A 226,982-nucleotide genomic window follows, 5' to 3' on the forward strand; every position below is an offset into this window, starting at 1 on the left:
CCAGTTCAGCGAAGAGTTCGTGACCTCGCTGGGCATTCAGTGGAACCCGTACACCACCCAGATTGAGCCGCACGACTATATCGCCGAACTGTTTGACTGCATCGCGCGCTTCAACACCATCCTGATCGACTTCGATCGTGACGTGTGGGGCTACATCGCCCTGAACCACTTCAAACAGAAAACCATCGCGGGTGAAATCGGCTCTTCCACCATGCCGCACAAAGTGAACCCTATCGACTTCGAAAACTCCGAAGGCAACCTGGGTCTGGCGAATGCCGTACTGCAGCATATGGCAAGCAAACTGCCGGTATCCCGCTGGCAGCGCGACCTGACCGACTCCACCGTGCTGCGTAACCTGGGCGTGGGCATCGGCTACGCGCTGATTGCGTACCAGTCCACCCTGAAAGGCGTGAGCAAGCTGGAAGTGAACCGCGATCGTCTGCTGGACGAACTGGATCACAACTGGGAAGTGCTGGCGGAGCCGATTCAGACCGTGATGCGTCGTTATGGCATCGAAAAACCGTACGAAAAACTGAAAGAGCTGACCCGCGGCAAACGCGTTGACGCCGAAGGTATGAAGCAGTTTATCGACGGCCTGGCGCTGCCGGAAGAAGAGAAAACCCGCCTGAAGGCCATGACTCCGGCGAACTACATTGGCCGCGCCATCACCATGGTTGACGAGCTGAAGTAATCTCCTCTCCCCCCTTTCCGCCCGGAAAGGGGGTTGCTTTTCCCCGGTTTACTCAATGTTTATCCCCACAGCAACATAATCAGCGTTAAACTATTCATACTATTTATTCTGGGAGAAAAGATGATGCGCGTACTGGTTGTTGAGGATAACGCATTGCTACGTCATCACCTGAAGGTTCAGCTTCAGGAGATGGGACATCAGGTGGACGATGCTGAAGATGCAAAAGAAGCCGATTATTATCTCAATGAACACCTGCCGGATATCGCCATTGTCGATTTAGGGTTGCCTGATGAAGACGGTCTGTCGTTGATTCGTCGCTGGCGCAGCCACGATGTTTCTCTGCCGGTTCTGGTGCTGACCGCTCGTGAAGGCTGGCAGGATAAGGTCGAAGTGCTGAGCGCGGGTGCAGATGATTACGTCACCAAGCCATTCCATATTGAAGAGGTGGCGGCCCGCATGCAGGCGCTGCTTCGTCGCAACAGCGGGCTGGCGTCTCAGGTTATCTCCATCCCGCCTTTCCAGGTCGATCTCTCCCGCCGGGAATTATCCATCAATGATGAAGTGATCAAGCTCACCGCCTTCGAATACACCATCATGGAGACGCTGATCCGTAACAACGGCAAGGTCGTAAGCAAAGACTCCTTGATGCTCCAGCTCTATCCTGATGCTGAACTGCGTGAGAGCCATACCATTGACGTGCTGATGGGACGTTTACGTAAGAAAATTCAGGCGCAATATCCACAGGATGTGATTACCACCGTCCGTGGTCAGGGCTACCTGTTCGAATTACGCTAAATGAGACGGATCTTGCGCCATATTTTGCCCCTCTCGCTGCGGGTGCGCTTTTTACTGGCAACGGCAGCCGTCGTGCTGGTACTGTCGCTCTCCTACGGCATGGTCGCCCTGGTGGGCTACAGCGTCAGCTTTGATAAAACCACCTTTCGCCTGCTGCGTGGCGAAAGCAATCTGTTTTATACCCTGGCGAAGTGGGAAGACAATAAAATCACCGTCGAAATGCCGGAAAACCTCAATCAGCAGAGCCCCACGCTGGCCCTGATTTATGACGAAAAGGGGAAGCTACTGTGGGCACAGCGGGAGATCCCGTGGCTGGTCAAAAGCATTCGTCCGGACTGGCTCAAAACCAACGGGTTTCATGAAATTGAAGCCGATCTCAACACCACCAGCTCGCTGATCCGTGAAGATCGCTCCCTGCAGCAAAAGCTGAACGAGATCCGCGCCGACGATGCCGAAACGGAGATGACCCACTCCGTCGCAATTAACCTCTATCCGGCGACGCTAAACATGCCGCAGCTGACCATCGTGGTGATCGACACCATTCCGGTCGAGCTAAAGCGTTCTTATATGGTCTGGAGCTGGTTCATCTACGTTCTGGCGGCAAATCTGCTGCTGGTGATCCCGCTGCTGTGGGTAGCGGCGTGGTGGAGCTTGCGCCCCATAGAATCACTGGCGAAAGAGGTTCGCGAGCTGGAAGAGCATCATCGCGAAAAGCTCAATCCGGAAACCACCCGCGAGCTCACCAGCCTGGTGCGAAACCTCAACCGCCTGCTGAAAAGTGAACGCGAACGCTATGATAAATACCGTACGACGCTTACCGACCTGACCCACAGCCTGAAAACCCCGCTCGCGGTCATGCAAAGCACCCTGCGTTCCATGCGCAGTTCGAAGCTGAGCGTTGACGATGCCGAGCCGGTGATGCTGGAGCAGATCAGCCGTATTTCCCAGCAAATTGGCTATTACCTCCACCGCGCCAGCATGCGTTCCGGCAGCGCGCTGCTGAGCCGCGAGCTGCATCCGGTCGCCCCGCTTCTTGATAACCTCACGTCTGCCCTCAACAAGGTGTATCAGCGTAAAGGGGTGAACATCAGCCTTGATATCTCGCCAGAGATAAGCTTTGTGGGTGAAAAAAATGACTTCATGGAAGTGATGGGTAACCTGCTGGATAACGCCTGCAAATACTGTCTGGAGTTCGTGGAAGTGTCGGCGCGGCAGACGGATAACGAACTGCATATCATCGTTGAGGATGATGGCCCGGGGATCCCGCGCAATAAACGTGATGTGGTGTTCGATCGGGGTCAACGCGCCGATACGCTACGTCCTGGCCAGGGCGTTGGATTAGCCGTCGCGCGTGAGATTGTCGATCAGTACGACGGGAAAATCGAAACCAGTGAAAGTTTGCTGGGCGGCGCGCGAATGGAGGTCATTTTTGGTCGCCAGCAGCCCACATCGAACGATAGTTAACCCGTTATGTGAAAAATGCGAGGATCTCGCAGCCGGGGGGCTGAGCTTCCGTTATAATCCGAGTCAGTAAGAGCCTGCGGAATAAAAAAATATGGATTATCACTTAACGCTTAACTGGCCCGAGTTTATTGAACGTTACTGGCAAAAACGCCCGGTCGTTCTGAAACGTGGGTTCAGCAATTTTGTCGACCCCATCTCGCCTGACGAGCTGGCCGGTCTGGCCATGGAAAACGAAGTCGACAGCCGTCTGGTCAGCCACCAGGACGGGAAATGGCAGGTTAGCCACGGTCCTTTCGAAAGCTACGATCACCTCGGTGAAAACAACTGGTCGCTGCTGGTGCAGGCGGTCAACCACTGGCACGAGCCAACGGCCGCCTTAATGCGTCCGTTCCGCGCCCTGCCCGACTGGCGCATGGACGATCTGATGATCTCCTTCTCCGTTCCTGGCGGTGGCGTCGGTCCGCATCTGGACCAGTACGACGTGTTTATTATTCAGGGTACGGGCCGCCGCCGCTGGCGCGTGGGCGAAAAAGTCCCTATGAAGCAGCACTGCCCGCATCCGGACCTGCTTCAGGTTGACCCGTTTGACGGGATTATCGACGAAGAGCTGGAGCCGGGTGACATTCTCTACATTCCACCGGGATTCCCTCACGAAGGTTACTCCCTGGAGAATTCCCTCAACTACTCCGTCGGGTTCCGCGCGCCAAGCGGCCGCGAGATGATCAGCGGATTTGCCGACTACGTTCTGCAACGCGAGCTGGGCAGCTATCGTTACAGCGACCCGGATGTGCCTGCGCGCGAGCATCCGGCCGATATCCTGCCCGCAGAGCTGGATAAGCTGCGCGGCATGATGCTGGATCTGATTAACGAGCCGGAGCACTTCAAACAGTGGTTTGGCGAGTTTATCAGCCAGTCCCGCCACGAGCTGGACGTTGCACCACCGGAGCCGCCTTATCAGGCTGACGAGATTTATGATGCGCTTCAGCAGGGCGACAAGCTGACGCGTCTGGGCGGGCTACGCGTGCTGCGTATTGGTGAGGAGGTGTTCGTCAACGGCGAGAAGCTGGACTCTCCACACCGTCCGGCACTGGAAGCGATTGCCAGCCATCTGGTGCTGACTGCCGATACCTTTGGCGATGCGCTGGAAGACCCGTCTTTCCTCGCGATGCTGGCCGCACTGGTCAACAGCGGGTACTGGTTCTTTGAGGACTGAGTCGTGATATTTGCCGGGTGGCGGCTACGCCTTACCCGGCCTACATTCGGATCGTAGGCCCGGTAAGCGTAGCGCCACCGGGCGTTTTTATCGACGCTCACCCGCCGCAAAATCCTCGATCTCGCCGGCCCAATCCACCGGATACAATCCCTCCTGCACGTCCCGATGAAACGTTGAAAACGGCCAGTCGCTGACTTTACCCACATAGCCGTGCTTCAGCGGATTGATGTAAATGTAATCCACATGCCGCCGGTAGTCCTCTTCGTTACGGATAGTGTGTTCCCAGAATCGTGGCTGCCAGATATGGCGCATATCGACGTTGCGGCTGAACGTCTTTTTGATATCCCGCCAGCGAGCAGAAAAATCACTGTCTCCTTCCGGTAGGGTCCAGATACAGTGCATGTGTTCAGGCAGAATAACCCACGCGTTGATGGTGAAGGGCTTCGCACGCTTAACCGTTGAGGTGGCGGAACGCAGGCTATCGATATGACGGGTAAGCAAATCGCTCTGACGATTTTGCAGGTTGACGGTGAAGAACCAGGTTCCACCGGGGACGTAATGGCGACGGTAGTTTGACATGGGCACTCCTTGCCTTTCTGCCCGGTGGCGCTTCGCTTACCGGGCCTACAATTTGAACGTAGGCCGGGTAAGGCGTAGCCGCCACCCGGCTTAAAGCGGCTACCGCTTCGCGGTCAACTCCGCGATCCGCACAATCACCTTCACCGCCTTTTCCATTCCTTCAAGCGTCACAAACTCATGTTTGCCATGGTAGTTATAGCCACCGGTAAACAGATTCGGGCACGGTAGCCCCATGAATGACAGCTGAGAACCATCGGTGCCGCCGCGAATCGGCTTCAGCTGCGGTTCAATATCGCAGTCGCGCATCGCCTGCTGGGCGATATCGAGAATATGCGGATGCGCCATCACCTTCTCGCGCATATTGTAATAGCTGTCTTCGATGATGAGCTCAATATAGCAGTCAGGATGCAGGCCCTTGCCCACCTTCTTGGCGATCTCCATCATCTTACGCTTGCGCGCCTCAAAGGCTTTACGGTCGAAATCGCGGATGATGTAGTGCATCTGCGCGCTGTCCACGGTGCCTTTGATGCTGGTCAGGTGATAGAACCCTTCATACCCCTCGGTCTGTTCGGGGCTCTCTTCCGCCGGGACTTCCGCATGAATTCGCGATGCCAGCGACAGCGCGTTCACCATGACGCCTTTCGCCGAACCGGGGTGAACATTGTTGCCGACAATTTTGATCGTCACTGAGGCAGCATTGAAGTTTTCATACTCCAGCTCACCGACGCCGCCACCGTCAACGGTATAGGCCCACTGCGCGTTAAAGGCGTCCACGTCGAAGTGCTTCGCGCCCTTGCCGACCTCTTCATCCGGCGTAAAGGCCACGCGGATATCGCCGTGCGGGATATCTTTGCCCTTCAGCACCGCCAGCGCCGTCATGATTTCCGCGATCCCCGCTTTATCATCCGCCCCCAGCAGCGTTTTTCCGTCGGTGGTGATCAGCGTCTGGCCCAGCAGCTGGTGCAGCACCGGGAACATGACGGGCGAGAGCACTTCGTCGCCTATGCCCAGCGCAATGTCGCCGCCGCGGTAGTTTTCAACGATCTGCGGGTTTACATGTTTACCGCTAAAATCCGGAGAGGTGTCGACATGGGAGATAAAGCCAATCGCCGGAATGTCACCCGGGACATTCGCCGGCAGCGTTCCCATCACAGTGCCTTTCTCGCTTAACGTGACGTTGACCAGCCCCATGGCGTCAAGCTGCTCTTTAAGCAGGTTTAATAACTTCCACTGGCCTTCGGTGCTCGGCACCTGGCGAACACCCGGTTTAGATTGGGTATCCAGCGAAACGTACTGTAAAAAACGCTCAAGTAATTTATCCATGCAGTCACCCTCACTTTTTGTGACAACATTATCAATAAGCATCAAAACGCAAATATTGCGTCAGGTCACTTTTATCCCGCAAACGAGAATATTTTCCGTTTATATCGTTATGCGTTAGTAAATGTAGCTTATGAATCAGTGACAAGGATTGGCGATTGCAGGGGATTGCCGTAGAATGTCCGCCCTCATTACGAGTCACCAAGGTGGTTACACACAAACCCCGCTTCAGTCTGCTGCCTGAGGCGTCTATATGGGACAGCGCAAAAATTGAATACACAAACCCGTTCACCGCTGGTGAAACTGGAACGAATTCGTAAAAGTTTTGATGGCAAGGACGTCATTTCCGACCTCACTCTCACCATCAATGACGGTGAGTTTCTGACGCTGCTTGGCCCCTCCGGCTGCGGCAAAACAACCGTACTGCGCCTTATCGCCGGGCTGGAAAGCGTCGATAACGGCCATATCCATCTTGAAAACCAGGACATCACTCAGGTTCCCGCCGAAGACCGCCACGTCAACACTGTCTTTCAGAGCTATGCCCTCTTCCCGCACATGACCGTGTTTGAAAACGTGGCGTTTGGCCTGCGGATGCAAAAAACCCCGGCGAATGAAATCGAACCGCGCGTCACCGAAGCCCTGCGCATGGTGCAGCTCGAGACGTTTGCCCAGCGAAAACCGCATCAGCTTTCCGGCGGCCAGCAGCAGCGCGTGGCCATCGCCCGCGCCGTGGTCAACAAGCCGCGTCTGCTCCTGCTGGATGAATCCCTCTCCGCGCTGGATTACAAGCTGCGCAAGCAGATGCAGAACGAGCTCAAGGCTCTGCAGCGCAAGCTCGGCATTACCTTTGTCTTCGTCACCCATGACCAGGAAGAGGCCCTGACCATGTCCGACCGCATCGTGGTGATGCGTGACGGTAAAATCGAGCAGGACGGCACGCCGCGTGAAATCTACGAAGAGCCGAAGAACCTTTTTGTCGCCAGCTTCATTGGTGAAATCAATATCTTCGACGCCACGGTGATCGAACGTCTGGACGACCAGCGCGTCCGGGCTCGCGTCGAAGGACGGGAGTGCGCCATCACGGTGAATTTCCCCGTCGAAAAGGGACAAAAGCTCAACGTTCTGCTGCGCCCGGAAGATCTGCGCGTCGATGAAATCCACGGCAATGCCAAGGCCGAAGGGTTAATCGGCTATATCCGCGAGCGCAACTACAAAGGGATGACGCTGGAGTCTGTCGTCGAGCTGGAGAACGGCAAAATGGTGATGGTCAGCGAGTTCTTTAACGAGGACGACCCTGACTTCGACCACTCTCTCGACCAGAAAATGGTTATCAACTGGGTAGAAAGCTGGGAGGTTGTACTGGCTGATGAAGAACACAAGTAAGTTCCAGAATGTGGTGATTGCCACGATCGTCGGTTGGCTTGTGTTGTTTGTCTTTCTCCCCAACCTGATGATTATCGCCACCAGCTTCCTGACCCGCGACGATACCCATTTCGTTTCGCTGGTCTTTACGCTGGACAACTACGCGCGCCTGATCGATCCGCTCTATTTTGACGTGCTGCTGCACTCGCTGAATATGGCGCTGATTGCCACGATTGCCTGTCTGGTGCTGGGATATCCCTTCGCGTGGTTCCTCGCGGGCCTGCCGCAAAAGGTGCGGCCCCTGCTGCTGTTTTTACTGATTGTGCCGTTCTGGACCAACTCGCTGATTCGCATCTACGGGCTGAAAATCTTCCTCAGCACCAAAGGCTACCTCAATGAATTTCTGCTGTGGCTGGGAGTGATCGATACGCCGATCCGCATCATGTTCACCCCGAGCGCGGTGATTATCGGTCTGGTCTATATCCTGCTGCCGTTTATGGTGATGCCCCTCTACTCCAGCATTGAGAAGCTGGATAAACCGCTGCTGGAAGCGGCAAAAGATCTGGGTGCCAACAGGTTCCAGACCTTTATCCGCATTATCATCCCGCTGACCATGCCCGGCATTATCGCGGGCTGTCTGCTGGTGATGCTCCCGGCGATGGGCTTGTTCTACGTTTCTGACCTGATGGGCGGGGCGAAAAACCTGCTGATTGGGAATGTGATCAAGAGCCAGTTCCTCAACATCCGCGACTGGCCGTTCGGGTCCGCCACCAGCATCACGCTGACGGTGGTGATGGGTCTGATGCTGCTGGTCTACTGGCGCGCATCACGGCTGCTGAATAAGAAGGTGGAACTCGAATGATCGGTCGACTGCTTCGCGGCGGTTTTATGACCGCCATTTACGCTTACCTGTATATCCCGATCATTATTTTGATCGTGAACTCGTTTAACAGCTCGCGCTTTGGGATTAACTGGCAGGGCTTTACCACCGACTGGTACAGCCTGCTGATGAACAATGACAGCCTGCTGCAGGCCGCTCAGCACTCGCTGACGATGGCGATCTTCTCCGCCACCTTCGCCACGCTGATTGGCTCCCTGACCGCCGTGGCGCTCTATCGCTATCGCTTTCGCGGTAAGCCGTTCGTCAGCGGCATGCTGTTTGTGGTGATGATGTCGCCGGACATCGTGATGGCGATTTCGCTGCTGGTGCTGTTTATGCTGCTGGGCGTACAGCTTGGCTTCTGGTCGCTGCTGTTTTCCCATATCACCTTCTGCCTGCCGTTTGTGGTGGTGACCGTCTTTGCGCGCCTGAAAGGGTTCGACGTGCGCATGCTGGAGGCGGCGAAAGATCTGGGTGCCAGCGAAATGACTATCCTGCGCAAAATCATCCTGCCGCTGGCGATGCCCGCCGTGGCGGCCGGATGGCTGCTGAGCTTTACCCTGTCGATGGATGACGTGGTGGTCTCCTCCTTCGTGACCGGGCCGAGTTATGAAATTCTGCCGTTGAAAATCTATTCGATGGTGAAAGTCGGCGTTTCACCTGAGGTGAACGCGCTGGCGACCATTCTGCTGGTGTTTTCGCTGGTTCTGGTGATCGCCAGCCAGGTTATTGCTCGTGATAAAACAAAATCTCAGGGGACAATGAAATGAAAAAAATGCTCGCCGCTGCCGCGCTGGTGCTTGGCATGGGTGCCGCGCACGCTGATGACAGCAAAACGCTCTACTTCTACAACTGGACCGAGTATGTGCCGCCGGGACTGCTGGAACAGTTCACCAAAGAGACGGGCATCAAGGTGATCTACTCGACCTACGAGTCGAATGAAACCATGTATGCCAAGCTCAAAACCTACAAAGACGGCGCATACGATCTGGTGGTTCCTTCCACCTACTTTGTCGACAAAATGCGCAAAGAGGGCATGATCCAGAAGATCGATAAAACGAAGCTAACCCATTTTTCAAACCTCGATCCGGAGATGCTCAACAAGCCGTTTGACCCGAATAACGACTACTCCATTCCGTATATCTGGGGGGCAACCGCGATTGGCGTTAACAGCGAGGCCGTCGATCCGAAATCGGTGACAAGCTGGGCCGACCTGTGGAAACCGGAGTACAAAGGCAGCCTGTTGTTGACCGACGACGCGCGTGAAGTGTTCCAGATCGCGCTGCGCAAGCTGGGCTACTCGGGCAATACGACGGATCCAAAAGAGATTGAAGCGGCGTATACCGAGTTGAAAAAGCTGATGCCTAACGTGGCGGCATTCAACTCCGATAACCCGGCAAACCCGTATATGGAAGGCGAAGTGAACCTGGGGATGGTGTGGAACGGCTCCGCGTATGTCGCCCGCCAGGCCGGTACGCCGCTTGAGGTTGTCTGGCCAAAAGAGGGTGGGATTTTCTGGATGGACAGTCTTTCAATCCCGGCCAACGCGAAAAACGTGGACGGGGCGCATAAGCTGATTGACTTCCTGCTGCGCCCTGACGTGGCGAAACAAGTTGCCGAGACGATTGGCTACCCGACGCCCAACCTGGCCGCACGCAAGCTGCTGAAGCCAGACGTGGCTAACGATAAGTCGCTCTACCCGGACGCCGAAACCATCAGCAAAGGTGAATGGCAGAACGATGTCGGCGACGCCAGCCGCCTCTACGAAGAGTATTCCCAGAAGTTAAAAGCGGGCCGCTAACCGGTATCGCGTTCTTCCTCACGCCGCCTGCGCGGCGTGAGGGGGAATTAACTGACCGCATTCTCTCCTGCCCAGATCGTCGCCTTTCGCATCGCCTCCACCACCTCCTCATCAGACAGACCCAGCGCCTGACGAACCCGGGTTGCCTCGTCCCAGCGCTGCTGTTCATAATAACGACAGAGGTTGATCATGTCGGCTAACTGCCCCTCCTGATGGCACAGCGCGTTGCTCACGCTCTGCGGTACCGCAATTTGCTTCATCAACTCGGCCATCGGCAACTCAAGAAGGGTATCGAGCAAAGAAAACAGGCCGCACATGAACGCATTTTCAGCCAGAATCGGGTCTTTCATCGTCTCTGCAATCAGTTCGCAGAACTTGCCGCGCATCATGCTTAGCGGGTAAAGCTCGCTGACGGTGTCATTACCCGCACTGGCGAGGACTACGACGGCAACAAACCGTCGGAGCTGATTTTCGCCAAGATACCTGAGCACCTCGCTCAGGGTTAACTTGCTGAAATTACAGGCGCCGACATGTTTAAACGCCGTATGCTTCATATAGCGCATGATTTTATAAGAGAGCGTCAGATCCGTTTTTATCAACGACTCGATGATTCGAAAATCAGGTTTATTGCGTCCGACCTCCATTTGCAGCCGGAAAATCGCCAGCTGATTTTGCGACAGCCGTTTATATTTAATGACCTCCGGACGGCAGAAAAAATAGCCCTGAAAAAGAGAGAACCCCTCGTCCCTGTATTGGTTGAATTCCTCTTTAGTCTCAACTTTTTCAGCGAGATATTTAATATGACCGGTCAGATGTTTACGTGCTTTCAGATACGCTTTAATTTGCGCTAAAGTATAATTTCTGACGTCGAATTTCAGGATCGAAATATAGGGTAAAAAAGCATCCCATTCTGGCGCAAGGGTGAAATCATCAAGCGCAAACTGGTAGCCATGCGCATTCATCTCCCTGACAGCCTGCAGCAGTTCGGCCCCCGGCACAGCATCTTCAAGGATCTCAATCACCACGCTCTCTTTATCAAGCGCTTCGCCACTGCGGTCAATGACCATCCTTGAAGGGAAATTAATAAACGACGTATGTGCCCCGGCGATGCGCTGGGACGGCACACATAAAAACTGATCGGATATCATCCTGGACGTGGCATATTCCGCCGACACATCCGGAAAACGATTTGTCATCCCGTCTCTGAAAAGCAGCTCATAGGCCACGGTATTCATCTCTGGGTTAAAAATGGGTTGTCGCGCGATAAATCCGTACATATCCCATCCTCCTCTACCACTTAATATTTATTAGCATCCTCTTTCTACACGATGATAACGAGCATTATCGAGCGCTATTTTGATTGAATGCACAAAATAAAAGCATCCACACTAATTAACGGGATTTAATATTCTGGAATTTAAATTAAATATATCCGGCGCTCTACAGAAAGAGAACGAAATATCCGATAAGTACTGTGTGCCTGCCCGACATGCACGACATTACGGGAGATGAGAATGAAAGACGCCATGGTCCAAAAACAAAAAATAAGAGTCAAGACGTTGATGCTATTGTCCATTTTCCTCACCGTGACGGTGGGCTTTACGGCAACGATCGGGTTTATGATGTGGCAGTGGATGGCGCAGCAAGAGGTGCTGGCCAAAAAACATATCCGCCAGATAGCCGAGGTACAGGCTTTACAGGTCAGCAAACAGCTGGATTCCGCCCTGACTGCCGCCCGGGATATGGGCAACAGTGCCCTGGCGCTGCGCGAGGCGGGCGTATCCGATCGCCAGAGCCTTAACCAGTTGCTCATCCACTACCTCTCGGCTCACCCGTCGTTTCTCTCCATGTCGATGGCCTTTGAGCCCAACGCGTTTGACGATAACGATGCCGCCTTTGCCGGTCAGAGCGGTGAAGATCCTGCCGGGCGCTACGCCCACTACGTCGACCGCGATGCCACCGGCAAACCGGCGTTGCACCTGCTGACGGACATCGAAACGCCCGGCAGCGGTGATTATTATCTGCTGCCGAAACAGCGGCATAAAGATGTGATCATCGAACCCTATATTTACCCCTACAACGGCGTGGACGTGATGCTCACCTCGATTGCCGCCCCCATCATGCGTGACGGTCAGTTTCTGGGCTCGGTCACCTCTGACTTCTCGCTCGCCACGCTGCAGTCCACGATCGGCGCAATTAAACCGTGGAACGGCACAGGCTACGCCCTCCTCCTGTCTGCGGGCAATAACGTGGTGTCCAGCCCGGACAAACGGGCTGCAGGCAAGCCTTACGCGGGTCAGATTGCCGGTCATGATGTCACCCGGGTAAACGATCCGCTGCTGAAGGAAGAGGTGTTTATCACCTGGCAGGACATCGCCGTCGGCAACAGCCAGACGCCGTGGAAACTGGCTATTATCACCCCGGTCAGCGAAGTGATGGCCGAAGCGCGCGCATTTTTACTGAAAGCCATCGTCCTGATGGTGTTAAGCATCGTTGCGGTCAGCCTGGTGATGGCCCAGATCTTTACCCGCAAGGTTGACCGTCCGGTGGGGGGAGAACCTTCCGAGGCCGCCGGGATCGCCCTGGCCGTCGCCCGGGGAGATCTGAACAACACCATCCCGGTGCGTTCCGGGGATACCCACAGCATTTTTTATGCCCTGCACACCATGCAGACGCAGCTCAAGCGCATCGTCGGCAACATCAGCGAAGCCAGCCATTCGGTGCACGGCGGGACCAGCGAAATTTCGGCGGGCAACCTTGACCTCGCCTCGCGTACCGAAGAACAGGCGGCGGCGATTGTTGAAACGGCTGCCAGCATGGAAGAGATTTCGGTCACGGTGAAGAATAACGCCGACAACGCCCACAAGGCCACCACGCTGACCGATCGCGCCGCGAGCCTTGCCGGGCATGGCGAAACGCTGGTAAACGACGTGGTAATGGTGATCGGGGAGATTGACGAGAGCGCACGTAAGATCGGTGAGATTAACAGCATCGTCGACGGCATCGCCTTCCAGACCAATATTCTGGCACTGAATGCGGCCGTTGAAGCGGCGCGCGCAGGCGAACAGGGACGCGGTTTCGCAGTTGTCGCAGGTGAAGTGCGCAACCTTGCCCAGCGAAGCGCTAACGCGGCTAAAGAAATTTCCCAGCTGATTGCCGAGTCCTCAGGCCGCGTCAGCAAAGGCGTTGAGCTGGTCAATGAGACCGGCGTAATGATGAAACAGGTGATTGAGGCGGTGTCGCACGTGCATCTGGTCATCAACGACATTGTTCAGGCGCTGGACGAACAGAATCGGGGGATTAGCCAGGTCAGTACCGCCGTTAACCAGATGGACAGCACCACCCAGCAGAATGCTTCACTGGTTCAGCAGATCTCAGCGGCGGCGCTCTCGCTGGACGAGCAGGCTAAATCGCTGGAGAAGACGCTGGCGTTCTTTCACTCTTAAATAAAAAGGCACCCGTTCAGCGGGTGCCTTTTCACGCGATTCGCGTTACAGCCCTTTCAGCAGCTTGTCGACAAATTCCGGAACAACCGTACTTGCCAGACCGTAGTGTTTCTCTTCAAACTCGCTGCCCACCTGGCTTGGCTCAAGATTGAGTTCTACCGTATGCGCGCCGTGCAGTCGCGCTTCGTGGACAAACCCCGCCGCCGGATAAACATGGCCAGATGTGCCGATGGCGATAAACACGTCGGCCATCGCCAGCGCGCTGTAGATCTCATCCATTCCCAGCGGCATTTCGCCGAACCAGACCACGTGCGGACGCAGGCGCGACGGGAACTGGCAGCAGTGGCACTTATCCTCTGGCAGCACGTCCTCTTTCCAGTCCAGCACCTGACCGCTCCAGGCGCAGCGAACCTTGAGCAGCTCGCCGTGCATATGGATGATGTTCTTGTTACCGGCCCGCTCGTGCAGGTTGTCGATATTCTGCGTTACCAGCAGAAAACGATCGCCCAGCGCCTCTTCCAGCTTCGCCAGCGCCAGATGCGCGGCATTCGGCGCGACGTCAGGCTGCTGAAGCTGACGGCGGCGGGCGTTGTAAAACGCCTGCACGAGATCCGGGTCGCGGGCAAAGCCTTCCGGCGTGGCGACATCCTCCACGCGGTGCTCTTCCCACAACCCGTCCGCCGCGCGGAAGGTTCGAATTCCTGACTCGGCGGAGATCCCCGCCCCGGTCAGCACCACCACTCTGGGTTTATCCATCGCTTCTGGCATCATTCTGTCTCTGAAAAAGATCCGCTGGCGCAGACGCTCACGCAAGCGGCGTTTGTTTTTGCGAAAACGGCTGAGTCGACCCTGGCGACGCGACAGCATAGTAACCTCGTAAACTAATCGGTGAGATGAAGGAATGCGGCTCCGCGCATGCCTCCTGCGTCCCCGTGTCGCGCGCGTTCAATACGCGGCACGCGGGCAACCGGCAATAAGTGTCGGGGCAAACGCCCGGACAACCGTTCCGTAATCGCGGTAAAGTTTGAGAGCCCTCCCCCGATCACCAGCAGATCCGGGTCGACGATAGTGAGAATATTGCCCAGACATACCGCCAGCAGATCCAGATAGCGCTCGACGTGCTCACGCGCCTGCGCATCCCCTTGCTCCCACAGGGTAATGATTTGAGGGGCCTCAAGTTTCTGATGATAGAAGTGTTCGTAAAGCCATGCAAACCCGCGGCCGGAAAGGTAGTTCTCAATACAGCCGTGCTGGCCACAGCCGCAGCGGGTTAGCGGAAAATCACGTCCCACCACCTCGAGGGCATCCACCGGCAGGCGAATATGACCAAACTCGCCGGTGATGTAGCTGCGGCCGGTGATGGGCTTACCGTTGATGACGATTCCGCCGCCGACGCCGGTACCGAGGATCAGCCCCATCACCAGCGGGTAGCGACGGAATTCATCATCCCAGGCTTCAGAGAGCGCGAAGCAGTTGGCATCGTTATCTAAACGCACGTCGCGTTCAAGAAGAGCAGAGAGATCGGCGCGCAGCGGTTTACCGCTGGCGGCAGGCACGTTGGCCGCGTAAAGCGTACCGTCGTCGGTTTCCGGCATGCCCGGAATACCAATGCCGACGCTGCCTTTCACGCCAAAGCGTTCATCGGCCTGTGCCACCAGCGCGGCAATGGCGGTTAAAAATTCGTCGTAGCTGTCGCGCGGCGTGGGAACGCGGGTTTCCCACTGCAGTTTGAGGTCTTTATCAAACACGCCGAGCGCAATCTTGGTGCCGCCAATATCAAATCCATAATACATAACGCATTCCTCTTTCGATCTGGCGACCCGAAAGCCGCTAGATCATGACGTAATTACTGGCCACTTAATACCCTCGCCGGATCAATTCGGCTTGCGCGACGCGCCGGATACCAGCTTGCCAGCAGACTCAGTAAAAGTGCTGTAAGCAGCACATAAAAAACATCCAGCCAGTGCAGTTCAGACGGCAGGAAGTCAATAAAATAGATATCACCCGACAGGAACTGGTGACCAATAAGCTTTTCAATCCCGTTGATAATCGGCGTCAGCTGCAGGGAAACCACCACGCCAATCACCACGCCGCACAGGCTGCCGAACAGACCCGCCAGCAAACCGTACCAGACGAAGATGGCGCGAATAAGACCGTCTTTTGCGCCGAGGGTACGCAGCACGGCGATGTCGCCGCTCTTGTCCTTGACCGCCATGACCAGCGTCGAGACGATATTAAAGCACGCGACGCCAATCACCAGCACCATCGCCAGATACATAATGGCGCGGATCATCTGGATATCACGGTACATATACCCGTAAGTGCCGATCCAGCTTTTGATGTAGACATAGTTATTAGTCACGCTGCCCGCGTCGCGCACCAGTTTGTTGGCGTTAAAGACGTCGTTCACCTTAATCGCAATGCCCGTCACGCTGTCGCCCATGTCGAGATACTGGCGCGCATCCTCCATCGGCACCATCGCAAAGCTGTGGTCAAGCTGGCCGCTCAGCTGAAGAATACCGGTAACGTGCAGGCGCACGCGTTTTGGCTGCTGCAGTTTGTGATCGGCGCTGGCGTTGGGGATCATGATTGACACCCAGTCGCCCTGCTTCACCTTCAGGGCATCAGCAACGCCTTTACCCATGATGATCTGCTGCTCGCCCGCCCTGAAGTTGGCCCACGCGCCGTTTTGCACATAGTTCGGCAGCGCGCTGAGACGCGCTTCCTGCGCCGGATTCACCCCTTTCACCTGAATGGCGCGCAGGTTTACCCCGCTCTCCACCAGCCCGGTAAAGTTAATGTAGGGCGCGGCCGCGGCGATGCCCGGCACTTTTTCAACTTTGGTGAGCGCATCGCTCCAGTTCGTCCACGGCTGGTTAACCGGTTCGATCTCCCCGTGCGGCACCACCGCCAGAATGCGGTTATTCAGCTCGCGCTCGAAACCGTTCATGGCGCTCAGGCCGACGATCAACACCGCCACACCCAGCGCAATACCGATGGTCGAGATGACGGAGATCAGCGACACCATGCCGCCACGACGGCGGCCGCGGCTAAAACGTAAACCGATGAGTAACGATAACGGTGACGCCATTACTCTGCTCCCATCAGGGTCAGTTCCGCGTTCAGATGACCGTCGCGCATCTCAAGCTGGCGCCCCATGCGTTTTGCCAGCTGCAGATCGTGGGTCACCACCAGAAACGCGGTACCCTGTGAGGCGTTCAGCTCGCCCAGAAGCTGGAAAATACTGTCCGCATTGCGGGCGTCCAGGTTACCGGTGGGCTCATCCGCCAGCACCAGACGCGGGTTGTTGACCAGCGCACGGGCAATCGCCACGCGCTGGCGTTCGCCGCCGGACAGCTCCGACGGACGGTGGTTACCGCGATGGCCCAGCCCTACCGCTTTCAGCATGTCGCTGGCGCGGGCGTTAATTTCTGCGGGTTTCTTTTTGCCAATCAGCAGCGGCATCGCCACGTTTTCCAGCGCCGTGAAATCCGGCAGCAGGTGGTGGAACTGGTAGATAAAGCCCAGCTCGCGGTTGCGCAGCTCGGCCTTCGCCGCCGAGGACATTTTGCTCATCGGCTGGCCGGAGAAAATCACGTCGCCGTTGGTTGGGGTATCCAGCCCGCCCAGCAGATGTAATAAGGTACTTTTACCGGAGCCGGAGCTGCCGACAATCGCCATCATCTCGCCTTCGCCCACGCTAAAGCTCACATTGTGCAGCACGTCGGTTTGCACAGTGCCTTCCTGATAGCGTTTGGACAGGTTGTCGCATTGCAACAGGATCTTATTCATAACGTAAAGCCTCAGCGGGTTGAGTGGCGGCGGCGCGCCAGGAAGGATAAAGCGTTGAAAGCAGCGCAATGGCCATCGCGGCCAACGCAATACCGACCACCTGCAGCGGCTCGATAGCCACCGGCAGCGCCGCGCCGTCGAGCAGCGCGCCGATAATCGGCATTAAGTTGTTGAGCTGGCTGGCAAGCAGTGCCCCCAGCACGGCACCGAGCAGCGCACCGATGATACCGGCGCTGGCGCCCTGCACCATAAACACGGCCATGATCTGGCGCGGCGTCAGCCCCTGGGTTTGCAGGATAGCGACCTCGCCCTGCTTCTCCATCACCATCAGCCCCAGCGAGGTGATGATGTTAAATGCCGCCACGGCGACGATCAGGCTCAGCAGCAGCCCCATCATGTTTTTCTCCATCCGCACGGCCTGGAACAGCTCGCCTTTACGCTCGCGCCAGTCCTGCCATTTGGTGCCGTCCGGAAGTTTTTGCTGGCTGAGGGTATCCACCTTCAGCGGCGCGTCAAGCCACAGGCGCCAGCCGGTGATATTTCCAGCCGGGTAGCGCATCAGGCGTGACGCGTCCTGGATGTTAACCAGCATCTGGTAGCCATCGACTTCGCTGTTGGCGGCAAAGGTACCAATTACGTTGAACAGGCGCTGGCTTGGCAGGCGCCCCATCGGCGTAAACTGGCTGGCTGAAGGCACCATCACGCGCAGCTGGTCGCCACGGTTGACGCCAAGCTGGCCGGCAAGCTGCTCACCCAGAATCACGTTGTATTTCCCGGCTTCCAGGTCAGTCTGCTTCACGTTAACGAGATACGGCGTCAGCGGATCTTTTTGCGCCGGGTCGATACCCAGCATCACGCCGACCGCCACGCTGCGGGCGCTTTGCAGCACCACGTCACCGGTGGTCAACGGCGCAACGCGCGTGACGCCCTGTAACTTCGCCGCGCTTTCCGGCAGCTGCTGTGGGTTAACCGAACCGTTAGTCGATGAGAGAACGGCCTGCGGCATCAGCCCCAGGATGTTGTTTTGCAGCTCGCGCTCAAAGCCATTCATGACGGAAAGCACCGTCACCAGAGCCATCACGCCAAGCGTAATGCCAATAGTCGAAAGCCAGGAGACAAAGCGACCGAAGCGGTCCGCGGCGCGCCCACGCATGTAGCGTAAGCCTATGAAGAGTGCGACAGGTTGATACATGAAGTCCGTCTGTTTGCTGATAGCAGACCCACGAGTATATAAGCGAATCCGTTAAGCGTAAATGACTGAAACCGTAAGCTTTGGTAATCATTTTTCCGAAAAATTCAGATAAATCAGGGTACTAATGTCTGAAACCGCCCCTCGCAACCTCCACCTTTTCCGAAAAACCTCCTGATACAGACTGTTACCCATTACAGCCCGGTTTCGTTTAACAACAATTGTTCGTTCGTCTATGGCAATAAGGTAGTTGCGAACAATGAAGCAAAAAGCATTATGGATTAACCAGATAAAAGGGCTGTGTATCTGCCTGGTGGTTATCTATCATTCGGTTATCACGTTTTATCCGCACCTGATCGGGCTGCAACACCCGCTCTCCGGCCTTCTCGCCAAATGCTGGGTCTATTTTAATCTCTATCTTGCCCCCTTCCGTATGCCGGTCTTTTTCTTTATCTCCGGCTATCTGATCCGTCGTTATATTGACGAGGTGGACTGGCGAACCAGTCTCGACAAGCGAATCTGGAGCATTGTCTGGGTCCTGGCGCTGTGGGGGATTCTGCAATGGCAGGCGCTGACCCACCTGAATGCCTGGCTGGCGCCCGATCGCGCGCTTGCCACCTCGTCGAACGCGGCCTACGCCGACTCGCTCCCGGGATTTGTGCGAGGCATGCTCACCGCCAGCACCAGTCTGTGGTATCTGTATGCCCTGGTTGTGTACTTCACGCTGTGTAAACTGCTGAGCCGCTGGAAGCTGCCGATGCTGGGGCTGCTGGCGCTGGCAAGCATCGCGATCAACTTCCTGCCGCTGCCGTGGTGGGGAATGAACAGCGTGGTACGCAACATGATCTACTACAGCCTCGGGGCGTGGTATGGCGCAGCGCTGATGACGTGGATGAAAAACCTCAGCCTGCGCCGCAGCTGGCTGACAACCGGCGCTTTCGCCGCCGTCTCCGTGGTGCTGTGGTTTGCTAACGTTCCGCTGCTGCTCTCATTGCTGTCGATTGTGCTGATCATGAAGCTGTTCTACAGCTTTGAGCAGCGCTATGCCGTTCACCCTGACAACCTGCTGAACGTGATTGGCTCCAATACCATTGCGATTTATACCACTCACCGCATCCTCATTGAGGCCTTCAGCCTGTTCCTGATCGGCGAGATGAATGCCGCTTACTGGCCGGTCTGGGCCGAGCTATCCCTAATTCTTGTCTATCCGTTTGCCAGCCTGCTGATTTGTACCCTTGCCGGACTCGGGGTGCGTAAGATTTCCACCGCGCTGTTTGGGGACATTTTCTTCTCTCCGCCTTCACCGCTCACGCTGTCACCCACCACCCGTTAATGCCCTCACCGCCCCCCTTCCGGGGGCGTATAATCCCGCCGTGCGGTTACGATTTGCTTATGTAAAACGATCGAGGATAATAAAGACATTGCGTATCAGTGATATGCCCCAATACTGTTGGTATATCCATAAGAGACTCTGACATAGCCATGCCTGAACACTATCGTTATTCCTTGCCTGTCAAAGCGGGCGACCAGCGCCAGCTGGGTGAACTCACGGGCGCAGCGTGCGCCACGCTGGTAGCGGAAATCGCCGAGCGTCATCCTGGCCCGGTGATCCTGGTTGCCCCGGATATGCAAAACGCCCTGCGCCTGCACGATGAAATTCGCCAGTTCACCGATAATCTGGTGTTCAGCCTGGCCGACTGGGAAACGCTGCCCTATGACAGCTTCTCTCCGCACCAGGAGATCATCTCCTCGCGCCTGTCGACGCTGTATCAACTCCCGACCATGCAGCGCGGCGTGCTGATTGTGCCGGTGAATACCCTGATGCAGCGCGTCTGTCCGCACAGCTACCTGCACGGCCACGCGCTGGTGATGAAAAAAGGCCAGCGTCTGTCCCGTGATGCCCTGCGCGCGCAGCTTGACGGTGCCGGCTATCGCCACGTCGACCAGGTGATGGAGCACGGGGAATACGCGACCCGCGGCGCGCTGCTCGACCTTTACCCGATGGGCAGCGACCAGCCGTATCGTCTGGACTTTTTCGATGATGAAATCGACAGCCTGCGCGTCTTCGACGCCGACACGCAGCGCACGCTGGAGGAAGTGGAGTCCATCAATTTACTGCCCGCACATGAGTTCCCGACGGACAAAACCGCTATCGAACTGTTCCGCAGCCAGTGGCGCGATAAGTTCGAGGTGAAGCGCGACGCGGAACATATTTATCAGCAGGTCAGCAAAGGCACGCTGCCTGCCGGGATCGAATACTGGCAGCCGCTGTTCTTCAGCGAGCCGCTCCCTGCCTTGTTCAGCTACTTCCCGGCGAATACCCTGATTGTTAACACCGGGGATATCGACGCCAGCGCCAGCCGCTTTGAAAGCGAAACCCGCGCTCGCTTCGAAAACCGGGGCGTTGACCCGATGCGTCCGTTGCTGCCGCCGGAAGCGCTGTGGCTGCGTACCGACGAGCTCAACGCCGAGCTGAAGCGCTGGCCGCGCATGCAGCTGAAAACCGATTCGCTTGCCGATAAGGCCGCCAACACCAACCTCGCCTTCCGGACGCTGCCGGACCTGGCCGTCCAGGCGCAGCAGAAATCCCCGCTGGATAATCTGCGCAAGTTCCTGGAGTCCTTTACCGGCCCGGTGGTGTTCTCCGTTGAGAGTGAAGGCCGCCGCGAAGCGTTAGGTGAGCTGTTGGGACGCATTAAGGTGGCGCCGAAGCGCATCCTGCGCCTGAGCGAAGCGACCGGAAACGGCCGTTACCTGATGATTGGCGCCGCCGAGCACGGTTTTATCGACACGCTCAACAACCTGGCGCTGATTTGCGAAAGCGACCTGCTGGGTGAGCGCGTCGCGCGCCGTCGTCAGGACAGCCGTCGAACCATCAACCCGGACACGCTGATCCGCAACCTGGCCGAGCTGCATCCGGGCCAGCCGATTGTTCACCTGGAGCATGGCGTTGGACGCTATCAGGGGATGACCACGCTGGAGGCGGGCGGCATCAAAGGTGAATACCTGATGCTGACCTACGCCAACGACGCCAAACTGTATGTCCCGGTGTCGTCCCTGCATCTGATCAGCCGCTACGCGGGCGGGGCCGAAGAGAACGCGCCGCTGCACAAGCTGGGCGGCGATGCCTGGGCGCGCGCGCGCCAGAAGGCCGCGGAAAAAGTGCGCGACGTGGCCGCCGAACTGCTGGATATCTACGCCCAGCGCGCGGCCAAAGAGGGCTTCGCCTTTAAGCATGATAAGGAACAGTATCAGCTGTTCTGCGACAGCTTCCCGTTTGAAACCACGCCGGATCAGGCTCAGGCCATCAACGCCGTGCTGAGCGACATGTGCCAGCCGCTGGCAATGGACCGCTTAGTCTGCGGCGACGTCGGCTTCGGTAAAACCGAAGTGGCGATGCGCGCCGCCTTCCTTGCGGTGGAAAACAACAAGCAGGTGGCGGTGCTGGTGCCGACCACCCTGCTCGCTCAGCAGCACTTCGACAACTTCCGCGACCGCTTCGCCAACTGGCCGGTACGCATCGAGATGCTGTCACGTTTTCGCAGCACCAAAGAGCAGACGCAGATCCTGGAGCAGGCAAGCGAAGGCAAGATCGATATTCTGATCGGCACCCATAAGCTGCTGCAAAACGACGTGAAGTGGAAAGATTTGGGGCTGCTGATTGTCGACGAAGAGCACCGCTTCGGGGTGCGCCATAAAGAGCGCATCAAAGCGATGCGTGCCGACGTCGATATCCTGACCCTGACCGCGACGCCGATCCCGAGAACCCTGAACATGGCGATGAGCGGCATGCGCGATCTGTCGATTATCGCCACGCCGCCGGCGCGTCGTCTGGCGGTGAAAACCTTCGTCCGCGAGTACGATAATCTGGTGGTGCGTGAGGCCATTCTGCGTGAAGTGCTGCGCGGGGGTCAGGTCTATTACCTGTACAACGACGTGGAAAACATCCAGAAAGCGGCCGACAGGCTGGCGGAGCTGGTGCCGGAGGCGCGCATTGCTATCGGTCACGGGCAGATGCGCGAGCGCGAGCTGGAACGGGTGATGAACGACTTCCACCACCAGCGCTTTAACGTGCTGGTGTGCACCACCATCATCGAAACCGGGATCGACATTCCGACCGCGAACACCATCATCATTGAACGTGCGGATCACTTTGGCCTGGCGCAACTTCACCAGCTGCGCGGCCGCGTCGGGCGTTCGCACCATCAGGCTTACGCCTGGCTGCTGACGCCGCATCCAAAAGCGATGACCACCGACGCGCAAAAGCGTCTGGAAGCCATCGCCTCTCTGGAAGACCTCGGTGCAGGCTTCGCACTGGCCACGCACGATCTCGAGATCCGCGGTGCCGGTGAACTGCTGGGTGAGGACCAGAGCGGCTCGATGGAGACCATCGGCTTCTCGCTCTATATGGAACTGCTGGAAAACGCGGTTGATGCCCTGAAGGCCGGGCGCGAGCCGTCGCTGGAAGATCTCACCAGCCAGCAGACCGAGGTCGAGTTGCGTATGCCTTCCCTGCTGCCGGACGATTTCATTCCGGATGTGAATACCCGACTGTCGTTCTACAAGCGCATCGCCAGTGCGAAGACGGAAAACGAGCTGGAAGAGATTAAGGTTGAGCTGATCGACCGCTTTGGTCTGCTGCCCGATGCGGCGCGAAATCTGCTGGATATCGCTCGCCTGCGCCAGCAGGCGCAGAAACTGGGCATTCGCAAGCTTGAAGGCAACGAAAAAGGCGGCGTGATTGAGTTCGCGGAGAAGAACCACGTCAACCCGATGTGGCTCATCGGCCTGCTGCAAAAACAGCCGCAGCATTTCCGTCTGGATGGCCCAACGCGTCTGAAATTCACCCAGGAACTGACGGAGCGCAAAACCCGCATGGACTGGGTGCGTAACTTTATGCGCCAGCTGGAAGAGAACGCGATCGCCTGACCTCCCTTTCCCCCCGTTAGCCCAGCGCTAACGGGGGACAATTTACAAACTCTTTGCACTTCACCCGATCTTCCCGACACACCCATTCGCCATAATTATCATTAACGCCTTATAAAACAATAACCTTATAATTTGCATGGATTATGGTGATGATGACCTTTTCGCGTTTTATTCGCTGGTTAACCCTGTTTGCGCTGGCAGCCACCGTCGCGGTGGCGCTTCCTGCTCGCGCAAATACCTGGCCCCTTCCTCCGCCCGGCAGCAAGGTGGTGGGTGAAAACCGCTTTCATGTGGTTGAAAATAATGGCGGTTCGCTGGAAGCCATTGCCAAAAAATATAACGTCGGTTTTCTGGCTCTGCTGCAGGCGAACCCCGGCGTCGACCCGTACGTTCCGCGCGCGGGCAGCGTGTTGACTATCCCGTTACAGACGATCCTGCCGGACGCCCCGCGCGAGGGGATCGTGATAAACCTGGCGGAGCTACGTCTGTACTATTACCCGCCGGGTAAAAATGAGGTGACCGTCTACCCGATTGGTATTGGTCAGCTGGGCGGCGACACCCTGACGCCGACGATGGTCACAACCGTCTCGGATAAACGCGCGAATCCAACCTGGACCCCGACGGCCAATATTCGTGCCCGTTATAAAGCTCAGGGCATCGATCTTCCGGCCGTGGTGCCGGCAGGCCCGGATAACCCGATGGGTCACCACGCGATCCGCCTGGCGGCCTACGGTGGCGTTTACCTGCTGCACGGAACGAACGCGGACTTTGGCATCGGCATGCGCGTCAGCTCCGGCTGTATTCGTCTGCGCGATGACGATATCAAAACGCTGTTTAACGTTGTTACGCCGGGTACCAAAGTGAATATCATCAATACGCCGATTAAGGTTTCTGAGGAGCCGGGCGGCGTGCGGCTGGTCGAAATTCACCAGCCGCTATCGAAAAACATTGGCGACGATCCGCAGACGCTGCCCATTAACCTGAATGCCGCAATGGTAAACTTCAAAACGAATGCGAATACCAACAGCGTGGTGATGGAGCGCGCAATGGAGGCCCGCTCAGGCATGCCGACCGATGTCACCCGGCATCATGATGTAATCCAGCAATCGATGTAAATCATAAATAAAAAAACGCCCTGCTCAGCAGGGCGTTTTTTATTGCAGTGGCATAAATGAGGGTTTATGCCCGGCTTATTTGTAGATGACGGCGGTGCCGTGCAGGGTGTTAGGACCGGTCACAGAGGTGATGCGGTAAGATTTAGCACCCATCTCTTCCGCTTTTTGTGCCAGCTGATCTTCCAGTGAACCCAGGTTAGTACCGGCAGACGCAGAGATCGTCCCGACTTTATGCTGATCGACCGGGGTGGACTGTACTTGTACAGCCGCAAAGCTTGCGAAAGAGAGTGAACTCAGAACAGCAGCAGCGATGAGGGTTTTTACGTTTTTCATGATGTTTACCTTTAGCAGATGAATTTGGAGGTCGTTATCTATTTAGTTAACGATCGATAGGTAAATCATAAATGTGATCCAGGTCACGCGTCAACATAATTTTATAACGAGCATTAACTTAATTTTAAAGTCGTTATTTTTCATATAGATATGATTAATATATTTTTAAGCATTCAGCACTGGTGGTGGGTTGCGTTTATTTTTATAATGGTTATTCACCAAACCAACAGAGGACCAACGGCACATGACAACCGACGTCACGAGTTGTGCGAAGAAAAGCCGTGGCCGACCAAAAGTGTTTGACAGGGATGCAGCGCTTGATAAGGCCATGACTCTCTTCTGGCAACATGGGTATGAAGCAACCTCGCTTTCCGATCTGGTAGAAGCTACCGGAGCCAAAGCGCCGACGCTGTATGCCGAATTTACCAATAAAGAGGGGCTGTTCAGGGCGGTGCTGGACAGATACATTTCGCGCTTTGCGGCGAAACATGAAGCCCAGCTATTTTGTGAAGAGAAAAGCGTCGAACAGGCGCTTCGGGATTACTTCACCGCCGTCGCGACCTGCTTCACCAGTAAAGATACGCCTGCGGGCTGCTTTATGATTAACACCTCTGCCACTTTGGCGGCGTCCTCGAAAGAGATTGCCAATACGGTGAAATCGCGTCATGCGATGCAGGAGGAGACGCTGAGCGCCTTTCTGGCACAGCGCCAGCAGCGCGGTGAAATCCCTGCGCAGTGCAACCCCCAACTGCTGGCACAATACCTGAGCTGTATTTTGCAGGGGATGTCGATCAGCGCCCGTGAAGGGGCAACGCTGGAAAAACTGCAGAATATTAGCGAAACCACGCTGCGGCTGTGGCCTGAGCTACTCAAAATCTAAAGCAAAAAAAAGCTCCTCAGCCTGAGCGCATGAGGAGCTAAATTCAGAGAACATCTTTTTTACACTTTGTTATTCAGAACCAGCTGACCATTTCCATCCAGTGGAATTTGCGTGCCAGGGTCTTTGTCCATGCGGATTTTGCCCTGCTGATCGCCAATTTTGTACGTCACGTCATAGCCCAGCATTTTTTCCGACTTGTCATAGACGGTTTTGCAGCGTTGCTGAGTCGTGGTGTAGGTATCGTTATCCTGCATCGCGCCCTGCACCTGGTTACCGGCATAGCCGCCACCCAGCGCGCCGACCACGGTCGCCACATCTTTACCCCGGCCGCCGCCGAACTGGTGACCAATCACGCCACCCGCTACCGCGCCAAGAACAGAACCGGCGATACGGTTTTCATCCTGCACCGGACGACGATGCGTCACGGAGACGTTACGGCACTCCTGACGAGGCGTTTTTACCGTTTCTTTAATCGGTGTAGCAGAAACCACCTGCGCATACTGCGGGCCGCGATCTAATACGTTGAGACTGGCAACGGCAGCCACACCTAACGCAGCCGCGACGCCAATCCCTATACCCGCCAACATTGATTTATTCACGGGACTTCCTCCTTTGTTGCTATTGGTAACAATTTTGCAATGGAGGCACGGCTTCGCCAATCAGATAAAGGATCAAAAAAGGGACGTTCAGAGGAGATATATTGTATTTAGGAGAACTCTTAAGCACTCAATCTGTGATCTACAGCATGAAATGCTAAAAACTCCCTCCGGAGAGCCCGGAGGGAGTGAAAGATTAGTGCAGCTTCAGACGCGGACGGATCACGCGGTTGATTCTGCCCACCAGCATCATTAGCCCGGTTTTGAAGTAGCCGTGCAGCGCAATCTGGTGCATACGGTAGAGGGAGATATACACGAAGCGGGCAATGCGCCCTTCTACCATCATCGAGCCGCGCATCAGGTTACCCATCAGGCTGCCGACAGTAGAGAAGTTTGACAGAGACACCAGTGAACCATGGTCTTTGTAGACATAGGCCTTCATTGGCTTGCCTTTGTACTGCGCCAGAATGTTGTGCAGGACCAGACTTGCCATCTGGTGTGCGGCCTGCGCACGCGGCGGCACGAATCCACCTTCAGGACGGGCGCAGGAGGCGCAGTCACCGATAGCAAAGATTTCAGGATCACGCGTGGTTTGCAGCGTTGGCTCCGTGACCAGCTGGTTAATGCGGTTGGTTTCCAGGCCGCCGATATCTTTCATAAAGTCAGGCGCTTTGATACCGGCCGCCCAGACCATCAGATCCGCTTTGATATACTCGCCGTCTTTGGTGTGCAGGCCGCCTTCGTCGGCGCTGGTCACCATGGTCTGCGTCAGCACCCGCACGCCCAGCTTGGTGAGTTCATTGTGCGCCGCACCGGAAATACGCGGAGGCAGCGCAGGCAGAATGCGTTCACCGGCTTCGACCAGCGTGACGTTCAGCGCTTCATTCGTTAACCCTTTGTAACCGTAGCTGTGCAGCTGTTTCACCGCATTGTGCAGCTCCGCAGACAACTCAACGCCCGTCGCACCGCCGCCAACAATGGCGATATTTACCTTACCGTTCGCACCCATATTGCTGGTGTACTTCAGGAACAGGTTCAGCATTTCCTGATGGAAACGACGCGCCTGGTGCGGGTTATCGAGGAAGATACAGTGCTCTTTCACGCCCGGCGTGTTGAAGTCGTTGGAGGTACTGCCGAGCGCCATGACCAGCGTGTCATACGGCAGCTTGCGCTCAGGAACCAACAGCTCCCCTTTTTCATCACGCAGTTCTGCCAGAGTGATGGTTTTGCTTTCACGGTTGATGTCCACCACCGAGCCCAGCTGGAACTGGAAATGGTGGTTGCGCGCGTGCGCCAGATAGCTGAGCGCGTCCACGCCCTCGTCCAGAGAGCCGGTCGCCACTTCATGCAGCAGCGGTTTCCACAGGTGGCTGTGGTTACGATCCACCAGCGTGATTTTGGCTTTTTTACCGCGACCCAGCTTCTTACCCAACTGTGTCGCCAGCTCCAGCCCGCCAGCACCACCGCCTACAATCACTATCTTTTTCAATGGCGTAGTCAACGTGACCCCCTCAAATTATTAACCAATTGTTAATTAAAAGTTATAAAAATAACCCTTAATTAACAACAGGTTACAGCACTGAAACCATTCAGGTGCATTGAGAATACCACGTCAGGCGCATTGGTCATACCAAAATTGATATGCATCAAGTTTTGATGGCTTAAAAGTAGACAATTCTGGTCAAAAAGAAAGCCCGGCACGCTTTCGCGGCCGGGCTTTGATGCCTGCAAACAGAGGATTAACCCAGCGTTTTAAACGCTTTGATACGCTGCAGGTGTGGGGAGATGTTTTTGAACTTGTGGGTCTGTTCTTCGTCCCAGACGATCTCATAGTAATGATGCAGAAGTTCTGCAGCCCGGTGGCTGTTGAGCGCCTCATCGTTACGCGACAGGATCACCAGACAGCGGTCACGGTTTTTCTCACGAAAATTGCTGACGCACTTGGTCGCAATATCGACATACTCTTCCGGGCGGTCGATTTTGCCTTCCATGTTTTCGTTCGGGAAAAGGTTGGGATTGAATACCACCTGACGGATGTCACACAGGAAGCCAATCCGTTCTGCCCAGTAGCCGCCCAGCCCCACGCCGCAAATCAACGGCCGATCGTCGACGTTGAGCTGCAACATCTTGTCCACCTCTTTGAGCAGATGCTGCATATCATGCTTCGGATGGCGCGTGCTATAGCTGATCAACCGTACATCCGGATCGATAAACTGCAATTGCAGCACCTTCTCATGATTACCAGGACTGTTTGAGTCAAAACCGTGTAAATAGATGATCATCGTCTTCTCACCACGCTACGCCTTCCGGGAGGGTTTACAGGCTGGCTTTATGTGCCTGCCAGCGCTCATTCAGGTCTTCAAGCCGGGCGTTGACCGTCTTCCAGCGCGCCGAATCCATCAGCTCCTGACGGCTAAATGAACCTTTATGATACAATTGTGTAACACGCTCTGCATTGATCGGCGACAGGTTATCCAGCACGCTCACGGCACCTTTACGATTATTGCAGACCAGGATCATATCGCAACCTGCATCCAGCGACGCCTGACCGCGTTCAGCGTAGCTGCCCATAATCGCCGCCCCTTCCATTGATAGATCGTCAGAGAAAATCACGCCATTGAAGCCCAGCTCCTGACGCAGAACGGTTTTCAGCCAGTGCGGAGAACCGCTGGCAGGACGCGGATCAACGTCGCTGTAAATCACGTGCGCAGGCATGATGGCATCCAGCTTGTTGTCGGTGATAAGCGACCTGAACACCGACATATCTTTGGCGCGAATTTCTGCTTCCGGACGCGGATCGCGCGGGGTCTCTTTATGCGAGTCCGCCGTCACCGCCCCGTGGCCAGGGAAGTGTTTGCCGGTGGTTTTCATCCCGGCATCGTGCATGCCGTCAATGAAGCGGGTCGCCATGGCCAGCGCAATGCGCGGATCGTCATGGTACGAGCGCTCGCCAATGGCGGCGCTGATATGCCCCACGTCCAGAACCGGGGCAAAACTGATGTCGATATCCATGGCAATCATTTCACTGGCCATCAGCCAGCCGGCCTCCTGCGCCAGTATCCCGCCCTCTTCCGTGCCCAGCAGCGCGGCAAAAGACTGGGCTGCCGGCAGGCGGGTAAACCCTTCGCGAAAACGCTGCACGCGTCCGCCTTCCTGATCGACGGCGACCACCAGATGGTTGCGCGACGCGGCGCGGATCTGACGCACCAGCTCGCGCAGCTGCGCCGGATCGTGATAGTTGCGGGTAAACAGGATCAGACCACCCACCAGCGGATGCGCCAGAATTTCACGCTCCTCCGCATCCAGTTCAAACCCTTCTACATCCAACATGACTGGACCCACATCCACCTCTCTTATCCTTTCGTTTGTAACTGACGCCAGGCATCGTCTGCCAGCGCAATAAAGTGTTTGTCTCTGGACTGCTGATAGCGCATTTCAAACCAGCCAGCCATTAACATGACGACCCAGGGCCGCCAGCGTTTAACCTGACGCCTCAGCGCGTCGGCGTTGATATGTGCCGCCTCGGCGTAGTCCCTGATCAGCGTCTGCCGCGCAGCGTCACTCTCCGTCCAGACTGCAGCCAGCTCCAGCGCCACATCGCCATCTCCGGCATATTCCCAGTCGATGAGCCTGATGCCCGCTGACGTATGCACAATATTTCCGGCATGAACATCCATGTGCAGCGGCGAGAGCCGAATCGGCTGCGGCTCGCCCGTTTTACGCAACCGCTTGAGATGCGCCAGCCACACTGGGGTGCGTCTGTCAGGCGCGGCCTGCTGCCAGTAGCGTTCCAGCAGCGGGTATAACGTGATTCGCCATCCCAGACGTGGCTGCCGGTGCAGATGATACAGCATCGCCGCGAGCGCCGGCGTGTCCGGCAGCGCGCTTTTCACGTCACCGTCCAGATAGTCGACGGCCATCCAGCTCTCTCTGAAAAAACGGGGGGCAGGCACGAGATCTGACGGAAGACGCCTCAGGGCGCGAAACTGACGACGGAAATGGGAGGCAGGCGCATAGGGGTCGTGATGTTGCCGCAAGACCAGACGTCGTTCGCCCTGCGCTATAATGCAACTCGCGCCGCCAAGCCCGGAGTGGGCCTGCGGCGCGATAAGGCGGTACTGAGGAAAATAGCGCGTCAGAATCTCTTCACGCGTGCTGTCATTGTTGCGTAACCGCACCTTTACCTGACCAGATAATTTCGCCTGTCTGAACCAGCATCAGCTGCATCTGCAGGGCCGGTGTATTCACGTTACCGGTGGCGTTAGAGTACAGCACATACTGTGCGCCAACGTTACGGGCAATGCCGATCGCCTTGCTGCGTGTGCCGAGGCTATCCTGCGGCGACAGGCCCAGTTGCTGTTTGGCTACCGCGAGCTGCTGAGCCGAGACCAGCGTAAACTTACCGTTGTTTGCCAGGGCGTTGCGCAGCGTTTCAGTCGCTTCGCCCGCGTTCAGCGAACCGTTGGTACGGTTGTTCACGCTATCAACCAGCAACACGCTACCTGCCGTCACGCCCTGTGCCTGCAGCATTTTGCCGACCATGGGCTGCATTGCGCCGTTCCAGTCGTAATGGCGCACGCGCGGCGTGGGCTGCGACGTCTGGTCCGGATGCTCAATCGGGCCTGGCTGTGCCGGTATAGACGGTACGGACGGTACGGTTGGCTGCGGCTGCGTTGGCTGTGTCGGCTGTTCAGTGCCCGGTTTCGCCTCTTCCACAGGCGCTGGCTGTTCAGTTCGGGTCACACACCCCGCCAGGAACAGCGCGAAAGCTGTCACGAGCGCATAGCGGCTCAAGTTTTTAATCAAGGTTCACCCCTTAGAGATAAAGATAAAGTCTCACCTTATGCGCACCCAGATAGTTGGCGCTGCCATAGAGCGTTACCGACGATCTGGCCGGAATGGTGACGCTGCGCGGCGCCTCCAGCGGATGCATTTCGAGACCTCTTACGTCATACCAGAAAAAACGGTAGTGGACCGTCACGGGTTCGTGTCTTTCATTAAAGAGCGTAGAGGAGGCAGATGAATTGATTTCACTGATGGTCAGCGCGGGTTGTTGCGCCGTGATGCCCGCGGCAAGCACGGAGGATTCCATCACCAGCGTCTGTTCATCGTTCACGGGGATCGCCGGGCGCGAACTGCACCCCACAATCATCATCGTCATTACCAGCGCTGCAATACGCCCTTTACGCATGTCAAAGACCTTTATGTGCCAGCATCGGCCCCAGAGGACGTCCACCCAGCAGATGCATATGAATATGATAGACTTCCTGGCCGCCATGACGGTTGCAGTTCATGATCAGACGGTAACCGTCTTCTGCAATCCCTTCCTGTTCGGCGATTTTCGCGGCCACCGTCAGCATACGACCTAATGCCACTTCATGCTCGGTTTTTACGTCGTTTACGGTCGGAATCAGAATATTGGGAATGATAAGGACGTGCGTCGGAGCCTGAGGTGAAATGTCCCGAAAAGCCGTTACCAGTTCATCCTGATAGACGATATCCGACGGAATTTCGCGACGGATAATTTTACTGAAAATCGTTTCTTCAGCCATGACCTATTCCTTTTTTGATTAATCAGGCGCGATGCGTCCGCTGTTAACACACGCTCTGGATGAGGGTGTGACACAATTCAAGAGTATGAGCGAGTTTCTCCTGTCCTTTCAACCTCCTCCCTCGATTTCTTTCCCGAATGTTCATCAGCTGAGTGAAGAGTGACCGCTCGCGGGCCTTAATGGGCTGAAACATTATTTCAGTTCCGGTCGACACATCTGTTTACAGCATTAATAGCAATGCGTATATTTCGCATTTGCATTTTCATGCGCATTTTTAACATAGAAAACGACGCCAGCCCGCGTCCGCGGGACTGACGCATACCCTCTTCATCGTTCATAAGGGTTTAATCATGTCTTTCATTCATCACACCAGGGATGGGCAACGTCAGCCTGTCGCAACGCCTTCGTTGCTGGCAGGCTGCATTGCTATGGCACTGACGCCAGCCGCCGCTTTCGCTGCATCAACAGCCGAAGATACCGTTGTTGTTGACGGCGGTTTTGACCAAACGCAGGATCCTTCCGCAAGTCAGGAGCGGGATTACAGCGTCAAAACCACCACCACCGGCACGAAGCTGTTGCTGGTTCCCCGCGATATCCCGCAGTCCGTCAGCGTGATTAGCCAGCAGCGCATGGCCGATCAGAACCTGCAGTCCATCGGCCAGGTGTTAACCAACACCACGGGCGTAACGGCGCAGGTGCAGGACAGCGACCGTACCGTGTTTTACTCGCGCGGATTTTTCGTCAGTAATTACGCCTATGACGACCTGCCAACCTCCATCAGCGAAGTGTGGAACTTTGGTGATACCGCCGCCGATACGGCGATTTATGACCGCATAGAAGTGGTCCGCGGTGCAACCGGCCTGATGTCCGGTACGGGCAACCCGGCAGCGTACGTCAACATGGTGCGTAAGCATGCGGACAGCAATGAATTCAAAGGCAATGTTTCGGCCAGCTACGGCAGCTGGGATAAACAGCGCTACGTGCTGGATCTGCAGGCGCCGCTGGTGGAGTCAGGTAAGCTACGGGGCCGGATGATCGCAGGTTATCAGGACAACGACAGCTTCGTGGATAACTATCACTACCGAAAGAAATTCCTCTATGGCGTGATGGATGCGGACGTCACCGACAGCACCACCCTCTCGGTGGGATACGAATATCAGGAAAGCCATACCGCCGACCCAACCTGGGGCGGACTCCCGACCTGGTACAGTGACGGGAGTAAAACCCATTACGATCGCAGCCAGACCGTCGCGCCTGACTGGGCCAGGTCTGATAAAGACAGCACCCGCATCTTCGCTAATCTGACGCAGCGTTTCGATAATGGCTGGGAAGCACACATTAACGGCATGCATGCTGAAACCAACTTCGACTCTAAGCTGATGTATATGTCCGGCTATCCGGATAAAGAGACCGGTGCAGGCATGGTTGGCTACGGCGGCTGGAACCGTGGCGAACGGAAACAGGATGCCGTGGACGCTTTCTTGCGCGGCGATTTCGATCTCTTCGGCCGTCAGCACGAAATGATGTTCGGCGGCAGCTTCAGTCGTCAGCGTAACCATTACGACAACTCAATGCCTGACGCGGTTTACGGCATGGTTGATGTGGGTAACTTTAAGAACTGGAACGGTAACATTGCCGACCCGCAGTGGACGCCGTGGAAACTCTACAGCCAGGACGACATTCGCCAGTCCTCAGCGTATACCTCCGCCCGCTTCTCGCTGGCCGATCCGCTGCATCTGATCCTCGGCGCACGTTATACCAACTATAACATCCGCTATAACCCTGCGGGCTCCCCGGACACCCGTCTGGAAAGTACCAAAGATGACGTGACGCCCTACGCGGGCCTGGTCTACGACATCAATGAAGACTGGTCGACCTACGTCAGCTATACCTCTATCTTCCAGCCCCAGGACAAGCGGGACGCCAGCGGACGCTATCTCGACCCTACTACGGGCAAAAGCTACGAAGCCGGTGTGAAAGCAGACTGGTTCAATACCCGTCTTACCACCTCGCTGGCGATTTTCCGCATTGAGCAGGATAACGTAGCAAGCAATACCTATACCTATATGCCGAGCGGTGAGTCGATTTACCAATCGCTGGACGGCGTAGTGAGCAAAGGGATCGAGTTCGAGCTGAACGGCGCGTTGACCGATAACTGGCAGCTGACCTTCGGCGCGACCCGCTACATTGCGGAAGATAAGAATGGCAACGCCGTCAGCTCCGATCAGCCGCGTACAACCATGAAGCTGTTCACCCGTTATCAACTGCCAATGTTGCCGGAACTGACCGTGGGCGGTGGCGTGAACTGGCAAAACAAGGTGTGGACTGATGTGGATGGCGCGCCGGCTGGCCGTACCCGCGCGGAGCAAGGCAGCTACGGGTTGGTTAACCTGTTCAGCCGTTATCAGGTCACCAAAGATTTTGCTGTTCAGGTGAACGTCAACAACCTGTTCGACAAAGAGTATTACGATTACGTCGGCTCTTATGTGGTTTATGGCGCGCCGCTGAACGTCTCGGTGAGCGCGAGCTACGACTTCTGAGTGTTAAGCCGGGTGGCGGCTACGCCTTACCCGGCCTACATTTGCATTTCGTAGGCCCGGTAAGCGCAGCGCCGCCGGGGATGACAAACAGCACAAATAAAAAAGGCAGCCATTCGGCTGCCTTAGTCTCCCCAGGGTCACAACTTAGTTGTTGCGGATGTACTCATCCATTTCGGTTTTCAGGTTATCGGATTTAGTACCGAAGATTGCCTGTACACCCGAACCTGCAACAACTACGCCAGCTGCACCCAGTTTTTTCAGACCCGGCTGGTCTACTTTCGCGACGTCAGCAACGCTCACACGCAGACGAGTGATACACGCGTCCAGGTTAGTGATGTTCTCTTTACCACCGAACGCGGCAACCAGTGCAGGAGCCATTTCGCTGGTCGCGCCCGCTTTGCTGTCTTCTGTCGCATCTTCACGGCCTGGGGTTTTCAGGTCCAGTGCTTTAATCAGCACGCGGAAGATGGTGTAGTAAACAACGGCATAGCACGCGCCGACGATTGGGAACAGCCACAGTTTGCTGCTGTTACCGGACAGAACGATGAAGTCGATCAGGCCGTGAGAGAAGGACGTACCGTCACGCATACCCAGCAGAATACAGATTGGGAACGCCAGGCCCGCCAGAATCGCGTGGATAACGTACAGGATCGGCGCAACGAACATGAAGGAGAACTCGATCGGCTCGGTGATACCGGTCAGGAACGAGGTCAGCGCTGCGGAGATCATGATACCGCCCACTTTTGCACGGTTCTCTGGCTTCGCAGAGTGCCAGATAGCAATCGCCGCTGCTGGCAGACCGTACATTTTGAACAGGAAGCCACCAGACAGTTTACCTGCAGTTGGGTCGCCCGCCATGTAACGTGGGATATCGCCGTGGAATACCTGACCTGCTGCGTTGGTGAATTCACCAATCTGCATCTGGAATGGAACGTTCCAGATGTGGTGCAGACCAAATGGCACCAGGCAACGCTCGATGAAGCCGTAGATACCAAACGCCACAACCGGGTTCTGGTAAGCAGCCCACTGAGAGAAGGTCTGGATAGCGGAGCCGATTGGTGGCCAGATGAAGGACAGGATCACGCCAGTGAAAATCGCTGCCAGACCAGAGATGATCGGAACGAAACGCTTGCCCGCGAAGAAGCCCAGGTACTCAGGCAGCTTGATGCGATAGAAGCGGTTGAACATATACGCTGCAATCGCACCGGAGATGATACCGCCGAGAACACCGGTGTCTGCCAGGTGTTTCGCAGCGATCTCTTCTGCCGGTAAATGCAGAACCAGCGGCGCAACCACAGCCATGGTTTTCACCATGATGCCGTAAGCAACCACTGCAGCCAGCGCAGATACGCCGTCGTTATTGGTGAAGCCCAGAGCCACACCGATCGCGAAGATCAGTGGCATGTTAGCAAAGACAGAACCGCCTGCTTCGGCCATCACATGGGACACTACGGCTGGCAGCCAGCTGAAGTTAGCAGAACCGACACCCAGCAGGATACCTGCGATAGGCAGTACGGATACTGGCAGCATCAGCGATTTACCGACCTTTTGCAGGTTAGCAAATGCATTCTTAAACATAATTGAGAGTGCTCCTGAGTATTTGTGCTTTTTTTACGCTTTCACGCATTGGCCCGGGGGGAGTACCGTGCCGTGGACAGGACATCTAAGCGCCCTTTATTTATTACACAGAGTAAAATAATTCCCTCTGAGTTTGTTTGACGGCTATCACGTTTCAGCTTAAGACGGTCGAAAAACTTTCAGTTATTTACAAAAAGCATGTCCGGATGTGTCTAAAAACAGCATCACCGCCCCAAATGAGGCGGTGAACTTTACTCGGTTTATTTATTAATTACGAGCCTAAAAAAAACAGGTGTATCAGACAGATTGCAGGCGGGCAGGGTCAATATGGAACAGCGTGGAGAAGTTTTCTGTCGTCACGCGGGCCAGCTCTTCGATGCTGACGCCCTTCAGGACGGCCATGTACTCAGCCACATCTCGCGTCATCGCGGGCTGGTTCTCTTTACCGCGATGCGGAACCGGTGCCAGATAGGGAGAATCGGTCTCTACCAGAATGCGATCGAGCGGAACATAACGTGCAGCATCACGCAGCTGCTCAGCGTTACGGAACGTCACAATCCCGGAAAACGAGATATAAAACCCCAAATCAAGCAGTTTACCCGCCGTTTCTCTGTCTTCTGTGAAACAGTGTAGTACGCCACCGCAATCCGTCACGTTTTCTTCCCGGAGGATCGCCAGGGTATCCGCACGCGCATCGCGGGTGTGGACGATAACCGGCTTGTTCAGTTCGCGGCCAATGCGAATATGGTTGCGGAAGGACGCCTGCTGGCGCGGTTTGGTTTCCGGCGTGTAGAAATAGTCCAGCCCGGTCTCGCCCATTGCCACCACGCCCTCTTCCGCCGCCAGACGACGCAAATCGTCAACGTCATATTCTTCATCCTGGTTCAGGGGGTGTACGCCGCAGGAAAACACCACGTTATCGCGAACGCCCACCAGCTCGCGCATCGTGCGATAGCCCGGCAGCGTCGTCGCTACCGCAAGGCAGAATTTCACATCGCGGGCGGCGGCTTTTTCCAGCACGTCATCCACGTTTTTATGCAGGGATTGATAATCCAGGCCATCAAGATGGCAGTGTGAGTCGACTAAAAACATAATGTCTCTCTCAGAGATGGGAAACCGGCGGTGTGGTGCCGGGTTGCAGGTAGTGTTCAATACGCAGTAACTGGTCGGTCAGTAAAAGCTCGCGATTAAGACCCGTCACGGTTAAAAGCTGTTCTCGGCTCTGGCAAATTTCATGAAGCATCGCATGAAGAATCGTTCCTGAGAGGCGGTTCGCCAGCGTATTCACCAGTGTCCACGCGTCCGGGTTGGTCAGCAGCGTTGCCCCTTGTTGAAGTTTGAGGGCATCCAGCAACAACGAGGCCAGCCAGTGCAGACGCTCAACGGCCTGATCGCTGTTAAGCGCAGGCAATACGCTTAGCCAGTCGTGGTTATTGAGTGCCATTTCGACGGCCCGGCAAAGCGTTTCTCGCTGCGACCAGACGTCAGGTTGCAGCAATGCCAGCGCCGCTGCGGGCGCGCCGCTGCTCAGGCGCAAGGCGGCCAGCGCACTCTCAGGTGACGTTGTCACCTCTCGCTCCAGCCAGCTCAGCGTCCACGATTCCTGAGGCACAGCAAGGTGATGGAGACGACAGCGGCTGCGCAGCGTCGCCAACAAGCGTCCCGGGTCACGGCACGAAAGGAAAAACCACGTTTTTACCGGCGGCTCTTCCAGGGTTTTCAGCAGGGCGTTAGCTGCCGCCTCGGTCAGTTGCGTGGCGTCTTTAAGCCAGACCACTTTAGCGCCGCCCAGCCGCGCGTGTTCGTACAATTTTTCACTGACTTCCCGCACGGCATCGATACCGAGGGCGCTTTTCCCCTTCTCCGGCTCAAGCGTGTAGTAGTCAGGATGTGTGCCCGCCTGCATCAGCTGACAGCCACGGCATTTGCCGCAGCTTTTATGCCCTTCCGGCTGCTGGCACATCAGAAAACGGGTGATGGCATAAATCAATGCATCATCGCCCATTCCCGGCAATGCCTGAATCAGTAACGCATGATGCCCCCGCCCCGCCTGATAGCTGCCGATCAGCTGTTCAAAGTGCGGGCGCAACCATGGATACCATTTCATGCCTGCTGCTCCTGCACCCACTGCGTCACGGTTTGCTGAATGTCACGCGTCACCTCATCCAGGGATTGCGTTGCATCGATGGTACGAATGGAGCTGTCCTGTGCGGCCAGCTCAAGATAGCGCGCACGGGTGCGGTTAAAGAAATCAAACGACTCTTGTTCAATGCGGTCGAGCTCGCCGCGCGCGCGGGCGCGTTTAAGACCCACTTCCGGGGTCACATCCAGATAGAGCGTCAGGTCGGGGCGAAAATCCCCCAGTACGGCATTGCGCAGCGTTGCCAGCATGGTCTGGTCGATACCACGTCCTCCGCCCTGATAAGCCTGAGTCGACAGATCGTGACGATCGCCGATTACCCACTTGCCATCGGCCAGGGCGGGTTTGATCACCGTCTCAACCAGCTGTACGCGCGCCGCGTAGAACATTAATACTTCGGCTTTGTCAGTGATAACTTCGTCGCCAACGGATTTAATATCCAGCACCAGGCTGCGCAGTTTCTCCGCAAGTTGCGTACCGCCCGGCTCGCGGGTGAAGACCATGTCGGCGACGCCAAGCGATTTCAGCGTATCCACCACCACGTTGCGGGCGGTGGTTTTACCCGCCCCTTCGAGTCCCTCAATGACAATGTATTTACTGCGCATTTTTTTCCTTAAGTGCCTTCAGATAGTCCTGAACAGAGCGATTGTGGCTGGCAAGGTTGGTGTTAAAGGTGTGTCCCCCTTTTCCATCAGCCACAAAATAGAGATACGGTGTTTTCGCCGGATGCGCGGCGGCTTTGAGAGAAGCCTCGCTCGGCGTGGCAATCGGGCCAGGCGGTAAACCGCTAATCACGTAGGTATTATACGCCGTTGGCGTCTCCAGATCTTTTCTGGAAATCTTGCCCGTGTAGCTCTCGCCCATGCCGTAGATGACGGTAGGGTCGGTTTGCAGGCGCATACCAATGCGCAGACGGTTGATAAATACTGACGCCACCCGATCGCGCTCGGCGGCAACGGCGGTCTCTTTCTCGATAATCGAGGCCATGGTGACAAACTGGTTTTGATCTTTATAGGGTAAACCCTCCATTCGCCCTTCCCAGGCCGCATCCACTGCGGCGACCATTTTTTTGTGCGCCCGCTTCAGGATCGCCACATCGGTCGTACCGGCGGTGTACATCCAGGTATCTGGCCAGAACCAACCTTCCACCCATTCGGGATGCTCAAACTTGAGCACGTCGGCCACCGTCTGGTAGCTGTCATCCTTCAGGGTATGTTTGATATACGGCGCATCGCGCAACTGTTTGAGGTAATCACTCAGGCGCATCCCTTCCACAAATCGCAGAGGGAACTGGGCTTCTTTGCCGCTTTCCAGCAGCTGCAGCATCTCTCTGACGGTCATTCCCGGCGTAAAGCGATAGGTACCGGCTTTGAAATGTGACAGTTCAGGCTCCACGCGCAATAACCACTGGAATACCCGTGGACGATTGATAATTTTATCACCGTAGAGCTGTTCCCCAAGCGCCTGGCGGCCGGTTCCCGCTTTCAGGGTAAAGATCGTTTCGTCTTTAACCAGGATCTTGCTGTTTGCCAGCTGGCGAACTTTCCATACGCCTGCTCCGCCAGCAACGCCCAGCGCAACAATGAGGAGAAGGACAAAGCGCAACATTTTTTTCATGACTATCTGGTTTGCTCACATATCGGGGCTAAAAACTGAAACAGCTCGCGCGACGACCAGCGTAGCTGGCCACAGGCGCGAACGGGCACAACAGGCATCAGCGCGTTGCAAATGATGACTTCATCAGCAGTCTGTAGCACCTCTTCCTTTGCGTTAACTTCGACAACGTGAAAGTCAGAGTGTGCCAGCTGCTGCAAACAGAATTGGCGCATTATGCCGTTCACGCCAGCCTGATCCAGCGCGGGGGTGAACACGTTCCTGCCCTGTCGCCAGAACAAATTAGCCGCACAGCATTCCGTAATGAACCCTTCGCTGTCAAGGACCAGCGCCTCATCAGCGTCCGTCTGTTCAAGATGAGTACGAATGAGCACCTGTTCCAGGCGATTGAGATGCTTAATCCCGGCCAGCATCGGGTTTCGTCCCAGTCGTACCGGGCTTAGCGTCAGCGTGACGCCGTCTTCTCGCCAGCGAGAGTAATGCGCGGGATAAGCAGACACGGAAAGAATACGCGTTGGGGCGAGACAAGATGCAGCGCTGTAACCCCGGCCACCACTGCCGCGGCTGATGATAACCTTGAGTACGCCGCTGTGCTTCCCCGATGCGAGCTGGCACATTTCCTGACGTAAGGTGTCCCAGTGCGTAAAGGGGATCATGAGCTTTTCACAGCCATGCTGTAGGCGTCGTATGTGCGCTTCCAGAAGGCAAACATGGCCATCCAGAATGCGCGCCGTCGTAAAGCAACCATCCCCGAACTGTACCGCCCTGTCGCTGGCAGGCAGCGTGTCCTGCTCAAGGCCATTGATTAAAAACATGGTGGCTCCTTATGCGTGGACGTTTAGTCTGGCAGGATGTCATGCAGTCGACAAGAAGATTAGCCTTAATAAAAAAGGTCCGGCAAGCGGACCTTTTTTAGTGCGATCGGAACGTCAGGATCAGATCTTTTTGAAGATCAGAGAACCGTTGGTACCGCCAAAGCCGAAGGAGTTACACAGGGTATACTCCATTCCGCTAACCTGGCGCGCTTCGTGAGGAACGAAGTCCAGATCGCAACCTTCATCCGGGTTATCCAGGTTGATGGTTGGTGGAACAGCCTGATCGCGCAGCGCAAGGATGGAGTAGATTGACTCTACTGCACCCGCCGCACCCAGCAGGTGACCGGTCATGGATTTCGTGGAGCTCACCAGTACGCGGCTGGCAGACTCGCCGAAGATAGACTTAACCGCCTGAGCTTCCGCTTTATCGCCTGCAGGTGTAGATGTGCCGTGCGCGTTGACGTAGCCAATCTGAGCCGGGGTAATACCCGCATCACGGATCGCGTTTTCCATCGCCAGCGCAGCACCTGCACCGTTCTCCGGAGGAGACGTCATGTGGTACGCATCGCTGCTCATACCAAAGCCAACGACTTCAGCATAAATTTTCGCACCGCGTTTTTTCGCGTGTTCGTACTCTTCCAGTACGATCATGCCCGCACCGTCGCCCAGCACGAAGCCATCACGGTCTTTATCCCACGGACGGCTTGCCGCCTGTGGATTATCGTTGCGGGTAGAGAGCGCACGGGCCGCGCCGAAACCGCCGACACCCAGTGGGGTACTGGCTTTTTCAGCACCGCCGGCAACCATAGCATCTGCATCGCCGTACGCAATAATGCGCGCGGCCTGGCCGATGTTATGTACGCCAGACGTACAGGCGGTGGCGATAGAAATGCTTGGCCCACGCAGGCCGAACATGATGGTCAGGTGACCTGCCACCATATTAACAATCGTGGACGGAACGAAGAACGGACTGATCTTACGCGGGCCGCCATTCATCAGGGATGTATGGTTTTCCTCGATCAGGCCAAGACCGCCAATCCCGGAGCCGATAGCGGCGCCGATACGGGTTGCGTTCTCTTCCGTAATCACAAGGCCAGAATCCTGCATGGCCTGAACGCCAGCGACAATTCCATATTGAATGAAGGCATCCATCTTGCGCTGCTCTTTGCGCGAGATGATCTCTTCACAGTTAAAATCCTTTACTAAGCCAGCAAATTTCGTTGCATAGGCGCTAGTATCGAAATGGTCGATTAGGCTGATGCCGCTCTGACCGGCAAGGAGAGCTTTCCAGGTGGACTCTACGGTATTGCCGACAGGAGACAACATGCCAAGTCCGGTCACAACTACACGACGCTTAGACACGTTTGTCCTCCAGGGAGGGATAAAAAAAGAGATTCGTGGGACTAAAAAAGATAAAACTCAGGCGGTCGAATGACCGCCTGGAGATGTTCACTTACGCCTGGTGACCGTTGATGTAATCAATGGCAGCCTGAACGGTGGTGATCTTCTCAGCTTCTTCGTCCGGAATCTCAGTATCAAACTCTTCTTCCAGAGCCATTACCAGCTCAACGGTGTCAAGAGAATCTGCGCCCAGGTCTTCAACGAAGGAAGCGGAGTTCACAACTTCTTCCTGCTTAACGCCCAGCTGTTCGCCGATAATTTTCTTAACGCGTTCTTCGATAGTGCTCATACTCTTAAATTTCCTATCAAAACTCGCTTTCGCGATGGTTTTCGTAGTGTATAAAATGTTGAAAAATTTGCAACTAAATCCCGGCAGTTCTTACCACGATTTTACGTTATTTTGAGGCCATTCGCCCTAATAACGCAAATATTTTTCATCGTGGTTAAACCATATACATCCCGCCGTTGACGTGGAGGGTCTCACCAGTGATGTAACCCGCTTCGTCAGAGGCTAAAAATGCAACCGCACTGGCGATTTCTTTAGGGTCGCCAAGACGACCCGCCGGAACTGCCGCCAGCGTACCCGCACGCTGCTCATCAGTCAGCGCACGCGTCATGTCCGTTTCAATAAAGCCCGGAGCAACAACGTTTACCGTAATACCGCGGGACGCGACTTCACGCGCCAGCGACTTACTGAAACCAATCAGACCGGCTTTCGCCGCAGCGTAGTTAGCCTGACCAGCATTTCCCATGGTACCAACCACAGAACCGACAGTGATAATACGACCATGACGCTTTTTCATCATAGCGCGCATTACCGCTTTTGACAGACGGAATACAGATGACAGGTTGGTTTCGATAATATCGTTCCACTCGTCGTCTTTCATTCGCATTAACAGGTTATCGCGAGTGATCCCGGCGTTGTTTACCAGAATATCCACTTCGCCAAACTCTGCGCGAATATTTTCCAGAACAGATTCGATAGATGCAGGTTCGGTCACATTCAGTACCAGACCTTTACCGTTTGCACCCAGATATTCACTGATAGCCTGAGCGCCATTCTCGCTGGTTGCTGTCCCAATCACCTTCGCGCCGCGCGCAACCAGTGTTTCAGCAATTGCACGCCCGATACCGCGGCTTGCGCCAGTGACCAGGGCAATTTTTCCTTCAAAACTCATGGTATTCCTCTTTTATTGCGAGAGTGCCGCTGACATCGCTTCCGGCTCGTTAATCGCCGAGGCTGTCAGGGTGTCAACAATACGTTTTGTCAGACCGGTGAGGACTTTCCCTGGGCCGACTTCATACAGATGCTCAACGCCCTGAGAGGCCATAAACTCAACGGTTTTGGTCCACTGTACCGGGCTGTAGAGCTGGCGAACCAGCGCGTCGCGGATAGCTTCCGGCGCGGTTTCGCATTTCACATCGACGTTGTTCACAACGGAAATCGTCGGTGCGTTAAACGTAATTTTTTCCAGCTCAACCGCCAGTTTCTCGGCAGCGGGCTTCATCAGCGCACAGTGAGACGGCACGCTGACCGGCAGCGGCAGCGCACGTTTGGCACCCGCCGCTTTACAGGCTGCACCGGCACGCTCAACCGCTTCTTTATGACCGGCGATAACCACCTGGCCCGGCGAGTTGAAGTTAACCGGAGAGACAACCTGACCTTCAGCAGACTCTTCACACGCTTTTGCAATCGCGGCATCATCCAGACCGATGATAGCTGACATGCCGCCCGTGCCTTCTGGCACTGCTTCCTGCATGAATTTACCGCGCAGTTCCACCAGACGTACCGCGTCAGCAAACGCGATCACACCGGCACAGACCAGGGCTGAGTATTCACCCAGGCTATGTCCTGCGAGCAGCGCGGGCGCTTTACCGCCCTGCTGCTGCCAGACACGCCACAGCGCAACGGACGCGGTCAGCAGCGCGGGCTGGGTCTGCCAGGTTTTGTTCAGCTCTTCGGCAGGACCCTGCTGGGTCAGCGCCCATAAATCATAACCCAGTGCATCAGAAGCTTCACGGAAAGTCTCTTCAATGACCGGATAGGTTGCTGCCATTTCAGACAACATCCCAACGGTTTGAGAGCCCTGCCCCGGGAACACAAAAGCAAATTGCGTCATTTTTTATTCCTTATCCTAGAAACGAACCAGCGCGGAACCCCAGGTGAACCCGCCACCGAAGGCTTCAAGCAAGACCAGCTGGCCCCGTTTGATTCGCCCGTCGCGTACCGCTTCATCAAATGCGCACGGTACTGACGCCGCAGAGGTGTTGCCGTGACGATCCAGCGTCACCACAACGTTATCCATCGACATACCCAGCTTTTTCGCGGTTGCGCTGATGATACGCAGGTTCGCCTGATGCGGAACCAGCCAGTCGAGCGCGGAGCGTTCAAGGTTATTCGCTTCCAGCGTTTCATCAACGATGTGCGCAAGCTCAGTCACCGCCACCTTGAACACCTCGTTCCCTGCCATCGTCAGGTAAATCGAGTTGTCCGGATTTACGCGATCGGCGTTAGGCAGGGTCAACAGTTCGCCATAGCTGCCATCAGCATGCAGATGCGTAGAGATGATACCCGGCTCTTCGGACTGCCCCAGCAGCACCGCACCCGCACCATCACCAAAAATAATGATCGTTCCGCGATCGGTCGGATCGCAGGTACGCGCCAGCACGTCAGCACCGATCACCAGCGCATATTTAACGGCACCGGACTTCACGTACTGATCGGCTACGCTCAGCGCATAGGTAAAACCTGCGCATGCGGCAGCGACGTCAAACGCCGGGCAGCCCTTAATACCGAGCATGTTTTGCACCTGGCACGCCGCGCTTGGGAAAGCATGCGTGGCAGACGTCGTGGCCACCACGATCAAACCGATCTGTTCTTTATCAATGCCCGCCATTTCGATAGCACGCTGTGCGGCTTCGTAACCCATGGTCGACACGGTTTCGTCTGGCGCGGCAATACGACGTTCACGGATACCTGTGCGCGTGACAATCCACTCGTCAGACGTATCTACCATTTTTTCCAGATCGGCGTTGGTACGCACCTGTTTTGGCAGGTAGCTGCCGGTACCTAAAATCTTCGTATACATGTACGCTCAGTCACTTTTAGCTAATACAGATCCCAGGCGAGCGGCAATCCGCTGAGGGACTTGTCGCTGCACCGCCTGCACTGCCTGTTCAATCGCGACAGCAAATGCTCGCTGATTGGCGGCACCATGACTCTTAATCACGATGCCGCGCAATCCTAACAGACAGGCGCCATTATACTGGTCGGGGTTGAGGTGACTGAATCGCCGCGTCAGGCTCTTTTGTAACCAACGCTTCAATAAAATCAGCCACCAGGCGCTTTTTTTGCCCTCTCCCTGTGATTTCAGCAGAGAAAGAAACATCCGCACGACCCCTTCCATGGTTTTCAACGTCACGTTCCCGGTGAAGCCATCGCACACCAGAACATCCGTTTTACCCGTCAACAACTCATTGGCTTCGAGATAACCAATATAGTTGATGGAGGGAACCTGTTTGAGCAATTCAGCTGCTTCGCGAATGCTGTCCAGGCCTTTGGTCTCTTCTTCACCAATGTTCAGTAACGCAACACGGGGAGTGTTGATCCCGACCACCTCTTCTGCCAGCACCGATCCCATGACGGCAAACTGAGCCAGCATTGTACTATCACAATCGACGTTCGCGCCCAAATCGAGCACTACCGTCTTGCCCTTCTGCTGATGCGGCAAAACCGTCACCAGCGCCGGACGCTCAATACCGTCAATCGGTTTGAGCAATAATTTCGACAGCCCCATCAGCGCGCCGGTATTTCCCGCGCTAACGCAAGCCTGGGCTCGACCTTCTTTCACCAGCTCCAGCGCAATCCGCATCGAGCTGCCGCGGCTGTTACGAATCGCCTGCGAGGGTCGGGCATCACTGGCAATAACTGACTGCGCAGGAATAATCTGCAGACGTGAACGTTGTTCAAAGTCAGCTTTTGCAAGTAATGGCGTGATTGTGTCGGGATTGCCGACTAAAAGAAGAGTGAGTTGCGAATTAGAATTCAGTGCCTGCAATGCTGCAGGCACTGTCACGGAAGGGCCAAAATCTCCCCCCATGACATCTAACGCCAGGGTTAGACGTGTCAAGGTATCGTCGCAGCCTGGTTCGGTAAGTTCCCCGTTTGCACGGGGAGCTCCTCACTAAGCCTAATCACGCTGACGCGTGATTACTTAGTGATAACCTTGCGGCCGCGGTAGAAACCGTCAGCGGTGATGTGGTGACGCAGGTGTTTCTCACCAGAAGTCTTGTCTACAGACAGGCTGGTAACTGCAGTCAGCGCGTCATGGGAACGACGCATGCCACGTTTGGAACGGGTTGGTTTATTCTGTTGTACGGCCATGGACCTTACTCCTCAATTACTTACGCTTTAAGCTGGCTAATACGGCAAATGGGTTTGGTTTTTGCGCTTCATCAGGCAGTTCCCCAAAGACCATGTCCGCCTCGGACACTTCACAGTGTTCAGAATCATGCACCGGAACCACTGGCAAGGTGAGGATGATTTCATCTTCAACCAGAGCCAGAAGATCGATTTCACCGAATTCGTTAACCTCAATCGGCTCATACGCTTCCGGGAGTGCTTCAGCCTGTTCGTCAGAACGAACCGGACTGAAACAATACGTTGTGTGAACATGCTGTACAAACGGTTTCCCGCAACGCTGACACTCGAGCGTTACCGTCACCTTTGCATCACCGGTTAAAACGGCGAGACGCTGGTTGTCGATAGCGAACGACATGGAGCATTCTACATCACTGTCCACACTGACTACGGATTCGGCAATACGCTCAGCCTGATCGGAAGTATAGATACCTTCGTAATCGAGGCGTTTTTGAGCCGTACGAACCGGATCAAGAGTCAGGGGTAATTTTACCTTTTGCATAGGGCGCGCATATTAACTTTGTAACGTCATAGAGTCAAAGAAAAAGGCAACCAGAGCTGCCTTTTGCCAATTATTCGCACACATTGCGGCCTGTAGTTTAAAATGGCTGGCATCGATACGCTATATCTGGTGATAAAAATATGCCAAATCTCGTCCTTGCTTCCACGTCTCCCTACCGCCGAATGCTGCTGGAAAAGCTCGGGATCCCGTTTGAATGCGCCGCGCCAGAGGTGGATGAGACGCCACTGCCGGGCGAGTCACCGCGCCATCTGGTGACGCGTCTTGCTAAGGAGAAGGCGCAATCGCTGGCCACACGCTATCCTTCGCATTTGATTATAGGCTCCGATCAGGTTTGCGTGCTGGACGGCGAAATCACCGGCAAGCCCCATACTGAGGAAAATGCCTGCCAGCAGCTTCTGCGTGCGCGCGGTACTATCGTGACCTTCTATACGGGCCTGGCCCTCTATAACTCCGCGTCAGGCCATCTGCAAACCGAGTGCGAGCCGTTCGACGTACACTTCCGTCATCTCAGCGAGCAAGAGATTATGGATTATGTGCGCCGTGAGCGACCGCTGAACTGCGCGGGGAGCTTTAAAAGTGAAGGATTGGGGATTGCGCTGTTCGACAAGCTGGACGGTCGCGATCCCAACACCCTGGTGGGGTTACCGCTGATTGCCTTGTGTCAGATGTTACGGCGAGAAGAGTGTAATCCGCTGACGATGTGACCTTCGCCGGGTGGCGCTGCGCTTACCCGGCCTACAAAACCGTAGGCCCGTGCAAGCGCAGCGCCGCCGGGCAAAATCAGCCGCGCAAAACCTTAAGACAGCGTTTCAGCTGCTCATCCAGCGGCGCTTCAATACGGATCACTTCACCAGTATTCGGATGGGTAAACTTCAGTGCTGCCGCATGCAGGAACAGACGCGACAGTCCCGTCCCCGCCAGCTGCTTATCAAACTCGCGGTCGCCATAGCGGTCATCAAACGCGATGGGGTGCCCTGCAAACTGCGTATGCACGCGGATCTGGTGGGTACGACCGGTCACCGGACTGCAGCGCACCAGCGTGGCAAACTCATAGCGCTCTTCAACCTTAAAGCGCGTCTCAGACGGTTTCCCTTCCTGGCTCACGCGGACAATACGCTCACCGCTTTGCAGAATGTTCTTCAGCAGCGGCGCCTGCACCACTTTTACATGGGACTGCCACTGGCCGCGCACCAGCGCCAGATAGTCTTTCTGCATCCCTTTTTCACGCAGCTGTTCATGCAGCGAACGCAGCGCGGAACGCTTTTTCGCCACCAGCAGTACGCCTGAAGTGTCGCGGTCAAGACGGTGCACCAGCTCAAGGAAGCGCGCTTCCGGACGCAGGGCACGCAGCCCTTCAATCACGCCGAAGCTCAGACCGCTACCGCCATGGACTGCCGTTCCTGACGGTTTATTCAACACCAGAATATGGTCGTCTTCGTAAAGGATGACATCGCTCAGGGCCGCCACTTTCTGCAGCTTCGGTGAAACGGTCTCTTCTTCACGCTCTGCCACGCGCACCGGCGGAATACGCACTTCGTCACCGGCTTCGAGCTTATACTCAGGCTTCACGCGTTTTTTGTTAACCCGCACCTCGCCCTTACGCAGGATGCGATAAATCATGCTCTTTGGCACCCCTTTCAGTTGGGTACGCAAAAAGTTATCGATACGTTGCCCCGCTTCATCGTCGGCGATGGCAACCATTTTTACGGCTGGAGTCTCTGTTTTCATGGTTGGCGATTCTAAATATCGACAGCCATTAGCGCCACTCATTTTTCTATGCTTATATTTACTTTTATCCGGCCTGTCCCCCGTTTCGCGCAACCGATTTGGTGGTTATTAAACCAATCGCCATTCTGAAGTGAAGAAACTGTGAGTAACCGGGTGATAATTGGTAAAAGTCATCTTGCTATAACCCGGCGAGCAGTGGAATAATGAGGCTGTTTTCCGTGTTAAATCCTGGTTAAGTAAGGATGTTGACGGAATGACCAATTTTGTCTGACCGATCATCCACGCAGCAATGGCGTAAGACGTATTGATCTTTCAGGCAGTTAGCGGGCTGCGGGTTGCAGTACTTCCCGGTATAAGGATTGTTCTCTGGAGAGTTCTACCCAGGCAATTCCCCTGATAATTGCGCTGTGTTTCCGTATGAAATACAGGCAACCGACACTCTGCGCCTCTTAAGCGAGCGACAACCGTGAGGTTGGCGACGTGAACAGACACGAGGCCATCGGTTCATACCCCGGAAAGCGTCACCTTGCCCGCAGCTTTGTCGTCAATGTAAGAATAACGAGTAAGTTACGATGAAAAGAATGTTAATCAACGCAACTCAGCAAGAAGAGTTGCGTGTCGCCCTTGTGGATGGGCAGCGCCTGTACGATCTGGATATCGAAAGTCCTGGACACGAACAGAAAAAAGCGAACATTTACAAAGGTAAAATCACCCGCATTGAACCAAGCCTTGAAGCTGCATTTGTCGATTACGGTGCTGAGCGTCATGGTTTCCTCCCTCTGAAAGAAATCGCCCGCGAATATTTCCCTGCAAACTACAACGCCCATGGCCGACCAAACATCAAAGATGTTCTGCGTGAAGGTCAGGAAGTTATCGTTCAGATTGATAAAGAAGAGCGTGGCAACAAAGGCGCCGCACTGACTACCTTTATCAGCCTGGCAGGGAGCTATCTGGTGCTGATGCCTAACAACCCGCGTGCGGGTGGCATCTCTCGCCGTATCGAAGGTGATGACCGTACCGAACTGAAAGAAGCGCTGGCAAGCCTTGAACTGCCTGATGGCATGGGGCTTATCGTGCGTACCGCGGGCGTCGGCAAATCCGCCGAAGCGCTGCAGTGGGACCTGAGCTTCCGTCTGAAGCACTGGGAAGCCATCCAGAAAGCAGCGGAAAGCCGCCCTGCTCCGTTCCTGATCCACCAGGAAAGCAACGTGATCGTGCGTGCCTTCCGTGACTACCTGCGTCAGGACATCGGTGAGATTCTGATCGATAACCCGAAAGTGCTTGAGCTGGCGCGCCAGCACATCGCCGCGCTGGGTCGTCCGGATTTCACCAGCAAAATTAAACTGTACACCGGTGAAATCCCGCTGTTCAGCCACTATCAGATCGAATCCCAGATTGAATCCGCCTTCCAGCGTGAAGTGCGCCTGCCGTCCGGCGGTTCTATCGTTATCGATACCACTGAAGCGCTGACCGCTATCGACATCAACTCCGCTCGCGCAACGCGCGGTGGCGATATCGAAGAGACCGCCTTCAACACCAATCTTGAAGCCGCTGATGAAATCGCCCGCCAGCTCCGCCTGCGCGACCTGGGCGGTCTGATTGTTATCGACTTCATCGACATGACCCCTGTTCGCCACCAGCGTGCGGTAGAAAACCGTCTGCGCGAAGCGGTACGTCAGGATCGTGCGCGAATCCAGATTAGCCATATCTCACGCTTCGGCCTGCTGGAGATGTCCCGCCAGCGTCTGAGCCCGTCGCTGGGTGAGTCCAGCCATCACGTTTGTCCGCGCTGCTCCGGCACCGGTACCGTGCGTGATAACGAATCGCTGTCCCTCTCTATCCTGCGTCTGATTGAAGAAGAAGCGCTGAAAGAGAATACCAAAGAGGTGCACGCGATTGTCCCTGTGCCAATTGCCTCCTACCTGCTGAACGAAAAACGTGCAGCGGTCAGTGCGATTGAAGCGCGTCAGGGTGGCGTTCGCTGCATCATCGTGCCAAACGATCAGATGGAAACCCCGCACTATCACGTGCTGCGTGTCCGTAAAGGCGAAGAGACGTCAACGCTCAGCTACCTGCTGCCGAAGCTGCACGAAGAAGAGATGGCCCTGCCTTCAGATGAAGAGCCAGCAGAGCGTAAACTGCCAGAGCAGCCTGCGTTAGCCACCTTCATCATGCCAGAAGCCCCACCGGAAGCAGCCCTGGAAAAACCAGCGGCCAAACCTGCGGCGCAGAAACCAGAAGCAACGGCAGCGAAAGCCCAGCCGGCACAGCTGGGTCTGCTGAGCCGCTTCTTCGGCGCGCTGAAGAAGATGTTTGCCGGTGAGGAAGTTCAGCCAGAGCAGCCGAAAGAAGAGCCAAAAGCGGCCAAGCCTGAACGTCAGCAGGACCGCCGTAAGCGTCAGAACAACCGCCGCGACCGTAATGACCGTAGCGATCGTAATGACCGCAGCGAGCGTCGTGACAACCGTGACAACCGCTCTGAGAACAACGAAGGTCGTGAGCAACGCGAAGACAACCGTCGCAACCGTCGCGAAAAACAGCAGCAGAATGTTGAAGATCGTGAAATTCGCCAGCAGGCGGGCGATGAGTCTGAGAAGGGCAAACAGCGTGACGACCAGCAGCCGCGCCGTGAACGCAACCGTCGCCGTAACGACGAGAAGCGTCAGGCACAGCAGGAAGTCAAAAACCTGAACCGCGAAGAGCTTGTTGAACAGCAGGACGGCGAGCAGGAAGAACGTACTCAGGTCATGCCGCGTCGTAAGCAGCGCCAGCTTGCTCAGAAAGTCCGCTTCGCCTCCGAAGCAACCGAAGAGTCAGCAATCGTCGCGGTTGAAAGCCGCGAGAGCGCAACCGGCACACAGCTGGCAAAAGTTGACCTGCCAGCGGTCGTTGATAACAACGTTGAGCAGGATGAAAACGGTGAAAACCGTGATAACGCCGGCATGCCGCGCCGTTCACGTCGTTCTCCACGTCATCTGCGCGTCAGCGGTCAGCGCCGTCGCCGCTATCGTGACGAGCGTTACCCGACTCAGTCGCCAATGCCACTGACCATTGCCTGTGCTTCGCCAGAAATGGCTTCCGGCAAAGTCTGGATCCGCTACCCGGTAGCGCGTCCGGAGCAGGTTGTTGAAGAACAGCCAGTTGCGGAAGAGATCATTGCACCTGCGGCAGCGGTAGAAGACGTTGTGACTGAAGCGGCAACCGTGGTTGAACCTCAGGTTGTTGAAGCGGAAGCACCTCAGGCAGCTGAGGTCGAAACCACGCATCCGGAAGTGATTGCCGCGCCGGTTGATGCCGCACCGCAGCTTATTGCTGAAGAAGATGTGGTGGTGGCTGAGGAAATCGCTGAAGAAGCTGAACCTGTAGCCGCCGTGGAAGACACCGCTGAAGCCATCGTCGAAACGACCACTGAAGAAATCGTTCAGGACGTGGAGATTGAGGTTGAACCGGTTGTTGAAGAACCGAAAGCGCCTGAAGTGAAACCTGAGCCGGTTGTCTCTGCGCCAGCCGCTGCCCACGTGGCGACTGCACCGATGACCCGCGCTCCGGCGCCGGATTACGTGCCAGAAGCACCGCGTCACAGCGACTGGGTTCGTCCGGCTTTCAGCTTCGACGGTAAAGGCGCTGCAGGCGGCCACAGTGCAACGCATCAGGCGACTGCACCCGCGACGCGTCCACAGTCTGTCGAATAACGACAAACAACGCTGAAAGTAAAAAGCCGACCTTAAGGTCGGCTTTTTTTATGGCTGCTGTACGGGCTTCCTCATTCCGGTCACCTCCGGCATGACCTGCCGCATCAGCTCAAGAAAACGCCGCAAGCGTGCCGGATAATAACGGGACCAGGGATAGACCAGATGCACCGGTAGCGCCGCTGGCTGCCACTCCGGCAGCAAATGCACCAGCCGCCCTTCCCGAATATCATCCTGTACCGTCCAGCTGGATACCACGGCCACGCCAAGGCCGGTAAGTGCCGTATTGCGTGCGACATACAGGCTGTCGGTGCTGAGCCGTGGCGTAATAGCAATCCGCGCGGTGGCGGACGTGGCATCGTGAAAAAGCTCCACGTGGCGCTGGTAGAAAGAGCTGATGGCTATCCAGGGAAACTGCTGCAAATCCTCCGGCGTATTCACCGCCGGGAAGCGGGCCAGCAGCGCTGGCGCGGCCACCACCGAGCGAGGCACTTCCGCCAGCAGCACGGATACGGTCGCCGGATCGACCTCCACGCCCACCCGAATAGCACAGTCAAGGTTGTCGCCGAGGAAATCCGCCGACCGATCGTTGAGCATCCACTCAATCGAAAGCTGCGGATAGCGTTGCAAAAATTCGGTTACGGGTTTCAGAAGCTGATCCTGACCAAACGCGTGCGGCGCCCGCACCCGCAGCACGCCTACAGGCTCATCTTCCGTCTGCCCTACCTCATCCTCCAGCGCCAGCCAGCTGTCAATCACCCGACGGGCGTGCTGATAGCAGCGCTCGCCGTCATCCGTTAGCCGCGTCGTGTGGGTGGTGCGCAACAACAGGCGCACGCCCAGCATGGTTTCAAGCGACTGCAACCGTCGGCTTACCGTGGCCTGGGTTGTTGCCAGCTGTCGCGCCGCCGCTGAGAGCGAACCCGCCTCGACAATGCGGACAAACGTCCGCATTAGCTCTACCCTGTCTATACGCTCAACTCTTTTCATCGCATTTTCATTTATACGTTCAACGTATAAGCGTTTTACCACCGGGCCCGCTACCGTCGCAAGGCGTACTGATAAAAAATAGCTGCACACGACGAATGAGGAACAACTTATGAACACAACAACAACTCCCCATGCTGTAAGCCGCTGGGTGATCTTTATGCTGGCTCTGGGGGCTGGCTTCAGCGTGGCATCAATCTATTACGCGCAGCCCCTGCTGCCGCTTATGGGTGCTGACCTGCATCTGAGCATTGAAGGTATGGGCCTGGTGCCAACATTAACGCAGGCAGGCTACGCGCTCGGCATCCTGTTCCTGCTTCCTCTGGGCGATCGCCACGACCGCAGGACATTAATTCTGATCAAAAGCGCGGCGCTGGCACTGTTTCTTCTCGGCTGTAGCCTGACCGGGCAGATCCATTCTCTTCTGCTGGCAAGCCTGCTCATCGGCATGGCCGCCACCATGGCGCAGGATATCGTCCCCGCCGCGGCCATTCTCGCACCGGAAGGTAAACAGGGGAAAACCGTAGGCACGGTAATGACCGGCCTGCTGATGGGTATCTTATTATCCAGAACCGTAAGCGGCGTGGTGGGCGAAGCGTTTGGCTGGCGCGTCATGTACCAGCTGGCGGCGGCGAGCATCGCGTTCATCGGGGTGATGATGTGGTTTGTGCTTCCCCGTTTTGCCATTCACTCCACGCTGAGCTACCCCGCGCTGATGCGTTCGATGGAGCACCTGTGGCGTCGCTATCCGGCGCTGCGCCGCGCCGCACTGGCTCAGGGTTTCCTGTCGATTGCCTTTAGCGCCTTCTGGTCAACGCTGGCGGTCATGCTGCTGGAACGCTACCATCTGGGTAGTGCCGTCGCAGGTGGTTTTGGTATTGCCGGTGCCGCGGGTGCGTTAGCTGCCCCACTGGCGGGAGGTCTGGCGGACAAACTGGGGGCCGGAAAAGTCACACAGCTTGGTGCCGTCCTTGTGACCGTCTCTTTCGCCCTGATGTTCCTGATGCCCGCATTGGGCGTTCATGGACAGCTGATGCTGATCGCCATCTCTGCCGTCGGGTTCGACCTGGGCCTGCAGTCCAGCCTGGTCGCCCACCAGAACCTGGTGTACAGCCTTGAACCGCAGGCGCGTGGTCGTCTCAACGCCCTGCTCTTTACGGTGGTCTTTATCGGGATGGCGCTGGGATCCGCGTTAGGCAGCAATATCTACTCGCTGGCTGGCTGGACGGGCGTGGTCGCGCTGGCCACCGTCTGTGGCGTCATTGCGCTGGCCATCCGTCTGATAGAAAGTGCGCGTGTCGCCTCCGTACCGGCGGAAGCCGCATAAAAAAAATGCCCAATCCAGACGGATTGGGCAGTAAAACATGCCCAGTTTCAAGACATGTTCCAAGAGGTCAAGATGTTATTTGTTCAGCTGGAACAGAGACATGCCCTGCATATCGCTAAACGCTTTATAAGACGCCTGCAAGGCCGCCTGCTGCATGGTGTAAGAGGAAATCGCTTCGTTCCAGTCGACATCAACCAGGTCGCTCATCTGCTTGGTCTGACCCAGCGCGCGGTCATCGCCCAGCGTATCGAGTTTTTCCAGCTCGTTCATCTTGGTGCCCACATCCGCAACGACCGTCAGAATATTGTTCTGGGAGTTTTTAATGCCGATTTGCGCATTGGCAATCACCTGGCTTTGCGCCGTTGCGGCAGCCGGATCGTTCTCAATCGGCGTCTTCAGCGACGCAATCGCAGAATCCAGGATTTTGAACATGTTCGTCTCGCCATATCCACCGCCCGGCAGCTGTTCCGCATTACTGGTAATGCTTTCGAAAATTTGCTGCCCGGTATGGCTAATGGCCATATTACGCGCCGTATCAACCTGCTGCGTGATGGCCTCAGCGCCGCCGTTATAATCCCCGGTCGCGGCATCAAACGGTGCGCTCTCGGTTTTGTATCCCGCAAAGATAAAGCGACCATTACCATCCGTCGTGTTGGCCAGGTTCATAAGCTGATCGCGGATCCCCTGAATATCGGTCGCCAGAGAAAGACGGTCGTCATCGCTTAATGTGCCGTTCGATGCGTAGACGAGCTTCTCGCGCACGCTTGAGATCGCGGTGTTCACCTGAGTTAACACGTTATCTTCCAGCGAGACTTTTTGCGTGGCGAAGGTACGCGCAAGCGCGAACTGGCTGTTTTGCGACTGCGATTGTGACAGAACGATGGCCTGCGACGCGGCGATAGGATCGTCCGACGGACGGTTGACGCGCTTGCCGGTGGACATCTGTTCACCGTAGCTCAGCCATCTGCTCTGGGAATCGGTGATCCCACGCATGTTCTGCTCATACATCATCTGGGTGCTAATACGCATTGTTCACCTCAACCTTAACGAATGTTGATAATTGCATCGAAGAGCGTACTGGCAGTCTGGAGAACCTGGGCGTTCGCCAGGTAATACTGCTGATAACGCTGCAAATTGCCATACTCTTCGTCGAGGTTTACCCCAGAGATGGTCTGCTGCTGCTTGATTAACTGCGTCTCTACGTTAGCTTTCGTCTGGCTGCTCACCTTCAGTGACGCCGTTGAGCTACCCACGGTACTGACGAGAGAGGCATACGCATCGTTGAAGGTTTTGTTGCCCCCCACGACTTTCGCGTTTTGCAGATCGAGCAGTTTCTGGCCGTTACGGTTATCACTTTCGCCGCCGTTCTGCACTGACGCCATCGCCAGTTTGGACTCGTCGCTGATCGCCAGATCCATGTTCATGATGACGTCGGAAACCGGCTTCACGGTAAAGCTGTCTTTGGTATTTGCCGTGCCGCTCACGTTGACGTTAAGGCCATCAAACGACAGATTGCCGCTGGCATCCGGGCTCATCGTAAAGCTGGTTTTGTCTGATGTACGGGTGATCGTCCAGTCAGTGCCGTTGAACTGCAGCTTATAGTCTGTCGCCTGGACCTGTTTGCTGTCCGTCACAGAGGCCGTAACAACCGCCGATCCGCCGTTCTTGCTGTTGGACAGTACCGCCGGAGAACCAAAGTTGAACAGCTTACCGCCCGCATCACCGTTAGCGTCAAAACCGGCTTCATGCTGCGTGTTCATCGAATCGGCAAAGGCCAGCGCCATCTGGTTCAGGGTATTACGGGCTTTATCCAGATCTTCCGTACGGAAAGTCAGTAAACCGCCTAATGAACCGGTGGTGATCATTTTTTCCGGGATCTCGACGTTCCCGGCCACGTCATCGACATAGGCCACGGTAGTACGGGCCGGATCGGCACTCGACTTCACGGCAGCCAGCTGGTTGGCTTTGCTGCCCTGTACCAGGCTGTAACCGTTGCCGAAAGAGATGTTAAACGTGCCGCTATCCTGGACAGAGACTTCCACGCCGACGATTTTGTTCAGCTCATTGACGAGCTGATCGCGCTGATCAAGCAGATCGTTAGGCGATGCGCCCGCGCCGACGCCGGTCAGACGGGAAATCTGATCGTTCAGATTGGCAATCTGTTTGGCATAGTTGTTGATCTGAGAAACGCTGGTGCTAATCGCGGTATTGACCTGCGTATCCTGGTCGCGAAGATACTGATCGTTGGTTTTGAACTGATTGACCAGACCGCCCGCTTTACCCAGCACCGTCTGACGTGCCGCCGGGTCTTCCGCGTTGCTCACCAGCGTTTGCAGACTCTTGAAGAAGTCCTGCAGCGTGGTGGAGAGCGAGTTGGTGGTATCGGAGAGCACGTCGTCGATTTTTGACATCTGCTGGTAGCGCGTCGTCAGGCCGCTGCTCTGCGTCTGCGCGGCGCGCAGCTGGTTGGTGATGAAGGCATCATACTCACGCTGGACACCGGAGACATACACCCCGTTACCCACCCAGCCACCGCCGGTCAGCGTGCTGTTAGATGCGCCCAGCACCGTGGTCTGGCGGGTATAGCCTGCCACGTTATAGCTTGAAATATTATTACTGACGGTATTGAGTGCCGACTGCGCAGCACTGAGGCCACTCATGGCGCTGTTAATCAAACTGGACATGGGGGTTCCTTTTATACGTTCAGACACGAGTCCTGATGAAGGTTATCGGCAACCTCCACCGGGACTTGAGAACTTTCAGAACAGATTTTCAATATCTGTGCTATAGGCTTTGCTGACCTTCTCGCCCATTGATTTCAGCTGCTGGATCATGCTGGTGAGCTTACGCGCATAGTTCGGGTCGGTCGCGTAGCCCGCGTTTTGCAGCGCCTGAGCGCCCTGCTCCGCCGTCGCCGCCTGCGTCACGGCGGTATAGCGCGGATTTCGGCTCAGCAGGCCAACATAATCGGACAAGGCTTCCAGATACGAGCTGTAGACGCGGAATTTGGCTTTCACCTTCACCGCCGCACCGTTCTCGTATTCGGTGGTCGTGATCTCCGTGGTTGGCCCCTTCCAGCTGGAGGTAGCCTTCACGCCGAAGATGTTGAAGCTCGGCTCGCCGTTTTCCTTGCGGATCTGGCGCTGACCCCAGCCCGACTCCAGCGCGGCCTGCGCCAGAATCAGGTGATGCGGCACGCCGCTCTGTTCGCTGGCAAGGCGCGCAGGCAGAGAAAGCTGCGCCAGGAAGTCTTTGCTGTCACCGGAGAGCGGCTCATCACCGCTGCCCGTGGCTTTCGGCATGGCTTTACGCACCATTTGCGTCAGAGCCTGGTTCTGATAGCTGGTCACCGTTTCCAGGTCGAATTTCATCGGTACCTGCTGCGGCTGATCCTGAGGCTGAATGCCCTGCGCGGCTTCGGTCTGCTTGACAATCATGTCAGCCAGACCGAGGCCTTTCCCGGCGGTCATCTGCTGCGCAATCTGCTGGTCATACATGCTGGTGTAGAGACGCGTTGAATCACTGCTGAACATCCCGTCTTTCGGCAGGGTTTCGCGCATGCTTTTCAGCATCATCTGTACAAACATCCCTTCCACCTGGCGGGCGACCGGGCGGATATTCGCCGCCGGGTCTTTTCCTGCTTTGGTTTTCAGTTCGTTGAGCGACTGGGCATCCCAGGCTGCACTGGTCAACAGTTTGCTATCGGTCAGCATTAGATGATTTCCAGTTTGGCGCGCAGGCAGCCCGCACTTTGCATCGATTGCAGGATGGACATCAGATCCATCGGCGTTGCCCCCAGGGCATTCAGGGCACGCACCACGCTGTTCAGGTTGGCGCTGGAGCGCACGCTTTGCAGTGACCCGCCGCTCTGGCGCATATCAATCTGCGTTTGCGGCGTCACCACCGTCTGACCGCCACCAAATGGCGTATTCGGCTGGCTCACGTTCGCGGAGCGGTTTACCGTCACGGAGAGGTTCCCCTGCGCCACGGCGCAGCTGTCGAGCGACACTTCCCGGTTCATGACCACCGAGCCGGTACGGGAGTTGATGATCACCTTCGCATCCTGGACCGGAACGTTCACTTCCATATTCTGGATATCGGCCAGCATGCGCACCTGGTTGCTGCTGCCGGTGGAGGTGCGGATCTGCACGGTGCGCGCATCGAGTGCCGTTGCATTACCGTAGCCGCGGCTGCGGTTGATGGTATCGGCAATCTGCTGCGCCATCGTGAAGTCTTCATTATTGAGCTGCAGGTTGATGGTGTTGCTCGCGCCAAACTGGGTCGGCAGTTCACGCTCAATGATCGCCCCGTTGGTAATCCGTCCGCCGTTGAGCTGGTTCACCTGCACGCTGCTTCCGCCTGCGGATGCTCCCGCACCGCCGACCAGAATGTTCCCCTGCGCCAGCGCATAAACCTGGCTGTCGACGCCTTTCAGCGGGGTCATCAGCAGCGTACCGCCACGCAGGCTTTTGGCGTTACCCATTGAGGAGACCACCACGTCAATGGTTTGTCCCTGACGCGCAAACGCCGGGTAGGACGCGGTGACCATTACTGCCGCCACGTTTTTCAGCTGCATATTAGTTCCCGCTGGCACGGTAATGCCGAGCTGGGAAAGCATGTTGTTCAGGCTTTGGGTGGTAAAGGGGGTCTGGGTCGTCTGGTCACCGGTACCGTCCAGCCCCACCACCAGACCATAGCCAATCAGCGAGTTTTCACGCACGCCCTGTACGCTGGTGAGATCGCGAATACGGTCAGCCTGGGCAAAGGTAGCCACCAGCGCGAGCGCCACGGCGAAGATCGATTTAAACATGGGTCACCTCGCTTACATCGGCGATAAATTAAGGAAGAAGCGCTGCAGCCAACCCATATTTTGCGCTTCATTGATATAGCCGTTCCCGACGTACTCAATGCGCGCATCCGCCACCTGAGTGGACGGAACGGTGTTGGTGCCGCTGATGGTGCGAGGGTTAACCACGCCCGAGAAGCGAATGAATTCAGTGCCCTGGTTGATGGCGATCTGTTTTTCACCCACAACGTGTAGGTTGCCGTTAACCAGTACCTGGTCAACCGTCACCGTCAGCGTACCGCTGAAGGTGTTGCTGGCATTCGCGCCGCCTTTACCGTTAAAGGTATTGCCGCCGGACGCGTTCACATCAGCACGCGCGTTGCCGAACAGCCCTTCGAGATAGCGTGGCACGGTGTCGAAGCCAAAATTCGTTTTGCCATCGCGGCTGGCGTTCGCCGACGAGCTCTTGCTCGCGCTGACGTTTTCCTGCAGCACAATGGTCAATGTATCGCCGACGTTACGCGGGCGGCGATCTTCAAACAGCGGCTGATAGCCGTAATTAATCGGCTGCGCGGTCTGGAAAATGGAGCCGTTTACCACTGGCGCAGGGCCAGGAACGGGTTGGGCAGTCGTCGCACCCTGGACCAAAGGTTTAGACGGGATCCAGGCACACCCGCTGAGGGTGACGGCCAGAACAGTCAGTATCGGATAACGAAACGCCGCGTTTTTTTGCATTGCCTTCATCTTCGAAAACAGGGAGCCGGCGCGGCGTTTACCGCACCGGGCTACACCTTAGAGTTGCGTCAGTTTCTGCAGCATCTGGTCGGTCGTCGACACTGCTTTACTGTTAATTTCATACGCGCGCTGGACCTGGATCATATTCACCAGCTCTTCCGCCACGTTCACGTTGGAGGTTTCAACATAGCCCTGATACAGCAGGCCCGCGCCGTTCAGGCCCGGGGTACTTTCATTTGGCGTACCGGAGGATTGCGTCTCGGTGTAGAGGTTCTCACCAATGCTTTCCAGACCGGTATCGTTCATGAAGGTGGTCAGGTTGAGCTGCCCAACCTGAACCGGCGCGGCCTGCCCCTGCTGGGTTACGCTGACCACACCGTCACGTCCGATGGTGATGCTCAGGGCGTTCGCCGGGATGGTAATCGCAGGCTGGACCTGGAAACCGCCCGCCGTCACCAGCTGGCCGTTCTGATCGACCTGGAACGAGCCGTCGCGGGTGTAGGCAGAAGTCCCGTCAGGCAGCTGCACCTGGAAGAAGCCCTGGCCTTTGATCGCCACGTCTTTGCTGTTGTTGGTCTGAGACAGGTTGCCCTGACTGTGCAGACGCTCGGTGGCCACCGGACGAACACCGGTACCGATCTGCAGACCCGATGGCAGCGTCGTCTGTTCAGAAGACTGCGCCCCCGGCTGGCGGATGGTTTGATAAAGCAAATCTTCGAAAACGGCGCGCTGACGCTTGAAACCATTGGTGCTGACGTTTGCCAGGTTGTTGGCAATCACGTCCATATTGGTTTGCTGGGCGTCCAGGCCAGTTTTCGCGATCCATAAAGAACTGATCATAAGGAATCCTGTTAGCTCATAGCCAGAAGTTGGTTAGCCTTGCCCGCGTTTTCATCCACGCTGCTGATGATCTTCATCTGCATTTCAAAGCGGCGGGCGCTGGCGATCATGTCGGTCATGGCTTCGACCGGCTTGACGTTACTGCCTTCCAGGACGCCGGACATCACGCGGATGCTCGGATCGGCCTGTAAGGTGGCACCCCGCGTCGCCTGCGCCGCCTGGGTCAGACGGAACATGCCGTCGTCGCCACGCTGCACCTCTTTGCCTTCCGCTTTGACCAGCTTCAGACGACCGACGGGCGCAACGGTATTGGCCGGGTCGCCCGGGTTGAGCGCCGAAATGGTGCCGTCCGCAGCGATAGTCAGCTCAGAGCCTTCCGGTACGGTCAGCGGACCCGCTTCCCCCATCACCGGATGCCCCTGAATCGTCAGCTGGCCCGTCGCGCTCACCTGGATGTTCCCGTTACGGGTATAGCCTTCACTGCCGTCCGCCGTTTGCACCGCCAGCCAGCCGTCCTGCTGCAGAGCCACGTCCAGCGGGCGTGAGGTGTAATCCATCTGCCCTGGCGTCATATCGGCGCCAGGGGTTGATGCGGTCACCAGTGTACGGGTCGGCAGGGAAAGCCCTTCTACCGGCACCGCGCGCAGCGCATTAAGCTGCGCACGAAAGCCCGGCGTTGAGGCGTTTGCCAGGTTGCTGGCGGTAACGGCCTGCTGATTGAGCGTCTGACTTGCCGCGCCCATCGCGGTATATATTGCGTGATCCATTGCGCTTTCCTGTTAGCCGCTTAACGCAGGTTAACCAGCGTGTTGAGGATCTGGTCCTGGGTTTTGATGGTCTGCGCGTTAGACTGATAGTTACGCTGCGCGACGATCATGTTCACCAGCTCTTTACTCAGATCGACGTTAGAGGCTTCCAGCGCACCGTTGGTCAGCGTGCCGAAGTTACCGCTTCCGGCAGTACCCAGCAGCGCCACGCCGGAGGACTGGGTGGCAGACCAGACGTTGTCGCCTTCCGATTTCAGACCTTCGTTGTTGGCGAAGTTTGCCAGCACGATCTGGCCCAGAACCTGGGTCTGTTCGTTGGAATAGTTACCGACCACAGTGCCGTCGTCATTGATTTGGTAGCTCACCAGGTCGCCTGGTTTAAAACCATTCTGGCTGGTCGCGACGATATTGTTCGCACCGGTGTTCTGCTGCATGGAGTTAGCAAAACTCATGGCGAAGGTCGCTGGCGTCGCACCTGGGATGGTCGCGGTAGTGATGTTAATATTTCCACCACCGGTCAGCGTACCGTTATTATCGAAGGTCAGCGTGGTGGCCAGTGCCGCCGTGCTGCCTGCGACGCTACCGTCCTGGGCATACACTTTCCAGGAGTTAGCTGGGGTCGCATCTTTGACATAAAACAGGTTCATGTTGTGCGCATTACCCTGGCTATCAAAGACGGTCACCGTCCCTTTTTTGTTGTACGTGTCCGGGTTAGCCGGATCAAAGGCGGTGGTCGGCGCGGTATCGGTGGAATTCAGGTTAATCTGCTGGGAAGCCGTGGTGGTGGACTTCGCGGCCATCAACGTGGTTGGGATATTAATGACCTGTGGGTTCGCCCCGGTCTGAACCGTTGATGGCGTCCCGGCAACCGGATAACCGGTTAACTGCATCCCCTGCATGTTCACCAGGTTACGGTTTTCATCCAGCTTGAACTGGCCGTTACGGCTATAGAACACAGAGCCGTTGGAATCGACCATACGGAAGAAACCGTTCTGGCTGATGGCAACGTCCAGACCACGACCGGTGTTGGTGGTGGTGCCGTCGCTAAAGTCCTGAGTGATGCCCGCAACTTTCACGCCCAGGCCGACTTTGGAACCGGCAAACATGTCTGCAAAGGAAGCAGAACCGGATTTAAAACCATAGGTCGCGGAGTTGGCGATGTTGTTGCCAATGACGTCCAGGTTGGTGGCCGCAGCATTCAGGCCGCTGACCGCTTGAGAAAAGGCCATGACTTACTCCTGATAAGTGTTAAGGCTTAGATAATCTGCCGAACTTCGTCGAGTGTGGTGGAACCAGAGGTTCCCAAATCCAGTTTGTTGCCGTCGCTTCCTTTAATCACGCCCTGGACCAGCGCGAATTGCAGCGGCTGCGCTACCAGCTGGGTCGTCCCGTTGCTGGCGCTGATTGCCACTTTGTAGGATCCGTTTGGTGCTTTGGTGCCGTCGGTCAGGCTGCCATCCCAGGTAAAGGTGTGAACGCCCGCCTTCAGCTCGCCGATATCAATGGTGCGAACCACTACGTTATTGGCATCCGTGATCGTTGCCGTCACCTTCTCAGCCGGCTGCTGGAGCTCAACGCCAAACGGCGTGGTTGTCGTGGTGGTATTGCCGTCGGTGGTGCTGGTGCCTGCCAGAATCGTGGTTCCCGGGATCATCACCCCGTGACCAATCAGGCTTGCCGCCTGCAGAGACTGGGCGCTGTTAATCTGCCCAGAGACGGAACCGAGGGTGGTGTTCAGTTTCTCAATGCCGCTCACGGTACTGATCTGCGCAAGCTGCGTGGTCAGTTCGTTGTTCTGCATTGGGTTGGTGGGATCCTGGTTCTTAAGCTGCGCCACCAGCAGCGTCAGAAAGCTGCCCTGAAGGTCGGCGGCGTTACTCCCCGTCAGGGAGTTAGAACCTGTCGTACTCTTTGTGTTGTTAACACCCGAGTTCGTAGGATCATTCACATTTACGGCGATGGACATGCATGTCTCCTTTACTGGCCGAGAGTGAGTGTTTTGAGCATCATGCTCTTCACGGTATTAAGCACTTCGACGTTGGCCTGGTAGCTACGGGAAGCCGACATGGAGTTCACCATCTCACCCACCACATCCACGTTTGGCATCTTCACGTATCCGCTGGCATCCGCAAGCGGGTTACCCGGCTCATACACCAGCCTGTCCGGCGCCTGGCTCTCTACCACATCAGAGACCTTCACGCCGCCCGTCGCCGCGCCTGGCGCAGCATCGACCTGAAAGACAACCTGTTTGGCACGATAGGGCTGGCCGTCGGGTCCGGTGACGCTGTCGGCGTTCGCCAGGTTACTGGCGGCCACGTTCAGGCGTTTGGACTGTGCGGTTAACGCCGAACCGGCGATATCAAAAATATTCAGCAAGGCCATCTATCAGTTCCCCCCCTGCAGGACGTTCATCATGCCTTTGATTTGTCCGCCAAGTACGGTCAGGCCCGTCTGGTATTTCAGGCTGTTGTCGGCAAACTGGGTACGCTCCCGGTCCATATCCACGGTGTTACCGTCGAGTGAGGGCTGATCGGGAATGCGATAAAGTAAATCGGTCGCTGGCGCGGTCATCGCATGAGCAGGAATATGGCGAGAGGATGTCATGGCAAGTGCAACACCCGTTCCTTCGGCACGTCCACGCTCCATCACCTTTTTGAGTTCACTGGAAAAATCAATATCGCGCGCCTGATACCCCGGGGTATCGGCGTTAGCGATATTGGCGGCTAAAATCTCCTGCCGCTGGGCGCGTAAGTTGAGCGCTTCCTGCTGAAAACGTAACGCGGCGTCGAGTTTATCGAGCATGTCTCCTCCGCTGATGGCAAAATTTCAGTTCACAGCTTAAATCTCACCCGGTCTCCCCTATCGACGGAATAAGCGCAAAATGCGTCGCTATTTATTCCGTTGATGCAAAACCACTGCAGGTAGAATTCGTTCAACTCTGGAAACGGTGGAACTTGCGATGCAAACGTTAAAACGTGGTCTGGTGGCGGCTCTCTTGCTGTTAAGCCCTCTGGCGCAGGCCGATGGGTTACAGGATCGGCTAACGGCTTTTTTTGCTGAAAAACTGGCAGGCTTTAGCGATGACGTGACCGTTACCGTGCGCACGCCACCGAATCTGTACCCGACGTGTGACCAGCCGTCCTTCAGCGTGGTAGGGTTCACAAAGCTTTGGGGGAATGTGAACGTGCTGGCACGCTGCGCCAACGAAAAACGCTATTTACAGGTTGCCGTTCAGGCGACGGGCAATTATGTTGTCGCTGCCGTGCCCATTGCGCGCGGCAGCGTGCTGCAGACAAACAGCGTGACGCTGAAGCGCGGCCGTCTGGATCAGCTGCCGCCACGCACCATGCTGGATATTAACCAGGCACAGGACGCCGTCAGCCTGCGCGACGTCGCGCCAGGCCAGCCGATACAGATCTCCATGCTGCGTCAGGCATGGCGGGTAAAAGCAGGCCAACAGGTGATGGTGGTGGCCAACGGAGATGGCTTTAGCATCAACAGTGAAGGGAAAGCGTTGAACAATGCCGCGGTGGCGCAAAACGCCCGCGTCAGAATGTCCTCAGGCCAGGTGGTGAGCGGAACCGTCGATGCTGATGGGAATATTCTGATTAACCTATAATCTTTTTAAAGATTTCGCGGCGCGTGCCGATAAATATTCCACTAATGATGATGTCAGGCGCAAACGCCGCGAACCCTCGATGAGGACAACACTATGAGCATTGATCGTACATCAGCCCTGAAGCCGGTAAGCGCTGTACAACCTCGCGAAACGAATGACGCTACGGCGCAGAAAACGCGTCTGGAAAAACCGTCAACGTCCAACAGCACCAGCGTGACCCTGAGCGACGCGCAGGCAAAACTGATGCAGCCGGGCAGCAACGATATCAATATGGAACGTGTTGAAGCGCTGAAAACAGCTATTCGTAACGGTGAGCTGAAAATGGACACCAGCAAAATCGCTGACGCCCTGATTCAGGAAGCACAGAGTTTCTTACAGAGTAACTAACCGTATGAGTCGACTGTCAGAAATACTGGATCAAATGACGGTTGTCCTGAACGACCTGAAAACGGTAATGGACGCTGAACAGCAGCATCTCTCTTCCGGTCACATCAACGGCAGCGCGCTGCAGCGTATTACTGAAGACAAAAGTTCGCTTCTGGCAACGCTGGATTATCTGGAGCAGCAGCGACGCGCTGAGCAGGATCCTAAGCGCAGCGCCAATGACGATATTATTGAGCGCTGGCAGACCATTACCGAAAAAACCCAGCACCTGCGCGATCTTAACCAGCATAACGGCTGGCTACTGGAAGGTCAGATTGAGCGTAATCAGCAGGCGCTTGAGGTGTTGAAACCGCATAAAGAAACCGGACTGTACGGTGCGGATGGTCAGACAGCGACTGCACGTATTGCGGGTGTGAAAAAGATTTCGATTTGACGCTAAAGCGACAAATTATGCAGTGGGGAGCACCCTAAGGTGAACTCCCCTTTTGGCATTTATGCCGTCCGGCGGGCAAACTCTTTGACTTTGAAACCCAGCACCGCGAGCGTGGCAAAGTACGCCACCACCCCGACGCCTACTACGCACATCAGCCGCATCAGACGATAAGGCATGGTACCCAGGGACCATTCCGGCATCACGTACATCATGCCAAGCAGCGCGGCAGACATCACCAGTACCGCAACGATCAGGCGCGCCAGGAAACGCCCCCAGCCCGGCTGCGGCGTGAAAATATCCTGCTTGCGCAGCTGCCAGTACAGCAGCCCGGCATTCAGACAGGCCGCCAGACCAATCGATAATGACAGGCCTGCATGCTTCAGCGGACCAATAAACGCCAGGTTCATCAGCTGCGTCATAATCAGCGTCACGATGGCAATTTTTACCGGCGTTTTGATGTCCTGACGCGAATAAAAGCCCGGCGCCAGCACTTTCACCACGATCAGCCCCATCAGTCCCACCGAGTAGGCAATCAGCGCGCGCTGGGTCATGGCGGCATCGAAGGCGGTGAATTTCCCATACTGGAAGAGCGACACCGTCAGCGGTTTGGCCAGAATACCCAGCGCCACCGCGCTTGGCAGGGCCAGCAGGAAGCAGAGACGCAGGCCCCAGTCCATCAGGCGGCAATACTCATCATGATTACCGCTGGCAAAGCTTTTCGACAGCGACGGCAGCAGGATGGTCCCCAGCGCCACGCCCAGCACCCCGGATGGGAACTCCATCAGGCGGTCGGCATAGTACATCCAGGAAACCGAGCCGGACACCAGGAACGAGGCAAAGATGGTGTTGATAATCAGCGAGATCTGGCTGACGGAGACGCCGAGAATGGCGGGTCCCATCTGTTTGATGACGCGCATCGCCCCGGCATCTTTGAGGTTGATGCGCGGCAGCACCAGCATGCCGATTTTTTTGAGATGCGGCAGCTGATACGCCAGCTGCAGCACGCCGCCCACGGTGACCGCCCAGGCCAGCGCCAGTACCGGCGGGTTGAAGTGCGGCGCGGCGAACAGGGCAAAGCCGATCATGCTGACGTTAAGGAACGTCGGCGCAAACGCAGGAACAGAAAAGCGGTTCCAGGTGTTGAGGATCGCCCCCACCAGCGAGGCCAGCGAGATCAGCAGAATATAAGGGAAGGTGATGCGCAAAAGCTGCGAGGTCAGGGCAAACTTGTCGGCCGTATCGGCAAAGCCGGGCGCGGTCACCATAATCACCCAGGGCGCAGCCAGCATCCCGAGGACGGTCACCACCGCCAGCGCCAGCGTCAGCAGGCCGGAGACATAAGACACAAAGACGCGCGTTGCGTCCTCGCCCTGCTTGCTTTTATATTCCGCCAGGATGGGGACGAATGCCTGAGAAAACGCCCCTTCCGCAAAAATACGACGCAGCAGGTTCGGTAATTTGAACGCGACGAAAAAGGCGTCCGTGGCCATCCCTGCACCAAATACCCTTGCCACAATGGCGTCGCGCGCAAAACCCAGCACGCGGGAAAACATGGTCATCGAGCTGACGGCCGCCAGCGATTTTAATAAGTTCATTAACGTGAATTTCCAGAACCATACGGATTTCCAGGACGGGCAAGCGTAAGCGCCACCCGGCAAAGCCTACAAGCGGCGCTTAGTCTACCCGGATTTCAACGAATTACTATCCGCAGATGTTACAGCGAGTTATTCACTCATGGCCTCGCGCCAGAGCCTTTCCACAACGCGCTGCGCCATGATGGCCTGCTCGCCGGACGTTTCAGGAACCGTCTGATTTTGCACGCAGGAGATAAAGTGACGGGCACAACCGGCAAAACCGCGCTGTTCAAGCGTGCTCTGCCAGCCAGGGGCAGGTAGCGTCACCACGCCGCTGCCCTTCTCCTCACGCCATTCACGCATGTCGGTAATGTCGTACAACGCGCCGTCGGTGACGGCCTGGACGCATTCTCGCTGGCTGCCCGCACGACGATGCATACTGGTGGTTACCTGCAGATGATCAATCGAGAAATGATGTTCGGCGTAGACCATTTCACCCTGCTCGTTCGTCAGTAGCGTGCCACTTTGCAACTGCGCATTGCCGCTGGCGAGCCACAGCGCCGTATCCACAACGTGCAGATAGTCATCCAGCAGCGTGAAGCGCAGATCGTTCGGCCCGATGCTGTCTGTGCGGTGTTTATCCATCCGCAGCGAGGAAAGCGTGCCCGACTGCGCCTTAAGCTGCTGATAAAGCGGTGCGAAACGGCGGTTGAAGCCCACCATCAGCGTCAGTTTTTTACGCGCGGCCAGTTCAATCAGCCGCTCGGCATCCTGAACATTTTCAGCCAGCGGTTTGTCCACGCAGACGTGAACCCCCAAATTGAGCAGTTCGCTCACCACCTGATAATGGGTTGCCGTTGAGGTATGGACAAAGACCGCATCGCACTCGCGGGCCAGATCCTGCAATGAGGCAGCATACGGCATGCGCCAGGTTTCGCAGATACGTTCTGCCTTTTCTCGGGTGGGTGACCATGCCCCTTGCAGGGTCCAGTCCGTCGCCGCACCTAAAACAGGCAGCCAGGCTTTTTGTGCAATACCGCCCAGCCCCACCACGCCTACGCGTAATTTTTTCACCGTCAGTCTCCCAAATGTGCCAGCAAGGCATCCAGACGCTGTTTCAGCCCGGCGACCTCGTCTTCCAGCGCCTCTACGCGGGCAACTAAATCGTCATCTCCAGCATTCATATCGGTTGCGCTGGATTTAACTGAAATATCAACGTCACCGCTGAACAGATGCATATAGCGGCTTTCACGCTTGCCCGGCTCGCGCGCCAGACGCACCACGTATGGGCCGTCTTCGCGAGAAGCCAGCCCTTCCAGGGTCTGCTCGACCTCCTGCATATCGCTGAACTCATGCATGCGGGAAGCACGGGTGCGCAGTTCCCCCGGCGTCTGCGCCCCGCGCAGCAACAGCGTGGTGATGACCGCCACTTCCGCACTGCTCAGCTTCAGGTCGCCAAATTCGGAGTTACAAAACCGCTGTTCGTATTTGGTCACGCGGTTGCCGAATCCGCTGACGGTGCGCAGATAGTGGCGTTTTACCAGGGCGTCCAGGACGTCCTGAACGTCATGTTCGCTGAGGTTCATCACCGGCTCGCGGTTGGTTTTCTGGTTGCAGGCCATGGTCACGGCGTTGACGGAGAGCGGATACTGCTCCGGCGTGGTGACCTGTTTTTCGAGTAAGCACCCAATCACGCGCGCTTCTGTACCGTTTAGCTGATACTTCATCTTTTCTCCTTAACGACCTGCAGTCCAGTCCCGGGTGGTTAATGCCGTCAGAACGTGGTCGCGCCACTCTCCGTCTATCAGCAGATAGTCTTTGGCGTACCCCTCTTTCTCGAACCCTAAACGCGCCAGCAGATTTCCGCTGCGCTGGTTATGCGGCATATAGTTCGCCATAATGCGATGGATGTGCTGCGTGCGTTGCATATAGCGGATCGCTACCGTCAGCGCCTCGTACATCAGCCCCTGCCCCTGCCACTTCTGGCCGATGGAGTAGCCCAGGTAGCAGGCGTGAAACGATCCCCGCACCACGTTTGAAAAATTGGCGATCCCGATAATCTCTTTCTCTTCAGGATCCAGCAGCGCGAAATAAAACGCGCTGCCCTGCTTGTGAAATTCCGTAATCATGCTGAGGCGCGCCTGCCAGCCGGAAGGGTAACAATGGCTCTCATCCCGAACGGGTTCCCAGGGTTTTAAAAACTGGCGATTCTCGGCGTAATAATCCGCCAGACGCCAGGCATCACGCTCATGCACCAGACGAACGACCAGCCTGTCCGTTGTCAGACGCACTTTTGGCACATTACTGCGATAGCCAAACATCGATACCACTCCTTCCCGTCACTTCAGCTTACCCATTAGCTTTACTATACCTGCGCCTGCGCCGTCTGTGAAAACAGTGACATACCATTTTCACCTCTTTTCACACTTTTCGATGAGAACTCTCTATCAAAGCACCCTTTTGATAAAAAAATATTGTCGCGTTCAGGGGTGGGAAAAAACGCGGCGACACCGCAGAATGTTAGCGTGCTCACCATCTTATTTTCCCTGGAGGGAAAATGTCCCGCGTATCACAGGCCAGGAGCCTGGGTAAATATTTCCTGCTCGTCGATAACATGCTGGTCGTGCTCGGCTTTTTTGTCGTTTTTCCGCTTATTTCGATCCGCTTTGTCGATCAGATGGGCTGGGCGGCACTCATGGTCGGCATTGCCCTGGGGCTACGCCAGTTTGTCCAGCAGGGCCTGGGCGTCTTTGGCGGGGCCATCGCCGACCGCTTTGGTGCTAAACCGATGATCGTAACCGGTATGCTGCTGCGCGCGGCAGGGTTTGCCACGATGGCGGTCGCTCAGGAGCCGTGGCTGCTCTGGTTCTCCTGTTTCCTCTCCGGTATCGGGGGCACGCTGTTCGATCCGCCCCGCACCGCGCTGGTGGTAAAGCTGATTCGCCCGCAGCACCGCGGCCGCTTCTTCTCGATTCTCATGATGCAGGACAGTGCCGGGGCGGTTGTCGGCGCCCTGCTGGGAAGCTGGCTGCTGCAGTATGACTTCCGTCTGGTCTGTGCGGCTGGCGCGGTGCTCTTTATTCTGTGCGCGCTGTTTAATGGCCTGTTCCTGCCGGCGTGGAAACTGTCGACGGTGAAAGCGCCGGTCCGGGAAGGGCTTGGTCGCGTCCTGCATGACAAGCGCTTTGTCACCTATGTGTTGACCCTGACGGGATATTACATGCTGGCCGTGCAGGTCATGCTGATGCTGCCGATCATGGTTAACGACATTGCAGGTACCCCTGCGGCGGTGAAATGGATGTACGCCATCGAAGCCTGCCTGTCGTTAACGCTGCTCTATCCGATTGCCCGCTGGAGCGAGCGACGTTTTCGTCTGGAACATCGTCTGATGGCCGGACTGTTCCTGATGACGCTGAGCATGATGCCGATCGGCCTGGTGAACACGCTCCAGCAGCTGTTTACGCTGATTTGCACATTCTATATTGGCTCGATCATCGCCGAGCCTGCCCGCGAAACGCTGAGCGCCTCGCTTGCGGATGCGCGTGCGCGCGGCAGCTATATGGGGTTCAGCCGTCTGGGGCTGGCACTCGGCGGGGCATTTGGTTACGCCGGGGGCGGCTGGTTGTTTGATGCCGGCAAAGCGTTAAATCAACCTGAACTCCCGTGGATGATGCTTGGCGCGGTGGGCTTTATGACGCTACTCGCCCTGTGGTGGCAGTTCAGCCAGAAACGCAGCGCGAGCGGCATGCTCGAGCCAGGCGCATAACTTTTCCCTCGGGCGGGCGCCGCTCCCGCCCCACTTCTCAGTTTTTTCTGCTGGTTTCTACCCATTCACGCTGACATACTGGCGTAACAGGACAGAAGCGCCGATTTTTCGTTGAGGAACACTATGAAGAAAATTGTCTTAGCCGCGGCATTGGTTGTCAGCGGTCTGCTGGTTGGCTGTAACCAGCTCACGCAATATACCGTCAGTGAACAGGAAATTAATCAGGCGCTGGAAAAACATAACAATTTCTCGAAAGACATTGGCGTACCGGGTCTTGCCGATGCGCATATCGTGCTCACAAATCTCACCAGCCAGATCGGACGTGAAGAGCCAAACAAAGTCACCCTGGCCGGTGATGCAGACCTCGATATGTCCTCCCTCTTTGGTAACCAGAAAGCCAACATCAAGCTCAAGCTGAAGGCACTCCCTGTTTTCAATAAAGAGAAAGGGGCAATTTTCCTGCAGGAGATGGAAGTCGTCGATGCGCAGGTGTCTCCGGACAAAATGGCGCCGGTTCTGCAAACCCTGATGCCCTATCTGAATCAGTCGCTGCGGAATTACTTTAACCAGCAGCCCGCGTACGTCTTAAGTGAAGACAAAAGCAAGGGTGAAGCCCTGGCGAAAAAATACGCAAAAGGGATAGAGGTTAAGCCGGGTGAAATTATCATTCCTTTCACCGATTAACCTGAAGGGCGCTGCGGCGCCCTTTTTTTTTACGGAAAAGTGTGCAAACGAAAACGTTTCCGCTTATGATTTGTGTCCGGCAAAAACAGCCATCCTAATGACTGATTCCTGACAAGCCGGAGCTTCCATGACTGCACAACCCCAGGTTCTTAAAATCCGCCGCCCTGACGACTGGCATATTCATCTGCGTGATGGTGATATGCTGAAAACCGTCGTGCCTTATACCAGCGAAATTTATGGCCGCGCGATTGTCATGCCTAACCTGGTGCCACCAGTCACCACCGTTGATGCCGCGATAGCCTATCGCCAGCGCATCCTCGACGCCGTTCCTGCGGGACACGATTTTACCCCGTTGATGACCTGCTACCTGACCGATTCACTGGATCCGAACGAAGTGGAGCGCGGCTTTAACGAAGGCGTGTTTACGGCAGCGAAACTCTACCCGGCGAATGCCACCACCAACTCCAGCCACGGCGTCACCAGCATTGATGCCATTATGCCGGTTCTGGAACGCATGCAGAAACTGGGTATGCCACTGCTGGTTCACGGTGAAGTGACGCATGCTGACATTGACATCTTCGACCGTGAAGCCCGTTTTATCGAGACCGTGATGGAGCCTCTGCGCCAGCGCCTGCCCGCGCTGAAGGTGGTCTTTGAGCATATCACCACCAAAGACGCGGCAGAGTACGTGCGTGACGGCAACGATCTCATCGCCGCCACCATTACGCCACAACACCTGATGTTTAACCGTAACCACATGCTGGTGGGCGGGGTGCGCCCTCACCTCTACTGTCTGCCTATCCTCAAGCGCAACATCCACCAGCAGGCGCTGCGTGAGCTGGTCGCCAGCGGGTTCTCCCGCGCGTTCCTCGGTACCGATTCCGCGCCTCACGCCCGCCATCGTAAAGAGGCAAGCTGCGGCTGTGCAGGCTGCTTCAACGCCCCTACGGCGCTTGCCAGCTACGCAACCGTATTTGAAGAGATGAACGCGCTGGAACATTTCGAAGCGTTCTGCTCCCTTAACGGCCCGCGCTTCTACGGCCTGCCGGTCAATGACACCTTCATCGAACTGGAGCGTAAAGCGAGCCACGTTGAGGAGTCCATTGCCCTGACGGATGATACGCTGATCCCATTCCTGGCGGGTGAAACCGTAAGCTGGACGGTAAAACGTTAAAAAATCAATGCCCCTTGTTGTCAAACTGATAATATACCTGTATAAATAAACAGTATATTACACAGGGGGCATTTATGCGTATTGAAGTCACCATAGCCAAAACTACCGTTCTGCCTGCCGGCGCGCTTGATGCACTGGCAGGCGAATTATCCCGTCGTATTAACAATACCTTTCCTGACAACGCAGGTGCCGTCACGGTGCGTTACGCCGCGGCAAACAACCTTTCCGTTATTGGTGCCGCAAAAGAAGATAAAGATCGCATCAGCGAAATCCTGCAGGAAACGTGGGAAAGCGCTGACGACTGGTTCATCACGGATTAACACTGCTCCCTCATTGTGTTTTTTGCCGGGTCGCCCCGGCTTTTTTTTGCCTAAAATCCCGTAAGTTCAAATTAATTCGGCATCTTCTTTAAAAATCGTGAACGAGATGGTGTTTTATTGTTCGAACAATCCTAAAAAGCAGAAAAATGTGTTGCCACCTGTTTATTTTTCCCTTCGGAACCCTTATTACTTGGTATACTGAAGTTGCTTTCAGAAAAACATGCATTGAACCTCAAAGCCGTTGTCTTCTAACACGCATTAAGGGGGTTATAATGGAAAAGAATAGTGAAGTCATCCAGACCCACCCACTCGTTGGCTGGGATATCAGTACCGTAGATAGCTACGATGCGCTGATGCTGCGTTTGCACTACCAGACCCCAAATCAACTCAACCGTGAAGAAGCGGAAGTTGGACAGACGCTGTGGCTAACAACAGACGTCGCCCGTCAGTTTATTTCTATTTTAGAGGCAGGTATTGCAAAAATAGAATCTGGCGACTATCAGGAAAATGAGTATAAACGGCACTAAGCTTATGCCCACTTTTCACTCAACAGGCACCCTCGCGGTGCCTTATTTATTTCTCCCTTGTCTAACCCCGCGTTGTTAATTACTCTGCTAACAAAACATCAGTTTACGAGATGCATATGAGATACGACTTAATCATTATTGGCAGCGGATCTGTGGGTTCTGCCGCCGGTTATTACGCGACGCAGGCGGGCCTGAAGGTCCTGATGATCGATAGCCATCTTCCGCCTCATGCGGAGGGCAGCCATCATGGCGATACCCGCCTCATCCGCCATGCGTATGGCGAAGGCGAGCGCTATGTTCCGCTGGTGCTTCGCGCCCAGACGCTGTGGGACGAACTGGCGAAACAGACTGAAGACCGCATTTTCGAACGTACCGGCGTTATCAACCTGGGCCCGGCCCATTCTGAATTTCTCGCCGGCGTCGAACGCAGCGCGAAAGCGTTTAATCTGGACGTTGAGAAACTGGACGCGACGGGCATTAGCACGCGCTGGCCTGAAATTAGCGTCCCGGACGATTATATTGGCCTCTTTGAAGCCCACTCTGGTGTGCTGCATTGTGAAACGGCGATCAAGACCTGGATCGAGCTTGCCGAGAAGGCAGGCTGCGCGCAGCTGTTCAACTGTCCGGTGGACGCCATCACCCATGACGATAATGGCGTCACGGTAACGACCCTTGACGGTGAATATTCCGCGGATCGCCTGCTGGTCAGCGCGGGAACCTGGGTTACCCGCCTGCTGCCCGATCTGCCGATCCAGCCGGTGCGCAAGGTCTTCTCCTGGTTCCAGTCGGATGGTCGTTACAGCGTCCAGAATAAATTCCCGGCCTTCACCGGCGAATTACCCAACGGCGACCAGTTTTACGGCTTCCCGTCAGAAAAAGACGCGCTGAAAATCGGTAAACACAACGGGGGCCAGGCTATCACCTCCCCTGAAGAGCGTAAGCCTTTCGGCGCCTTTCCTCAGGATGGTTCGGAAGCCTTCTCGTTCCTGCGCACTATTCTTCCGGGCGTCGGCGGCTTGCTGTATGGCGCGGCCTGTACCTACGACAACACGCCGGATGAAGACTTTATCATTGATACGCTGCCGGGGCATGACAACACGCTGCTCATCACCGGCCTGAGCGGCCACGGCTTTAAGTTTGCTTCCGTGCTGGGTGAAATCGCCGCGCAGTTTGCCCAGGGTATTGCACCGCAGTTTGATCTGACGCCCTTCTCCCTCTCGCGTTTTAACAGATAATTCGCCATGGGCCCCGGAGGTCCCGGGGCCCGCTTCATTCACACTGCATTTCGGGGCGTTATGCGCAGGATCGTTAGCTTTCTGATGAATAATATTCGCGAGCATTTTATGCTCTATCTCTTATTGTGGGCGCTGTTGGCCATTATTGATTTTGTTTACATTGTATTTTACTGAAAAGCCTTACTGACAATAATTGACGTTAATTTATCTTTATTGAAACTCACCATTTCGCTTGCACGAAGAGATTGAATTAGCGCCAGCGATCCTTTTCAAAATTGCTGAAATAAATAAAATAAAAATCAATAGACAATTATTTCAGTTGCAATATCCCGCCTTCCCGTTCATTTTTACTTTCCGGTTAATTTGAAAATGGACATTCTGATGCAATTGCGTAACTCCTCCCGGCGCTACGGAATAATATCCATAAGTTTGCACTGGATATTTGCTCTTGCCGTCTACGGTATGTTTGGACTTGGGCTCTGGATGGTCACACTCAGCTATTACGATGGCTGGTATCACCAGGCGCCGGAGTTGCATAAAAGCATTGGTGTCCTGCTGATGCTGGGGCTGGTTTTCCGCGTGATCTGGCGACATATTTCTCCGCCGCCCGCTGCGCCAAAGACCCACAGTAAATTTACCCGCCTCAGTGCAGTCGCCGCGCATATTGCCCTCTATGCACTGCTGTTTGGCATCCTGATTAGCGGCTATCTCATTTCGACGGCTGACGGTAAGCCGATAAACGTCTTCGGCCTGTTCGACGTTCCGGCAACACTGAGCGATGCCGGGGCGCAGGCCGACACGGCGGGGGTCATTCACCTCTGGCTTGCCTGGAGCGTGGTGATCCTGTCCGTACTTCACGGGTTTGCCGCCCTCAAACACCATTTTATTGATAAAGACGATACGCTAAAGCGCATGCTTGGCCGCTCGTCAGTTGACTCTGGAGCATAAAATGAAAAAACACCTGCTGGGTATCGCACTGGGTTCTATGTTATTCACCGCCGGTTCCGCCGTGGCGGCGGATTATAAAATTGATAAAGAGGGCCAGCACGCTTTCGTCAATTTCCGTATTCAGCACCTGGGATATAGCTGGCTGTACGGTACCTTTAAGGATTTTGACGGCACGTTCACCTTTGACGAAAAAAATCCTGCGGCCGATAAAGTCAATGTGACGATTAATACGAACAGCGTCGACACAAACCACGCAGAGCGCGATAAACACCTGCGCAGTGGGGAGTTCCTCAACGTCGCGAAATTCCCGCAGGCGACCTTCACTTCTACTGAGGTGAAGAAAGACGGCGATAAGCTGAATATTACCGGCAACCTGACGCTTAACGGCGTAACCAAACCGGTCACGCTTGATGCGAAATTACTGGGTCAGGGTGATGACCCGTGGGGAGGTAAACGCGCAGGTTTTGAAGCGGCAGGGAAAATTCACCTGAAAGATTTTAATATCACAACGGATTTAGGCCCGGCGTCTCAGGACGTGGAGCTGATTATTTCCGTTGAAGGTGTACAGCAGAAATCGTAATAACGTCGCCCGGCAGGCTTTCACCGTGCCGGGCGTTATTATCATTCCGGGTCAGGGATACCCAGTTTGGTATTCAGACGACCGCGTGATTTATTGAAAATCTTGTTGCCGTTTTCACGTCCTGCGCGACGGCGACGCTGCTCTTCTTCCGGCAGGATGCTCTCTTCGCTGCACAGCTCGCTACAGCAACCGTTAAACTTCTCGGCACAGGCCGGGCACTGAATGAACAGCAGATGGCAACCGTCATTTTTGCAGTTGGTGTGGGTATCGCACGGCGCGCCGCACTGGTGGCACTGGGCAATGACGTCGTCCGAAATACGTTCACCCATACGCTCGTCAAAGACAAAGTTTTTCCCGATAAAGCGTACCGGCAGCCCCTGCTCACGGGCGCGGCGAGCGTACTCGATAATGCCGCCTTCAATGTGCCAGACCTTATTAAAGCCGTTGTGCTTCATCCACGCGCTGGCTTTCTCACAGCGGATACCGCCGGTGCAGTACATAACGATCTTTTTATCTTTATGCTCCTGCATCATCTCAACCGCTTTCGGCAGCTGCTCGCGGAAGGTATCGGCCGGGATTTCCATCGCGTTCTCGAAATGCCCCACCTCATACTCATAGTGGTTACGCATATCAATAAACACGGCATCCGGATCGTCCAGCATCGCATTCACTTCCGCCGCCTTCAGGTATTCACCGACGTCCGCCGGGTTAAACTCAGGATCGTCGATACCGTCCGCCACGATGCGTTCACGCACCTTCATGCGCAGCACCCAGAAGGATTTCCCGTCATCATCCAGGGCAATGTTCAGGCGTAAGCCGTTAAGGGCCGGGTCAAACTGATAAAGTACGTCACGGAAGGCGCTGACTTTGCTTTCCGGTACGCTAATCTGCGCGTTAATGCCTTCACGGGCAAGGTAGACGCGGCCGAAGACGTTCAGCGCTGTGAACGCCTGATAAAGCGCATCGCGGGTCGCCTGCGGATCGTCGATCGTGAAGTATTTATAGAATGAGATGGTGGTGCGCGGTTCGGTTTCAGCCAACATACGCGCTTTTAACATCTCATTCGACACGCGGTTGTGTAACACTGGCATGGTGTACAGTCCTGGAATCGTTAGAGAGAATGAAAATTCGGTCGGCATCATATAGCAAACAAAACCAATTTACATCCACACAATTTACGCTACATTTCACACACCCTGATTAATCAGGCTTAACAATTGCTGTATTCGTGCACGCTTCGAAAGCAGATATTTTGGCTACGCCTCAAAAAATGAGACACTAGCGAAACAGGACGTTTGAACACAGGAAAGACATGACCCAGTTACCAACATTTACTGCCGCCCTTTTGCATCCCCGCTATTGGTTGACCTGGCTTGGCATCGGCTTTTTATGGCTTCTGGTACAGCTTCCCTACCCTGTTATTTTTCGGTTGGGCAAATTTCTGGGCCGTTTCGCACAGCTGTTTATGAAGCGTCGCGCCAGAATCGCGTACCGCAACCTTGAGCTGTGTTTTCCGCAGATGAGCGAATCAGAGCGTCACGACATGGTCGCAAAGAATTTCGAATCCGTCGGGATGGGGCTTATGGAAACCGGCATGGCGTGGTTCTGGCCGGACAAACGCATGGCTCGCTGGAGTGAGGTGACGGGAACCGGCATGGATCCGGTGCATACGCTTCAGGCCAACCAGACGGGCGTTCTGCTGATCGGCGTCCATTTTCTGACACTGGAAATCGGGGCGCGTATGTTCGGCATGCAGGCGCCCGGCATTGGCGTTTATCGCCCTAACGATAACCCGGTCATCGATTTAATCCAGACCAACGGCCGCATGCGCTCTAACAAAAGCATGATCGACCGTAAAGATCTGAAGGGAATGATCCGCGCGCTGAAATCCGGTGAAGTGGTCTGGTATGCCCCCGACCATGACTATGGCCCACAGGCCAGCGTTTTTGTCCCTTTCTTCGCCGTTGAAGAGGCCGCGACAACCACCGGCACCTGGATGCTGGCGCGGATGTCCAAAGCCGCCATCGTGCCTTTTGTTCCCCGCCGTAAGCCAGACGGTTCGGGCTACGAGCTGATGATGCTGGAGCCGGAACTCGCACCGCCGCTTGACGATGCAGAAACCACCGCACGCTGGATGAACAGCGTGGTGGAGAAGTGCATCATGCTCGCCCCGGAACAGTATATGTGGCTGCACCGTCGCTTTAAAACCCGGCCAAAAGGCACGCCGTCCCGCTATTGATTTTCAACGTGCGGCCCTCAGGGCCGCATGCTGTTTTAGCTTTAAAAGCTCCCCCTCATTGCGGCAATCATAACCCAGGCGCATAATTAGCAGGCTTATTACTTCATGCTTCAGGTGCTCAGCACCTCATTATGCGGATTGTTATGTCACCCTCAGATGCCCCCATAAGCTGGAAGCGTAACCTCACGGTTGCGTGGCTTGGCTGTTTTCTCACCGGCGCAGCGTTTAGCCTGGTCATGCCTTTCCTGCCGCTTTACGTCGAACAGCTGGGCGTGACGGGCCACAGCGCGCTCAATATGTGGTCCGGCCTGGTATTCAGCATTACGTTCCTGTTTTCCGCGATGGCCTCGCCCTTCTGGGGTGGCCTTGCCGACCGCAAGGGGCGAAAAATCATGCTGCTCCGCTCGGCGCTGGGGATGGCCATCATCATGGCGCTGATGGGCGTGGCGCAAAACGTCTGGCAGTTCCTGATTTTGCGCGCGCTGCTGGGCTTGCTGGGAGGCTTTATTCCCAATGCCAACGCCCTGATTGCCACACAAATTCCTCGCCATAAGAGCGGCTGGGCGCTGGGCACGCTCTCAACCGGCGGCGTGAGCGGTGCCCTGCTGGGGCCACTGGCCGGCGGACTCCTTGCCGACAGCTATGGCCTGCGCCCGGTGTTCTTCATCACCGCCAGCGTGCTGTTCCTGTGCTTTATCGTCACCCTGATCTGTATTCGGGAAAACTTCACGCCCGTTGCGAAGAAAGAGATGCTCCACGCCAGGGAGGTGCTGACCTCGCTCAAAAATCCCAGACTGGTGCTGAGTCTGTTCGTGACGACCCTGATTATTCAGGTTGCAACCGGATCGATTGCTCCTATCCTCACGCTGTACGTTCGCGATCTGGCGGGCAACGTCAGCAATATTGCATTTATTAGCGGGCTGATCGCATCCGTGCCCGGCGTGGCGGCATTGCTCAGCGCTCCGAGGCTGGGGAAACTGGGAGACCGCGTCGGCCCGGAAAAAATTCTGATCTGTGCGCTGGTGATCTCTGTCCTGCTGCTGATCCCCATGTCGATGGTGCACTCGCCCTGGCAGCTTGGTGTTCTGCGCTTTTTACTGGGCGCTGCCGACGGCGCGTTACTGCCCGCCGTTCAAACCCTGCTGGTCTACAACTCCACAAACCAGATTGCCGGGCGTATTTTCAGCTATAACCAGTCGTTTCGCGACATCGGTAATGTCACCGGGCCGCTCCTCGGGGCTGGCATTTCCGCCAGCTTTGGTTTTCGCGCCGTCTTTATCGTGACGGCAGGCGTAGTGCTGTTTAATGCGATCTATTCGTGGTTCAGTTTATCCCGCGCGTTACGTCCGGTGGCGGAATAAGACGAACGCCTGAAGCATATTTTCGTATTCATACTTGCAGAATCAGATATTCAGCTATTCTTTCCCTGAAACCTTCTGGAAAACAGGGAGACACCAATGACCATGTACGCCACGCTGGAAAAAGCGTAAAGTAAAATACATATATAATTGGATCATTGCGTTATCCGTTCATAAGTACTTACTTTAGCCTTTGTCGGTATCCGTCATGTCACAATCCCCGGGTTCGTTTAAAACACGCATCGCCTATAACCTTAAACTTCATACGCCATTGAAAGATCCCTTTAAGGGGTGTATATTCTCACAATCTGTTCATCCAAACAGTACGCAAAGATAAGGAAATGTAATGGCAGATAATTCAGAATCTTTTGCAACAATAGAACAAATTACCTCACGCCCTAATTTTTCTTCTGATTTAGAAATTACTGTTAAAAGTTTTCGTTCTCTTGCAGGACGCTATCATCTTAGTGAGAGTGTGAAGTGCCAGGTAAAAACCGAGCATGGGAACTGTGGTCAAAAACATCAGCATGGATATCTTGGTGTTGATGATACTGGACATGAAGGTTTAATTGGAGGCATTTGTGGGGATAAGTACTTTGGTGAACACACGCAATATATACAGGAAAGAAATCGTATTGATGCTGAGCTTGACAGACGTGAGAGCATTGAGAGATTAATTTCCTATAAAGATAATTTTTTATCCTTATCTTCCATGCATGCCAATTTATTAAAAGAAACTCATAACATAAATAATAAAGTCAATTGTTTATATAAAGGCTTACCTGATATAGTACTTACTTATCTTTATCAAGCCCAAAGAACTCAAAACTGGGATTTATATATTGATGTGCTACGTCATTCTCGTGGTGAAAAAGGAATGACAAGTAATTGGTATATTGAAAAACTCTGTACATTTCCACCTTTGCCATCTCAGCAAGAAATTAAAAGTTTAATAGGTAAAATTGAGAGCTTGCAATCGATTTTCAACGAGGCCTGTTCAAAAAAATTAGATGAGCTTGGAACGCCAAAATTGAAAAGTTACGTGAAAAGCATTTCTGAGTTTTCAGAATTAGAGACTTCCTTTAACAAACATTACAAAAACACTGAAGACTTCATTAGAAAAGAAAACATCTTTAATCTATATTATGCCTGTGCAAATACTAAGGACAAATATAGCATTATCAAAACAATTTTATACCTTATGAAGAATTTAAATCCAACTGAAGCATCAGTTAGGAAAAAATGTGATGAGATTGAAGCTATAACAAGAAAAAGATTTGATAATTGTGAAATACGGTACAATAAAAAAGTAATGAAGTTTAAGAAGAATAGCTTGGGTTAACTTAAAAGCCCCAAACGGGGCTTTTTTTTTATTTTTCATCAGCCATAACCAATCGAAGTTGTAGTAATTGGCCCAATGGTACTTGTATGTTCAATCACCTTGTACTCAAACCGTACTCTGGATTAAGTTCCACGCATGTAATTTGCGTTGGTCTATTACTTAAAGTATGAAATCCCATGCAAGAAGCACCTGTAGCCCTATACCGTCCCCCCTATAATTGGTGAATATGAATCCCCTATCAACTTGTGTTAATTGCTTATCTGAATACACCAACTCCATCACTTTATTGTGATGCGCAGATTCCTTTTTACTAACTCTTGACATAAAATACCTTTTTAAAAATACGACGGGGTATTTATGAACAAGAAAGGAATATTTTTAGTCTTAGCGATACTTATTTTCATTTTACTATTGCTGTTTACATTCGCAATGCTAAATTTTAATGTAAATACTGCCCTCGCTATATTATCCTTAATTTTAACATTACTATCAGGTACGGACTTAGTCAAAAAGCACACTACGGTCAAATCGACAAATAAAAGCCCTATAGATATGTGGATGGTTTTCGGTGTTGCTATCTCTGCTGTTTCTATGTATGGTTTATATATAGACCCCCAATTATCACCCTTAGAAAGGGTAACTATTTGTATAGTATCACTTATACTTTTAGTTGCTGTTTTAGCTTCGGCTTTTTTGAATTACAGAAAAATAAAGAAAACTGATGTTAGGGAAATAATCAAACAAAGCCATTCAGTTTTTAGAGAAAGCGAAGAAACCATTACTATTACAACGACTATAAAAAAAGCCCCTTAAGGGGCTTTTTAATTCTGGCAAAGTGTCTAGATTATCAGTGGCGATTCATTATTCATTCTTTATTCAATTCCTATTCATCTTAGGTTCGGGGCATTGTTCTAATGTCACAGATATTTAAAGCAATTCGCTGCCGAAAACTAAACTCACCTGCCCCACAATATAACAAAAGTACCTTTTAGAAAATTACCGAATAGATTATCTTAAAATTTTTATTGTTAGTTTCAGTTCAAAAGCATACATTTTCTCAGCAAAATTTCTTACCTTCCATGGCAAAGAAAAATATAAGCTATGCACAACAACAACTATAGCAGTAGAACAATGTCACTCCTTTTTCTCCAACCTTGAAGTCGTAACTTTTACCTTTGGGAATGAACATCCAATCGCCCTCTGTTAATTCAATACCATTATATATTATTGTCCCTGACATAATTAATCTGAACCCATCACCTTCATCATGAGAATGTAGTGGGACAACAGTATCAGCAGCCCCAACTGAAATAAAAAATTGTGAAGCCATTTCAAGATGAACGGGTAGTTGCCATTTTTTAAATCCTAATGGTACATTGTCTACCTTCAATGCATTACAAACTTTTGCCAGATTAGCATCACGAGAGGTAATTATAGATGTCGGATACTTCATTTTCTCTTTAGCAAAGGCATTCTCGATTCTTTTGAGTCCCTCTGCAAAAGTAAGTTTATTGGGCTTAAACGTCATATATCCTCCGATCACAGTTAGTATCAAGAGTCAGTATGATCTATTAAAGTACTCGTGCTTTAGTATAAATGTCGTATTAAACGCTTTGGTGTTGATAGAAATTGATTAGAATTCAGTGTGGCTAATATATTCTTAATCTCCTGTTAAGTTCTGCTATAGCATGTAGCTATTTTTCGTCAATAAACATGCATAGTTGTCACCTGTTCTTCCCGTACCAAGCAGCCAGTACTGCCATTATCCATCTGGTATATCGGATTGTAGTTGCCGGTCTAATACTCTTGAGCAGCACCGGAAAGATCAGACGACCTATAATCTCTTCTGTATATCGCCTATTTAGCCTTGCTACTTCGAAAGCACCTGTTACGAGCGGGATAGCTGAACCGCCATTAACACAAAGATCATCAAGCTACTCGTATTCATGTTTACGAGTCGTTGTGGTCATCTGTCGTAGGAATGATAGGTGCTCTGTAGCACTGATAGTTCCTTTACCAATAAGGCAAAACAGATTGTTATCCGTGGACCAGGCCGTCTTGCGTTCAACTAGCCTTAACTGACTGCTCAGTACTTCCTCTTCTATCCCGGCCAATAGCCTTACACCATCCCTTTCAACGTGGCTCTCAATGTCAATACCTAATAGTTTTCCCTCAATGCTTGTTATGGGAATAGCCCAATGATCAATAGTCATTATGTAATCCTTTTTAAGTTAACTTACTGAGAATTGATCGCTTTACCTATTAATCATTAAGAATCGATCGATATTTAAAAACCTACCACTTTTAGTGGTATAAAAAGTACATGAGCTTAAAGGGATTTTTTCGGTACAGGATTTTGTGGTTTTTGCTTGCAACACTGTGCGTATACACAGTTATTTATGGGAGGGCTAAGAAATGGGCAATAAGAAAGGTTACGATCCATCCATACGTAGAGGTGTTCACCAGTTCTCCAACAACGGGGTATGGTTCACGGTCTGTCATCGTGGAAGTGCTCTTGAGCAATTCAAGTTTGGTGATCAGGTGATTTTTGAAGGTTCTGTAGGCGGGGTGTTCTGGATTGGTACGGTGCAACCGAATTGTTTCATTTTGCTTAGCGAAACGCCATTCAAAGATGTTCTGTACGCTGTGAGTTATCTACATGCTGAACAACGTGTGATTGAACAACATGGCGATGATTGGTTCTGTGGACAAGAAGAACTACCGTTCTAGATTGTTGTTTAAAAGGTGGCTATTATCATGCTACTTGAGATATCAATAAGAACAATCGGAATCATGAAATTTTATAAGTATGTTGGTGCTGAAACAGCAAAAATCATCATTCAAAATTCAACGTTAAAGTTCACTTCTCCTGTGAATTTCAACGATCCCTTTGACTATTTCCCTGCGGTTCAAGAAGAGGGATTAAGGAAATTTACACGCCGCATTAACGATGAAATTGGTGGTGGGGTTAAGCGTTACAAGAGCAATCATCGTGAGACTTCTAAGCATCTCCAGTCTCTACGCAGTGGTGCATTTAGAGATCTTTATACCCGCAACATGTCCATAAGCTGTTTCAGTAAGTCACCTTTCATACTCCCGATGTGGGCACACTATGCTGATAACCATGAAGGTTGTGTCATTGAGTTTGAATTCAAATCAGACAGCCTTCAAATAGTAGAGTATTATAGCTTGGGTATTAATCAACTATCACAAATTCTTATTCCTTTTGATGTGAACTATTCTGAGGATCGACCTCCGCTTTTTGATGAGAATGGACGTACTGACGGCCCTAATACTGGTTTCCAAGCTTGTTTAACTAAAGCTAAAGAATGGGAGTATGAGCAAGAAATGCGTGTTGTAACAAAACAGCCTGAAGGGATCTACTCATTTAAAAGATCACAAATGACAGGGTTATATTTTGGCATGAAAATTGATAAAAAAGATAAAACAGACTTGTCAAGAATTATAGATGGCTCAAATAATTACACTGGCACAAAAATACGTAAGCATGATGTAGTTATGGCTTATGATAAATTTGAACTATCAAAAATCCAGTTCCGCTTATGAAAAGTGGATATGACCATGGATTATTTAAAACGGACGAATACAATATTAATTTCGCTAGTTATAATTTCATTCGTCTTCGCTATCATAGCTTTTTCAAAGGTGATTTTTAATAGTATGAGCGGCTTAGAATGGGGTAGCGTATCAGATTGGGTGAGTACAGGATCGTCTATAGCGACAACTTATATAGCCTTCCTTGCGTATAAGGCTGCCCCCAATTGGTTTAAACAAAAGACTTATGAAGCAGGTTTTAACCATGTTAACAATTTAATCAGTGAATATGATTCGATTGAAGAAAATATTCAAAGGTTGTATTGGGATGTTATAAGTATTAAACCAAGCAATTCTCACACATCTCAAACATGGGGAGAAATTAAAACACTAGCATATAGGGCGATTAGTCTAAAAGGAAATCTTTTTGCTTGTCAAAGATTCAATGTTTCCGTATTACCTGAGACATTCAGGTGTTTCGAAAGGTTGAAGCAATTCTGTGATATCTCATATCAATTACAAGGTCGCATTTACATGCAAGATGATGAAAAGATACTAGAGGTTCATAAGGAATTAGAAGATCTAAAAGATTACATTAAACATGATTCAGATAATATCAAAAGTAATATGCACGACTATTTCATATTTCCCAAATGAGTAAAAGACCACCTTCTTAGAAGGTGGCTTTCTAGAATGCCCCCTGTAAGGGGGGCTATTGTTTCATTCCTGTTTCTACTCTAGCAATTCCATCTGCTGTTCGTGCGTTTGTTCCGTTTTCTCCTGATGCCGCACATATCGTCTGATGATCTCTTCGTTTACCCCTACCGTATCGACAAAGTAGCCGCGTGACCAAAAATGGTTTCCCCATAACCTCTTTCTTATATATGGAAAACGATTGTAGAGTCTGATGGCACTGCGACCTTTAAGATGCCCCATCAACGTTGATATGGAAATTTTAGGCGGCACGATAACCACAAGATGTACATGATCTGGTTGAACATTTAACTCCAGAACTTCACAACCTTTTATTCCGCAGAGGATGTAGATTGTCCTGTAAAGTTCCTTACCCAGCTTATCTTTGAGGATCCTGAATCGATATTTTGGCGTCCAGACTATGTGGTATTTGCAACGCCAATATACATGTGATGAACTCCTGTAAATCCCCATGTCAGTCTGTCTCCTTTTACTTGTGGTGAGTAAGAAGAGATATTCCGACATGGGCATTCTTCAGGCTATAGCCTTACAGGATCAATCACCACCTCCCCAGGAGGTGGTTTAGGGATGACAATAAAAGCCCACTATGATAGTGGGCTTTGTAGGTTATTTCGCTTCGACTAACCAGCGTCCACCAGGCTTTGTTATCTCATACTGGTACTGATCATCACACCACACATCTATACGGCCTGAGAAGTTCGCATTGCTAAACGTAGTGAGTTTATCGCATGTGTAATCACGCTGGATAAGAGCCTGAGCGAAATCCTTAGCGTCCTGTAACTCCTGATCTGTGAGCTGGTTAGACGGTTCTTCGGCTTGTGCTTCATGCTTGCCATCATCACCCGCGAGTTTGATCAATAATGCTATCAACACCATGACAACAGCTATCACCCTTCCCATTGTTACACCCTATAAATTATCTGTATTTTATACCGTAACTGTTTTCATCAGTCCTTAATGAATTGTTGTACTGAATACCCTACTTCGCCGGAATGACCGAACGACACGAACCCATGATCCATAACCTGTACGTTACGTATCGTCATAGGTTCTTCAACCGTAACGCAAATACCAGCTTTGACCATCTTCAACATCACCCCCTGATCTTTAGTCGAGATAGCACTAATCATCTTCATCAGATTGCCGTAGCTGTCGCAGTAAAAACCCTCAGAGATAGTAGCGGCCTGTGATGTACTCGCCATGAATAATGTTGCTAATAATAGTTTTTTCATTTTGGCCCTTATAATCTATCAGTAATGATAGTTAGGAAATCAACAACAGATTTCCTATCATGGGTAGTATCGGCCTTAAGTAGAATTTCTTTACTTACATGTGAACTGAAGGGAGTAAATCAGTACTGAGGATTATCATATAATAGCTTCACGCCACACCCACACCTTCAACAAACCTACCCACCGTTGGGGGCATGAGGTTGTGAGTGTACTTGATTTCGTTTACAGTGGTAAAGTCTTTGTGCTGATTATCATGACAACAGGATCATTTATAGATGGTTTGCAGGAAAACAAATATCACCCTTATCTCTATTGTTGGAGTATTATTAACTTTAGCAGTTTTGGTACTCATTAAGGTTCTCTTCGCTGATGTTAAGGGATTTGAATGGGGATCATTTACGGATTGGTTAAGTGCCATTGGGACATTTGGTACTTTCATAATTGCTATCATCGCGTTAATGAAAGTACCGGATTGGATGGCTCAGAAACATTATGATATAGCTTATACTATTATTGAAAATGCTGTATATAAAGATCTTTCTAATATCCGCACATTAAGCTTTCGAGCTAAAAATACGATATTAGCTTTAACAAAAAAAATTGTCGAATCTGTTAGAATCGATGGTGATGATGTTAAAATCAAATCACATATTGATGAGCTAAATCAAGAGTTGGAAAACAAAAATGATGAATATCATCGCTTATCATATGGTATCATAAATCAATTCAAATCAATTTCACGTACTAATTATGACATTAGTGAACACGCAAGTGAAATTGAAAACTTCGTTCAAAAAACAACTAAAGAATATGATGATATTTTCACTCGAATTTATATAGCTCTTGGGGAATACGAGAACCTTTACTTTGCTGATAAAATAGCAAAAGACATCTTTGAAAAAGAAATAAATGATATTCGTCATGCCGCAGTAAAAAATAACAAACAGTTATTAGATAAAATAAATAAAGTTTACTCACAAAATCTACCAATAAAAGATTTTATAAACCGCAAAAAAAAATAAAGCCCCTTTCGGGGCTTCTTATTGCAATTAATTTCTTTTTTTCTGGAACTTTCTGAGGGCTAAGCGTATGAGCAGGAACAGTACCGTAGCGTAGATGAGTACCATAACGATTAAGGCAATGAACCTTACCGGATCTGCATCAGCTTCATATAACCCACTCAGGCCGGAACCGAAAGTACTATAGGCGGTATCCATTACCCATTGAGTAAACCCATTGAGAGGTTTACCGAAACTTGATAGCCACCATGAAAAGATGATGCAGATACTATATAAGGCTGCATACTTAACGAATCCTACAGTTCGCATAGTTGCTACCCCCTTGTACGTCCACCCAGCCATACGCCATTAATCCAGATCTGGAACCTGGTACTTTTACTTTTTTTGTACGGAGCAACTGACTACGTACAGTATAGAAATCAGGGCGATTGAGGAATGTTATGCATCCCTCTGATACACCCGTTCCATCTGGCCGTAATGGATGCAAACGGAAACTACCACGCGATACACCATTAATCAGAATGCTATCTGTCATGGTTTGAGCACTGAAGAGTGCAAACCATTCGGAGTGATCGTTACCAGTGATTGTATCTATCCCCCATGCCCGGATCTGATTAAGAGTAGAACCCGTAGGCCTATCAACGATCCAGTACCGTCCAGTAGGGATTGCACTGTTAGGCATAAACGCACAATTGGGATCATTGGTATATGGGTTTTGCCCACTGAATACCGAGAAAGTTCCTATTCCATAGACGTGTAATTTGGCATAGCCATTTTTATCAATGTCGTCGTATGTCATCCTCATTATTTGCATACTGTTTTCCCTGATGTTTGCATAGAGGAAGTCTACCATACGTGAGAAATACAAACAGCACCGTTGGAATAATTGCCAAATTATTTTCTGAAAGTAGTATTGAAAAAGCACTCGTTCTTTAACGGAACAAGTTATAGGCCATTCTAAATACATGTACTATTAATCGGCAATTTGATATACGTCGTTCCGTTACTCTGAAAAGAGGTAGATTAATCATCTATGTATTATAAATGCACTTAAATCGCTTCTGTCAGGTATGTAGACTACTCTTAAAGTCGGAACATTCAGCCCTTTTTCGCATTTTTCTAATGCTTGATGCTGGGGTAATCATCAATCTAAGCCAAAAGCATCAACCTGTTACTTGCAGGTTATCCTACTATAGACATACGCTTTGACAATCCGCATACCCCAACCTATACATTTGTTAACATTAACCGACGAGGCACTGATTATGGCCCCTAAAGAATATGTTTTTTATAGCACGCTGGAAGAAGCTATTGATGCCGCTCGTGAAGAGTTCCTCGCCGATAACCCCGGCGTTGAAGAAGAAGATGCTGACGTGCAACAACTTAATATCCAAAAATACGTTCTGCAGGATGGGGATATTATGTGGCAGGCCGAATTCTTTGCCGATGAGGGTGAAGAAGGGGAATGCCTGCCGGTCCTGAGCGGTGAAGGTGCGCAGGCCGTCTTTGACGGTGACTATGATGAAATCGAACTGCGGCAGGAATGGCTGGAAGAAAACACCCTGCACGAGTGGGATGAGGGCGAATTTCAGCTCGAGCCACCACTCGATACGGAAGAAGGTCAAACCGCAGCCGATGAGTGGGACGAGCGTTAATTTACGCTACTCGTAAGGGCCGTGGCTGGCATCGATCGGCAGCAGCAGCGTGTCGAAAATTAGCGAGAATGGCAGATCCAGCACGGTGAGGTAGCGCCATGCGGAGTCACGGAGATCCCATTTCACGCCCGGGTAATACTGATTCCCGTGGCCTTGCCCTGGAATGGTGCGGCTGATGATGCTGCCGCAGCCGCTGAGCAGGCATGCCATCAGAACGACGATGATTATTCTCATGAGTAACCTCTAAAAAAATACCGGCGATTAAGCCGGTATTTTATCTGGCGGGTGGCGCTTCGCTTACCCGCCCTACTTAACCACTTACTTCGCCTTCAACGCCAGCGGGTTCAGCTTCAGTTCTTTATAGTAGTTTACCCACGAAGAGTATCTCTCCGGAGCGGACCACACGCGGTAGTGAAGACGCGCCATCGTGACCGGGTCGCTCAACAGGACCAGACGACGGTCACGGTTGAGTTTTTCCGGGGTCTCGTTCAGCGCCTGCTCAACGTGACGATCGCGGGCAATCTCCAGCACCTGGCTGGCACGGTGGCGCGCGGTGGCCATCGCCGTTGCCAGGGCGTTGAATGACGGGTTAAACACGGCGTGCATAAAGCCGTCATCCAGCGTGCGATTGCGGTTCTGCTCGAGATAACGATCGGTGTCCACCAGCACCTGCGGCGGGGAATACTCTTCCGGGATCAGGAACAGCTTCCAGCGTTTGGTCCGCAGCCCCACCGTCGAACGGCTGGAGATCACGGAGACAAACGGCGACAGGATCAGCGAGAAGACAATCGGCGCCAGCCAGAACAGGAAGCGCAGATCCAGCCACGCCATCCCGGCCGCCCACACCAGACCCAGCAGCAGCTGAGAACCGTGGCGCATAAAGGCTTCGCTCCACGGCGTGGAGTCGTCATCACGCTGCGGTGAGTTCCAGACCACTTCCCAGCCCAGGAACGCACTGACCACGAACACGGTGTGGAACAGCATACGCACAGGTGCCAGCAGCACGGAGAACAGCACTTCCAGCAGCAGTGAAAGGGTCACGCGGAAGAAACCGCCGTACTCTTTCGAGCCTTTGCACCAGATCAGAATGATGCTGAGCAGCTTAGGCAGGAACAACAGCACCATGGTGGAGGCAAACAGCGCAATCGCCAGTTCCGGGCGCCACTGTGGCCACACCGGGAACAGCTGCCGCGGTTGCAGGAAGTATTGCGGCTCCGTCAGGGCATGCACGACCTGCAGCGCAGTAGAGAGCGCAAGGAACATAAACCACAGCGGTGCGGAGAGATAAGACATCACGCCCGTCAGGAACACTGCACGGTGAACCGGGTGCATCCCTTTCACCAGGAACAGGCGGAAGTTCATCAGGTTACCGTGACACCAGCGGCGGTCACGCTTGAGTTCGTCCAGCAGGTTCGGCGGCAGCTCTTCGTACGATCCCGGCAGGTCGTAGGCAATCCAGACGCCCCAGCCAGCACGACGCATCAGCGCCGCTTCCACGAAGTCATGCGACAGAATAGAACCGGCAAACGAACCCTCGCCCGGCAGCGGCGCCAGCGCACAGTGTTCAATGAACGGCTTCACGCGGATAATGGCGTTGTGACCCCAGTAGTGCGATTCACCCAGTTGCCAGAAGTGCAGACCCGCCGTAAACAGCGGCCCGTAAACACGGGTGGCGAACTGCTGGCAGCGCGCATAGAGCGTGTCCATACCGGAGGCTTTTGGCGAAGACTGAATGATACCCGCGTTCGGGTTGGCTTCCATCAGACGCACCAGACCGCTCAGGCAGTCACCGCTCATGACGGAGTCCGCATCCAGCACGACCATATAACTGTACTGATTACCCCAGCGACGGCAGAAGTCATCGATGTTACCGCTTTTACGCTTCACACGACGACGGCGGCGACGGTAGAAGATCTGCCCTTCGCCCTGCACTTCCGCAATCAGCTCCATCCACGCTTTTTGTTCCGCCACGCAGATATCCGGGTTGTAACTGTCGCTCAGGATGTAGACGTCGAAATGCTCCGCGTTGCCGGTCGCCTTTACGGACTCCCAGGTGGCACGCAGGCCCGCAAACACGCGGTCAACGTCTTCGTTACAGATAGGCATAATTAGCGCGGTACGGTGCTCAGGATTGAGGGGTTCATCCCCGACCGTTGACGCCGAAATGCTGTATTTGTCACGCCCCATCAGCAGCTGCAGGAAGCCCATCAGCGCGGTCCAGAAACCAGCCGAGACCCAGCAGAAGAGAACCGCGAACAGCAGAAGGATGCCGCTCTGCAGGATGTACGGCAGCAGCTGCATGAAGGAGACCCAGAGATCCTGGCCCATCATGTCCGTCGGGTTGATAAACGCCCAGCCCTGATAAGGCAGGATGGTTTTCATATACCAGGTCGCAACGACCGTCTGCGCCAGCGTCAGTAGCAGCAGGATGTAGCGACGGATGGTCCCCACGGTACGCCATTTCTGTTCGGAAGCCTGCTCTTCTTTCGTCAGGCGTGACAGATAGCGCGGCGTCACATCACGCCCGCGCAGGCGATCCCAGAAGCGGCCCACCGGGTTGGTGCGCCACGGATCGGGGAACATTGAGGAACGCGTGGCCTTTGGCATCGCCTGAAGCTGATCGCGCCCTTCGTCGTCTTTAATCAACTGCCCTTCTGCCAGCGAGTCCGGCCAGGCCTGCTCCAGACGTGCCTTTACTGACCCCAGCGGCGTATCATCATCACGGGAAAACTGACGATGTTCACCATCCAGCGCGGTGTGAACCGCGCGGATGTCGCTCTTAGGCAGTGCCGCTTTTTCGATATCCGTCAGCGGCATGGCATCAATATATTCAGATGTATTATTCATTGGCAGGTAGCTGATAGCTCCAGGTTTCACTCAGTGGCTGATCGTTACTGACCAGCGCTGCACGCATTTCAGTGGTCTGTTTCGGATCTTTCACTTTCACGCGCAGGGTCAGACGCCAGCCTTTGGTTACCGGGTTGTAACGCACGGTATTCTCAACGATTTCACCGTTATCACCGATGCTGGCCTGAGCGGCAACGGCAGTGTCCGGTGACAGTTTCTTCATATCCTGGCCTGTGAAGTCCACGACAAAGGCCACGGTACCGTCAGGCTGACGGATAAGATTAGACTGCTTCACATCACCCGTTGAGCGGCGAGTCTGCATGACATAGGCGTTATCCGGCGCATGCAGCTTATCTTCGTCGCGGCTGAAGGTGATGGTGTACTTGAAGTTCATCTCTTTACCGGCTTCCGGCAGCTGATCCGGTGTCCAGTAAGCGACGATGTTATCGTTGGTTTCGTCATTGGTTGGAATTTCTACCAGCTCGACCTTACCTTTACCCCAGTCACCGTTTGGCGTGACCCAGGCGCTTGGACGCTGGTCATAGCGGTCGTCCAGATCTTCAAAGCGGGAGAACTGACGACCACGCTGCAGCAGGCCAAAACCTTGTGGGTTTTCCATTGCGAAGCTGCTCACCGCCAGATGTTTCGGGTTGTTCAGCGGACGCCAGATCCACTCGCCGTTACCGGCGTGAATAGACAGACCGTTGGAGTCATGCAGTTCCGGGCGGAAGTTGGTTGCTGGTGACGGCTGGTTCGGCCCAAACAGGAACATACTGGTCAGCGGCGCAACGCCCAGTTTGCCCACTTTATCACGCAGGTAAACCTTAGACTGCACGTCAACCACCGTGTCACGACCCGGCATGATCACAAAGCGATAGGCACCGGTCGCACGCGGAGAATCCAGCAGCGCATAGATAGTCAGACGTTTGTCCGTTGGTTTTGGACGTTCAATCCAGAACTCACGGAAACGTGGGAATTCTTCACCTGATGGCAGCGCGGTATCAATAGCCAGTCCGCGCGCAGAAAGCCCGTATACCTGCCCCGCGCCAATCACGCGGAAATAGCTGGCACCAAGCATGCTGACGATTTCGTCGTTTTTATCTTTGCTGTTGATCGGGTAAAGCACCTTAAAGCCAGCGAAGCCCAGGTCTTTCACCGTATCTTTGTCGTGTTGCACATTGCCAAAATTGAAGTAATCCGGGCTGTATTTAATCTTACGTACCGCTGTGGCCGTCACTTCATTGATGGCAACAGGCGTGTCGAAATACATACCCTGATGATAAAACTCAAGCTTGAACGGGGTCTTGATGTTGCTCCAGTAGGCTTTGTCGTGATTGAACTGGATCTGCTGATAGTCCGCATATTTCATATCGCGGAAAACGGAGGGCAAGTTACTTTTCGGCGCTTCGTAGCTCTTGCCCGCCATCGATTTTGCCTGTTTTGCGACATCGTCGATGTTAAAGGCCAGTGCCGATGAGGTATACAGTGATAACACCACTGCAGCACCTAACCAACGCATTTTCATCATCTGTGGTTTATGTTTCATAATAAGTAAGCACTTCCCCCTTTGTGTGCTTATATCGATCCGATCCATTTTAATGGAAACTCAGGCAATCCGACAACATTATCACTGCTTTGTTCAGCTGCTGGCTCATGGATTAAGCAAATGAAAGAACCCATTATTCACTTTGCGTGCTTATCCTGGAGACAGGGTGTCGGTCTTGGTGTAGGGTTGCTTTCGAATGTAACCATTATGAGTCTTAGGGATAAGACGAAAAGTCTGAGAATGCACAACGTTATATGAGCACAACACCAACAGAACGTGAATATTTCCTCGACTCGATCCGGGCATGGCTGATGCTATTGGGGATCCCTTTTCACATATCACTGATTTACTCCAGCCACACCTGGCATGTGAATAGCCAGATGCCGTCCTGGTGGCTGACGCTGTTTAATGACTTTATTCACGCCTTCCGTATGCAGGTGTTTTTTGTCATCTCCGGCTATTTCTCTTACATGCTGTTTCTGCGATACCCGCTTAAACGCTGGTGGAAGGTGCGCGTCGAGCGCGTGGGGATCCCCATGCTGACCGCGATTCCGCTGCTGACGCTGCCTCAGTTCATTATGCTGCAGTACGTCAAAGGCAAAGCGGAGAACTGGCCGAATCTGTCGCTGTATGAAAAGTACAATACGCTGGTCTGGGAGCTGGTGTCTCACCTGTGGTTCCTGCTGGTCCTGGTGGTGCTCACCACGGTGAGTCTGTTCATTTTTAGCCGCCTGCGCCACCACCTGAGTTCGACAGCAGACACCTTTTTCGCCAACGTTACGATGGGCAAACTGTCAGTGCTCTTCTTGCTGTTGGGGATCGCTTATGCTGCCGTGCGACGGACCCTGCTTATCGTCTATTCGCCGATTTTAAGCGACGGGCTCTTTAATTTCGTGGTGATGCAGTCGCTGTTCTACATCCCGTTCTTTTTAATCGGCGCGCTGGCGTTTATTTATCCGAAGCTGAAAGCACTGTTTACCACTCCGTCACCGTGGTGCGCGATAGGTGCGGCCTTCGCGTTCGCAGCCTATCTGCTGAATCAGCGCTACGGCAGCGGCGACGCCTGGATGTACGAAACGGAAAGCGTGATCACCATGCTGCTGGGTTTGTGGATGGTGAACGTGGTATTCGCGCTCGGCCATCGCCTGCTGAACTTTAAGTCCAGCCGTGTGACCTACTTCGTCAATGCTTCGCTGTTTATTTATCTGGTGCATCACCCGTTAACGCTTTTCTTCGGGGCTTATATCACCCCGCATATCGCCTCCAACACGCTGGGGTTCTTTACCGGTCTGGTGTTTGTCGTGGGGATTGCGATCGTGCTCTATGAAATCCATCTGCGGATCCCGCTCCTGCGTTTCCTCTTTTCAGGAAAACCACAGGTAAAAGCCTCATAAACAACCGCGGCGCACTGAGTGCGCCGCGCTTTCTTCAGGTGTCCAGTTCCTGCCCGCGCTGGGTCAGCAACCGTTGATAAAGGTGGGTAGTTTCTTCGTCGAAACAGACAAAGATAACCTTCTCAGGCATCGGTTTTAGCGACAGGTAGCGGTAAACGGTTTCGACGGCGATCGTCGCGGCAGCCGCCTTAGGATAGCCATACACACCGGTACTGATGGCCGGAAACGCCATTGTTTTATAGCCGTTGTCGGCAGCCAGCCGCAGACAGTTCCGGTACGCCTCTTCCAGAATACTCGCCTCATGCCGATCGCCACCGTGCCAGACAGGCCCTACGGCGTGAATGACCGCTCTGGCAGGCAGATCCCCCGCAAGCGTAATGACCGCATGACCGGGAGGACACTCACCCTGCTGTTGCCGCACGGTTTTGCAGGCTTCCAGCAGCTGCGGTCCGGCAGCCCGGTGGATAGCCCCGTCCACACCGCCTCCCCCCATCAGGGAGGGATTGGCCGCATTGACGATGACGTCGACGTGCATGGTCGTAATATCGCCATGAATAACTTCAATTTGCGGTTTCATAAAGCCCCTCTGCAACCCGCCTTTTTCTTAAGTGTATCGCAGGGCTGCCCGGGAGAAAAAACTATCAGAAAAAATCCTCTTCCGCACAAAGCGGAAGAGAGAGCGTTATCGATACTGTATTTCGACAACCGCGAGCGTTTTTTCAGGGTTGAGGTATTTCATGCGCAGCGATGCCAGGTTCGAATCGGACACGTGGCCATTAAGCGCCTCTTCATAGCTGACCATGCGCGTTTGCATACGATTATTATCCGGGCAGGACAAGGCAAACTGTCTCTGATGCGGCGAAACTTCACAGGGGTCGGCAACAATGGCACCGCGAAAATGAATGACGCCACCGTTCACAATGGTAGCGGAATAAACCGGGAGGCTAAAAACAGAAACGATCAGGCCCAGACCCGTCACGAGTCGAGCGAAAGAGTGGTTCATTATAGGTACTCCTCAATGAAAATCGTCCTTGAGGGGTAAACGCACTTCATTATAACAAACGAAGTCTCACGTTAAGGAACATAATGACCTGGTCCCTGATATCAGCATAGCTCAACGGTGCAGACCCGCCACATTCGCAAGCCATTGATTACATGAATTTTTAGATCGAACTTCCCGCTGGCGACCACTGTTGTGATAAATGAAGCGATTTTCCATCTGAGACGGTGACAACGATTTTTACCGTGTCTCCTGCGTTAATATTTAAACTCAGGCGCATTAAATCAATCGTCTGATTAGCGGGTATAAAAAAGGTATTTTGCTGTCGGGACGAACTTTGTCCCCCCTGCCCTTCCCGAACGGAAACAATCTGAACCTGACAATCACACGGCTGCGCCAGAGTGACCTGGGGAATAATGGTGGTCATATTTTCCTGCTGCGACGTTTTGAAGGTTATCTGGCTGGAAAGCGCGGCAAGGAGAATTAAGGTATTCATGATGAACTCCCGAAAAAAAACAGGGCATCAGCCCTGTTTTTTGTAGCACAGATTTCAGTATCAGTACTGATGAGCTGTCGCGTGGTTACCGAAGCCGATCTGGGTAACGTTGACAGTAGAGTTAGAAGCAGTCTGGTCTACGAGGGCACCGTTAAAGCCGCCGGACTGGCTAACGTTCATAACAGATTTTTTACTGTTCCACTGATCAAGTGTTGCACTGTTGCCAAATCCTTTCTGGGTCAGGTTGATTTTACTGTCATCAGAACCCTGACCAACGTCAGCGCCGTTACCGCCACCTTTCTGGGTAATATTCAGCACGGAATTTCTGGCGTCTGTCTGCAGAGCAACCGCGGAGTTACCGCCACCGTCCTGATAAATATTCAGGGTTGAATTTGGGCCACTGTATCCGCCATGACCATGTCCATGACCCCAGCCGCCCTGATTAATAGAACCCGCCATAGCACTACCAGAAACTACGATTGCTGCAAGCGCTGCCACTTTGAGAAATTTCATGGTAAACCCCCATCGGATTGATTAAAGTCGTCGCGAAGGCGCTAATGTTGAATAACGTTAATCGCCATTTGCGACTGTTTCTGCACTACAACTGCGGTTTTCTGCGTACCGTACTGCGTAATATTTGCTCTATTACCCGACCCTTTCTGGATAATTTTCGCGCTATTACCGTATCCATCTTGCGTAATACCTGCATCATTCGCGTTACCGCTCTGATCGATCCAGGCAATATTGTAACCCCCTGATTGATCAACTCTCGCTCTGTTACCTGCCCCATCCTGGGAAACAATGGACAAGAGTTTTGAACCCTCCTGGCGAACCTGAGCGTCATTGAAAACACCCTGTTGACCAATAATGGCTGCCTGATTGAGTGATGAAAGACTTAATTCGTTAACCGCAAAGTTATATTCAGGATTGGCTAAATCTGAATTCGCTGCGGTTACAAATCCAGGCGCACCCAGTAATGTTAACACCATAAATAACGATGTGTATTTCATGTTGTCACCCTGGACCTGGTTATTGAATCACGCCATAACCGTATAACCGTGTTAATTGTAAAAACGATTCGTATTGTGTTAACGCGTCGTTACGGTGAAGAGTATGTCCGCTGAAACATTTTAAATATCTCACCCGCGCGGCTTATTTTTATTTTTCAGATCACCACAAAGTCGTAATTTACATCAAAAAACACTTTATTCAGGCCAGCTTATATTTTTTATTACAGGTGTTTTGCGAAAGGGTTGTACAGCGAGGCGAAGGCTGTCCACGGGTCTTCCCGGGGTGTTTAAACGTAACGGCTGAAGAACATTTTTTCTCAGTGCGTGACACGACACCTGTTTTCTTAAGCCAGACCACTGCTCATTCCTGGACTTAGAACCAACCTGTAACTCATACTTAATTATCGTTTCATCAAAATAACAAATAACCCTATAAATCAAATAATTATAAATATTTGTATGATTTTTAAAATCTGTGCACCTCTATTAATATGTACAACTTTCTCATCATTTCTCGCCATTCATTACAAGATAATTTCACAAATTAATATTGATTTTTACATTCAGTTACATGTTTAACACTTGCTTTAAACTTCGTAAAAGCTAGATTGAAATTAGATGTACGAAATTGGTTTTATATTTACCTCCCTGTGGAGGTTATGGTCTGATTCTACACACAGCAGTGCAACATCTGTCAGTACTTCTGGTGTCCTCTAATAAACAGGAGGGCAGCTGCCAGGTGCCAAAAAAAGTGGGGTTTCATCATGTATAATGAAGTCCATAGTTTACATGGTCATACATTACTGTTGATCACAAAACCTTCTTTGCAAGCGACAGCGTTATTACAACATTTAAAGCAATCTTTATCACTGAACGGGAAATTGCATAATATTCAACGTTCTTTTGATGATATTGCCCCTGGCAGCATCATTCTGTTCGATATGATGGAAGCTGATAAAAAGCTTATCCATTACTGGCAGGATATTTTAAGCAGGAAAAACAATAATATCCGCGTGCTATTGTTGAATACACCTGACGAATATCCCTTCAGAGATATTGAAAGCTGGCCGCATATCAATGGCGTGTTCTACGTCACGGAAGAAGAAGACCGGGTGGTTGAGGGCCTGCAAGGTATATTGCGCGGCGAGTGTTATTTTTCGCAAAAGCTTGCAAGCTATCTCATTACGCACTCCGGAAATTATCGCTATAACAGCTCAGAGTCAGCACTGCTCACGCACCGTGAGAAAGAGATCCTGAATAAGTTACGCATTGGTGCTTCAAATATTGAAATCGCCCGTTCGTTATTTATCAGCGAAAATACGGTAAAGACGCACCTTTATAATCTTTTCAAGAAGATAGCTGTGAAAAACCGAACTCAGGCGGTTTCGTGGGCTAACGATAACCTCAGGCGTTAATCACATGAAACGCACGTTGAGTTGGATCGCCGCAGCGAGTTTCCTGCTCGCTGCAGGGAATCTGAAGGCCGTCGAGGTCGAAGTTCCCGGATTGTTAACAGACCACACTGTCTCATCGGTCGGGCACAGTTTTTACCGGGCCTTCAGTGACAAATGGGACAGTACCTATACCGGAAATATAACAATCAACGAGCGGCCCAGTGCACGATGGGGAAGTTGGATAACAATAACGGCCAATCAGTACGTTATTTATCAAACGTTTTTATTCCCCACAAAAATGGACTTCGATAAAAACGTAGCCTTAGCACTGGCACAATCAGAAGACGCTATTAATCGCCTGCAAATAGATAAAGCCCTATTAAGCACCAGCGATTTAGCAAAAGACGAGTTCTAGCGAACCGATATGCGGAGGCTGTCATGCGTATTGCATATGCAGTTGTTTCGATAATGCTGATCACCCCCATAAGCTGGGCCGGAAACATGACGTTTCAGTTCCGTAACCCTAACTTTGGCGGTAACCCTAACAACGGTGCGTTTCTGCTGAATGAGGCTCAGGCGCAAAACTCCTATAAGGACCCAAGCTTAAAGGATTTTAGCATTGATACCCCATCCGCCCTGGACAACTTCACTCAGGCTATCCAGTCGCAGATTTTAGGCGGGTTATTGACCAACATTAATACCGGTAAACCCGGCCGGATGGTGACCAACGACTTTATCGTTGATATCGCCAACACTGATGGACAGCTTCAGCTGAACGTGACCGATCGTAAAACCGGAAGAATATCCACCATTCAGGTTTCCGGTCTTCAAAGTAATTCAACTGACTTTTAAACAATAGCTAAATAAGGACAACGATCATGCAGCGCTTCCTGATATTTGTTGCAGTGTGCTTATTGAGCGGTTGTTTAACTGCTCCACCTAAAGAAGCTGCAAAACCAACATTAATGCCTCGGGCCCAGAGTTATCGTGATTTAACGCATTTACCTGCTCCAACGGGGAAAATATTTGTCTCCGTATACAACATTCAGGACGAAACCGGGCAATTCAAACCTTACCCGGCAAGTAACTTCTCCACGGCCGTGCCGCAAAGCGCCACCGCGATGCTGGTTACCGCACTCAAGGATTCGCACTGGTTTATTCCGCTGGAACGTCAGGGTCTTCAGAACCTGTTGAATGAACGGAAAATCATTCGTGCCGCACAGGAGAATGGTACCGTCGCGGCCAATAACCGCACGCCTCTGGAATCTCTGGCGGCAGCAAACGTGATGATTGAAGGATCGATTATTGGTTACGAAAGTAACGTTAAATCGGGTGGTGCGGGCGCGCGGTACTTCGGTATCGGTGCGGATACCCAGTACCAGCTCGACCAAATCGCCGTTAACCTGCGTGTGGTTAACGTCAGTACAGGCGAAGTGCTCTCTTCGGTGACCACCAGCAAAACCATACTGTCCTATGAAGTTCAGGCAGGGGTATTCCGCTTCATCGATTACCAGCGTTTGCTTGAGGGTGAAATTGGTTACACCTCTAACGAGCCGGTCATGATGTGTCTGATGTCAGCCATTGAAACCGGCGTGATCTTCTTAATCAACGACGGTATTGACCGCGGGCTGTGGGATCTGCAAAACAAAGCAGACGTGCAGAACCCGATACTGGTGAAATACCGCGATATGTCAGTCCCTCCGGAATCCTGACAGGAAGCGCATAAAAAAGGCGAGATGATTATCTCGCCTTTTTTTATTCGCTCACCGCCGTGATGTTTTGCGCTTTTTCCCGCCGCGACGCCAGCCAAAGACCGCTGTTTTTCATGGCATAGCCAAACAGCAACCCCAGCGCCAGGGAAGGCACCACCAGCTTCCAGTCACCCTGCCCTGCAAAGGTCGCGCACGCTCCCATAAAGGTTCCCGGCACAAACGAAAGCAGCAGATGCTTAGCCTGAACGCACATCAGGAAGGCAACCACGCCCGTCATTACGTACCCCAGTATCTCCAGATGCGGCGCCAGCGCGCTGCCTTTCATGATCACCAGCGCCCAGATAACACCGCTCATCAGCGTGCAGCCAGAGATAAAGAGCCCTTTGACGCCCCCCTGCGGGCAGGCGAAATAGGCCGTACAGCCAAGGAATCCGGCCCAGCTGAGCAATCCGAGAGACACGGCCACCCATCCCCAGAGTCCGGAGAGAATGCCCGTCGTTATTGCGATAGAAAGTAATATGTTCATGGCGCGCATCTTAGCAGAAGCGCACCACAGAAATGCGATCAGAAGCACATTATGTGCAAATTGAAATGCGGAGTTGCAGGATTTATGTGATCTAAATCACTCTTCATTCTCTTCTTCCAGCTCATCCCACATCGCCGCGATCGCGTCGCGGGTCAGCGGTGCCAGCGTTCTCCAGAATGGCGAGGTGGCATGGGCTTCGACTTTACCCAGGAATGTGCCGACCCACGGCAGCAGATACGTTTCGAAGAGGGTTTCGATGGCTTCGTTTTCATCATCCCCGGCGTTGTCTTCGATCCAGGAGGCAGCAAGCAGCAGCGTACCGATATGATCGGCTGGCGTATCGCTTAGCGGCATACCGCGGGTGGAGAGGAAAGCACGGACTTCCGCTTCCGTCGCCCCTTCCTGCCAGGCAGAACGGTATGGCGAAACGCGGCACTCTTCACCGACGAACAGCGCATTGTAATCGGTCGCAATCTGCTGCATGTCGCAGCTTTTTTGCAGACGCGCCAGTAAATCATCCTGTTCCAGCGGCCAGTTCTCCGCCAGTTTACCTTCACGAATTAACGTAAAAAGCGGAACCAACAGCGGGTCTTGCGGCTGGCGATAATAGAGCGTACCCAGCACGCGGCAAAGGATGGAAAACTCGTTCATTTTTATTATTCCATTACACAATTAAAGATCGGCAAATTCGGCAATCGGCTCCATGCCGCGCGATTCGAGGAAATCGAGCATGCGGCGCGGGGTGACGTTCAGGATTTGGGCTTCCGGGAAGTTAACGTCATTCAGCACCTTCAGGCACTCGCTGAAATCGCCCAGCGTGAAGGCGGTATGGGAATCCGAACCCAGCGCCACCATGCCGCCCGCATCGCGGACGGCGGCCGCCACTTCGCGGCAGTTGGCTTCACTGCCCTTACGCGAGTGAACAAAGGAGGAGTTGTTAATCTCCAGCGCCACGCGGTGCTTCGCTGCCGCCTGCGCGACAGCCTGAATATCAATCGGGTACTTCGGGTTGCCGGGGTGGCTGATAATATGCACATTGCCGCTGGCAATGGTGGCAATCATCGCCGCGGTGTTGGTCTCTTTATCCTGAGGTGCAAAAACCGGCTCGTGGAAACCGGCGAGGATAAGGTCCAGAGACGTCAGCATCGGGCCGGTGCAGTCGATCTCACCGTCGGTATTTTTGATATTCGCCTCGATGCCTCGCAGTATCCCAATGCCGTCCACCAGACGTGGCCAGATCCGCATATTCACAAAATGCCAGTAGTGCGGCGCATCCGCCATGTCCGGGCCATGATCGGTGATCGCGAACAGCTTAATCCCCTTAAGCTTCGCCTGGGCGATATAATCATGGAGGTTGCTATACGCGTGGGTACTGGCGACGGTGTGCATATGCAGGTCAACGGGATACATCTCTCTCTCCTCTGCGGTTTTTCCAAAGGATAGCAGTTATCAGCGGCGAATATTAGCAAAAACCCGGCGAACGCCGGGTTTCTCTCAGTAGCCGCGCTGTCTGTCGACCTGGCCGGTGACCGCGTTACCCTTCTCCATTTCCCTGATGGTATGGGATATGTACGCCACCGCTTCTGCCGGACGCGTCACGGCGGCCACGTGCGGGGTCATCGCCACACGCGGATGTGCCCACAGCGGGCTTTCCACCGGCAGCGGCTCACGGCTATAGACATCCAGCATGGCGCCTTTTAGCTTTCCGCTGTCCAGCGCCTTCAGCAGATCGGTCTCGACCAGATGCACCCCGCGCGCCAGGTTCATCAGGTAGCTCTCATCGGCTAACTGGTTGAGCAAGTCTTCATTGATGATACCGACCGTTTCCGCCGTATTGGGCAGCAGGTTGATCAGCACGCGCGTGCCGTTGAGAAAGGCCGGGAGTTCATCCGTGCCGGCAAAGCTCTCGACGCCCGGATAATCTTTGCGGCTGCGGCTCCAGCAGCGCAGCGGAAAGCCCCACGGTGCAAGGGCTTCAGCCACCTTTGAGCCCAGCACGCCCGCACCGAGGATGCCGATGGTAAAGTCTTCACGACGGTAATCCGGCAGCGGCTCCCAGTGGGCCTGCTGTTTAAATGCCTGATAGTCATCAAAGCGGCGGAACCAGTGCAACACCTGGCTGACCGCATATTCCTGCATCTGCTGCCCCATTCCGGTATCTTCCAGGCGGAACAGGGGAATCGCTTCCGGCAGCATGTCAGGGTGCGCCTTCAGCTTGCTCAGAATGGAATCCACACCGGCTCCCAGGGCAAAAACGGCCTTCAGTTTACGGCCCTGGAGCATTTCTACTGGCGGATGCCAGACCAGCGCATAGTCAGCATGTTCGTTATCTCCACGCTTCCACTCGCGAACGCGTGCGCCGGGTAATGCCGCCGTGAGCGCCTCGATCCAGTAGGCCGTATCAAACGTGGGGTGATAGAAAAGTATATCCATAGTCATTCCTGCCTTTTATTGCGCTGATTTATTTTGTTTTTTAACGAGGTTGTCAGCATAACAAATTTATTGCACGGCTGTGTTGTTGATAAAAAAGACGCTTTCAGCACATTTAAGAATCATGTTGTCTGAAGTTTGTCTAAACGCGCTAAATTACTGAAAAAGTGAGTTGACGGCAGTTCGGCTTTTCCTTACATTAGCGCCCGTCCCGTCAACAACGGGATGACAATATGGTGAGGTGTCCGAGTGGCTGAAGGAGCACGCCTGGAAAGTGTGTATACGGCAACGTATCGGGGGTTCGAATCCCCCCCTCACCGCCATATTTAAAGAAGAGCTCGCATGAAAATGCGGGCTTTTTTTTTCGCATATTGCACGCATGCAGGGGGATTCGAACCTTCAAACTCCCTGCGCTCTTTATGTCGGGTGGCGCTGCGCTTACCCGACCTACAAAAAGCTACTCCTCCACCATCTTCGCATACTCTTCAGTCAGAAAATCCACCAGCGTCCTGACCGACGGCAGCATGCCGCGCCGCGAAGGATAAACCGCGTGAATCACTTCCCGTCGGGGTTCCCACGCGTCCAGCACCCGTACCAGTTCCCCTGACGCAAGCTGATCCTTCACCATCAAAATCGGCAACTGTACAACGCCCACGCCCGCCATCGCTGCTTCCCGCAGTGCCAGCATGTCGGTGGTAATAAAGCGCGGTGCGTAGTGGATCTCCGCTTTCGCCCCTTCTGGACCACTGAGCTCCCATTTATGCACCTGTTTACCGGCCCCCATACTTAATCCAGGCCATTCACTGAGCTCGGAAGGCATTCGCGGTTTACCCATACGTTCAATCAACTGCGGACTTGCCACCAGGCAATGCCCCCGGTCAGCCAGCACCCTTAACACCAGGTCGCTGTCATCAAACGGACGCGGACGCACGCGGATAGCCACATCAATACCTTCGCCAACAAGATCGACCCGACGATTGGTGGCCTCAAGCTGGAGATTAATCCCGGGGTAGCGCGCCATAAACCGCGCCAGCATCGGTCCCACGTGGACGTGCAGTAACGTGACGGGACAGGTGATCCTGACGACGCCGCGCGGCTCAGCCTGCAGCGCAGCAACGGCCTCCTCTGCCGCTTCTGCTTCTATCAGCATTGCCTTACAGTGCTGATAGAAAGTGTGCCCCACTTCCGTCACCGTAAACTGCCGCGTCGTGCGCTGTATCAACCGCACGCCAAGCCGCTCTTCCAGCTGCGCAATCCGGCGGCTTAGCCTGGACTTCGGCAAATCAAGCGCCCTTCCCGCCGCCGCAAACCCCCCGTACTCCACAACCTTCACAAACCAGACGAAGTCATTGAGATCCTGCATAAATCCTCATCGTTCTATTTTCAGAACAGTGAATGCCATTTTCACTATCTACCGGGATATTAACCCTGAATATAAGCTAATTACATCAACAGAACATCAGGAGTTAATCATGAAAAACATCACTGGCGTTTATACCGCTCCTCGTCAGCACTGGGTTGGCGATGGTTTCCCGGTCCGTTCAATGTTCTCTTATCAAACCCACGGCGAGCCGCTCAGCCCGTTCCTGCTGCTGGACTATGCGGGTCCATACACCTTTCCGGCAGATGGTGCGAAACGCGGCGTAGGCCAGCATCCTCACCGGGGTTTTGAGACGGTCACTATCGTCTATGCCGGTGAAGTGGAGCATCGCGACTCCACGGGTAAAGGCGGTGTGATTGGGCCCGGCGACGTGCAGTGGATGACCGCAGGCGCAGGCATTTTGCACGAGGAGTTCCACTCCAGCGCGTTCTCGCAGAAAGGCGGGGAACTCAAAATGATGCAGCTTTGGGTCAACCTGCCGGCGAAAGACAAGATGGCCGCACCGGGCTACCAGAGCATCACGAAAGCCGACATCCCGGTGGTGACGCTGCCTGACAGTGGTGGAACGCTGCGGGTTATTGCCGGTCGCTACGACACGGTGACCGGCCCGGCAGACACCTTCTCGCCGCTCAACGTCTGGGACATCGCGCTGAACCAGGGAAGCCATCTGACGCTCAATCAGCCGGAAGGCTGGAGCACGGCGCTGGTCGTGCTTGAAGGCAGCATCACGGTAAACGGTACCGCTCAGGCGGGTGAAGCCCAGCTGGTCGTGTTAAGTCAGGAAGGCGACAAACTGCACCTGGAAGCGAACAGCGACGCAAAAGTGCTGCTGATGGCCGGTGAGCCGCTGAATGAACCGATCGTGGGCTATGGCCCGTTTGTGATGAACAGTAAAACCGAAATCAACGAAGCCATTCGTGATTTCAATTCCGGCCGCTTCGGCCAGATCTGAACGTAATAAAGGAGAAGAAGATGTCTGCACCTGCGAATTTTAACGGAACCCGTCCGGCCATCGATGTAAATGATGCGGTGATGTTGCTTATCGATCACCAGAGCGGTCTGTTCCAGACCGTTGGGGATATGCCAATGCCGGAACTGCGTGCCCGTGCGGCAGCGCTGGCAAAAATCGCAACCCTGGCGAAGATCCCGGTGATCACCACCGCGTCCGTCCCACAAGGACCAAACGGACCGCTTATCCCGGAGATCCACGCCAACGCGCCGCATGCGCAATATGTTGCCCGTAAAGGCGAAATCAACGCCTGGGATAACCCGGAGTTCGTGGCGGCGGTAAAAGCCACCGGGCGTAAGACGTTGATCATTGCGGGCACCATTACCAGCGTCTGCATGGCCTTCCCGTCAATCAGCGCGGTGGCGGACGGGTATAAAGTGTTTGCGGTGATTGATGCCTCCGGCACCTACAGCAAAATGGCGCAGGAGATCACGCTGGCGCGCGTGGTGCAGGCCGGTGTGGTCCCGATGGATACGGCGGCGGTGGCCTCTGAGATCCAGCGTACCTGGAACCGTGAAGATGCCGCGGAGTGGGCGGAAGTGTACACACACATCTTCCCGGCTTATCAGCTTCTGATCGAAAGCTACAGCAAAGCGCAGGAAGTGGTTAAAAACAGCGAAGTGCTCGATTCACAGCGTTAATCCCCTGCTCCACGGCGTAAAAACCGTGGAGCTGATTATTGCTTAACCGAACAGGCACTAAAGCTGAAAATCTGCTTGACCGTGTCAGCGCAACTCCCTATAGTAGCGCCCCGTTGCCCCCCAAGCGGTCAGGCAGCAAAACAATATGGTGAGGTGTCCGAGTGGCTGAAGGAGCACGCCTGGAAAGTGTGTATACGGCAACGTATCGGGGGTTCGAATCCCCCCCTCACCGCCATATTTAAAGAAGAGCTCGCATGAAAATGCGGGCTTTTTTTTCGCATATTGCACGCATGCAGTATTGTAGGTCGGGTAAGCGCAGCGCCACCCGACGACATGTCCGCACAAAAAACAAAGCCCGGTTTCCCGGGCCTTGAACGCAACAGCAAACTCAGTAATAGGCTTGCAGCGTGCGCTGGCAGAGCGCCGAGCGCACGCAGTCATCTTTGGTGAAGCGTACCACCCCAATCATCTCATCTTCCTCAAAACGTGACATGGCGTCGCTCAGTCCAGATTTCACGCCGGACGGCAGGTCACACTGGGTAATATCGCCGTTAACGATAACCGTCACGTTCTCCCCGAGGCGCGTTAAAAACATCTTCATTTGCGCAGCGGTCACGTTCTGAGCCTCGTCAAGAATGACGACCGCATTTTCAAATGTACGTCCGCGCATATAGGCGAACGGCGCGATTTCCACCTTGCCAATCTCTGGCCGCAGGCAGTACTGCATGAAGGATGCACCCAGCCGCTTCACCAGCACGTCATAGACGGGCCTGAAGTACGGGGCAAACTTCTCCGAAATGTCACCGGGCAAGAAGCCGAGATCTTCATCAGCCTGCAGTACCGGACGGGTAACAATGATTCTCTCCACGTCCTTATGGATCAGCGCTTCCGCCGCTTTGGCTGCACTGATCCAGGTTTTCCCGCATCCGGCTTCACCGGTTGCAAAGATGAGCTGTTTACTCTCGATAGCATTCAGGTAGTGCGCCTGAGCCTCATTGCGCGCCACAATTGGAGAATTATCACGGCTGTCACGAGCCATGCCAATTGCTTCTACGCCACTCATCTGCACAAGCGAGGTGACCGATTCTTCTTCACGCTGTTTATGGCTACGTGAATCCCGTCTCAGCACACGTTTTGCTTCGCGACGAGCTTTGATCACTGCTTTTTGTCTTCCCATGGATAGCACCTTGAGTTGTTGGTATTCATCACACGCGCCAGTGTCGGCACGATTATGCGCACGAACATCAGAGGGTTGGCTTCCTTGTAAGCCATTGCTTGCACTATCGGATGACGATACGGAACAGCTACGCGCACCGTTCTGCACGTCGGTCGAATCAGATTCTTGAGGGAGGGGGGAAAATTTAGTGGTGAGGAAATCGCTGCCGGAGTCTGAGCCTCCGCGCCGGGTGCTGCGGTTGTTATGTTTACCTTGTCCAGTACAGGACGCAACCATTCGCGATCTCCATAGTGATTCAGCATCACTGCCGGGAACTACCGCTGTCTTATCTTAAGTACATCAGGAGTTATCATAAATGCAACATTTATTTTACCTGAATGCAACTTTTAAGACTGTCCCTACAGTTGAAATCAGTCTCATATAGAAATATTACAGAAATATAACAGCAGGATAGTCATATGAAAAAATAATGTCCCTGCGAATCGTCGCAGGGACAATTATCAGGCTTCAATAAGACCTTGAGCGAGATACGCGTTGCTGTCGCGCACGCCTGGCAGAGCAAAGAAATAGCCGCCGCCGATGGGTTTAATGTACTCTTCCAGCGCTTCGCCGTTGAGCCGCTTCTGCACGGTCAGGAAGCCCTTTTCCAGATCGTGCTGATAGCAGACGAACAGCAGCCCCATATCGAGCTGACCGGAATTGGTGACGCCGAGCGAATAGCTGTATCCCCGACGCATCATCAGGCTCGACTGCGTCTCTTTGGTGCGCGGATTGGCCAGACGAATATGGCTGTCCAGCGCAATTACATCGCCATTCGGATCGCTGGCGTAGTCGGGCACATCATGCTCGTTCTTCATGCCGAGCGGAGCCCCGCTTTGCTTATCACGACCGAAGATCGTCTGCTGCTCTTTCAGCGGCGTGCGGTCCCAGAACTCCACGTGGAACTGAATAATCCGCACCGCCTGATAGCTGCCGCCCACCGCCCATGCCGGTTCATTCTGGTCGGCAGTGACCCACACCACTTCCTTCATGAGTGCGCTATCGTGGCTGTCCGGGTTGGCCGTGCCGTCCTTGAAGCCCAGCAGGTTCACCGGGGTCTCTTTTCCCTTGCTGCGGGCGGCGTGATCAGAGATAAACCCTTCCCGCTTCCAGCGCACGCTCAGCAGATCCGGCGTGTGCTTGATGATGTCGCGCAGGGCGTGGATCACCGTGTCCTGGGTGTTGGCGCAGATCTGCAGGAGCAGGTCGCCGTGACAAAGGGCGGCATCCAGGGAATCATTCGGGAAGCGCGTCATTTTTTGCAGCGCTTTCGGCTTCTGTTTTGCCAGCCCGTAGCGCGCGTCAAACAGCGATTCTCCCAGCGAAACGGTTATGGTCAGGTTATCCGGGGCAATGAATGGCCCCAGAATGCCGGAGTCCATTGGCGGCAGACGCGGGTTCGGCGTATCGGGCGCCGGTCCACCGGCGGTAAGAAACGCGATGCGCGTCGTCAGCAGGCGGAACAGACGTTCCAGATCGGCTTTATCACTGGCCAGCGAATCAAAGGCCACCAGCATCATCGACGCCTGCTGCGGCGTCAGGATACCGGCCTGATGCTCGCCATAAAACGGCTGCGTCTCCATGCGGGCATTAGGTGACAGCGTGCCGGGCGCGCTTTGCGGTTTCGCCGCGTGCGCCACCGGACACCCGGCAGCCAGAGCAAGCGCGCCCCCCAGCGCCCCTACCCCTTTTAACAACCGGCGACGGGAAGGCTCAGCCACGTCGCTCTCGTTATGCTTATTCATCGTGCTTAGTCCAGACCCAGTACGCCACGCAGCAGGGAAAGATCTTCCGCCAGGGCGGTAATCGGGCCTTTCAGCGCATTACGGTCGGCATCGGTCAGCTTGTCGTAGGTCTCAAACCCGTCTTTGGTGCGGTACTTCGCCAGGATGGTGTCGACTTTTTTGAAGTTGGCATCCACTTTGGCCAGCAGCTCGCCGTTCTCTTTCTGCAGCTGAGGACGCAGCAGGTTAACAATTTTCTGCGCGCCGTCGACGTTAGCCTGGAAGTCCCACAGGTCGGTATGGCTGTAGCGATCTTCTTCGCCGCTGATTTTGCTCGCGGCCACTTCTTCAATCAGCCCGGCCGCACCGCCCACCACTTTTGATGGCGGGAAGGCCAGCTCGCTGATGCGCTTTTGCAGCTCCAGCACGTCGCTGTTCAGCTGGTCAGCATACTTCTCCATCCCTTTGGCAGAGTTATCGCCAAACAGGGCTTTCTCCAGACGGTGGAAACCGGTGAATTTCGGATCGGCCGCTTTCTGCTCGAAATCATCTTCACGGGCGTCAATGCTGCCATCAAGGTCAGAGAACAGCTCGGCGATCGGCTCAATGCGCTCGTAATGCTGACGGGTTGGCGCATAGAGGGATTTCGCTTTTTCGATATCACCGGCCTTCACTGCATCGGTAAAGGCTTTGGTTGCCGCAGCCAGATCCGCCGTCTCTTTCGTGACGTACGCTTTATACGCGGTAATCGCATCGCCCAGGCTCAGTACCGCAGCGCCTTTCGCCGCATCGGCCGTCGCTTCACCTTTGACGATGAGCTTCCCTTTCGGGTTGGTCAGCAGACCGCAGGTCATCTCATACTCGCCCGGCTGCAGGTTGGCGGTCATCTTCTGGCTGAAGCCAGGGGCGATATTTTCACGCTCTTCCACCACCAGAACGCCTTTCAGGATCTCCCACTCCAGCGCCTTCTGGCTGTGGTTCTGAATAATAAACTGGGTTTTTCCGCTGTTCACCGTGAGGGTCATCGGCTCACACTGCTTGTCGTTGACGGTGACCTTAACCTGTGGAACATCCGCGCCCCAGGCGGAGAAAGCAGAAGCGAACAGCGCGGCAATGCCTGCGCATAACGCACTACGACGGAACTGAATTGCCATGACTCTTCCCTTTAAAAGTATGTTGTTACTCAATCAAAGATTACGGCGCAACGCGTGACGCCTGCGTGCCGGTACGCGGCGGCATTGCGAACAGCACCAGCGCCGGAACCAGATAGATAAAGTACATCGCCACTTCGCTGACGCTCGGCGTTTCCTGATAGCCGAAGATACCTTCGAGCAGGGTGCCGGTCAGAGAGTGCGTGGAGAGAACGTTGCTGAGGTCGAACGCCACGTCCTGGAAATGGTTCCACAGGCCCGCTTCATGGAAGGCGCGAATCGCCCCTGCCGCCAGACCCGCGGCTACCAGCAGAATAAACAGGCTGGTCCACTTGAAGAAGGCGCCCAGGTTCAGACGAATACCGCCCCAGTAGAGCAGGAAACCGAGTACCACGGCCGTGGCGAGGCCCAGCATGGCCCCCAGCGGCGGCCAAATCCCCACATCCTGCTGAAACGCCGCCAGCAGGAAGAAAACAGACTCCAGCCCTTCGCGCGCCACGGCGAAAAAGACCATCATAATGAGCGCCCAGCCGTGGTTGTTCCCCTTCTGTAGGGCGTTATCCACCGCCTGCTCCAGCTGCACCTTCACGTTACGGGAGACTTTACGCATCCAGAACACCATCCAGGTGAGGATCACCACCGCAATCACGGCGACGATACCTTCAAACAGCTCCTGCTCTTTCTGCGGAAACTCACCGGTGGTTTCGTTGATGAGGACACCTAAGCCCAGGCAGAGCGCCGCGGCAAGGAAGACCCCGATCCACATGACGCCAATCCAGCGCCCGCGCTGGGTTCGCTTCAGATAACTGGCGATGAGGCTCACGATCAGGGCGGCTTCGAGCCCTTCACGTAACATAATGAGAAATGGAACAAACATGCCGACACCTTAAATGTTTATCGCGGTCAACTGATGCAAAGAAAGGTAAATTCTTGTGATAGTGATTATCATTACGGCAGAAAGAAACACAAGCGAAATGTGCAGTGTTTTGATGACGAGTTGTAAACGCAGAGCCTGATAATAGTTACATACGTAACGGTCAAGTTTATAAGTTATAACGAAAATGCCCATTTACGCTGATTCAGGGCTGTGGCTAAATATCCGCCTCAAACACCTGGTGAAAATAAATTATGTTTAAAATTGTCCATTTCCTGCTGGCGTTGGTCATTATTCTCGCGCTTGGCTGGCTGGTAAGTTTCGACCGCCGAAAAATTCGCATTCGTTTTGTTTTACAGCTGATTGTCATTGAAATTGCCCTGGCGTTCTTTTTCCTGCACGCCGAAAGCGGGTTATTCCTGATTAAATACGTCTCGGGATTTTTTGAGTCACTGCTCAAATTTGCTGGTGAAGGGACTAATTTCGTCTTTGGCGGTATGGGAGAAAAAGGGCTGGCGTTCATTTTCCTCGGCGTACTTTGCCCGATTATTTTTATTTCCGCGCTGATTGGTATTCTTCAGCACTGGCGGATCCTGCCGATTTTTATTCGGGTGATCGGTACGCTGCTCTCCAAACTGAACGGCATGGGCAAGCTGGAATCCTTTAATGCGGTGAGCTCGCTGATCCTCGGCCAGTCGGAAAACTTCATTGCCTACAAAGGCGTGCTGGGCGATCTCTCCTCGCGTCGTCTGTTCACCATGGCGGCCACGGCCATGTCGACGGTCTCCCTGTCGATTGTCGGGGCGTATATGACCATGCTCGATGCCAAATTTGTCGTCGCGGCGCTGATTCTGAACATGTTCAGCACCTTTATTATTCTCTCCGTCATCAACCCGGCGCGCCCGGAAGCGGAGCCGGATATCAAGCTTGAAAAACTGCATGAATCGCAGAGCTTCTTCGAGATGCTCGGCGAGTATATTCTGGCTGGTTTTAAGGTGGCGATGATTATTCTGGCGATGCTGATTGGCTTTATCGCCCTTATTAGCGCCGTTAACGCCCTCTTCTCCAGCGTATTTGGCATGAGCTTCCAGCAGATCCTGGGCTATGTATTTTATCCCCTGGCATGGCTGGTAGGTATTCCGCTGAGCGATGCCTTAAACGCGGGCAGCATTATGGCGACCAAGCTGGTGGCGAATGAATTTGTGGCGATGATTGAGCTGCAGAAAATAGCACACCAGATGTCCCCGCGCGGGCTGGGGATTTTATCCGTCTTCCTCGTCTCGTTCGCGAACTTCGCTTCCATCGGCATCGTGGCCGGGGCGATTAAGGGCCTGAACGAGCAGCAGGGTAACGTGGTATCGCGTTTCGGGCTGCGTCTGGTCTACGGCGCGACGCTGGTGAGTTTGCTGTCAGCGAGCTTTGCGGGGTTGGTGCTCTGATGCAATGCCGAATGGCGCGCAGCGATCCCGGCCTAAAAAACAACAACGGCGGGAATTCCCGCCGTTTTCATTAAAACTGTACGCACACCGGCTGATCGACACGCATCACCGACTCCTGCGCGAAGCGTGACTTATAAATCCCGCGTAACGCTTCGATGTTCTTCTCACTCTGCGCATCTTTACCGTGGATCAGCATCAGCGCCTTGCTCGGTTCACGCGCCACTTTTCCGTCGTTCCCCAGCCACTGCCCGCGGGCATCAAATACCGTTAAACCATCGCGAAAGCGCGGCGTCACGTCCTGGTCAACAAACTGCTGCCACTCGTTCGGGGTAATCTGCGCCCCGGCAGGACGGTTTAAGCCGAAATAGAGCGTGGTTTGCTGCATCTGGTTATCCGCTTTGCAGGTCTCCACCGCCGCGTGTTGCGATGGCGCGTTGCAGCCCGCCAGCATCAATAATGCCGCCGCCATTAACCCTGTTTTGATTGTCATGCTTCGCTATCCTCATTGTTATAAGCACAGGGATATCACAGGAAAAGACGGATTTTGGCAAGAAAAAAGCCGGGTGCGCTTGCGCTTACCCGGCCTACGGTACTGCGTGAGAAAATTATTCTGGCTGCAGCTTAGACGGCGGCGCGGAGTGGTAATGCGCGTCGGCTTCCGCAAAGCGTTTCTGCATGGAGGCAGACGGTGCTTTACCCAACAGGCTGAAGACCACGATACCGATGCTGCCGAAGATGAAGCCCGGAATGATTTCGTACAGGCCCAGCCAGGCGAACTGTTTCCAGACGATAACGGTTACCGCACCGATAATCATCCCCGCCAGCGCGCCGTTACGGGTCATACGGGACCACATGACGGAGAACAGGACGACCGGACCAAATGCCGCACCAAAGCCCGCCCACGCGTAGCTCACGAGACCCAGCACGCGGTTTTCCGGGTTGGCCGCCAGCGCAATCGCAATCAGCGCCACCAGCAGCACCATAAAGCGCCCTACCCATACCAGCTCTTTCTGGCTCGCGCCCTTGCGCAGGAAGGCCTTATAGAGGTCTTCGGTGATGGCACTGGAGCAGACCAGCAGCTGACAGCTCAGGGTGGACATCACCGCGGCCAGGATCGCGGAGAGCAGAATACCGGCAATCCACGGGTTAAACAGAATCTGCGCCAGCTCGATAAACACGCGTTCGGCGTTCTGGTTCACCGCGCCCGCCTGCGCCGGGTTATTGCTGAAGTAGGCGATCCCGAAGAAGCCGACCGCACACGCGCCCGCCAGACACAGAATCATCCACGTCATACTGATGCGGCGCGCATGGACGATGGTGTGGTGAGAATCCGCCGCCATAAAGCGTGCCAGAATGTGTGGCTGACCGAAGTAGCCCAGACCCCAGCCCATCAGGGAGACGATGGCGACAAAGTTGAGCCCTTTCAGCATGTCGACGTTTTCGATGCTCTTCTGCTTGATCACTTCCAGCGAATCGCCAAAGCCGCCAACGGTGAAAATCACAATCACCGGGGTCAGGATCAGCGCGAAGATCATCAGGCTCGCCTGCACGGTGTCGGTCCAACTGACGGCCAGGAAGCCGCCCACGAAGGTATAGAGGATGGTTGCCGCCGCACCGGCCCACAGGGCGGTTTCGTAGCTCATGCCGAAGGTGCTTTCGAACAGACGCGCACCGGCCACGATGCCGGAGGCACAGTAAATGGTGAAGAACACCAGGATCACCACCGCCGAGATAATACGCAGCACGCGGCTGTTATCCTCAAAGCGTCCGGTGAAGTAGTCCGGCAGCGTCAGGGCGTTATTGTTGGCCTCGGTGTGCACGCGCAGACGGCCTGCCACCAGCTTCCAGTTGATCCATGCGCCCACGGTCAGACCGATGGCAATCCAGCTTTCCGAGATACCAGAGATAAAAATCGCACCGGGCAGACCCATCAGCAGCCAGCCGCTCATGTCCGATGCGCCCGCAGAGAGTGCGGTCACCATCGGGCCTAAACTGCGTCCGCCCAGGATGTAGTCGTCAAAGTTTTTCGTTGAACGCCACGCCAAAAACCCTATCAGGATCATGCCAAAAATATAAACGAGAAATGTCACCAGCATCGGTGTGCTAATTGCCATTCAAATTCTCCAAAAGTGTCGAGCGACAACCGTCCGGGTTGCCTTGTTATATGATCACCGGAACGAGGTGACGGTATCTTGTGTTTCGGTGAGGCGCGCTATCCTGCCGTATGCGCCCTCCGCTGACAAACGATTTAACACTGCATTTACATCAATTTCATCCCCGGTTTGATACGAGTTTCCTATAGGTTGCACTCGCTCACGCTTTTACGGGTTGCACCTTTTAAAAGTGTTAACTCCCGCATAAAAACGGGCTTCCCGGGACAAAGGCAGCACGTTTTTCCAGCTAACCATCCGTTAACAATTCATTCATTTCCCGGGTTGCAAACCAGGTCACATTTAACACGGTTGCACAAAGTTGCAACATGGTGGATATTTCACGCTAACGACCAAACACGATGAAAGCACAACAGGAGCTTTGGCATGGGTATGACCACCATGGGGGTTAAGCTGGATGACGCAACCCGCGAACGGATTAAGACCGCAGCAACCCGCATTGACCGCACGCCGCACTGGTTAATTAAGCAGGCGATTTTTAACTATCTCGAAAGACTCGAGAGCGACGAGGGCCTGCCGGAGCTGCCTGCCCTGCTCGCCGGCGCCGCCAATGAAAGCGAGGACGCGCCGGCCGCTGGCGACGAGAGCCATCAGCCGTTCCTGGAATTCGCCGAGCAGATCCTGCCGCAGTCCGTCAGCCGCGCCGCCATTACCGGCGCGTACCGTCGCGCCGAAACCGACGCCGTACCGATGCTGCTGGAGCAGGCTCGCCTGCCGGAAGCCGTTGCCGCCCAGGCGCACAGCCTGGCGTACCAGTTGGCTGACAAACTGCGTAACCAGAAGACCGCCACCGGCCGCGCCGGGATGGTTCAGGGTCTGCTTCAGGAGTTCTCCCTCTCCTCGCAGGAGGGCGTGGCGCTGATGTGCCTGGCGGAAGCGCTGCTGCGTATTCCGGATAAAGCCACCCGCGACGCGCTGATCCGCGACAAAATCAGCAACGGTAACTGGCATTCGCACATTGGCCGCAGCCCGTCGCTGTTCGTCAACGCCGCGACCTGGGGCCTGCTGTTTACCGGCAAACTGGTCTCCACCCATAACGAAGCCAACCTGTCACGCTCCCTGAACCGCATCATCGGCAAGAGCGGCGAGCCGCTGATCCGCAAAGGTGTGGATATGGCGATGCGCCTGATGGGCGAACAGTTTGTGACCGGAGAAACCATTGCCGAAGCGCTGGCGAACGCCCGCAAGCTGGAAGATAAAGGTTTCCGCTATTCGTACGACATGCTCGGCGAAGCGGCGCTGACCGCCGCCGACGCGCAGGCCTACATGGTTTCTTACCAGCAGGCGATCCACGCCATCGGTAAAGCGTCCAACGGTCGCGGTATTTATGAAGGCCCGGGCATCTCGATTAAGCTCTCCGCCCTGCACCCGCGCTACAGCCGCGCGCAGTACGACCGGGTGATGGAAGAGCTCTACCCGCGCCTGAAGTCCCTGACCCTGCTGGCGCGCCAGTATGACATCGGCATCAACATCGACGCCGAAGAGGCCGACCGTCTGGAGATCTCCCTCGATCTGCTGGAAAAACTGTGCTTCGAGCCGGAGCTGGCGGGATGGAACGGCATCGGTTTCGTGATCCAGGCCTACCAGAAACGCTGCCCGTTCGTCATTGATTACCTGATTGACCTGGCCAGCCGTAGCCGCCGTCGCCTGATGATCCGCCTGGTGAAAGGGGCCTACTGGGACAGCGAAATCAAACGCGCCCAGATGGAAGGGCTGGAAGGCTATCCGGTCTATACCCGCAAGGTCTACACCGACGTCTCTTACCTCGCCTGCGCGAAAAAGCTGCTTGGTGTGCCGAACCTGATTTATCCGCAGTTCGCCACCCACAACGCCCACACCCTGGCGGCGATCTACAGCCTGGCGGGTCAGAACTACTACCCGGGCCAGTACGAATTCCAGTGCCTGCACGGCATGGGCGAACCGCTGTACGAGCAGGTGACCGGTAAAGTGGCGGACGGCAAGCTGAACCGTCCGTGCCGAATTTATGCCCCGGTAGGCACCCACGAAACCCTGCTGGCCTACCTGGTGCGTCGTCTGCTGGAGAACGGGGCGAATACCTCCTTCGTTAACCGCATCGCCGATACCACCCTGCCGCTGGACGAACTGGTGGCCGATCCGGTGCAGGCCGTTGAGAAGATGGCGGCCCAGGAAGGCCAGATTGGCCTGCCGCATCCGAAGATTGCCCTGCCGCGCGAGCTGTACGGCAAAGGCCGCGTCAACTCGGCGGGGCTGGATCTCGCCAACGAACACCGTCTGGCATCCCTCTCCTCTGCCCTGCTCAACAGCGCGCTGCAGAAGTGGCAGGCCAAACCGATGCTGGAGCAGCCCGTTGCTGACGGCGACATGCAGCCGGTCATCAACCCGGCAGAGCCAAAAGATATCGTCGGCTACGTGCGTGAAGCCACCGATGCGGAAGTGGATCAGGCGCTGGACAGCGCGGTGAATAACGCCCCTATCTGGTTCGCCACCCCGCCGCAGGAACGTGCCGCCATTCTGGAACGCGCGGCGGTGCTGATGGAAGACCAGATGCAGTCGCTCATCGGCATTCTGGTGCGCGAAGCGGGTAAAACCTTCAGCAACGCCATCGCCGAAGTGCGCGAGGCGGTCGACTTCCTGCACTACTACGCCGGTCAGGTGCGCGATGATTTCGATAACGAAACCCACCGTCCGCTCGGCCCGGTCGTCTGTATCAGCCCGTGGAACTTCCCGCTGGCGATCTTCACCGGCCAGATTGCCGCCGCCCTGGCCGCTGGCAACAGCGTGCTGGCAAAACCGGCAGAGCAGACCCCGCTGATTGCCGCGCAGGGCATCAACATTCTTCTGGAAGCAGGCGTACCGGCGGGCGTGGTCCAGCTGCTGCCGGGCCGCGGTGAAACCGTGGGCGCCAAACTGACCTCCGATAACCGCGTGCGCGGCGTGATGTTTACCGGTTCGACCGAAGTGGCCTCGCTGCTGCAGCGCAATATTGCCACCCGTCTGGATGCGCAGGGTCGTCCTACTCCGCTTATCGCGGAAACCGGCGGCATGAACGCCATGATCGTTGACTCCTCCGCCCTCACCGAGCAGGTGGTGGTTGACGTACTGGCCTCCGCCTTCGACAGCGCCGGTCAGCGCTGCTCCGCTCTGCGCGTGCTGTGCCTGCAGGATGACGTGGCGGACCACACGCTGAAGATGCTGCGCGGCGCGATGGCCGAATGTCGCATGGGCAACCCGGGCCGTCTCACCACCGACATCGGGCCGGTGATCGACGCGGAAGCCAAAGCCAATATTGAAAACCACATTCAGGCCATGCGCGCGAAAGGCCGTCCGGTGTTCCAGGCGGTGCGAGACAACAGCGAAGATGCCCGCGAGTGGCGTTCCGGCACCTTTGTGCCGCCTACGCTTATCGAGCTGGCAAGCTTCGACGAGCTGAAAAAAGAGGTCTTCGGTCCGGTGCTGCACGTGGTGCGCTACAACCGTAACAACCTCAACGAGCTGGTTGAGCAGATCAACGCCTCCGGCTATGGCCTGACGCTCGGCGTACATACCCGTATCGACGAGACCATCGCGCAGGTAACCGGCAGCGCCAAAGTGGGCAACCTGTACGTTAACCGCAACATGGTTGGCGCGGTCGTGGGCGTGCAGCCGTTCGGCGGTGAAGGTCTCTCCGGCACCGGCCCGAAAGCGGGCGGTCCGCTCTACCTGTACCGTCTGCTGGCGAACCGTCCTGAGAACGCGCTGGGCGTCACCCTGGCGCGTCAGGATGCGGTGTATCCGGTGGATGCGCAGCTGAAAACCGTGCTGACCCAGCCGCTGGAAGCGCTGATCGCCTGGGCGGAAAAACGTCCTGAACTGCGTGCCGTGGCGCAGCAGTATGGCGAGCTGGCACAGGCCGGTACGCAGCGTCTGCTGCCGGGGCCGACCGGCGAGCGCAATACCTGGACGCTGATGCCGCGCGAGCGCGTTCTGTGCGTGGCGGATAACGAGCAGGACGCGCTGGTACAGCTGGCCGCCGCGATGGCCACCGGGTGTGAAGTGCTGTGGCCGGACGATGCGCTGCATCGCGACCTGGCCAAACAGCTGCCGAAAGCGGTCTCGGCCCGTATCCACTTCGCGAAAGCCGATGCGCTGCTGACGCAGGCGTTCGATGCCGTGATTTATCACGGTGATTCCGATCAGCTGCGCGAGCTGTGCGAGCAGGTTGCGGCCCGCAGCGGGGCAATTGTTTCGGTGCAGGGCTTCGCCCGTGGGGAAACCAACCTGCTGCTGGAGCGTCTGTACGTGGAGCGTTCCCTCAGCGTCAACACCGCGGCAGCGGGCGGTAACGCCAGCCTGATGACCATCGGTTAATCGTGTAAACTCTTCCCGGTGGCGCTATGCTTACCGGGTCGACAAAACAACCGTAGGCCGGATAAGCGCAGCGCATCCGGCTTTTTTACACTGAGGGAAAGATGAAAAGAGTATTTCTCGCAGGCGCAGCACTGCTGCTGAGCGCCAGCGCGCTGGCCGACGAGTGCGACAAAGCGACCACTCAGCTTGAACTGAATACCTGTAGCGCGCAGCAGTACCAGGCTGCCGATAAAAAACTCAACCAGACCTATCAGGCCGCCGTCAAGCGCGCGGAAGCTCCCCAGCGCGAGCTGCTGAAAAAGGCGCAGCAGGCCTGGATTGCCCTGCGCGACGCGGACTGTGCGTTTATCGGTTCGGGGACGGAAGGCGGCAGCGTTCAGCCGATGATAGTGAATCAGTGCCTGGCGGAGAAAACCGTGGAGCGCGAAGCGTTTCTGGCCTCGCTGATGCAGTGTGAAGAGGGCAACCTAAGCTGTCCCCTCTCCCCATAGGGGCGAGGGAGAAAAGACAGCGCAGAACAGTTCCCTCTCCCCTCTGGGGAGAGGGTTAGGGTGAGGGGAACTAGCGCAAGCGGATCCCTTCGATAATCATCCGCTGCACGTTTTCCAGGGTACTGTGGAAAAACGCTTCGTCCTGGAGCGTTTTTCCGGTCACCGCCTCGACTTGGGCCGCAAAGTCAGCGTAATGCTGGGTGGAGGCCCAAATCATAAAGATCAGATGATGCGGATCGACCGGGGCCAGTTTTCCGCTGGCCACCCATCCAGCGATAATGGCCGACTTATCGTCCACCAGCTGTTTTAAATCTCCGGTCAGCTCCGCCTGCAACAGCGGCGCGCCCTGCAGCATCTCAAGGCAGAACAGCCGTGATGCCTGCGGGTAATCGCGCGACACCTCCAGCTTCAGGCGAATGTACTCTTTGATCGCCACCAGCGGGGCCAGCTCTTCGCGGAACGCTTTCAGCGGGGCCAGCCAGATATCGAGGATCTGCTGCATCACCGCAACATACAGCGCCTCTTTCGACGGGTAATAGTAGAGCAGATTGGTTTTGGATACCCCGGACTGCTCCGCCACCTGCTCCAGACGCGTGCCGTGAATGCCAAACTGCGAAAAGGTCTCCAGCGCCGCGCTGAGGATCGCCTGCTTCTTGGCGCTCACCGCCTGCGAACGTTTACCTGGTGTTTTCACTGCGCCTTGTGTCATTCCCGCTCTCCTTATTCTGCGTTGCCCTCAGCATAGCAAAACCCCCGTCTCGCCACGACATCCTGCACTCCGATCGCGCATGAATGCCTGTTTTCTGTGCAATGTTTTTGACCAGTTAGTCCACATTTAATCACATCAAACCTCCAACCTCTGATTAACACATTAATAACACTGCCATTTTTAAAACTGGCACTGCCTTTGCAAAAACACCGTTACACCTGCGACGTAATGAAGAGAGGTTCGTGATGAAAATTGGCGTATTTGTACCCATCGGCAACAACGGCTGGCTTATCTCGACCACTGCACCGCAATACATGCCGACCTTTGAGCTGAATAAAGCCATCGTGCAGAAAGCGGAGCACTACCATTTCGACTTTGCGCTTTCGATGATCAAGCTGCGCGGCTTCGGCGGCAAAACCGAGTTCTGGGATCACAATCTGGAGTCCTTCACCCTGATGGCCGGGCTGGCCGCGGTCACCTCGCGGATCCAGATCTACGCCACCGCTGCCACCCTCACCCTGCCCCCGGCGATCGTGGCGCGCATGGCCTCCACCATCGACTCCATCTCCGGCGGACGCTTTGGCGTCAACCTGGTGACCGGCTGGCAAAAACCCGAGTACGAGCAGATGGGGCTCTGGCCGGGTGACGATTACTTCTCGCGTCGCTACGACTACCTGACCGAGTACGTGCAGGTCCTGCGCGATCTGTGGGGTACCGGCAAAAGCGATTTCAAGGGTGACTTCTTCACCATGAACGACTGCCGCGTCAGCCCGCAGCCGTCGGTGCCGATGAAGGTAATTTGCGCCGGGCAGAGCGACGCGGGAATGGAATTCTCGGCGAAATACGCCGACTTTAACTTCTGCTTCGGTAAAGGCGTTAACACGCCTGCCGCCTTCGCACCGACCGCCGCGCGCATGAAAGAGGCCGCCGACAAAACCGGGCGCGACGTGGGCTCCTACGTACTGTTTATGGTGATTGCCGACGAAACCGACGACGCCGCGCGCGCGAAATGGGAGCGCTATAAGGACGGCGCCGACGAGGAAGCCCTGAGCTGGCTCACCGAGCAGAGCCAGAAGGACACCCGCTCCGGGGCGGATACCAACGTTCGTCAGATGGCCGACCCGACCTCCGCCGTCAATATCAATATGGGCACGCTGGTCGGCTCGTACGCCAGCGTTGCCAGAATGCTCGATGAAGTGGCGGGCGTTCCCGGTGCGGAAGGCGTCCTGCTGACCTTCGATGACTTCCTCACCGGCGTGGAGACCTTCGGCGAGCGCATCCAGCCGCTGATGCAGTGCCGCGCCCACATCCCTGCCGTCACGAAGGAGGTGGCGTAATGACAACCCTTAACGCACGCCCGGAAGCCATTACCTTCACGCCACAGCAGAGCGCGCTGATCGTGGTGGACATGCAAAACGCCTACGCCAGCCCCGGTGGTTATCTTGATCTGGCGGGCTTCGACGTCTCCGCTACGCAGCCTGTGATAGCGAATATCAAAACCGCCGTCGCCGCCGCGCGCGCCGCGGGCATGCTTATCATATGGTTCCAGAACGGCTGGGATGACCAGTACGTTGAGGCCGGTGGCCCCGGTTCACCGAACTTCCACAAGTCGAACGCCCTGAAAACCATGCGCAAGCGGCCCGAACTGCAGGGCAAGCTGCTGGCAAAAGGCGGCTGGGATTATCAGCTGGTGGATGAGCTGGTCCCGCAGGCGGGTGATATTGTCCTGCCGAAACCGCGCTACAGCGGCTTTTTCAACACGCCGCTCGACAGCCTGCTGCGCAGCCGGGGCATTCGCCACCTGGTCTTCACCGGCATTGCCACCAACGTTTGCGTGGAGTCGACCCTGCGCGACGGCTTTTTCCTCGAGTATTTCGGCGTAGTGCTGGAAGACGCGACCCATCAGGCCGGGCCGGATTTCGCCCAGAAGGCGGCCCTGTTCAATATCGAAACCTTTTTTGGCTGGGTCAGTAACGTTGCGGATTTCTGCGACGCCCTGAATCCCCCGCTCGCCCGTATCGCCTGAGGAGACGCACAATGCCGAAATCCGTAATCATCCCGCCGGGCACCAGCACGCCCATCGCCCCGTTTGTCCCCGGCACCCTTGCCGACGGCGTGGTGTATGTCTCCGGCACGCTGCCGTTTGATAAAGACAACAACGTGGTGTTTATCAACGACCCAAAGGCGCAAACCCGCCACGTGCTGGAGACGATCAAAACCGTGATCGAAACGGCGGGTGGCACGATGGAGGATGTGACCTTCAACAGCATCTTTATCACCGACTGGAAAAACTACGCCGCGATTAATGAAATCTACGCGGAGTTCTTCCCCGGCGATAAACCGGCCCGGTTCTGCATTCAGTGCGGGCTGGTGAAGCCAGACGCGCTGGTTGAGATCGCCACCGTTGCGCACATCGCGAAGTGAGGCGGCCATGAAACTCTCCGTCTCACCGCCCCCGTATGAGGGTGCGCCCGTGGTGGTCCTTATTGCCGGTCTCGGCGGCAGCGGCAGCTACTGGTTGCCCCAGTTGGCCGCGCTGGAACCGGAGTATCAGGTGGTGTGCTATGACCAACGCGGAACGGGCACTAACCCCGACGCCCTGCCGGAAGGATACAGCCTGGCACAGATGGCGGACGAACTGGCCCAGGCGCTGGCTGAGGCCGGGATCGCGCGCTACAGCGTTGTCGGCCATGCGCTGGGGGCACTGGTCGGCCTGCAGCTGGCCCTCGACCGACCCGACGCCCTCACCGCGCTGGTGTGCGTCAACGGCTGGTTGACCCTCAACGCGCATACCCGCCGCTGCTTTCAGATCCGCGAGCGCCTGCTGCATTACGGTGGCCCGCAGGCGTGGGTTGAGGCGCAGCCGCTGTTTCTCTACCCGGCAGACTGGATGGCCGCTCGCGCCCCCCGTCTGGAGGCCGAAGAAGCGCTGGCGCTGGCCCACTTTCAGGGAAAAGCCAACCTGCTGCACCGGCTCAGCGCCCTGAAAAAGGCTGACTTCAGCCGCCATGCGGCGCGCATTCGCTGCCCGGTACAGATCATCTGTTCCGCCGACGACATGCTGGTGCCCTCTGTCTGCTCGTCTGAGCTGCAGGCAGCGATCCCGCACAGCCACAGCGCGGTGATGCGTCAGGGCGGCCATGCCTGCAACGTCACCGAGCCGGACACCTTTAACACCCTGCTGCTTAACGGGCTGGCCAGCCTGCTGCACAGTCATGAACCCGCTTTATAAGGAGCTGTAATGAGCGAAGCCATTAATCCCACCGCGCTGGAAACGCTGTTCACCGGCGCCCGCACCCATAACGGCTGGCAGGATATTGCCGTCAGCGACGAGACGCTGCGCGAAATCTACGACCTGATGAAATGGGGGCCAACCTCGGCCAACTGCTCCCCGGCACGGATTGTGTTTGTGCGAAGCGCGGAAGGAAAAGAGAAGCTCCGCCCGGCGCTCTCCAGCGGCAACCTGGAGAAAACGCTCACCGCCCCGGTCACGGCGATTGTCGCCTGGGACAGTGAGTTCTACGAGCGCCTGCCTGAACTGTTCCCGCACGGCGATGCCAGAAGCTGGTTTACCGCAAGCCCCGCGCTGGCGGAAGAGACCGCCTTTTGCAACAGCTCGCTGCAGGCCGCCTACATGATTTTCGCCTGTCGCGCGCTGGGGCTGGACACCGGCCCGATGTCGGGCTTTGACCGCCAAAAGGTCGACGAGGCCTTTTTCACCGGCACGACGCTTAAAAGCAATCTGCTGATCAACATTGGCTACGGCGACCCGGGCAAACTTTACGGCCGCCTGCCGCGCCTGACCTTCGACGATGCCTGCGGGCTGGCGTAAGGAGCGATGATGACTACACCGGATAAACAAACCTTTCGCGATGCCATGGCCTGCGTCGGCGCGGCGGTGAACATCATCACCACCGACGGTCCGGCGGGGCTGGCAGGCTTCACCGCCAGCGCGGTGTGCAGCGTCACGGATTCACCGCCCACCCTGCTGGTGTGCCTGAACCGCGGCGCGTCCGTCTGGCCGACGTTCAGCGAGAACCGCACGCTGTGCGTGAATACCCTGAGCGCCGGACAGGAGCCGCTCTCAAACCTGTTTGGCGGCAAAACGCCGATGGAAGAACGCTTTGCCGCCGCCCGCTGGCAAACGGGCGACACCGGCTGCCCGCGTCTGCAGGATGCGCTGGCCTCGTTTGACTGCCGCATCAGCCAGGTGGTGAGCGTCGGCACCCACGACATTCTTTTTTGCGACATCGTTTCGATTATTCGCCACCCCGCGCCGCAGGGCCTGGTGTGGTTTGACCGCGGCTACCACGCGCTGATGCGACCCGCCTGTTAAGGCGCTCTAAGGAGACAGACCATGTTCGGATTTCCCCACTGGCAGTTGAAATCGACCTCCACAGACGCTGGCGTGGTCGCGCCGGATGAACGCCTCCCGCTCGGGCAGACGATGGTGATGGGCGTCCAGCACGCGGTCGCCATGTTTGGCGCCACGGTGCTGATGCCGATGCTGATGGGACTCGATCCCAACCTCTCGATTCTGATGTCCGGTATCGGCACCCTGCTGTTCTTTTTTGTCACCGGCGGGCGCGTGCCCAGCTATCTGGGATCCAGCGCCGCCTTTGTCGGCGTGGTGATCGCCACCACCGGATTTAACGGCCAGGGAATCAACCCCAACCTGAGCGTGGCCCTCGGCGGCATCATCGCCTGCGGTCTGGTGTATACCCTGATTGGTCTGGTGGTGATGAAAATCGGTACGCGCTGGATAGAGCGAATGATGCCTCCGGTCATGACGGGCGCCGTGGTGATGGCGATTGGCCTTAACCTTGCGCCGATCGCGGTCAGGAGCGTCTCCGCCTCGCCGTTTGAAAGCTGGATGGCCGTCGTGACCGTGCTGTGCATCGGCCTGGTAGCGGTGTTTACGCGAGGGATGATCCAGCGGCTGCTGATCCTGGTCGGGCTGATTGTTGCCTGTCTGGTGTATGCCCTGCTGGCGAACGTTTTTGGTCTCGGCAAGCCGGTTGATTTTACCCTGCTGCATCAGGCCGCCTGGTTCGGCCTGCCGAAAGTGACCTCGCCCACCTTTAACACCCAGGCGATGATGCTTATCGCACCGGTAGCGGTGATCCTGGTGGCGGAAAACCTGGGTCACCTGAAGGCGGTCGCGGGGATGACCGGACGCAGTATGGACCCGTACATGGGCCGCGCGTTCGTCGGCGACGGGCTGGCGACCATGCTTTCGGGCTCAGTCGGCGGCAGCGGCGTCACCACCTATGCCGAGAATATCGGCGTGATGGCGGTGACCAAAGTCTATTCGACGCTGGTCTTTGTCGCGGCGGCGGTGATGGCGATGCTGCTCGGCTTCTCGCCGAAATTCGGCGCGCTGATCCACACCATTCCGTCACCGGTGATCGGCGGGGCCTCAATCGTGGTGTTTGGGCTGATCGCCGTGGCTGGCGCGCGGATCTGGGTGCAGCATCGGGTCGATCTCAGCCAGAACGGCAACCTGATTATGGTGGCCGTTACGCTGGTGCTGGGCGCGGGCGATTTTGCCCTGACGCTGGGCGGGTTTACGATCGGCGGGATTGGCACGGCGACCTTTGGCGCGATCCTGCTTAACGCCCTGCTGAGCCGCCGGATGGCCGCTGCGCCGCAGGGCGAGGTGGTACGTCAGGAGTCGTGAAATCTCAATGTCGGGTGACGGCGACGCCTTACCCGACCTTTATGTTCGCTAAGAACACCTTTATGTCAGGCAATCACACCTGCTCAAACAGTCGTTCGATAGATTTTGTAGGAAAGAAAAGAGAATGGCTGTTTTCATCCGTCAGCGGAATAAAGCCCTGCTTCAGATAAAATTGTTTTGCCTGGTCGTTGAGTGCATCAACAAATATTCCGTGTACGCCCACCGCCTGCGATGCCAGATAGACAACCCGCATGGCATGCGTGACGAGCGTCGTTCCCCACTCCTGTCCCTGCAAGTCTTTATGTATCGCCAGACGTCCCAGCGTTACGCTCGGTACGTTGCTATAAGGGATCCGACGCTGCTGAGTCCTGGAAGGCAGCATCGCTTTTTCAAAGCAACTTCCCGATAACGTGTAATAGCCCAGGACTCGCGGACCATCGCGGTCTTTAAGCAGATAGCCTCGTAAAATACGCCCATTGTGCTGACGCACCAGATGTTCTGTGAGGAAGACATTTAGCGAGGGTTCACCACAATCGAAGTCCCTGAAATCATAATCTTTTCCCTCTGAAAACATTTCGATCGTGAGATTTTCCACGACGCTTCACTCCATGTTTCGAAGACGTTTTGCCGCTCGCTTCAGGCGTTCATTTGGCTCTGGCGGATTGTCGATGGCATCCATCACGGCATTCCATGATGCTTCGTTTAAGACGAGACGCCGATGCTGTTCAATGACCTCTGCAGCACGCTCTGACGCACTGTTCACCATAAACTGGGTGATCGTTTGATTCGTCATCGCTGCCGCTTCTTCAATCATTGTTTTGTCTTCGTCCGTTAAGCGAAGATCGATACGCTGTTTTTTCAGTGCTGGCATGGTTTACTTCACCGTGTACGGTATTTATCCGTACATATCGTAGATAAACCCGTCTGTTTTTTCAATCTAAACCTTCTTCAGCAGTCATGTCGCTCACCGGGTTCCGACGCTTTCTGAGCTTCAACTCGCTCACCAGCACCCCGGCGACAATAAACGCCGCGCCCACCAGGGCCAGCAGCGGCAGACGTTCCCCGGCCAGTCGCCCGAAAATGCCCGCCCAGACCGGTTCGCCGGTGTAAATGACCGTTGCCCGGGTCGGCGATACGCTACGCTGCGCCCAGTTCATGGTGACCTGAATAATGGCGCTGAAAATCCCCAGCCCCAGCGCCACCACGACCAGGCCGGTGGACATCGGCGGCACGGACTCCCCTGCCGGCACCATCGTCGCAAAGGCCACCAGCGATGCCGTGGCGAGCTGCACCACCGTCACCCGCTTAACGTCCACCTTGCCCGCCCAGGCGCTGATCAGAATAATTTCCGCCGCAATGGCAATCGCCCCAATCAGGGTAATGATCTCGCCCGGCCCCAGCGCCAGGAGGTTGTTTTCCGGCCCGGCCAGCAAAATCAGACCGATAAACGCCAGCACGATGCCAATACAGGACATCAGCCCCGGCAGCCGCCCCAGGCACAGCCACTGCAGCAGCGGCACCAGGGGCACATACATGGCGGTGATAAATGCGGATTTGCTGCTGGAGATAGTCTGCAATCCCCATGTCTGCAGGCTGTAGCCCATCGCGATCGCCACCCCAATCGCCACGCCCGCCTTAAGCTCTTTGAGCGTCAGACCCCGCAGCGTGTTAAGGGATATCAGCCCCACGGCTATCGCCGCCGTTGCAAAGCGCAGACCAACAAAAAAGAACGGATCGCTAAGGGTCACCGCGTACTGAACGGCCAGAAACGTCCCGCCCCAGAACATGGTGATGAGAATGAGGATGGCTTCCTGCGGTTTAACGGAGAATTTAAAGCGTGAGACAGACATGCGGCACCAGCAAGTGAGAACAATTCTGTAGTGTGCGTTGCCTTTGGTTACAGTTCAATGTTGCAGAAATAAAAAAAAACCGCCGGGATATCCCGGCGGCAGGGGTTCAACCCGGCGTGTTACTTACTGCTGCCGTGGCTGTTTTTCCCCCCTTTCTTGCCAGCTTCAGATGCGCGTTGCGGGTCATTCTTGAAGTTACCCCCGCTATGCTGGCCACCTTTACGGCCTGCTTCTGATGCTCTTTCACGGTCTTCTGCGAAATTACCTGAACCACCACGATGGTTTGCCATCTCTAACCTCCAGAATGTGAAACATTAGACATCATATTGCATTCAGTAAAAGAGGATTCTTTCACCTCGCGGCTCAAGGACAACGCCTTTATCTGTGCCGCGTGAAACTAAGCTTAGTGGAATGAGGTTATCCGGCAAGTCGAAGGTAATATCCTGCAACATGATCTCAGTCTTTCGGGTGAGATGACGCGGCGGCAATCCATAAACCTTTCTTATCATTTTAAAAATCCGCACCGGGAAAGTTGTATCATTTTGCTACAAAGTCATTTTTCTCCTCATGTTGTTATAAATCAAATAAATGGCGTTCATTTTTGCAGTCTGGCTGTGATGACATATCTTTAAAAGAACGCAGCGATCCGCTGTCAGAAAAACCAACGAGGAGTGATGCAAAATGGCAAAAGTTCTGGTGCTCTATTATTCCATGTATGGACACATTGAAACCATGGCTCACGCGGTAGCAGAAGGTGCAAACAGGGTTGATGGCGTAGAGGTTGTGGTGAAACGCGTACCGGAAACCATGCAGGCGGAAGCCTTCGCGAAAGCCGGGGGAAAAACGCAAAATGCACCGGTCGCCACCCCGCAGGAGCTGGCGGATTATGATGCCATTATCTTCGGCACCCCGACCCGCTTCGGCAACATGTCAGGCCAGATGCGCACCTTCCTCGATCAAACCGGCGGACTTTGGGCATCCGGGGCGCTCTACGGCAAACTCGCCAGCGTATTCAGCTCTACCGGGACCGGCGGCGGTCAGGAGCAGACGATTACCTCAACCTGGACTACCCTTGCTCATCACGGGATGGTGATTGTGCCGATTGGCTACGGCGCGCAGGAGCTGTTTGACGTTTCCCAGGTGCGCGGCGGTACGCCGTACGGCGCAACCACCATTGCCGGTGGGGATGGCTCACGTCAGCCAAGCAATGAAGAACTGTCTATCGCCCGCTATCAGGGTGAATACGTCGCGGGTCTGGCCAAAAAACTGAACGGCTAACACCCAACAGGAGGACAAGCATGCCAACTCAAGAATCCAAAGCTCACCACGTGGGCGAATGGGCAAGTTTACGCAACACCTCTCCGGAGATTGCCGAAGCTATCTTTGAAGTCGCGAAATACGATGAAAAGCTGGCCGAGCAGATTTGGGAGGAAGGTAACGATGAGGTGCTGGTGCGCGCCTTCGAAAAAACGGACAAAGACTCGCTCTTCTGGGGTGAGCAAACCATCGAACGTAAAAACGTCTAAGCGTTTCCCCCCGCCGCAGCGGGGGGTTCTCTCTTACTTCGCCGCGTTATTCATCACCGCATTGAATTTATCAACAGGACAGAAGCCGTTCGCATCCACCGGGCAGCCCTTGAGCTCCAGCGTCACGCGCTGTGCCGGAGACTGCAGCGACAACACGCTGGCGTTGCGCAACTGCTCTGCGCTCTGGTAGACATACTCAATTTTCATCAGCTCCTGGTTGGCATTTTTGTCATGCCAGCGCTGGAAGACAATCTTGCCGCCGATCGGGGTACGTTCCTGCTGATCGTGCAGCTGATACGGTTTGAAATCGAGGGCGGTAAGCAGGGAAGCAATGTTCGAATCATGCCCCACCAGCAGGGTGATTTTCGGCGCTTTCGCCTGGTCGGTAACCAGCGTTTTATCGATATATTTCACCAGCGGTTTCGCCACGTTTTGCGCCACCTCGGTGGAGGTAAACAGCGAGTCCTGATAGCCGTTCTTCAGCTTCGACAGCACGCGCCACTGCTGGTCGGTTTTGATTTCTCCCCAGGCGACCTGGTCGGCCGGGAAGCCTTCGTAATACTGCAGCGTGAACGCATCCACCAGCGAGTTGCCCACCTTCAGCGGCCCGGATACGCCAGGCTCTTTTTCATAGTCAGCGCTGAAGGTATCTTTCGCGTCCGCCAGCGAGCAGACCTTTTTCTCTTTGCAGGACGGCGAGTCGGCGTAGTTCGTCATCTGCTCCAGCAGCTTATAGCTTTCGCCAAGCTGCATTTTCTGCCGTTCCGCCTCCATCGCCTTCAGCGCTTTTTCGCGGAATTCCGGCGAATTATCGGTGATCACCGGATTAAATGTCGGATCCATGGTGCCCATTTTTTCCTGGTGGTGCACGGGCACATCGCAGCCAGGGAACGCGCCGGTGATAAAGAATTGCGCAGTGGCGACGGTGCGCTGCAGGCTGTTAGCATAGGCGTAAACGCTCTCCGCCGGTGGACATTCTCCCGTCTTCACCATCCCCTGCTGCGCCAGCCACTCGCGCATGTAATGGCCCATATAGACCTCCAGCACGCCCCCTTTGGTTGTGAGCTGACCGCCCGGCACCTCCCACTCCGGCCACTGCTTCGGCGTGGACTGCTCCAGCACGCTGCCGTTGTTAGCCAGCGGCGCGCGCAGGTTATGGCGACTCATGATTAAAACTTGCTCCAGCTGATACCCTTCCGGCGTCTCTTGCGCCTGCACGCCAAACGTTGCTGAAATGGAACCGGCGACTGCCAGCGCGAGTAGTGCTTTTCTCATCCCTAATTCCTCACTCGTTTTAAAATGTCGCGCTCAGTGTGACAGATTCGTCACAATTTTCCGGGAAGCATTTCTCAAACTGATGATTAACGTGCTTACGGTGTGTACGGATTAGTTTTATAATAAAACCATACCCCACCGGAGAATTCGCTGTGAAACGTACCCGCCTTGAAGAGAGCACCTGCCCCGTCGCCCGTTCGCTGGATATCATCGGCGACTGGTGGTCGCTGCTGATCGTCCGCGACGCGCTCCGGGGGATTAAACGCTTCGGCGAGTTTCAGAAAAGCCTCGGTATCGCGAAAAACATGCTGACCACGCGGCTCAAGCTGCTGGTAGACGAAGGCATTCTCCGGCTTCAGCCCGCCTCCGACGGCAGCGCCTGGCAGGAATACGTCCTGACCGACAAGGGACGCGCCCTGCAAACCGTGCTGGTTGCCCTGTCCCAGTGGGGCAATGAATTTTTGTTCGCGGAAAACGAATGCGGCACCGTGCTGGTCGATAGCGAACAGCGCAAACCCCTGCGTAAACTGGCGCTTATCGCCGACGATGGCCGCGAACTGACGCCTGAAGAGATCGTGGCTAAACTCCCCTCCTGACCGTTCCCGACGGCAAAAGCACAAAATGATCGCCAATATGGTTGCATTATAAAACCAAATGACCGAGAGTTAATTCAGTTTCATATTGAAACCAAATACCCCACTTTGCCTGAGGTAATGCACGATGACTACGCAAATCACCACCGCCCTGATTACGGGTGCCTCTTCCGGGATCGGTGCCGTCTATGCCGATCGCCTTGCCGCGCGCGGTGCTAACCTGGTCCTGGTCGCCCGCCGCGAGGATCGCCTGAAAGCCCTCGCCGCCGACCTGCGCGCACGCTATGGCGTGGCCGTCGATATTCTGGTGGCCGATCTCACCGATGAAGCCGGGATCCGGGCGGTGGAAGATGAACTGCGCAGCAATACCGCCATTGATACGCTGATTAACAACGCGGGCACCGCGCAGATGGCACCGTTCCTCGCGGGCGAGGTGGCGCAGCATCAGGCCATTAACACCCTGAACACCACGGCGCTGATGCGTCTGACCTACGCCATCCTGCCGCGCCTGGCACAGAACAATCGCGGCACGCTGATCAATATCGCGTCCGTGCTGGCGCTGCACGTCCGGGCGGGCAGCGCACTCTACAGTGCCACTAAGGCGTGGGTATTGAGCTTTACCCGTGGGCTACAGGAAGAATTTGCCGACAGCAGCGTGCGCATTCAGGCCGTACTGCCCGCCGCTACCGCAACGGAGATCTGGAGCCATTCAGGCGTCACGGTGGACGATCTGCCGGAAGGATCGGTAATGACCACCGACGATATGGTGGATGCGTCGCTGGCGGGTCTGGATCAGGGCGAACCGATCACCATCCCGCCGATGCATGATGCAGGCCTGTGGGACCGCTACGAAGCGGCGCGCCTTGAGCTGTTTAGCAGCGCGCGCACCGGCATCCCGGCACCGCGCTACGTAAAACAGTAGCCTAACGCTGAAGCTGGTCGCCGTACTCGCTCATCCAGGCGGCCAGCGGCGCGAGCGCATCCTGCAGGGTTAACCCCAGCCCGGTAATCTGATACTCCACGCGCGGCGGGATCTCAGGGTAGACCGTCCGCGTCACCAGCCCGCGCTGTTCAAACAGGCGCAGCTGCTTCGTCAGCTCTTTCTGGGTGATGGGGGCAGCCGCCCGCAGCAGATCGCCAAAGCGGACAGGCGTGTTAATCACAATAAGACGATAGAGGATCGGGATCGCCCATTTGCCGGAAATCAGGTTTACAAACTGCGTCATCGGGCAGGTATAGGCCTCAGATTTTTTTTCACAGCACTCCTCCAGCATTTCAGCCATAGCACACCTCTTGCCTCTTTAGTATCCATTTGGTACCTGGTTTCCTTTCGATACTAACGTTTCTATAGTGCTTTCTCCAGTGACATTTCAGGAGAAGAACATGGGTCGTTTAACCGATAAGTATACGTTGATTACCGGCGGCACCAGCGGTATCGGTCTCGCCACCGCGCAGGCATTTATCGCCGAAGGGGCGCACGTCGCCGTGACCGGACGCAACCCGGACACCCTCGCCGAAGCAGAGCGCATTCTGGGCGATAAGGCCTGGGTGATCCCAACCGATGCGGGCGATATCGCGTCGCAAAAAGCGCTGGCGGCAACCCTCGCCGCCCGCTGGCCACGCCTGGACGCGGTCTTTCTCAACGCCGGCGACGTGACGCACGCGCCGCTGGAAGCCTGGCAGGAAGAGACCTGGGACCGTCTGATGAACATCAACCTGAAGGGACCATTCTTTTTAATCCAGGCGCTGCTGCCGTTGCTGAATAACCCGTCGTCGGTGATCCTCTGCGGCTCCGTGAGCGCGCGCATCGGCCTGCCCACCAGCAGCGTGTATGCCGCGAGCAAGGCCGCCCTGCTGTCGCTGGCGCGCACGCTGTCGGCGGAACTGCTGCCGCGCGGGATCCGCGTCAACGGCCTGAGCCCCGGTCCGGTGGAAACCCCGGCCTTTACGAAAACGGGCTTAAGTGAAGAGGCGCTTAACGCAATGATGGCGGAGATCATCACGCTGGTGCCGCTGGGCAGAATGGGCTCGACGACGGAGCTGGCAAAAGCCGCGCTCTATCTCGCCTCCGACGAGTCGAGCTACACGGTAGGAACAGAACTGCTGGTGGACGGCGGAATGGGGAGCCTGTAACTCAAAAGGCGCTGATGCCGGTGACGATGCCGACATACAGCGCCGCCCATACGGCGGCAGAGGCCAGGCTCACGCCGTAAACTTTCACCACGTTCAGCCTGAGCATGCCTGCCGCCAGCGGCACGATGTAGCGCAGTACCGCCAGGAAGCGCGCGGTGAACAGCACCAGCACCCCGTTTTTTTGTAGCTGATGCTGCACCCGCAGAAATTTACCGGCGTGTTTTTCCGTGAAGCGGGTCATCCAGCGCGTGTGCCCCATCCGCTGCCCTAAGTGGTAGTTCAGCGCCGAGCCCGCCGTTGCCCCCATCACCACGGCCAGCCACGCCAGGGCAGGATGCATGCTTGCCTGGCTGACGGTAATGCCCGCCAGCAGCATGACCGAGGCGGGCGGCAACACGGAGGAGATCAGCACCGTCGACTTGCTCAGCGCCATCATAAATAACAGCGCGAACAGATGTGCCGGATACAGCGCAAAATGATTCAGCAGATTATCAAGCCACGCCATTTTCCCCTCCCCCGTTAATTATTTAATTCTCCATTTAAAATGAATAACCTTAAATAAACCCTCAACATTCCATTAATAATATTCTCCTAAACCGTTCTTAAACATTTTTTAAATTCCTGAGCGGTAACGTTAAATAAGCGTATTATTCCTCTTGTTTTACAACGATCTCGTTATGGCGAGGCTCCTGTACAAATACACGTTATCGCTCTGGTAGGTTCGAGAGAATCGACACAGGGTAAAACAGGCACTGTCGAATCAAGGCTTTGTCAGTATAACTTCCCTCGCGGGATACGGTGTACAGTGCTGAACCCAGGACGTGGGGATCTCCTCTTCGACATGCCCTGTCTTGCTCGCCCCTGAGAGATTTTATTATTCAAAGGGAATTCACTATGTCTTACGCTATTCACAACCAAAACCTGGCATTCAATGACAGCGCGATCGCGCAATATATGAATACCGATTTTATCGTCCTCGATATGGCATTATGCGTGGCGCTGGCGCGCGAGCAATTCTTCGAAAAATTAAAAGACGATGATATTCCGTCGCATATTTTTATCGAAGACCATGGCCGCCTGGCGGGGATGGTTGCCGTGCGCAAATTGCTGCAGACCACCGATACGGTGCAGCCACTGAAATCGCTGATGATTTCGCAGTTTTTGCAGGTCAAACCGGAGGATGAACGTGCCGATGTTGCCGGACTGCTGGCGCACGGCGGCGCGGATGTGGTGCCCGTGGTCACCCACGGCAAGCTCGTCGGCTGCCTGACCGAGCGCGAAATCGCCCATCTGCTGGAAGATGACGTCACCGAAGATGCCCAGCTTCAGGGGGCGACGCTCCCCCTGGAGAAGCCTTATCTGGAGACCAGCCCGTATAGCCTGTGGAAAAAACGCTCCGTCTGGCTGCTGCTGCTGTTTGTCGCCGAAGCCTACACCAGCTCGGTTATTCAGCATTTTGAAGAGGCGCTGGAGTCCGCCATCGCGCTGGCGTTCTTCATTCCGCTGCTGATCGGCACGGGCGGCAACAGCGGGACGCAGATCACCTCCACGCTGGTGCGCGCCATGGCGCTGGGAGAAGTGCGTCTGCGCGACGTGGGCCGCGTGCTGCGTAAAGAGATGACCACCTCGCTGATGATTGCCACCACGCTGGGTCTTGCCGGGTGCATCCGCGCCTGGATGATGGGAATAGGGCTGGAAATTACGCTCATCGTCAGCCTGACGCTGTTCTGCATTACGCTGTGGAGCGCCATTGTCTCGTCCGTCATTCCCATGGTGCTCAAGCGCTGCGGCATTGACCCGGCGGTCGTCTCCGCGCCGTTTATCGCGACGCTTATCGACGGTACCGGGCTGATTATCTACTTTAAGATTGCGCAATATACGCTGGGGCTGGAGTGAACGATCGCGCGCCTCAACCTCCCACTGGAGGTTGAAAACACCTTACTGACGAACTGAGCGGTCAGTTCGTCTTTATAAATTCCGGAACGTATTGCTCTGCTTGCGAAAAGCATAAATAAAGCGAGATAGTAACCCTGTTTTCGTCGGACGAATGGATAGGGATATGTGGCAGACGCGAGCGGTAGAACTGAATACCCAGGCTTACTGGGACTGGAATAAAACCGGTGAACTGGTGGAGTGGGCTGTAGCCCATGGCTTCAATACCCTCATTGTCGGGCAGGCTGACCTCTTTAATCTGCTTGCCACACCGAAAGGGTATACGCCACATCACTACAATGACCGCTTATCCAGCCAGCAGCGGGCGCGCTGCGTTTATCTCAACCGCCTGGGCCAGCTGTGCCGACGTCAGGGGCTGCGATTTTACCTCCAGGCCAAAGAGCTCAACTTTCCAACCGATCTCTTGCTTTCCCATCCGCACCTGTTTGATCCCAACCAAGGTGTACGCTTCGACGTGGACTTCTGGTGCAGTTACCTTGCGGATAAGATTTCGCAGATCTGCCAGCGCATTCCGTCTCTCAGCGGCCTGATGATTGCGATTTCTAGTACCGACGGATTGCTGCCAGTTTCACGCCCGAGTTGGGAGCAGCCATCAACGGAAAAACCCGCCCCGTTACAACGCGACGATCGCAGCTTCATGATTTATAGCTGCTGCTTCACTGCCCTCTCCCGCGTGATGCAGCAGGAAAATAAACATCTGGTGCTGCGTGTATTTCCGGCGGATAACCACGATCTTGGCAACGTGCTGGAGGCCATCCGTCCCTTACCGGCGAGCGTCAGCGTCTCGATCAAGCTCACCCCCGAACGTTTCTGGCCATCCTTTCCTAATAACCCCGCACTGCTGGAGGTTCGGGAGCGCGAGGTCTGGACAGAGATCGACCTGGTCGGGGAAGAGGTTGGCTGGGGCATCTTTCCATTCCCGCGTATTGATGAACTCCAGGGGCGGTTGCTCTGGTGTCGCAGTAACCCGGCCATCACTGGCGCGGTATGCAAAGTGAGCTGGGAAAGTCTGGATAACCATTGGATCATGGGTACGCTCAGCGAATGTAATCTGGTGGCCTGCAGCAGAATGCTAAGCAACGAGGGGACAACGCTGACGAAAGCGCAGCTGATGACCGACTGGCTACACGAAAGCTATGGCTGGCAACCCGACGAGCAGACCTTTGAGACATTTTGTTCCCTGCTTGAGCAAGCGGGACAGGTGTTATACAGCGCTATTTATGTCCGCAAGCACGTTTTCCATCGTCACAGCCAGGTACCCGAAAGCTATGGCCAGGCGGTGTGGAGCCTTTACGGCCAGCTAAACCGCAATTACTGGCTGCCCGGATCAGAACGGACAATCACCTTCGATCGCAACGATCCAGAAACGTCCGCCGCTTGCCTGTCACGTATCGCAAGGGAGAAAGACGAGGCGGGCAACGCTGCCGCCGCGCTTCAGGAAGCGGCACTGCATTTCGTAAAACGCGCCGCGTTTCCCCACTCGCTTGAACGTCGCTGGTATGAAGAGTGGCAGGGCTTTACCCTCTATTGTCGTCTCTTTTTACATGCGCAAAAGGCGTTCTTTACGCTGCGCTATGCCCGTGAGGTCGAGAACAGCTGGAGTATGCAGGAGATTAGCCATATCAATATTCAGGAGCTTTATCGATGTGCCTGTGAAATGGAGGATTACTGCCAGAAACACGCTGACGCCTCACCCGGTCTGCATGTGTTATTTGATGCCTCGCGGGTACGTGCGCTGGCTGACAGTCTGAGCCATGAATTAACGTCGCTGAGAGGGCGTTCATAACCCCTCACCCGCGTCCCTGACAACCACGATTTCTCTTTTTTGCAACACCCTTTCGGTCTGAAAAAGCGCGAAATGTGACAATTTTCAATAATTAATTGTCCTCCAGAAATCAAACGTGAAGTGCTTCACCGTTACGTCAAGAAGCACCTTTTCTGCGCACTCCGGCGACGGTAAAAACGCGTTAAATCCTGGTCATCATGTTGATGAACAGGAATGACGATGAAAATTTCTTTAGACAATGCGCCACTCGACCGCAGTGGCAATACGGTACTGACGACGCAACTGCAACAGCTTATCGATGAGATAGCCTCCGCCGGGGGCGGAACGCTGGTCGTGACGCCCGGCATCTGGCTCACCGGTACGCTGGTTTTACCCTCTCATTTTACCCTGCATCTGGAAGCCGGTGCCTGCCTGCGCGCCAGCGCAAACCCTGCCGATTACCAGCATTCGGAGACGGTGACGCTCGCAGAAATGTCAAACATGGCGCTCCTTTACGCCCGTGGCGAGCAGCACATCACCCTGAGTGGAGAAGGAAAAATTGATGGAGACGCCGCAAGCTGGTTTTCATCAGATGCGGATGACCAGGGCTATCGCCAGCCTAAATCACAGCGCCCGCGACTGGTGGTGTTTGAAGGCTGCGAACAGGTACGCCTGCAGGATATTACCCTGCATAACTCGCCGATGTGGACCGCTCACCTGGTGAGCTGCAACCACGTTTTTGTCCGGAACATCACCATTGATAATGACCTGGCGCTCGCCAACACCGATGCGCTCGATATCGACAGTTGCCAGCACGTCCATATCAGCGACAGCTACTTCAGCGCCGCCGACGACGGGATTTGCCTGAAAACCACCCGGAAACCCGCGCCGCTACAGCAGCCCATTCGTAACGTAACGGTGAACAACTGTATTGTACGTTCCAAAAGCTGCGCCATCAAAATCGGTACGGAAACCTTTGCCGATATTGAGAACATCACCGTCAACAACTGCACGATTTTTGAGTCCAACCGGGGGATTGGGCTGGTCTCACGCGATGGGGGGCGTTTTCAACGGCTGGTGTTCAGCAATATTCTGTTTGACTGCCGTCACGGCCATCCCTGTCACTGGGGAAAAGCCGATCCGATCTATATTTCGGTACGCCACCGTGCGCCAGAGGTTCAGCCTGGCGCCATCGAAAACGTCATTTTCAGTAACCTTGCAGGCCACGCTGAAGGCGCGATTAACCTGCACAGCGACACGCCGGGCAACATTCGCGACATCATGTTTAATGGTCTCTGCGTTGAACAATGCCTCAGCGACTCGCAGGAACAAGGCTTCTACGATATTCGTCCGCCGTGCAACCCCGCGCGTCCCACCGGAATGGGGCTGGACAACGCCTACAACATCAATCCGTCTACCGGCCGTGCGCATGGGGTAGAGCCCTACCCTGGCGGTATGCCCGTTTTTTACGCCAACGGCGTAAGCGGGCTGCGGCTCTGCGCCACGCACCTCTGCCGACCGGTGCCCTTGCCTGCAGGCTGGAACGCGGAAAAAACCGTCCTGCTTAACGTTCAGAACCTCATCACCGACGCCGCCTGTGCATAAAGGTGGAACCTTTGGACGACTTCGTCACTGGGGATAAAAATGATAAAAAAAGTACGTGAAATAAAGCTGCATAACTACGTTTGTTATGGTCTTGCTGATGTAATAGGCTCTGGCGCGTTCACGCTGGTGAGCGCATGGTTACTCTTCTTCCTGACCACCTTCTGCGGCTTAACGCCGATTGAAGCAGGCTCGCTGTTTGCCGTGGCGCGCATTGTCGACGTCATCATGTGTCCGCTGATGGGCTATGTCTCCGATAACTTCCATAAAACCCGGCTGGGCCGTCGTTTTGGTCGTCGCCGCTTCTTCTTGTTGGTCAGTATTCCACTGGTGTCGGTCTACAGCCTGCTGTGGGTAGAGGGGTTTAACTACTGGATCTATCTGCTGGTCTATATTCTGTTCGAAATCGTCTATTCGATGATTATTATCCCTTACGATACGCTCTCCGCAGAAATGACCTCCGATTTTAGCAAGCGTTCGAAGCTGACCAGCGCCCGTATGTATATCGCCCAACTGGCGGGATTTGCCGCCGCCTTTCTGCCGGGACGCCTGGTGGCTTATTTTGGTTCAGACTCCGCAGATTCGTTCTTTTATGCCGGCGCGATCTTCACGCTCTCATTTATGGTCGTCCTGTTCTTTGTCTACTTCGGTACCTGGGAACGCTCGCTTGATGAGATAGAGCAATGCGAGCGTCACGTTGACGAGGGGGAAAAGCAGCCGCTCCTCGCCCGCGTTCACGCCATCTGCTACGACTTCCTGTCCACGCTGAAAATAAAAACTTTCCGCTCGCACCTGGGGATGTATCTGGGCGGCTCAGTTGCCCAGGATATCTTCAATTCGGTATTCACCTACTTTGTCGTCTTCGCCCTGATGACCACCCCGGTCATGGCCTCCAACCTCCTGGCGACCATCAACGGCATGCAGTTCTTTGGCGTCGGTGTAGCAACCTGGCTCACGCTGCGTTTCTCACCCTCACGCGCGTTCGCCACCCAGGCAACACTCGCCCTTCTGGCTTTTCTCCTTTTCGGCGCGGCATGGGTAAACGGTTCTACCAGTATGGCCCTGCTCTATCTGACGGCAGGGATTGCGGGTCTGGCGCGCGGGGGGATCTACGCGATCCCGTGGAACAACTACACCTTTGTGGCGGACGTGGACGAAATCCTCACCTGCAGCCGCCGCGAAGGGATCTTTGCTGGCTTTATGAGCCTGTTGCGTAAAGCCTCCCAGGCGCTGTCAATCTTCCTGGTCGGCGTTGCGTTGCAACTCTCCGGCTTCGTTTCAGGGCAGAGCCACCAGCCGGGAACGGCCATCACAATGATCGTGATTATCATGATTGCGCTCCCCGTTGTGCTCACGCTCTGGGGGATATGGTCGGCCTTCCAGTTCAAGGTGAACAGCCGTACTCATGCCATCCTTAACGAGGAGGTTGCACGCCTCAAACGTGGCGGAAAGAAAGACGCTGTCAGCGCTGAAAACAGAGCAGTGATTGAAAGTCTTACCGGCTTACCTTACGAGCAGTGCTGGGGGCAGAACACGGTGGGCCACGTCAATCGTAGCCAGATGAAATCCCGTTCGACCGTACAACTGAAAAATGCCTGATGTTCCGGGCGGGCAACCGTGCCCGCCCGGCAGGAAGAAGAGAACAACATGACTGAACATAACCTGGTGATGCAACAAGGGATATGGGCGCGGATAGGATTACCCCGGGAGCTTAGCTGGGGATTCATCGGTGTTTTTTTATTTATAACCGGAGCGACCATCGAACAAAGCTGGCTGGCTTCACTTTTGCAGCAGAGGGGCTTTGATCCTGTTGAAATTAGCCTGCTCTCATCCATCTTCGGCCTGTGCGTTGCCGCTGTCTCCTGGTTTTCCGGTATCGGAGCAGGCGTGCTGGGGGTGCGCCGGCTGATGTGGATCGCGACGGTGGTCTATTTTATCGGCTCGGTGCCCTTTATTTTTGTTGCCCTCCCCCAGAATAACTATCCGCTCATGGTCGCAACCTACGCGCTACGCGGGGTGGCTTACCCGCTGTTTGCCTACTCGTTTCTGGTATGGATAAACCAGCGCTGCGAAAGCCGTATTTTAGGCCGTGCGGTCTCCTGGTTCTGGATAGCCTTCGGTGTCGGAATGACAATTGTTGGCCCGTGGTACTCCAGCATGATGCTGGCCCGCATGGGCGAAACGGGCACGCTGTTGAGCGGCTTCGCGTTTGTTCTTTGCGGCGGGTTTTGTGCACTGGTCCTCAACCACGACCGGCCCGTTTTCAGGGACGGTTATCCGCTGAGAACAGCGCTTCTGGAGGGGATTATCGTCCTGGTGCGAGAGCCGAAAATGCGTCTGGCGGTCGTGGTGAAAACCATCAATGACATCGGTAAATTTTCGCTGGTGATCCTGATGCCGGTCTATTTACCGCAATTTGGCTTTAGCATTGCCGAGTGGCTAACAGTCTGGGGCCTGGTCAATATTGTGAATATTTTCGCCAGCTATCTGTTTGGCTGGCTGGGCGATTGCCTGGGCTGGCGAAAAACGGTGATGTGGTTTTCCGGTACGCTATGCGGCGTAGCCTCCATCGCGGTGTGTTATGCCCCCGTGCTGTTTGGCCACAGCACCCTCGCCCTGTTTCTGGCGCTCGCCCTTTACGCTATCGGCCTGGGGGCGTTTGGCCCGCTGAGCGCCCTGATCCCCTCGCTGCTGCCGGAAAACAAAGGGGCGGCGATCTCCTGTCTCAACCTTGGTTCGGGGCTAAGCAATTTCGCCGGCCCCTTCATCGTCACCGTGTGCGTCGCGCCATTGGGTGTGGAAGGGACATTGTGGGTAATAGCCGTACTCTATTTCACCGCCAGCCTGATGACGGTACCGCTGCGTCTACCGGAAACGGCGGCACGGCCGAACGCTTAAGCCGTTTCATCGCCTGCCAGTTTTTTTACCGTCCGGCCAAATGCCTCAATTGCCAGAGCAACATCCTCAGCCATCACCGATTCCGCCGGATGGTGGCTGACCCCGCCCCTGCAGCGCACAAACAGCATCCCCACCGGCCAGCGTTCCGCCAGGGCGATGGTGTCATGCCCGGCGCCGCTGGGCAGGGATAACGAGCGCCCCTGCACCGATTCCACGGCGTCGCCCAGCAGGTGCTGCAAACGCGCATCACACGGCGTGGCGGCGATCCGGTAAAACTCCTCGGCGCTGAAGCTCAGCCCGCGACGAGCGGCAATCGCCTGCGCCTGCGCCAGCAGCTCAGTGAGCAGCGCGTCAAGCGGGGCATCCTGCGGGCCGCGAATATCCAGCGAGAGCGCAACCTCGCCGGGGATGACGTTGACCGCACCGGGCAGGCAGCGCAGTTCACCGACCGTCGCCACCCGGTTGCCGCCCTGCTGTCGGGTGGTGTTTTCAATCAGCACCATCCATTCGGCGGCGGCGGCCAGGGCATCCTTACGGTGATGCATCGGCACGGTACCCGCATGCCCGGCCTCGCCGGTGAAGCGGCAGTTGAGGCGGCGCGCGCCGTTAATGGCTTCCACCACGCCCAGCGCCAGCCCTTCCTGCTCCAGACACGGTCCCTGTTCGATATGCAGTTCCAGGCAGGCGCTAAAATCGTCCTGATGACGTGCCGCGAGCGCCACGCGGGCAGGATCGAGCCCCGCCTGCACCATCGCCTGCGCCACGCTGATGCCCTGAGCATCACACGTCTCCAGCCAGCCCTGCGGCCAGGTGCCCGTCAGCCCCCGGCTGCCTAGCAGGGTGATCCCAAAACGGGTTCCCTCTTCGTCACCAAAGCCGACAATCTCTATGGCCTGCGCCAGATGCACACCCTGCTGGTGTAGACTATCCACCACTTCGATGGCGGTAAGCACCCCGAGCATGCCGTCGTAGCGCCCGGCGTTGCGTACGGTGTCCAGATGCGAGCCAAGCAGCACCGCCTGGGCTCCCTCCTGCGCGCCTTCGTAGCGTCCACAGATGTTGCCCACGCTGTCCTGCCAGACGGTCATGCCCGCCTGGCGCATCCACTCCCCGACCAGCTGGTTGGCCTGCAGATGCTGCGTGGAGAGATAGACCCTTGTCAGCGCATCCGGGGTTTCGCTGATGGCGGCCAGCGCGTCGGCGCGCACCATCACCCGTTCTGCCGCCGGGCTCATTGCGGCGTCTCGCGGCGATAGTGGTCCCACGCGGCCTGCATGGCGGCCCCCTGCGTGGTGGCAAATTTGAGGTAGTTCAGCACCGACTCCAGCGCGCTCAGGGTGGTCATCACGCAGTCCTTGCGCGCGTTATAGCCCATGGTGCCAATGCGCCACACTTTGCCGTGCAGCGGGCCAAACGAGGTGCCGATTTCAATCCCGAAATCCTCCAGCATCAGCTTACGCACCTGGTCGCCGTTGACGCCCTGCGGAATGACCACGCCCAGCACGTTGTTCATCTTGTGCTTCAGGTCGCCGAAGGTCTCCAGCCCCATCGCCTGAATCCCCTTAAGCAGCGCATCGCCGTGCAGCTTATGACGCGCGATGCCGTTATCCAGTCCTTCCTGCAGGATCAGCCGCGCGCATTCGCGGGCGCCAAACAGCGCGGTAGTTGCTTCGGTGTGGTGGTTCAGCCGCTCCGGCCCCCAGTAGTCCATCACCATGCCGAGATCGAAGTAGTTGGAGTAGATCATCTCCTCGTCGCCATCGCGGTGGGCGTCAGTGCGAATGCCCTCCTCCACGCACTTGCGGCGGCGGATCGCCTCTTCCATCCGCGCGCTCAGGGTGATCGGCGACGTGCCCGACGGGCCGCCGAGGCATTTCTGCATCCCGGCCGATACGGCATCCAGCCCCCAGGCGTCGGTCTCCAGCGCGTTACCGCCGAGCGACGCGGTGGCGTCGGTGTAAAACAGCACGTCGTAGCGGCGGCAGATCGCGCCCAGCTCCGCGAGCGGCTGCAGCATGGTGGTGGAGGTGTCGCCCTGCACGGTCAGCAGCAGGCGCGGACGAATACGTTTTATCGCATCCTCGACCTGGTCCGGGGTAAACACCTCGCCCCACGGCACCTCGATGGTATGCACCTCTGCACGGCAGCGGCGGGCAATTTCGCACAGCAGGTGGCCAAAGCGGCCAAAGACCGGCACCAGCACCTTATCTCCCGGTCGAATGGCGGAAACCAGAATGGATTCAATTCCCGCGCGGGAGGTGCCGTCCACCAGCATCGTCCAGCGGTTCTCGGTGCGGAATACGCCGCGATAGAGCGCCATCACCTCGTTCATGTAGTGGGTCATGGCCGGATCGTACTGGCCGATCAGCTGGCTCGACATGGCGCGCAGCACGCGCGGGTCGGCGTTGATCGGGCCCGGGCCCATCAGCAGACGCTGGGGCGGGTTGATTTGCGGAAAGTGTGCGATATCCATTGTTCAGTCCTTATCAGTTGAGGCCGCGCACGGAGGAGATGAACTGCTTCAGTTCCGTGGTCTGCGGGTTGGCGAACAGCGTTTTGCTGTCGCCCTGCTCCCAGACTTTCCCCTGGTGCATAAACACCACGCGGTCGCCCACTTCGCGGGCAAAATTCATTTCATGGGTAACCAGTATGAGCGTCATCCCCTCGGCCGCCAGCTGCTCCAGCACTTTGAGCACTTCGCCCACCAGCTCCGGGTCAAGCGCGGAGGTGATCTCGTCGCAGAGCAATACTTTCGGCGACATCGCCAGCGCGCGGGCAATCGCCACGCGCTGCTGCTGGCCGCCGGAGAGGCTCGACGGGTAGTAATCCAGACGATCGCCAAGGCCAACCTTCTCCAGCATCTGCTGCGCCAGCGCACGGCATTCGGCGGCGCTTTTTTTCAGCACCCGGCGCGGGGCGAGCATCACGTTCTCCAGCGCCGTCATATGCGGGAACAGGTTGAAGCTCTGGAACACCATCCCGACCGAGCGGCTGATTTCACGCGCCTGGGAATCCCGGTCGGTAATGGTCATGCCGCCCAGCTTGATGCTGCCGTCCTGATAGCCTTCCAGGCCGTTAATGCAGCGCAGCAGCGTGCTTTTGCCCGATCCGCTGCGCCCGATGATGGAGATCACCTGGCCCATGTCGATATCCAGATCGACGCCCTTGAGCACGTGGTTATCGCCGTAGTACTTCTGCACCTGATTAATGGTGATGAGAGGCATTGAATTTCGTCTCCAGATAGCGGCTGTAGCGCGACAGCGGATAACACAGAATAAAGTAGCCCAGCGCCACCAGCGCAAAGACCTTAAACGGCTGATAGGTCACGTTGGTCAGCATGGTCCCGGCCTTGGTCAGCTCGACAAAACCGATAATCGACGCCAGCGCGGTACCTTTGATCACCTGCACGGCAAAGCCGACCGTCGGCGCAATGCCGATGCGCAGCGCCTGCGGGGCGACCACGCGAAACAGGGTCTGGCCGAAGGTCAGCCCCAGACAGCGCGACGCTTCCCACTGCCCTTTCGGCAGGGCGCGAATGCTGCCGTACCAGATATCGAGCAGAAATGCGCTGGTGTAGAACGTCAGCGCCAGCGAGGCGGCGGTCCACGGCGAAACGTCGATGCCGAACAGCGCCACGCCGAAGAAGGCCAGGAACAGCTGCATCAGCAGCGGCGTGCCCTGAAACAGCTCAATATAGCCGCGGATAATGCGCTTCACCGTGCGCCCGCCCGTCAGGCGCAGCAGCAGGAGCGGCAGCGTTACCACCGCCCCGCCGACGAACGCCACCAGCGACAGCAGCACCGTCCAGCGTCCGGCCAGCAGCAGATTGCGAATAATGTCCCAGTCGGTAAAGGTGGTCATCATGCCTGCACCCCCAGCCATTTCCGTCCTGCCGCCATCATCAGCTGGCGCAGGGTAATCGACAGCGCTAAGTAAATCCCGGTGGTCACCAGATAGACCTCAAAGCTTAAAAACGTTCTGGACTGGATCAGGTTGGCGGCGAAGGTCAGCTCTTCATAGGAGACCTGCGACACCACCGACGAGCCGAGCATCACGATGATGCACTGGCTCACCAGCGCCGGATAAATGCGCTGCAGCGCAGGCGGCAGCACCACGCGGATAAAGGTCTGCAGGCGGGTCAGCCCCAGCACGCGACCGGCCTCCCACTGTCCTTTCGGCGTGACCTGAATGCCCGCGCGAATAATCTCGGTGCTGTAGGCGCCCAGGTTGACCACCATGGCCAGCAGCGCCGCTTCCCCCGCCGTCATCTTCAGACCCAGGTTCGGCAGGCCGAAGACGATGAAAAACAGTTGCACCACAAACGGCGTGTTGCGGATGATCTCCACATACCCGCCCCAGATCCGGCTGTACCAGGTGGTGCGTCCGCTGCGGATCGCTGCCCCGATAATCCCTGTTGCCAGCCCGCCGACGGTGGCCATCACCGTCAGCTGAATAGTGACCCACAGCCCGGCCAGCAGCTCCGGCCAGTGCGGCCAGAGGGCGGAAAAATCAAGTTGCTCAGTCATCGGCTCAGGCGCCAAGGTTTGCCGGCAGCGGGGCCTTCAGCCATTGCTCAGACAGACCGTTCAGCGTGCCGTCCTTAATGCCCTGCTCGATCAGCGCGTCCACTTTTGCCTTCAGGGCCGGTTCGTTTTTCTTCAGGCCAATGAAGCACGGCGAGTCTTTCAGCATAAAGCTCGGCACCGGGGCTTTCGCCGCGTTCTGGCGCGAAATGGCCGCCACCACGAGATTGCCGGTCGCCACGTACTGCACCTGGCCGGACAGATATGCCGACAGCGTGGTGTTGTTGTCTTCGTAACGCTTCACGGCCGCGTCTTTCGGCGCCAGGCCGGTCAGCACCATGTCCTCCACCGCCCCGCGCGTCACGCCGATGGTTTTTCCGCTGAGCGCGGCGGCATCCTTCAGTTCAGCCCCTTTCGGGCCAAACACGCCGAGGAAGAACGGCGCGTAGGCGCGGCTGAAGTCGATTACCTTCTCGCGCTCCGGGTTTTTACCCAGGCTGGAAATGACCAGATCCACCTTGTCGGTTTGCAGGTACGGCACGCGGTTGGCGCTGGTCACCGGCACCAGCTGCAGCTTGAGCTTCATCTGTTTAGCGAGATAGCGCGCCATGTCGATGTCATAGCCCTGCGGCTGCAGATCGGTTCCCACCGAGCCAAACGGCGGGAAATCCTGCGGAACGGCAATGCGGATGGTGCCGCGTTTCTCAATATCCTGAAGCTGGTCAGCCTTTGCCGGCAGCTGTGTGAAGAGGCATGCTGCCCCGGCCAGTGCAATCAACAATTTTTTCATGGTGCTTCCCCGTAACGTTAACATGAAACAAAAGATTCTTTGAATGTGATTTTGCAACTAATGTGCCAGGTCAGGCGAAACGGGGGATATTGTCATAAAGCCTGATAAAGCGGGGAATGGCGAAAAGGGGGCGCTCTTTTACGCCCCGTCTGATTGCACTGTTTTAATGCAAAGCACCAGCCTGATGCCCCATTATCGCTGTTCCAGCTCGTCCAGCTGCTGGTAGAGGGAGGCAATCTCGTGAATGCGCGGGCGGCCCTTATCGAGAATGTCATGCAGGAAGGCGTTCGCCAGCAGGTTGATCAGACTGTTGACCGACGAATAGCTGTCATAGGCGGAGACGCTGTCCAGCGGGGTGCAGAGCTGCCAGCTCGCCAGCGGGAACAGGCTGTGGGCCTGCGGCTCGCACATCAGCAGCACCGGAATACCGCTACTCTGAAGCTGCTGCATCAGCGGGCGAATGATGCGCGGGCGACGGCGGAAGGCCATCATCACCACCAGATCGTCCGGCGTTAAGTCCACCAGCTCCTCGCTCAGGCTCTGCCCCGGCTGCGGCAGCACCAGCACATGACCGCGCGCCTGCAGCAGCTGCTGGCGCAGGTGCAGCGCCGCCGGATAGGCGTTACGCATGCCGATAATAACGATCCGGCGCGCCCTGACCATGCAGGCCATGGCGTCGGCAAACTGCTGCGCGTCGAGGGCATTGACCCACTGGGTCAGGTTTGCCATCTCCTGCTTATAGTGGCGCGCCAGCAGCGTATTGCCCTGCACCGCATCGCGATTGTCGGTGAGCGGCATCCCGCTCTGGCGCAGGGTGCGCAGCTCTTCGCGCATGTCCTTATATTTCTCATAGCCCAGACGCTTAAACAGACGGCTCACCGTGGCTTTCGATACCCCGCTCAGCTGCGCCAGCTCGGCGCTGTTGTAGCTAATGAGGTCGTCAAAATGATCGAAAATAAAATCTGCCACCCGCTGCTCCTGCGGCGACAATGACGCGTATTGTGCTTTCAGTCGTTCATCAAGCTGTTCCATAACGCCTCTGTAACGTTTGTTTCATCTCATGCTCATTATTCATTAAGCATGCCAGCTTCTGCGGCAACTGGCATGAAACTTTTTATTCAGAACTGGAACAGCTTTTGCAGCACCTTGTGACTTTCAGGGTTACGAGGACTCTTCATGCAAAGTAATGTCTCCACACACGGTATGGCGGTTGCGCCCCACCACCTCGCCAGCCAGAGCGCGCTGGCAGTGCTGCGCGAAGGCGGCAGCGCCATCGAAGCGATGGTCGCGGCGGCGGCCACCATCGCCGTGGTCTATCCGCATATGAACGGGCTGGGCGGCGATGGCTTCTGGCTTATCGTGCCCCCGGAAGGCGATCCCATCGCCATCAATGCCAGCGGCGCGGCGGGATCGCGCGCGACGCTGGCCGCCTACGACGGGCTCACGCAGATCCCCCATCGTGGCCCCCGTGCGGCGCTGACCGTCGCCGGAACCGTCAGCGGCTGGGACGAGGCGCTGACGGTTTCGCGCGAGATGACCGGCAAGGCGCTGCCGCTGGCCCGCCTGCTGGCCGACGCTATTGACTATGCGCAAAACGGCACGCCGGTCACGGCCTCTCAGGCCCACGCCACGGCCAGCAAGTTCGACGAGCTGAAGGACGTTCCCGGCTTCGCGGAAACCTGGCTGGTGGACGGCAAGCCGCCGCAGGTCGGGAGCCGCTTTTACCAGCCCGCCATGGCCACGACCCTGACGCGCCTGGTGGAGGACGGTCTCGACAGCTTTTATCGCGGCCCGCTGGCGGAAGTCCTGGCGCGCGGCATGGAGACGCTGGATCTCCCCGTGACGCTGGCCGATCTCAACGCGCACGCCGCCCGACGCACCGTGCCGCTGAAGCTCAAGCATCAGCAGGGAGAGATCTTTAACCATGCCCCGCCGACGCAGGGGCTGGTCTCGCTGGCGATACTCGGCATTACCGACCGCCTGAACATGGCGGAGGCCGACGATGCCGACACTCTTCACCGTATCGTGGAAGCCACCAAGCTGGCCTTTGGCCTGCGGGATGCCCACATCACCGACCCGCGCGCGCTGAACACCGATGTTCAGCAACTGCTGGATCCCGCCGCCCTCCAGGCGCTTGCCGACAGGGTTGACGACGGACGCGCGGCGCCGTGGGGAACCGGAAAAGGTCCCGGCGATACGGTGTGGATGGGGGTGATGGACAGCAGCGGGCTTGCCGTGTCGTTTATCCAGAGCCTTTATCACGAGTTCGGCAGCGGCGTGGTGCTGCCCAATACCGGCATCGTCTGGCAGAACCGCGGCGCATCCTTCAGCCTCGATCCCGCCCATCTTCTGGCCCTCGCGCCGGGCAAACAGCCGTTCCACACCCTGAACCCGGCGGCGGCGCGTCTGAAGGACGGTCGCGTGATGGTGTATGGATCGATGGGCGGTGACGGACAGCCGCAAACCCAGGCTGCGCTCTTTACCCGCTACGTTGTTCAGGGCGTCCCCCTGCAGGAGAGCATTACCCGCCCGCGCTGGCTGCTGGGACGTACCTGGGGACAAACCTCGGACACCTTAAAGCTTGAAGGGCGTTTTTCACCCGAGACGGTCACGCGCCTGCGGGCACTCGGTCACGAGGTGGAGCTTTTTCCTGACTTTAGTGAAGCCATGGGCCACGAGGGCGCGATTGTCCGCCACCCCAACGGGCTGTTCGAAGGGGCATTTGACCCGCGCAGCAACGGCACAGCCGCCGGATTCTGAGGAGAAAACAATGACGACACACCAACCCGACTGGCAGGCGTACCTGGCGCAAATGGAAACCGTACTCGGCGTGACGCTGGATGACGCCCGCCGCGCCGAGCTGCAGCTGCAGTTCAACCGCATTGCCAGCATGGCCGCCCCGCTGATGGCGCTGCCGCTCGACGACCGTCTGGAGATTGCAGGAGTGTATAAAGCATGACGCTACACGAGATGAGTATCAACGCGATCCAGCAGGCGCTGAGCGCGGGGGAGCTGAGCGCCCACGAGATCGCCCGACAGACGCTGGAGGCGATTGCGCGCGTAAATCCGCAGCTCAACGCCTGGACCACCGTGACGGAAGCACGCATGCTCGCCGAAGCCGATAATATTGATACCCTGCGACGGGAAAAGCGTCCCCTGCCGCCGCTGGCAGGTGTGCCTTATGCGGTGAAAAACCTGTTCGACGTTGCCGGTCACACCACCCTCGCCGGGGCCGAGCTGTTCAGCCAGCGCCCTGCCGCCGCGGCTGACGGCTTTGCGGTACGCCAGCTGCGCAGCGCGGGCGGGCTGCTGACCGGGATGGTCAATATGGACGCCTACGCCTACGGCTTTACCACCGAGAACAGCCACTACGGCACGACGCGTAACCCGCACGACCTGGCGCGCATTGCGGGCGGGTCGTCCGGCGGGTCAGCGGCCGCGGTGGCTGCCGGGCTGGTGCACTTTTCACTCGGCACCGACACCAACGGGTCGATTCGCGTTCCGGCCTCCCTGTGCGGCATCTACGGCCTGAAGCCCACCTTTGGCCGCCTGTCGCGCGCAGGAAGCCATCCGTTTGTCCCGAGTCTGGATCATATCGGCCCCTTCGCCCGCCGCGTGTGTGACCTGGCGTCCGTATATGACGCCCTGCAGGGACGGGACACCAGCGACGGTTTTCAGGCAGAGAGCTCCCGGGAACAGACGCGCCCCCTGCTCGATCGCGGGCTTGACGGCCTGCGCTGCGCGGTACTCGGCGGCTACTTCACCACCTGGTGCGACGCGGACGCCAGAGAGGCCGTGGCGCGGGTGGCGAAGGCGCTCGACGTGCAGGATGAACTGGCGTTCCCGGACGCCGAGCTGGCGCGTTCCGCGGCGTTTATCATCAGCGCCGCCGAAGGGGGAAATCAGTACCTGCCCGCGCTTCGCCAGGAGCCAGCGCGTTTTGAACCGCACTCCCGCGAACGCCTGCTGGCCGGGGCGATGATCCCCTCCGCCTGGTACATTCAGGCCCAGCGGTTTCGCGCTCACGCCCGGCAGGCGTTTAAAACCTTATTCGCGCAGGCCGACGTGCTGATCGCCCCGGCCACCCCGCGCAGCGCCACGCTGGCAGGCGAGCAAACCATGGAAATTAACGGTCAGCCGCTGCCCATTCGCGCCAGCATGGGGATGCTGACCCAGCCAATTTCGTTTTTGGGCCTGCCCGTGACCACCGTTCCGCTACGCACCGCGCAGGGCGCGCCCATCGGCCTGCAGCTGATTGCCGCGCCGTTTAACGAGCAGGCCTGCCTGCGCGTCGCGCGGGTTCTGGAGGAGAGCGGCATCACCGATGCCCGTCCGGCGGAGATAGCAGCATGATGAATCACGATGACATTAACCTCCCGTGGGTGGTTGCCGAGGTGACGGCCGCGTTTTACCGCTATGAGGACGCGCTGGTGAGCAACAACGTTGCGGTGCTGGACGAGCTGTTCTGGCACGACAAAAACACGGTGCGGCTGGGGGCGGGGGAAAACCTGTACGGAATTGATGAAATCCGTGCCTTTCGCGCGGCGCGCCCCGCCGCCGGGCTGCAGCGGACGCTGCGCCACACCGTCATCACCACCTTCGGGGAGGATTATGCCGTGTGCAGCACCGAGTTTACCCGGGAGAGCACAGAACGCATTGGCCGCCAGCAGCAGACGTGGGTGCGGTTTGCCTACGGGTGGCGCATCGTGGCGGCGCAGGTGAGTTTGATGGTGTAACGCTGAAAAACCTGCCCGGTGGCGCTGCGCTTACCGGGCCTACGATGTCCCGTATGCCATGTGGGCCCTGTAGGCCGGGTAAGGCGCAGCCGCCACCCGGCAAAACATCGCACACTTACTTCTGAAACGGATGTACCTCCCGCCAGTGGTCGGCAATCTGCTGGCGGGTACAGACCCACACCCGCTCGTGCTGCTGCACATAATCCAGGAACCGCTGCAGCGCGCGAAAACGACCCGGTCGCCCCAGCAGGCGACAGTGCATACCGATGGACATCATCTTCGGCGCGCTTTCCCCCTCTTCGTACAGCACGTCAAAACTGTCCTTCAGATACGTATAAAACTGCTCGGCGGTGTTAAACCCCTGCGCGGTCGCAAAGCGCATGTCGTTCGCATCCAGCGTATACGGCACAATCAGGTGGGGTTTACGGGAGCCGTCGCTGCAGGCCACTTCCGTCCAGAAGGGCAAATCATCGCCGTAGTAGTCGCTGTCGTAGTCAAAACCGCCGTGCTCTACCACCAGCTGGCGCGTATTGGGGCTGTCGCGCCCGGTGTACCAGCCCGTTGGCGGCTTGCCAAACAGGTCGGTCAGAACATGCACCGCCTTGTGCAGGTGTTCGCGCTCCTGGCTGATGTCCATATTCTGGTAGTGGATCCAGCGCCAGCCGTGGCTGACCACGTCGTAATCCGCGGCTTTGATTGCCTCGACTATCTCCGGGTGACGCGCCAGCGCCATCGCCACGCCGAAGACCGTCAGCGGCAGGCCGCGTTTCTGAAATTCACTGTGGATCCGCCAGAACCCGGCGCGACTGCCGTATTCGTAGAGAGAGTCCATCGACATGTGTTTGTCCGGGTAGCTGGCCGCGCCGATGATGTCCGACAGGAACTGCTCGGATCCGGCATCGCCGTGCAGAACGTGGTTTTCTGCTCCTTCTTCGTAATTGAGCACAAACTGCACGGCGATGCGCGCCTGATTCGGCCACCGCGCGTGCGGCGGGTTGCCCGCATAGCCGCGCAGATCCCGCGGATAATCCTGTTCAAAAAGCCCCATTGCCACCCCCAAAAAATTAAAATGGATTCAATGCCTGAAAATGCCCGCTTAACGCTTTGTTCTCCGGGAACGCCAGATCCCCGTGCTTGCTGGTCGACAGCCCCAGCGCCACCAGCGATTCCACCATCTTCACCGCCGCGCTGACGCCGTCGATCACCGGCACGCGCAGTTCGCGGGTCAGCTCCTGCGCCAGCGTCGCCATGCCGCCGCAGCCCAGCACGATGGCGCCACAGCCATCCTCTTTCAGCGCCTGTATACAGCGCGCGCGCACTTTCTCCTGCGCCAGACCGCTGCCGTCTTCCAGCGCCAGCACCGGAAGGTCGATGGCGTGCAGCGCCGCACAATGGTCCTGAAAGCCATACTGGTGCAACAGATGACGGGCAATGATCAGCGTGCGCGGCAGCGTGGTGACCACCGAAAAGCGCGTCGCGACCAGCGTCGCCATATGCATGGCGGCTTCGGCGATGCCGATTACCGGCCCCTGCGCCAGCTCGCGCGCCGCCAGCAGGCCCGGATCGCCAAAGCAGGCGATCACGTGACCGTCCACGCCCTGCTCCCTGCCTTTTTTGATCTGCTCCAGGACACCGACGGCGGCGATGGCCTCATCAAAGTGGCCTTCTATCGACGGCACGCCCACGCCTGGGCAGACCGCGAGGATCTCCGTTCCCGGTGCCGCCACCGCGCGGGCTGCCGCGCCGATGGTTTCCGTCATGGCGAGGCTGGTGTTGGGGTTGATCACTTGTATACAGACAGACATTACGACTCCTTGTGGCCGGCAAACAGCCGGGCAAAATCAGGCAGGCACTCGCCCGCCCGCTCGAAGCAGAGGCTGGCGACGATATGTTCAAAATGGTGCATTAATGCATCGCTTAGCGGCTGGAGCGCCTTCTGGCGCAGCAGATCCACCAGCTGCTCGTGATCGTTGCAACGGCAGCCCTGACGCCACGGCGCGCCCCAGGTGGCAATCACCAGCGAAGAACGCTGGCTCAGGCTGGTCACCATCTCAGTGAGCACCTGGTTGCCGGAGATGGCCTGCAGCTGAATGTGGAAATTGGCGGAGTGGCGGATCGCCGCCGGGCCGTCATAGGCCTCGTGCGCCTGCTGCTCCTGACGAATAATGGCCTCCAGCGCGGCAAGATGCGGCGGCTGGCAGTGCGCCAGCACGTCCGGCAGGTTAGCGACCTCCAGCAGGGCGCGGGTGCGGAAGATGTGCCGCGCCTCTTCGACCGTCGGGCTGGCGACGTGTGCACCACGCTTGGGCGTCAGGGTGACCATTTGCACAGCGGCGAGTCGTTGAAGCACCTTGCGGATGCCCGTGCGGCTCACGCCAAAGACCTCGGCCAGCGCCTCTTCCGGCAATTTGCTCCCCGGCAGCAGCCGGTGTTCGACAATCGCGGTCATCAGCGCCTGGAAGATGGATTCGTCTTTATCATGCAGGTCTGGCGCGGTCTGCAGGGCGTTTAGGTTGTTCATTCACCACTCCGAATTTTACTTTCCGTTATCGAATCGTATACATAAAAATAAAATATTGCATACAAGATTTATTATTTTGGCCTGGATCCTGCAACACCGTTTGCACTCCCACTCAACGGGTTTTCATTCACAGGAGCAGGTTTCATGCCAAACAGTCAAAACGCACAGCAAGGTACGGCCGCTGATTCCGGTGCGGTTTACAGCCCACGTCTTTGCAATGAGGATCTGGCACCGACGCGTGACCAGAACTGGAGCTGGTACAACATCTTTTCGTTCTGGATGTCGGACGTTCACAGCATGGGGGGTTATGTTGTCGCCGCGAGCTTCTTTACGCTCGGGCTGGCAAGCTGGCAGGTGCTGCTCTGCCTGCTGGTGGGGATTTGCATCGTGCAGCTGTGCGCCAACCTGGTGGCCAAACCGAGCCAGATGGCGGGCGTGCCCTACGCGGTGATCAGCCGTCAGGCGTTTGGCGTGTTCGGGGCCAATATTCCGGCGGTGATCCGCGGGCTGATTGCCTTCGCGTGGTACGGCATTCAGACCTATCTCGCCGCCAACGCGCTGATGCTGGTGGCGCTGAAGTTCTGGCCGTCGCTCTCTTCACTCACTACCGGCGCATTCCTGGGCCTGTCGCACCTGGGCTGGATCTGCTTTGCCATTATGTGGGTCCTACAGGCGATGGTCTTCTGGCACGGCATGAGCGCCATCAAGCGCTTTATTGATATCGCCGGTCCGGCGGTTTACGTGGTGATGCTGGCCCTCGCCGGCTGGATTGTATACAAGACCGGTTTTGACGGCATCTCCTTTACCCTCGCCAGCAAATCCCTGAGCGCGGGCGAGCAGACCTGGCAGATGATCACCGCCACGGCGCTGGTGGTCTCCTACTTCTCCGGTCCGCTGCTTAACTTTGGCGATTTCTCCCGCTACGGCAAAAGCATGGGTGAGATCCGCCGCGGCAACCGCTGGGGGCTGCCGTTTAACTTCCTGCTGTTCTCCATCGTCACCGTAGTGATTGTCTCCGGCACCCAGTCTCTGTTTGGCCGCATGATCACCGACCCGATTGAGACCGTCAGCCGCGTGGGCAACGATCTGGCCGTGGCGATTGGCCTGCTGACGATGATCACCGCCACCATCGGGATCAACATCGTGGCGAACTTCGTCTCACCGGCGTTTGATTTCTCTAACTGCTCGCCGCAGAAAATCAGCTTCCGCACCGGAGGCATGATTGCTGCCGTCGGCTCGATCCTGCTCACCCCGTGGAACTTGTTCAACTCGCCGGAGCTTATCCACTACACCCTGGACGTGCTCGGGGCGTTTATCGGCCCGCTGTTCGGCATTCTGATCGCCGATTTCTACCTGATTAAACGCGGCAAGGTGTCGGTTGACGATCTGTTCGACGACACGCCAAAGGGCAAATACTGGTACCGCAACGGCTTTAACCCGAAAGCCATTGGGGCGCTGATCCCGTCCGTTGCCGTGGGCCTGGTCATTAGCTTTATCCCGGCCCTGCATGAGGTGGCAAACTTCAGCTGGTTTATTGGCGTCTTCCTCGGCGGCGTCACCTACCGCTGGCTGGCGCGGGAAGAGCGCGAGACGGCAGGCGCGACGTCGTTTGGCTCCCGCGTGGCGACGCAAAAAGAGTAACCTTTCCCTTCGGCCGCAGCATCTCTGCGGCCCGTTCATTCTGGCACCGTTCTTGCTGAGCCTTCTCACCCCCGCTACGCACACACGAAGGCAGGAACCATGATGGAATACCAGACTGCGATACGCGGTGCTTTTTTTGATATTGCCCGGGTCTGCGACAGCGCAGACGCCATTGCCCAGCACGCGCGCTACCTTGAGGACGGCCTGCTGTTTATCCAGCACGGAAAAATTCTGGCACAGATGCCGTGGCAGGAGGGCGAGCAGTATCTTGACCCGCACAAAGGCTATACCGACCTGCGCGGCAGGCTGCTGCTACCCGGTTTTGTCGACACCCACGTCCATTATCCGCAAACGGAGATGATTGGCGCCTTTGGCGAACAGCTGCTGGAGTGGCTGACCACCTACACCTTCCCGGTGGAGAGCCAGTTTGCCGATGAGGCCTACGCAGAAGAGATCGCCGAATTTTTCATTAACCAGTTGGTGAGCAACGGCACCACCACCGCGCTGGTGTTTTGCACGCTGCATCCGGAATCGGTCGAAGCGCTGTTTACCGAGGCCCTGCGCCTGAACATGCGCCTTATCGCTGGTAAGGTGATGATGGACAGGCACGCGCCGGACTACCTGAGCGAAGACGCGAAGCAGAGCTACCGGCAGACCCGGGCGCTGATCCAGCGCTGGCATCACCGTGGACGGCTGGGCTATGCGATTACGCCGCGCTTTGCGCCGACGTCATCACCCGAGCTGCTTGCGGCGGTCAGCCTGCTCAGAGAGGAGTTCCCGGACACCTGGCTGCAGACGCATCTCAGCGAAAACCCCAACGAAGTGGCCTGGGTGAGCGATCTCTGGCCGGAGCATGAGCGCTATCTGGACGTGTATCACCACTACGGCCTGACCGGCGAGCGCAGCGTGTTTGCCCACGCGATCCATCTGCACCACAGCGAGTGGCAGTGCCTGCATGACACCGGCTCGGCGGTGGCGTTTTGCCCCACCTCGAACCTGTTTCTCGGCAGCGGGCTGTTTCGCCTGCCCGCCTGCTGGCAGCACAGGGTGCGGATGGGCATCGGCACCGACGTCGGGGCGGGCACGACTTTCAGCATGCTGCGCACGCTGGGGGAGGCCTACAAGGTGGGCCAGCTTCAGAGCTACCGCCTGCGCGCCAGCGAGGCGTTTTATCACGCCACGCTGGGCGGTGCGCACGCCCTCCGGCTGGACGATAAGATTGGCAACTTCGCGGCAGGCAAAGAGGCGGATTTCGTGATTATCGACCCCGACATAACGCCGCTGCAGCGCCTGCGCAATCGCCGCTGCCAGGATATCTACGAGCAGCTCTTTGTGCTGATGACCCTCGGCGACGAGCGCAACATCAGCGAGACCTGGGTCAACGGCGAGCGGGTGTGGTCAACTGCCCCGGTAGGTTGACCACCCGCCGGGAGCAATCACAAACGGCAGATGGAAATGCTCGTCTGCCGTTTCTCCCGTCACAAACTCAATGTGCGCGCAGGGATAGATTGTCTCCCGGCCGGTATCGCTAAACCACGCCCCAATCTCCGCCACCAGCCGATAGCGGCCCGCGGGCAGAGAGGGAACGAACGCGGCGATGCGTCCCTGGACGTTGGTCACGCCCGTGGCCAGCGTCTTCCCGTCCTGTTGCAGATAAACCGTCACGCCCTCTGCGGGTTTGCCCGTCGAAATATCGAGGATATGGGTGCTGAGTGTGCTCATTCGTGAATGACTCCTTCCAGTCGCAGCAGCGTAATTTCCCGCAGCTGTTCCAGCGCGGCACGGATTTCGTGCGCGTCGCTGTTCTCCAGCCGCGCGTGCAGGGCCTGTAATATCTCCTCGCCGCTGCGGCCCTTCGCGCGGATCAGAAAGACGCGCCCAAAGCGGGCTTCATAGCGGGCATTACCTTCACGCAGCGCCTTGGCAAGGGCGGTATCGCGATCGTTCACCGCGCCCTGTTCCTGGCGCGACAGTGCCGCCTCCGCCGCTGAACCCGCAGGCTTTTCCCCGATGCGCGGATGGGCGCTCAGGGCTTGCGTTAAGGCCGCTTCATCCCAGCGTTGCGTCAGGGCCTGCGCCGCAATGAACAACGCGTCCCGGCTCGAATAAGGCCGCCCACTCACCAACGCGTCGGCCCAGCCGGGTATCGCCACGCAGGGCTGAAGCAGCGTAAAAGCGTCTTTCTCAGGCAGCTGATTGAAGTCGTGCAGTGCGATCATAGGTTCTCCTTGATTATCCTCCTTCAGGTCAGTGCACAAACCACGCCACTCTTGAGACAAACGTGAAACAGTCGATTCCGGATGGCTGACCAGGAAATTTTTGATTCATAAAAAGGCACGCTCACCGCGTTTGTGCACCTTAGCAGTGCAAACGTCTCCCTCACAACGCCGTTTTCACCACTCTGCAGCCTGGTACGCAAATTGCTGAATGTCTTTACACCCTGCAAAAGGAGAGAAGCATGAGAGCAATCGTTATTGGTGCGGGTATTGGCGGCCTGAGCGCCGCCGTCGCGCTCAAGAAAGCGGGCATCGACTGTACCGTGTTTGAAGCCGTAAAGGAGATCAGGCCCGTCGGGGCGGCCATCTCCATCTGGCCGAACGGCGTGAAATGCATGCAGCACCTCGGCATGGGCGACATCATCGAGACCTACGGCGGACCGATGCGTTTTATGGCCTATAAGGATTACCGTCGCGGCGATACCCTGACCCGCTTTAGCCTTGCCCCGCTGGTTGAGCGTACCGGCGGGCGTCCCTGCCCCGTCTCGCGCGCTGAGCTTCAGCGCGAAATGCTGGACTTCTGGGGGCGCGACAAGGTGCAGTTCGGCAAGCGCGTCGAACGCGCTCATGAAGACGAGGCTGGTGTGAGCGTCACCTTCACCGATGGCAGCACAGCTGCCGGGGATTTCCTGATTGCCGCCGACGGCAGCCACTCGGCGGTTCGCCCGTACGTGCTGGGGTACACGCCGGAGCGCCGCTACGCCGGCTACGTGAACTGGAACGGGCTGGTGAAGATTGACGAGGAGATCGCCCCGGCGCACCAGTGGACCACCTTCGTTGGCGAAGGCAAACGCGTGTCGCTGATGCCCGTCTCCGGCGGACGCTTCTACTTCTTCTTTGACGTGCCGCTCCCTGCGGGTCTGGCGGAGGATCGCACTACCCTGCACGCCGATCTCACGGGCTACTTCCGCGGCTGGGCGCCGCCGGTGCAGAAGCTTATCGCGACGCTGGATCCTGAAACCACCAACCGCATTGAAATCCACGACATTGAGCCGTTCGACAGCCTGGTACGCGGCAACGTCGCGCTGCTGGGCGATGCCGGGCACAGCACCACACCGGATATCGGCCAGGGCGGCTGCGCAGCGATGGAAGACGCCGTGGTGCTGGGGGAATGCCTGCGTGAAAACCACAACATCACGCTGGCGCTGCGGCAGTACGAGGCGCTGCGCTGCGACCGGGTGCGTGACCTGGTGCTGAAGGCGCGTAAGCGCTGCGACGTCACCCACGGCAAAGACATGGCGTTGACGCAGGCCTGGTATCAGGAGCTTCGCGAGGAGACCGGAGAGCGCATCATCAACGGTCTGTGCGAGACCATTCAGGGCGGCCCGTTAGGCTGAATGTAAGAGGGATAATGATGAAAAGAGAACCGACTCCACCCGCCCACTGTACGTTTGAGCCAGAGGACTGGCTGCGTCTGGCGAAATGCTGGCATCCGGTCGCGCGCGCCTGCGACGTCGGTCCGGCGCCGGTCAAAGCGACGCTACTGGATGAGCAGCTGGTGATTTACCGCATTAACGACCAGGTCGTGGTCGCCCGTGACGTTTGCCCGCACCGCGGCGTGCCGCTGACGCTCGGCTTTCACGACGAGCACGGGATTATCTGCCCCTATCATGGCTTACGCTTTGGGGAGGGCGGGCGTTGCAACCGTATTCCCTCCAGCCCCGACCAGCCCGTTCCGGCGAAGCTGAACCTGATTAACTACGCCGTGGAGGAGCGGTTCGGGCTCATCTGGACCTGCCTGGCGTTTGATCCGGAAAACCCCGCGCCGCAGCCCACCATGCCGCACTGGGATGACGACGGATTTCAGCAGATTAACTGCCCGGCGTTTGAGGTCAACGGCTTTGCCGGACGTCAGGTAGAGGGTTTTCTGGACGTGGCGCACTTTGCCTGGATCCACACCGATACTTTTGCGGACCCGAATAACCCGCTGGTGCCCCACTATCAGCCTCAGGAGACGCCGTTTGGCTTCGTGGCGGATTACTGGAGCTCCGTGAGCAACTATCCCGCCAGCTCCCCCGTGCAGGCTCCGGAAGGGTTCCAGTGGTTACGCCATTTTGAGATGCACCTGCCGTTCACCGCCACCCTGACGATTCATTTTCCGGGTGAGTCGAGACTGGTCATTATGAACGCCGCATCGCCGGTGTCATCGCGCGTGACCCGCATGTTCGCCCCTATCGCCCGCAATTTTGACCTGCATATTCCGGTGGAGGATGTGCATGCTTTCAATCTGCGGATTTTTGAAGAGGACCGTCTGATGGTGGAAACCCAGCGTCCGGAACGCCTGCCGCTGGACCTGACCCTGGAAGCGCATATCCCCGCAGATAAAAGCTCGATTGCCTACCGTCGGGGACTGAAGAAGATGGGCTTTGGCGAGTTTTTCCTGGTATGACGGAGGCCGATATGCTGAGCGTGATTGTTGACGGGTTGTGGCGCGAGGGCGACAAAAGCCTCGCCGTCAGGCTGGTGGCGGAAGACGGCGAAGCGCTGCCACCGTGGCAGCCCGGCGCACACATTGATGTTCACCTGCCCTGCGGCGTGGTTCGCCAGTATTCCCTGACCGGAGCGTGTGGCGGCGAGAGCTACCTGATCTGCGTGGGGCGGGAAACCGCCTCGCGCGGCGGGTCGCGCTATGTTCACGAGACGCTGCGTCCCGGGCAGAAGCTGATGATATCGGCCCCGCGCAACCTGTTTCCGCTTCAGCAGGCAGAGCGGGTTTTACTCCTGGCGGCGGGAATTGGCATTACGCCGCTGTATGCGATGGCCCTGCAGCTGAAGGCGACCGGAACGCCGTTCACGCTGCACTACTACGTCAGGAACCGGGAAAGCGCGGCGTTTGTGCGCGAACTCTCGCTGTGCGATGAGTGCATCATTCATACCGCCAGCCCGCGCACAGTGCTGGCGGAACATCTCCCGGCGGCCGAATCGGGCCTTCACGCCTGGATCTGCGGACCTGCGGGGTTTATGGAAAAAGTGCGTGAGGTCGCCACGGCAAAGGGATGGGCTGACGCCCATCTTCACAGCGAGGCGTTTCAGCCCGTTGCGCCCGCCGCAGGCGGTGAAACCGGGGAGATCTTCACGGTCAAGCTGGCCTCCACCGGGGAGCGCTGGCCGGTGCCTGCGGATAAAACCATCGCCCAGGTGCTGCAGGAAAATGGCGTGGCGGTCCCGCTTTCCTGTGAGATGGGGATCTGCGGAGCCTGCCTGACGCCGGTGATTGACGGCGTGGTGGATCACCGGGATAGCGTGCAGTCGGAGGCGGAAAAAAGCGCAACGGACCAGCAGGTGGCGCTGTGCTGCTCGCGGAGCCATTCCGGGGAGCTGGTGATTGGGCTGTAAACCGTCTGCACACGCTTTCTTGCCGGGTGGCGCTGCGCTTACCCGGCCTATAATCCGTAACAATATCAATATATTGCACTATTCATTGTAGGCCCGTGCAAGCGTAGCGCCGCCGGGCGAAACTTACAAATCGCACTTTGCCAGCCCGTAAACGGGCTCGCTATCCTGCCACGCATAATCAATATGGCTGGCCTGCTCGCGCGCCAACGCGTCATCGCCCTGCAATCGCGCCGCCAGGGTAAAGGCGAAATCAAACACTTTACCCAGCCCACGGCCGCTCAGCAGATTGCCTTCTTCCACCACGTCGGCATCGACGTAGATGCCATCGCTGACTGTTTTCCACAGATCGCCGGAACAGACATAGCGCCGTCCCTTCAGCAGTCCATTGCCGCCCAGCACGCGGGCGGCGGCGGAACAAATCGGGCAGATATATTTGCCCGCTTCATCGTGGCGGCGGACGAAGGCAATGACCTCCGCGCTTTTCGCCAGGTTAACGCTGCCTTGCGGGCCGCCCGGTAACACCACGGCGTCAAAGGTACGGTCGAGGCTGGCCTGCAGAGTGCTGTCCGCCACCATAGGGATGGCGTGATAGCTCACCACTTCGCGACTCTCGCCGCAGGCAATCGTCTGCACCGAAATATTCAGGCGGCGCAGGATATCGATAGTGACAATCGCTTCCCCCTCCTCAAAACCAGGGGCTAATAGCACGGCTACGCTTTTCATTTTGCTCTCCATTGCTTAAGGGTTACCAGTACGGGTGCCAAATCTGTCGCAGCCGCGCCAGCAGTTCAAGATAGAAATAGTCTCCCCAGCTACAGCACTGATCGACGCCCTTACCGCTGCCCATATGATAAACCGAGTGCTGCAGCAGCCCTTCGGTCGGATCGTCGTCGTGAGCAAGGTAGTTATCGGTCAGCGACAGCGCAATACGCAGCGCCATCTCTTCATAATACGCACGGTTTGCGTCGAGCGTCGGCAGCGCCTTGACCAGCTCCAGCAGGCCACAGGCGGCAATCGCCGCCGCTGAACTGTCGCGCACGGCGTCGGTACCGAGCAGCGCCAAATCCCAGTGGCAAACATCATCTTCCGGCAGACGGTTGAGGAAGTAATGCGCCAGGCTGCGGGACAGCTCAACCATCTGCTTATCGCCGGTGTGCTGATAGCTGAGCAGGAAGCCGTAAATGCCCCATGCCTGGCCGCGCGACCAGCACGAGGTATCGCTGTAACCCTGATGGGTGTTGCCAAAGCGCGGCTCACCCGTCTGCACATCCATATAGTAAGTGTGATAAGTCGAGGCATCTTCACGCACGATATAGTTCGCGGCCTGTCCGGCATGAGCCGTCGCCGCCTGCGCATAGCGCGGATCCCCGGTCTGTTCGCTGGCCCAGTACAGCAGCGGCAGGTTCATGTTGCAGTCGATGATCATTCTCCCCTGCTGCTCCGGGTCGTTTAAATCACCCCACGCCTGAATAATGTTGGCCGTCGGGTTAAAACGCTCCATCAGGCGCTCGGCTGCCAGCAGCGCCGACTGGCGAGCGGCTTCGTTACCGGTGAGGCGCCAGGCGCTGATGCAGGAGAGCGAATAGAGGAACCCGAGGTCGTGCGTTGCGGTGTCGATGCGCTGCTCAATACGCCGGGCGAACGACGGTAAATAGCGTTCGGCGGCTTCGCGATAATGCGCTTTGCCGGTCATCTCCCACGCCAACCACAGCTGTCCAGGCCAAAAGCTGGTGGTCCATTCCACGTTATCGGTGCGCGGCCAGACCCCCTTCTCACAGGCCTCACCGGGGAACTTATCGCCGAAGGCGACAATATTGTTGTCGAGCTTGCGCGTGACGCGGGCTAACGCCGCTTCCAGCTTCTGGCTCAGTGCCAGGCGATCGACCTGATGCAGTTCGATCGGTCGCAGCGCTTCGGTGATAACAGATTTGGTCATAACAACTCCTGAATTAATGTTTGGCCGGTTCAACCGGGGCGGTATCTAAAGCCGGAGCAAAGGATCGTGAGTCATCGCGCTTCGACTGGCAGCGCGACAGCGTAAAGGCGGAAATCAGCGTAAATACCAGAGCGCAGCTGCCCATCAGCAGATAGGTATGCTCAAAGCCAATCTTGTCGTACAGATAGCCGGCAGGTGGGGCGACCACAATCGAACCCACGTAAATCATCGCCTGGTAGCCCAGCAGGTACATCGTGGCGTTAACCCGACGATGGAAATGTTCGGCGATGTATTTGAAGACGGAGATGAGCAGCAGCGCGATCTCGACGCCATAAAACGGTTTGATGATGGAGATAACAATCGGGTCACTGGTCAGCCCGGAGGCGATCAGCCGTGCCCCGACCACGCAGCCGCAGAACAGCAGGCCGCGCTTAGCGCCGTAGTGGTTCACCAGCCACGGGATAAACATCATCATCACGAACTCCATCCCCGACTGGACGGTACTCAGGTAGCCGTACCAGGCATTCCCCTGCTCTTTGGTGGCGAAGAACGAGACGAAGTAGCGCGGGAACTGCTGTTCGGCGATAAACATCATCCACGCCACCCCGGCGACATAGAGGCTGAACATCCAGAATTTGCGGTTTTTCAGGAGCATCAGCACATCGGCGAAGACGATCTTATTAGCGGAAATGACGCTGTTATTGCGCAACTGCTCATCGCCGATTTTGAGGCTAATCAGCACCAGCAGCATCAGTACCGAGGTACTGCTGCTGAGGAGAAAGTTGGCCAGCGGGGTGACGTTAAACAACAGCCCGGAGACCGACGCCGCCATCGCCCAGCCCAGTGAACCCCACATTCTGATGCGGCCAAACTCCAGCCCGTACAGGCGGCTAAAGCGGTCGGCGTAAGATTCAGACGCCGCCACACCGGCGTACCAGCCCAGGCTCAGATACAGCGCGCCGATGATAATCCCCGCCATCGCATGGCTTTGCAGCAGCGGCTGGTAAACCAGCGCAAAAAACGGCGCCATCAGCGCAGAAATGGCGCAGACAAAATAGAGCAGCCACTTGCTCATGCCGATTTTGTCCATGATGTAGCCGTACACCGGCTTCAGAACCACCGCGAAGACGCCATTTATAGCGAACACGCTGCCGATGGTGACGCTATCGAGGCCCACTTTCTGGCTCAGCCACAGGGCGTACAGGCCAAAGCTGGATGACCACGTGAAGAAGTAAAGGAAAATAAAGGTACTCATTTTGTACTGCGCGGCGCGTACGGACGATGATGTGCTCATAGCGATGCCTCCGGAGCCAGAAGGAGCGTCGTTTCTTGTCGTGCCGTCACGAAGCGTACCGCGTCATCGCTAATGAAGGCCTGCGGGCAGCGTTGCGGATCGAAGTCGGCGGCATTTCCCGCCCACACCGCGCTGATTAACACATGCGTACCGGGATCGAGCTCGCCGCGCAGCACCGGCACCGCTGCGCGCTCGGCGAACAGCAGATTACTGTTTGGCGGCGTCACCACCGTCTCGCCGCGGCGAGCGTGCGGATGTGAACAGAAAATGGCTGAGACATCCCGGGCATTGCGTAACCAGCAGGCGCCGTCGCTCTCGTGGACCTGCGGCTGCGGGCGGTTTGCCAGGCTAAAGCCGCCTTCCGCGCAGTCCAGCGCGCGTCGGGTATTGATACGATGAACGCGCAGCTGCCAGTCGCCCAGCGCCAGCAGCCAGCTATCAATCACCACGTCGTGCCACGGCAGCCAGCGGCTGTATATAGTGCCGTCAGCGGTGACCACGTGCTGACATTCGCGACGGCCACGCCAGTAGTTGTCCTTTTCGGCCAGCAGCAGCATCGAATCGGGCGCGGCATGGTTCAGGCCGTAGCGGCCGCGTTCGATGGTGAAGCCAAAGCGGGTGGAATAGGCAAATTTGCAGTATTTCGCTTCGGTGTTCACGAAGTTGTTCAGCTCCAGCTGGCCGGACGTCAGCATCCACAGGTGGTCGGCCTGATGTACCACCACCTGATCCGCGTGGGCTATCGTGTGCTGCGCGGGCAACGGCGGCAGCGGCAGCTCAGCCGCCTGCCAGAAGGCGTCGTCCTCATCTAATGCCAGCACCAGCAGGGTCTTCAGGCCCCAGTACGGCGACCCCGGCGCGTTGTAGTCTTCCGCCATCGCCAGGTTCGGATAGCTGTAACCGACGCTCAGTACGCCGTCGCGGTCGAATATCGGCTGCTTCAGCCACCAGCGCAGATGACGCAGGACGATGCCCTTCATCACGCCGGGCGAAAAGACTTCCAGCCCGGCGAAGGCCGCCGCACTCCAGAACGCCGCCTCGGCAAAGCGGTAGGTCAGGCTACGGCCAAACGGGATCGCCGCGCCGTCTTCGGCAAAGAAATGGATGAAGTCAGTGGAGAAACGCGCGGCCCGGTCACGCAGCGTTGCACAGCGCTTCGGATCGACCCCGGCCATGAGCTTCGCGTAAATCAGGCCATAGAAATGGAAGCCCATCGAGATGTAATAGTCGCGCGGCCGTCCCGGACCATCGGAATACCAGCCATCGCCGAGGTAGTAGTGCTCCATGGCAGCAAAATGATCTTCCAGCGCCTGCGGGTTGGTCGGCATGCCGCAATAATGGAAGCCGACCTGCACCAGAATCGGGAAGAAGTGCCAGTTGTTATCGGGGATTTCCTGGGTCTCGCACTGCTTTAGCCAGCGCCATAAATGCTCTTTCTCCGTCTCAGTGAAGTGTGCCAGTACGGTTTCACCCGCCAGCGCCAGCAGCAGCCCGTAGGCCGCCATCTCGACGATTCGCTGATCGTAAGGCCCGACATCGCCCCAGTAATCGGCATGCTGCGGATCGGTGCCGTTTTTTATCGCCTGTAAATAGAATGAGAAGTGCTGCGGCTCGCTGCCGCCAGCCAACAGCGGCGTCACGCCCCACAGCAGGCGGGAAAACGTTTCCATGCTCGCCACCTGCTGACCGTAGTGAGCGGTAAAGTTCGCTAAATCAATGCGGCTGGCGTCTTTTTTAAACCAGGGTGCCACCGCGTTCAGCATGTCGTTGACCAGCCGTAGCACCTCTTCCCGGCTTGTCAGTGGATTATCCAGATGAATATTTTCAGGTTGCACAGGGTCCTCCCGCATTACACGAGGGTAGAGATAAGTTATTGTTATTAGGCTTTTTAAAGCCACGAGTGCGACGTCTGAATGAAGAGTAACTGCTTTTATTCCTGGCGCTGAGTGAGCAGACTCACAAAATTAAACCGCCATTTCATTTTTTCTGGATTTTGTCGAACGCGAGGGGGATAAATTACAAATGATGGCCTAAAAATTTAAATCTGTTGTTCTGGAGGTAATATGGGTGAAACGCAACTACTGGAACGCATTACGCTCGATCGGCAGGCCATTTCTTTTAACCGCATGTACACCACCAGCGCGATTTACTACCACTGGCATCAATGCGTTGAATTGCTTTATATCTCCAGCGGCTACGGCATCGTGGTGGTGGATAACCAGCACTACACCGCCCGTCCGGGGCGACTCTTTATCTTCCCGCCCTTCCGTTTGCACAAAGTGCAGGTCGATCATAGCGATAAGAACCCCTATCACCGCACGACGATGCACATTGAGCAATCGGTCGTCGAAAGTGCGCTCGGCGCCTTCCCGCGCCATCAGGCCCGGTTCGCCGCGCTTGCCGCCAGCAATCTGCCAGCACAGATTTACGATCTCAGCACTCACGCGGCGTTTATCGAGAGGATCCTTGAACAGTTTCAGCGCCTGGAGGGCAACGAGCAGACCGAGGCCTGCGAGGTGGCCTTTCTGATGATGCAGCTCATGACGTTTCTGCCCGAGCAGCCGCAGCCCTACCCGCCGCGCCAGCAGACCGTCGCCTCGCGGATTATGAGCTGGGTCGAAGCCCACTATGCCAGCAAGTTTTCGCTCGACCAGTTAGCCCACGACCTGGGGCTTTCACGCAGCTATACCTCACGCATTTTCCGCCAGCAGACCGGCGGTACCATCCACGAATATTTGCTGACCCGTCGAATAAAAAGCAGCTGCGAGCTGTTACGGTACAGCAATGAGCCTGTTGATGCTATTGCCCTGGCAGTCGGGTTTAGCGAGGTGACCTATTTCATTACCTGCTTTAAAAAGATGATGCGTCAGACGCCACTGCAGTATCGGCGCAGTATCCGCTGCACCAGGATTCCCTCTCAGGGCGATTTTGGACAGGTTTGCTGAACCTCAGCCTGGCCAGGGGGTTTTATGCACAAAAAAACCCAGGTCGCATAACGACCTGGGTTTCGAATTTGGCGGAAGCGTAGAGATTCGAACTCTAGAACCCTTTCGGGTCGCCGGTTTTCAAGACCGGTGCCTTCAACCGCTCGGCCACGCTTCCAAAGTGAGGCGCACTATAAACATCTATTAGCGCCTTGTAAAGCAGGAATTTTTCTATTTTTCCCCACACGCGTTTGACTGCGCAAAAAGTCACCCACACGCTGACCCTACTTCACTCTCCACGACCTTGTACATACCGTAACATAGCAACGCTCATCCTTTTAAATCGCTCTGGTATAGAATGCCACAAAAATAGACGGTCATTTGTAGTGTAATTGTTATAAATCTGAATTCCCGCAGATTTTAGACATTACTGCCATGCAGTGTTACGGGTTGATGATGAAAATCAAGAATACGCTTTGCTTACATATCCTGATGGCAACCCTGGCCATTTTGTTCCTTTGTATTCACCCGCTGGTGACGAGCTTCGATCCACCGCTCGCCTTCCAGCCGCTGATTAAATCAATGGCGGGGACGCCTAAAGAACAAGCGGAAAAAATTGCCACTATTTCTCATGCCTTAGAAGGGAATGCGATATTCTTCATTGGTGCGTCTGAGGTAGCGACCTCAGAAGATGAACATTACGCTGTCTATAATTATTTTAATAAGCAATTACACAAACCCGTCGTGGCGTATGGCGATGCGTTTGTTGATGACGAAACGCAGTTTTTACTGTTCTCACGTTTTAAAAATAGCCTTAACGCAAACAGTAAAGTTGTTTTGCTTCTGGCACCCGACAGCTTTTACTCAAAAGGTCTACCACCTGCTATCTACGCCGATAATTTCCCGGGCTCTATTTTTAATCCTTTGATGAAGGATCCGCAGGCGCGCCCAATATTAGTCAATTATTTAAAACATATTGATAGTAAAGAAATAAGCCATTTAACCTTTGGTCAAATGCGTGTCTTTGGCTGGCACCCCGATCTGATATGGGACGAGGTGAGTTTCCAGTTTGCCAACGTCTGCACCCTGATAAAAAACGACTGGCTGGCGCTGCTCAACGTTACGCCCCGGACGGTACAGCCGTGGCCGCCGCAGCCAACCACCCATATAGCCCCAGACTGGGATAAAGAGCTGGCGAATGCCCGCGAGTTAAATAAAAAACGCCAGCAGAGCGCGGCCACCCTGTGGATGGACAAAACGATTTACGAGGAGGACGGTACGCGGCAGCAGTGGGATGACACGCCGGTCGTACCTGCGCAAATCGCCGCGTTCAGAAAAACCGTCCAGCTGCTGAAAGACCGTCACGTGCAGGTGATTGCTATCGTCGACCCGGTTAACCCCTGGGCGCTTTACAATACCGATACCTTCCGCCCGGTTGATAAGCAAATTCAAACCATTCTGGAAGCGAACCAGATCCCCTATTTAGATATGTACGCCATGCCTTATCAGAATGGCTGGAACTGGGATCGTTTGCACCCTTCCGAGCTGGCCTGGGTTCCTATGATTCGCTTTATTGCACAGAGCTTTAAATAATGAAAATCGCGATCCGTCTTTTTTTCCTTTATCTCCTGCTGGCGATCACCATCGTCGCGTGGACCTCTGTCGATGACAGCATGAGTATGCAGCTGCATTTTGAATATCAAAAGTTCTGAGGCCGAATGATGTATAGCTCAGGGATGTTTTTTGTCTATTTATTTTCATCCGCCCTGGCGTTTGCGCTGGTCAATCGCGTATTACGTCATCGCCTGACGTATTTATCGGCGTTATCCGTCCTCGCCGCATTAGGCTGGGGCTATATTTTTCAGGGTGATTACCGTGTTCCCGCGGTCGTTTTTTTCAGTTTTTACCTTGTCGCCACGTTAAAAGAAAAAGGATGGTTAAAAACATGGCAGGCGATTGTGTTAACGCTGCTGCCTTTATTTTTGGTGAAATTGCACCTTAATCATCATCTCGGCATGATCGGCCTCTCTTTTATGACGTTCCGCGCGGTGGACGTGCTGCTCTATCGCAGTAAAAAAGAAGGGCAGAATTTCCTGCATTATTTCTGCTATCTGTTTATGCCCTTTATTATTCTGGCGGGCCCAATGTATCGCTGGCGGACATGGATGAGCGACGTCAGCAAGCCCGTCTTTGCCCTTAACCGCGAACAGTTTTTAGTGGCGCTGGAGCAAATCATTACCGGCATTGTCCAGAAGTTCCTGTTTGCCATGCTGGTTGATTCACTTGTCGTGCAGCCCTGGAGCCATAAGCCGTTTACGCTGACCGTGGGCGTGGTGATGTCGATTGCCTATAGCGCCTACCTCTACTTTGATTTTGCGGGCTACAGCAATATGACCATCGGTGCGGGCCGCATGTTTGGGTTGAATATTCCGGCAAACTTCAATATGCCGCTTCTGGCAAAGAATCCGCAGGACTTCTGGCGCCGCTTCCACATTAGCCTGTCTGAATGGCTGCGCGATGTGGTCTTTATGCCCGTTTATATGAACCTGATGAAGTTCAACTTTTTCCGTCAGAACAAAACGCTGGCGCAAAATATCGGTATTTTTTGCACCCTGTTTTGCATGGGGGCATGGAATGGCCTGGAACGCCATTACGTCATCAGCGGCGCGCTGTTTGGCGCCATCTCTGTCGCTCACAACATGCTGCTGTGGTCAGCCAAACGCAGCCCGGCGTTACACCGCGGGTTGCAGTATCCGGCTGTTGCGTTTTTGGGACGCATTCTGACGCTGGGAAGCGCCGCGGGCTCCCTTTACATCTTTAGTGGAATGTCACCTCTATGAAAAATCACTCCGATCTTCAGGAACTGCAGAATTTCTTGCGTGCGGCATTATACGATCCCGCCTCCCCGCAGCAGCTGGCCATCAGCGGCAGCGACGAAGCCTTAAGCTGGCTGCAGCTTTCCGCTGCCGTGACGGACTGGGCACAGCGCTATCAGGGTTGCCAGCCTGTTGCCGGTACGCCGGTCGTCTTGTACGGACACCAGCAGGCCGAGTTCGCCGTGGCGATTTATAGCTGCCTGCTACACAACATTCCGTACATTCCGGTGGACTGCATTTACCCGCAGGAGCGCCTGCGGGAGATCTGCCATCTGGCCAGCGCCCCTTACTATTACGACGTCGCGACCCGGCAGTTCATCGCCACGGGTGAACCGGGCAAGGTGCTGGAGGAGCAGGATCTGGCCTATATCATGTTTACCTCAGGCAGCACCGGCAAACCTAAAGGGGTGCAGATTGGGCGTGAAAGCGTATGGCACTTCATGAAATGGGTCAGCCAGGACTTTTCGCTGCCGGAAAAACCGGTCCTGATGAACCACGCGGTGTTCAGTTTTGACCTCTCCCTGATCCCTTTGCTGGCGAATCTGGCGATGGGTGGACACATCGTGCTGAACGCCAAAGAGGATATTCAGAAAGAGAACTGGCTGGAGCGACTGAAAAGCAACGCCGTCTCCGCCTGGGTTTCCACCCCCTCTTTTGCGTATCAGCAGCTACTTTCCCCACAGTTCAACAGCGAGTATTTGCCTGCGCTGAGCGTCTTCATCTTCATTGGTGAAGTGTTGAATAAAGCGCTGGTCAAACAGCTGCGCCGCCGTTTCCCGCAGGCCAAAATTATTAACTCCTATGGCCCAACGGAAGCGACCATCGCAACAACCGTCGTCGAGATCACGGATGCGATCCTGAACAGCGACAGCGCCGTGCTGCCGGTGGGGGTCATGATGCCTGAGAGCAGAATGGAAATTTCCGCTGAAGGCGAGCTGATCATCTGGGGAAAAAACGTCATGCGCGGCTATCTCGGCCTGCCGCAGGAGAACGCGGCGAAATTACTTCATCGGGAAAACGAGGCGTTTCGCGGCTACCGGACCGGCGATCTGGGTTATGAAGCGGGGCTCATCTACTGTCAGGGCCGCAACGACAGCCAGGTCAAACTGAATGGCTACCGTATTGAAATTAACGAGATCGAAAACCGCCTGCTGGCGATGTCCGGCATCAACGAAGCGGTGGTTCTGCCGCTGATGAAATCCTGCGGCAGCGTGCTGCGCATTGCCGCGTTCTGCGTGACGGAGCTGGCGCCGGATACCATTAAAACCTCGCTGTCGAAGGTGGTTCCCCACTATATGGTGCCTTCACAAATTATCGTAAAAGACGCTTTGCCGCTGAATCCTAACGGCAAAATTGACCGCAAGTTGCTGGACGCTTACGCCCGCACAAATTAATGACCCCAGGAAAAATTATGGAACAAGAAATTCTCGCCCTGTTCGAAAAAGTGTTATCCCGTAAGGTGGGCTTTCACGATGAACTGATTGAATCCGACATTCTCGACTCCATCCTGGCGGTCGATATGGTCCTGGAAGTACAGGACGTTTACGGCTGCATGATCCCGCCGACAGACGTGGCGACGGTGCTGAAAACCCCGGCGGACCTGGCCCGCTATATTGAAGAAAACCGCTAAACGCCTCTGCTGTTAATCCTGTCCTGAAGGCTCTGGCGCATCGCGCCAGAGCCCAGACGCAAAATGAATATCCTTCACCGGAATTAAACCAACCGCTTTTGAGATTTCTCCTACACTTTAGGGGTCGTGTTGTTCTTAACAGAGGAGTCTGCGGTATGGCATTCGTAACCACGAAAGACGGCGTCAATATTTACTACAAAGACTGGGGCCCAAAAGAGGCCCAGCCCATTGTCTTCCACCACGGCTGGCCGTTGAGTGCCGATGACTGGGATAACCAGATGCTCTTCTTCCTTGCAGAAGGCTATCGCGTTATCGCTATCGATCGCCGCGGGCATGGACGATCGGACCAGGTGAGTGAAGGCCACGATATGGATCATTATGCGGCCGATGCATCAGCCGTGGTTGAAAGCCTGGATCTGCACAATGCCGTGCATGTCGGTCACTCCACCGGCGGCGGCCAGGTCGCCCGCTATGTTGCGCGGTATGGACAACCGCAGGGGCGCGTCGCCAAAGCGGTGCTCGTGAGCGCCGTCCCGCCTCTGATGGTCAAAACGGAGACGAATCCCGGCGGAACGCCCATCGAGGTCTTCGACGGCTTCCGCAAAGCGCTGGCGGCTAACCGCGCCCAGTTTTATCTCGACGTTGCCAGCGGTCCTTTCTACGGTTTTAATCGCGATGGCGCCGAGGTTTCGCAGGGTACGATCCAGAACTGGTGGCGACAGGGTATGATCGGAAGCGCCAAAGCCCACTATGAGGGGATTAAGGCGTTTTCAGAGACCGACCAGACGGAAGATTTGAAAACCATCACGGTTCCCGTTCTGGTGTTGCAGGGCGATGACGATCAGGTTGTACCGTATAAAAATGCCGCCCTTCTCCAGGACAAGCTGCTGGCGAACAGCGTGCTGAAAATTTATCCGGGCTTCCCGCACGGGATGCATACCACCCATGCGGATACTATCAACGCGGACATTCTGGCTTTTATTCGCTCATAACGCTGCGTTTCTTGCCGGGTGGCGCTGCGCTTACCCGGCCTACATTCCGCTACGATATTCCATTCAATGCATGAACGCCACCCGAGGGTGGCGTTGTTTATTCTGCTTAGCGCTTCTGCGCAACCAGTTGGATCATATTGAAATACGCTCCGGCCCCCGCGTCCATAATGGGCACCATCATCTCCTGAGCGATCTCGCATTGCATAAACTCATCCCACGCCTGCTGACAGGTATCCATCTCCCGTACGGCGATCAGCGCCGCACCGGGCTCTTTTTCCCACAGCGCTTTCCACCAGGAGAGCGGATAGAAATACCACTCAGGGGTCCAGAAAGGTTTAACCACCTCCGGGAGATGCGTTTCGCTGTACTCCCCGATAAACCCGGGAACGGCAACCGCAATGTGCCCGCCGGGTTTGATGAAGGGTAGCAGCGTGCCCAGCATGGCGTCATTGTTGCCAAAGTATTGATATGCATCCACGCTGACGATCAGGTCAAAGTAATCATGCGCGAACGGGATCGCTTTTGTAGCATCAACCCGCAGCGGAAAGATTTTTCCGTCCAGATCCCGTTCGCTGAAACGCGCTGCATTTTCTCCCGGCGTAATCCACAGATCGGCGGCAAAAACCGTGGCGTCATATTTTTCGGCGAGCAGGATAGAAGAGATCCCTTTCCCGCAGCCGAGAGCGAGAATGCGCATCCCTGGAGCGATATGCAGTTGAGCAACCAGCTCCTCGGTAAGCCGCATGGCGTTTGGGCCCATCATGGTGTCGAGCAAAAAAGCGCGGTCATAGCTATCTGTATAGGGTGTATTCATCACTGCTCCTTAGCGATTATCCAGCTGGGCGCGAACGTTGTTCAGCCCGGTGGTGTTGATGCGGTAAGGCTGCCCGTCCACGGATCGGATCAGCTTTTTGGTGCGGAGTTTTTTGAAGACGCTGAGCGTGCAGTCGCTCAGCACCAGCCCTTCACGGGTATAGCACTCAACGGACGTGACGCGGCCAGAACTGTCGCGGACGTGCACAATACGTCCACCTTTGGCGAGAACGTGTAAGGTACGTTGTTCCTGACGGGATAAATTCATACTGGAAAACCTGTGTAATCATCATGCGTAAAAACGTGCCCACACCCGCAGGTGCGTGCGTAAGGTTTAAGCGCAGCGATAACCAGTCCGTCCTGAAAAGGGCGGGAAGCTGATTATCTGATGAAAACATTCTCCAGCATCAAAGCCTCGGTAAGCGATGAAAAGGTATTTACGGGGTGAATGATAACGCCAGTTTTTTACAGGGGAATAGTGAGAGGTTAAAAGTGTGAACGGGATCGGTCCGTAAAATCGTCTTTCGTCAATTTTACTGCCAGACTGAAGCCCTTTACTGAACACCGACTGGAGCTCTTCTTATGCCTGATAACTATACCGTGGTTGAAACCGTCCCCACTGCAGAAGCGTTTTGCCGGCTGCGCGAAATCTCGGGTCTTAGCCCTCGCCCGCTGGAGGCGGCCCAAAAAGCGCTGCCCGGCAGCTGCTATGGCATGCATATAGTGTTTCAGGGAAAACCGGTCGGTATGGGGCGCATCGTAGGGGATGGTGCGTTGAATTTTGATATCGTCGACGTCGCGGTTGATCCGCTTCATCAGGGGAAAGGACTGGGCAGAGTCATTATGGAAACGCTTGTTGCCTGGCTGGATAACCACGCCTGTAAAGGAGCGTACGTTTGCTTAATGGCCGATGTGCCTGAGCTTTATACTAAATTTGGTTTTACGCTCGTTCGCCCGGCAAGCGAAGGAATGGCAAGAATCTGGTGAAGGACGAACCTGCGTTAAGGCAAAAGAAAAACCCCAGGTTAACAAGTAACCTGGGGTTTATATCTGGCGGAAGCGCAGAGATTCGAACTCTGGAACCCTTTCGGGTCGCCGGTTTTCAAGACCGGTGCCTTCAACCGCTCGGCCACACTTCCTGAGTGAGGCGAACTATAAACACCTCACCGCGTGCTGTAAAGAGTGCCAGCAATCGTTCGCTGTAAAAATAGTCAAAACGTGTTTAATCGGTTGAACTGACAACACATCGACGATTTTATCAGCACAGGCCTAGTGTTTTTTGATGTACATGTCTTTCGTGTAATAGTACCCCAGCTTATCCGGCGTAAATCCGCCCACCCACGGTTTAACCAGGTGCGTACGGACGTAGTGATAAACCGGAATGGCGGGCACATCGCGTCCCAGCAGATCTTCCGCCTGCTGGTAGAACTTACCCCGCTCTTCCGTTGTTTTGGCTTTTGCGGCATTCACCAGCGCCTGGTCATATTCCGGATTGCTGTACTGGCTGGTGTTTTCGCTGTCGCCGGTGCGGAAGGTGTTCAGGAAGGTCGCCGCATCGTCGTAATCGGCAATCCACGCGTACCGCAACGCGTCAAAGTTGTGGGTGTGCATGGTATCCAGCATGGTTTTCCACTCCTGATTTTGCAGCTTCGCCTCCACGCCGAGGTTCTTTTTCCACATGGAACTGGCCGCAATCGCGATACGCTGGTGCGATTCAGAAGTGTTATAGAGCAGGTTGAAGCTCAGAGGGTGGCTTTCGTTGTACCCGGCCTCGTTGAGCAGTTTTTTCGCCTCAGCGATGCGCTTGTCCTGCGGCCAACTGGCGTAGTCTGGATTCTGAAGCTTAACGCCGCCGATATCCGGCTGGCTGATGAGCCACGCCGGGCGCTGCCCCTGCCCTAAGACTTTCCCGGCAATGATGTCTTTATCGAGCGCCATGTTCAGCGCCTTACGCACGCGGGCGTCGTTGAACGGCGGCCGGGTGGTATTGAATTCGTAGTAATAGGTCGCCAGCTGCGGAGAGACATCCAGCTGGCTGCCCAGGGTTTTCTTGAGCTGCGCGAACTGGTTGATCGGCACCGTGTAGACAATATCAATTTCACCCGCTTTATAGCGGTTCACATCCGCGGCCTCGGAGGTGATAGGCAAATAGGTCACCTTGTTAATCACGGTATGCGCGTTATCCCAGTAGCGCGGGTTACGCTCCGCCACGATGCGTTCGTTGACCACCCACTGGGATAGCTTATAGGCCCCACTGGTGACGATATGTTCAGGCTTGGTCCACTTGTCGCCAAAGCGGCCAATCAGCACTTTATCCACCGGCACCAGCGACGGGTGCGCCAGCATCGCGAGGAACGCCGCGTTAGGCTGCGTCAATGTCACTTCCAGGGTGGTGTCGTTAATGGCTTTCACGCCCAGCGTATCGGGGGCTTTTTTCCCCTGCGCGATGTCCGCACCATTTACGATGTGCATGTTGCCTGGATAGCTGGCATACGGTGAAGCGGTTTTAGGATCAACCAGACGCTGCCAGCTCCAGACCACATCTTCCGCGGTAATGGCAGTGCCGTCGCTCCAGGTGATGCCCGGACGCAAATGGAACGTCCAGACGGTGTTGTCCTTGTTCTCCCATTTTTCCGCCAGCCGTGGCTGAACTTCACCCGACGGGGAAACGCTGACCAGCCCGTCGAATAAATCACTGATAATATTGAATTCGACGTCGCTTTCGACTTTATGCGGGTCGAGCGAAGCGGGCTCATTACCGTTGTTCCTGACCAGTTCCTGCTTATCGGCCAGCTGCGTTCCTGCCGGCACGTTAGCCGCCCAGGCTGCCGTGCTGGCGCACAGGATCCCGGCGGTAAGTAAAGAGAGCGTAAAGCGCGTGCGTGTTTGTGGTTTCATTTCCTTCGCCTTATTGTCTGTTTTTGTGACGATCCGGAAATAACTCTTAGCGGCCTTATGGTAATAACGCAATAATTTTCAGTAACCTATAAGAGGTTGATCTGATTAATCGCGTCAAACCGCTGTTCATACTGGTGAAACGTATTTATGCAGAAGAAACAACCAGCTCCCGCGCTAACCTGCTGAGTAAAGATGGGTAAAACCACTTTGAGAGTGACGCGCCGTTTCCTATTCTTTCCGTTAATTACATCTGTCATAAGAGAGTGACTCATGGATCGTATAATTACTTCCTCACGCGACCGCACATCGCTACTCAGCACCCACAAGGTGCTGCGCAATACCTATTTCATGCTCAGCCTGACGCTGGCGTTTTCCGCGATCACCGCCACCGCCAGCACCGTGCTGATGCTGCCGTCTCCGGGGCTGATCCTGACCCTGGTGGGTATGTATGGTTTGATGTTCCTGACCTACAAAACCGCTGACAAACCGGTCGGTATTCTGTCCGCGTTTGCCTTCACCGGCTTCCTGGGCTACATCCTGGGACCGATGCTGAACGCGTATCTGTCTGCCGGTATGGGTGACCTTATCGGTATGGCGCTGGGCGGTACTGCACTGGTGTTCTTCTGCTGCTCGGCCTACGTGCTGACCACCCGTAAGGACATGTCCTTCCTCGGCGGCATGCTGATGGCGGGTGTTGTGGTGGTGCTGGTGGGTATGGTGGCCAACATCTTCCTGCAGCTGCCTGCCCTGCATCTGGCGATCAGCGCCGTGTTTATTCTGATTTCTTCCGGCGCGATCCTGTTTGAAACCAGCAACATCATTCGCGGCGGTGAAACGAACTATATTCGCGCCACCGTGAGCCTGTATGTGTCGCTGTACAACATCTTCGTCAGCCTGCTGAGCATCCTGGGCTTCGCCAGCCGCGATTAAGCACAACGGATATGAAAAAGGAGAATGCCACGGCATTCTCCTTTTTTTATGCCCTACTCACCCCGGCAAATATAGGTCGGATAGCGCCGGTCCTGAATCAGCCACACGGAAGGCGAGAGTTCAGAGATGGTGAGATAGTAGCGTGCGGTCGGACTGGCAAAGCTCCCCCACTGGGCGTCGGGCGTATTGTCGTTGTGTCGACGCCAGGTTTCGGTGTAGCTCAACACAATGACGTTATCATCGTCCCGCTGCTGCCAGGTAAAATCCACGTCCCTGTCAACGATCAGATTTTGCCCGTCAGCCCTTGCCGCGCCTTTATAGGTGGTCACTCCGGTACCGTCCCGATGAAAATAGAACTGGGCAACGGTATTGACCTTCACTTCGCTGGCTTTTCCCTCATTGCGCGTAAAGTTAAATTCGGTGCTGCAGGCCAGCACATCCTTTTTAAACACACAGCCGGAATAGTAAAACAGCGCCAGGGCACTGCCGACCAATGCACCACCCAGCCCAAAAAGAAGTTTTATTTTCATTTTTGTGCCCCGCTTTTATAACGGATGGTTTTGCACAGGCTGGATTGACTGACCGGGCAGGCGCCAATGAACACCTCATCTGCGGCGGCAATAGAAAAACGGGCACTGAAATAATAAATGTCGTACTCCTCTCGTTCGCACGCCACGTTATTGGCCGCCAGCTGCGCCGCTAATTTCGATAACACCAGCGGTCTTCCGTGATCGTTGATAATCCAGAGACGACAATGCGCGATTTTCTCCTTAACCGGCATGAGTTTCGCCGGAACGAATATCCCCTGCTGCCGGCTAAAGTAGAAGCTCGCCCCCAATGCAGCAATAATCAATACGGCCGTCATCCCCCATCGTTTCAGGGAAGCGCGTTGTGGCTTTTCCACTTTCGCTGCAGACGGAGGCTGCGGTTCGGCGGGTTGAATACGCTCTCCGGGCTGAAAAATCACATCGGCCTCAAAACGAAACCCATAACGGGGTACGGTTACGATAAATTCGTACCCCTCTCCCAGTGCCTGGAAGCTTTTACGTAATTCGCTCACCGCTTTATTGAGATTATTTCCCGATGGCGTAAAGCCAAACTCCTCCCACACGCGGGTAATCAATTCCTCCCGACTCAGGTCGTGCCCTTTGTGCTTAATAAATTCCTGTAAAAGACGAACGGCGGGGGCCGAAAGCGTTAATACAGATTCCGGTTGCCCAACAAGACTTATTGCATGTGCTTCAGGATCAAATAACAACGAATTATTGCATATAAAAAACATCTTTTATTCTCGGCTGTTACCGCATGCTTTTTAATCCCTGGTACATCGACATGAAAACCCCCTCCTGACTTGCTTATTTTTTCATCAGAAGGAATTTTCTCTCCATCCCTGGTCGCGGTATTTTCGCTTAACTATACAACCTTAAAGCCAGAAAATCAGGATAAAAAACTGTATATAACGAGTTAATTAATACAAATTTTCACAAACCGCTGTTCTGGTTAAAGTTTCCCTGCCCTGAAGCGATACGAAAGCAGACGGTGTCCTGGTGTTAACGCGCCGCCTTTAAACTCAGAGCAGGCAGACTTGATCGTGAAACAGAAAAAAAGAGTGAGCGTCACAACCGCCTTTTATGTCGCCGCGCTGTCATTGCCATTTTTCCCGGAAATGGCACTGGCCAATATGAGCGTGTATCCCATGGAACTTAACGTGGATAAGTCCGGTGCGGCGCAAATTAAGGTGGCGTCAAAAACGGATGATATTCAGTTCATTCGGGTGAGGCAAAAGAAAATTCTTAATCCCGGCACGGCCCTGGAAAAAGAGATTGATGTGGCGTCGTGGAAAGAGGGTGGCGTTGTTGTCACGCCGGAAAAATTCGCCCTTGCGGCAGGCGCAATGCGCGTGGTTCGCCTGGTATCGCTTACGCCCCCTTCAAAAGAGACGACCTGGCGCGTCTATTTTGAAGGGGTCAAGCAGCCTGACAGCATTATTCCGGGCAAGGCAGAAAGCCCTGCTGCGACGGCAAGACTGGGCGTCAATGTAATCTGGGGCGCCCTGATCCATCTCGCACCGGAAAAAAGCGTGGTTTCGCTGTCGATTGACCCTCAGAGGGGAACGTTAAAAAACAACGGCACGTTGCGCGTGCCGCTGAGAGAGATCGGTATTTGTGATGCGGATTCGTCGTGCAGATGGATTAAAGAAGACGCGACGATTTATCCGGATACCGAACGGAAATTAAAAACGCTCGCGAAGGCACAAGGCCAGAAATATAAATTCCGCTACTTCAACTGGCTGAATAAAACCGCTGAAGAAGCTGATTTACCCGTCGTGCAATAACACGACGTTACCGTAAAGACCCCAAAGGGTTTGTTTAAAGAGCCAGGGTGCTCATTTGTAAATATGGAGATATCAATGCGTAAGTATTTTAAACCTCTGATGATTGTTGCCGCGATGACCACGTCCGTTAACGCGCTGGCGATTCAAAAAGATATTACCGTCAACGCCAGCGTTGATTCACAGCTGGATATGACCCAGGCCGATAACACGCCGCTGCCGGCAAGCATCGATATGCAGTACCTGCCTGGCCGTGGCCTGGAAAGCTACCGTCTGAATACCAAGGTGTGGTCTAACTCCGCGACCAGCAACGTAAAAGTCCGTCTGGTAAGCGCCGCGAAGCTGGCGAATGCCGACGGTGCTGAGACCATCCCAATGACGGTGATTCTGGGTGATAAAACCCTCTCTACCGCAGATGTGGAATATACCGGCGCCGAACTGTTCCCGGGCAGCATTGAAAACGGTTCAGCGGTACTGCCGCTGACCATTTCCCAGACCACCAAAGGCATTCTGAAAACCGGTCAGTACAGCGGCGTTGTCAGCCTGATGCTGACGCAGGCGACGACCACGGAAGGCGGTGCGTAACACCACAGCACCTAAGGAATAACGTGAGAGGGTGCTCACCCTCTCACGTCAGGATGATGTCGAGGCTCGTTCATGGCGTTTCACAGAAATACCCTCCTCTTTGTTGCTTTGTTACCCGCTTCCATCCAACTCGCCTGCGCAGGGATGGCCGTCCCGCCAGGTTTTGAAGACCTGGCGAAGACGCAGCGCCTGTGGACAGAGGTGAACCTCTACGGCGAGGCGCTTGGCCTTTTTGAAACGGATATCACGCTTGAAACGGTCAGCTTTGTCGCACCTGAAACCGTGGTAGCGGCCATCAAACGCCGGTTTAATGACGACCCATCCCTCGTTGCCACCGTGTCTGCCGCGCTGGCCGTTCCGCTTGCCCGTAACGGCAACCTGGCCTGCAGCAGCAACGGCTCCGCAACGGGCTGTGATTACATCAATACCGACCGCGCGGCCATTATTTATGACGAGAATAACGCCCGCATTAACCTGTTCCTGGACAAGAAATTTCTGCCTAAGCAGACGGCAGAGAATCAATGGTATCAGCCCACTCAGGGCACCGAAAATGCGCTGATCCATCAGCAGAACATTAACTTCGTGGCCGACAGGGATTATCAGTCGGCAACCGTGCAGGGCAACGGCGCGCTGGCGCTCACCCAGGACGGCTATGTGAATCTCGACTGGACCTGGCTGGGGCAGCGTTCACGGCACCAGCAGCAGCAGGAGGTCACCGTCAACAACGCCTGGTTCCGCCAGGATATCCTGCGTCAGTACTATGTCCAGTTAGGTGAGATGGATACCCGCGATCTGTTCAGTAACGCTGGCGGAAATATCAACCTCAGCCAGCTGCCGCTGGGCAAAATTCGCGGCCTGCGCACGGGTTCAACACGGGCATGGATGAACCCCGTTCAGCAGTCGAAGGGAACCCCTGTTACCGTGCTGCTTTCCCATGACGCGCGTATCGATGCCCGCCGGGGAAATCAGCTGCTGGCGAGCTTTTATCTGAATGCCGGGGCGCAAACCCTGGACACGCGTTCGTTCCCGGACGGGAGCTACACCGTGACGCTCTCCATCTATGAAAATAACCGGCTGACGCGCACCGAGCAGGTGCCGTTTACCCGAACCGGCATTACGCCATTTGACCGCGTCGAGTGGTTCCTGCAGGCGGGCGAAACCGACAACAGCGATCAAAACGAAGAACGCCGCGCGGTTGCGCAGGCGGGCGTTCGTCTGCCCGTGACCCCGACGCTGGCGCTGACCAGCGGCGCAACGTTCAAGAAAAACCAGCGTTTCCTGGAGAACGCGCTCGACTGGAGCCGGGGCTTCAACGCGGGCCCGATCGATGGCGTGCTGAGTACCCGGTTTAGCTACCTCTACGGCAGCGAAGGCCAGCGCGGCAATATTCAGCAAATCAGCTACAACGACGGTTTTTCTTTGAGCGTCTATCGCAACGCGTTATCCGCTGAAAACTGCAACACCCAAAGCGCGGGATTTGACGCCGTGAATGGGTGTTATCGCACCCTCTCGGTGATGTTCTCCGTCCCGGTCGGCACCTGGTATGCGAGCCTGGGCTATTCGGATAACCGCAACGAAGGCCGGTACGTTTCACGCCGGGAGCTGCCGGACAGTGACAATCGCCACGATGCGGGTCTGCCGTGGGAATCAGTCTATATGACCCGCTCGCGCACGCGGGCCTGGCAGGCTGGCCTGAGCAATGCCTTCAGCACCCATGGCCTGAACATTAACAGCAGCATTAACCTGTTCATGCGTAACGATGACGCCCGCGACGGCAGGGATAAAGGCGGCTACCTGAGCGTGAGCCTGTCCATGGCGCATAACCGTCAGGGCGATGCCTCAAGCTACACCTCTTTGGGCGCGACATGGCAGCATCAGCAGCGTGAAAAAAACCAGCTGAGCTACAGCGTGGCGCATAACTGGTATGCCGATGCCCGCGGTGAAAATGAGTATGGCCTCAGCGCGTCGGGCATTAACAGCGACTCGCTGAATACCTCAGCCTATATGCGCCAGGGCGGACGATATGGTAACGGAAGCCTGACGGTCAGCGACGCCTGGGATCGTCAGGATCGTCGCCATACGCTGAGCAGCAGCGGCAACTACAGCTCAACGCTCGCGCTGTCCCGTTCTGGCCTGTGGCTGGGCCGCTGGAGCGACGGTCGCCCTGCTTCCGCCGTCGCGGTGAACGTGGCGACGCCGGAAGATGCTCAGGATCCGCGCGTCGCCGTGTCGCTGGATAACAGCGGGAGCGCAGACATTCCGGGCAATAGCCGCGCCCTCTTCGCGGTACCGGGCTATCAGCAGACGACGTTGACGATTAACGAATCGCTGGACGTCTCCCGGGGAGCCAGCAGTGAAATCACGCAAGGGTCAGGCAGCAGAACGTTGTTTATGGTGCCAGGCAAACTGCTGCGCCGGGACGTGCAGACGACCGCAAGCTACACCTGGCTTGGCCAGTTAACCGACGAGCACCATTCGCCGTTTATCGGCGGCGTGCCGCTGAACGTGAACGGCTGGAGCGACCTTGGCAACGGCGGGTTTAGCGCGCAAAGCGACGCCCTGCTGCATAACCTCTACCTGGTGCGTCAGCAGCAATTTTATCAGTGCGCGCTGAACGTGAAGAGCATGCGCGACGTCGTGCGTTACGTCGGTTCGATTCCCTGTAAGGAATTAACCTTCTCCGCCCTGCCGGATGCTGTCCAGCAGCAGGCGCAGCTGATGCTGGCCGGACGGTCGGTCCCTGCTGGCCCGACAGCCATGAATACCGATAGCCTCACTAAAGGGAAATGATGTGATTAAGTGCCTCTTTATTTTACTGTTATTAAGCCTGTGGGTCGGCCAGACGCTGGCGGGCGCCCCCGCGGGACGAAACTCCAGCGTTGGGATCAGCTTCGATCGTATGGCACCGCCTGCGCGTTTTGACATCTGGTTTCATGAATCGGGTGGTTATGACCCCGCCGATCCGCAAAAGTGGGGACGTAACACCCTGACCTGTGAGTCCCGGACCGACACCACGAACGGCGCCTGCATGAACGCCCCGGTCTGGTTCTCGGCGAACCCAGCCGCGCCTTATGCCATCAACTTGCGTTTTACGCATGCTCTCACCAGCAAGACGGTGGATATCAAGGTGTATGGCGATCACTACATGTTTATCAACAATAAAGTGTTTACTTTCGCCAGCTTCGTGACAGGAGGAACGGTCGACGTCTCAGCCTGGAACAGAGAGCCCTACTTCGATTTCTATATCGTGAAAAGCGAACTGGATAAGCTCGCCCTGCCGGGGATCTGGACCGCCACGCTGAAGCAGAACCTGCGCCAGTGGGGAAGCGCCGACTGCGGCGGGAACTTCAATGACGTGAATGTCGGCTGTCCTGGCTATCTCACCATCGCCAAATGGCAGGCAAATATTCGCATTGAGGTGGTCGACCCAGGAAACCAGCAGATTTATCTGCCGGCCTTTCCGCACTCCACGCCCATCGTTAACCTCAACCTGACCAACTTCCCGGGGCGTCCCAGGGGCAGCGAGATCCAGGGGGAAAACACGCTGGATATGTGCCTGTACGACGGCAAGAACAGCACCAGCACCCGCGCTTATCTTCGGTTTGAGGATGACGGGCTTCCCTCAGCGGATCGTGCCGAAGGGGCGTTTTCTATCCGGCGGCGCGGTGGAAGCCAGACCGACGCGCGGGATCGACTCGATTATCGGGTCTCCGTCACTAATCCCATCACAGGCGCAACCGAAACGGTCGCGAACGGTAAAACCCTGGTCTGGCAGGGCACTAACGATCCGCAGTATCTGCGTCAGGTCGTGCTGCCGGGCGGACGCGAAAGCGTACTGTGCATTCCTGCGCCGATTATCCTGAAAACGCCTGCGTTTGCTGCCAGCAGCAAAAACGCAGGCGACTATACCGGCACGCTGCGCGTTATCTATACGCCCAGCACGTTATAACGAGGTCACCGTGAGTTACGCCATTCTCGACAATAATCGATTTTACGCCGAAGGGTTGCGCTATGCGCTGCTGCGTCGGGGCGTCCAGCCAGAGGTCATAAGCGATACCGTACAATGGCAGCCAACGCTGCTTACCCGTCGCGTGGTGGTCGTCCGCTGCCGTTTTTCCGTGGCGGCGACGCATCAGGCGCTGATCAACATTTTGCTCAGGCTGGAAGCCGCCCGCTGGAAAGGCAGCCTTTATCTGGTCTGCAACGAAAAGGGGTGGGCGCTGGCGACGCATTTACGCAAGCGTTTCGGTACGCTAACGCTTTATATCATCGACGACAGGATCGCCGTTGCCGATGCGGCGTATTTGCTGGCAAAAGAGCCGCGCCGCGTTCGAAGCCTGGACTGTTGTCTGACCGTTCCTGAATTCAACGTGCTCGATCTGATGCTGACCGGGTTGCCGGTCCGCCACATTGCCATCGTGACGCACATGTCGGAGAAACAGGTTTCAACCCATAAATGCAACGCGCTGAAGAAGCTCAATGCCAACAACCTGCTTCAGCTGCTCCTGTAGGTCACGGTTTATCCTGAGCCCGCTTTTTTGCTACACTGTCGCCGATTTTTCACCTACGACAGAAGATTATGTTCATTTTTGCAGGCCAGGAAATTGAGACCGATAGCGAAGGCTATCTGAAAGATACGACGCTCTGGAGCGAACCGCTGGCGGAGAAAATTGCGGAAAACGAAGGCATTACCCTCTCCCCCGAACACTGGGAAGTGGTGCGTTTTGTCCGCGAGTTCTACCTTGAATTCAACACCTCTCCGGCCATCCGCATGCTGGTCAAGGCGATGGCCAATAAGTTCGGTGAAGAGAAAGGCAACAGCCGCTATCTGTATCGTCTGTTCCCAAAAGGCCCGGCAAAACAGGCCACCAAAATTGCCGGCCTGCCTAAACCGGTGAAGTGCATTTAGTAGCGAATACCGAAGTTAACGTACTCCCGACCGGGTTGATGCGGTTCCGTTAGTACCTTATCAACCCGCGCGCTGCGCGGCCCGCCCGCTTTCAGCCACGCCACCAGCTTGTCGACCTGCTCCGCTTCGCCGCAGGCGACCACTTCAACGCTGCCGTCATCCATGTTGCGCGCGTATCCCGTTAGCCCAAGCTGAACAGCCTCGCGCTGCGTGCTGTAGCGGAACCCGACGCCCTGAACGACGCCGTGAACCCAGGCAATAGTGCAGACTTTTGACATTCTTCTTCTCCTTAACGTAGCGTTTTCGGCAAACAGCCGTAGTGTTGCCGAAAACGGGCGGTGAAACGAGAGCTGGACAGATACCCACATTGTAATGCGATTTCGCCGATCGGTAATCGGGTTGACTGTAACTGTGACAGCGCAACGCCCATCCTCACCTCCTCCACAATCTGGCGAAAACTCTGTGACTCCTCGCGTAACCGCCTGCGCAGCGTCGGCACGCTTAATGCGAGACGGCTGGCGACATCCTGCGCGGTCCAGGCTCTGGCGGGCGACAGCATGATGAACTGTCGCACCTGCTCGGTCAGGTTATTGTTTCGCTCAATAAGCAGCGGACCTGCCACGCCGTCATGCAGCAATGCCAGCAACAGACCGAAGGCCTGATGTTTTTGCAACGCCTCCGGTAACTCCTGACGCACGGCGTGCAGCAGGTTATCCCACATAAACGCCAGCCCCTCGCTCAGCGGAGCACAGAGCGAATGTAACGTCATGCGCGGCCAGGATTTCAGGTAATGCGCTTTAAACTCGGCAACAATTTCCGGCGATAACATCAGCAAGTCCGAGTGAAACAGACCGTTTGCAGGCTGATTAATGATCTCCATCGCCGTATTGGCAGGAATAATGATGAGCTCATCCCGGGTTGCCACCAGGCGGTTATTGTCCTGCACAATCACCTTACTGCCGTGAGTGATATGGCAAATCGCCGGGAAAAAGAGCTTAACCTGGTGCAGGCGATGCATTTTGCTGGCACTCACTTCACCCGCCGTGAGATGTTTATGTCGAAAAAGGAACTCCTGCACCCCGCCATCCTTATCTGCTGTAGGTTGCTGTTAACTGAGCCTTTGCCAGAACGTGACTATTGAGCATAAAACCGACCAGCGCGCCGCTGGCATTTTTGTCGACGGGCAGTTTATCCACGTCCAGCGCCCAGACGATAATCTGATAGCGGTGAGGCTTGTCCCTGGCAGGGGGGCATGCGCCGCCGAATCCAGAATAACCGAAATCATTACGCCCCTGCACAGCGCCAGCAGGTAATTTTTCGCCATTTGGGTTACCGGCACCAGCGGGCAGCGTCATTGTCTTCGCGGGAATGTTGGCTACGGTCCAGTGCCACCAGCCGCTGCCGGTAGGCGCATCCGGGTCATAGACCGTAATGGCAAAACTTTTCGTACCCGCGGGCGGATTTGTCCACGCAAGCTGCGGGGACTGGTTACCACCGTGGCAGCCGAATCCCTCAAACACCTGCTGTGGCGCTAACCGCCGGTCGCCGGAAATATCCCGGCTGGTCACGCTGAAAGACGTTGCGGCGAAAATCTGAAAACTCATTGCCGTCAGAGCGGCTATTGTGATGACACTGCGCTTTTTCATGGGTATTTCCTTTGCTGAACCGGAAACCCTAAGATAAAGCACGCAACAATGCCCCAATGTGCCTAAGCGATTTGATTTTGTGCCGAAACGCTCAACGGCATCCGCAGATGATTGCGCCTTGCTGAATGTGGTAATCTACGCGCCATTTCCCTGAAATCGACAGAACAGCAAATTATGAGTGTACGTTTAGTGTTAGCCAAAGGGCGCGAGAAATCATTACTGCGCCGTCATCCCTGGGTCTTTTCCGGCGCGGTTGCCCGTATGGAAGGCAAAGCCAGCCTCGGTGAAACCATTGATATCGTTGACCATCAGGGGAAATGGTTAGCGCGAGGCGCCTACTCGCCAGCGTCCCAGATCCGTGCCCGCGTCTGGACCTTCGATAAAGACGAAACCATCGACATCGACTTCTTCGTGCGTCGTCTGCAGCAGGCGCAGCAGTGGCGTGAGTGGCTGGCAAAACGCGACGGGCTGGACAGCTACCGCCTGATTGCCGGTGAATCTGACGGTCTGCCGGGCGTGACCATCGATCGCTTCGGTAACTTCCTGGTGCTACAGCTTCTGAGCGCCGGGGCGGAATACCAGCGCGCTGCGCTGATTAGCGCCCTGCAAACGCTGTTCCCGCAGTGCGCCATTTACGACCGCAGCGATGTGGCGGTGCGCAAAAAAGAGGGCATGGAGCTGACGCAGGGTCCGGTCACGGGTGAACTGCCGCCTGCCCTGCTGCCGATTGAAGAGCACGGCATGAAGCTGCTGGTAGATATTCAGGGCGGGCATAAAACGGGTTACTACCTTGACCAGCGCGACAGCCGTCTGGCTACGCGTCAGTACGTTGCCGACAAACGCGTGCTTAACTGCTTCTCCTACACCGGTGGTTTCGCCGTTTCGGCGCTGATGGGCGGCTGTGCCCAGGTGGTCAGCGTGGACACCTCGCAGGAAGCGCTGGACGTGGCAAAACAGAACGTCGAGCTGAACAAGCTGGATCTGAGCAAAGCCGAATTTATACGTGACGACGTCTTCAAGCTGCTGCGTAAATATCGCGATCAGGGCGAGAAGTTCGACGTCATCGTGATGGATCCGCCAAAGTTTGTGGAGAACAAAAGCCAGCTGATGGGCGCCTGCCGTGGGTATAAAGATATCAACATGCTGGCCATCCAGCTGCTGAACCCGGGCGGGGTTCTGCTCACCTTCTCCTGCTCCGGCCTGATGACCACAGATTTATTTCAGAAAATCATCGCCGATGCCGCAATAGATGCTGGCCGTGATGTACAATTTATAGAGCAGTTCCGTCAGGCAGCCGATCACCCCGTGATTGCTACCTACCCGGAAGGACTGTATCTGAAAGGGTTTGCCTGTCGCGTCATGTAACTTGAAAAGAGAAATATTGCCCGCACATAACGTGTAAGTCGTATTTCCCGGGAGGTGACTATGATTGCCAGCAAATTCGGTATCGGCCAGCAGGTCCGCCACACTTTGCTCGGGTATTTGGGTGTGGTCGTGGATATCGACCCGGAGTATTCCCTTGATGAACCGTCAGCAGACGAACTGGCGGTGAACGCAGAGCTTCGCGCCGCGCCCTGGTACCATGTGGTGATGGAGGGGGATGATGGACAACCCGTTCACACCTATCTTGCTGAAGCGCAGCTAAGCAGCGAGCTGCAGGAAGAGCATCCGGAGCAACCCACTATGGATGAACTTGCTCAGACTATCCGCAAACAGTTACAGGCTCCGCGCCTGCGGAACTAAGCGTGTAAAAAAAGCCCGATGAACGGGCTTTTTTTTATTATTTCGCCAGCCCCAGACGGGGGATATCGATCGCCGGACAGCGATCCATGACGACCTTTAACCCCGCATCCCGCGCCAGCACCGCAGCCTGCTCATTAATCACGCCCAGCTGCATCCACAGCGTTTTCGCCCCGACGGCAATAGCGTCCTGCGCCACTTCCCACGCCGCCTCGGAGTTTCGGAAGACATCTACCATATCAATTTTTTCCGGCACGTCAGCGAGCGTGGCATAACCCTGCTGGCCCAGTAAGGTTTTCCCCGCCACTTTTGGCGAGACCGGGATGACGTGGTAGCCCTGATCGAGAAGGTATTTCATCACCCGATAGCTTGGACGATCGGGTTTATCGCTCGCGCCCACCAGCGCAATGGTACGCGTGGATGTCAGAATCTCGGCAATATCGTTCTCTTTCATGGTTTTTCTCCTGGCTTTTTTAAAAGTGTACGCCAAACCGCACATCTCAACCATCCATCCCATACCGACGCATGAGGGCAAAACGGCGAAATATGTCTATATGTTAGTAAACATGATTCTCGAAAAATTTAGATACATTAATGCGGCGACAGGATTTCTGACGGGAGCCTTCTATGAAAACCGGTATTGCCACTGCTCTGATTGCGTTAGTGATGCCGGTCTGCGTTTTTGCTACCACGCTCCGGCTCTCTACCGATATTGATCTCCTGGTACTGGACGGAAAAAAGGTCTCCAGTTCCTTATTGCGCGGTGCGGACAGCATCGAATTGGATAACGGGCCGCATCAGCTGGTATTCCGGGTGGAAAAATCGATCGGTCTGGCGAATCACGAGCAAAGGATGTATATCTCCCCGCCGCTGATTGTCAGCTTTAATACCCGGCAAATCAGTCAGGTCAATATTACCCTGCCTCGTCTTGAAACCGAGAAGGAATCGGCGGCCTTCGACGCTTCACCCCGCATTGAACTGCTGGACGGGGATGCGATGCCGATTCCGGTGAAGCTGGATATTCTGGCACTGACAACCTCACCGAAAGGTCCGGACTACGAGGCCGCGACGCAGACCTATAACAAAGCGGGTAAACGCGCGTCGCTTCCCCAGTTTGCCACCATGATGGCTGACGACAGTACGCTGCTTTCCGGCGTCTCAGAACTGGACGTCATTCCTCCCCAGTCCCAGACCCTGACGGAACAACGCCTTAAATTCTGGTTCCAGCAGGCCGATGCCGACACGCGGGCCCGGTTTTTACAGTGGGCAAAACAACAACCTTCATCATAAGCCACATTTTTTACGCCTTTCTCTTGCAGCGTCAAACGGTTCCCGTCATCGTGTAGGCAGTTAACCTGATGGATATGATTATGGAACTGACAACACGCACGCTCCCGGAACGCAAACACATTGCTCTGGTGGCGCACGATCACTGTAAACAAATGCTGCTTAACTGGGTTCGCCGCCATCAGTCTTTGCTGGAAAAGCACGCCCTTTCGGCAACCGGCACCACCGGTAACCTGATCCAGCGCGAAACGGGTCTGGAGGTGAACGCCATGCTGAGCGGCCCGATGGGTGGCGATCAGCAGGTCGGCGCGCAGATCTCCGAAGGGAAGATTGATGTGCTGATCTTCTTCTGGGATCCGCTGAACGCGGTTCCGCACGACCCGGATGTCAAAGCCCTGCTGCGTCTGGCGACGGTGTGGAATATTCCGGTGGCGACAAACCTCTCGACGGCGGATTTCATTATCGAATCGCCGCAGTTTAACTCACCGGTAGATATCCTTATTCCGGACTATCAGCGTTATCTTTCAGAGAGATTGAAGTAGCTTTTTTTGCCGGGTGGCGGCTACGCCTTACCCGGCCTACCCATCCTTGCCCGTCTTCGTTAAGGCTTCCGCGCCACCGGCACATCAATACTCTTCAAAATATCGACAAACACGGATGGCTCCTCTTTATTGAACAGCAGCCACACGCGATGGCGCGCGCGGGTCATGGCCACATACAGCAAACGCCGCTCTTCGGCATCCGGGAAGTCTTCCGGCACCGGCAGCAAGGCCTGCTCCATGACCGACTCGCGGGCCGGAGCCGGGAAACCGTCGCTGCCCTCTTTCAGCCCCATGACAATCACATAGTCGGCCTGCTGCCCTTTGCTGGCGTGAATCGTCATAAATTCAAGCTGCAGCTTCGGCCAGCGGGTGGCCGCTTTTTCCAGCGCCTCGGGTTTGAGGTGATGGTAACGCGCCAGCACCAGGATACGCTCATCGGGCTTCGCGTAACCGCTGAGCTTGTCCAGCAGCGGTTCCAGCTGATCGTCCGCCAGCAGGGTCACGGCTTTTTTATCCCCTGGCCGCAGGCTATTGAGCGGTTTTGCCAGCTGATGCGGGTTCTGCTGGATAAAGCGGTTGGCGATTTCACCAATCCGTGAATTGAAGCGGTAGGTCGTGTCCAGATCGCTGCGATCGCCTTCGCCAAAATAGTGGTGGAATGCGGTCGTCAGCGAAAGCTGTGCCCCGCTGAAGCGATAGATGGCCTGCCAGTCATCCCCCACCGCAAACAGCGAGGTATGCTTATTTTGCGCCCGCAGCGCTGAGAGCAACGCTGCGCGCTGCGGAGAGATGTCCTGGAACTCATCCACCAGAATATGCTTCCACGGGCTGACAAAACGCCCCTTCTCAAGAATGATGATGGCCTGATGGATCAGGCCGGAAAAATCGACGGCATTTTCCGCTTTCAGCGCGGTTTTCCAGGCCTTCAGCAGCGGTGCCATCAGCTTGACCCGCTTCGAAAACAGATCGCGGATCGCCTCCGGCGCGCTTTCAATCATCTCTGCCTGCGTTCCACCGTGCATTCGCATCAGACTAACCCAGCGGTCAAGCCGTGAACCCAGCCGACGCGCCAGCTTGTCATCCTGCCAGAAGCTGCCTTCCGGCACGTCCCAGTTGAGCTCCTCCTCGAGCCACTGACGCCATCCTTTCGCCTGCGCCTTTTTCTCACTGCACTGCTGGCGCCACGTTTTGATAAACAGCGCCTGACGCGCCTGCGCGTCGTTTTCCAGCTTACTGATAGCAGGCACTTTTTTACTGCCCTGCTGAATAATATGCAGGGCAAGGGCATGGAAGGTTCTGGCCGTGATATCCCGGGTATGCAGACGTTCCTGGATCCGTTCGTCCATCTCCTGGGCCGCCTTGCGACCAAAGGCCAGAAGCAGAATTTGATCGGCGACCGCTTCCCCGGTGGTCAGCAGCCAGCCGGCACGGGCCACCAGCACCGACGTTTTACCGCTACCGGCCCCCGCCAGCACCAGCAGCGACTGCTCGCCGTTAACCACCGCGCGCGCCTGGGCCGGGTTGAGCGGAGAAGACTCCACCGTACTGAAAAAGTCGGCGTATTGGGTGAGCATGGCGTCCGTCCAGGCCTGATTATGGGCGAGCCGACTTTTATCCTTATCATTCAACCAGGCCTGGCACTGGCGCCAGGCGTCGCGACAGTTGTCAAACTCCTCGAGACGCGTCACGGAGATCGGCAGCGCCGAGAGTGCCTGCCGGATTTTTTGCTGTAGGCCGGCGGTCTGCTGACGGGTGAGCCACGAATGCTGCGCGTTGCTTTGCGCGATATCGTCCAGCACCTTCTGAAGCACCCCGGCGGCAATCACGCTCATATCCTGACTCCACCGCTGCCAGAGCGCGTTCAGGTGATGATGAAAACGCTGGGTTTCTGCCCACTCGGTGCCGTGAAGACGCACGACTTTATCGTCAGGCAGTACGAACTCCAGTTCGCCCCACACCAGCCCGCGTTTGCAGTGGATAGCCAGAAGCTGATTAAACGGAATAAGGTATTCGTGGCGTTCTCCGGAGACTTTCACCCCGGCATTAAGGAGAACCACCCGGTCGTATGGGTGTTGCGCCAGACGTTTGCCTAACGACGTTGCTTTCAGTTCCATGTTCCGCCAAATCCACGAAGAGATAATTTACCTGACAGTGTAACTGCCAGTTTTAAGGTGCTCCAGCCTAAAAAAACGTTACAATCATTGGGCGTTAATTTTATCGAAAGGAAGTGAGGGTTTATGCGTACCGTTCTGAATGTGTTGAATTTTGTGCTGGGCGGTTTTGCCACCACCCTTTCCTGGCTTTTTGCCACGCTGGTGAGCATCGTCCTGATTTTTACGCTCCCCCTGACCCGCTCCTGCTGGGAAATCACAAAACTCTCCTTCGTCCCCTACGGGAATGAAGCCATCCACGTTGACGAGCTGAATCCGGAGAACAAAAACGCCCTGATGAATACGGGCGGAACCCTGCTGAACATTCTGTGGCTGATTTTCTTCGGTTGGTGGCTCTGCATCATGCATATTTTTGCGGGGATTGCGCAGTGCATCACGATTATTGGTATTCCGGTGGGGATCGCGAACTTTAAGATCGCCGCGATCGCCCTTTGGCCCGTCGGGCGCAGGGTTGTTCCGGTCGAAGTGGCCCAGGCGGCGCGTGAAGCCAATGCGCGTCGTCGTTTTCAGTAACTAAGGACTGGCCGCGTTTATGCTAAGCCCACTGCTTCGCCGTTATACCTGGAACAGCACCTGGCTTTATAACGTCAGGATATTTATCGCGCTTTGCGGCACGGTTGCCCTGCCCTGGTGGCTGAATGATGTCAAGCTCACCATCCCACTCACGCTGGGGGTGGTGGCCGGGGCGCTGGCGGACCTGGACGATCGTCTGGCCGGGCGTTTACGTAACCTGGTCATCACGCTCGTCTGCTTTTTTATTGCCTCAGCGTCCGTTGAGTTACTTTTCCCCTGGCCCTGGCTGTTTGCCCTGGGTCTGACGCTCTCAACCAGCGGGTTTATTTTGCTGGGCGGCCTTGGGCAGCGCTATGCCACTATCGCGTTTGGCGCCCTGCTGATCGCCATCTACACCATGCTGGGCGCATCCCTCTACGACCAGTGGTACCAGCAGCCGGTTCTGCTGTTGTTCGGTGCCATCTGGTATAACCTGCTGACCTTAACCGGTCATCTGCTCTTCCCGGTTCGCCCTCTGCAGGACAACCTTGCCCGCAGCTTTGAGCAGCTAGCCCACTATCTGGAACTGAAATCCCGGCTGTTCGACCCGGATATCGAGGAAGAAAGCCAGGCGCCGCTCTACGATCTGGCGCTGGCTAATGGCCAGCTGGTTGCCACCCTCAACCAGACAAAAGCCTCTCTGCTGACCCGTCTGCGTGGCGATCGCGGTCAGCGCGGAACGCGAAGAACCTTACACTACTATTTTGCCGCTCAGGACATTCATGAACGTGCCAGCTCCTCGCACGTTCAATATGCCGCCCTGCGCGAGAAGTTCCGCTATAGCGACGTGATGTTCCGCTTCCAGCGCCTGCTGTCCATGCAGTCCCAGGCGTGCCAGCAGCTCTCGCGCTCCATTCTGCTGCGCACGCCTTATCAGCATGACCCACGTTTTGAACGCGTCTTCAGCCATCTTGACGCGGCGCTCGACCGCGTTCAGGCCAGCGGAACGTCACCGGAACACATTAAAGCGCTGGGCTTTCTGCTGAACAACCTGCGGGCGATTGACGCACAGCTGGCGACCATTGAGTCCGAGCAGGCGATGGCGCTTCCGGGCAGTGAAGTGGACAATCAGCTTGCTGATGACAGCGTGCACAGTTTTAGCGATATGTGGCTTCGCCTGAGCCGCAACTTTACCCCGGAGTCGGCTCTCTTCCGCCACGCGGTGAGAATGTCGCTGGTGCTCTGCGTGGGGTATGCCTTTATCCAGATAACCGGGCTGCATCATGGCTACTGGATCCTGCTGACCAGCCTGTTCGTCTGTCAGCCGAACTATAACGCCACCCGGCACCGTCTTGCGCTGCGCATTATCGGCACGCTGGTCGGCGTCGCAATCGGCCTACCAGTGCTCTATTTCGTGCCTTCCGTCGAAGGGCAGCTGATTCTGATCGTGATCACCGGCGTGCTGTTTTTCGCGTTTCGCAACGTGCAGTACGCCCATGCCACCATGTTCATCACGCTGCTGGTGCTGCTCTGCTTTAATCTGTTGGGTGAAGGGTTTGAAGTCGCCCTGCCCCGCGTGATTGATACGCTGATTGGCTGCGCGATCGCCTGGGCCGCGGTCAGCTTTATCTGGCCGGACTGGCGTTTTCGCAATTTGCCGCGCGTGGTAGACAGGGCGATGAATGCCAACTGTCGTTACCTTGACGCTATTCTGGAGCAGTATCACCAGGGCCGTGATAACCGTCTGGCTTACCGGATAGCACGTCGCGACGCGCATAACAGTGATGCTGAACTGGCCTCCGTTGTGTCTAACATGTCAACGGAGCCGCGCGCCACGGCAGAGATTCGTGAGACCGCGTTTCGCCTGCTTTGCCTTAACCATACGTTCACCAGCTATATTTCGACGCTGGGGGCCCACCGTGAGAAGCTCACCAACCCGGGAATTCTCAACCTCCTTGATGACGCCGTCTGCTATGTCGATGATGCACTGCATCACCGCCCAGCCGATGAACCGCGTGTGCAACAGGCTCTGGATGAACTGGCTCAACGCATTGCGCATCTAGACCCGGGAAACGACAGCAAAGCGCCGCTGGTTCTTCAGCAGATAGGCCTGCTTATCGCTCTGCTGCCTGAAATTTGTCGGCTGCAACAGCACATCGCTACCTGGAGGAACGACTCTCCTGTGGCTCAGGCAGCGCATTAAACCACTCCGTCAGCTCCCGGCGGATGCCTGCCGGGAGTGCCGCCTCATGCAGCCCTTCGATAGCCCCTTCCAGCGCAAAGAGAACTTTAATACTGAGCGCTTTATTCTTTGCCCGCATCTTCAGCCAGCTCGCTCTGGCGCCCAGCGCCCGCAGCGTTTCTTCATTGGTGATACCGGCTTCAAAGAGCAAGACTTCAAGCTGAAAGGTCAGGTTCGGCAGATCCTTAAGACGGTTTCGTTGATGACGCTGGTAGCGCTCTTTCCTTGCCGCACTGAGCGCAAACGAGGAGAGCTGAAGCAACCGCTCCCTGTCCTGCCATAATCCGTCATCCACACGATAATAGTTGAGCAGCACCGGGCGGCCTCGCTTCATCAACGTCAAAAAGGAGGAGGCGTTTTTTACACAGTATTTTGCACTCTCCTCACACGCACGAAGATAAAGTTCGCCATCGGACACCATGGCAAAGACCGCATCATCCACCGCCAGGGTGTAGCCGCCAAACAGCGCGCGATGATGAATCTCGCCCAACGGGGACAGGTATTCCTGGGATTTATAAATCCGTTCATAAGATATCTTTTTCATGATATTTCCCTTCAGAATCATAGGCTAACAACAAAATTTCTTACTAGCGGATCCGTTAGCAGGAAAATAGGCAACTTATCGTCGTTGAGCAAGATGATTTTTCGAGGGGCATCAAGATTGAATGAATTTTGCGAGTCGCTTTCCGAAAATGAGGTTGATCTTTGGGCATACAGGGGTTACTGTATATCCATACAGTAACTACAGGGCTGGAATGAATATGCACACTTCAGGCTATGCAAATCGCGCAATCTCTCTCTCTTCTGCCGCAGGCAATGTCGCGCAGAATTCCGTCGAGCGTGTTTCCACAGGGCTTATCAGTGAAGTGGTTTATCGTGAAGACCAGCCCTTGTTAACGCAACTTCTGTTACTGCCGTTATTACAACAGCTTGGTCAGCAATCGCGCTGGCAGCTTTGGCTCACGCCTCAACAAAAGCTGAGCCGTGAGTGGGTTCAGTCCGCTGGCCTGCCGCTGACTAAGGTCATGCAGATTAATCAGCTCTCGCCTTGCGATACCGTTGAGTCGATGATCCGCGCGTTACGCACAGGGAATTACAGCGTGGTGATTGGCTGGTTACCGGAAGAGTTGACGGAAGAGGAACATTTTCGCCTGACTGAAGCTGCTGAAGAAGGGAATGCGATCGGGTTCATTATGCGTCCGGTTCGATCGGATTCTTACCGCAGAGGACAACGTTCTGGGTTAAAAATTCACTCAAATTTGTATCATTGAGTGAAATTAAGATTTTTCCTGGAATTTTTTTTGACCGCAAGATGAGGTTTTAGTTCCCGACCTCAAAATTGCGGCAAGGCTTGTCTGGTGCGGTTCTCCTTCATTTTATTGCACAAAATTCGTTCGAAAAATGTTAAATAATCGGTATACGGAACTTTTTTTTTCATATGCCTGACGGACTTCACACTTGTAAGTTTTCAGCTACGTTGTAGACTTTACATCGCCAGGGGTGCTCGGCCTAAGCCGAAGATATCGGTAGATTTATATTTGACCACGCCCCCCGGTGAAGGATTTAACCGTGATTCTCTCTTGAGACTTTCATGGCGAATTTTGGATGATAACGAGGCGCAAAAAATGAAAAAGACAGCTATCGCGATTGCAGTGGCACTGGCTGGCTTCGCTACCGTAGCGCAGGCCGCTCCGAAAGATAATACCTGGTATGCAGGTGGTAAACTGGGCTGGTCTCAGTTCCACGACACTGGCTGGTACAACAGCAGCCTGAACAATGATGGCCCAACTCACGAGAGCCAGCTTGGTGCAGGTGCGTTCGGTGGCTATCAGGTTAACCCGTATGTTGGTTTTGAAATGGGTTACGACTGGTTAGGTCGTATGCCATACAAAGGCGACACCGTAAACGGCGCTTTCAAAGCACAGGGCGTTCAGCTGACCGCTAAACTGGGTTACCCAGTAACTGACGATCTGGACGTGTACACCCGTCTGGGCGGCATGGTATGGCGCGCTGACTCCAGCAACAGCATCGCTGGCGACGACCATGACACCGGTGTTTCCCCAGTATTCGCTGGTGGCGTTGAGTGGGCTATGACCCGTGACATCGCTACCCGTCTGGAATACCAGTGGGTTAACAACATCGGCGACGGCAACACCGTTGGTGTTCGTCCAGACAACGGCATGCTGAGCGTAGGTGTTTCCTACCGTTTCGGCCAGCAGGAAGAAGCAGCACCAGTTGTTGCTCCAGCGCCGGCTCCAGCTCCAGAAGTACAGACCAAGCACTTCACTCTGAAGTCTGACGTTCTGTTCAACTTCAACAAAGCGACTCTGAAACCAGAAGGCCAGCAGGCACTGGATCAGCTGTACACCCAGCTGAGCAACCTGGATCCTAAAGACGGTTCTGTAGTGGTTCTGGGCTTCACCGACCGTATCGGTTCTGACGCTTACAACCAGAAACTGTCTGAGAAACGTGCTCAGTCTGTTGTTGATTACCTGATCTCTAAAGGTATCCCAGCTAACAAGATCTCCCCACGTGGTATGGGCGAATCTAACCCAGTTACTGGCAACACCTGTGACAACGTGAAAGCTCGCGCTGCACTGATCGACTGCCTGGCTCCTGATCGTCGCGTAGAGATCGAAGTTAAAGGCATCAAAGACGTTGTAACTCAGCCAGCGGCATAAGTTATCGTCTTATAAAAAAACCCCGCAATGCGGGGTTTTTTATTGTCTGAAGAAAAGTAAAAAAATCTACTTTTTACCCAACAGCGCCTGAAGGTCGTTCTTCAGTGTCGACATCTGGTTGGCGTATTTCTCTTTATGTTCTGCATCCTCAATCAGCTGCACGATGGTTTCCGACAGCGTTTTGCCCCGTCGTTGTGCCAGCCCGGCCAGCCGCTGCCAGACAACAAATTCCAGGTCGATTGATTTTTTGCGCGTGTGCTGATGCTCAGCATTAAAATGCCGTTTGCGTCGCGCACGGATAGTTTGCTTCATCCGGTTTAACAAGGCAGGATTGATGTGTTTCTCAATCCAGCCGTTAACCTGTACCGGTTCATTTTCGAGGGTCAGCAAAATATCCACGGCTTCTTGTGCAGCGCTGGCTTCGATGTAGCAGGTGATCAGCTCCCCTTCACGGTGCTTTTTGACCAGGTACTTCCATTTCCAGCCGCTTTCGAGATTTTCCAGTTGTTGATATTTCATTGCGATCTCAGTGTTACCACGTAACTCTGTTCAGAATATCAGTTTTTTAGCAATCTGCTGAAAAGAAATCATATCCTGTGAGTGAATGCAGCCAATCACCCTGTCGAAATCCCCAATCCTGCTTGGGTACAGCCCCCCGGTTACGGTATACTCCACGCTTTTACATCTGACTAAAAAACATCAACTTTGACCATTACGAAACTTGCATGGCGTGACCTTGTTCCGGATACCGAAAGTTATCAGGAACTGTTTGCACAGCCAGATCTCGCAAAAGAACACGAATTCATCCTTAGCGATACGCAGCCCCGTTTGCATTACGCGCTGGAGCAGGCATTAAGCCCATGGGCAACTGCGCCTTTCATGCTGCTCAAAGCCCCGGAAGAAGCGGAATACCTGACGTTGTTCGGGGATGCCGTGCGTCAGTTAAAGCCGGAAGCGAATGCCGTTTTTGGCGGCCAGTATCGTATTACGGGACATGATGTCACTTTCGAACCGGCGGCACAGGCCGACGGCCGTTTTGCCGCCAAGGGCGAGGTGATTACCGCGAACTGGGTCGAGGCAGAACAACTCTTTGGTTGTCTGCGCCAGTTTAACGGCGAGCTTTCGCTGCAGCCGGGGCTGGTACATCGCGCAAATGGCGGTGTTCTGATTATCTCACTGCGTACCCTGCTCTCGCAGCCGCTGCTGTGGATGCGTCTGAAAACCATCGTGCACCAGCAGCGTTTCGACTGGGTCGGCTACGATGAGTCCCGTCCTCTGCCCGTCTCTGTTCCGTCTATGCCGCTGTCGTTAACCGTCGTGCTGACGGGCGACCGTGAATCGCTGGCGGACTTCCAGGAAATGGAGCCGGAACTGGCTGAGCAGGCGGTATATAGCGAATACGAAGACAATATCCAGATTGCTGATGCCGACGATATGGCGCAGTGGTGTCAGTGGGTGATGGCCGTTGCCGAACGTTTTGCGCTGCCAACGCCTGCGGCTGACGCGTGGCCAGGCCTGATCCGCGAAGCGGTGCGCTATACCGGTGACCAGGAAACGCTGCCACTCTGCCCGCTCTGGATCGGCAAGCAGCTGCGTGAAGTGGGTGTGATTAGCGGTATCGGTGCGTTCACCGGAGAACAACTCACCCAGATGCTGGCTCAGCGAGAGTGGCGAGAATGCTATCTTGCTGACCGTATGCAGGATGAAATTCTGCTGGAACAAATTCTGGTGGAAACCGAAGGCGAACGCGTCGGTCAGATTAACGCCCTGTCGGTGATTGAATTCCCTGGCCATCCGCGCGCGTTCGGGGAGCCATCCCGTATCAGCTGCGTTGTGCATATTGGCGATGGTGAATTTACCGATATCGAACGCAAAGCCGAGCTGGGCGGAAACATTCACGCCAAAGGCATGATGATCATGCAGGCGTTTTTGATGTCTGAACTGCAGCTTGAGCAACAGATCCCCTTCTCCGCCTCGCTGACGTTTGAGCAGTCCTACAGCGAAGTGGATGGCGATAGCGCCTCTATGGCTGAACTGTGCGCCTTAATTAGCGCCCTGGCGGAAGTGCCTATCAATCAGAATATTGCGATCACCGGTTCGGTGGATCAATTTGGTCGTGCGCAGCCTGTGGGTGGCCTCAACGAGAAAATTGAAGGCTTCTTCTCTATCTGTCAGCAGCGCGGTTTAAACGGCAAGCAGGGTGTGATTATTCCGGCTCCCAACGCACGCCATTTAAGCCTCAGTCAGGAGATCCTGGATGCGGTTGAACAAGAGCAATTCGCTATCTGGGCCATCGAAGGGATTGAGGATGCACTACCCTTACTGACAAACCTGGTATGGGATGGCGAAGGGCAAACCACCCTGATGCAGACTATCCAGGAGCGCATTGCTCAGGCGACACAGCAGGATGCTCGTCATCGTTATCCATGGCCGTTACGCTGGCTGGGCTGGTTTAGTTCGAACTGATCGGACTTGTTCAGCGTACACGTGTTAGCTATCCTGCGTCCTTCACTAAAATAAGGCTTACTGAGAACATGGTAGATAAACGCGAATCCTATACAAAAGAAGATCTTCTTGCCTCTGGTCGCGGTGAACTGTTTGGCGCGAAAGGCCCACAGTTACCGGCCCCGAACATGCTGATGATGGACCGTGTCGTGAAAATGACCGAAACCGGCGGCAACTTCGATAAGGGTTACGTAGAAGCAGAACTCGATATCAACCCGGACCTGTGGTTCTTCGGTTGCCACTTTATCGGCGATCCGGTAATGCCTGGCTGTCTGGGTCTGGATGCGATGTGGCAGCTGGTTGGCTTCTATCTGGGCTGGCTGGGTGGTGAAGGTAAAGGCCGCGCGCTGGGCGTAGGCGAAGTAAAATTCACCGGCCAGGTTCTGCCTACAGCGAAGAAAGTGACCTATCGTATTCACTTCAAGCGCATCGTTAACCGCCGCCTGATTATGGGCCTGGCAGATGGCGAAGTGCTGGTCGACGGTCGTCTGATCTATAGCGCAAGCGACCTGAAGGTTGGCCTGTTCCAGGACACGTCCGCGTTCTGATCGTGCTTTTTGCACCCCCGGAAAGGCGAAACCTCCGCATTGCGGAGGTTTCTTTTTTAAAAGAGACGTTATCAGGCTATGAGTGCCCTGTCGCCGATGGCTTCTCGCCAGCCTCCAAGCCATTGTGACCTTTGATTTATCGTCTGATAAGGACACATTTCTTTAGAACGTCCAGCGATGCCGGCCTGATAACCACGTTGATGAGCCCGTTCCAGGCGATCTCGTTTCTGTCTCTTCATGCCTCGTTTCCCTCATTCTTTTGTCTGGTGGAAAGAAAACAGTGTCTGCACTATCTGCACAGGCACAGATAACGAATACCCCGAATTAGTCGCATCGTCAATGTTCAAAATTCATACGGGTGTCATATTTGTGAGCTACCTGGAAGATCATTTGTACAAAAATTGTGACGTGGCACAAGTAACGGCCTGAAGTGAAAACGAAAAAAAACCGCAATCAGCAACAGACCGATTGCGGTTTTTGATGATGAATTTTACTTATGGCAGCCGGGAAATCTCTCTTGCGATACTGGCCGACTCCTGCGCCCAACCCTGAGCCAGGACTTTCACCATTTCGTCATAGCCATCCTTCTGCTGCTTCAGCTCCAGATGGAAAGGACGCTTAATCAGCTGCCCCTGATGATTCAGCAACCACTCCCCGCTGATCACCACCGCACCGTCATAGCGGCCGTGGAAGCCCGTTACGGTGACGTTCAGCGTATCCTGATCGTTACCCAGCGGCTGCGACGCGACAACCCAGCCCGGAAGCTGGCTACCCAGATTGGCCACCAGCGTGTTGCGCAGCTGCTGATCCAGCGGGCTGGCCCACAGGTTGTTGGTCGCAATCACGTATTTAACGTCACTGGTCTGATAGACCACGCCGTTTCCTGCCAGATAATCCGGCACGGCAACCTGCTCAACCCACAGCTGACGGTTTCCCTGACTCGCCGTGCTTTGCCCGCCGCTGTGGGTCGCCACAGGCAGCTGATAGTAGCTTTTATTCTCTACCCCTGAACTGCACGCCGTTAACAGCAGAGCGCCAACCATCAATAGCCACTTTTTCATTCTTTTGCCCTCTTCGGCTCAGGATCCTTTTTATCTTTCGCTTCGAACACCAGCGCGTTGCTCTTCTCGTTGAGCGTTTTCAGAACAGGCTGCAGTTCACGCAGGACCTGATCAAGACGCTGCATATCTGCCACCATCTTGTTATAGGCTGCTGAGCCCGGCTGGAAGCCCTGCATACTGCGGTTCAGCTCACGCAGCGTTTTCTGCATGTCCTGCGGCAGCTGCTGCATGCTCTGGCTCGCCGTGATCTTGTTGATGTTATCCAGCGTGGTTTGCAGGCGCTGCATTGTCTCCTGACTCTGATGTAACGACCCGGTCGCCGCTTCAATCATCGGATTCAGTGGCAGATTGTTGATCTTATCCAGCGTCTCCATCAGACGCTGCTGGATCTGCGCCAGGCCGCTGCTCACCGTTGGGATGATCTTATAGCCACCGAATTCACGGATACCGGTAATCGGCGGTGCTTTCGGGTAGAAGTCCATATCCACATACAGCGCACCGGTGACCAAGTTGCCGGTTTTCAGCGACCCGCGCAAACCGCGTTCCATCAGCTGAGAGATATGGGCTGCAATATCCTGATTTTCGCCAATCTGGTTTAGCAGACGCTCCGGCTCAATGCGGATCAGCACCGGAATGCGATAGTCATCATCCAGCATCTGGCTCAGACCCGGGACGAAGAACGGCACTTGCCCAACCGTACCGAGGCGAATACCGCGGAACTCAACGGGCGCCCCCGGCTGCAGGCCGCGAACGGAGTCTTTAAAGAACATCAGGAAGTCAACGTGATCGGTATAGAGCGCATCCTGAATGCTTTTTTGATCGTCAAAGAGACGGAAAGCGGTGTTCTCTGCAACCGGCTGGCCCAAATCCAGGCCCTCCGGCACATCAAAACTCACGCCGCCGCCAAACAGCGTGGTCAGCGAGCCCATTTCAACGCGCATGCCTGCCGAAGTCAGATCCACCGCGATCCCGCTGTCTTTCCAGAAACGGACGTTGCTGGTGACCAGGCGATCGTTTGGCGCATTAATGAAGAGCTGATAGCTGATCGCGCGTTTCTGCGGATCAAATGTGCTTTTCTCAACCGACCCGACCCGGTAGCCGCGGAACAGAACCGGGTCGCCCGCCGTGAGCTGACCTGCTTTTTTACTGTCGAGGATCACGCGGATACCCTTGGCATCAGGCGGCGCAAGCGGCGGTGAGTCCAGGAGCTGGTATTTGGCTGGCTGGTTACCCTTAGCGCCGGGCTGCAGCTCAATGTAGGCGCCCGAAAGCAGCGTCCCTAAGCCGCTGATCCCTTCACGCCCCACCTGCGGCTTAACGACCCAGAAAACGGAATCGCCGTGCAGCAGTTTTTCCATGCCGGCATTAAGGCGCGCCTTAATCTCCACATGGGTTAAATCGTCCGTCAGGGTTGCGCTTTCGACCACGCCCACATCCACGCTACGGCTTTTGATGGTCGTTTTACCGCCCTCAATCCCCTCGGCATTGGTGGTTATCAGCGTCACTTCCGGTCCCTGATGACTGTAATGATAAAACAGGATCCAGGCACCGATCAGCGCAGTCACGATGGGAAAAATCCACACCGGAGACCAGTTTTTGACCTTCTGCACTTTCGCCTCTCCACTCTTATTTTCCATGCTCTTACTCTTCCTCATGGCTTGATTCAGGCTCACGATCCCACGATAAACGAGGGTCGAAGGTCATGGCCGCAAACATGGTCATGATCACGACCAGTGCAAACATTAAAGCCCCCATCGCAGGATAAATACTCATCAAACCGCCCATCCGCACCAGCGCAGAGAGAACGGCGATGACAAACACGTCAATCATTGACCAGCGTCCGACAAACTCGACCACTTCATAAATCAGGTGCATGCGTTCGCTATCGCGTTTCCCATGACCTTTCGCATCCCAACAGAGCCAGGCGATGGCGATCATTTTTAAGGTGGGCACCATAATACTGGCGATAAAGATGACGCCAGCGACCGGATAGGAACCTTCGCCCCAGAGCAGTATCACCCCGGCGAGGATCGTCGAGGGCATTTTGTCACCGAGCAAATCGGTGATCATGATTGGCAAAATATTGGCTGGCAGATACAGCATGACGGACGTGATCAGCAGCGCCATCGTCCACTGCAGGCTATTTTTACGGCGTACGTGCCCCTTTGTTTCGCAGCGCGGACAGACGTCGAGATCGGCGGGCAGCACGGCGGTACAGCACGGGCACGAGCGAAGCCCCTGGCGAATGCCGGGCACCCCGACCTTCACCGTCTGTGAAAGCGTCGGCGCTGGCGCGATATCGTCCCACGCCCAGCGTCTGTCCACACACTGGAAGGCGCGCAACTGCAGAACGCAGTAAAGACACCAGGGAATAAAGCTGCTGCCAATCCCCACGTCGCCGTACGCCATCAGCTTCACGAAGCTGACCAGAATCCCCGCCAGAAAAATCTCGGCCATCCCCCAGCTTTTGAGCTGAAAAAGAATACGCGCCAGTCGGATTTTCAGCGGTGCCGGCATCCTGACGCGGTTCACCAGCAAAAGGATGACGACCAGGCAAAAAGCCGGGACTATCTGGACAAACAGGAGAAAAAAGGTCCCCAGGCTGGCGTAATCTTCCGAGAACATCACGCCCGGGATTTCAAGCAAATCCACCTGGCTGGTGATCCCCCCCACCTTCATATAGATGAAGGGGAAGAGATTGGAGAGCAGCAGCATAAATAAGGCTGCCAGAGCGTAAGCAGTGGGACGCTGTCGCGGCGCGTCCCACTCGGTTGTCAACGTCGCACCGCAACGTGGACACAGGGCTTTATGTCCGTGACCAAGCTCTGGCAACGCCACGAGCATATCGCATTGCGAGCATAAAATATGCCTGTCGGCATGGTGCTGGTCACACATATGTTATCCCTGTTTATGCGCCGTTTTTCAGAGACTCAAGGTACTCCCAGCGCTCAAATGCTTCTTCCAGGGCTTTTTCAGCCGCGGACAGTTCTGACAGTACTTTCTGAGTATAGTCATGCGATTGAGTAAAGAATGACGCATCAGCAACCTGTGTTTGCAGATCCTCAAGCGCGGCCTCCAGCTCTTCAAGACGCTGCGGTAGCCCCTCCAGTTCGCGCTGCAGGTTATAGCTTAGTTTAGCCGAGGTTTTCTTGACAGTTTCTGCTTTTGTTACAGCAGGTTCAGAACTTATTTTGGACTTTGACTGCTTCGTCGCCAGCGACTGTGCCTGTTGCCCTTTTGCATCGTGATAACCGCCGACATATTGACCAATTCGCCCTTCACCTTCGAAGATCCAGCACTCGGTCACGGTGTTATCAACGAACTGACGATCGTGGCTGACCAGCATCACGGTGCCCTGATAGCCGTCAATCAGCTCTTCGAGTAATTCCAGCGTTTCGACATCCAGGTCATTCGTCGGCTCATCGAGAATCAGCAGGTTGCTTGGCTTCAGGAACAGGCGCGCCAGCAGAAGACGGTTTCGCTCACCGCCGGACAGCGCGCGCACCGGCGTCATGGCGCGTTTCGGATGGAACAGGAAGTCCTGCAGGTAGCCCAGCACGTGGCGAGGCTTGCCGTTCACCATCACTTCCTGCTTACCTTCGGCGAGGTTGTCCATCACCGTACGGTCCGGATCCAGCTCCGCGCGGTGCTGGTCGAAGTAGGCGACCTCCAGCTTGGTCCCGCAGTGAATGCGTCCGCTGTCGGCCTGCAGCTGGCCCAGCATCAGTTTCAGCAGCGTGGTTTTACCGCAGCCGTTCGGGCCGATGAGCGCAATTTTGTCGCCGCGCTGAACCTGCGCGGAGAAATCGTTCACCAGCACTTTACCGTCAACCTGATAGTTGACGTTTTCCATTTCAAAGACAATCTTGCCGGAACGGGACGCCTCTTCCACCTGCATTTTGGCGCTGCCCATCACTTCACGGCGTTCGCTGCGCTCGCGACGCATCGCCTTCAGGGCACGCACGCGGCCTTCGTTACGGGTACGGCGGGCTTTGATGCCCTGGCGGATCCAGACCTCTTCCTGCGCCAGCTTGCGGTCGAATTCGGCATTCTGCAGCTCTTCCACGCGCAGGTTTTCTTCTTTTTCCAGCAGATACGTATCGTAATCGCCGGGATAGGTCACCAGCTTGCCGCGGTCGAGGTCGACAATGCGCGTCGCCATATTGCGAATAAACGAACGGTCATGCGAGATAAAGATGATGGTGCCGCTGAAGGTTTTCAGGAAACCTTCCAGCCAGTCGATCGCTTCGATATCCAGGTGGTTGGTCGGTTCGTCCAGCAGCAGCACCTTCGGCCCGCTGACCAGCGCGCGGCCCAGGGCCGCTTTACGCAGCCAGCCGCCGGAGAGCGCCGACAGCTCCATATCGGGTTCCAGGCCGAGCTGCGCCAGTACTTCATTAATGCGGTTTTCAAGCTGCCACAGACCGTGGTGATCGAGCATCTCCTGCACTTTCGCCAGTTCGTTGAGGTTTTTGTCGCTCGGATCGGTCATCACCAGATGCGAAATCTCGTGATAGCGCTTCAGGTATTCAGCCTGCTCGGAGATCCCTTCCGCCACGAAATCGTAAACGCTGCCGGTCACGTGACGCGGTGGATCCTGCTGCAGGCGGGAGACAATCAGATCCTGCTCGTAAACAATACGCCCGTCATCCAGCCCCTGTTCACGGTTAAGGATTTTCATCAGCGTGGATTTACCCGCGCCGTTACGGCCCACCAGACAGACGCGCTCGTTATCTTCGATGTGCAGTTCTGCATTGTCGAGAAGCGGTGAGTCGCTGAAAGAGAGCCACGCGCCGTGCATACTAATTAAAGACATTTATTTTTCCTTTCAGACCGCGGTAATCAACCAGCAGTTATGGATTTGACGGTTACGGGCAAAGTCCTGAGACAGCGTTTTTTGGCTGATTTCTTGTGCTTTCAGTCCCAGGGCTGCTAAGCCGTCATGATCCATACGGAAGCCGCGTTTGTTGTTCGAGAACATAATGGTGCCGCCTTTGCGCAGCAGGCGCTTCAGGTCGGTCATCAGGCGCAGGTGATCGCGTTGTACATCAAAGCTATCTTCCATACGCTTGGAGTTGGAGAAGGTCGGCGGATCGATAAAGATCAAATCAAACTGCTCGTCGGTATCGCGCAGCCAGCCCAGCACGTCAGCCTGCATCAGGCGATGCTGACGTCCGGTTAAGCCGTTAAGACGCAGGTTGCGCTCCGCCCATTCCAGATAGGTACGGGACATATCCACCGTGGTGGTGCTGCGCGCGCCGCCCAGACCGGCATGCACGCTGGCGCTGCCGGTATAGGAGAAGAGATTCAGGAAGTCCTTGCCTTTACTCATCTGGCCCAGCATGCGTCGAGCGATACGGTGGTCGAGGAACAGACCGGTATCCAGATAGTCGGTCAGGTTGACCCACAGGCGCGCGTTGTATTCGCCCACTTCGATAAAGTCGCCCTTCTCGCCCATCTTCTGGTACTGATTTTTGCCTTTCTGACGTTCACGCGTTTTCAGCACCAGCTTGTTTGGCGCAATACCCAGCACGGCGATGGTGGCGGCAATGACGTCCAGCATGCGCTGACGCGCTTTTTGCGCATCAATGGTTTTCGGCGGCGCATATTCCTGAATCACCACCCAGTCCGCGTAGCGGTCAACCGCCACGTTGTATTCCGGCAGGTCGGCATCGTACAGGCGATAGCATTCAATGCCCTCCTGCTTCGCCCACTTCTCAAATTTCTTCAGGTTCTTGCGCAGGCGGTTGGCGTAATCTTCCGCCACGCCGGACGGCTTGCTGTCGGCCGCCTTCTCCGCCAGATGGTAGTTTTTCTGCACGCAGTCCAGCGGGCCGTTTTTCGCTTTAAACTGGCGATCGGCACGCAGCTGCAGGCAGCTCAGCAGTTCCGGCGAGGCACTGAACAGAGACAGGTTCCAGCCGCCGAAGTGGTCCTTCATATTGCGGCCCAGCAGGCTGTGCAGGGCAATCAGCGCCGGTTCGCTATCGAGACGTTCGCCGTATGGCGGGTTGCTGATGACGGTACCGTACGGGCCTTTTGGCAGCGGGTTGGTCAGGTTCGCCACGTCTTTCACTTCAAAGGTGACCAGCTCGCCGATACCGGCACGGCGGGCGTTGCTGCGCGCACGCTCAATGACGCGAGGGTCGCTATCGGAGCCGTAGAAATGAGAGGTATATTCCGCCAGCCCCTTACGCGCGCGGGTCTGCGCGTCGTCTTTGACCTCTTTCCAGAGCGCTTCATCGTGCTGCGCCCAGCCCTTGAAGCCCCACTGGCCGCGGTGCAGTCCCGGCGCGCGGTCGGTGGCCAGCATGGCCGCTTCAATCAGCAGGGTACCGGAACCACACATCGGGTCGAGCAGCGGCGTGCCCGGCTGCCAGCCGGAGCGCATCACAATCGCGGCCGCCAGGGTCTCTTTGATGGGTGCCATACCGGTACGATCGCGGTAGCCGCGCAGGTGCAGGCCCGCGCCGCTCAGATCGAGGGAGATACTCGCCGTGTCGCCGTTCAGCCAGACGTTAATACGCAGATCGGGGTTTTCACGATCGACGTTGGGACGTTCCTTATTTTTACGCGTGAAGCAGTCCACAATGGCGTCTTTTACGCGCAGGGCACCGTACTGGCTGTTGCGGATCTCGTCGTTCACGCCGTTGAAATGCACCGCAAAGGTGGCATTCGTGGTGAAAATCTCTGTCCAGTCGATCATCTGTACGCCGGTATAGAGATCAAGGTCGCTATAGACCTTGCACTCCTTCATCGGCAGCATGATGCGCGACGCCAGGCGGCTCCACATCAGGCTCTGGTAAATAAGCCGCGTGTCGCCCTCAAAATGGACACCACCCTGAACCACCTGACACTCTTGCGCGCCCAGGCTTTCCAGTTCAGTTTTTAACAGCTCTTCCAGCCCACGGGCCGTACTGGCAAACAGAGAATTCATATCGTCACTTTTACTCTTAGAAAATTGTCGCGCATTATAGCTAATATGGCGTGTATGTCATAAAGTTGAAGGCTTATTTTCATTCGAGGGAGTGTGCAGTGGCGACGTTATCCAGGCTTTTTATTCATCCGGTGAAATCCATGCGCGGCATCGGCGTCTCTCACGCGCTGGCCGACATGAGCGGATTTGCCTTTGATCGTATTTTTATGGTCACCGAGCCTGACGGTACGTTCATTACCGCACGCCAGTTCCCTCAGATGGTTCGCTTTACCCCTTCCCCGCTTCACGACGGTTTGCACCTTACCGCACCGGACGGTTCCAGCGCGGTGATTCGCTTTGCTGATTTTGCGCCCGTCGATGCGCCAACGGAAGTGTGGGGTAACCATTTTACCGCGCGCATCGCCCCGGATGAGATTAACCGCTGGCTGAGCGGCTTCTTTTCCCGGGACGTGCAGCTGCGCTGGGTTGGGCCTGAACTGACGCGTCGCGTGAAGCGCCACGACGCCGTTCCCCTCTCCTTCGCCGATGGCTTCCCGTTCCTGCTGACCAACGAAGCCTCGCTGCGTGATCTACAAGGCCGCTGCAAAGCCAGCGTTCAGATGGAACAGTTCCGTCCGAACCTGGTGGTGACGGGTGCAGAGGCCTGGGACGAAGATACCTGGAAAGTGATCCGCATTGGCAGCGTCATTTTTGACGTGGTGAAGCCGTGCAGCCGCTGCATTTTCACGACGGTCAGCCCGGAGAAAGGCCAGAAGCACCCTTCCGGCGAACCGTTGAAGACGCTGCAGTCATTCCGCACCGCGCAGGATAACGGTGATGTCGATTTCGGCCAGAACCTGATCCCGCGCTCCAGCGGCGCGATCCGCGTTGGTGATGAGGTAGAAGTGCTCGCCCGTGGGCCAGCAAGGGTGTACGGCTCGGGTCAGGAAGAGGAGTTTGTCGACGTTGAGACAAACGTCGCCGCTGCGGTAGAGATTCACTGGCAGGGCAACGTGATCCGGGGTAATAACCAGCAGGTATTGCTTGAGCAGTTGGAACAAGCAGGGATCCGCATCCCCTATTCCTGTCGCGCAGGAATTTGCGGATGCTGCCGCATCAGGCTGGTGGATGGCGAAGTGAGTGCGTTGAAAAAATCGGCAATTGGAAATGACGGCACAATTCTGTGCTGTAGTTGCGTCCCGAAAACGTCCGTACAGCTGGAAGCTTAAACCGCCTGCTCGAGGCTGAAGGCATCCACGCGAAGCTGGGGCTTCAGCCTGTCGTTCATAACCTTAATGGCATCTCCAAGCTGCATTGTCCGCCCGGCAATCGTCACGCCGGGCTGGGCCAGCAAACAGAGCGCGGCATTTTCGCCGGGCTCCACCACCAGCAGGCTCACCTCTTCTGCGGTATCGCTCAGATTGACGCTGGCCGCATCACCCGTTGCCGGGGTCCAGTTCATGCCGTGCGGCAGGAAATGCCAGCTCTTTGGCATTTGCGGTTTCAGGAAACGGATAGCCACCAGCGCATTTAATACCAGCTCGGCACGCTGCTCTTTCGAGAGCACCAGATCGCGACATTTTTCCTCAAAGGAGAAATACAGCGCAGCGTCATCAACGCAAAAGCCTGACGGGGAAAAGGCGTCCGGGGTTAACATTCGGCGGGCAAAACGAGAGCGAAACAACATGCCATTGGCTAAGTCGAGCATCATTCGGTCATGCTCGTCGCAAAAATACCAGCGCCAGTTATCGTCAGGTTTAATTCGCATGTTTCTCTCCCGTCCCCGAAACGTCCTGTACTAAAAATGTCCTGATCGCCGCTTCGTTTATAACACCATTAATAAAAGACTATAATGTCTAAATAAGCAACAGTGACGGAATATAAAACAACCAGGGCTGGAAATAAAGCCCTGGTTGTCTGATTAGGAGAAAAGATTAGATATGAGTAACGATTTCTTTAATCAGCGACGGCCCTTTAAAAATAAAGCCGGAATAGATTTGCACCAGTGACGCACCCGCTGCCATCTTCTCGCGCGCAGCAATCACCGAGTCAATGCCACCGACGCCAATAATCGGCAGACGGCCATTTAATTCCGCAGACAGAGCACGAATAATTTCGGTGCTTTTTAATTGCACCGGACGGCCGCTTAACCCACCCGCTTCGTCACAGTTTTTCATTCCCTGCACGAGGGAGCGATCGAGGGTGGTATTGGTCGCAATCACACCATCAATATTATGACGAACTAAACTGTCGGCAACCTGGATCAATTCTTCGGAAGAAAGATCCGGCGCGATCTTAACCGCGACCGGAACATATTTATGGTGGATCGACTGGAGTTCATTTTGTTTATTTTTAATGGCACTCAGAAGATCGTCCAGCGCCTCACCATATTGTAAGGATCGCAGCCCCGGGGTATTGGGGGAAGAAATATTCACCGCAATATAACCGGCATAGGCGTAGACTTTTTCCATACAAATCAGATAGTCATCTTTACCCTGCTCGACCGGCGTGTCTTTATTTTTGCCGATATTGATGCCCAGAATTCCGTCAAAGTGGGCTTTTTTAACGTTCTCGACGAGGTGATCAACACCGTGGTTATTGAAGCCCATGCGGTTGATCAGCCCTTCGGCTTCCACCAGTCGGAACAGGCGCGGCTTGTCATTTCCCGGCTGCGGACGCGGGGTAACGGTGCCGATTTCAATGGAGCCAAAGCCCATCGCGCCCAGGGCATCAATGCACTCGCCGTTTTTGTCCAGACCGGCCGCCAGACCCAGCGGATTTTTAAAGGTCAGCCCCATGCACTGCACAGGTTTTACCGGCACATGCTGGCGCACCAGCGCGGCCAGAGGCGTTCCGGTAATACGACGTAATTGCTGGAATGTCAATTCATGAGCGCGCTCAGGGTCGAGCTGGAAAAGGGCTTTACGAACGAAGGGGTAGTACATGAACTCTCCTGGATTCCCGGTGTGCAAACCGGGAGGGGATTATGGGCGATCCCGGCGAGAAAGGGAATTGACCTGCGGCAAAAAATCAGCGTAAAACGCAATCGTTTACCTCCCCGTCTATTTCTTATGCACTTTTTCGCATTTTAATTGCAGATAAATCATTTAGTGGAATAAACGCGCGGTGTCACACTCCTTAAAATTGTTATGAATGTTAGATAAAAGCAAACAATTAGTTATAAGGAGGAAGTATGCGCGTCATTACCCTGGCCGGAAGTCCACGATTCCCGTCGCGCTCCAGCGCCCTGCTGGAATATGCCCGTGAAAAACTGAATGCTCTGGATGTGGAAGTGTGCCACTGGAACCTGCATAACTTCGAACCTGAAGATTTGCTCTACGCCCGTTTCGACAGCCCCGCCCTGAAAACCCTTATTGAGCAACTTAACGGCGCGGACGGCCTGATCGTGGCCACGCCGATTTATAAAGCCTCTTTTTCCGGGGCGCTGAAAACCCTGCTCGATCTGCTTCCGGAACGCGCGCTGGACGGAAAGGTGGTGCTGCCGCTGGCAACGGGCGGTACGGTTGCCCATTTACTGGCCGTGGATTATGCCCTGAAGCCGGTGCTGAACGCGCTGAAAGCGCAGGAGATCCTCCACGGCGTTTTCGCCGATGACTCACAGGTTATCGACTATCAGCATAAACCCCACTTTACGCCCAACCTGCAAACCCGCCTCGATAACGCTCTGGAAACCTTCTGGCATGCCCTGCATCGCCGGGATATCCAGGCCCCGGCGTTTGGTCAGCCTCAAGGAGTCGCCCATGTTTAAAATCTTAACCCGCATCGGACTGGCCGGTTTGATGGCATTTACCTCGCTGGCCCATGCCGCAGAAACGGCTCCGGAAAGCTTACGTATCGGCTATCAGAAAGGCAGCGTCAGCATGGTGCTGGCAAAAAGCCACCAGCTTCTGGAAAAGCGCTTCCCGGACACCAAATTCTCCTGGGTGGAGTTCCCTGCCGGCCCGCAGATGCTGGAGGCCCTTAACGTGGGCAGTATCGATCTCGGCAGCACGGGCGATATTCCGCCGATATTTGCCCAGGCGGCGGGAGCGGACCTCGTCTATGTAGGCGTTGAGCCGCCCAAGCCGAAGGCCGAGGTGATCCTGGTGCCTGAAAACAGCGATATTAAAACTGTCGCCGATCTCAAAGGCCATAAGGTCGCATTCCAGAAGGGTTCTAGTTCACACAACCTGTTGCTGCGTGCCCTGCAAGAGGCCGGGCTCAAGTTCACTGACATTCAGCCTGTTTACCTGACGCCTGCCGACGCGCGCGCCGCGTTCCAACAGAAGAACGTTGATGCCTGGGCCATCTGGGATCCGTACTACTCCGCCGCATTACTGCAGGGCGGCGTTCGCGTGCTGAAAGACGGTACCACGCTGAAGCAGACCGGCTCGTTCTATCTGGCCGCGCGCCCTTATGCGGAAAAGAACGGCGCATTTATTCAGGGCGTGCTGGATACCTTTACCCAGGCCGATGCCCTGACTCAGAGCCAACGTCAGGAGAGCATTGCCCTGCTGGCGAAAACCATGGGCTTACCTGAGCCGGTGATCGCGAGCTATCTCAACCACCGTCCGCCGACCACCATTACGCCCGTTGACGCGCACGTCGCCGCGCTTCAGCAGCAAACGGCCGACCTCTTCTATCAAAACCACCTGGTTCCAAAACAGGTCACTATTCGCGAACGCATCTGGCAACCCGCAGGCAAAGAAGGAGCTAAATCATGAGTCTGAATCTTTTCTGGTTTTTACCCACCCACGGTGATGGACACTATCTTGGCACAGAAGAGGGTTCACGCCCGGTTGACCATGGCTACCTGCAGCAGATTGCACAGGCGGCGGACCGAATCGGTTTTACCGGGGTGCTGATCCCGACCGGACGGTCATGTGAAGATGCGTGGCTGGTCGCCGCGTCGATGATCCCGGTCACTCAGCGTCTGAAATTCCTGGTCGCGTTACGCCCGAGCGTCGTCTCTCCTACCGTGGCGGCACGTCAGGCGGCAACGCTGGACCGACTGTCCAACGGCCGCGCCCTGTTTAACCTGGTGACGGGCAGCGATCCGCAGGAGCTGGCGGGCGACGGCGTGTTCCTCGACCATACCGAACGCTACGAAGCCTCCGCCGAGTTCACCCGCGTCTGGCGACGCCTGCTGGAAGGGGAAACCGTTACCTTTGAAGGCAAGCATATTCACGTTCGCGACGCGAAGCTCTACTTTCCGCCGGTGCAGCAGCCGCGCCCGCCGCTCTATTTTGGCGGGTCGTCGGATGTGGCGCAGGATCTGGCCGCAGAGCAGGTCGATCTCTATCTGACCTGGGGCGAACCGCCTGAACTGGTAAAAGAAAAAATTGCCCAGGTTCGCGCGAAAGCGGCTGCCCATGGCCGCAAGGTGCGCTTCGGTATCCGTCTGCATGTGATTGTGCGCGAGACCAATGAAGAAGCCTGGCAGGCGGCGGACCGCCTGATCTCCCATCTGGATGATGAAACGATCGCCAGAGCCCAGGCCGCATTTGCCAAAACCGACTCCGTCGGGCAGCACCGGATGGCCTCCCTGCACAACGGCAAGCGCGAGAACCTGGAAATCAGCCCGAACCTGTGGGCAGGCGTCGGTCTGGTGCGCGGCGGTGCAGGCACAGCGCTGGTCGGCGACGGCCCGACCGTGGCCGCGCGTATCAATGAATACGCCGAACTGGGCATCGACAGCTTTATTCTCTCCGGTTATCCGCATCTGGAAGAGGCGTACAAGGTGGGCGAACTGCTGTTCCCGCACCTGGATGTCGCCATTCCGGAGGTGCCGCAGCCGCAGCGGCTTCAGCTTCAGGGCGAAGCCGTGGCGAACGAATTCATTCCACGCAAAGCCGCACAGAGCTAAGGAGTGACCATGTCTGCCACCTCACAAAAATGGCTGCTGCGCGCCGCGCCGTGGTTTTTACCCGTCGGCATTGTGGCGCTCTGGCAGCTCGCATCGTCTACCGGCTGGCTATCGAGCCGCATTCTGCCCTCTCCGGAGGGCGTTGTAGAAGCGTTCTGGTCGCTGAGCGTTAGCGGAGAACTGTGGCAGCACCTGGCGATCAGCTCCTGGCGCGCCGTGATCGGGTTTTCCATCGGCGGCAGCATCGGGCTGGTCCTGGGCCTGATCAGCGGCCTTTCACGCTGGGGTGAACGGCTGCTGGATACCTCCATCCAGATGCTACGTAATGTGCCGCATCTGGCGCTGATCCCGCTGGTCATTTTGTGGTTTGGAATTGATGAGAGTGCCAAGATCTTCCTTGTGGCGCTGGGCACGCTGTTCCCGATTTACATCAATACCTGGCACGGCATCCGCAATATCGATCGTGGTCTGGTGGAGATGGCGCGCAGCTACGGCTTATCGGGTTTTTCCCTCTTTATTCATGTGATTCTGCCGGGCGCCCTGCCCTCCATTATGGTCGGCGTGCGTTTTGCGCTCGGCCTGATGTGGCTGACGCTGATTGTGGCGGAAACCATCTCAGCTAACTCCGGGATTGGCTACCTGGCGATGAACGCCCGTGAATTCCTGCAAACGGACGTGGTGGTGGTTGCCATTATTCTTTATGCCCTGCTCGGCAAACTCGCTGACGTCAGCGCCCAGTGGCTGGAGCGCAGCTGGCTGCGCTGGAACCCGGCCTATACCCTTCAGGAGGCGAAAGCATGAATACGGCACGACTGAATCAGGGGACCCCGTTACTGCTGAACGGCGTCACCAAACGCTACGGCGAAAACACCATTCTTAACGGGCTGGATCTGCATATTCCCGCCGGACAGTTTGTGGCCGTTGTCGGACGCAGCGGCGGCGGCAAGAGTACGCTGCTACGGCTGCTGGCCGGACTGGAAGCCCCCAACGGCGGCGACATTCTGGCAGGGACAACGCCGCTTGCGAATATTCAGGACGATACCCGCATGATGTTCCAGGACGCGCGGCTGCTGCCGTGGAAAACGGTTATCGATAATGTCGGGCTCGGCCTTAAGGGCAGCTGGCGGGATGAAGCCCGCCAGGCGCTGGCCGCCGTTGGGCTGGAAAATCGCGCCGATGAGTGGCCTGCTGCCCTTTCGGGTGGACAGAAGCAGCGCGTGGCGCTGGCGCGGGCGTTAATTCACCGTCCGGGCCTGCTGTTGCTCGATGAACCGCTGGGCGCGCTCGACGCCCTGACGCGAATCGAAATGCAGGATTTGATTGAATCCCTCTGGCAGGCGCACGGCTTTACGGTACTGCTGGTGACGCATGACGTGAGTGAAGCCGTCGCAATGGCCGACCGGGTGCTGTTAATAGAGGAAGGGAAAATCGGTCTGGATCTGACGGTGGATCTTCCGCGGCCTCGTCGCGTGGGTTCGGCAAGACTGGCGGAGCTGGAGGCTGAGGTATTGGATCGGGTGATGAAGCGAGGGGAAACGGAGTTGCGGCGAGTTAAGGCTAATGTCTGACACCCTCACTCCGGCCCTCTCCCACGGGGAGAGGAAGGAAACACTAAAAACGGCAACCGAGGTTGCCGTTTTGCGTTTACCTGCCCACCGGGCTTTTTTTCTACATCACGCTAAGGCTTTAGCAATCTTCTCGTACAGATCGCCAGACAGGTTTTCCAGCCCTTTCAGCTGCTCAAGCGCGGCACGCATCTTCGCCTGACGCTTCGCATCGTAGCGTTTCAGACGGATCAGCGGCTCAATCAGACGCGACGCCACCTGCGGGTTACGGCTGTTCAGCTCGGTCAGCATTTCCACCATGAACTGATAACCGCTGCCGTCTTCGGCGTGGAACGCGGCCGGGTTGCTGCTGGCAAACGCGCCAATCAGCGAACGCACGCGGTTTGGGTTGCTCAGGGTAAAGGAGCGATGCTTCAGCAGGCTGCGCACGTTGCTGAGCGCATCGGCCGCCGGGCTGGTCGCCTGCAGGATGAACCACTTGTCCATCACCAGGCCATCCTGATGCCACTTGTCGTCGTACTCCTGCATCAGCGCATCGCGGCATGGTAGTTCGGCGGCAACGCTTGCGCCCAGCGCGGCCAGCGCGTCGGTCATGTTATCCGCTTCGTGATACTGCTTGCTCACCAGGGTGTTCGCCAGCTCGGTTTCACCAAACGCCAGATAGCGCAGGCAGGTGTTGCGCAGAGAACGTTTACCGATGTCCGCGTGCTCAACGTGATAAGCGTCAAGCTTGTTGGCGTTATAAATGGCGAGGAACTCGTCCGCCAGCTCAGCAGCCAGCGTACGGGTCAGCGCTTCACGCACCGCCACGATCGCGATCGGATCGATAATCTCGAACAACTCCGCGATTTCCGTTGCTGACGGCAGGGTCAGAATTTCAGCGGCGAGCGCCGGGTCAATTTTCTCATCCAGCAGGACCGCGCGGAACGCGTCAGCGACGTGAACGGGCAGCGACAGCGGCTGGCCCTGCTGATGACGGTTTACGTTGAGCTTGATGTAGGTCGCCAGCAGGCTTTGTGCGGCATCCCAGCGGGAGAAGTCGTTACGCGCGTGACGCATCAGGAACGTCAGTTGCTGATCGCTCCACTTGTACTCCAGCTTCACCGGCGCGGAGAATTCACACAGCAGCGCAGGCACCGGCTGGAAATAGACGTTATCGAAGATAAAGGTCTGCTCGGCCTGGGTCACGTTCAGCACGTGGTGTACCGGGTGGCCGCCCTTCTGCAGTGGAATGACTTTGCCTTCGTTATCGTACAGCTCAATGCTGAACGGAATATGCAGCGGGTATTTCTCTTCCTGCTCTGCCGTCGGCGGCGTGCGCTGGCTGATGGTCAGGGTGTACTGCTCGGTTTCTGGATTGTAATCGTCTTTGACGGTAACAATCGGCGTACCGGCCTGGCTGTACCAGCGGCGGAAGTGGGAAAGATCGACATTAGAGGCATCTTCCATTGCCTGCACAAAATCGTCGCAGGTGGCCGCGCTGCCGTCATGACGCTCGAAGTAGAGCTGCATCCCTTTCTGGAAGTTCTCTTCACCCAGCAGAGTGTGGATCATGCGGATAATTTCAGCGCCTTTCTCATACACCGTCAGGGTGTAGAAGTTGTTCATTTCGATGACTTTATCCGGGCGGATCGGATGCGCCATTGGGCTGGCATCTTCCGCAAACTGCAGGCCGCGCATGGTTCGCACGTTGTTGATGCGGTTCACCGCGCGTGACCCCATATCGGAGCTGAACTCCTGGTCACGGAAGACGGTCAGGCCCTCTTTCAGGCTCAGCTGGAACCAGTCGCGGCAGGTGACGCGGTTACCGGTCCAGTTGTGGAAATATTCGTGGCCGATGACGCGTTCGATATCGAGATAATCTTTATCGGTGGCGGTATCGGTGCGCGCCAGCACGTATTTGGAGTTAAAGACGTTCAGGCCTTTGTTTTCCATTGCGCCCATGTTGAAGAAATCAACGGCGACGATCATATAGATGTCGAGGTCATATTCGAGGCCGAAGCGCTCTTCGTCCCACTTCATGGAGTTGATGAGCGAGGTCATCGCCCACGGCGCGCGGTCCAGGTTACCACGGTCAACAAACAGCTCCAGCGCCACCTCGCGGCCTGAGCGCGTTTTGAAGGTGTCGCGCAGCACGTCGAAATCGCCCGCCACCAGCGCAAACAGGTAGCACGGTTTTGGGAACGGATCCTGCCACTGAACCCAGTGACGGCCATTCTCCAGTTCGCCTTCACCTACGCGGTTGCCGTTGGAGAGCAGGAAGGGATACAGGGTTTTATCGGCGATGATTTTAGTGGTGAAGCGCGCCAGGACATCCGGGCGGTCGAGATACCAGGTAATGTGGCGGAACCCTTCCGCTTCACACTGGGTACACAGCGCCACGCCAGACTGGTACAGCCCTTCCAGCGCGGTATTGGCGGCCGGGCTGATTTCATTCACGATGCGCAGCGTAAACTGATCCGGCAGGTTGTCGATGACCAGCTGGTTGTTTTCTTCTTTATAGTCCGACCAGGCTTCATCATTAATATGCAGGGAGACCAGCGTCAGGTCTTCGCCATCCAGACGCAGCGGCACGGCAGTTGCGCTGTGGCGCGTCACCTGACTCACCGCCGTGACAACGGTTTTAGTGGCATCCAGGTCAAAAGTCAGATCGATTTCGCTAATCAGATAATCCGGCGCACGGTAGTCGTGGCGGTATTTGGCTTGTGGCTGTTGTGTCATAGAAAACCTTATGCATCGTTTGTCGAGTAACGTTTCAATATATTCCTGTTGCGCAAAACGCGCTATGCAGAATGTTCATCTTTTCAGGGTCAACACCTTTTTTTGCTACATTTGTATAACACGGGGCACAAAATGCCCTCGACCATAAAACGCGCTTATGTTGTGATCGGGGTTCAATAAATCACTAAACAAGGTATACTCCGGAGTTGTTTATTGTACTAAACGCTCCTGTGAGAGGATGCTACTGCGCACCTATGACTCAATTCGCTTCTCCAGTTCTGCATACGTTGCTGGATACCGACGCGTATAAACTGCATATGCAGCAAGCCGTTTTCCACCATTACTATGACGTTCATGTCGCGGCGGAATTCCGCTGCCGTGGCGACGACTTGCTCGGTATCTACGCAGACGCCATTCGTGAACAGGTCAATGCTATGCAGCATCTGACGCTGCAGGACGAGGAATATCAGTGGCTTTCTGGCCTGCCTTTCTTCAAAGCCGACTACCTGAACTGGCTGCGCGATTTCCGCTATAGACCGGAGCAGGTCACCGTGGTTAACGATAATGGCAAGCTGGATATTCGCCTTGAAGGTCCGTGGCGGGAAGTGATCATGTGGGAAGTGCCGCTTCTGGCGGTGATCAGTGAACTGGCTCACCGCTATCGCTCACCGGAAACGGGCGTAGCGCAGGCGGTCGCCTCGCTGGAAAACAAGCTCGCTGACTTCTCCACGCTGACCGCAGAGCTGGACATGTCCCGCTTCCGCCTGATGGACTTTGGCACCCGTCGCCGTTTTTCGCGCGACGTCCAGGAAGCCATCGTTAAACGTCTGCAACAGGAGCCATGGTTCGTGGGCACCAGTAACTACGATCTGGCCCGTCGCCTCAACCTGACGCCAATGGGTACCCAGGCACACGAGTGGTTCCAGGCGCATCAGCAGATCAGCCCTGACCTGGCAAACAGCCAGCGCGCGGCACTGGCTGCATGGCTTGAGGAGTACCCGAATCAACTCGGGATCGCCCTCACCGACTGTATTACGATGGATGCCTTCCTGCGCGACTTTGGACCTGAATTTGCGGAGCGTTATCAGGGATTACGCCACGATTCAGGGGATCCGATTGAGTGGGGCGAGAAGGCCATTGCCCATTACGAGAAACTGGGCATTGATCCGATGAGCAAGGTGCTGGTCTTCTCCGATAACCTCGATCTGGCGAAAGCCGTCGAACTCTATCGCCATTTCAACGCCAGAGTGAACCTGAGCTTTGGGATTGGTACCCGGTTAACCTGCGATATTCCTCAGGTAAAACCTCTGAATATCGTGATAAAGCTGGTGGAATGTAACGGCAAGCCGGTGGCGAAACTCTCCGACAGCCCGGGCAAAACCATCTGCCATGACAAGGCGTTTGTCCGCGCATTGCGCAAAGCCTTCGATCTTCCCCAGATCAAAAAAGCCAGTTAAGCGCTTAAGGGAGCCTTCATGGCTCCCCTCTTCTTATTTATTTCTCAATTCTTCTCTTTTGACTGCGAAATTTACTTGTCTGATAGCGGATGGCAGGTAACATAGATATCCCCCCATAAGGGTGGACAAGTGTTTATTTTTTCCGACTATTAACAGAGAGAATATTATGAGCGTTGTGCCTGTAGCCGACGTACTCCAGGGCCGTGTCGCCGTTGACCAGGAAGTCACCGTGCGCGGATGGGTGCGTACCCGCCGAGATTCTAAAGCTGGCATCTCCTTCCTTGCCGTCTATGACGGTTCCTGCTTTGATCCTGTACAGGCCGTCATTAATAATTCTCTGCCCAATTACAATGATGACGTTCTGCACCTGACGACGGGCTGTTCCGTTATTGTCACCGGCGTGGTCGTGGCATCCCCGGGTCAGGGTCAGAGTTTCGAAATTCAGGCTTCTGCCATCGAAGTCACCGGCTGGGTTGAAGATCCGGATACCTATCCGATGGCGGCTAAACGTCACAGCATTGAGTATCTGCGTGAAGTGGCGCACCTGCGTCCACGTACCAACCTGATTGGTGCGGTTGCTCGCGTACGTCATACGCTGGCGCAGGCGCTGCATCGTTTCTTCGATGAGCAGGGTTATTTCTGGGTGTCTACCCCGCTGATCACCGCGTCCGATACGGAAGGCGCCGGTGAGATGTTCCGCGTCTCAACGCTGGATCTCGAAAACCTGCCGCGCACCCCGGAAGGTAAAGTGGACTATGACAAAGACTTCTTTGGTAAAGAGGCCTTCCTGACCGTATCCGGTCAGCTCAACGGCGAAACGTACGCCTGCGCGCTGTCTAAAATCTACACCTTTGGCCCTACCTTCCGTGCCGAAAACTCCAACACCAGCCGTCACCTGGCGGAATTCTGGATGCTGGAGCCTGAAGTGGCGTTCGCCAACCTGGACGATGTTGCGGGTCTGGCGGAAGCGATGCTGAAGTATGTCTTCAAAGCGGTGCTGGAAGAGCGTCCGGACGACATGAAATTCTTCGCCGAGCGCGTAGACAGCGACGCAGTAGCTCGTCTGGAGCGCTTCGTCTCTGCCGATTTTGCGCAGGTGGACTACACCGATGCGGTGGCGATCCTCGAGAAATGCGGTGAGAAGTTCGAGAACCCGGTTTACTGGGGCGTAGACCTGGCGTCTGAGCACGAGCGCTATCTGGCCGAGAAGCATTTCAAAGCGCCGGTTGTCGTTAAAAACTATCCGAAAGACATTAAGGCCTTCTATATGCGCCTTAACGAAGACGGTAAAACCGTGGCGGCGATGGACGTCCTGGCGCCGGGCATCGGTGAAATCATCGGTGGTTCACAGCGTGAAGAGCGTCTTGACGTGCTGGACGCGCGTATGGAAGAGATGGGTCTCAACCCTGCGGACTACAGCTGGTACCGCGATCTGCGTCGTTACGGTACCGTACCGCACGCTGGTTTTGGTCTGGGCTTCGAGCGTCTGATCGCCTACGTGACCGGTGTGCAGAACGTTCGTGACGTGATTCCGTTCCCACGTACACCACGTAACGCCAGCTTCTAATCGGTAAAAGACTAAAATGGCCAGCTTGTGCTGGCCATTATTTTATTCTGCATTGTCAGTTTTCGTCAGCGCAAAGTCAGCTTCTTTAAACCATCACCCCGTCACAATCCCTGGTTGTTACGTTTTATTTCCACGAAATATCCAGCCACAAAAAATAAGCCCCATTCTTATTGCGATTATTACATTCTCAAGCCATAGCACAAATTTCAACCAGTTTTACAGCCATCCAGAAGGCTTTTCAGCGCCATAAGAAAAAACGAGTCGTTTAGCGTCTGTTTATATGAAATGCCTTTATCCAAATTAATCATAAGGAATTCATATATATAGGATATGTCCTGTCGCTTAATTCGCCAGGGCGCTCTGAAGTTTGAGGTGGTTCACAAAGTTCCCAAAAATACACATTTAGTTACATATATTTTCTTTTGGTTACCTAATCTTGAGAATTGTAGCACTTTCAGGCTAGCGAAACGCTTCGGCGAATGGAAAGATGCCTGTCAGATACATAAAGACACCAAACTCTCATCAATAGTTCCGGAAATATTTATTGACAGAATTTATTGACGGCAGTGGCGAGTGTCATAAAAAAACCAATGAGGGTAATAAATAATGATGAAGCGCAATATTCTGGCAGTGGTAATCCCTGCCCTGCTGGTAGCCGGTGCAGCGAACGCTGCAGAAATCTATAACAAAGACGCTAATAAACTGGATCTTTACGGGAAAGCAGTTGGTCTGCATTACTTCTCTGATGATGACAGCAACGATGGCGACCAGACCTATGCTCGTCTGGGCTTCAAAGGCGAAACAAAAATTAACGACCAGCTGACCGGTTATGGCCAGTGGGAATACAACTTCCAGGGTAACAACTCTGAAGGCGCCGATGCTCAGACCGGTAACAAAACCCGTCTGGCGTTCGCAGGTCTGAAATTCGGTGATGCAGGCTCCTTCGACTACGGTCGTAACTATGGCCTGGTGTATGATGCAATCGGCATCACCGATATGCTGCCAGAGTTCGGTGGCGACACTGGCAAGAGCGATAACTTCTTCTCCAGCCGTAATGGTGGTCTGGCGACTTACCGTAACAGCGGCTTCTTCGGCCTGGTTGACGGTCTGAACTTTGGCGTTCAGTACCTGGGCAAAAATGACCGTGCTGATGCAGTACGTTCTAACGGTGACGGCTGGGCAACTTCAGTCAGCTATGATTTCGAAGGCTTTGGCGTTGTAGGTGCGTACGGCGCAGCTGACCGTACCAACAACCAGCAGACTCTGGCCTGGGGTAAAGGCGATAAAGCTGAGCAGTGGGCAACTGGCCTGAAGTATGACGCAAACAACATTTACCTGGCAGCGCTGTACGGCGAAATGCACAACGCCGCACGTTTGGGCAGCAGCGGTTTCGCTAACAAATCTCAGGACTTCTCTGTTGTCGCTCAGTATCAGTTCGACTTCGGTCTGCGTCCATCCATCGCTTACTACAAATCTAAAGCGAAAGACGTTGAAGGCATTGGTGATGAAGATTTCATCAACTACATCGACATTGGCGCGACTTACTACTTCAACAAAAACATGTCCACCTATGTTGACTACCAGATCAACCAGCTGAAAGATGACAACAAACTGGGTCTCAGCAACGATGACATCGTAGCACTGGGTCTCGTTTACCAGTTCTAATCAGTACACCACTTTGTTATATGCTTAATGAACAGGGCTACGGCCCTGTTTTTTTATGCGTGACAGAAAATAATGGCGACTTTTGAAAAGCCGCACGCTTTTCGTCGCAAACGGTTGGCATTTTGTAAATCTACCGTTAACCTGATAGCGGATTTCACTTCTGTAATCACAATGGAACTTCGTCATGTTTGAGAACATTACCGCCGCTCCTGCCGACCCGATTCTGGGCCTGGCCGATCTGTTTCGTGCCGACGACCGCCCTGGCAAAATCAACCTGGGTATTGGTGTATATAAAGATGAAACCGGCAAAACTCCGGTACTGACCAGCGTTAAGAAAGCTGAGCAGTATCTGCTGGAAAACGAAACCACCAAAAACTACCTCGGTATTGATGGTATCCCTGAATTTGGTCGCTGCACCCAGGAGCTGCTGTTCGGTAAAGGCAGCGCAATTGTGAGTGACAAACGTGCCCGTACAGCTCAGACCCCGGGCGGTACCGGCGCGCTGCGCGTGGCGGCGGATTTCCTTGCGAAAAACACCTCTGTGAAGCGTGTCTGGGTAAGCAATCCAAGCTGGCCGAACCACAAGAGCGTGTTTAACTCTGCGGGTCTGGAAGTGCGTGAATACGCCTACTACGACGCAGCAAACCACTCTCTGGACTTTGACGGCCTGCTGGCAAGCCTGAACGAAGCGCAGGCGGGTGACGTGGTGCTGTTCCACGGCTGCTGCCACAACCCAACCGGTATCGATCCAACGCTTGAGCAGTGGGAACACCTGGCGAAGCTGTCCGTAGAGAAAGGCTGGCTGCCGCTGTTTGACTTTGCCTACCAGGGCTTCGCCCGTGGTCTGGAAGAAGATGCTGAAGGCCTGCGCGCGTTCGCTGCCGTGCATCAGGAGCTGATCGTTGCCAGTTCCTATTCCAAGAACTTTGGTCTGTACAATGAGCGTGTAGGTGCCTGTACGCTGGTTGCGGCTAACGATGAGACCGTCGATCGCGCGTTCAGCCAGATGAAATCCGTTATCCGCGCTAACTACTCTAACCCGCCGGCACACGGTGCATCTGTCGTTGCGACTATCCTGAGCAACGATGCGCTGCGCGCCATCTGGGAACAAGAGCTGAACGATATGCGTCAGCGTATTCAGCGCATGCGCCTGCTGTTTGTGAACACCCTGGCGGAGAAAGGCGCGGACCGCGACTTCAGCTTTATCATCAAACAGAACGGCATGTTCTCTTTCAGCGGCCTGACTAAAGAGCAGGTTCTGCGTCTGCGTGAAGAGTTCGGCGTGTACGCCGTGGCGTCTGGCCGCGTGAACGTTGCAGGCATGACGCCTGACAACATGGCGCCGCTGTGCGAAGCGATTGTCGCCGTACTGTAATTTGCGCCTATAAAAAAGCCTGCATTATGCAGGCTTTTTTTAT

225 protein-coding genes, 4 tRNA genes, 1 pseudogene and 1 riboswitch (1 of these 231 cut by a window edge) are annotated in these 226,982 nt (G+C 55.6%); of the genes and pseudogenes, 110 read left to right on the plus strand and 120 right to left on the minus strand.

The window, feature by feature from the left end:
* The 4 genes from purB to BMW97_RS05325 form a co-directional block, all read left to right on the plus strand.
* A protein-coding gene (gene purB / locus BMW97_RS05310; RefSeq protein ID WP_045910223.1) for an adenylosuccinate lyase crosses the window boundary here: on the plus strand, positions 1 to 691 show its 3' portion. Its footprint begins 680 nt before the window's first position; 691 of the gene's 1,371 nt are visible here — the last part of the coding sequence; its start codon lies off the left edge, out of view; its stop codon occupies positions 689 to 691.
* 123 nt (positions 692 to 814) lie between these two features.
* Positions 815 to 1,486 carry a two-component system response regulator PhoP gene (phoP, locus tag BMW97_RS05315; protein ID WP_024908594.1) on the plus strand — a complete coding sequence of 224 codons (672 nt, stop codon included), beginning with the start codon at positions 815 to 817 and terminating at the stop codon, positions 1,484 to 1,486.
* Positions 1,487 to 2,950, plus strand: a complete 1,464-nt coding sequence (gene phoQ, locus BMW97_RS05320) for a two-component system sensor histidine kinase PhoQ (RefSeq protein WP_045910222.1) — start codon at positions 1,487 to 1,489, stop codon at positions 2,948 to 2,950.
* 91 nt (positions 2,951 to 3,041) lie between these two features.
* Positions 3,042 to 4,163 carry a ribosomal protein uL16 3-hydroxylase gene (locus BMW97_RS05325; protein ID WP_045910221.1) on the plus strand — a complete coding sequence of 374 codons (1,122 nt, stop codon included), beginning with the start codon at positions 3,042 to 3,044 and terminating at the stop codon, positions 4,161 to 4,163.
* Positions 4,164 to 4,250: 87 nt separating this feature from the next.
* Here the strand turns inward: BMW97_RS05325 and BMW97_RS05330 are convergent, their stop codons facing one another.
* Both BMW97_RS05330 and pepT read right to left on the minus strand, forming a co-directional pair.
* Positions 4,251 to 4,742, minus strand: coding sequence for an REP-associated tyrosine transposase (locus BMW97_RS05330; protein ID WP_045910220.1), 492 nt, complete (start codon positions 4,740 to 4,742; stop codon positions 4,251 to 4,253).
* Between the two features lie 99 nt (positions 4,743 to 4,841).
* Positions 4,842 to 6,065, minus strand: a complete 1,224-nt coding sequence (gene pepT / locus BMW97_RS05335) for a peptidase T (RefSeq protein ID WP_045910219.1) — start codon at positions 6,063 to 6,065, stop codon at positions 4,842 to 4,844.
* A 237-nt stretch (positions 6,066 to 6,302) separates the two neighbouring features.
* Here pepT and potA point away from each other — a divergent pair, with 237 nt between their 5' ends.
* From potA to potD, 4 genes are read left to right on the plus strand one after another with little or no spacing between them, the layout of a single operon-like run.
* Positions 6,303 to 7,445 carry a spermidine/putrescine ABC transporter ATP-binding protein PotA gene (gene potA, locus BMW97_RS05340; RefSeq protein WP_175481433.1) on the plus strand — a complete coding sequence of 381 codons (1,143 nt, stop codon included), beginning with the start codon at positions 6,303 to 6,305 and terminating at the stop codon, positions 7,443 to 7,445.
* Complete coding sequence (gene potB / locus BMW97_RS05345) at positions 7,429 to 8,286, plus strand: spermidine/putrescine ABC transporter permease PotB (protein WP_045910217.1); 858 nt, start codon at positions 7,429 to 7,431, stop codon at positions 8,284 to 8,286. The genes potA and potB overlap by 17 nt, the downstream gene beginning before the upstream one ends.
* Positions 8,283 to 9,074: a spermidine/putrescine ABC transporter permease PotC gene (gene potC / locus BMW97_RS05350; protein WP_008500765.1), complete on the plus strand. Its 792-nt coding sequence runs from the start codon at positions 8,283 to 8,285 to the stop codon at positions 9,072 to 9,074. The genes potB and potC overlap by 4 nt, the downstream gene beginning before the upstream one ends.
* Positions 9,071 to 10,105, plus strand: a complete 1,035-nt coding sequence (gene potD, locus BMW97_RS05355; protein WP_090392570.1) for a spermidine/putrescine ABC transporter substrate-binding protein PotD — start codon at positions 9,071 to 9,073, stop codon at positions 10,103 to 10,105. Before potC ends, potD begins: the two co-directional genes overlap by 4 nt.
* Positions 10,106 to 10,152: 47 nt before the next feature.
* Here the strand turns inward: potD and BMW97_RS05360 are convergent, their stop codons facing one another.
* A complete protein-coding gene (locus tag BMW97_RS05360; RefSeq protein ID WP_045910215.1) occupies positions 10,153 to 11,382 on the minus strand; it encodes an EAL and HDOD domain-containing protein in 1,230 nt (409 codons plus the stop codon).
* Between the two features lie 237 nt (positions 11,383 to 11,619).
* Here BMW97_RS05360 and BMW97_RS05365 point away from each other — a divergent pair, with 237 nt between their 5' ends.
* Complete coding sequence (locus BMW97_RS05365) at positions 11,620 to 13,551, plus strand: methyl-accepting chemotaxis protein (RefSeq protein WP_045910214.1); 1,932 nt, start codon at positions 11,620 to 11,622, stop codon at positions 13,549 to 13,551.
* A gap of 45 nt (positions 13,552 to 13,596) precedes the next feature.
* Here BMW97_RS05365 and cobB read toward each other — a convergent pair whose 3' ends face one another.
* From cobB to lolC, 5 genes are read right to left on the minus strand one after another with little or no spacing between them, the layout of a single operon-like run.
* On the minus strand, positions 13,597 to 14,418 hold the full coding sequence (gene cobB, locus BMW97_RS05370; RefSeq protein ID WP_021240739.1) for a Sir2 family NAD+-dependent deacetylase: 822 nt from the start codon (positions 14,416 to 14,418) through the stop codon (positions 13,597 to 13,599).
* A 14-nt stretch (positions 14,419 to 14,432) separates the two neighbouring features.
* Positions 14,433 to 15,344, minus strand: a complete 912-nt coding sequence (gene nagK / locus BMW97_RS05375; RefSeq protein WP_023292773.1) for an N-acetylglucosamine kinase — start codon at positions 15,342 to 15,344, stop codon at positions 14,433 to 14,435.
* A gap of 53 nt (positions 15,345 to 15,397) precedes the next feature.
* Positions 15,398 to 16,642: a lipoprotein-releasing ABC transporter permease subunit LolE gene (gene lolE, locus BMW97_RS05380; protein WP_045352893.1), complete on the minus strand. Its 1,245-nt coding sequence runs from the start codon at positions 16,640 to 16,642 to the stop codon at positions 15,398 to 15,400.
* Positions 16,642 to 17,343, minus strand: coding sequence for a lipoprotein-releasing ABC transporter ATP-binding protein LolD (gene lolD, locus BMW97_RS05385; protein ID WP_008500772.1), 702 nt, complete (start codon positions 17,341 to 17,343; stop codon positions 16,642 to 16,644). Before lolD ends, lolE begins: the two co-directional genes overlap by 1 nt.
* Entirely contained in the window at positions 17,336 to 18,535 is a 1,200-nt protein-coding gene (gene lolC, locus BMW97_RS05390; RefSeq protein ID WP_045372942.1) for a lipoprotein-releasing ABC transporter permease subunit LolC, read from the minus strand. The genes lolD and lolC overlap by 8 nt, the downstream gene beginning before the upstream one ends.
* A gap of 256 nt (positions 18,536 to 18,791) precedes the next feature.
* Between lolC and BMW97_RS05395 the strand changes: the two genes are divergently transcribed.
* The 3 genes from BMW97_RS05395 to BMW97_RS05405 all read left to right on the plus strand — a co-directional run bounded on the left by BMW97_RS05395 (position 18,792) and on the right by BMW97_RS05405 (position 24,576).
* Positions 18,792 to 19,865, plus strand: coding sequence for an acyltransferase family protein (locus tag BMW97_RS05395; protein ID WP_045910213.1), 1,074 nt, complete (start codon positions 18,792 to 18,794; stop codon positions 19,863 to 19,865).
* 149 nt (positions 19,866 to 20,014) lie between these two features.
* A complete protein-coding gene (gene mfd, locus BMW97_RS05400) occupies positions 20,015 to 23,461 on the plus strand; it encodes a transcription-repair coupling factor (protein ID WP_045910212.1) in 3,447 nt (1,148 codons plus the stop codon).
* A 149-nt stretch (positions 23,462 to 23,610) separates the two neighbouring features.
* The gene (locus BMW97_RS05405) at positions 23,611 to 24,576 is read left to right on the plus strand and encodes a L,D-transpeptidase LdtC (RefSeq protein WP_045910211.1); all 966 of its coding nucleotides are present in this window, start codon (positions 23,611 to 23,613) and stop codon (positions 24,574 to 24,576) included.
* A gap of 75 nt (positions 24,577 to 24,651) precedes the next feature.
* Here BMW97_RS05405 and bhsA read toward each other — a convergent pair whose 3' ends face one another.
* Positions 24,652 to 24,909, minus strand: coding sequence for a multiple stress resistance protein BhsA (gene bhsA, locus BMW97_RS05410; RefSeq protein WP_045910210.1), 258 nt, complete (start codon positions 24,907 to 24,909; stop codon positions 24,652 to 24,654).
* A gap of 244 nt (positions 24,910 to 25,153) precedes the next feature.
* On the opposite strand from bhsA, the gene comR reads away from it, so the two are divergent.
* Positions 25,154 to 25,789: a TetR family copper-responsive transcriptional repressor ComR gene (gene comR / locus BMW97_RS05415; protein ID WP_028015740.1), complete on the plus strand. Its 636-nt coding sequence runs from the start codon at positions 25,154 to 25,156 to the stop codon at positions 25,787 to 25,789.
* 59 nt (positions 25,790 to 25,848) lie between these two features.
* Here the strand turns inward: comR and BMW97_RS05420 are convergent, their stop codons facing one another.
* The 8 genes from BMW97_RS05420 to hinT all read right to left on the minus strand — a co-directional run bounded on the left by BMW97_RS05420 (position 25,849) and on the right by hinT (position 31,937).
* Positions 25,849 to 26,388: a glycine zipper 2TM domain-containing protein gene (locus tag BMW97_RS05420; RefSeq protein WP_008500779.1), complete on the minus strand. Its 540-nt coding sequence runs from the start codon at positions 26,386 to 26,388 to the stop codon at positions 25,849 to 25,851.
* Positions 26,389 to 26,581: 193 nt separating this feature from the next.
* Positions 26,582 to 27,886 carry an NAD(P)/FAD-dependent oxidoreductase gene (locus BMW97_RS05425; RefSeq protein WP_008500780.1) on the minus strand — a complete coding sequence of 435 codons (1,305 nt, stop codon included), beginning with the start codon at positions 27,884 to 27,886 and terminating at the stop codon, positions 26,582 to 26,584.
* A gap of 238 nt (positions 27,887 to 28,124) precedes the next feature.
* Complete coding sequence (ycfP, locus tag BMW97_RS05430; protein ID WP_008500781.1) at positions 28,125 to 28,667, minus strand: alpha/beta hydrolase YcfP; 543 nt, start codon at positions 28,665 to 28,667, stop codon at positions 28,125 to 28,127.
* A 34-nt stretch (positions 28,668 to 28,701) separates the two neighbouring features.
* On the minus strand, positions 28,702 to 29,727 hold the full coding sequence (gene nagZ, locus BMW97_RS05435) for a beta-N-acetylhexosaminidase (protein WP_045910608.1): 1,026 nt from the start codon (positions 29,725 to 29,727) through the stop codon (positions 28,702 to 28,704).
* An 11-nt stretch (positions 29,728 to 29,738) separates the two neighbouring features.
* Entirely contained in the window at positions 29,739 to 30,563 is an 825-nt protein-coding gene (gene thiK, locus BMW97_RS05440; RefSeq protein ID WP_045910209.1) for a thiamine kinase, read from the minus strand.
* Complete coding sequence (gene lpoB / locus BMW97_RS05445) at positions 30,544 to 31,191, minus strand: penicillin-binding protein activator LpoB (RefSeq protein WP_045326975.1); 648 nt, start codon at positions 31,189 to 31,191, stop codon at positions 30,544 to 30,546. Before lpoB ends, thiK begins: the two co-directional genes overlap by 20 nt.
* A 10-nt stretch (positions 31,192 to 31,201) precedes the next feature.
* On the minus strand, positions 31,202 to 31,576 hold the full coding sequence (locus BMW97_RS05450; protein WP_045910208.1) for a YcfL family putative periplasmic lipoprotein: 375 nt from the start codon (positions 31,574 to 31,576) through the stop codon (positions 31,202 to 31,204).
* 1 nt (position 31,577) lies between these two features.
* Complete coding sequence (gene hinT / locus BMW97_RS05455; protein WP_008500786.1) at positions 31,578 to 31,937, minus strand: purine nucleoside phosphoramidase; 360 nt, start codon at positions 31,935 to 31,937, stop codon at positions 31,578 to 31,580.
* A 350-nt stretch (positions 31,938 to 32,287) separates the two neighbouring features.
* On the opposite strand from hinT, the gene fhuE reads away from it, so the two are divergent.
* Complete coding sequence (gene fhuE / locus BMW97_RS05460) at positions 32,288 to 34,477, plus strand: ferric-rhodotorulic acid/ferric-coprogen receptor FhuE (protein WP_045910207.1); 2,190 nt, start codon at positions 32,288 to 32,290, stop codon at positions 34,475 to 34,477.
* 144 nt (positions 34,478 to 34,621) lie between these two features.
* Here fhuE and ptsG read toward each other — a convergent pair whose 3' ends face one another.
* The 14 genes from ptsG to yceD all read right to left on the minus strand — a co-directional run bounded on the left by ptsG (position 34,622) and on the right by yceD (position 46,947).
* Positions 34,622 to 36,055, minus strand: a complete 1,434-nt coding sequence (gene ptsG, locus BMW97_RS05465) for a PTS glucose transporter subunit IIBC (protein WP_008500788.1) — start codon at positions 36,053 to 36,055, stop codon at positions 34,622 to 34,624.
* Between the two features lie 297 nt (positions 36,056 to 36,352).
* Positions 36,353 to 37,147, minus strand: coding sequence for a metal-dependent hydrolase (locus tag BMW97_RS05470; protein ID WP_045910206.1), 795 nt, complete (start codon positions 37,145 to 37,147; stop codon positions 36,353 to 36,355).
* A 10-nt stretch (positions 37,148 to 37,157) separates the two neighbouring features.
* Entirely contained in the window at positions 37,158 to 38,162 is a 1,005-nt protein-coding gene (holB, locus tag BMW97_RS05475; RefSeq protein ID WP_045910205.1) for a DNA polymerase III subunit delta', read from the minus strand.
* On the minus strand, positions 38,159 to 38,800 hold the full coding sequence (gene tmk, locus BMW97_RS05480) for a dTMP kinase (protein WP_045910204.1): 642 nt from the start codon (positions 38,798 to 38,800) through the stop codon (positions 38,159 to 38,161). Before tmk ends, holB begins: the two co-directional genes overlap by 4 nt.
* Positions 38,790 to 39,812: a cell division protein YceG gene (gene yceG / locus BMW97_RS05485; protein ID WP_045910203.1), complete on the minus strand. Its 1,023-nt coding sequence runs from the start codon at positions 39,810 to 39,812 to the stop codon at positions 38,790 to 38,792. The genes tmk and yceG overlap by 11 nt, the downstream gene beginning before the upstream one ends.
* A 2-nt stretch (positions 39,813 to 39,814) precedes the next feature.
* Positions 39,815 to 40,624, minus strand: a complete 810-nt coding sequence (gene pabC, locus BMW97_RS05490; protein ID WP_045910202.1) for an aminodeoxychorismate lyase — start codon at positions 40,622 to 40,624, stop codon at positions 39,815 to 39,817.
* Between the two features lie 120 nt (positions 40,625 to 40,744).
* Entirely contained in the window at positions 40,745 to 41,986 is a 1,242-nt protein-coding gene (gene fabF, locus BMW97_RS05495) for a beta-ketoacyl-ACP synthase II (RefSeq protein WP_045910201.1), read from the minus strand.
* Positions 41,987 to 42,077: 91 nt separating this feature from the next.
* On the minus strand, positions 42,078 to 42,314 hold the full coding sequence (gene acpP, locus BMW97_RS05500; protein ID WP_003857954.1) for an acyl carrier protein: 237 nt from the start codon (positions 42,312 to 42,314) through the stop codon (positions 42,078 to 42,080).
* A gap of 154 nt (positions 42,315 to 42,468) precedes the next feature.
* Complete coding sequence (gene fabG, locus BMW97_RS05505; protein ID WP_008500795.1) at positions 42,469 to 43,203, minus strand: 3-oxoacyl-ACP reductase FabG; 735 nt, start codon at positions 43,201 to 43,203, stop codon at positions 42,469 to 42,471.
* A 12-nt stretch (positions 43,204 to 43,215) separates the two neighbouring features.
* Positions 43,216 to 44,145, minus strand: coding sequence for an ACP S-malonyltransferase (fabD, locus tag BMW97_RS05510; RefSeq protein WP_045910200.1), 930 nt, complete (start codon positions 44,143 to 44,145; stop codon positions 43,216 to 43,218).
* 15 nt (positions 44,146 to 44,160) lie between these two features.
* Positions 44,161 to 45,114: a beta-ketoacyl-ACP synthase III gene (locus BMW97_RS05515; RefSeq protein WP_008500797.1), complete on the minus strand. Its 954-nt coding sequence runs from the start codon at positions 45,112 to 45,114 to the stop codon at positions 44,161 to 44,163.
* A 6-nt stretch (positions 45,115 to 45,120) separates the two neighbouring features.
* A complete protein-coding gene (plsX, locus tag BMW97_RS05520) occupies positions 45,121 to 46,155 on the minus strand; it encodes a phosphate acyltransferase PlsX (protein ID WP_063621375.1) in 1,035 nt (344 codons plus the stop codon).
* 80 nt (positions 46,156 to 46,235) lie between these two features.
* Positions 46,236 to 46,409, minus strand: a complete 174-nt coding sequence (gene rpmF / locus BMW97_RS05525) for a 50S ribosomal protein L32 (protein WP_003857964.1) — start codon at positions 46,407 to 46,409, stop codon at positions 46,236 to 46,238.
* Between the two features lie 16 nt (positions 46,410 to 46,425).
* On the minus strand, positions 46,426 to 46,947 hold the full coding sequence (gene yceD, locus BMW97_RS05530) for a 23S rRNA accumulation protein YceD (protein WP_014883375.1): 522 nt from the start codon (positions 46,945 to 46,947) through the stop codon (positions 46,426 to 46,428).
* Positions 46,948 to 47,087: 140 nt separating this feature from the next.
* Here yceD and BMW97_RS05535 point away from each other — a divergent pair, with 140 nt between their 5' ends.
* On the plus strand, positions 47,088 to 47,672 hold the full coding sequence (locus BMW97_RS05535; RefSeq protein WP_045910198.1) for a Maf family protein: 585 nt from the start codon (positions 47,088 to 47,090) through the stop codon (positions 47,670 to 47,672).
* Between the two features lie 76 nt (positions 47,673 to 47,748).
* Here the strand turns inward: BMW97_RS05535 and rluC are convergent, their stop codons facing one another.
* Positions 47,749 to 48,696 carry a 23S rRNA pseudouridine(955/2504/2580) synthase RluC gene (rluC, locus tag BMW97_RS05540; RefSeq protein WP_048027428.1) on the minus strand — a complete coding sequence of 316 codons (948 nt, stop codon included), beginning with the start codon at positions 48,694 to 48,696 and terminating at the stop codon, positions 47,749 to 47,751.
* Between the two features lie 572 nt (positions 48,697 to 49,268).
* Between rluC and rne the strand changes: the two genes are divergently transcribed.
* Positions 49,269 to 52,388: a ribonuclease E gene (rne, locus tag BMW97_RS05550; protein ID WP_045910196.1), complete on the plus strand. Its 3,120-nt coding sequence runs from the start codon at positions 49,269 to 49,271 to the stop codon at positions 52,386 to 52,388.
* Between the two features lie 48 nt (positions 52,389 to 52,436).
* Here the strand turns inward: rne and BMW97_RS05555 are convergent, their stop codons facing one another.
* Positions 52,437 to 53,375, minus strand: coding sequence for a LysR family transcriptional regulator (locus BMW97_RS05555; RefSeq protein WP_045910195.1), 939 nt, complete (start codon positions 53,373 to 53,375; stop codon positions 52,437 to 52,439).
* A 109-nt stretch (positions 53,376 to 53,484) separates the two neighbouring features.
* On the opposite strand from BMW97_RS05555, the gene BMW97_RS05560 reads away from it, so the two are divergent.
* Positions 53,485 to 54,699, plus strand: a complete 1,215-nt coding sequence (locus BMW97_RS05560; protein WP_045910194.1) for an MFS transporter — start codon at positions 53,485 to 53,487, stop codon at positions 54,697 to 54,699.
* Between the two features lie 75 nt (positions 54,700 to 54,774).
* Here the strand turns inward: BMW97_RS05560 and flgL are convergent, their stop codons facing one another.
* The 11 genes from flgL to flgB form a co-directional block, all read right to left on the minus strand.
* Positions 54,775 to 55,728 carry a flagellar hook-associated protein FlgL gene (gene flgL / locus BMW97_RS05565; RefSeq protein WP_045910193.1) on the minus strand — a complete coding sequence of 318 codons (954 nt, stop codon included), beginning with the start codon at positions 55,726 to 55,728 and terminating at the stop codon, positions 54,775 to 54,777.
* Between the two features lie 14 nt (positions 55,729 to 55,742).
* Positions 55,743 to 57,383: a flagellar hook-associated protein FlgK gene (gene flgK, locus BMW97_RS05570; RefSeq protein WP_045910192.1), complete on the minus strand. Its 1,641-nt coding sequence runs from the start codon at positions 57,381 to 57,383 to the stop codon at positions 55,743 to 55,745.
* 75 nt (positions 57,384 to 57,458) lie between these two features.
* The gene (gene flgJ, locus BMW97_RS05575) at positions 57,459 to 58,412 is read right to left on the minus strand and encodes a flagellar assembly peptidoglycan hydrolase FlgJ (protein WP_021240767.1); all 954 of its coding nucleotides are present in this window, start codon (positions 58,410 to 58,412) and stop codon (positions 57,459 to 57,461) included.
* On the minus strand, positions 58,412 to 59,509 hold the full coding sequence (locus BMW97_RS05580) for a flagellar basal body P-ring protein FlgI (protein ID WP_045910191.1): 1,098 nt from the start codon (positions 59,507 to 59,509) through the stop codon (positions 58,412 to 58,414). Before BMW97_RS05580 ends, flgJ begins: the two co-directional genes overlap by 1 nt.
* Before the next feature lie 12 nt (positions 59,510 to 59,521).
* Positions 59,522 to 60,220 (minus strand): flagellar basal body L-ring protein FlgH, encoded by a 699-nt coding sequence (gene flgH / locus BMW97_RS05585; protein WP_032666985.1) that lies wholly within the window; start codon positions 60,218 to 60,220, stop codon positions 59,522 to 59,524.
* A gap of 57 nt (positions 60,221 to 60,277) precedes the next feature.
* Positions 60,278 to 61,060, minus strand: coding sequence for a flagellar basal-body rod protein FlgG (gene flgG, locus BMW97_RS05590; protein ID WP_008500810.1), 783 nt, complete (start codon positions 61,058 to 61,060; stop codon positions 60,278 to 60,280).
* Between the two features lie 11 nt (positions 61,061 to 61,071).
* Positions 61,072 to 61,827, minus strand: coding sequence for a flagellar basal body rod protein FlgF (locus BMW97_RS05595; protein WP_008500811.1), 756 nt, complete (start codon positions 61,825 to 61,827; stop codon positions 61,072 to 61,074).
* A 20-nt stretch (positions 61,828 to 61,847) separates the two neighbouring features.
* The gene (gene flgE / locus BMW97_RS05600) at positions 61,848 to 63,056 is read right to left on the minus strand and encodes a flagellar hook protein FlgE (protein WP_008500812.1); all 1,209 of its coding nucleotides are present in this window, start codon (positions 63,054 to 63,056) and stop codon (positions 61,848 to 61,850) included.
* A 26-nt stretch (positions 63,057 to 63,082) separates the two neighbouring features.
* Positions 63,083 to 63,793 (minus strand): flagellar hook assembly protein FlgD, encoded by a 711-nt coding sequence (gene flgD, locus BMW97_RS05605; protein WP_032650840.1) that lies wholly within the window; start codon positions 63,791 to 63,793, stop codon positions 63,083 to 63,085.
* 11 nt (positions 63,794 to 63,804) lie between these two features.
* The gene (gene flgC, locus BMW97_RS05610) at positions 63,805 to 64,209 is read right to left on the minus strand and encodes a flagellar basal body rod protein FlgC (RefSeq protein ID WP_008500814.1); all 405 of its coding nucleotides are present in this window, start codon (positions 64,207 to 64,209) and stop codon (positions 63,805 to 63,807) included.
* Positions 64,210 to 64,212: 3 nt separating this feature from the next.
* The gene (gene flgB / locus BMW97_RS05615; protein WP_090392572.1) at positions 64,213 to 64,629 is read right to left on the minus strand and encodes a flagellar basal body rod protein FlgB; all 417 of its coding nucleotides are present in this window, start codon (positions 64,627 to 64,629) and stop codon (positions 64,213 to 64,215) included.
* A 157-nt stretch (positions 64,630 to 64,786) separates the two neighbouring features.
* Here flgB and flgA point away from each other — a divergent pair, with 157 nt between their 5' ends.
* The 3 genes from flgA (at position 64,787) to flgN (ending at position 66,263) form a co-directional block, all read left to right on the plus strand.
* Positions 64,787 to 65,446: a flagellar basal body P-ring formation chaperone FlgA gene (gene flgA, locus BMW97_RS05620; protein ID WP_045417113.1), complete on the plus strand. Its 660-nt coding sequence runs from the start codon at positions 64,787 to 64,789 to the stop codon at positions 65,444 to 65,446.
* Positions 65,447 to 65,539: 93 nt separating this feature from the next.
* Complete coding sequence (gene flgM, locus BMW97_RS05625; RefSeq protein WP_008500817.1) at positions 65,540 to 65,833, plus strand: flagellar biosynthesis anti-sigma factor FlgM; 294 nt, start codon at positions 65,540 to 65,542, stop codon at positions 65,831 to 65,833.
* A gap of 4 nt (positions 65,834 to 65,837) precedes the next feature.
* Positions 65,838 to 66,263, plus strand: coding sequence for a flagella biosynthesis chaperone FlgN (gene flgN / locus BMW97_RS05630; RefSeq protein WP_008500818.1), 426 nt, complete (start codon positions 65,838 to 65,840; stop codon positions 66,261 to 66,263).
* Positions 66,264 to 66,322: 59 nt separating this feature from the next.
* Here flgN and murJ read toward each other — a convergent pair whose 3' ends face one another.
* From murJ to rimJ, 4 genes are all read right to left on the minus strand, one after another.
* Complete coding sequence (gene murJ / locus BMW97_RS05635; RefSeq protein WP_045910190.1) at positions 66,323 to 67,858, minus strand: murein biosynthesis integral membrane protein MurJ; 1,536 nt, start codon at positions 67,856 to 67,858, stop codon at positions 66,323 to 66,325.
* 129 nt (positions 67,859 to 67,987) lie between these two features.
* Positions 67,988 to 68,911, minus strand: a complete 924-nt coding sequence (locus tag BMW97_RS05640) for a Gfo/Idh/MocA family protein (protein ID WP_045910189.1) — start codon at positions 68,909 to 68,911, stop codon at positions 67,988 to 67,990.
* A gap of 2 nt (positions 68,912 to 68,913) precedes the next feature.
* A complete protein-coding gene (locus BMW97_RS05645) occupies positions 68,914 to 69,564 on the minus strand; it encodes a YceH family protein (RefSeq protein WP_045910188.1) in 651 nt (216 codons plus the stop codon).
* Between the two features lie 9 nt (positions 69,565 to 69,573).
* The gene (gene rimJ, locus BMW97_RS05650) at positions 69,574 to 70,158 is read right to left on the minus strand and encodes a ribosomal protein S5-alanine N-acetyltransferase (protein WP_008500822.1); all 585 of its coding nucleotides are present in this window, start codon (positions 70,156 to 70,158) and stop codon (positions 69,574 to 69,576) included.
* 236 nt (positions 70,159 to 70,394) lie between these two features.
* Here rimJ and mdtH point away from each other — a divergent pair, with 236 nt between their 5' ends.
* The 9 genes from mdtH (at position 70,395) to BMW97_RS05695 (ending at position 77,071) form a co-directional block, all read left to right on the plus strand.
* Positions 70,395 to 71,603, plus strand: coding sequence for a multidrug efflux MFS transporter MdtH (gene mdtH, locus BMW97_RS05655; RefSeq protein WP_045910187.1), 1,209 nt, complete (start codon positions 70,395 to 70,397; stop codon positions 71,601 to 71,603).
* Between the two features lie 123 nt (positions 71,604 to 71,726).
* Entirely contained in the window at positions 71,727 to 72,287 is a 561-nt protein-coding gene (locus tag BMW97_RS05660) for a lipoprotein (RefSeq protein ID WP_045910186.1), read from the plus strand.
* Positions 72,288 to 72,414: 127 nt separating this feature from the next.
* On the plus strand, positions 72,415 to 73,461 hold the full coding sequence (gene pyrC, locus BMW97_RS05665) for a dihydroorotase (protein ID WP_045334677.1): 1,047 nt from the start codon (positions 72,415 to 72,417) through the stop codon (positions 73,459 to 73,461).
* Between the two features lie 74 nt (positions 73,462 to 73,535).
* Positions 73,536 to 73,781 carry a DNA damage-inducible protein I gene (gene dinI / locus BMW97_RS05670; protein ID WP_008500826.1) on the plus strand — a complete coding sequence of 82 codons (246 nt, stop codon included), beginning with the start codon at positions 73,536 to 73,538 and terminating at the stop codon, positions 73,779 to 73,781.
* A gap of 272 nt (positions 73,782 to 74,053) precedes the next feature.
* Positions 74,054 to 74,308 carry a biofilm formation regulator BssS gene (gene bssS, locus BMW97_RS05675; RefSeq protein ID WP_008500827.1) on the plus strand — a complete coding sequence of 85 codons (255 nt, stop codon included), beginning with the start codon at positions 74,054 to 74,056 and terminating at the stop codon, positions 74,306 to 74,308.
* Positions 74,309 to 74,424: 116 nt separating this feature from the next.
* Positions 74,425 to 75,543: an N-methyl-L-tryptophan oxidase gene (gene solA, locus BMW97_RS05680; RefSeq protein WP_045910185.1), complete on the plus strand. Its 1,119-nt coding sequence runs from the start codon at positions 74,425 to 74,427 to the stop codon at positions 75,541 to 75,543.
* A 60-nt stretch (positions 75,544 to 75,603) separates the two neighbouring features.
* Positions 75,604 to 75,717, plus strand: a complete 114-nt coding sequence (locus BMW97_RS05685; RefSeq protein WP_032645429.1) for a DUF2770 family protein — start codon at positions 75,604 to 75,606, stop codon at positions 75,715 to 75,717.
* Positions 75,718 to 75,924: 207 nt separating this feature from the next.
* Positions 75,925 to 76,491: a cytochrome b gene (locus tag BMW97_RS05690; protein ID WP_045910607.1), complete on the plus strand. Its 567-nt coding sequence runs from the start codon at positions 75,925 to 75,927 to the stop codon at positions 76,489 to 76,491.
* 1 nt (position 76,492) lies between these two features.
* Positions 76,493 to 77,071 (plus strand): YceI family protein, encoded by a 579-nt coding sequence (locus BMW97_RS05695; RefSeq protein ID WP_090392574.1) that lies wholly within the window; start codon positions 76,493 to 76,495, stop codon positions 77,069 to 77,071.
* 41 nt (positions 77,072 to 77,112) lie between these two features.
* Here BMW97_RS05695 and BMW97_RS05700 read toward each other — a convergent pair whose 3' ends face one another.
* Complete coding sequence (locus BMW97_RS05700; RefSeq protein ID WP_008500831.1) at positions 77,113 to 78,162, minus strand: oxygen-dependent tRNA uridine(34) hydroxylase TrhO; 1,050 nt, start codon at positions 78,160 to 78,162, stop codon at positions 77,113 to 77,115.
* A 221-nt stretch (positions 78,163 to 78,383) separates the two neighbouring features.
* Between BMW97_RS05700 and BMW97_RS05705 the strand changes: the two genes are divergently transcribed.
* From BMW97_RS05705 to BMW97_RS05725, 4 genes are all read left to right on the plus strand, one after another.
* The gene (locus BMW97_RS05705) at positions 78,384 to 79,310 is read left to right on the plus strand and encodes a Kdo(2)-lipid IV(A) acyltransferase (RefSeq protein WP_045910183.1); all 927 of its coding nucleotides are present in this window, start codon (positions 78,384 to 78,386) and stop codon (positions 79,308 to 79,310) included.
* Between the two features lie 143 nt (positions 79,311 to 79,453).
* The gene (mdtG, locus tag BMW97_RS05710; RefSeq protein WP_045910182.1) at positions 79,454 to 80,671 is read left to right on the plus strand and encodes a multidrug efflux MFS transporter MdtG; all 1,218 of its coding nucleotides are present in this window, start codon (positions 79,454 to 79,456) and stop codon (positions 80,669 to 80,671) included.
* 343 nt (positions 80,672 to 81,014) lie between these two features.
* Complete coding sequence (locus tag BMW97_RS23800; RefSeq protein WP_045910181.1) at positions 81,015 to 82,010, plus strand: hypothetical protein; 996 nt, start codon at positions 81,015 to 81,017, stop codon at positions 82,008 to 82,010.
* A 357-nt stretch (positions 82,011 to 82,367) separates the two neighbouring features.
* Positions 82,368 to 82,823 carry a hypothetical protein gene (locus BMW97_RS05725; protein WP_045910180.1) on the plus strand — a complete coding sequence of 152 codons (456 nt, stop codon included), beginning with the start codon at positions 82,368 to 82,370 and terminating at the stop codon, positions 82,821 to 82,823.
* 286 nt (positions 82,824 to 83,109) lie between these two features.
* Here the strand turns inward: BMW97_RS05725 and BMW97_RS05730 are convergent, their stop codons facing one another.
* Positions 83,110 to 83,538: a cupin domain-containing protein gene (locus tag BMW97_RS05730; RefSeq protein WP_045910179.1), complete on the minus strand. Its 429-nt coding sequence runs from the start codon at positions 83,536 to 83,538 to the stop codon at positions 83,110 to 83,112.
* A gap of 887 nt (positions 83,539 to 84,425) precedes the next feature.
* Between BMW97_RS05730 and BMW97_RS05740 the strand changes: the two genes are divergently transcribed.
* The 3 genes from BMW97_RS05740 to BMW97_RS05750 are packed head-to-tail and all read left to right on the plus strand — an operon-like array spanning position 84,426 to position 86,222.
* Complete coding sequence (locus BMW97_RS05740; RefSeq protein ID WP_090392577.1) at positions 84,426 to 84,740, plus strand: hypothetical protein; 315 nt, start codon at positions 84,426 to 84,428, stop codon at positions 84,738 to 84,740.
* Between the two features lie 27 nt (positions 84,741 to 84,767).
* Complete coding sequence (locus BMW97_RS05745) at positions 84,768 to 85,577, plus strand: DUF2971 domain-containing protein (protein ID WP_090392579.1); 810 nt, start codon at positions 84,768 to 84,770, stop codon at positions 85,575 to 85,577.
* Between the two features lie 15 nt (positions 85,578 to 85,592).
* A complete protein-coding gene (locus BMW97_RS05750) occupies positions 85,593 to 86,222 on the plus strand; it encodes a hypothetical protein (RefSeq protein ID WP_045910175.1) in 630 nt (209 codons plus the stop codon).
* Between the two features lie 75 nt (positions 86,223 to 86,297).
* Here the strand turns inward: BMW97_RS05750 and tnpA are convergent, their stop codons facing one another.
* From tnpA to BMW97_RS05765, 3 genes are all read right to left on the minus strand, one after another.
* Positions 86,298 to 86,732, minus strand: a complete 435-nt coding sequence (tnpA, locus tag BMW97_RS05755; RefSeq protein WP_090392583.1) for an IS200/IS605 family transposase — start codon at positions 86,730 to 86,732, stop codon at positions 86,298 to 86,300.
* Between the two features lie 153 nt (positions 86,733 to 86,885).
* Entirely contained in the window at positions 86,886 to 87,179 is a 294-nt protein-coding gene (locus BMW97_RS05760) for a hypothetical protein (RefSeq protein WP_045908283.1), read from the minus strand.
* Between the two features lie 47 nt (positions 87,180 to 87,226).
* Positions 87,227 to 87,511, minus strand: a complete 285-nt coding sequence (locus BMW97_RS05765) for a hypothetical protein (protein WP_045908284.1) — start codon at positions 87,509 to 87,511, stop codon at positions 87,227 to 87,229.
* A 275-nt stretch (positions 87,512 to 87,786) separates the two neighbouring features.
* On the opposite strand from BMW97_RS05765, the gene BMW97_RS05770 reads away from it, so the two are divergent.
* Entirely contained in the window at positions 87,787 to 88,533 is a 747-nt protein-coding gene (locus BMW97_RS05770) for a hypothetical protein (protein ID WP_045908285.1), read from the plus strand.
* A gap of 283 nt (positions 88,534 to 88,816) precedes the next feature.
* Here the strand turns inward: BMW97_RS05770 and BMW97_RS05780 are convergent, their stop codons facing one another.
* Positions 88,817 to 89,497: a DUF2778 domain-containing protein gene (locus BMW97_RS05780; RefSeq protein WP_368086724.1), complete on the minus strand. Its 681-nt coding sequence runs from the start codon at positions 89,495 to 89,497 to the stop codon at positions 88,817 to 88,819.
* 298 nt (positions 89,498 to 89,795) lie between these two features.
* Between BMW97_RS05780 and BMW97_RS05785 the strand changes: the two genes are divergently transcribed.
* Complete coding sequence (locus tag BMW97_RS05785) at positions 89,796 to 90,185, plus strand: MysB family protein (protein WP_045908287.1); 390 nt, start codon at positions 89,796 to 89,798, stop codon at positions 90,183 to 90,185.
* A gap of 6 nt (positions 90,186 to 90,191) precedes the next feature.
* On the opposite strand, the gene BMW97_RS05790 is transcribed toward BMW97_RS05785, so the two are convergent.
* From BMW97_RS05790 to mdoG, 3 genes are all read right to left on the minus strand, one after another.
* Positions 90,192 to 90,419: a YceK/YidQ family lipoprotein gene (locus BMW97_RS05790; protein ID WP_008500835.1), complete on the minus strand. Its 228-nt coding sequence runs from the start codon at positions 90,417 to 90,419 to the stop codon at positions 90,192 to 90,194.
* An 84-nt stretch (positions 90,420 to 90,503) separates the two neighbouring features.
* Positions 90,504 to 93,032: a glucans biosynthesis glucosyltransferase MdoH gene (gene mdoH / locus BMW97_RS05795; protein ID WP_045908288.1), complete on the minus strand. Its 2,529-nt coding sequence runs from the start codon at positions 93,030 to 93,032 to the stop codon at positions 90,504 to 90,506.
* Entirely contained in the window at positions 93,025 to 94,578 is a 1,554-nt protein-coding gene (mdoG, locus tag BMW97_RS05800) for a glucans biosynthesis protein MdoG (protein ID WP_021240787.1), read from the minus strand. Before mdoG ends, mdoH begins: the two co-directional genes overlap by 8 nt.
* 254 nt (positions 94,579 to 94,832) lie before the next feature.
* Between mdoG and mdoC the strand changes: the two genes are divergently transcribed.
* Positions 94,833 to 95,972, plus strand: coding sequence for a glucans biosynthesis protein MdoC (gene mdoC / locus BMW97_RS05810; protein WP_045908289.1), 1,140 nt, complete (start codon positions 94,833 to 94,835; stop codon positions 95,970 to 95,972).
* A gap of 34 nt (positions 95,973 to 96,006) precedes the next feature.
* Here mdoC and ymdB read toward each other — a convergent pair whose 3' ends face one another.
* From ymdB to csgB, 5 genes are all read right to left on the minus strand, one after another.
* Positions 96,007 to 96,549, minus strand: a complete 543-nt coding sequence (gene ymdB, locus BMW97_RS05815; protein ID WP_045908290.1) for an O-acetyl-ADP-ribose deacetylase — start codon at positions 96,547 to 96,549, stop codon at positions 96,007 to 96,009.
* 105 nt (positions 96,550 to 96,654) lie between these two features.
* Positions 96,655 to 96,975 (minus strand): type 1 fimbrial protein, encoded by a 321-nt coding sequence (locus BMW97_RS05820; protein ID WP_045908291.1) that lies wholly within the window; start codon positions 96,973 to 96,975, stop codon positions 96,655 to 96,657.
* A 160-nt stretch (positions 96,976 to 97,135) separates the two neighbouring features.
* Complete coding sequence (csgC, locus tag BMW97_RS05825; RefSeq protein ID WP_045908292.1) at positions 97,136 to 97,468, minus strand: curli assembly chaperone CsgC; 333 nt, start codon at positions 97,466 to 97,468, stop codon at positions 97,136 to 97,138.
* A 60-nt stretch (positions 97,469 to 97,528) separates the two neighbouring features.
* On the minus strand, positions 97,529 to 97,981 hold the full coding sequence (gene csgA, locus BMW97_RS05830; RefSeq protein WP_008500842.1) for a curli major subunit CsgA: 453 nt from the start codon (positions 97,979 to 97,981) through the stop codon (positions 97,529 to 97,531).
* A 41-nt stretch (positions 97,982 to 98,022) separates the two neighbouring features.
* Positions 98,023 to 98,478, minus strand: a complete 456-nt coding sequence (gene csgB, locus BMW97_RS05835) for a curli minor subunit CsgB (RefSeq protein ID WP_045908293.1) — start codon at positions 98,476 to 98,478, stop codon at positions 98,023 to 98,025.
* Positions 98,479 to 99,242: 764 nt separating this feature from the next.
* Here csgB and csgD point away from each other — a divergent pair.
* The 4 genes from csgD to csgG are packed head-to-tail and all read left to right on the plus strand — an operon-like array spanning position 99,243 to position 101,584.
* Positions 99,243 to 99,893 (plus strand): biofilm master transcriptional regulator CsgD, encoded by a 651-nt coding sequence (gene csgD, locus BMW97_RS05840; protein WP_021240790.1) that lies wholly within the window; start codon positions 99,243 to 99,245, stop codon positions 99,891 to 99,893.
* 4 nt (positions 99,894 to 99,897) lie between these two features.
* Positions 99,898 to 100,287 (plus strand): curli production assembly/transport protein CsgE, encoded by a 390-nt coding sequence (csgE, locus tag BMW97_RS05845; protein WP_008500845.1) that lies wholly within the window; start codon positions 99,898 to 99,900, stop codon positions 100,285 to 100,287.
* 23 nt (positions 100,288 to 100,310) lie between these two features.
* A complete protein-coding gene (gene csgF, locus BMW97_RS05850) occupies positions 100,311 to 100,724 on the plus strand; it encodes a curli production assembly/transport protein CsgF (protein ID WP_023311106.1) in 414 nt (137 codons plus the stop codon).
* A gap of 26 nt (positions 100,725 to 100,750) precedes the next feature.
* A complete protein-coding gene (gene csgG, locus BMW97_RS05855) occupies positions 100,751 to 101,584 on the plus strand; it encodes a curli production assembly/transport protein CsgG (protein ID WP_045357119.1) in 834 nt (277 codons plus the stop codon).
* 43 nt (positions 101,585 to 101,627) lie between these two features.
* Here csgG and BMW97_RS05860 read toward each other — a convergent pair whose 3' ends face one another.
* From BMW97_RS05860 to ghrA, 4 genes are all read right to left on the minus strand, one after another.
* Positions 101,628 to 102,110 (minus strand): DUF1097 domain-containing protein, encoded by a 483-nt coding sequence (locus BMW97_RS05860; RefSeq protein WP_074180321.1) that lies wholly within the window; start codon positions 102,108 to 102,110, stop codon positions 101,628 to 101,630.
* A 96-nt stretch (positions 102,111 to 102,206) separates the two neighbouring features.
* The gene (locus BMW97_RS05865; RefSeq protein WP_045908295.1) at positions 102,207 to 102,761 is read right to left on the minus strand and encodes a TorD/DmsD family molecular chaperone; all 555 of its coding nucleotides are present in this window, start codon (positions 102,759 to 102,761) and stop codon (positions 102,207 to 102,209) included.
* Between the two features lie 21 nt (positions 102,762 to 102,782).
* On the minus strand, positions 102,783 to 103,520 hold the full coding sequence (locus BMW97_RS05870; protein ID WP_008500850.1) for a phosphatase: 738 nt from the start codon (positions 103,518 to 103,520) through the stop codon (positions 102,783 to 102,785).
* An 84-nt stretch (positions 103,521 to 103,604) separates the two neighbouring features.
* The gene (ghrA, locus tag BMW97_RS05875; RefSeq protein WP_045908296.1) at positions 103,605 to 104,543 is read right to left on the minus strand and encodes a glyoxylate/hydroxypyruvate reductase GhrA; all 939 of its coding nucleotides are present in this window, start codon (positions 104,541 to 104,543) and stop codon (positions 103,605 to 103,607) included.
* 232 nt (positions 104,544 to 104,775) lie between these two features.
* Between ghrA and BMW97_RS05880 the strand changes: the two genes are divergently transcribed.
* Positions 104,776 to 104,863, plus strand: a tRNA-Ser gene (locus BMW97_RS05880).
* Between the two features lie 134 nt (positions 104,864 to 104,997).
* Here BMW97_RS05880 and BMW97_RS05885 read toward each other — a convergent pair.
* Positions 104,998 to 105,903: a LysR family transcriptional regulator gene (locus BMW97_RS05885; protein ID WP_032651284.1), complete on the minus strand. Its 906-nt coding sequence runs from the start codon at positions 105,901 to 105,903 to the stop codon at positions 104,998 to 105,000.
* 109 nt (positions 105,904 to 106,012) lie between these two features.
* Between BMW97_RS05885 and BMW97_RS05890 the strand changes: the two genes are divergently transcribed.
* From BMW97_RS05890 to BMW97_RS05900, 3 genes are all read left to right on the plus strand, one after another.
* A complete protein-coding gene (locus tag BMW97_RS05890; protein ID WP_045908297.1) occupies positions 106,013 to 106,873 on the plus strand; it encodes a pirin family protein in 861 nt (286 codons plus the stop codon).
* A gap of 20 nt (positions 106,874 to 106,893) precedes the next feature.
* A complete protein-coding gene (locus tag BMW97_RS05895) occupies positions 106,894 to 107,571 on the plus strand; it encodes an isochorismatase family protein (protein ID WP_045908298.1) in 678 nt (225 codons plus the stop codon).
* 147 nt (positions 107,572 to 107,718) lie between these two features.
* Positions 107,719 to 107,806: transfer RNA gene (locus BMW97_RS05900), tRNA-Ser, on the plus strand.
* Positions 107,807 to 107,959: 153 nt separating this feature from the next.
* Here BMW97_RS05900 and phoH read toward each other — a convergent pair.
* The 4 genes from phoH to efeU form a co-directional block, all read right to left on the minus strand.
* Positions 107,960 to 108,748, minus strand: a complete 789-nt coding sequence (gene phoH / locus BMW97_RS05905) for a phosphate starvation-inducible protein PhoH (RefSeq protein WP_008503509.1) — start codon at positions 108,746 to 108,748, stop codon at positions 107,960 to 107,962.
* A gap of 500 nt (positions 108,749 to 109,248) precedes the next feature.
* A complete protein-coding gene (gene efeB, locus BMW97_RS05910; RefSeq protein WP_045908299.1) occupies positions 109,249 to 110,532 on the minus strand; it encodes an iron uptake transporter deferrochelatase/peroxidase subunit in 1,284 nt (427 codons plus the stop codon).
* Positions 110,533 to 110,537: 5 nt separating this feature from the next.
* Positions 110,538 to 111,665, minus strand: a complete 1,128-nt coding sequence (gene efeO / locus BMW97_RS05915) for an iron uptake system protein EfeO (RefSeq protein ID WP_045908300.1) — start codon at positions 111,663 to 111,665, stop codon at positions 110,538 to 110,540.
* A 40-nt stretch (positions 111,666 to 111,705) separates the two neighbouring features.
* Positions 111,706 to 112,539, minus strand: a complete 834-nt coding sequence (efeU, locus tag BMW97_RS05920; protein WP_045908301.1) for an iron uptake transporter permease EfeU — start codon at positions 112,537 to 112,539, stop codon at positions 111,706 to 111,708.
* Positions 112,540 to 112,790: 251 nt separating this feature from the next.
* Here efeU and BMW97_RS05930 point away from each other — a divergent pair, with 251 nt between their 5' ends.
* Positions 112,791 to 113,975, plus strand: a complete 1,185-nt coding sequence (locus BMW97_RS05930; protein ID WP_045908302.1) for a NupC/NupG family nucleoside CNT transporter — start codon at positions 112,791 to 112,793, stop codon at positions 113,973 to 113,975.
* A gap of 70 nt (positions 113,976 to 114,045) precedes the next feature.
* Here BMW97_RS05930 and BMW97_RS05935 read toward each other — a convergent pair whose 3' ends face one another.
* Positions 114,046 to 114,465, minus strand: a complete 420-nt coding sequence (locus tag BMW97_RS05935) for a DUF3574 domain-containing protein (protein WP_045908303.1) — start codon at positions 114,463 to 114,465, stop codon at positions 114,046 to 114,048.
* A 115-nt stretch (positions 114,466 to 114,580) separates the two neighbouring features.
* A complete protein-coding gene (gene putP / locus BMW97_RS05940) occupies positions 114,581 to 116,089 on the minus strand; it encodes a sodium/proline symporter PutP (RefSeq protein ID WP_045908304.1) in 1,509 nt (502 codons plus the stop codon).
* Between the two features lie 423 nt (positions 116,090 to 116,512).
* Here putP and putA point away from each other — a divergent pair, with 423 nt between their 5' ends.
* Both putA and BMW97_RS05950 read left to right on the plus strand, forming a co-directional pair.
* Positions 116,513 to 120,475 carry a trifunctional transcriptional regulator/proline dehydrogenase/L-glutamate gamma-semialdehyde dehydrogenase gene (putA, locus tag BMW97_RS05945; RefSeq protein WP_045908305.1) on the plus strand — a complete coding sequence of 1,321 codons (3,963 nt, stop codon included), beginning with the start codon at positions 116,513 to 116,515 and terminating at the stop codon, positions 120,473 to 120,475.
* Between the two features lie 101 nt (positions 120,476 to 120,576).
* Positions 120,577 to 120,966, plus strand: coding sequence for a lysozyme inhibitor LprI family protein (locus BMW97_RS05950; protein ID WP_045908306.1), 390 nt, complete (start codon positions 120,577 to 120,579; stop codon positions 120,964 to 120,966).
* Positions 120,967 to 121,036: 70 nt separating this feature from the next.
* Here the strand turns inward: BMW97_RS05950 and rutR are convergent, their stop codons facing one another.
* Entirely contained in the window at positions 121,037 to 121,675 is a 639-nt protein-coding gene (rutR, locus tag BMW97_RS05955) for an HTH-type transcriptional regulator RutR (RefSeq protein WP_008499819.1), read from the minus strand.
* A gap of 245 nt (positions 121,676 to 121,920) precedes the next feature.
* On the opposite strand from rutR, the gene rutA reads away from it, so the two are divergent.
* Genes rutA through rutG form a run of 7 tightly spaced genes read left to right on the plus strand, consistent with a single transcriptional unit; the run spans position 121,921 to position 127,355 of the window.
* Positions 121,921 to 123,012 carry a pyrimidine utilization protein A gene (rutA, locus tag BMW97_RS05960; RefSeq protein ID WP_045908307.1) on the plus strand — a complete coding sequence of 364 codons (1,092 nt, stop codon included), beginning with the start codon at positions 121,921 to 121,923 and terminating at the stop codon, positions 123,010 to 123,012.
* On the plus strand, positions 123,012 to 123,701 hold the full coding sequence (gene rutB, locus BMW97_RS05965) for a pyrimidine utilization protein B (protein ID WP_045908308.1): 690 nt from the start codon (positions 123,012 to 123,014) through the stop codon (positions 123,699 to 123,701). The genes rutA and rutB overlap by 1 nt, the downstream gene beginning before the upstream one ends.
* 11 nt (positions 123,702 to 123,712) lie before the next feature.
* A complete protein-coding gene (gene rutC, locus BMW97_RS05970) occupies positions 123,713 to 124,099 on the plus strand; it encodes a pyrimidine utilization protein C (RefSeq protein WP_008499822.1) in 387 nt (128 codons plus the stop codon).
* 7 nt (positions 124,100 to 124,106) lie between these two features.
* Positions 124,107 to 124,907 (plus strand): pyrimidine utilization protein D, encoded by an 801-nt coding sequence (rutD, locus tag BMW97_RS05975; RefSeq protein ID WP_045908309.1) that lies wholly within the window; start codon positions 124,107 to 124,109, stop codon positions 124,905 to 124,907.
* Between the two features lie 9 nt (positions 124,908 to 124,916).
* Positions 124,917 to 125,507, plus strand: coding sequence for a malonic semialdehyde reductase (locus BMW97_RS05980; RefSeq protein WP_045908310.1), 591 nt, complete (start codon positions 124,917 to 124,919; stop codon positions 125,505 to 125,507).
* 9 nt (positions 125,508 to 125,516) lie between these two features.
* Positions 125,517 to 126,011, plus strand: coding sequence for an NADH-dependent FMN reductase RutF (rutF, locus tag BMW97_RS05985; RefSeq protein ID WP_045908311.1), 495 nt, complete (start codon positions 125,517 to 125,519; stop codon positions 126,009 to 126,011).
* 21 nt (positions 126,012 to 126,032) lie between these two features.
* The gene (gene rutG, locus BMW97_RS05990) at positions 126,033 to 127,355 is read left to right on the plus strand and encodes a pyrimidine utilization transport protein G (protein WP_090392585.1); all 1,323 of its coding nucleotides are present in this window, start codon (positions 126,033 to 126,035) and stop codon (positions 127,353 to 127,355) included.
* Positions 127,356 to 127,428: 73 nt separating this feature from the next.
* Here the strand turns inward: rutG and BMW97_RS05995 are convergent, their stop codons facing one another.
* The 4 genes from BMW97_RS05995 to BMW97_RS06010 form a co-directional block, all read right to left on the minus strand.
* Positions 127,429 to 127,950, minus strand: a complete 522-nt coding sequence (locus BMW97_RS05995) for a GNAT family N-acetyltransferase (RefSeq protein WP_045908313.1) — start codon at positions 127,948 to 127,950, stop codon at positions 127,429 to 127,431.
* A gap of 6 nt (positions 127,951 to 127,956) precedes the next feature.
* Positions 127,957 to 128,226 (minus strand): type II toxin-antitoxin system TacA family antitoxin, encoded by a 270-nt coding sequence (locus tag BMW97_RS06000; protein ID WP_008499829.1) that lies wholly within the window; start codon positions 128,224 to 128,226, stop codon positions 127,957 to 127,959.
* Positions 128,227 to 128,287: 61 nt separating this feature from the next.
* Entirely contained in the window at positions 128,288 to 129,205 is a 918-nt protein-coding gene (locus BMW97_RS06005) for a DMT family transporter (protein WP_045908314.1), read from the minus strand.
* 119 nt (positions 129,206 to 129,324) lie between these two features.
* A complete protein-coding gene (locus tag BMW97_RS06010; protein WP_023311077.1) occupies positions 129,325 to 129,495 on the minus strand; it encodes a con-10 family general stress protein in 171 nt (56 codons plus the stop codon).
* Positions 129,496 to 129,886: 391 nt separating this feature from the next.
* Here BMW97_RS06010 and wrbA point away from each other — a divergent pair, with 391 nt between their 5' ends.
* Positions 129,887 to 130,483: an NAD(P)H:quinone oxidoreductase gene (gene wrbA, locus BMW97_RS06015; protein ID WP_006809323.1), complete on the plus strand. Its 597-nt coding sequence runs from the start codon at positions 129,887 to 129,889 to the stop codon at positions 130,481 to 130,483.
* Positions 130,484 to 130,503: 20 nt separating this feature from the next.
* Positions 130,504 to 130,731, plus strand: coding sequence for a YccJ family protein (locus BMW97_RS06020; protein ID WP_008499832.1), 228 nt, complete (start codon positions 130,504 to 130,506; stop codon positions 130,729 to 130,731).
* 33 nt (positions 130,732 to 130,764) lie between these two features.
* Here BMW97_RS06020 and agp read toward each other — a convergent pair whose 3' ends face one another.
* On the minus strand, positions 130,765 to 132,006 hold the full coding sequence (gene agp, locus BMW97_RS06025) for a bifunctional glucose-1-phosphatase/inositol phosphatase (protein ID WP_045908315.1): 1,242 nt from the start codon (positions 132,004 to 132,006) through the stop codon (positions 130,765 to 130,767).
* A gap of 152 nt (positions 132,007 to 132,158) precedes the next feature.
* On the opposite strand from agp, the gene BMW97_RS06030 reads away from it, so the two are divergent.
* Positions 132,159 to 132,602, plus strand: a complete 444-nt coding sequence (locus tag BMW97_RS06030; protein WP_045908316.1) for a winged helix-turn-helix transcriptional regulator — start codon at positions 132,159 to 132,161, stop codon at positions 132,600 to 132,602.
* A gap of 124 nt (positions 132,603 to 132,726) precedes the next feature.
* Positions 132,727 to 133,521, plus strand: coding sequence for an SDR family NAD(P)-dependent oxidoreductase (locus BMW97_RS06035; RefSeq protein WP_045908317.1), 795 nt, complete (start codon positions 132,727 to 132,729; stop codon positions 133,519 to 133,521).
* Between the two features lies 1 nt (position 133,522).
* Here the strand turns inward: BMW97_RS06035 and BMW97_RS06040 are convergent, their stop codons facing one another.
* Positions 133,523 to 133,882 carry a winged helix-turn-helix transcriptional regulator gene (locus BMW97_RS06040; RefSeq protein ID WP_045908318.1) on the minus strand — a complete coding sequence of 120 codons (360 nt, stop codon included), beginning with the start codon at positions 133,880 to 133,882 and terminating at the stop codon, positions 133,523 to 133,525.
* A 100-nt stretch (positions 133,883 to 133,982) separates the two neighbouring features.
* Between BMW97_RS06040 and BMW97_RS06045 the strand changes: the two genes are divergently transcribed.
* Entirely contained in the window at positions 133,983 to 134,732 is a 750-nt protein-coding gene (locus BMW97_RS06045) for an SDR family oxidoreductase (protein WP_045908319.1), read from the plus strand.
* Position 134,733: 1 nt separating this feature from the next.
* Here BMW97_RS06045 and BMW97_RS06050 read toward each other — a convergent pair whose 3' ends face one another.
* Positions 134,734 to 135,237 (minus strand): DedA family protein, encoded by a 504-nt coding sequence (locus BMW97_RS06050; RefSeq protein ID WP_045908320.1) that lies wholly within the window; start codon positions 135,235 to 135,237, stop codon positions 134,734 to 134,736.
* Positions 135,238 to 135,396: 159 nt separating this feature from the next.
* A riboswitch (M-box (ykoK) riboswitch) is annotated at positions 135,397 to 135,566 on the plus strand.
* 60 nt (positions 135,567 to 135,626) lie between these two features.
* Here BMW97_RS06050 and BMW97_RS06055 point away from each other — a divergent pair.
* From BMW97_RS06055 to BMW97_RS06075, 5 genes are all read left to right on the plus strand, one after another.
* Entirely contained in the window at positions 135,627 to 136,628 is a 1,002-nt protein-coding gene (locus BMW97_RS06055) for a magnesium transporter (RefSeq protein ID WP_090392587.1), read from the plus strand.
* Positions 136,629 to 136,791: 163 nt separating this feature from the next.
* Complete coding sequence (locus BMW97_RS06060) at positions 136,792 to 138,471, plus strand: hypothetical protein (RefSeq protein WP_045908322.1); 1,680 nt, start codon at positions 136,792 to 136,794, stop codon at positions 138,469 to 138,471.
* Positions 138,472 to 138,690: 219 nt separating this feature from the next.
* The gene (locus BMW97_RS06065) at positions 138,691 to 140,055 is read left to right on the plus strand and encodes a glycoside hydrolase family 28 protein (protein ID WP_045908323.1); all 1,365 of its coding nucleotides are present in this window, start codon (positions 138,691 to 138,693) and stop codon (positions 140,053 to 140,055) included.
* 39 nt (positions 140,056 to 140,094) lie between these two features.
* Positions 140,095 to 141,651: an MFS transporter gene (locus BMW97_RS06070; protein WP_045908324.1), complete on the plus strand. Its 1,557-nt coding sequence runs from the start codon at positions 140,095 to 140,097 to the stop codon at positions 141,649 to 141,651.
* A gap of 48 nt (positions 141,652 to 141,699) precedes the next feature.
* The gene (locus BMW97_RS06075; RefSeq protein WP_045908325.1) at positions 141,700 to 142,950 is read left to right on the plus strand and encodes an MFS transporter; all 1,251 of its coding nucleotides are present in this window, start codon (positions 141,700 to 141,702) and stop codon (positions 142,948 to 142,950) included.
* Here BMW97_RS06075 and hpxK read toward each other — a convergent pair.
* The 7 genes from hpxK to hpxU form a co-directional block, all read right to left on the minus strand.
* Positions 142,947 to 144,185, minus strand: coding sequence for an allantoate amidohydrolase (gene hpxK / locus BMW97_RS06080; RefSeq protein WP_045908326.1), 1,239 nt, complete (start codon positions 144,183 to 144,185; stop codon positions 142,947 to 142,949). The two genes, BMW97_RS06075 and hpxK, sit on opposite strands and share 4 nt — an antisense overlap.
* Positions 144,182 to 145,423, minus strand: a complete 1,242-nt coding sequence (locus tag BMW97_RS06085; protein ID WP_045908327.1) for a pyridoxal-phosphate-dependent aminotransferase family protein — start codon at positions 145,421 to 145,423, stop codon at positions 144,182 to 144,184. The genes hpxK and BMW97_RS06085 overlap by 4 nt, the downstream gene beginning before the upstream one ends.
* Positions 145,424 to 145,436: 13 nt before the next feature.
* A complete protein-coding gene (locus tag BMW97_RS06090) occupies positions 145,437 to 146,174 on the minus strand; it encodes an amino acid ABC transporter ATP-binding protein (RefSeq protein WP_023327069.1) in 738 nt (245 codons plus the stop codon).
* The gene (locus tag BMW97_RS06095; protein ID WP_071882588.1) at positions 146,155 to 146,811 is read right to left on the minus strand and encodes an amino acid ABC transporter permease; all 657 of its coding nucleotides are present in this window, start codon (positions 146,809 to 146,811) and stop codon (positions 146,155 to 146,157) included. The genes BMW97_RS06090 and BMW97_RS06095 overlap by 20 nt, the downstream gene beginning before the upstream one ends.
* Positions 146,811 to 147,476: an amino acid ABC transporter permease gene (locus BMW97_RS06100; protein WP_045908453.1), complete on the minus strand. Its 666-nt coding sequence runs from the start codon at positions 147,474 to 147,476 to the stop codon at positions 146,811 to 146,813. The genes BMW97_RS06095 and BMW97_RS06100 overlap by 1 nt, the downstream gene beginning before the upstream one ends.
* A 4-nt stretch (positions 147,477 to 147,480) precedes the next feature.
* A complete protein-coding gene (locus BMW97_RS06105) occupies positions 147,481 to 148,263 on the minus strand; it encodes a transporter substrate-binding domain-containing protein (protein WP_090392589.1) in 783 nt (260 codons plus the stop codon).
* Between the two features lie 192 nt (positions 148,264 to 148,455).
* Positions 148,456 to 149,295, minus strand: a complete 840-nt coding sequence (hpxU, locus tag BMW97_RS06110) for a MurR/RpiR family transcriptional regulator HpxU (protein ID WP_045908329.1) — start codon at positions 149,293 to 149,295, stop codon at positions 148,456 to 148,458.
* 144 nt (positions 149,296 to 149,439) lie between these two features.
* On the opposite strand from hpxU, the gene hpxW reads away from it, so the two are divergent.
* The 4 genes from hpxW to hpxZ are packed head-to-tail and all read left to right on the plus strand — an operon-like array spanning position 149,440 to position 152,999.
* Positions 149,440 to 151,023, plus strand: a complete 1,584-nt coding sequence (gene hpxW, locus BMW97_RS06115) for an oxamate amidohydrolase (RefSeq protein ID WP_090392591.1) — start codon at positions 149,440 to 149,442, stop codon at positions 151,021 to 151,023.
* A gap of 10 nt (positions 151,024 to 151,033) precedes the next feature.
* The gene (gene hpxX / locus BMW97_RS06120; protein ID WP_045908331.1) at positions 151,034 to 151,222 is read left to right on the plus strand and encodes an oxalurate catabolism protein HpxX; all 189 of its coding nucleotides are present in this window, start codon (positions 151,034 to 151,036) and stop codon (positions 151,220 to 151,222) included.
* Positions 151,219 to 152,616, plus strand: coding sequence for an AtzE family amidohydrolase (locus BMW97_RS06125; protein ID WP_090392593.1), 1,398 nt, complete (start codon positions 151,219 to 151,221; stop codon positions 152,614 to 152,616). Before hpxX ends, BMW97_RS06125 begins: the two co-directional genes overlap by 4 nt.
* Positions 152,613 to 152,999 (plus strand): oxalurate catabolism protein HpxZ, encoded by a 387-nt coding sequence (hpxZ, locus tag BMW97_RS06130; protein WP_008499851.1) that lies wholly within the window; start codon positions 152,613 to 152,615, stop codon positions 152,997 to 152,999. The genes BMW97_RS06125 and hpxZ overlap by 4 nt, the downstream gene beginning before the upstream one ends.
* A 115-nt stretch (positions 153,000 to 153,114) precedes the next feature.
* Here hpxZ and puuE read toward each other — a convergent pair whose 3' ends face one another.
* From puuE to BMW97_RS06145, 3 genes and pseudogenes are all read right to left on the minus strand, one after another.
* On the minus strand, positions 153,115 to 154,014 hold the full coding sequence (puuE, locus tag BMW97_RS06135; RefSeq protein WP_235400974.1) for an allantoinase PuuE: 900 nt from the start codon (positions 154,012 to 154,014) through the stop codon (positions 153,115 to 153,117).
* Positions 153,935 to 154,804 (minus strand): annotated as a pseudogene (locus tag BMW97_RS06140) (aspartate/glutamate racemase family protein); the annotation flags it as partial. The pseudogene BMW97_RS06140 and the gene puuE, both read right to left, overlap by 80 nt.
* Complete coding sequence (locus BMW97_RS06145; protein WP_045908335.1) at positions 154,804 to 155,520, minus strand: GntR family transcriptional regulator; 717 nt, start codon at positions 155,518 to 155,520, stop codon at positions 154,804 to 154,806. The pseudogene BMW97_RS06140 and the gene BMW97_RS06145, both read right to left, overlap by 1 nt.
* A gap of 144 nt (positions 155,521 to 155,664) precedes the next feature.
* Between BMW97_RS06145 and BMW97_RS06150 the strand changes: the two genes are divergently transcribed.
* Positions 155,665 to 157,161: an NCS1 family nucleobase:cation symporter-1 gene (locus tag BMW97_RS06150; protein ID WP_008499855.1), complete on the plus strand. Its 1,497-nt coding sequence runs from the start codon at positions 155,665 to 155,667 to the stop codon at positions 157,159 to 157,161.
* 99 nt (positions 157,162 to 157,260) lie between these two features.
* Entirely contained in the window at positions 157,261 to 158,580 is a 1,320-nt protein-coding gene (gene guaD, locus BMW97_RS06155; RefSeq protein ID WP_045908336.1) for a guanine deaminase, read from the plus strand.
* Here guaD and uraH read toward each other — a convergent pair.
* A complete protein-coding gene (gene uraH, locus BMW97_RS06160) occupies positions 158,560 to 158,883 on the minus strand; it encodes a hydroxyisourate hydrolase (RefSeq protein ID WP_045908337.1) in 324 nt (107 codons plus the stop codon). The genes guaD and uraH overlap by 21 nt on opposite strands.
* Positions 158,880 to 159,380, minus strand: a complete 501-nt coding sequence (gene uraD, locus BMW97_RS06165; RefSeq protein WP_045908338.1) for a 2-oxo-4-hydroxy-4-carboxy-5-ureidoimidazoline decarboxylase — start codon at positions 159,378 to 159,380, stop codon at positions 158,880 to 158,882. Before uraD ends, uraH begins: the two co-directional genes overlap by 4 nt.
* A gap of 239 nt (positions 159,381 to 159,619) precedes the next feature.
* Between uraD and hpxO the strand changes: the two genes are divergently transcribed.
* The 3 genes from hpxO to BMW97_RS06180 are packed head-to-tail and all read left to right on the plus strand — an operon-like array spanning position 159,620 to position 162,773.
* Positions 159,620 to 160,774: an FAD-dependent urate hydroxylase HpxO gene (gene hpxO, locus BMW97_RS06170; protein ID WP_045908339.1), complete on the plus strand. Its 1,155-nt coding sequence runs from the start codon at positions 159,620 to 159,622 to the stop codon at positions 160,772 to 160,774.
* Positions 160,775 to 160,788: 14 nt separating this feature from the next.
* Entirely contained in the window at positions 160,789 to 161,826 is a 1,038-nt protein-coding gene (hpxD, locus tag BMW97_RS06175) for a molybdenum cofactor-independent xanthine hydroxylase subunit HpxD (RefSeq protein WP_045908340.1), read from the plus strand.
* A gap of 11 nt (positions 161,827 to 161,837) precedes the next feature.
* The gene (locus tag BMW97_RS06180) at positions 161,838 to 162,773 is read left to right on the plus strand and encodes a PDR/VanB family oxidoreductase (RefSeq protein ID WP_045908454.1); all 936 of its coding nucleotides are present in this window, start codon (positions 161,838 to 161,840) and stop codon (positions 162,771 to 162,773) included.
* 123 nt (positions 162,774 to 162,896) lie between these two features.
* Here BMW97_RS06180 and BMW97_RS06185 read toward each other — a convergent pair whose 3' ends face one another.
* Genes BMW97_RS06185 through BMW97_RS06200 form a run of 4 tightly spaced genes read right to left on the minus strand, consistent with a single transcriptional unit; the run spans position 162,897 to position 167,838 of the window.
* Entirely contained in the window at positions 162,897 to 163,496 is a 600-nt protein-coding gene (locus BMW97_RS06185) for a DJ-1/PfpI family protein (RefSeq protein WP_045908341.1), read from the minus strand.
* A 22-nt stretch (positions 163,497 to 163,518) separates the two neighbouring features.
* Positions 163,519 to 164,709: a glycoside hydrolase family 88 protein gene (locus BMW97_RS06190; protein WP_045908342.1), complete on the minus strand. Its 1,191-nt coding sequence runs from the start codon at positions 164,707 to 164,709 to the stop codon at positions 163,519 to 163,521.
* Positions 164,710 to 164,722: 13 nt separating this feature from the next.
* Positions 164,723 to 166,003 carry an oligosaccharide MFS transporter gene (locus BMW97_RS06195; RefSeq protein WP_045908343.1) on the minus strand — a complete coding sequence of 427 codons (1,281 nt, stop codon included), beginning with the start codon at positions 166,001 to 166,003 and terminating at the stop codon, positions 164,723 to 164,725.
* The gene (locus tag BMW97_RS06200) at positions 166,000 to 167,838 is read right to left on the minus strand and encodes a DUF2264 domain-containing protein (protein WP_045908344.1); all 1,839 of its coding nucleotides are present in this window, start codon (positions 167,836 to 167,838) and stop codon (positions 166,000 to 166,002) included. The genes BMW97_RS06195 and BMW97_RS06200 overlap by 4 nt, the downstream gene beginning before the upstream one ends.
* A 228-nt stretch (positions 167,839 to 168,066) precedes the next feature.
* On the opposite strand from BMW97_RS06200, the gene BMW97_RS06205 reads away from it, so the two are divergent.
* On the plus strand, positions 168,067 to 168,948 hold the full coding sequence (locus tag BMW97_RS06205; protein ID WP_045908345.1) for an AraC family transcriptional regulator: 882 nt from the start codon (positions 168,067 to 168,069) through the stop codon (positions 168,946 to 168,948).
* A 69-nt stretch (positions 168,949 to 169,017) separates the two neighbouring features.
* Here the strand turns inward: BMW97_RS06205 and BMW97_RS06210 are convergent.
* Positions 169,018 to 169,105, minus strand: a tRNA-Ser gene (locus tag BMW97_RS06210).
* A gap of 278 nt (positions 169,106 to 169,383) precedes the next feature.
* Between BMW97_RS06210 and BMW97_RS06215 the strand changes: the two genes are divergently transcribed.
* The 5 genes from BMW97_RS06215 to BMW97_RS06235 all read left to right on the plus strand — a co-directional run bounded on the left by BMW97_RS06215 (position 169,384) and on the right by BMW97_RS06235 (position 174,425).
* Entirely contained in the window at positions 169,384 to 170,520 is a 1,137-nt protein-coding gene (locus BMW97_RS06215) for a D-alanyl-lipoteichoic acid biosynthesis protein DltD (RefSeq protein ID WP_045908346.1), read from the plus strand.
* Between the two features lie 128 nt (positions 170,521 to 170,648).
* Positions 170,649 to 171,767: an MBOAT family O-acyltransferase gene (locus tag BMW97_RS06220; RefSeq protein ID WP_045908347.1), complete on the plus strand. Its 1,119-nt coding sequence runs from the start codon at positions 170,649 to 170,651 to the stop codon at positions 171,765 to 171,767.
* Positions 171,764 to 173,197, plus strand: a complete 1,434-nt coding sequence (locus tag BMW97_RS06225) for an AMP-binding protein (RefSeq protein ID WP_045908348.1) — start codon at positions 171,764 to 171,766, stop codon at positions 173,195 to 173,197. Before BMW97_RS06220 ends, BMW97_RS06225 begins: the two co-directional genes overlap by 4 nt.
* 17 nt (positions 173,198 to 173,214) lie before the next feature.
* A complete protein-coding gene (locus BMW97_RS06230) occupies positions 173,215 to 173,433 on the plus strand; it encodes an acyl carrier protein (protein WP_008499867.1) in 219 nt (72 codons plus the stop codon).
* A 155-nt stretch (positions 173,434 to 173,588) separates the two neighbouring features.
* Entirely contained in the window at positions 173,589 to 174,425 is an 837-nt protein-coding gene (locus tag BMW97_RS06235; protein ID WP_045908349.1) for an alpha/beta fold hydrolase, read from the plus strand.
* A 106-nt stretch (positions 174,426 to 174,531) separates the two neighbouring features.
* On the opposite strand, the gene BMW97_RS06240 is transcribed toward BMW97_RS06235, so the two are convergent.
* Both BMW97_RS06240 and BMW97_RS06245 read right to left on the minus strand, forming a co-directional pair.
* Positions 174,532 to 175,239, minus strand: a complete 708-nt coding sequence (locus BMW97_RS06240) for an SAM-dependent methyltransferase (protein ID WP_045908350.1) — start codon at positions 175,237 to 175,239, stop codon at positions 174,532 to 174,534.
* 9 nt (positions 175,240 to 175,248) lie between these two features.
* Entirely contained in the window at positions 175,249 to 175,506 is a 258-nt protein-coding gene (locus BMW97_RS06245) for a YjhX family toxin (RefSeq protein ID WP_045908351.1), read from the minus strand.
* A gap of 314 nt (positions 175,507 to 175,820) precedes the next feature.
* On the opposite strand from BMW97_RS06245, the gene BMW97_RS06250 reads away from it, so the two are divergent.
* Positions 175,821 to 176,225 (plus strand): GNAT family N-acetyltransferase, encoded by a 405-nt coding sequence (locus tag BMW97_RS06250; RefSeq protein WP_045908352.1) that lies wholly within the window; start codon positions 175,821 to 175,823, stop codon positions 176,223 to 176,225.
* Between the two features lie 64 nt (positions 176,226 to 176,289).
* Here BMW97_RS06250 and BMW97_RS06255 read toward each other — a convergent pair.
* Both BMW97_RS06255 and BMW97_RS06260 read right to left on the minus strand, forming a co-directional pair.
* A tRNA-Ser gene (locus BMW97_RS06255) sits at positions 176,290 to 176,377 on the minus strand.
* Between the two features lie 130 nt (positions 176,378 to 176,507).
* On the minus strand, positions 176,508 to 178,136 hold the full coding sequence (locus BMW97_RS06260; RefSeq protein WP_090392597.1) for an ABC transporter substrate-binding protein: 1,629 nt from the start codon (positions 178,134 to 178,136) through the stop codon (positions 176,508 to 176,510).
* Positions 178,137 to 178,406: 270 nt separating this feature from the next.
* Here BMW97_RS06260 and yccA point away from each other — a divergent pair, with 270 nt between their 5' ends.
* Positions 178,407 to 179,066 carry an FtsH protease modulator YccA gene (gene yccA / locus BMW97_RS06270; RefSeq protein ID WP_023335168.1) on the plus strand — a complete coding sequence of 220 codons (660 nt, stop codon included), beginning with the start codon at positions 178,407 to 178,409 and terminating at the stop codon, positions 179,064 to 179,066.
* Between the two features lie 53 nt (positions 179,067 to 179,119).
* Here the strand turns inward: yccA and BMW97_RS06275 are convergent, their stop codons facing one another.
* Both BMW97_RS06275 and BMW97_RS06280 read right to left on the minus strand, forming a co-directional pair.
* Positions 179,120 to 179,596: a hypothetical protein gene (locus tag BMW97_RS06275; protein WP_045908354.1), complete on the minus strand. Its 477-nt coding sequence runs from the start codon at positions 179,594 to 179,596 to the stop codon at positions 179,120 to 179,122.
* The gene (locus tag BMW97_RS06280) at positions 179,593 to 180,348 is read right to left on the minus strand and encodes a winged helix-turn-helix domain-containing protein (RefSeq protein WP_045908355.1); all 756 of its coding nucleotides are present in this window, start codon (positions 180,346 to 180,348) and stop codon (positions 179,593 to 179,595) included. The genes BMW97_RS06275 and BMW97_RS06280 overlap by 4 nt, the downstream gene beginning before the upstream one ends.
* Before the next feature lie 309 nt (positions 180,349 to 180,657).
* Between BMW97_RS06280 and BMW97_RS06285 the strand changes: the two genes are divergently transcribed.
* The 6 genes from BMW97_RS06285 to tusE all read left to right on the plus strand — a co-directional run bounded on the left by BMW97_RS06285 (position 180,658) and on the right by tusE (position 186,892).
* The gene (locus tag BMW97_RS06285; RefSeq protein ID WP_045908455.1) at positions 180,658 to 181,401 is read left to right on the plus strand and encodes a fimbrial protein; all 744 of its coding nucleotides are present in this window, start codon (positions 180,658 to 180,660) and stop codon (positions 181,399 to 181,401) included.
* A 75-nt stretch (positions 181,402 to 181,476) separates the two neighbouring features.
* Complete coding sequence (locus BMW97_RS06290) at positions 181,477 to 181,983, plus strand: CS1 type fimbrial major subunit (protein WP_045908356.1); 507 nt, start codon at positions 181,477 to 181,479, stop codon at positions 181,981 to 181,983.
* 72 nt (positions 181,984 to 182,055) lie between these two features.
* Entirely contained in the window at positions 182,056 to 184,773 is a 2,718-nt protein-coding gene (locus BMW97_RS06295) for a TcfC E-set like domain-containing protein (RefSeq protein WP_045908357.1), read from the plus strand.
* A 1-nt stretch (position 184,774) separates the two neighbouring features.
* On the plus strand, positions 184,775 to 185,932 hold the full coding sequence (locus tag BMW97_RS06300) for a CfaE/CblD family pilus tip adhesin (RefSeq protein WP_052714361.1): 1,158 nt from the start codon (positions 184,775 to 184,777) through the stop codon (positions 185,930 to 185,932).
* A 10-nt stretch (positions 185,933 to 185,942) separates the two neighbouring features.
* Positions 185,943 to 186,494 carry a LuxR C-terminal-related transcriptional regulator gene (locus BMW97_RS06305; RefSeq protein ID WP_023617861.1) on the plus strand — a complete coding sequence of 184 codons (552 nt, stop codon included), beginning with the start codon at positions 185,943 to 185,945 and terminating at the stop codon, positions 186,492 to 186,494.
* Positions 186,495 to 186,562: 68 nt separating this feature from the next.
* Positions 186,563 to 186,892 (plus strand): sulfurtransferase TusE, encoded by a 330-nt coding sequence (tusE, locus tag BMW97_RS06310; RefSeq protein WP_008499913.1) that lies wholly within the window; start codon positions 186,563 to 186,565, stop codon positions 186,890 to 186,892.
* On the opposite strand, the gene yccX is transcribed toward tusE, so the two are convergent.
* The 3 genes from yccX to BMW97_RS06325 are packed head-to-tail and all read right to left on the minus strand — an operon-like array spanning position 186,889 to position 188,538.
* Entirely contained in the window at positions 186,889 to 187,170 is a 282-nt protein-coding gene (yccX, locus tag BMW97_RS06315; RefSeq protein WP_023617863.1) for an acylphosphatase, read from the minus strand. The two genes, tusE and yccX, sit on opposite strands and share 4 nt — an antisense overlap.
* A gap of 11 nt (positions 187,171 to 187,181) precedes the next feature.
* A complete protein-coding gene (locus BMW97_RS06320) occupies positions 187,182 to 187,970 on the minus strand; it encodes an AraC family transcriptional regulator (RefSeq protein ID WP_045908358.1) in 789 nt (262 codons plus the stop codon).
* A 10-nt stretch (positions 187,971 to 187,980) separates the two neighbouring features.
* Positions 187,981 to 188,538 carry a kinase inhibitor gene (locus tag BMW97_RS06325; protein WP_045908359.1) on the minus strand — a complete coding sequence of 186 codons (558 nt, stop codon included), beginning with the start codon at positions 188,536 to 188,538 and terminating at the stop codon, positions 187,981 to 187,983.
* Positions 188,539 to 188,712: 174 nt separating this feature from the next.
* On the opposite strand from BMW97_RS06325, the gene rlmI reads away from it, so the two are divergent.
* Together rlmI and hspQ are read left to right on the plus strand one after the other, a co-directional pair.
* Positions 188,713 to 189,903, plus strand: coding sequence for a 23S rRNA (cytosine(1962)-C(5))-methyltransferase RlmI (gene rlmI, locus BMW97_RS06330; protein WP_045908360.1), 1,191 nt, complete (start codon positions 188,713 to 188,715; stop codon positions 189,901 to 189,903).
* Positions 189,904 to 189,963: 60 nt separating this feature from the next.
* A complete protein-coding gene (gene hspQ, locus BMW97_RS06335) occupies positions 189,964 to 190,281 on the plus strand; it encodes a heat shock protein HspQ (RefSeq protein ID WP_008499919.1) in 318 nt (105 codons plus the stop codon).
* A gap of 37 nt (positions 190,282 to 190,318) precedes the next feature.
* Here hspQ and BMW97_RS06340 read toward each other — a convergent pair whose 3' ends face one another.
* Positions 190,319 to 190,732, minus strand: a complete 414-nt coding sequence (locus BMW97_RS06340) for a CoA-binding protein (protein WP_028012609.1) — start codon at positions 190,730 to 190,732, stop codon at positions 190,319 to 190,321.
* 173 nt (positions 190,733 to 190,905) lie between these two features.
* Between BMW97_RS06340 and BMW97_RS06350 the strand changes: the two genes are divergently transcribed.
* Positions 190,906 to 191,568, plus strand: a complete 663-nt coding sequence (locus BMW97_RS06350; RefSeq protein WP_045908361.1) for a curli synthesis inhibitor — start codon at positions 190,906 to 190,908, stop codon at positions 191,566 to 191,568.
* A gap of 80 nt (positions 191,569 to 191,648) precedes the next feature.
* Positions 191,649 to 192,107: a methylglyoxal synthase gene (gene mgsA, locus BMW97_RS06355; RefSeq protein ID WP_008499922.1), complete on the plus strand. Its 459-nt coding sequence runs from the start codon at positions 191,649 to 191,651 to the stop codon at positions 192,105 to 192,107.
* Positions 192,108 to 192,166: 59 nt separating this feature from the next.
* On the opposite strand, the gene helD is transcribed toward mgsA, so the two are convergent.
* A complete protein-coding gene (helD, locus tag BMW97_RS06360; protein WP_045908362.1) occupies positions 192,167 to 194,221 on the minus strand; it encodes a DNA helicase IV in 2,055 nt (684 codons plus the stop codon).
* 123 nt (positions 194,222 to 194,344) lie between these two features.
* Here helD and BMW97_RS06365 point away from each other — a divergent pair, with 123 nt between their 5' ends.
* A complete protein-coding gene (locus BMW97_RS06365) occupies positions 194,345 to 194,791 on the plus strand; it encodes a YccF domain-containing protein (protein WP_023343701.1) in 447 nt (148 codons plus the stop codon).
* Between the two features lie 19 nt (positions 194,792 to 194,810).
* Positions 194,811 to 196,973 (plus strand): YccS family putative transporter, encoded by a 2,163-nt coding sequence (yccS, locus tag BMW97_RS06370; protein WP_045908363.1) that lies wholly within the window; start codon positions 194,811 to 194,813, stop codon positions 196,971 to 196,973.
* On the opposite strand, the gene BMW97_RS06375 is transcribed toward yccS, so the two are convergent.
* Positions 196,930 to 197,556 carry a TfoX/Sxy family DNA transformation protein gene (locus BMW97_RS06375; protein WP_023618860.1) on the minus strand — a complete coding sequence of 209 codons (627 nt, stop codon included), beginning with the start codon at positions 197,554 to 197,556 and terminating at the stop codon, positions 196,930 to 196,932. The genes yccS and BMW97_RS06375 overlap by 44 nt on opposite strands.
* Positions 197,557 to 197,773: 217 nt before the next feature.
* On the opposite strand from BMW97_RS06375, the gene sulA reads away from it, so the two are divergent.
* On the plus strand, positions 197,774 to 198,283 hold the full coding sequence (gene sulA / locus BMW97_RS06380) for an SOS-induced cell division inhibitor SulA (RefSeq protein ID WP_045908364.1): 510 nt from the start codon (positions 197,774 to 197,776) through the stop codon (positions 198,281 to 198,283).
* Between the two features lie 354 nt (positions 198,284 to 198,637).
* The gene (gene ompA, locus BMW97_RS06385; RefSeq protein ID WP_008499928.1) at positions 198,638 to 199,693 is read left to right on the plus strand and encodes a porin OmpA; all 1,056 of its coding nucleotides are present in this window, start codon (positions 198,638 to 198,640) and stop codon (positions 199,691 to 199,693) included.
* A gap of 66 nt (positions 199,694 to 199,759) precedes the next feature.
* Here ompA and matP read toward each other — a convergent pair whose 3' ends face one another.
* The gene (gene matP / locus BMW97_RS06390) at positions 199,760 to 200,212 is read right to left on the minus strand and encodes a macrodomain Ter protein MatP (RefSeq protein ID WP_008499929.1); all 453 of its coding nucleotides are present in this window, start codon (positions 200,210 to 200,212) and stop codon (positions 199,760 to 199,762) included.
* Positions 200,213 to 200,398: 186 nt separating this feature from the next.
* Here matP and BMW97_RS06395 point away from each other — a divergent pair, with 186 nt between their 5' ends.
* Together BMW97_RS06395 and fabA are read left to right on the plus strand one after the other, a co-directional pair.
* Positions 200,399 to 202,159, plus strand: coding sequence for an AAA family ATPase (locus BMW97_RS06395; RefSeq protein ID WP_045908365.1), 1,761 nt, complete (start codon positions 200,399 to 200,401; stop codon positions 202,157 to 202,159).
* 68 nt (positions 202,160 to 202,227) lie between these two features.
* Entirely contained in the window at positions 202,228 to 202,746 is a 519-nt protein-coding gene (gene fabA, locus BMW97_RS06400) for a 3-hydroxyacyl-[acyl-carrier-protein] dehydratase FabA (protein ID WP_008499931.1), read from the plus strand.
* Between the two features lie 71 nt (positions 202,747 to 202,817).
* On the opposite strand, the gene rmf is transcribed toward fabA, so the two are convergent.
* From rmf to rlmKL, 6 genes are all read right to left on the minus strand, one after another.
* Entirely contained in the window at positions 202,818 to 202,985 is a 168-nt protein-coding gene (rmf, locus tag BMW97_RS06405; RefSeq protein ID WP_013097261.1) for a ribosome modulation factor, read from the minus strand.
* 255 nt (positions 202,986 to 203,240) lie between these two features.
* The gene (gene pqiC / locus BMW97_RS06415; RefSeq protein ID WP_045908366.1) at positions 203,241 to 203,807 is read right to left on the minus strand and encodes a membrane integrity-associated transporter subunit PqiC; all 567 of its coding nucleotides are present in this window, start codon (positions 203,805 to 203,807) and stop codon (positions 203,241 to 203,243) included.
* Positions 203,804 to 205,444 (minus strand): intermembrane transport protein PqiB, encoded by a 1,641-nt coding sequence (pqiB, locus tag BMW97_RS06420; protein WP_024907768.1) that lies wholly within the window; start codon positions 205,442 to 205,444, stop codon positions 203,804 to 203,806. The genes pqiC and pqiB overlap by 4 nt, the downstream gene beginning before the upstream one ends.
* Positions 205,445 to 205,448: 4 nt before the next feature.
* The gene (pqiA, locus tag BMW97_RS06425; protein ID WP_045908367.1) at positions 205,449 to 206,702 is read right to left on the minus strand and encodes a membrane integrity-associated transporter subunit PqiA; all 1,254 of its coding nucleotides are present in this window, start codon (positions 206,700 to 206,702) and stop codon (positions 205,449 to 205,451) included.
* Between the two features lie 13 nt (positions 206,703 to 206,715).
* Complete coding sequence (locus tag BMW97_RS06430; RefSeq protein WP_032639317.1) at positions 206,716 to 208,623, minus strand: ABC transporter ATP-binding protein; 1,908 nt, start codon at positions 208,621 to 208,623, stop codon at positions 206,716 to 206,718.
* A 12-nt stretch (positions 208,624 to 208,635) separates the two neighbouring features.
* Positions 208,636 to 210,744 carry a bifunctional 23S rRNA (guanine(2069)-N(7))-methyltransferase RlmK/23S rRNA (guanine(2445)-N(2))-methyltransferase RlmL gene (gene rlmKL / locus BMW97_RS06435; RefSeq protein ID WP_045908368.1) on the minus strand — a complete coding sequence of 703 codons (2,109 nt, stop codon included), beginning with the start codon at positions 210,742 to 210,744 and terminating at the stop codon, positions 208,636 to 208,638.
* 98 nt (positions 210,745 to 210,842) lie between these two features.
* Here rlmKL and BMW97_RS06440 point away from each other — a divergent pair, with 98 nt between their 5' ends.
* Entirely contained in the window at positions 210,843 to 211,952 is a 1,110-nt protein-coding gene (locus BMW97_RS06440; protein ID WP_045908369.1) for a YcbX family protein, read from the plus strand.
* On the opposite strand, the gene zapC is transcribed toward BMW97_RS06440, so the two are convergent.
* Positions 211,949 to 212,491, minus strand: a complete 543-nt coding sequence (gene zapC / locus BMW97_RS06445; RefSeq protein ID WP_032651189.1) for a cell division protein ZapC — start codon at positions 212,489 to 212,491, stop codon at positions 211,949 to 211,951. The genes BMW97_RS06440 and zapC overlap by 4 nt on opposite strands.
* Positions 212,492 to 212,657: 166 nt before the next feature.
* The gene (pyrD, locus tag BMW97_RS06450; protein WP_045908370.1) at positions 212,658 to 213,668 is read right to left on the minus strand and encodes a quinone-dependent dihydroorotate dehydrogenase; all 1,011 of its coding nucleotides are present in this window, start codon (positions 213,666 to 213,668) and stop codon (positions 212,658 to 212,660) included.
* A gap of 248 nt (positions 213,669 to 213,916) precedes the next feature.
* On the opposite strand from pyrD, the gene ssuE reads away from it, so the two are divergent.
* The 5 genes from ssuE to ssuB are packed head-to-tail and all read left to right on the plus strand — an operon-like array spanning position 213,917 to position 218,157.
* Positions 213,917 to 214,492, plus strand: a complete 576-nt coding sequence (ssuE, locus tag BMW97_RS06460) for an NADPH-dependent FMN reductase (RefSeq protein ID WP_008499940.1) — start codon at positions 213,917 to 213,919, stop codon at positions 214,490 to 214,492.
* On the plus strand, positions 214,485 to 215,447 hold the full coding sequence (locus tag BMW97_RS06465; RefSeq protein WP_045908371.1) for a sulfonate ABC transporter substrate-binding protein: 963 nt from the start codon (positions 214,485 to 214,487) through the stop codon (positions 215,445 to 215,447). The genes ssuE and BMW97_RS06465 overlap by 8 nt, the downstream gene beginning before the upstream one ends.
* Positions 215,444 to 216,589, plus strand: a complete 1,146-nt coding sequence (gene ssuD / locus BMW97_RS06470) for an FMNH2-dependent alkanesulfonate monooxygenase (RefSeq protein ID WP_045908372.1) — start codon at positions 215,444 to 215,446, stop codon at positions 216,587 to 216,589. Before BMW97_RS06465 ends, ssuD begins: the two co-directional genes overlap by 4 nt.
* Positions 216,590 to 216,598: 9 nt before the next feature.
* Positions 216,599 to 217,390: an aliphatic sulfonate ABC transporter permease SsuC gene (gene ssuC, locus BMW97_RS06475; protein WP_023311016.1), complete on the plus strand. Its 792-nt coding sequence runs from the start codon at positions 216,599 to 216,601 to the stop codon at positions 217,388 to 217,390.
* The gene (gene ssuB / locus BMW97_RS06480; RefSeq protein WP_045908373.1) at positions 217,387 to 218,157 is read left to right on the plus strand and encodes an aliphatic sulfonates ABC transporter ATP-binding protein; all 771 of its coding nucleotides are present in this window, start codon (positions 217,387 to 217,389) and stop codon (positions 218,155 to 218,157) included. The genes ssuC and ssuB overlap by 4 nt, the downstream gene beginning before the upstream one ends.
* A gap of 105 nt (positions 218,158 to 218,262) precedes the next feature.
* Here the strand turns inward: ssuB and pepN are convergent, their stop codons facing one another.
* On the minus strand, positions 218,263 to 220,875 hold the full coding sequence (gene pepN, locus BMW97_RS06485) for an aminopeptidase N (RefSeq protein ID WP_045908374.1): 2,613 nt from the start codon (positions 220,873 to 220,875) through the stop codon (positions 218,263 to 218,265).
* Between the two features lie 254 nt (positions 220,876 to 221,129).
* Here pepN and pncB point away from each other — a divergent pair, with 254 nt between their 5' ends.
* The 4 genes from pncB (at position 221,130) to aspC (ending at position 226,939) form a co-directional block, all read left to right on the plus strand.
* Positions 221,130 to 222,332 carry a nicotinate phosphoribosyltransferase gene (gene pncB, locus BMW97_RS06490; RefSeq protein WP_045908375.1) on the plus strand — a complete coding sequence of 401 codons (1,203 nt, stop codon included), beginning with the start codon at positions 221,130 to 221,132 and terminating at the stop codon, positions 222,330 to 222,332.
* A 166-nt stretch (positions 222,333 to 222,498) separates the two neighbouring features.
* A complete protein-coding gene (asnS, locus tag BMW97_RS06495) occupies positions 222,499 to 223,899 on the plus strand; it encodes an asparagine--tRNA ligase (protein ID WP_023615887.1) in 1,401 nt (466 codons plus the stop codon).
* Positions 223,900 to 224,505: 606 nt separating this feature from the next.
* Positions 224,506 to 225,564 (plus strand): porin OmpF, encoded by a 1,059-nt coding sequence (gene ompF, locus BMW97_RS06505; protein ID WP_045908376.1) that lies wholly within the window; start codon positions 224,506 to 224,508, stop codon positions 225,562 to 225,564.
* Between the two features lie 184 nt (positions 225,565 to 225,748).
* Positions 225,749 to 226,939 (plus strand): aspartate transaminase, encoded by a 1,191-nt coding sequence (gene aspC / locus BMW97_RS06510; RefSeq protein ID WP_045908377.1) that lies wholly within the window; start codon positions 225,749 to 225,751, stop codon positions 226,937 to 226,939.
* The last annotated feature ends 43 nt before the right edge of the window (positions 226,940 to 226,982 follow it).

Origin of the sequence: Enterobacter sp. NFIX58 (assembly GCF_900110475.1) — a bacterium.
GTDB classification, from domain to species: domain Bacteria; phylum Pseudomonadota; class Gammaproteobacteria; order Enterobacterales; family Enterobacteriaceae; genus Enterobacter; species Enterobacter quasiroggenkampii.

Coding starts and splice junctions, on each gene's coding strand:
- BMW97_RS05980 (WP_045908310.1), top strand. CDS start 124,917: ATGAGCGAAGCCATTAATCCCACCGCGCTGGAAACGCTGTTCACCGGC.
- ssuE (WP_008499940.1), top strand. CDS start 213,917: ATGCGCGTCATTACCCTGGCCGGAAGTCCACGATTCCCGTCGCGCTCC.
- mdoC (WP_045908289.1), top strand. CDS start 94,833: ATGAGCACAACACCAACAGAACGTGAATATTTCCTCGACTCGATCCGG.
- ycfP (WP_008500781.1), bottom strand. CDS start 28,667: ATGATCATCTATTTACACGGTTTTGACTCAAACAGTCCTGGTAATCAT.
- lolE (WP_045352893.1), bottom strand. CDS start 16,642: ATGGCGTCACCGTTATCGTTACTCATCGGTTTACGTTTTAGCCGCGGC.
- phoH (WP_008503509.1), bottom strand. CDS start 108,748: ATGGGAAGACAAAAAGCAGTGATCAAAGCTCGTCGCGAAGCAAAACGT.
- ghrA (WP_045908296.1), bottom strand. CDS start 104,543: ATGGATATACTTTTCTATCACCCCACGTTTGATACGGCCTACTGGATC.
- tmk (WP_045910204.1), bottom strand. CDS start 38,800: ATGCGCAGTAAATACATTGTCATTGAGGGACTCGAAGGGGCGGGTAAA.
- BMW97_RS06180 (WP_045908454.1), top strand. CDS start 161,838: ATGCTGAGCGTGATTGTTGACGGGTTGTGGCGCGAGGGCGACAAAAGC.
- pqiC (WP_045908366.1), bottom strand. CDS start 203,807: ATGAAAAAGTGGCTATTGATGGTTGGCGCTCTGCTGTTAACGGCGTGC.
- pepT (WP_045910219.1), bottom strand. CDS start 6,065: ATGGATAAATTACTTGAGCGTTTTTTACAGTACGTTTCGCTGGATACC.
- BMW97_RS06350 (WP_045908361.1), top strand. CDS start 190,906: ATGAAAACCGGTATTGCCACTGCTCTGATTGCGTTAGTGATGCCGGTC.
- BMW97_RS06375 (WP_023618860.1), bottom strand. CDS start 197,556: ATGAAAAAGATATCTTATGAACGGATTTATAAATCCCAGGAATACCTG.
- BMW97_RS06145 (WP_045908335.1), bottom strand. CDS start 155,520: ATGAACAACCTAAACGCCCTGCAGACCGCGCCAGACCTGCATGATAAA.
- cobB (WP_021240739.1), bottom strand. CDS start 14,418: ATGCTGTCGCGTCGCCAGGGTCGACTCAGCCGTTTTCGCAAAAACAAA.
- mdtH (WP_045910187.1), top strand. CDS start 70,395: ATGTCCCGCGTATCACAGGCCAGGAGCCTGGGTAAATATTTCCTGCTC.
- BMW97_RS06280 (WP_045908355.1), bottom strand. CDS start 180,348: ATGTTTTTTATATGCAATAATTCGTTGTTATTTGATCCTGAAGCACAT.
- BMW97_RS06220 (WP_045908347.1), top strand. CDS start 170,649: ATGTATAGCTCAGGGATGTTTTTTGTCTATTTATTTTCATCCGCCCTG.
- BMW97_RS05555 (WP_045910195.1), bottom strand. CDS start 53,375: ATGAAAAGAGTTGAGCGTATAGACAGGGTAGAGCTAATGCGGACGTTT.
- rutB (WP_045908308.1), top strand. CDS start 123,012: ATGACAACCCTTAACGCACGCCCGGAAGCCATTACCTTCACGCCACAG.
- BMW97_RS23800 (WP_045910181.1), top strand. CDS start 81,015: ATGGCAGATAATTCAGAATCTTTTGCAACAATAGAACAAATTACCTCA.
- hpxZ (WP_008499851.1), top strand. CDS start 152,613: ATGATGAATCACGATGACATTAACCTCCCGTGGGTGGTTGCCGAGGTG.
- rutD (WP_045908309.1), top strand. CDS start 124,107: ATGAAACTCTCCGTCTCACCGCCCCCGTATGAGGGTGCGCCCGTGGTG.
- BMW97_RS05740 (WP_090392577.1), top strand. CDS start 84,426: ATGGGCAATAAGAAAGGTTACGATCCATCCATACGTAGAGGTGTTCAC.
- BMW97_RS05695 (WP_090392574.1), top strand. CDS start 76,493: ATGAAAAAACACCTGCTGGGTATCGCACTGGGTTCTATGTTATTCACC.
- phoQ (WP_045910222.1), top strand. CDS start 1,487: ATGAGACGGATCTTGCGCCATATTTTGCCCCTCTCGCTGCGGGTGCGC.
- BMW97_RS06290 (WP_045908356.1), top strand. CDS start 181,477: ATGCGTAAGTATTTTAAACCTCTGATGATTGTTGCCGCGATGACCACG.
- csgE (WP_008500845.1), top strand. CDS start 99,898: ATGAAACGCACGTTGAGTTGGATCGCCGCAGCGAGTTTCCTGCTCGCT.
- yccX (WP_023617863.1), bottom strand. CDS start 187,170: ATGTCAAAAGTCTGCACTATTGCCTGGGTTCACGGCGTCGTTCAGGGC.
- BMW97_RS06095 (WP_071882588.1), bottom strand. CDS start 146,811: ATGACCACCTTTACCGACTGGGACATTATTCGCAATCTGCTGCTGGCC.
- pqiA (WP_045908367.1), bottom strand. CDS start 206,702: ATGTGTGACCAGCACCATGCCGACAGGCATATTTTATGCTCGCAATGC.
- BMW97_RS05595 (WP_008500811.1), bottom strand. CDS start 61,827: ATGGATCACGCAATATATACCGCGATGGGCGCGGCAAGTCAGACGCTC.
- hinT (WP_008500786.1), bottom strand. CDS start 31,937: ATGGCTGAAGAAACGATTTTCAGTAAAATTATCCGTCGCGAAATTCCG.
- lolD (WP_008500772.1), bottom strand. CDS start 17,343: ATGAATAAGATCCTGTTGCAATGCGACAACCTGTCCAAACGCTATCAG.
- bhsA (WP_045910210.1), bottom strand. CDS start 24,909: ATGAAAAACGTAAAAACCCTCATCGCTGCTGCTGTTCTGAGTTCACTC.
- putA (WP_045908305.1), top strand. CDS start 116,513: ATGGGTATGACCACCATGGGGGTTAAGCTGGATGACGCAACCCGCGAA.
- BMW97_RS05645 (WP_045910188.1), bottom strand. CDS start 69,564: ATGAAGTATCAGCTAAACGGTACAGAAGCGCGCGTGATTGGGTGCTTA.
- BMW97_RS05770 (WP_045908285.1), top strand. CDS start 87,787: ATGGTTTGCAGGAAAACAAATATCACCCTTATCTCTATTGTTGGAGTA.
- pyrC (WP_045334677.1), top strand. CDS start 72,415: ATGACTGCACAACCCCAGGTTCTTAAAATCCGCCGCCCTGACGACTGG.
- ompA (WP_008499928.1), top strand. CDS start 198,638: ATGAAAAAGACAGCTATCGCGATTGCAGTGGCACTGGCTGGCTTCGCT.
- BMW97_RS06105 (WP_090392589.1), bottom strand. CDS start 148,263: ATGAAAAAATTGTTGATTGCACTGGCCGGGGCAGCATGCCTCTTCACA.
- BMW97_RS06045 (WP_045908319.1), top strand. CDS start 133,983: ATGGGTCGTTTAACCGATAAGTATACGTTGATTACCGGCGGCACCAGC.
- lolC (WP_045372942.1), bottom strand. CDS start 18,535: ATGTATCAACCTGTCGCACTCTTCATAGGCTTACGCTACATGCGTGGG.
- rne (WP_045910196.1), top strand. CDS start 49,269: ATGAAAAGAATGTTAATCAACGCAACTCAGCAAGAAGAGTTGCGTGTC.
- rutA (WP_045908307.1), top strand. CDS start 121,921: ATGAAAATTGGCGTATTTGTACCCATCGGCAACAACGGCTGGCTTATC.
- murJ (WP_045910190.1), bottom strand. CDS start 67,858: ATGAACTTATTAAAATCGCTGGCGGCCGTCAGCTCGATGACCATGTTT.
- BMW97_RS05730 (WP_045910179.1), bottom strand. CDS start 83,538: ATGACGTTTAAGCCCAATAAACTTACTTTTGCAGAGGGACTCAAAAGA.
- potB (WP_045910217.1), top strand. CDS start 7,429: ATGAAGAACACAAGTAAGTTCCAGAATGTGGTGATTGCCACGATCGTC.
- hspQ (WP_008499919.1), top strand. CDS start 189,964: ATGATTGCCAGCAAATTCGGTATCGGCCAGCAGGTCCGCCACACTTTG.
- BMW97_RS06185 (WP_045908341.1), bottom strand. CDS start 163,496: ATGAAAAGCGTAGCCGTGCTATTAGCCCCTGGTTTTGAGGAGGGGGAA.
- potC (WP_008500765.1), top strand. CDS start 8,283: ATGATCGGTCGACTGCTTCGCGGCGGTTTTATGACCGCCATTTACGCT.
- yceG (WP_045910203.1), bottom strand. CDS start 39,812: ATGAAAAAAATGTTGCGCTTTGTCCTTCTCCTCATTGTTGCGCTGGGC.
- BMW97_RS05780 (WP_368086724.1), bottom strand. CDS start 89,497: ATGTATTTAGAATGGCCTATAACTTGTTCCGTTAAAGAACGAGTGCTT.
- BMW97_RS05660 (WP_045910186.1), top strand. CDS start 71,727: ATGAAGAAAATTGTCTTAGCCGCGGCATTGGTTGTCAGCGGTCTGCTG.
- fhuE (WP_045910207.1), top strand. CDS start 32,288: ATGTCTTTCATTCATCACACCAGGGATGGGCAACGTCAGCCTGTCGCA.
- yccS (WP_045908363.1), top strand. CDS start 194,811: ATGCTAAGCCCACTGCTTCGCCGTTATACCTGGAACAGCACCTGGCTT.
- BMW97_RS06060 (WP_045908322.1), top strand. CDS start 136,792: ATGTGGCAGACGCGAGCGGTAGAACTGAATACCCAGGCTTACTGGGAC.
- BMW97_RS05750 (WP_045910175.1), top strand. CDS start 85,593: ATGGATTATTTAAAACGGACGAATACAATATTAATTTCGCTAGTTATA.
- BMW97_RS05515 (WP_008500797.1), bottom strand. CDS start 45,114: ATGTATACGAAGATTTTAGGTACCGGCAGCTACCTGCCAAAACAGGTG.
- BMW97_RS05365 (WP_045910214.1), top strand. CDS start 11,620: ATGAAAGACGCCATGGTCCAAAAACAAAAAATAAGAGTCAAGACGTTG.
- fabD (WP_045910200.1), bottom strand. CDS start 44,145: ATGACGCAATTTGCTTTTGTGTTCCCGGGGCAGGGCTCTCAAACCGTT.
- BMW97_RS05785 (WP_045908287.1), top strand. CDS start 89,796: ATGGCCCCTAAAGAATATGTTTTTTATAGCACGCTGGAAGAAGCTATT.
- tusE (WP_008499913.1), top strand. CDS start 186,563: ATGTTCATTTTTGCAGGCCAGGAAATTGAGACCGATAGCGAAGGCTAT.
- aspC (WP_045908377.1), top strand. CDS start 225,749: ATGTTTGAGAACATTACCGCCGCTCCTGCCGACCCGATTCTGGGCCTG.
- BMW97_RS06275 (WP_045908354.1), bottom strand. CDS start 179,596: ATGAAAATAAAACTTCTTTTTGGGCTGGGTGGTGCATTGGTCGGCAGT.
- BMW97_RS05685 (WP_032645429.1), top strand. CDS start 75,604: ATGCGCAGGATCGTTAGCTTTCTGATGAATAATATTCGCGAGCATTTT.
- BMW97_RS05870 (WP_008500850.1), bottom strand. CDS start 103,520: ATGTATCCCGTTGACCTGCATATGCACACCGTCGCCAGTACCCACGCG.
- BMW97_RS05760 (WP_045908283.1), bottom strand. CDS start 87,179: ATGGGAAGGGTGATAGCTGTTGTCATGGTGTTGATAGCATTATTGATC.
- fabG (WP_008500795.1), bottom strand. CDS start 43,203: ATGAGTTTTGAAGGAAAAATTGCCCTGGTCACTGGCGCAAGCCGCGGT.
- BMW97_RS06075 (WP_045908325.1), top strand. CDS start 141,700: ATGACTGAACATAACCTGGTGATGCAACAAGGGATATGGGCGCGGATA.
- BMW97_RS06085 (WP_045908327.1), bottom strand. CDS start 145,423: ATGGATATCGCACACTTTCCGCAAATCAACCCGCCCCAGCGTCTGCTG.
- BMW97_RS05745 (WP_090392579.1), top strand. CDS start 84,768: ATGCTACTTGAGATATCAATAAGAACAATCGGAATCATGAAATTTTAT.
- BMW97_RS06050 (WP_045908320.1), bottom strand. CDS start 135,237: ATGGCGTGGCTTGATAATCTGCTGAATCATTTTGCGCTGTATCCGGCA.
- BMW97_RS06070 (WP_045908324.1), top strand. CDS start 140,095: ATGATAAAAAAAGTACGTGAAATAAAGCTGCATAACTACGTTTGTTAT.
- mdoH (WP_045908288.1), bottom strand. CDS start 93,032: ATGAATAATACATCTGAATATATTGATGCCATGCCGCTGACGGATATC.
- BMW97_RS06125 (WP_090392593.1), top strand. CDS start 151,219: ATGACGCTACACGAGATGAGTATCAACGCGATCCAGCAGGCGCTGAGC.
- BMW97_RS05885 (WP_032651284.1), bottom strand. CDS start 105,903: ATGCAGGATCTCAATGACTTCGTCTGGTTTGTGAAGGTTGTGGAGTAC.
- BMW97_RS06215 (WP_045908346.1), top strand. CDS start 169,384: ATGAAAATCAAGAATACGCTTTGCTTACATATCCTGATGGCAACCCTG.
- mdtG (WP_045910182.1), top strand. CDS start 79,454: ATGTCACCCTCAGATGCCCCCATAAGCTGGAAGCGTAACCTCACGGTT.
- matP (WP_008499929.1), bottom strand. CDS start 200,212: ATGAAATATCAACAACTGGAAAATCTCGAAAGCGGCTGGAAATGGAAG.
- BMW97_RS05690 (WP_045910607.1), top strand. CDS start 75,925: ATGCAATTGCGTAACTCCTCCCGGCGCTACGGAATAATATCCATAAGT.
- BMW97_RS06245 (WP_045908351.1), bottom strand. CDS start 175,506: ATGAATTTATCCCGTCAGGAACAACGTACCTTACACGTTCTCGCCAAA.
- BMW97_RS06150 (WP_008499855.1), top strand. CDS start 155,665: ATGCCAAACAGTCAAAACGCACAGCAAGGTACGGCCGCTGATTCCGGT.
- pepN (WP_045908374.1), bottom strand. CDS start 220,875: ATGACACAACAGCCACAAGCCAAATACCGCCACGACTACCGTGCGCCG.
- hpxW (WP_090392591.1), top strand. CDS start 149,440: ATGCAAAGTAATGTCTCCACACACGGTATGGCGGTTGCGCCCCACCAC.
- nagK (WP_023292773.1), bottom strand. CDS start 15,344: ATGTATTATGGATTTGATATTGGCGGCACCAAGATTGCGCTCGGCGTG.
- agp (WP_045908315.1), bottom strand. CDS start 132,006: ATGAGAAAAGCACTACTCGCGCTGGCAGTCGCCGGTTCCATTTCAGCA.
- rutF (WP_045908311.1), top strand. CDS start 125,517: ATGACTACACCGGATAAACAAACCTTTCGCGATGCCATGGCCTGCGTC.
- ssuD (WP_045908372.1), top strand. CDS start 215,444: ATGAGTCTGAATCTTTTCTGGTTTTTACCCACCCACGGTGATGGACAC.
- BMW97_RS06020 (WP_008499832.1), top strand. CDS start 130,504: ATGCCAACTCAAGAATCCAAAGCTCACCACGTGGGCGAATGGGCAAGT.
- BMW97_RS06040 (WP_045908318.1), bottom strand. CDS start 133,882: ATGGCTGAAATGCTGGAGGAGTGCTGTGAAAAAAAATCTGAGGCCTAT.
- BMW97_RS06240 (WP_045908350.1), bottom strand. CDS start 175,239: ATGAATACACCCTATACAGATAGCTATGACCGCGCTTTTTTGCTCGAC.
- BMW97_RS05820 (WP_045908291.1), bottom strand. CDS start 96,975: ATGAACCACTCTTTCGCTCGACTCGTGACGGGTCTGGGCCTGATCGTT.
- rlmI (WP_045908360.1), top strand. CDS start 188,713: ATGAGTGTACGTTTAGTGTTAGCCAAAGGGCGCGAGAAATCATTACTG.
- BMW97_RS06010 (WP_023311077.1), bottom strand. CDS start 129,495: ATGGCAAACCATCGTGGTGGTTCAGGTAATTTCGCAGAAGACCGTGAA.
- yceD (WP_014883375.1), bottom strand. CDS start 46,947: ATGCAAAAGGTAAAATTACCCCTGACTCTTGATCCGGTTCGTACGGCT.
- flgM (WP_008500817.1), top strand. CDS start 65,540: ATGAGCATTGATCGTACATCAGCCCTGAAGCCGGTAAGCGCTGTACAA.
- ssuB (WP_045908373.1), top strand. CDS start 217,387: ATGAATACGGCACGACTGAATCAGGGGACCCCGTTACTGCTGAACGGC.
- flgC (WP_008500814.1), bottom strand. CDS start 64,209: ATGGCCTTGCTGAATATTTTTGATATCGCCGGTTCGGCGTTAACCGCA.
- rutG (WP_090392585.1), top strand. CDS start 126,033: ATGTTCGGATTTCCCCACTGGCAGTTGAAATCGACCTCCACAGACGCT.
- solA (WP_045910185.1), top strand. CDS start 74,425: ATGAGATACGACTTAATCATTATTGGCAGCGGATCTGTGGGTTCTGCC.
- BMW97_RS06225 (WP_045908348.1), top strand. CDS start 171,764: ATGAAAAATCACTCCGATCTTCAGGAACTGCAGAATTTCTTGCGTGCG.
- ssuC (WP_023311016.1), top strand. CDS start 216,599: ATGTCTGCCACCTCACAAAAATGGCTGCTGCGCGCCGCGCCGTGGTTT.
- flgK (WP_045910192.1), bottom strand. CDS start 57,383: ATGTCCAGTTTGATTAACAGCGCCATGAGTGGCCTCAGTGCTGCGCAG.
- rutC (WP_008499822.1), top strand. CDS start 123,713: ATGCCGAAATCCGTAATCATCCCGCCGGGCACCAGCACGCCCATCGCC.
- BMW97_RS05935 (WP_045908303.1), bottom strand. CDS start 114,465: ATGACAATCAAAACAGGGTTAATGGCGGCGGCATTATTGATGCTGGCG.
- csgB (WP_045908293.1), bottom strand. CDS start 98,478: ATGAAATACACATCGTTATTTATGGTGTTAACATTACTGGGTGCGCCT.
- BMW97_RS05360 (WP_045910215.1), bottom strand. CDS start 11,382: ATGTACGGATTTATCGCGCGACAACCCATTTTTAACCCAGAGATGAAT.
- ompF (WP_045908376.1), top strand. CDS start 224,506: ATGATGAAGCGCAATATTCTGGCAGTGGTAATCCCTGCCCTGCTGGTA.
- flgE (WP_008500812.1), bottom strand. CDS start 63,056: ATGGCCTTTTCTCAAGCGGTCAGCGGCCTGAATGCTGCGGCCACCAAC.
- putP (WP_045908304.1), bottom strand. CDS start 116,089: ATGGCAATTAGCACACCGATGCTGGTGACATTTCTCGTTTATATTTTT.
- BMW97_RS06190 (WP_045908342.1), bottom strand. CDS start 164,709: ATGACCAAATCTGTTATCACCGAAGCGCTGCGACCGATCGAACTGCAT.
- pncB (WP_045908375.1), top strand. CDS start 221,130: ATGACTCAATTCGCTTCTCCAGTTCTGCATACGTTGCTGGATACCGAC.
- BMW97_RS06000 (WP_008499829.1), bottom strand. CDS start 128,226: ATGCCAGCACTGAAAAAACAGCGTATCGATCTTCGCTTAACGGACGAA.
- mdoG (WP_021240787.1), bottom strand. CDS start 94,578: ATGAAACATAAACCACAGATGATGAAAATGCGTTGGTTAGGTGCTGCA.
- wrbA (WP_006809323.1), top strand. CDS start 129,887: ATGGCAAAAGTTCTGGTGCTCTATTATTCCATGTATGGACACATTGAA.
- csgC (WP_045908292.1), bottom strand. CDS start 97,468: ATGAATACCTTAATTCTCCTTGCCGCGCTTTCCAGCCAGATAACCTTC.
- rluC (WP_048027428.1), bottom strand. CDS start 48,696: ATGAAAACAGAGACTCCAGCCGTAAAAATGGTTGCCATCGCCGACGAT.
- BMW97_RS06055 (WP_090392587.1), top strand. CDS start 135,627: ATGTCTTACGCTATTCACAACCAAAACCTGGCATTCAATGACAGCGCG.
- uraH (WP_045908337.1), bottom strand. CDS start 158,883: ATGAGCACACTCAGCACCCATATCCTCGATATTTCGACGGGCAAACCC.
- flgJ (WP_021240767.1), bottom strand. CDS start 58,412: ATGCTGACCGATAGCAAACTGTTGACCAGTGCAGCCTGGGATGCCCAG.
- flgL (WP_045910193.1), bottom strand. CDS start 55,728: ATGCGTATTAGCACCCAGATGATGTATGAGCAGAACATGCGTGGGATC.
- BMW97_RS05790 (WP_008500835.1), bottom strand. CDS start 90,419: ATGAGAATAATCATCGTCGTTCTGATGGCATGCCTGCTCAGCGGCTGC.
- hpxK (WP_045908326.1), bottom strand. CDS start 144,185: ATGAGCCCGGCGGCAGAACGGGTGATGGTGCGCGCCGACGCGCTGGCC.
- BMW97_RS05580 (WP_045910191.1), bottom strand. CDS start 59,509: ATGTTTAAATCGATCTTCGCCGTGGCGCTCGCGCTGGTGGCTACCTTT.
- BMW97_RS06465 (WP_045908371.1), top strand. CDS start 214,485: ATGTTTAAAATCTTAACCCGCATCGGACTGGCCGGTTTGATGGCATTT.
- efeU (WP_045908301.1), bottom strand. CDS start 112,539: ATGTTTGTTCCATTTCTCATTATGTTACGTGAAGGGCTCGAAGCCGCC.
- hpxU (WP_045908329.1), bottom strand. CDS start 149,295: ATGGAACAGCTTGATGAACGACTGAAAGCACAATACGCGTCATTGTCG.
- hpxX (WP_045908331.1), top strand. CDS start 151,034: ATGACGACACACCAACCCGACTGGCAGGCGTACCTGGCGCAAATGGAA.
- BMW97_RS06005 (WP_045908314.1), bottom strand. CDS start 129,205: ATGTCTGTCTCACGCTTTAAATTCTCCGTTAAACCGCAGGAAGCCATC.
- BMW97_RS05330 (WP_045910220.1), bottom strand. CDS start 4,742: ATGTCAAACTACCGTCGCCATTACGTCCCCGGTGGAACCTGGTTCTTC.
- efeO (WP_045908300.1), bottom strand. CDS start 111,665: ATGGCAATTCAGTTCCGTCGTAGTGCGTTATGCGCAGGCATTGCCGCG.
- potD (WP_090392570.1), top strand. CDS start 9,071: ATGAAAAAAATGCTCGCCGCTGCCGCGCTGGTGCTTGGCATGGGTGCC.
- pabC (WP_045910202.1), bottom strand. CDS start 40,624: ATGTTTTTAATCAATGGCCTTGAGCAGGACACGCTGCCTGCCAGCGAC.
- BMW97_RS06090 (WP_023327069.1), bottom strand. CDS start 146,174: ATGCCTCTCATCACCATTAATCAGGTGCAGAAGTACTACGGCGATAAC.
- sulA (WP_045908364.1), top strand. CDS start 197,774: ATGCACACTTCAGGCTATGCAAATCGCGCAATCTCTCTCTCTTCTGCC.
- BMW97_RS05725 (WP_045910180.1), top strand. CDS start 82,368: ATGAACAAGAAAGGAATATTTTTAGTCTTAGCGATACTTATTTTCATT.
- BMW97_RS06195 (WP_045908343.1), bottom strand. CDS start 166,003: ATGAGCACATCATCGTCCGTACGCGCCGCGCAGTACAAAATGAGTACC.
- BMW97_RS05865 (WP_045908295.1), bottom strand. CDS start 102,761: ATGAACGAGTTTTCCATCCTTTGCCGCGTGCTGGGTACGCTCTATTAT.
- BMW97_RS05765 (WP_045908284.1), bottom strand. CDS start 87,511: ATGAAAAAACTATTATTAGCAACATTATTCATGGCGAGTACATCACAG.
- BMW97_RS05560 (WP_045910194.1), top strand. CDS start 53,485: ATGAACACAACAACAACTCCCCATGCTGTAAGCCGCTGGGTGATCTTT.
- flgN (WP_008500818.1), top strand. CDS start 65,838: ATGAGTCGACTGTCAGAAATACTGGATCAAATGACGGTTGTCCTGAAC.
- comR (WP_028015740.1), top strand. CDS start 25,154: ATGACAACCGACGTCACGAGTTGTGCGAAGAAAAGCCGTGGCCGACCA.
- flgB (WP_090392572.1), bottom strand. CDS start 64,629: ATGCTCGATAAACTCGACGCCGCGTTACGTTTTCAGCAGGAAGCGCTC.
- acpP (WP_003857954.1), bottom strand. CDS start 42,314: ATGAGCACTATCGAAGAACGCGTTAAGAAAATTATCGGCGAACAGCTG.
- zapC (WP_032651189.1), bottom strand. CDS start 212,491: ATGCGAATTAAACCTGACGATAACTGGCGCTGGTATTTTTGCGACGAG.
- BMW97_RS05890 (WP_045908297.1), top strand. CDS start 106,013: ATGAAAAACATCACTGGCGTTTATACCGCTCCTCGTCAGCACTGGGTT.
- uraD (WP_045908338.1), bottom strand. CDS start 159,380: ATGATCGCACTGCACGACTTCAATCAGCTGCCTGAGAAAGACGCTTTT.
- ptsG (WP_008500788.1), bottom strand. CDS start 36,055: ATGTTTAAGAATGCATTTGCTAACCTGCAAAAGGTCGGTAAATCGCTG.
- phoP (WP_024908594.1), top strand. CDS start 815: ATGCGCGTACTGGTTGTTGAGGATAACGCATTGCTACGTCATCACCTG.
- BMW97_RS05930 (WP_045908302.1), top strand. CDS start 112,791: ATGTTTAAAATTGTCCATTTCCTGCTGGCGTTGGTCATTATTCTCGCG.
- BMW97_RS05395 (WP_045910213.1), top strand. CDS start 18,792: ATGAAGCAAAAAGCATTATGGATTAACCAGATAAAAGGGCTGTGTATC.
- mgsA (WP_008499922.1), top strand. CDS start 191,649: ATGGAACTGACAACACGCACGCTCCCGGAACGCAAACACATTGCTCTG.
- dinI (WP_008500826.1), top strand. CDS start 73,536: ATGCGTATTGAAGTCACCATAGCCAAAACTACCGTTCTGCCTGCCGGC.
- BMW97_RS06250 (WP_045908352.1), top strand. CDS start 175,821: ATGCCTGATAACTATACCGTGGTTGAAACCGTCCCCACTGCAGAAGCG.
- BMW97_RS06365 (WP_023343701.1), top strand. CDS start 194,345: ATGCGTACCGTTCTGAATGTGTTGAATTTTGTGCTGGGCGGTTTTGCC.
- yccA (WP_023335168.1), top strand. CDS start 178,407: ATGGATCGTATAATTACTTCCTCACGCGACCGCACATCGCTACTCAGC.
- csgA (WP_008500842.1), bottom strand. CDS start 97,981: ATGAAATTTCTCAAAGTGGCAGCGCTTGCAGCAATCGTAGTTTCTGGT.
- flgD (WP_032650840.1), bottom strand. CDS start 63,793: ATGTCCATCGCCGTAAATGTGAATGATCCTACGAACTCGGGTGTTAAC.
- csgF (WP_023311106.1), top strand. CDS start 100,311: ATGCGTATTGCATATGCAGTTGTTTCGATAATGCTGATCACCCCCATA.
- hpxO (WP_045908339.1), top strand. CDS start 159,620: ATGAGAGCAATCGTTATTGGTGCGGGTATTGGCGGCCTGAGCGCCGCC.
- BMW97_RS05405 (WP_045910211.1), top strand. CDS start 23,611: ATGATGACCTTTTCGCGTTTTATTCGCTGGTTAACCCTGTTTGCGCTG.
- BMW97_RS06065 (WP_045908323.1), top strand. CDS start 138,691: ATGAAAATTTCTTTAGACAATGCGCCACTCGACCGCAGTGGCAATACG.
- BMW97_RS05950 (WP_045908306.1), top strand. CDS start 120,577: ATGAAAAGAGTATTTCTCGCAGGCGCAGCACTGCTGCTGAGCGCCAGC.
- BMW97_RS06260 (WP_090392597.1), bottom strand. CDS start 178,136: ATGAAACCACAAACACGCACGCGCTTTACGCTCTCTTTACTTACCGCC.
- BMW97_RS06235 (WP_045908349.1), top strand. CDS start 173,589: ATGGCATTCGTAACCACGAAAGACGGCGTCAATATTTACTACAAAGAC.
- asnS (WP_023615887.1), top strand. CDS start 222,499: ATGAGCGTTGTGCCTGTAGCCGACGTACTCCAGGGCCGTGTCGCCGTT.
- pyrD (WP_045908370.1), bottom strand. CDS start 213,668: ATGTACTACCCCTTCGTTCGTAAAGCCCTTTTCCAGCTCGACCCTGAG.
- BMW97_RS05895 (WP_045908298.1), top strand. CDS start 106,894: ATGTCTGCACCTGCGAATTTTAACGGAACCCGTCCGGCCATCGATGTA.
- bssS (WP_008500827.1), top strand. CDS start 74,054: ATGGAAAAGAATAGTGAAGTCATCCAGACCCACCCACTCGTTGGCTGG.
- BMW97_RS05470 (WP_045910206.1), bottom strand. CDS start 37,147: ATGTTTTTAGTCGACTCACACTGCCATCTTGATGGCCTGGATTATCAA.
- pqiB (WP_024907768.1), bottom strand. CDS start 205,444: ATGGAAAATAAGAGTGGAGAGGCGAAAGTGCAGAAGGTCAAAAACTGG.
- rlmKL (WP_045908368.1), bottom strand. CDS start 210,744: ATGAATTCTCTGTTTGCCAGTACGGCCCGTGGGCTGGAAGAGCTGTTA.
- holB (WP_045910205.1), bottom strand. CDS start 38,162: ATGAAATGGTATCCATGGTTGCGCCCGCACTTTGAACAGCTGATCGGC.
- mfd (WP_045910212.1), top strand. CDS start 20,015: ATGCCTGAACACTATCGTTATTCCTTGCCTGTCAAAGCGGGCGACCAG.
- BMW97_RS05700 (WP_008500831.1), bottom strand. CDS start 78,162: ATGCCAGTGTTACACAACCGCGTGTCGAATGAGATGTTAAAAGCGCGT.
- BMW97_RS06230 (WP_008499867.1), top strand. CDS start 173,215: ATGGAACAAGAAATTCTCGCCCTGTTCGAAAAAGTGTTATCCCGTAAG.
- BMW97_RS05860 (WP_074180321.1), bottom strand. CDS start 102,110: ATGAACATATTACTTTCTATCGCAATAACGACGGGCATTCTCTCCGGA.
- flgH (WP_032666985.1), bottom strand. CDS start 60,220: ATGCAAAAAAACGCGGCGTTTCGTTATCCGATACTGACTGTTCTGGCC.
- BMW97_RS06205 (WP_045908345.1), top strand. CDS start 168,067: ATGGGTGAAACGCAACTACTGGAACGCATTACGCTCGATCGGCAGGCC.
- rimJ (WP_008500822.1), bottom strand. CDS start 70,158: ATGTTTGGCTATCGCAGTAATGTGCCAAAAGTGCGTCTGACAACGGAC.
- BMW97_RS06035 (WP_045908317.1), top strand. CDS start 132,727: ATGACTACGCAAATCACCACCGCCCTGATTACGGGTGCCTCTTCCGGG.
- BMW97_RS06430 (WP_032639317.1), bottom strand. CDS start 208,623: ATGTCTTTAATTAGTATGCACGGCGCGTGGCTCTCTTTCAGCGACTCA.
- ymdB (WP_045908290.1), bottom strand. CDS start 96,549: ATGAAACCGCAAATTGAAGTTATTCATGGCGATATTACGACCATGCAC.
- hpxD (WP_045908340.1), top strand. CDS start 160,789: ATGATGAAAAGAGAACCGACTCCACCCGCCCACTGTACGTTTGAGCCA.
- rutR (WP_008499819.1), bottom strand. CDS start 121,675: ATGACACAAGGCGCAGTGAAAACACCAGGTAAACGTTCGCAGGCGGTG.
- csgD (WP_021240790.1), top strand. CDS start 99,243: ATGTATAATGAAGTCCATAGTTTACATGGTCATACATTACTGTTGATC.
- BMW97_RS06325 (WP_045908359.1), bottom strand. CDS start 188,538: ATGAAAAAGCGCAGTGTCATCACAATAGCCGCTCTGACGGCAATGAGT.
- BMW97_RS05535 (WP_045910198.1), top strand. CDS start 47,088: ATGCCAAATCTCGTCCTTGCTTCCACGTCTCCCTACCGCCGAATGCTG.
- BMW97_RS06340 (WP_028012609.1), bottom strand. CDS start 190,732: ATGAAAGAGAACGATATTGCCGAGATTCTGACATCCACGCGTACCATT.
- flgA (WP_045417113.1), top strand. CDS start 64,787: ATGCAAACGTTAAAACGTGGTCTGGTGGCGGCTCTCTTGCTGTTAAGC.
- fabA (WP_008499931.1), top strand. CDS start 202,228: ATGGTAGATAAACGCGAATCCTATACAAAAGAAGATCTTCTTGCCTCT.
- BMW97_RS06100 (WP_045908453.1), bottom strand. CDS start 147,476: ATGACTGAGCAACTTGATTTTTCCGCCCTCTGGCCGCACTGGCCGGAG.
- rmf (WP_013097261.1), bottom strand. CDS start 202,985: ATGAAGAGACAGAAACGAGATCGCCTGGAACGGGCTCATCAACGTGGT.
- csgG (WP_045357119.1), top strand. CDS start 100,751: ATGCAGCGCTTCCTGATATTTGTTGCAGTGTGCTTATTGAGCGGTTGT.
- efeB (WP_045908299.1), bottom strand. CDS start 110,532: ATGAATAAGCATAACGAGAGCGACGTGGCTGAGCCTTCCCGTCGCCGG.
- rpmF (WP_003857964.1), bottom strand. CDS start 46,409: ATGGCCGTACAACAGAATAAACCAACCCGTTCCAAACGTGGCATGCGT.
- flgG (WP_008500810.1), bottom strand. CDS start 61,060: ATGATCAGTTCTTTATGGATCGCGAAAACTGGCCTGGACGCCCAGCAA.
- BMW97_RS05450 (WP_045910208.1), bottom strand. CDS start 31,576: ATGCGTAAAGGGCGTATTGCAGCGCTGGTAATGACGATGATGATTGTG.
- guaD (WP_045908336.1), top strand. CDS start 157,261: ATGATGGAATACCAGACTGCGATACGCGGTGCTTTTTTTGATATTGCC.
- BMW97_RS05705 (WP_045910183.1), top strand. CDS start 78,384: ATGACCCAGTTACCAACATTTACTGCCGCCCTTTTGCATCCCCGCTAT.
- helD (WP_045908362.1), bottom strand. CDS start 194,221: ATGGAACTGAAAGCAACGTCGTTAGGCAAACGTCTGGCGCAACACCCA.
- tnpA (WP_090392583.1), bottom strand. CDS start 86,732: ATGGGGATTTACAGGAGTTCATCACATGTATATTGGCGTTGCAAATAC.
- BMW97_RS05325 (WP_045910221.1), top strand. CDS start 3,042: ATGGATTATCACTTAACGCTTAACTGGCCCGAGTTTATTGAACGTTAC.
- BMW97_RS06295 (WP_045908357.1), top strand. CDS start 182,056: ATGGCGTTTCACAGAAATACCCTCCTCTTTGTTGCTTTGTTACCCGCT.